Annotated in this window: 166 protein-coding genes, 2 pseudogenes and 1 riboswitch; of the genes and pseudogenes, 19 read left to right on the top strand and 149 right to left on the bottom strand. The window is 27.5% G+C overall.

From position 1 onward, the window contains the following. Positions 1 to 248: 248 nt before the first annotated feature. From I2E83_RS08140 to I2E83_RS08060, 17 genes are all read right to left on the bottom strand, one after another. Positions 249 to 866, bottom strand: coding sequence for a lipofamily protein (locus tag I2E83_RS08140; protein WP_195429362.1), 618 nt, complete (start codon positions 864 to 866; stop codon positions 249 to 251). Between the two features lie 81 nt (positions 867 to 947). Beyond that, entirely contained in the window at positions 948 to 1,106 is a 159-nt protein-coding gene (locus tag I2E83_RS08135; protein ID WP_195429361.1) for a hypothetical protein, read from the bottom strand. A gap of 77 nt (positions 1,107 to 1,183) precedes the next feature. Beyond that, on the bottom strand, positions 1,184 to 2,536 hold the full coding sequence (locus tag I2E83_RS08130) for a PTS transporter subunit EIIC (RefSeq protein ID WP_195264342.1): 1,353 nt from the start codon (positions 2,534 to 2,536) through the stop codon (positions 1,184 to 1,186). 392 nt (positions 2,537 to 2,928) lie between these two features. Then, positions 2,929 to 4,035 (bottom strand): MupG family TIM beta-alpha barrel fold protein, encoded by a 1,107-nt coding sequence (locus I2E83_RS08125; protein ID WP_195429360.1) that lies wholly within the window; start codon positions 4,033 to 4,035, stop codon positions 2,929 to 2,931. Further along, positions 4,028 to 4,348, bottom strand: a complete 321-nt coding sequence (locus I2E83_RS08120) for a PTS lactose/cellobiose transporter subunit IIA (RefSeq protein WP_195264340.1) — start codon at positions 4,346 to 4,348, stop codon at positions 4,028 to 4,030. The genes I2E83_RS08125 and I2E83_RS08120 overlap by 8 nt, the downstream gene beginning before the upstream one ends. Positions 4,349 to 4,374: 26 nt before the next feature. After that, on the bottom strand, positions 4,375 to 4,683 hold the full coding sequence (locus I2E83_RS08115; RefSeq protein ID WP_008678226.1) for a PTS sugar transporter subunit IIB: 309 nt from the start codon (positions 4,681 to 4,683) through the stop codon (positions 4,375 to 4,377). A gap of 200 nt (positions 4,684 to 4,883) precedes the next feature. Then, positions 4,884 to 7,616 carry a sigma-54-dependent transcriptional regulator gene (locus I2E83_RS08110; protein WP_195429359.1) on the bottom strand — a complete coding sequence of 911 codons (2,733 nt, stop codon included), beginning with the start codon at positions 7,614 to 7,616 and terminating at the stop codon, positions 4,884 to 4,886. A gap of 155 nt (positions 7,617 to 7,771) precedes the next feature. Next, complete coding sequence (locus I2E83_RS08105) at positions 7,772 to 9,094, bottom strand: amino acid permease (RefSeq protein ID WP_195429358.1); 1,323 nt, start codon at positions 9,092 to 9,094, stop codon at positions 7,772 to 7,774. Positions 9,095 to 9,164: 70 nt separating this feature from the next. Next, positions 9,165 to 9,336, bottom strand: a riboswitch (Lysine riboswitch). A 62-nt stretch (positions 9,337 to 9,398) separates the two neighbouring features. After that, entirely contained in the window at positions 9,399 to 11,834 is a 2,436-nt protein-coding gene (locus tag I2E83_RS08100) for a copper-translocating P-type ATPase (RefSeq protein WP_195429357.1), read from the bottom strand. 229 nt (positions 11,835 to 12,063) lie between these two features. Beyond that, positions 12,064 to 12,855, bottom strand: a complete 792-nt coding sequence (locus tag I2E83_RS08095) for an ABC-2 family transporter protein (RefSeq protein WP_195264336.1) — start codon at positions 12,853 to 12,855, stop codon at positions 12,064 to 12,066. 1 nt (position 12,856) lies between these two features. Beyond that, positions 12,857 to 13,675: an ABC-2 family transporter protein gene (locus I2E83_RS08090; protein WP_195264335.1), complete on the bottom strand. Its 819-nt coding sequence runs from the start codon at positions 13,673 to 13,675 to the stop codon at positions 12,857 to 12,859. A 3-nt stretch (positions 13,676 to 13,678) separates the two neighbouring features. Continuing rightward, a complete protein-coding gene (locus I2E83_RS08085; protein ID WP_195264334.1) occupies positions 13,679 to 14,680 on the bottom strand; it encodes an ATP-binding cassette domain-containing protein in 1,002 nt (333 codons plus the stop codon). Between the two features lie 325 nt (positions 14,681 to 15,005). Continuing rightward, positions 15,006 to 15,881 (bottom strand): hypothetical protein, encoded by an 876-nt coding sequence (locus I2E83_RS08080; RefSeq protein ID WP_195264333.1) that lies wholly within the window; start codon positions 15,879 to 15,881, stop codon positions 15,006 to 15,008. Between the two features lie 289 nt (positions 15,882 to 16,170). After that, on the bottom strand, positions 16,171 to 16,875 hold the full coding sequence (locus I2E83_RS08075; protein ID WP_195264332.1) for a response regulator transcription factor: 705 nt from the start codon (positions 16,873 to 16,875) through the stop codon (positions 16,171 to 16,173). Beyond that, positions 16,868 to 18,037 carry a sensor histidine kinase gene (locus I2E83_RS08070; protein WP_195264331.1) on the bottom strand — a complete coding sequence of 390 codons (1,170 nt, stop codon included), beginning with the start codon at positions 18,035 to 18,037 and terminating at the stop codon, positions 16,868 to 16,870. The genes I2E83_RS08075 and I2E83_RS08070 overlap by 8 nt, the downstream gene beginning before the upstream one ends. A 120-nt stretch (positions 18,038 to 18,157) precedes the next feature. Then, positions 18,158 to 18,964 (bottom strand): cation transporter, encoded by an 807-nt coding sequence (locus I2E83_RS08065; protein ID WP_195264330.1) that lies wholly within the window; start codon positions 18,962 to 18,964, stop codon positions 18,158 to 18,160. 272 nt (positions 18,965 to 19,236) lie between these two features. Beyond that, entirely contained in the window at positions 19,237 to 20,994 is a 1,758-nt protein-coding gene (locus tag I2E83_RS08060; protein ID WP_195264329.1) for a methyl-accepting chemotaxis protein, read from the bottom strand. A gap of 441 nt (positions 20,995 to 21,435) precedes the next feature. Between I2E83_RS08060 and I2E83_RS08055 the strand changes: the two genes are divergently transcribed. Next, the gene (locus tag I2E83_RS08055) at positions 21,436 to 22,749 is read left to right on the top strand and encodes a VanW family protein (RefSeq protein WP_195264328.1); all 1,314 of its coding nucleotides are present in this window, start codon (positions 21,436 to 21,438) and stop codon (positions 22,747 to 22,749) included. 79 nt (positions 22,750 to 22,828) lie between these two features. Here the strand turns inward: I2E83_RS08055 and I2E83_RS08050 are convergent, their stop codons facing one another. The 5 genes from I2E83_RS08050 to I2E83_RS08030 all read right to left on the bottom strand — a co-directional run bounded on the left by I2E83_RS08050 (position 22,829) and on the right by I2E83_RS08030 (position 28,526). Continuing rightward, positions 22,829 to 24,040, bottom strand: coding sequence for an NAD(P)/FAD-dependent oxidoreductase (locus tag I2E83_RS08050; RefSeq protein ID WP_195264327.1), 1,212 nt, complete (start codon positions 24,038 to 24,040; stop codon positions 22,829 to 22,831). 101 nt (positions 24,041 to 24,141) lie between these two features. Next, positions 24,142 to 25,797 carry a hypothetical protein gene (locus tag I2E83_RS08045; protein ID WP_195264326.1) on the bottom strand — a complete coding sequence of 552 codons (1,656 nt, stop codon included), beginning with the start codon at positions 25,795 to 25,797 and terminating at the stop codon, positions 24,142 to 24,144. A gap of 4 nt (positions 25,798 to 25,801) precedes the next feature. After that, positions 25,802 to 26,584: an ABC transporter ATP-binding protein gene (locus tag I2E83_RS08040; protein WP_195264325.1), complete on the bottom strand. Its 783-nt coding sequence runs from the start codon at positions 26,582 to 26,584 to the stop codon at positions 25,802 to 25,804. A 71-nt stretch (positions 26,585 to 26,655) separates the two neighbouring features. Beyond that, entirely contained in the window at positions 26,656 to 27,630 is a 975-nt protein-coding gene (locus I2E83_RS08035; RefSeq protein ID WP_195264324.1) for an aromatic acid exporter family protein, read from the bottom strand. Between the two features lie 20 nt (positions 27,631 to 27,650). Next, positions 27,651 to 28,526: a radical SAM protein gene (locus I2E83_RS08030; RefSeq protein ID WP_195429356.1), complete on the bottom strand. Its 876-nt coding sequence runs from the start codon at positions 28,524 to 28,526 to the stop codon at positions 27,651 to 27,653. 162 nt (positions 28,527 to 28,688) lie between these two features. Between I2E83_RS08030 and I2E83_RS08025 the strand changes: the two genes are divergently transcribed. Further along, positions 28,689 to 29,210, top strand: a complete 522-nt coding sequence (locus I2E83_RS08025; protein WP_195264322.1) for a J domain-containing protein — start codon at positions 28,689 to 28,691, stop codon at positions 29,208 to 29,210. Between the two features lie 447 nt (positions 29,211 to 29,657). Here I2E83_RS08025 and I2E83_RS08020 read toward each other — a convergent pair whose 3' ends face one another. From I2E83_RS08020 to I2E83_RS08010, 3 genes are all read right to left on the bottom strand, one after another. Next, on the bottom strand, positions 29,658 to 30,071 hold the full coding sequence (locus I2E83_RS08020; protein ID WP_195264321.1) for a hypothetical protein: 414 nt from the start codon (positions 30,069 to 30,071) through the stop codon (positions 29,658 to 29,660). A gap of 44 nt (positions 30,072 to 30,115) precedes the next feature. Further along, the gene (locus tag I2E83_RS08015) at positions 30,116 to 30,799 is read right to left on the bottom strand and encodes a putative ABC transporter permease (protein WP_195264320.1); all 684 of its coding nucleotides are present in this window, start codon (positions 30,797 to 30,799) and stop codon (positions 30,116 to 30,118) included. A gap of 89 nt (positions 30,800 to 30,888) precedes the next feature. Continuing rightward, positions 30,889 to 31,227, bottom strand: coding sequence for a hypothetical protein (locus I2E83_RS08010; RefSeq protein WP_195264319.1), 339 nt, complete (start codon positions 31,225 to 31,227; stop codon positions 30,889 to 30,891). Positions 31,228 to 31,375: 148 nt separating this feature from the next. Between I2E83_RS08010 and I2E83_RS08005 the strand changes: the two genes are divergently transcribed. Further along, positions 31,376 to 31,798, top strand: a complete 423-nt coding sequence (locus I2E83_RS08005; RefSeq protein WP_195264318.1) for a hypothetical protein — start codon at positions 31,376 to 31,378, stop codon at positions 31,796 to 31,798. An 85-nt stretch (positions 31,799 to 31,883) separates the two neighbouring features. Here I2E83_RS08005 and I2E83_RS08000 read toward each other — a convergent pair whose 3' ends face one another. Continuing rightward, a complete protein-coding gene (locus I2E83_RS08000; protein ID WP_195429354.1) occupies positions 31,884 to 32,786 on the bottom strand; it encodes an aldo/keto reductase family oxidoreductase in 903 nt (300 codons plus the stop codon). 244 nt (positions 32,787 to 33,030) lie between these two features. Between I2E83_RS08000 and yjeM the strand changes: the two genes are divergently transcribed. Next, positions 33,031 to 34,536 carry a glutamate/gamma-aminobutyrate family transporter YjeM gene (yjeM, locus tag I2E83_RS07995; protein ID WP_195264316.1) on the top strand — a complete coding sequence of 502 codons (1,506 nt, stop codon included), beginning with the start codon at positions 33,031 to 33,033 and terminating at the stop codon, positions 34,534 to 34,536. Positions 34,537 to 34,698: 162 nt separating this feature from the next. Here the strand turns inward: yjeM and I2E83_RS07990 are convergent, their stop codons facing one another. Next, positions 34,699 to 36,135: a hypothetical protein gene (locus I2E83_RS07990; protein WP_195264315.1), complete on the bottom strand. Its 1,437-nt coding sequence runs from the start codon at positions 36,133 to 36,135 to the stop codon at positions 34,699 to 34,701. Positions 36,136 to 36,336: 201 nt separating this feature from the next. On the opposite strand from I2E83_RS07990, the gene I2E83_RS07985 reads away from it, so the two are divergent. After that, positions 36,337 to 37,539 carry a dicarboxylate/amino acid:cation symporter gene (locus I2E83_RS07985; RefSeq protein ID WP_195264314.1) on the top strand — a complete coding sequence of 401 codons (1,203 nt, stop codon included), beginning with the start codon at positions 36,337 to 36,339 and terminating at the stop codon, positions 37,537 to 37,539. Positions 37,540 to 37,591: 52 nt separating this feature from the next. Here the strand turns inward: I2E83_RS07985 and I2E83_RS07980 are convergent, their stop codons facing one another. The 6 genes from I2E83_RS07980 to I2E83_RS07955 form a co-directional block, all read right to left on the bottom strand. After that, positions 37,592 to 38,476, bottom strand: coding sequence for a ComEC/Rec2 family competence protein (locus I2E83_RS07980; RefSeq protein ID WP_195264367.1), 885 nt, complete (start codon positions 38,474 to 38,476; stop codon positions 37,592 to 37,594). Between the two features lie 216 nt (positions 38,477 to 38,692). Further along, positions 38,693 to 39,163 carry a threonine/serine exporter family protein gene (locus tag I2E83_RS07975; RefSeq protein WP_195264313.1) on the bottom strand — a complete coding sequence of 157 codons (471 nt, stop codon included), beginning with the start codon at positions 39,161 to 39,163 and terminating at the stop codon, positions 38,693 to 38,695. 2 nt (positions 39,164 to 39,165) lie between these two features. Further along, positions 39,166 to 39,930, bottom strand: a complete 765-nt coding sequence (locus tag I2E83_RS07970) for a threonine/serine exporter family protein (RefSeq protein ID WP_195264312.1) — start codon at positions 39,928 to 39,930, stop codon at positions 39,166 to 39,168. A 194-nt stretch (positions 39,931 to 40,124) separates the two neighbouring features. Beyond that, a complete protein-coding gene (locus I2E83_RS07965) occupies positions 40,125 to 40,547 on the bottom strand; it encodes a UDP-N-acetylglucosamine pyrophosphorylase (protein ID WP_195264311.1) in 423 nt (140 codons plus the stop codon). Positions 40,548 to 40,718: 171 nt separating this feature from the next. Further along, a complete protein-coding gene (locus I2E83_RS07960) occupies positions 40,719 to 43,334 on the bottom strand; it encodes a 3'-5' exonuclease (protein ID WP_347707765.1) in 2,616 nt (871 codons plus the stop codon). Between the two features lie 100 nt (positions 43,335 to 43,434). Further along, complete coding sequence (locus tag I2E83_RS07955) at positions 43,435 to 43,770, bottom strand: SdpI family protein (protein WP_195264310.1); 336 nt, start codon at positions 43,768 to 43,770, stop codon at positions 43,435 to 43,437. 628 nt (positions 43,771 to 44,398) lie between these two features. On the opposite strand from I2E83_RS07955, the gene I2E83_RS07950 reads away from it, so the two are divergent. Next, positions 44,399 to 45,292, top strand: a complete 894-nt coding sequence (locus tag I2E83_RS07950) for a metallophosphoesterase (RefSeq protein WP_243242134.1) — start codon at positions 44,399 to 44,401, stop codon at positions 45,290 to 45,292. A 137-nt stretch (positions 45,293 to 45,429) separates the two neighbouring features. Here I2E83_RS07950 and I2E83_RS07945 read toward each other — a convergent pair whose 3' ends face one another. Both I2E83_RS07945 and I2E83_RS07940 read right to left on the bottom strand, forming a co-directional pair. Next, entirely contained in the window at positions 45,430 to 47,208 is a 1,779-nt protein-coding gene (locus I2E83_RS07945) for a M3 family oligoendopeptidase (RefSeq protein ID WP_195264308.1), read from the bottom strand. Between the two features lie 83 nt (positions 47,209 to 47,291). Then, positions 47,292 to 47,975: an AraC family transcriptional regulator gene (locus I2E83_RS07940; protein WP_195264307.1), complete on the bottom strand. Its 684-nt coding sequence runs from the start codon at positions 47,973 to 47,975 to the stop codon at positions 47,292 to 47,294. A 121-nt stretch (positions 47,976 to 48,096) separates the two neighbouring features. Here I2E83_RS07940 and I2E83_RS07935 point away from each other — a divergent pair. Then, a pseudogene (locus I2E83_RS07935) lies at positions 48,097 to 49,830 on the top strand (glycoside hydrolase family 13 protein). Between the two features lie 68 nt (positions 49,831 to 49,898). On the opposite strand, the gene I2E83_RS07930 reads toward I2E83_RS07935, so the two are convergent. From I2E83_RS07930 to I2E83_RS07890, 9 genes are all read right to left on the bottom strand, one after another. Further along, positions 49,899 to 50,243 (bottom strand): FMN-binding protein, encoded by a 345-nt coding sequence (locus I2E83_RS07930; protein WP_035285121.1) that lies wholly within the window; start codon positions 50,241 to 50,243, stop codon positions 49,899 to 49,901. Positions 50,244 to 50,267: 24 nt separating this feature from the next. Continuing rightward, on the bottom strand, positions 50,268 to 51,689 hold the full coding sequence (locus I2E83_RS07925) for a flavocytochrome c (RefSeq protein WP_243242132.1): 1,422 nt from the start codon (positions 51,687 to 51,689) through the stop codon (positions 50,268 to 50,270). A gap of 106 nt (positions 51,690 to 51,795) precedes the next feature. Then, positions 51,796 to 52,494 (bottom strand): response regulator, encoded by a 699-nt coding sequence (locus I2E83_RS07920; protein WP_099346620.1) that lies wholly within the window; start codon positions 52,492 to 52,494, stop codon positions 51,796 to 51,798. A gap of 2 nt (positions 52,495 to 52,496) precedes the next feature. Beyond that, entirely contained in the window at positions 52,497 to 54,035 is a 1,539-nt protein-coding gene (locus tag I2E83_RS07915; RefSeq protein WP_195264306.1) for a sensor histidine kinase, read from the bottom strand. Positions 54,036 to 54,135: 100 nt separating this feature from the next. Next, positions 54,136 to 54,714 (bottom strand): hypothetical protein, encoded by a 579-nt coding sequence (locus I2E83_RS07910; protein WP_195264305.1) that lies wholly within the window; start codon positions 54,712 to 54,714, stop codon positions 54,136 to 54,138. Between the two features lie 90 nt (positions 54,715 to 54,804). Further along, entirely contained in the window at positions 54,805 to 55,236 is a 432-nt protein-coding gene (locus I2E83_RS07905) for a rhodanese-like domain-containing protein (protein ID WP_207733797.1), read from the bottom strand. A gap of 63 nt (positions 55,237 to 55,299) precedes the next feature. Beyond that, entirely contained in the window at positions 55,300 to 56,454 is a 1,155-nt protein-coding gene (locus tag I2E83_RS07900; protein WP_195264304.1) for an RNA-binding domain-containing protein, read from the bottom strand. A gap of 100 nt (positions 56,455 to 56,554) precedes the next feature. Continuing rightward, positions 56,555 to 57,112 (bottom strand): TlpA disulfide reductase family protein, encoded by a 558-nt coding sequence (locus I2E83_RS07895; RefSeq protein ID WP_195264303.1) that lies wholly within the window; start codon positions 57,110 to 57,112, stop codon positions 56,555 to 56,557. A 13-nt stretch (positions 57,113 to 57,125) separates the two neighbouring features. Beyond that, the gene (locus tag I2E83_RS07890; protein WP_195264302.1) at positions 57,126 to 57,806 is read right to left on the bottom strand and encodes a cytochrome c biogenesis CcdA family protein; all 681 of its coding nucleotides are present in this window, start codon (positions 57,804 to 57,806) and stop codon (positions 57,126 to 57,128) included. A 178-nt stretch (positions 57,807 to 57,984) separates the two neighbouring features. Here I2E83_RS07890 and I2E83_RS07885 point away from each other — a divergent pair, with 178 nt between their 5' ends. Continuing rightward, positions 57,985 to 58,833, top strand: coding sequence for a DegV family protein (locus tag I2E83_RS07885; RefSeq protein WP_195264301.1), 849 nt, complete (start codon positions 57,985 to 57,987; stop codon positions 58,831 to 58,833). A 34-nt stretch (positions 58,834 to 58,867) separates the two neighbouring features. On the opposite strand, the gene I2E83_RS07880 is transcribed toward I2E83_RS07885, so the two are convergent. From I2E83_RS07880 to I2E83_RS07865, 4 genes are all read right to left on the bottom strand, one after another. Then, positions 58,868 to 59,602 carry an alpha/beta fold hydrolase gene (locus I2E83_RS07880; RefSeq protein ID WP_195264300.1) on the bottom strand — a complete coding sequence of 245 codons (735 nt, stop codon included), beginning with the start codon at positions 59,600 to 59,602 and terminating at the stop codon, positions 58,868 to 58,870. A gap of 45 nt (positions 59,603 to 59,647) precedes the next feature. Beyond that, complete coding sequence (locus I2E83_RS07875) at positions 59,648 to 59,797, bottom strand: hypothetical protein (protein WP_195264299.1); 150 nt, start codon at positions 59,795 to 59,797, stop codon at positions 59,648 to 59,650. A gap of 41 nt (positions 59,798 to 59,838) precedes the next feature. Further along, on the bottom strand, positions 59,839 to 60,267 hold the full coding sequence (locus tag I2E83_RS07870; protein ID WP_195264298.1) for a DUF3783 domain-containing protein: 429 nt from the start codon (positions 60,265 to 60,267) through the stop codon (positions 59,839 to 59,841). 96 nt (positions 60,268 to 60,363) lie between these two features. Next, positions 60,364 to 60,885, bottom strand: coding sequence for a putative ABC transporter permease (locus I2E83_RS07865; protein WP_195264297.1), 522 nt, complete (start codon positions 60,883 to 60,885; stop codon positions 60,364 to 60,366). Between the two features lie 218 nt (positions 60,886 to 61,103). On the opposite strand from I2E83_RS07865, the gene I2E83_RS07860 reads away from it, so the two are divergent. Further along, on the top strand, positions 61,104 to 61,964 hold the full coding sequence (locus tag I2E83_RS07860) for a cation diffusion facilitator family transporter (protein ID WP_195264363.1): 861 nt from the start codon (positions 61,104 to 61,106) through the stop codon (positions 61,962 to 61,964). Positions 61,965 to 62,013: 49 nt separating this feature from the next. On the opposite strand, the gene I2E83_RS07855 is transcribed toward I2E83_RS07860, so the two are convergent. From I2E83_RS07855 to I2E83_RS07835, 5 genes are all read right to left on the bottom strand, one after another. Beyond that, on the bottom strand, positions 62,014 to 62,667 hold the full coding sequence (locus I2E83_RS07855; RefSeq protein WP_195264296.1) for a membrane-spanning protein: 654 nt from the start codon (positions 62,665 to 62,667) through the stop codon (positions 62,014 to 62,016). An 8-nt stretch (positions 62,668 to 62,675) separates the two neighbouring features. After that, positions 62,676 to 63,575 (bottom strand): permease, encoded by a 900-nt coding sequence (locus tag I2E83_RS07850; RefSeq protein WP_195264295.1) that lies wholly within the window; start codon positions 63,573 to 63,575, stop codon positions 62,676 to 62,678. Positions 63,576 to 63,584: 9 nt separating this feature from the next. Then, positions 63,585 to 64,208 (bottom strand): GTP-binding protein, encoded by a 624-nt coding sequence (locus tag I2E83_RS07845; RefSeq protein WP_195264294.1) that lies wholly within the window; start codon positions 64,206 to 64,208, stop codon positions 63,585 to 63,587. 9 nt (positions 64,209 to 64,217) lie between these two features. Next, complete coding sequence (locus I2E83_RS07840; protein WP_195264293.1) at positions 64,218 to 65,159, bottom strand: GTP-binding protein; 942 nt, start codon at positions 65,157 to 65,159, stop codon at positions 64,218 to 64,220. Between the two features lie 172 nt (positions 65,160 to 65,331). Continuing rightward, positions 65,332 to 66,957, bottom strand: coding sequence for a cell shape-determining protein (locus I2E83_RS07835; protein WP_195264292.1), 1,626 nt, complete (start codon positions 66,955 to 66,957; stop codon positions 65,332 to 65,334). Positions 66,958 to 67,263: 306 nt separating this feature from the next. Here I2E83_RS07835 and I2E83_RS07830 point away from each other — a divergent pair, with 306 nt between their 5' ends. After that, on the top strand, positions 67,264 to 67,887 hold the full coding sequence (locus I2E83_RS07830) for a DUF975 family protein (RefSeq protein WP_195264291.1): 624 nt from the start codon (positions 67,264 to 67,266) through the stop codon (positions 67,885 to 67,887). A gap of 309 nt (positions 67,888 to 68,196) precedes the next feature. Here the strand turns inward: I2E83_RS07830 and deoC are convergent, their stop codons facing one another. The 4 genes from deoC to I2E83_RS07810 form a co-directional block, all read right to left on the bottom strand. Then, the gene (gene deoC / locus I2E83_RS07825) at positions 68,197 to 68,871 is read right to left on the bottom strand and encodes a deoxyribose-phosphate aldolase (RefSeq protein ID WP_195264290.1); all 675 of its coding nucleotides are present in this window, start codon (positions 68,869 to 68,871) and stop codon (positions 68,197 to 68,199) included. Positions 68,872 to 68,983: 112 nt separating this feature from the next. Continuing rightward, on the bottom strand, positions 68,984 to 70,030 hold the full coding sequence (locus I2E83_RS07820; RefSeq protein WP_195264289.1) for a DNA polymerase IV: 1,047 nt from the start codon (positions 70,028 to 70,030) through the stop codon (positions 68,984 to 68,986). Positions 70,031 to 70,041: 11 nt separating this feature from the next. Further along, the gene (locus tag I2E83_RS07815) at positions 70,042 to 70,992 is read right to left on the bottom strand and encodes a DUF4003 family protein (protein WP_195264288.1); all 951 of its coding nucleotides are present in this window, start codon (positions 70,990 to 70,992) and stop codon (positions 70,042 to 70,044) included. Positions 70,993 to 71,170: 178 nt separating this feature from the next. Next, on the bottom strand, positions 71,171 to 71,956 hold the full coding sequence (locus I2E83_RS07810; protein ID WP_195264287.1) for a hypothetical protein: 786 nt from the start codon (positions 71,954 to 71,956) through the stop codon (positions 71,171 to 71,173). A gap of 160 nt (positions 71,957 to 72,116) precedes the next feature. Here I2E83_RS07810 and I2E83_RS07805 point away from each other — a divergent pair, with 160 nt between their 5' ends. After that, positions 72,117 to 72,821, top strand: coding sequence for a hypothetical protein (locus tag I2E83_RS07805; RefSeq protein ID WP_195264286.1), 705 nt, complete (start codon positions 72,117 to 72,119; stop codon positions 72,819 to 72,821). A gap of 197 nt (positions 72,822 to 73,018) precedes the next feature. On the opposite strand, the gene I2E83_RS07800 is transcribed toward I2E83_RS07805, so the two are convergent. Further along, positions 73,019 to 73,294: a hypothetical protein gene (locus tag I2E83_RS07800; protein ID WP_195264285.1), complete on the bottom strand. Its 276-nt coding sequence runs from the start codon at positions 73,292 to 73,294 to the stop codon at positions 73,019 to 73,021. A gap of 165 nt (positions 73,295 to 73,459) precedes the next feature. Between I2E83_RS07800 and I2E83_RS07795 the strand changes: the two genes are divergently transcribed. Then, the gene (locus I2E83_RS07795) at positions 73,460 to 73,981 is read left to right on the top strand and encodes a ferritin family protein (RefSeq protein WP_195264284.1); all 522 of its coding nucleotides are present in this window, start codon (positions 73,460 to 73,462) and stop codon (positions 73,979 to 73,981) included. A 106-nt stretch (positions 73,982 to 74,087) separates the two neighbouring features. Further along, complete coding sequence (locus I2E83_RS07790) at positions 74,088 to 74,504, top strand: hypothetical protein (RefSeq protein WP_008678112.1); 417 nt, start codon at positions 74,088 to 74,090, stop codon at positions 74,502 to 74,504. Positions 74,505 to 74,543: 39 nt separating this feature from the next. Here I2E83_RS07790 and I2E83_RS07785 read toward each other — a convergent pair whose 3' ends face one another. From I2E83_RS07785 to I2E83_RS07750, 8 genes are all read right to left on the bottom strand, one after another. Then, positions 74,544 to 75,281: an amino acid ABC transporter ATP-binding protein gene (locus tag I2E83_RS07785; RefSeq protein WP_195264283.1), complete on the bottom strand. Its 738-nt coding sequence runs from the start codon at positions 75,279 to 75,281 to the stop codon at positions 74,544 to 74,546. Positions 75,282 to 75,293: 12 nt separating this feature from the next. Beyond that, a complete protein-coding gene (locus I2E83_RS07780) occupies positions 75,294 to 76,742 on the bottom strand; it encodes an ABC transporter permease subunit (RefSeq protein WP_257443060.1) in 1,449 nt (482 codons plus the stop codon). A gap of 28 nt (positions 76,743 to 76,770) precedes the next feature. Beyond that, positions 76,771 to 77,925, bottom strand: a complete 1,155-nt coding sequence (gene thiI / locus I2E83_RS07775; RefSeq protein ID WP_195264282.1) for a tRNA uracil 4-sulfurtransferase ThiI — start codon at positions 77,923 to 77,925, stop codon at positions 76,771 to 76,773. Then, positions 77,922 to 79,067: a cysteine desulfurase family protein gene (locus tag I2E83_RS07770; protein ID WP_195264281.1), complete on the bottom strand. Its 1,146-nt coding sequence runs from the start codon at positions 79,065 to 79,067 to the stop codon at positions 77,922 to 77,924. The genes thiI and I2E83_RS07770 overlap by 4 nt, the downstream gene beginning before the upstream one ends. A gap of 556 nt (positions 79,068 to 79,623) precedes the next feature. Next, positions 79,624 to 80,061 (bottom strand): ACT domain-containing protein, encoded by a 438-nt coding sequence (locus tag I2E83_RS07765; protein WP_195264280.1) that lies wholly within the window; start codon positions 80,059 to 80,061, stop codon positions 79,624 to 79,626. Next, the gene (gene thrB, locus I2E83_RS07760; protein ID WP_195264279.1) at positions 80,033 to 80,956 is read right to left on the bottom strand and encodes a homoserine kinase; all 924 of its coding nucleotides are present in this window, start codon (positions 80,954 to 80,956) and stop codon (positions 80,033 to 80,035) included. Before thrB ends, I2E83_RS07765 begins: the two co-directional genes overlap by 29 nt. Then, entirely contained in the window at positions 80,953 to 82,416 is a 1,464-nt protein-coding gene (thrC, locus tag I2E83_RS07755) for a threonine synthase (RefSeq protein WP_195264278.1), read from the bottom strand. The genes thrB and thrC overlap by 4 nt, the downstream gene beginning before the upstream one ends. A gap of 251 nt (positions 82,417 to 82,667) precedes the next feature. Next, positions 82,668 to 85,217: a calcium-translocating P-type ATPase, SERCA-type gene (locus I2E83_RS07750; RefSeq protein ID WP_195429351.1), complete on the bottom strand. Its 2,550-nt coding sequence runs from the start codon at positions 85,215 to 85,217 to the stop codon at positions 82,668 to 82,670. A gap of 227 nt (positions 85,218 to 85,444) precedes the next feature. On the opposite strand from I2E83_RS07750, the gene I2E83_RS07745 reads away from it, so the two are divergent. Further along, entirely contained in the window at positions 85,445 to 87,085 is a 1,641-nt protein-coding gene (locus I2E83_RS07745) for a putative manganese-dependent inorganic diphosphatase (RefSeq protein ID WP_195264276.1), read from the top strand. A 246-nt stretch (positions 87,086 to 87,331) separates the two neighbouring features. Here I2E83_RS07745 and I2E83_RS07740 read toward each other — a convergent pair whose 3' ends face one another. From I2E83_RS07740 to I2E83_RS07415, 67 genes and pseudogenes are all read right to left on the bottom strand, one after another. Further along, positions 87,332 to 88,105, bottom strand: coding sequence for a flagellar hook-basal body complex protein (locus tag I2E83_RS07740; RefSeq protein WP_195264275.1), 774 nt, complete (start codon positions 88,103 to 88,105; stop codon positions 87,332 to 87,334). Between the two features lie 14 nt (positions 88,106 to 88,119). Further along, on the bottom strand, positions 88,120 to 88,902 hold the full coding sequence (locus tag I2E83_RS07735; RefSeq protein ID WP_195264274.1) for a flagellar hook-basal body complex protein: 783 nt from the start codon (positions 88,900 to 88,902) through the stop codon (positions 88,120 to 88,122). Continuing rightward, positions 88,895 to 89,059 (bottom strand): hypothetical protein, encoded by a 165-nt coding sequence (locus tag I2E83_RS07730; RefSeq protein ID WP_195264273.1) that lies wholly within the window; start codon positions 89,057 to 89,059, stop codon positions 88,895 to 88,897. Before I2E83_RS07730 ends, I2E83_RS07735 begins: the two co-directional genes overlap by 8 nt. A 38-nt stretch (positions 89,060 to 89,097) precedes the next feature. After that, a complete protein-coding gene (locus tag I2E83_RS07725; protein ID WP_195264272.1) occupies positions 89,098 to 89,613 on the bottom strand; it encodes a hypothetical protein in 516 nt (171 codons plus the stop codon). Between the two features lie 39 nt (positions 89,614 to 89,652). Then, positions 89,653 to 90,378, bottom strand: a complete 726-nt coding sequence (locus I2E83_RS07720) for a FliA/WhiG family RNA polymerase sigma factor (RefSeq protein WP_195264271.1) — start codon at positions 90,376 to 90,378, stop codon at positions 89,653 to 89,655. A 14-nt stretch (positions 90,379 to 90,392) separates the two neighbouring features. Next, the gene (locus I2E83_RS07715) at positions 90,393 to 91,034 is read right to left on the bottom strand and encodes a flagellar brake domain-containing protein (protein WP_195264270.1); all 642 of its coding nucleotides are present in this window, start codon (positions 91,032 to 91,034) and stop codon (positions 90,393 to 90,395) included. Between the two features lie 10 nt (positions 91,035 to 91,044). Beyond that, entirely contained in the window at positions 91,045 to 91,908 is an 864-nt protein-coding gene (locus I2E83_RS07710; protein ID WP_195264269.1) for a MinD/ParA family protein, read from the bottom strand. Next, positions 91,902 to 93,053, bottom strand: a complete 1,152-nt coding sequence (flhF, locus tag I2E83_RS07705) for a flagellar biosynthesis protein FlhF (RefSeq protein ID WP_195264268.1) — start codon at positions 93,051 to 93,053, stop codon at positions 91,902 to 91,904. Before flhF ends, I2E83_RS07710 begins: the two co-directional genes overlap by 7 nt. Beyond that, entirely contained in the window at positions 93,053 to 95,113 is a 2,061-nt protein-coding gene (gene flhA, locus I2E83_RS07700) for a flagellar biosynthesis protein FlhA (protein ID WP_195264267.1), read from the bottom strand. The genes flhF and flhA overlap by 1 nt, the downstream gene beginning before the upstream one ends. Positions 95,114 to 95,130: 17 nt before the next feature. Beyond that, positions 95,131 to 96,975, bottom strand: coding sequence for a fused FliR family export protein/FlhB family type III secretion system protein (locus I2E83_RS07695; RefSeq protein ID WP_195264266.1), 1,845 nt, complete (start codon positions 96,973 to 96,975; stop codon positions 95,131 to 95,133). A gap of 14 nt (positions 96,976 to 96,989) precedes the next feature. Then, a complete protein-coding gene (fliQ, locus tag I2E83_RS07690) occupies positions 96,990 to 97,259 on the bottom strand; it encodes a flagellar biosynthesis protein FliQ (protein ID WP_035285706.1) in 270 nt (89 codons plus the stop codon). A gap of 9 nt (positions 97,260 to 97,268) precedes the next feature. Continuing rightward, positions 97,269 to 98,042 carry a flagellar type III secretion system pore protein FliP gene (fliP, locus tag I2E83_RS07685; RefSeq protein WP_195264265.1) on the bottom strand — a complete coding sequence of 258 codons (774 nt, stop codon included), beginning with the start codon at positions 98,040 to 98,042 and terminating at the stop codon, positions 97,269 to 97,271. A gap of 13 nt (positions 98,043 to 98,055) precedes the next feature. After that, complete coding sequence (locus I2E83_RS07680; protein WP_243249603.1) at positions 98,056 to 98,424, bottom strand: flagellar biosynthetic protein FliO; 369 nt, start codon at positions 98,422 to 98,424, stop codon at positions 98,056 to 98,058. Positions 98,425 to 98,443: 19 nt separating this feature from the next. After that, positions 98,444 to 98,890, bottom strand: a complete 447-nt coding sequence (locus tag I2E83_RS07675) for a flagellar basal body-associated FliL family protein (RefSeq protein WP_195264263.1) — start codon at positions 98,888 to 98,890, stop codon at positions 98,444 to 98,446. A gap of 1 nt (position 98,891) precedes the next feature. Continuing rightward, complete coding sequence (locus I2E83_RS07670) at positions 98,892 to 99,632, bottom strand: OmpA family protein (protein WP_195264262.1); 741 nt, start codon at positions 99,630 to 99,632, stop codon at positions 98,892 to 98,894. Beyond that, positions 99,632 to 100,438, bottom strand: a complete 807-nt coding sequence (locus I2E83_RS07665) for a motility protein A (RefSeq protein WP_195264261.1) — start codon at positions 100,436 to 100,438, stop codon at positions 99,632 to 99,634. The genes I2E83_RS07670 and I2E83_RS07665 overlap by 1 nt, the downstream gene beginning before the upstream one ends. Before the next feature lie 16 nt (positions 100,439 to 100,454). Continuing rightward, the gene (locus I2E83_RS07660; RefSeq protein WP_195264260.1) at positions 100,455 to 100,646 is read right to left on the bottom strand and encodes a flagellar FlbD family protein; all 192 of its coding nucleotides are present in this window, start codon (positions 100,644 to 100,646) and stop codon (positions 100,455 to 100,457) included. Between the two features lie 132 nt (positions 100,647 to 100,778). Beyond that, positions 100,779 to 102,638, bottom strand: a complete 1,860-nt coding sequence (locus I2E83_RS07655) for a flagellar hook-basal body complex protein (protein WP_243242138.1) — start codon at positions 102,636 to 102,638, stop codon at positions 100,779 to 100,781. A gap of 252 nt (positions 102,639 to 102,890) precedes the next feature. Then, positions 102,891 to 103,403 (bottom strand): annotated as a pseudogene (locus tag I2E83_RS18010) (flagellar hook-basal body complex protein); the annotation flags it as partial. Positions 103,404 to 103,491: 88 nt separating this feature from the next. After that, positions 103,492 to 103,878 carry a TIGR02530 family flagellar biosynthesis protein gene (locus tag I2E83_RS07650; protein WP_195264258.1) on the bottom strand — a complete coding sequence of 129 codons (387 nt, stop codon included), beginning with the start codon at positions 103,876 to 103,878 and terminating at the stop codon, positions 103,492 to 103,494. A 36-nt stretch (positions 103,879 to 103,914) separates the two neighbouring features. Then, complete coding sequence (locus I2E83_RS07645; protein WP_195264257.1) at positions 103,915 to 104,607, bottom strand: flagellar hook capping FlgD N-terminal domain-containing protein; 693 nt, start codon at positions 104,605 to 104,607, stop codon at positions 103,915 to 103,917. 12 nt (positions 104,608 to 104,619) lie between these two features. Further along, entirely contained in the window at positions 104,620 to 106,125 is a 1,506-nt protein-coding gene (locus I2E83_RS07640) for a flagellar hook-length control protein FliK (RefSeq protein WP_195429348.1), read from the bottom strand. A 17-nt stretch (positions 106,126 to 106,142) separates the two neighbouring features. After that, positions 106,143 to 106,574, bottom strand: a complete 432-nt coding sequence (fliJ, locus tag I2E83_RS07635; RefSeq protein ID WP_195429346.1) for a flagellar export protein FliJ — start codon at positions 106,572 to 106,574, stop codon at positions 106,143 to 106,145. Between the two features lie 14 nt (positions 106,575 to 106,588). Next, positions 106,589 to 107,899: a flagellar protein export ATPase FliI gene (gene fliI / locus I2E83_RS07630; protein ID WP_195264254.1), complete on the bottom strand. Its 1,311-nt coding sequence runs from the start codon at positions 107,897 to 107,899 to the stop codon at positions 106,589 to 106,591. 15 nt (positions 107,900 to 107,914) lie between these two features. Further along, the gene (locus I2E83_RS07625; RefSeq protein ID WP_195264253.1) at positions 107,915 to 108,673 is read right to left on the bottom strand and encodes a FliH/SctL family protein; all 759 of its coding nucleotides are present in this window, start codon (positions 108,671 to 108,673) and stop codon (positions 107,915 to 107,917) included. Then, complete coding sequence (fliG, locus tag I2E83_RS07620) at positions 108,657 to 109,673, bottom strand: flagellar motor switch protein FliG (protein WP_195264361.1); 1,017 nt, start codon at positions 109,671 to 109,673, stop codon at positions 108,657 to 108,659. The genes I2E83_RS07625 and fliG overlap by 17 nt, the downstream gene beginning before the upstream one ends. Before the next feature lie 4 nt (positions 109,674 to 109,677). Beyond that, positions 109,678 to 111,240 (bottom strand): flagellar basal-body MS-ring/collar protein FliF, encoded by a 1,563-nt coding sequence (gene fliF / locus I2E83_RS07615; RefSeq protein ID WP_195429344.1) that lies wholly within the window; start codon positions 111,238 to 111,240, stop codon positions 109,678 to 109,680. A 21-nt stretch (positions 111,241 to 111,261) separates the two neighbouring features. Beyond that, positions 111,262 to 111,564 carry a flagellar hook-basal body complex protein FliE gene (fliE, locus tag I2E83_RS07610; protein WP_195264251.1) on the bottom strand — a complete coding sequence of 101 codons (303 nt, stop codon included), beginning with the start codon at positions 111,562 to 111,564 and terminating at the stop codon, positions 111,262 to 111,264. A 9-nt stretch (positions 111,565 to 111,573) separates the two neighbouring features. Further along, complete coding sequence (gene flgC, locus I2E83_RS07605; RefSeq protein ID WP_195264250.1) at positions 111,574 to 111,978, bottom strand: flagellar basal body rod protein FlgC; 405 nt, start codon at positions 111,976 to 111,978, stop codon at positions 111,574 to 111,576. Between the two features lie 2 nt (positions 111,979 to 111,980). Then, positions 111,981 to 112,376: a flagellar basal body rod protein FlgB gene (gene flgB / locus I2E83_RS07600; protein WP_195264249.1), complete on the bottom strand. Its 396-nt coding sequence runs from the start codon at positions 112,374 to 112,376 to the stop codon at positions 111,981 to 111,983. A 637-nt stretch (positions 112,377 to 113,013) separates the two neighbouring features. Continuing rightward, positions 113,014 to 113,871: a flagellin gene (locus I2E83_RS07595; RefSeq protein ID WP_195264782.1), complete on the bottom strand. Its 858-nt coding sequence runs from the start codon at positions 113,869 to 113,871 to the stop codon at positions 113,014 to 113,016. Positions 113,872 to 114,095: 224 nt separating this feature from the next. Continuing rightward, positions 114,096 to 115,517, bottom strand: coding sequence for a hypothetical protein (locus tag I2E83_RS07590; RefSeq protein ID WP_195429342.1), 1,422 nt, complete (start codon positions 115,515 to 115,517; stop codon positions 114,096 to 114,098). Positions 115,518 to 115,622: 105 nt separating this feature from the next. After that, a complete protein-coding gene (locus I2E83_RS07585; protein ID WP_195429340.1) occupies positions 115,623 to 116,690 on the bottom strand; it encodes a glycosyltransferase family 2 protein in 1,068 nt (355 codons plus the stop codon). Between the two features lie 79 nt (positions 116,691 to 116,769). After that, positions 116,770 to 118,170 (bottom strand): TPR domain-containing glycosyltransferase, encoded by a 1,401-nt coding sequence (locus I2E83_RS07580; RefSeq protein WP_195429338.1) that lies wholly within the window; start codon positions 118,168 to 118,170, stop codon positions 116,770 to 116,772. Positions 118,171 to 118,200: 30 nt separating this feature from the next. Next, positions 118,201 to 120,417 (bottom strand): glycosyltransferase family 2 protein, encoded by a 2,217-nt coding sequence (locus I2E83_RS07575; RefSeq protein WP_195429336.1) that lies wholly within the window; start codon positions 120,415 to 120,417, stop codon positions 118,201 to 118,203. A gap of 62 nt (positions 120,418 to 120,479) precedes the next feature. After that, a complete protein-coding gene (locus I2E83_RS07570) occupies positions 120,480 to 121,295 on the bottom strand; it encodes a flagellin (RefSeq protein WP_195264792.1) in 816 nt (271 codons plus the stop codon). 157 nt (positions 121,296 to 121,452) lie between these two features. Beyond that, positions 121,453 to 122,268 (bottom strand): flagellin, encoded by an 816-nt coding sequence (locus I2E83_RS07565; RefSeq protein WP_195264793.1) that lies wholly within the window; start codon positions 122,266 to 122,268, stop codon positions 121,453 to 121,455. Between the two features lie 166 nt (positions 122,269 to 122,434). After that, positions 122,435 to 122,764, bottom strand: a complete 330-nt coding sequence (locus tag I2E83_RS07560) for a flagellar protein FliT (RefSeq protein ID WP_243249601.1) — start codon at positions 122,762 to 122,764, stop codon at positions 122,435 to 122,437. Positions 122,765 to 122,767: 3 nt separating this feature from the next. Beyond that, complete coding sequence (gene fliD / locus I2E83_RS07555) at positions 122,768 to 124,813, bottom strand: flagellar filament capping protein FliD (protein ID WP_195429334.1); 2,046 nt, start codon at positions 124,811 to 124,813, stop codon at positions 122,768 to 122,770. 164 nt (positions 124,814 to 124,977) lie between these two features. Next, a complete protein-coding gene (gene fliS / locus I2E83_RS07550; protein WP_195429331.1) occupies positions 124,978 to 125,361 on the bottom strand; it encodes a flagellar export chaperone FliS in 384 nt (127 codons plus the stop codon). Positions 125,362 to 125,375: 14 nt separating this feature from the next. Further along, complete coding sequence (locus tag I2E83_RS07545) at positions 125,376 to 125,666, bottom strand: hypothetical protein (RefSeq protein WP_195264807.1); 291 nt, start codon at positions 125,664 to 125,666, stop codon at positions 125,376 to 125,378. Between the two features lie 14 nt (positions 125,667 to 125,680). Continuing rightward, complete coding sequence (locus I2E83_RS07540) at positions 125,681 to 126,031, bottom strand: flagellar protein FlaG (RefSeq protein ID WP_195264809.1); 351 nt, start codon at positions 126,029 to 126,031, stop codon at positions 125,681 to 125,683. Positions 126,032 to 126,197: 166 nt separating this feature from the next. Continuing rightward, positions 126,198 to 126,416 (bottom strand): carbon storage regulator CsrA, encoded by a 219-nt coding sequence (gene csrA / locus I2E83_RS07535; protein ID WP_195264811.1) that lies wholly within the window; start codon positions 126,414 to 126,416, stop codon positions 126,198 to 126,200. A 16-nt stretch (positions 126,417 to 126,432) separates the two neighbouring features. Next, positions 126,433 to 126,855: a flagellar assembly protein FliW gene (gene fliW, locus I2E83_RS07530; protein ID WP_195429330.1), complete on the bottom strand. Its 423-nt coding sequence runs from the start codon at positions 126,853 to 126,855 to the stop codon at positions 126,433 to 126,435. 13 nt (positions 126,856 to 126,868) lie between these two features. After that, a complete protein-coding gene (gene flgL / locus I2E83_RS07525; protein WP_195264815.1) occupies positions 126,869 to 127,864 on the bottom strand; it encodes a flagellar hook-associated protein FlgL in 996 nt (331 codons plus the stop codon). Between the two features lie 13 nt (positions 127,865 to 127,877). After that, positions 127,878 to 129,713: a flagellar hook-associated protein FlgK gene (flgK, locus tag I2E83_RS07520; protein ID WP_195264817.1), complete on the bottom strand. Its 1,836-nt coding sequence runs from the start codon at positions 129,711 to 129,713 to the stop codon at positions 127,878 to 127,880. 21 nt (positions 129,714 to 129,734) lie between these two features. Further along, complete coding sequence (locus I2E83_RS07515; protein WP_195264819.1) at positions 129,735 to 130,145, bottom strand: flagellar protein FlgN; 411 nt, start codon at positions 130,143 to 130,145, stop codon at positions 129,735 to 129,737. A 1-nt stretch (position 130,146) separates the two neighbouring features. Further along, entirely contained in the window at positions 130,147 to 130,422 is a 276-nt protein-coding gene (locus I2E83_RS07510; protein ID WP_195264821.1) for a flagellar biosynthesis anti-sigma factor FlgM, read from the bottom strand. Between the two features lie 247 nt (positions 130,423 to 130,669). After that, a complete protein-coding gene (fliY, locus tag I2E83_RS07505) occupies positions 130,670 to 131,776 on the bottom strand; it encodes a flagellar motor switch phosphatase FliY (RefSeq protein WP_195264824.1) in 1,107 nt (368 codons plus the stop codon). After that, positions 131,769 to 132,764 carry a flagellar motor switch protein FliM gene (fliM, locus tag I2E83_RS07500; protein ID WP_195264826.1) on the bottom strand — a complete coding sequence of 332 codons (996 nt, stop codon included), beginning with the start codon at positions 132,762 to 132,764 and terminating at the stop codon, positions 131,769 to 131,771. Before fliM ends, fliY begins: the two co-directional genes overlap by 8 nt. A 16-nt stretch (positions 132,765 to 132,780) precedes the next feature. Beyond that, a complete protein-coding gene (locus I2E83_RS07495) occupies positions 132,781 to 133,179 on the bottom strand; it encodes a chemotaxis protein CheW (RefSeq protein WP_195264827.1) in 399 nt (132 codons plus the stop codon). A gap of 22 nt (positions 133,180 to 133,201) precedes the next feature. Next, positions 133,202 to 133,561: a response regulator gene (locus I2E83_RS07490; RefSeq protein WP_142690943.1), complete on the bottom strand. Its 360-nt coding sequence runs from the start codon at positions 133,559 to 133,561 to the stop codon at positions 133,202 to 133,204. 15 nt (positions 133,562 to 133,576) lie between these two features. Beyond that, positions 133,577 to 134,176: a chemotaxis protein CheC gene (locus I2E83_RS07485; RefSeq protein ID WP_195264829.1), complete on the bottom strand. Its 600-nt coding sequence runs from the start codon at positions 134,174 to 134,176 to the stop codon at positions 133,577 to 133,579. A 14-nt stretch (positions 134,177 to 134,190) separates the two neighbouring features. Further along, on the bottom strand, positions 134,191 to 136,227 hold the full coding sequence (locus tag I2E83_RS07480; protein ID WP_195264831.1) for a chemotaxis protein CheA: 2,037 nt from the start codon (positions 136,225 to 136,227) through the stop codon (positions 134,191 to 134,193). Positions 136,228 to 136,240: 13 nt separating this feature from the next. Continuing rightward, positions 136,241 to 137,005 (bottom strand): protein-glutamate O-methyltransferase CheR, encoded by a 765-nt coding sequence (locus I2E83_RS07475; RefSeq protein WP_195264832.1) that lies wholly within the window; start codon positions 137,003 to 137,005, stop codon positions 136,241 to 136,243. An 8-nt stretch (positions 137,006 to 137,013) separates the two neighbouring features. Then, positions 137,014 to 137,604, bottom strand: coding sequence for a CheB methylesterase domain-containing protein (locus I2E83_RS07470; protein ID WP_195264834.1), 591 nt, complete (start codon positions 137,602 to 137,604; stop codon positions 137,014 to 137,016). Between the two features lie 15 nt (positions 137,605 to 137,619). Next, positions 137,620 to 138,120 (bottom strand): chemotaxis protein CheD, encoded by a 501-nt coding sequence (locus I2E83_RS07465; protein WP_195264836.1) that lies wholly within the window; start codon positions 138,118 to 138,120, stop codon positions 137,620 to 137,622. Continuing rightward, entirely contained in the window at positions 138,117 to 138,563 is a 447-nt protein-coding gene (locus I2E83_RS07460) for a chemotaxis protein CheW (protein WP_195264838.1), read from the bottom strand. The genes I2E83_RS07465 and I2E83_RS07460 overlap by 4 nt, the downstream gene beginning before the upstream one ends. A gap of 17 nt (positions 138,564 to 138,580) precedes the next feature. Continuing rightward, entirely contained in the window at positions 138,581 to 140,350 is a 1,770-nt protein-coding gene (locus tag I2E83_RS07455; protein ID WP_195264840.1) for a flagellar assembly protein A, read from the bottom strand. A gap of 113 nt (positions 140,351 to 140,463) precedes the next feature. Beyond that, positions 140,464 to 141,276 (bottom strand): aminotransferase class IV, encoded by an 813-nt coding sequence (locus I2E83_RS07450; protein WP_195264842.1) that lies wholly within the window; start codon positions 141,274 to 141,276, stop codon positions 140,464 to 140,466. A gap of 15 nt (positions 141,277 to 141,291) precedes the next feature. Beyond that, a complete protein-coding gene (locus tag I2E83_RS07445; RefSeq protein ID WP_195264844.1) occupies positions 141,292 to 141,930 on the bottom strand; it encodes an HAD-IB family hydrolase in 639 nt (212 codons plus the stop codon). Positions 141,931 to 142,101: 171 nt separating this feature from the next. Then, positions 142,102 to 143,295 (bottom strand): pyridoxal phosphate-dependent aminotransferase, encoded by a 1,194-nt coding sequence (locus I2E83_RS07440; RefSeq protein ID WP_195429328.1) that lies wholly within the window; start codon positions 143,293 to 143,295, stop codon positions 142,102 to 142,104. Between the two features lie 16 nt (positions 143,296 to 143,311). After that, on the bottom strand, positions 143,312 to 144,136 hold the full coding sequence (locus I2E83_RS07435; protein WP_195264848.1) for a PHP domain-containing protein: 825 nt from the start codon (positions 144,134 to 144,136) through the stop codon (positions 143,312 to 143,314). 115 nt (positions 144,137 to 144,251) lie between these two features. Continuing rightward, positions 144,252 to 144,584 (bottom strand): DUF1292 domain-containing protein, encoded by a 333-nt coding sequence (locus tag I2E83_RS07430; protein WP_195264850.1) that lies wholly within the window; start codon positions 144,582 to 144,584, stop codon positions 144,252 to 144,254. Between the two features lie 144 nt (positions 144,585 to 144,728). Beyond that, positions 144,729 to 148,241 (bottom strand): pyruvate:ferredoxin (flavodoxin) oxidoreductase, encoded by a 3,513-nt coding sequence (nifJ, locus tag I2E83_RS07425; RefSeq protein WP_195264851.1) that lies wholly within the window; start codon positions 148,239 to 148,241, stop codon positions 144,729 to 144,731. 173 nt (positions 148,242 to 148,414) lie between these two features. Continuing rightward, on the bottom strand, positions 148,415 to 148,840 hold the full coding sequence (locus I2E83_RS07420; protein ID WP_195264853.1) for a flavodoxin: 426 nt from the start codon (positions 148,838 to 148,840) through the stop codon (positions 148,415 to 148,417). 163 nt (positions 148,841 to 149,003) lie between these two features. Further along, a complete protein-coding gene (locus tag I2E83_RS07415) occupies positions 149,004 to 150,089 on the bottom strand; it encodes an undecaprenyldiphospho-muramoylpentapeptide beta-N-acetylglucosaminyltransferase (RefSeq protein ID WP_195264855.1) in 1,086 nt (361 codons plus the stop codon). Between the two features lie 321 nt (positions 150,090 to 150,410). On the opposite strand from I2E83_RS07415, the gene I2E83_RS07410 reads away from it, so the two are divergent. Continuing rightward, complete coding sequence (locus I2E83_RS07410; RefSeq protein WP_195264857.1) at positions 150,411 to 150,599, top strand: alpha/beta-type small acid-soluble spore protein; 189 nt, start codon at positions 150,411 to 150,413, stop codon at positions 150,597 to 150,599. A gap of 83 nt (positions 150,600 to 150,682) precedes the next feature. Here I2E83_RS07410 and recJ read toward each other — a convergent pair whose 3' ends face one another. The 10 genes from recJ to I2E83_RS07360 all read right to left on the bottom strand — a co-directional run bounded on the left by recJ (position 150,683) and on the right by I2E83_RS07360 (position 165,910). Further along, on the bottom strand, positions 150,683 to 152,464 hold the full coding sequence (gene recJ, locus I2E83_RS07405) for a single-stranded-DNA-specific exonuclease RecJ (protein WP_195429326.1): 1,782 nt from the start codon (positions 152,462 to 152,464) through the stop codon (positions 150,683 to 150,685). Between the two features lie 19 nt (positions 152,465 to 152,483). Beyond that, positions 152,484 to 153,023, bottom strand: coding sequence for a DJ-1 family glyoxalase III (locus tag I2E83_RS07400; RefSeq protein ID WP_195264861.1), 540 nt, complete (start codon positions 153,021 to 153,023; stop codon positions 152,484 to 152,486). A 19-nt stretch (positions 153,024 to 153,042) separates the two neighbouring features. Continuing rightward, positions 153,043 to 155,949, bottom strand: a complete 2,907-nt coding sequence (locus I2E83_RS07395) for a DNA topoisomerase IV subunit A (RefSeq protein ID WP_195429324.1) — start codon at positions 155,947 to 155,949, stop codon at positions 153,043 to 153,045. A gap of 20 nt (positions 155,950 to 155,969) precedes the next feature. Further along, positions 155,970 to 157,919 (bottom strand): DNA topoisomerase IV subunit B, encoded by a 1,950-nt coding sequence (locus I2E83_RS07390; RefSeq protein WP_195264866.1) that lies wholly within the window; start codon positions 157,917 to 157,919, stop codon positions 155,970 to 155,972. Between the two features lie 443 nt (positions 157,920 to 158,362). Next, positions 158,363 to 159,757 carry a glycosyltransferase family 2 protein gene (locus I2E83_RS07385; protein WP_195264868.1) on the bottom strand — a complete coding sequence of 465 codons (1,395 nt, stop codon included), beginning with the start codon at positions 159,755 to 159,757 and terminating at the stop codon, positions 158,363 to 158,365. A 545-nt stretch (positions 159,758 to 160,302) separates the two neighbouring features. Next, a complete protein-coding gene (gene gdhA / locus I2E83_RS07380; protein ID WP_195264870.1) occupies positions 160,303 to 161,649 on the bottom strand; it encodes an NADP-specific glutamate dehydrogenase in 1,347 nt (448 codons plus the stop codon). A gap of 260 nt (positions 161,650 to 161,909) precedes the next feature. Continuing rightward, positions 161,910 to 162,539 carry a hypothetical protein gene (locus tag I2E83_RS07375; protein ID WP_243249600.1) on the bottom strand — a complete coding sequence of 210 codons (630 nt, stop codon included), beginning with the start codon at positions 162,537 to 162,539 and terminating at the stop codon, positions 161,910 to 161,912. Between the two features lie 84 nt (positions 162,540 to 162,623). Then, positions 162,624 to 163,601 carry a rhomboid family intramembrane serine protease gene (locus tag I2E83_RS07370; protein WP_195429322.1) on the bottom strand — a complete coding sequence of 326 codons (978 nt, stop codon included), beginning with the start codon at positions 163,599 to 163,601 and terminating at the stop codon, positions 162,624 to 162,626. Positions 163,602 to 163,677: 76 nt separating this feature from the next. Next, the gene (gene pepF, locus I2E83_RS07365; RefSeq protein WP_195429320.1) at positions 163,678 to 165,480 is read right to left on the bottom strand and encodes an oligoendopeptidase F; all 1,803 of its coding nucleotides are present in this window, start codon (positions 165,478 to 165,480) and stop codon (positions 163,678 to 163,680) included. A 31-nt stretch (positions 165,481 to 165,511) separates the two neighbouring features. Continuing rightward, entirely contained in the window at positions 165,512 to 165,910 is a 399-nt protein-coding gene (locus I2E83_RS07360) for a DUF6762 family protein (RefSeq protein ID WP_195264878.1), read from the bottom strand. 245 nt (positions 165,911 to 166,155) lie between these two features. On the opposite strand from I2E83_RS07360, the gene I2E83_RS07355 reads away from it, so the two are divergent. Further along, positions 166,156 to 166,827 carry a metal ABC transporter ATP-binding protein gene (locus tag I2E83_RS07355; protein ID WP_195264881.1) on the top strand — a complete coding sequence of 224 codons (672 nt, stop codon included), beginning with the start codon at positions 166,156 to 166,158 and terminating at the stop codon, positions 166,825 to 166,827. Between the two features lie 26 nt (positions 166,828 to 166,853). Further along, positions 166,854 to 167,651, top strand: coding sequence for a metal ABC transporter permease (locus I2E83_RS07350; protein WP_195429317.1), 798 nt, complete (start codon positions 166,854 to 166,856; stop codon positions 167,649 to 167,651). Between the two features lie 96 nt (positions 167,652 to 167,747). Here I2E83_RS07350 and I2E83_RS07345 read toward each other — a convergent pair whose 3' ends face one another. Both I2E83_RS07345 and I2E83_RS07340 read right to left on the bottom strand, forming a co-directional pair. Beyond that, complete coding sequence (locus I2E83_RS07345) at positions 167,748 to 168,158, bottom strand: Fur family transcriptional regulator (RefSeq protein WP_195264885.1); 411 nt, start codon at positions 168,156 to 168,158, stop codon at positions 167,748 to 167,750. Positions 168,159 to 168,220: 62 nt separating this feature from the next. Further along, the gene (locus I2E83_RS07340) at positions 168,221 to 168,775 is read right to left on the bottom strand and encodes a manganese efflux pump (protein ID WP_195264887.1); all 555 of its coding nucleotides are present in this window, start codon (positions 168,773 to 168,775) and stop codon (positions 168,221 to 168,223) included. 189 nt (positions 168,776 to 168,964) lie between these two features. Here I2E83_RS07340 and I2E83_RS07335 point away from each other — a divergent pair, with 189 nt between their 5' ends. Further along, positions 168,965 to 170,182: a 6-phosphofructokinase gene (locus I2E83_RS07335; protein WP_195429316.1), complete on the top strand. Its 1,218-nt coding sequence runs from the start codon at positions 168,965 to 168,967 to the stop codon at positions 170,180 to 170,182. A gap of 434 nt (positions 170,183 to 170,616) precedes the next feature. Next, positions 170,617 to 172,536, top strand: a complete 1,920-nt coding sequence (locus I2E83_RS07330; protein WP_195264891.1) for an ABC-F family ATP-binding cassette domain-containing protein — start codon at positions 170,617 to 170,619, stop codon at positions 172,534 to 172,536. Positions 172,537 to 172,615: 79 nt separating this feature from the next. On the opposite strand, the gene dut is transcribed toward I2E83_RS07330, so the two are convergent. From dut to I2E83_RS07310, 4 genes are all read right to left on the bottom strand, one after another. Beyond that, entirely contained in the window at positions 172,616 to 173,056 is a 441-nt protein-coding gene (gene dut, locus I2E83_RS07325; RefSeq protein ID WP_195264893.1) for a dUTP diphosphatase, read from the bottom strand. Between the two features lie 144 nt (positions 173,057 to 173,200). Beyond that, positions 173,201 to 173,860 carry a prealbumin-like fold domain-containing protein gene (locus I2E83_RS07320; RefSeq protein ID WP_195264895.1) on the bottom strand — a complete coding sequence of 220 codons (660 nt, stop codon included), beginning with the start codon at positions 173,858 to 173,860 and terminating at the stop codon, positions 173,201 to 173,203. Between the two features lie 95 nt (positions 173,861 to 173,955). Continuing rightward, positions 173,956 to 176,196 carry an EAL domain-containing protein gene (locus I2E83_RS07315; protein WP_195429314.1) on the bottom strand — a complete coding sequence of 747 codons (2,241 nt, stop codon included), beginning with the start codon at positions 176,194 to 176,196 and terminating at the stop codon, positions 173,956 to 173,958. A gap of 145 nt (positions 176,197 to 176,341) precedes the next feature. Further along, the gene (locus tag I2E83_RS07310) at positions 176,342 to 177,619 is read right to left on the bottom strand and encodes a uracil-xanthine permease family protein (protein ID WP_195429312.1); all 1,278 of its coding nucleotides are present in this window, start codon (positions 177,617 to 177,619) and stop codon (positions 176,342 to 176,344) included. Positions 177,620 to 177,922: the final 303 nt, after the last annotated feature.

The raw sequence follows: 177,922 nt of genomic DNA, 5'->3' as shown, positions 1-177,922 counted from the left end.
ATTTATTTAATTATATAAAAAATACCTATAGCCATAAACCCTTTTATTTAAGTGTCTAGTCTATAGGTATCAGTTTAAAACGCGAGCCCCTTTTAAAGCATTTATTTTACTTACTTTAAAGATGGTTTTAAACTTAAGTGGAAACTTTTGTCTATTATTTATATATGCGACAAAAAGGAAGTTCGAATTAGAACTTCCCTTTTTATCAGCTAATATAAAATTTATTTTGATATTGCTTCTTAATATATTTATTTAACTTCCATAGTTCCTGCTACTTTTGATTTTTCATCCATATGGAATGTATTTTTTGCTTCTTCATTTTTAAAGTAAACATTTCCATCTATTGTTGCATCTTCTAACGTTACTCCATTAGCTTCAATATATACATCTCCTTTAACTACTCCACCTTCTATTTTTGCATTTTCATCTTTAATTGTTAATTTAGGTGTAGTTAAAGTATATGATGCTTCTTTTACTTTATTTTCTCCATTTTTATATAAAGCTAATACACGTGATGCTGGTACCATCTTACTTGAATCATCTTTATCAGCCTTTTTAAAACCTGTATCTAATACTACTTCTTTTGTAGTATTTACATCGTTTTCTAGTATTACAATCCAACTTTCTCCAATGGCTCTAAATAAATTTGCTTCATCAGTAACACGTGATGGAGATGTTACCATATCTGCCTTATTTTCACCAGTACCATTATTAGTATTTGCACCGTTATTATTAGTTGCACCACCATTATTTTCAGTTACAGATGGTGTATTTTCGTTAGTATTACCACTATTATCATTTTTACTACATCCTACAGATAACAATGCTACCATAGTTAAAGGAATTATTAATGATTTAAACTTCATAGCAATGACCTCCTTAAGTTTTCTCAATAATAATTTTCCCTTATTTAAATAAATTATTTATATTATTAAATTCAATAATTATTAATTTAATCCTGTTAATAAATATAAGAATAATAAAATACTTATTATTGCGCAAATATTTGTAACTGCTTGCGATTTTCTTTTTTTAACACTTGCATCATTTCTATCTTCTGTTGCATAAGTAAATAAATGTGTAACTTTATATAAAATTTCTCTCATAATACCAACTCCTAAAATTTGTGCAAAAAGGATAGTAATAAAACTATCCCTTTTACTTTTTATTTTATATTTTTTATTTATAGGGCGCTTGATTGATCACAAGCAATTTCTGCTTGTTCCATTTCTAAGTTCTTCTTATCAGCATAAGCAACGAATGGTAAGTAAATTAATACTGAAACTGCAATGTTAATTAATGCTACAACTGCTCCTTGCCATTGTCCAGTTGCTAAGAAAGCAGATATTACTGGTGGACAAGTCCATGGAACTACTGCTGATGCTGGAGCTACGAATCCTACTTTACTTAATACATAAGCTATGATAGCTGAAGCAATCGGTGCTGCTATAAATGGTATAATATATATTGGATTTAATACTATTGGTAAGCCAAAGATAACTGGCTCATTTATGTTAAAGAATGCTGGACCTGTTGCAACGTTTCTAATTGATTTATTTATAGCACTCTTTGATTTAATTATCATAGCTATCATTAATGCTGCTGTTAATCCTGAACCTCCAAGATTTACATATGAATCTAAGAATTGGCTATTTATAATATTAATTCCTTCTGTATTACCAGCTGCTATAGCTGCCATATTTTCAGCTGTTAAAGCAAGGAATATAGAATTTATAACTGGTGCTAATATATTTGATCCATGTAATCCAAAGAACCATAAAAGTTGTTGTATTAATATTAATACTAATAATACTGGTAAAGAATTTGCAAGTCCCATTAATGGCTTTGAAATTAAGTTATATACATGTAGATAAACTTCTGCATATCCAAATGCTTCACAAATAGCAAATACTATTCCTACTAAAGTTAAAGTTATCATAGTTGGTAATAATGCTGAGAATGATCTTGATACTGCTGGTGGTACTCCATCTGGTAATTTGATAACTAATTTTTTATTTTGAGATAACTTAGCAAAGATTGTACCTGTAATTAAAGTAACAATTAATATAGTAATTAATCCTGATGGTCCAAGCCATTTTGTAAATATACCTGGTTCCCATCCAAGTGTTCCTGCATCAAATCCACCCCAAGTAACTGGAGCTTTATAAGCAAACATATTTGTAAATACTAAACTTGATGCTAGTGTAACTAATCCTGTTGCAAATCCATCAACATCATATGATTTACCTAATGCATATCCTATAGATATTGCAGCAAATAGTCCCATTAAGAACATTGATCCACCATACACATTTAGTGCAATTACATCTAGCCAATGTAGAGGTTGTCCTTCTACAAACAAATCTTTAACTGATTGAATCGGAAAATTGTGAATTAAAAGTCCGAAAGAACCAATAATCATAAGTGGCATTATTGTAGCAAAACCATCACGTATAGCTACTAAGTGTCTTTGAGCACCTATTTTAGATGCTATTGGAACCATATAACGTTCCATCCAGTTCATGAATCTTTCCATTTAAATTCCCCCTTAAAATTTTTGTTTATATTTACTGATTTTCTCTTAGAATATTCTTTATGCATAATTTCATTATAAAGAGTTAATCAGTTAATAACATTATTTAAAATCCTTTACATTGAATTTTATTTGATATTGTTTTCTTGACTATATATAAAGCAATTTGTGTGCCAAGTTTTTAAAATCCTTATTTTTCTTGAAAACCTTGATATATCTAGCTTTCAAGCTCTATTTTTTTACACACTTATTTTTCCCAGTCTGTGTAATTCCATTACACAAATTTATAAATAATTTATTTGTGTAATAATATGTTAATATTATTAATTATTTTTTTATTTTAATTTTAAATAGATATAAAAAAAATTCTGGTTTCGCCAGAATTTTTTTAATCACTAGATAATTTTACATTTACTATTTAATTTAAATGAGAATTTACTCCAAGGTTTTATATAGTCTAATAGAAATATTTCATCCTCAACTATCTTAGCAACTACATTAGTTTTTCCTGTGTTTTTCATATCTTTTAAAGCTACTTGTAACTCTCCTGCATATCTAGTGTATAAATCCGTATCAATTAAAATGTCCCCTCTTTTTATATCTACCAAATTGTATGGTGGGAAGCTTTCTCCCTTGTATTTTACTCTACTTTGAGTGCTTCTTGCCATATATTCTGAAGAATCTCCTCTATTAAAATGGAATTCTTCTAAAACTATTTTCTTATCTAAATCCCTTATCCCCTCTACTAATTCAACATTAAATTCTAGCATTTCTTTATTCAACTCACTTAATGCTTTAAGCTCATCCTCAGATGCAAAAGCATTTGCTATGATTATATCATCAATTAATCCAGTTGCAAATAAATGCTTAGCTTGTATATCTATTGGTAAACCTCTATGCATTTCCAAAGTACATAGTCCTTCTGATACCGGCCAAGGTCCATGTTCTGCTGAAGGAGAATTCACAAAGGCAGCAGTTCTTATCCCTAACTCTTTAAATTGTTTACTTGAAGTTATAAAATTTTCATAAGATAAACCTGTATAAATATGTGGATAGAAATTGTGACAACCATAAAGATTATTTAAATTTGCTTTATAAGAAAGTATGTTGTCAACATATTTTGTTCCATTACTAATATTTAATTCTATTTTTAACCCATACTCATTAAAAGTCATAACAGATTCTTCATATCCACTAAACCCCATGTCAAGCCTTATACCTGATAGTCCCATTTCTTTAAATACTTTTAAATCAAATATAGATGCCTTTAATTTATTAAATACATTCGGATCTATATCAGCAATAACTTCCATATCATTTTCATTAGCTACACTTAATATATCTTTAAATTCATTTAAAACAACATCAATATTCTTATCACTTGCAGATATTAAACATGTAAATATTCTCTTAAAACCATATTTCGCAGCAAGTCTTATATAATCTTTTATTTCGTTAACTGAGGCATTGCTAGGGTATATTGAAATTCCTAAATTATTCATTTCTACATTCCACCTTATTTAACTTTTCATGAAGATCTATAATTTCTTCTGCTAAATCTTTTACAACTATTGATGTCATTAAGTGATCTTGTGCATGTACTAATAATAATGATACTTCACATCTATCTCCTGCTGCTTCTCCTTGAATTAAACTAGTTTGTGTTGCATGGGCATCACCTAGAGTTTCCTTTGATTTTTCTAGTAATTCTCTTGCTTCATCTATTTGTCCATTTTTCGCTAATTGCATTGCTTCCATTGCATAGCTTCTAGCTTCACCACTAAAGATTATTAGATCCATTATAATTTTTTCCATTGGTTACACCCCTTTTACGATTATTGCTACTTACTGCTCATTGATAGCGCTTGTTTTAAAACTTTTTCCCCATTCATTGTTCCATAATCTACTGTATTGATTACCTCTACTGGAACTCCTATTGGCTCGAATTTAGCTTTCATTTTGCTTAATAAAAATCTAACTTGTGGTCCTAATAATAATACATCTATTTCATTTTCATGTTTCTTTAATTCTGCCTCACCAACAGCATTTATTGTGCAATCGATTCCTTGAGCTTTAGCTGCTGCTTGCATCTTACTAACTAATAGAGATGTTGACATCCCTGCTGAACAAACAAGTAATATTCTTTTCATTTAAATTACCTCCTCATATATATAAATCCTTACACTATATCTATTAGCAATTTTAATGCCAAATTTAATCTAATAAAAATTTCACTTATTATCCATCTTGAAACCGCATATTTACTCACTTCCAAAATTACAAGCAAAATTCTTCAGTGTGTAACAATTGATTACACACATAACAATAACAATATATATTCATCTTTTTTTTACACAGATGTCTTATTATTAACTACCATTTTAACTATATGAGCCAATTCATTTTCTCCAATATTTACACTGTAGTTCTCTTCAAGAAGTTTTAAACATTGTTTTATAAGTATAAACTCTCTATTGTTTGAATGCCTAAATTCATTTAACATTACGAAAGGTGTTTCTTTTCCGCCTTTATTTAGCTTATCTATTAAGAAACAAATATGAATTAATATACCTATATTCACTTCATGTATTAGTTTAATATTTAAATGTTCTTCTATATTAATCAAAGTTTTCCTTATATCTCTTATAAGCTTATATGAATCAATATTATTTATCTGTTTCTCCATACTCTCTACTATCTTATAGTACTCTTCTTCTTGTGATATAAGCTTTTCTAAATCATCTATCCCTTCTCCAGATAAAATATCTGCTGCTGATATAAATGGTATATTAGGGACAAAGGTATTCAAAACACCAACAATAGCAAGTATATTATATTTTTGACTTAGTGACTCTATATTGCTATAAAAATCATCTTTATCTAATATATTAAGAGCATGAATTTTAATATTAATTTTGCTATTTATATTGTTTTCTATTATTTCTTTTAATCTTTGTGCTGAACCATCCCCAGTAAAGCATGAAGTAATTATTATACTTTCCTTTTGATCTATTTTTGATGCAGCCCCTTGAATTCCATATCTCTTAATTTCAAGGCAAGATTCATATATCTCTTTTAAACCTCTTCCATTTAATGCTTTTCTTCCTGCTTCTATAACTAGCAAGGTTGTAACCATATCAATAGTTTTTACTTTAATATCAGTTTCATCTTTTATCATATCTCCAAAGTTAGTTAAAGAGCCCATATCTACTAAAAGAAAAACTCCCTTTCCAGTGTGAATTTCTTTTACTTTTTCCATAGCAATCTTATACATATCCTCAGCCTTCATACTTAAAGGCATATCTAAAGCTTGCACGTATTCTTCACCTATTAAAGAATTTGCAACCTCTACCATAGATGAAGCAGTAGAATGTCCATGCATTATGACTAGCACAGCTACTCTTTCATCTTTTGCTTTATCTTGTTCATATGGATTAGTTGCTAAAAACATTGTTATATATCCTATTTCATCTAATGGTACTTCTATATTAAATTTTTTATCTATAATGCTAGCAACTTCCATTGATACAATAAACTCCCTAGCATATTCCCCTCTAATAAAGTTTAATTTAGGATGAAATATTTTTATACCTTGTCTTATTCTCTCTAAACTTCCTTGAATATGCAGAGCTAACCCAAAGTAAACTTTTTCATCATAGTCTCTATTTAACTTTTTAGACGCAAATAAAAGAATTTCTTCTACTAAATCTACTATCTCAACATCAACAACTTTTGATATTTCATCTTTTCTAAATTTTTCTGGTAAGTCTCTTATATATTTTCTAAAATATTTTTCTATATCTATATTTAAAATTTCATCAATTTCTTTTTCTTCTATTCCATCATTTTTTAACTCTTCTATTTTTTGTTCAATTCTGTCATAAAACATAGCTCTTTCTTTAAATTCTTCTAAGTTTTGGCTATCTTCTATTAATGCAATTTTATCTCTATATGAAAATTTAAGAACATCCCCCATATTGTTTAATATCTCATCAACTTCATCTCTATACTCTTGTAACTTCATAAGGCCCATTTTTACTCTCTGATGTAAATCTTCCTGATCAACTAATATATAGTCCTTATTTTTAGCTTTATATTTTAAGAATGCTCTTGCACAAGAAAGTTGAAGATCACTTTTTAATTGACCTATATTATTAGGACAATCATATAATAAAAATGATATTAATGCATTTTTATTAAAATAAATACTCTTTGAAACTCTTTGAGATTCATTTTCTATAAACTCTCTAAGCAAATAATATCTTTCTTTTATATTCTTCTCCTTTAATGATGGCAAGGTTATCACCATTGGTATTCTTCTGCTAAAAGTTTTAAGTAAGAATGATTGAGGATCTTCTGTGGTTGCTGCAATAATTTGTGCTTCCACATTAACAAGTTTTTCAGTATCTCCTAGCACTCTGAAATGTCCTTTATCTATATATGTAAATAACATTTCCTGACCTTGTGGAGATAACCTATGAATTTCATCTAAAAATAATATTCCACCATGAGCCTTTTTTAGCAGTCCATCTCTATCAGAATCAGCACCTGTATAAGCACCCTTCTTTACTCCAAATATTTGAGCCATAACTAGTTGTGGGTTATCTGCATAATCTGCACAATTAAATCTAACAAAAGGTGCTTCTTCTCCTATAACCTTTGACTCTATTGCAAAGTTATACATAGCTTCTGCAAACATAGATTTACCGACACCAGTTTCACCTAAAATTAAAGTGTGCAATCCTCTCGGAGGATATAATATTGCAGCTTTTGCTTGTTGAATTGGCATTTGTAAACTTAATTTAGCCCCAACTAATGTATCAAGAGTATTTCGCTTTATCTCTTTATAAGCTTTCTTAATTTCTTTTGACTTTTTATCTTCATTTTTAGTAACGCAGCTGTACTTAACTGGATGGCCTTCTATTTTGTTAAGAACTCCATCTTTATAAAGCTGATTTAAATATCTACTTACATTAGCCCTGTCTAACTTCATAAAAATACTAAGTTCACTTGCTGTTACTCCTTGATTATTTTTTACTTCTAACTCTTTTAAAGCATTATAAATCTCATCTATTTTGCTCATATTTACCTCCCATCACCTTTATGTAAACTTTTATATCTTATTAATTCTAACATATAATTATTTTTTTTACAGTAGCAAAATTTTTTGAAAATAAAAATAAAGCTTATCCTTATTTTTTATAAGAATAAGCTTATTTTTACTATTTTTAGTTTTGTTTATAATGTTTTTTTATTTTTATGATGATTGTATATGTAAAATGGAACCCCAAGTAACATAAGTATAAATCCCCACATTACTATTTCAGCTCCTGAACCATATATAGTCCACATTGTATATATAAATGCTAATAAAGGAACAAAAGATTTCTTCAAGAAAATTTTTAACGTTATATCTTTTTCACCTTTAAACATAAGCATAATTTCTGCACATGCAGTTAAAAGATATACTGGCAAAAATGCTAATGTAGCAAGTATAGTTATAAAAGTAAATGCTGAAACCATACTTTTTTGATAATTCATTATAAGTAATATATTTACAAGTACTGAGCCTATTATTAAAGCATTTGAAGGTGTTGAATATTTAGGATGTAGTTTCCCAAATCCCTTAGGAAATACGCCATCTTCTCCTGCAGCATAGGCAACTCTTGCAGTTGATAATAACCAACCAATAGTTGTACCTAAAATACATATAACTACTGATATCGCTAGAGGTTTTCCTATTGCAGAACCTAAAATCTTAGTTAATATATCAGTAAGAGGTGCAGAACTTGTAGATAGCTCTCCATTAGGCATTGCTCCCATACTAGCTACACTTATTAAAATATATATTATTGCTGAAATTATCATTCCATAAATTGTACTTTTTCTTACATTCTTTTCTGGGTTACTAATTTCACCTGCAGTTACAGTTGCACTTTCTAATCCAACAAAAGCCCACAAAGTAGAAGTGGCAGCAAGAGGAACTGATTCAAGACCTTTCCCATCCGGCATCAATGGTAAGAAATTAGCACTATCAAAATTTAAAAAGGCTACTACTACAAATAATCCAAAAAATACAATTTTAAATACTGTTACAAATGACTGTATCTTTCCAGCTTTCTTAACACCCACTATATTTATAATTGTAAATATCCATAATATTGAGCTAGTATATATTATTGAAGCTAATGGATTGTTAAGAGCCGGAATTATTGCTGCACTATAACTAGCTAATGCTACTATTATAGCTGCATTACCAATCCATGAACCATTCCAATATAACCAAGCACTTAAAAAGCCTGCAAATTCTCCAAAAGCTTCTTTTGTATATTGATAAGCTCCACCTGTAGATGGATATTTAGATCCTAAATTAGCAAAGGATATAGCTATCAATATTGATCCAATTGTCGTTATTATCCAAGCAATCATTGTTGCTAGTGGGCCAGATACATCTGCTAATGTTGCTGGTAACATAAATACACCTGAGCCTATCATATTTCCACACACAAGCATAGTAGCCATAAATAAAGTAATTTCCTTTTTCATATGCTTCTTTTCCATACTTTTCTCCTAAAAAAATAAGCCCAAAGATTTCTCTTTGGGCTCGTATTTATTGCAAACTTTAAACAAACACAAAGATAGCTCTCCACAAATTATTGTGACAGCTTTGCATATATTTTATACAAAACCAGTTTAAAATCCTTAAGCAAAATTATAAACTTCGGCAATAATTCCTTTCATATTAAATCATCGTGCTTACCTCATTAATATTACTATTAATTATTGCAACCTCTATCTACAAATATTTAATTTACATCTTAATTTTATCAAAATTTCAACATATGTCAAGGACATTCGACACAAACTAAATGTTTGCTTTAAATTTTCTAAGTCTTAATGCATTTAATAATACTGATACAGAACTTAAGCTCATGGCACCAGCTGCTATCATAGGATTTAATAATGGACCTCCGAAAATATGAAGTACTCCCATTGCTACTGGTATTCCTAACACGTTATATGCAAATGCCCAGAATAAATTTTGTTTTATATTATTTATAGTCGCTTTACTCAACTGAATTGCTTTTATAACGTCTACTAAATCACTCTTCATTAATACAATATCTGCAGATTCTATAGCTACATCTGTTCCTGATCCTATTGCTATTCCTACATCAGCTTGAACTAATGCTGGAGCATCATTTATTCCATCTCCAACCATTGCTACTTTTTTATTTTCGATTTGTAATTTTTTAACTTCACTCGCCTTATCTTCAGGTAACACTTCTGCTAAGACAATGTCTATTCCTACTTCTTTTGCAATGGCTCTTGCTGTTTTTTCATTATCACCAGTTATCATTGCTACTTTTATCCCCATATTATGGATAGCTTCTATAGCTTTTTTACTATTTTCTTTAACTGTATCTGCAACTGCTACAATTCCTTTTATTTGATTATCTATAGCTAAAAACATAGGAGTTTTTCCTTCTTCTGCTAACTTATTAGATTTATCATGTAAGTCACCTAATTCTATTCCTCTTTCTGTCATTAGCTTCTTATTACCTAAGGCAATAATACTGCCTTCTATTTTTACTTCTATCCCATGACCTGGTATAGCTTTAAATTCTTCAATCTTCTTCAACGTAATATTTTTTTCTTCTGCAGCTCTTACTATAGCTTCTCCTAATGGATGCTCTGAACCTTTTTCTGCACTGGCTGCTAATGCTAAAATATCTGTTTCACTTATATCTTTGCTAATTATATTTGTTACCTTTGGCTTTCCTTCTGTTATAGTTCCAGTTTTATCAAAAACAATAGTTTCTATTTTATACGCAGTTTCTAGAGCTTCTCCACCTTTTATAAGAACTCCATTTTCAGCACCTTTCCCTGTTCCTACCATAATTGCCGTAGGTGTTGCTAATCCTAAAGCGCAAGGACATGCTATAACTAAAACTGCTATAAATATAGTTAGAGAAAATACAGCTGACTCACCAGATATATACCAAGCTAAGGCTGCTATAATAGCTAATCCTATTACTGTTGGTACAAAATAAGCTGCTATTACATCAGCAAGTTTTGCTATTGGTGCTTTTGTTCCTTGAGCATCTTCGACTAATTTAATTATTTGAGCAAGTGCTGTATCATCTCCAACTTTAGTAGCTCTATATTTTATAAATCCTGTTTTATTAATACTTGCACCAATTACCTTACTTCCTACACTCTTTTCAACTGGAATACTTTCTCCTGTAAGCATAGATTCATCTATTGATGTATTTCCTTCTATAACTTCTCCATCAACAGGCAACTTTTCACCTGGCTTTACAATTACAATATCTGAAACTTTTACCTCTTCAATAGGAATAGTAAGTTCTTTGCCATCTCTAATAATATTTGCAGTCTTAGGAGCTAATCCCATGAGTTTCTTAATAGCATCTGAAGTTTTTCCCTTTGATACAGCTTCTAAATACTTGCCTAAAGTTATTAATGCAAGTATTACTGCTGCTGATTCAAAATATAAATGCATTGCATATTCATGATCACCAATATTTATTTTATATATAGCAAATAAACCATAAATAACTGCCGCTGATGTCCCTATAGCTATTAACGAATCCATATTAGGACTTAATTTAAATAAATTCTTAAATCCTATTAAATAAAACTTATATCCTACTATCATAACTGGTAAGGTTAATACAAGTTGAATTATTGCAAAATTTAATGGATTCATCATAGGATCTATAATATTAGGTAAATGCATTCCTACCATATGACCCATGGATATTATTAATAAAGGTATCGTAAATACTATTGATAAAATAAATCTATACCAAAGCTTTTTATGCGCTGGAATTTTATTTACTTCACTTTCTTTCTTTTCTTCTACTATTAATTTATATCCTGCTTTTTCTACGATATTTTTCAAATCATTAATAGATATTTTATTTTCATCAAAAGTTATATTTAATTTTTCTGTAGCAAAATTTACTGACGAATTTATAACTCCATCTGCCTTTTTAGTCACCCTTTCAACTCTATTTGCACAAGCTGAACAAGTCATTCCTTCAACCTTAAAACTATAATTCTTAGTATTTTTTTCAATTCCATAGCCTGCTTTTTCTATAGCTTTTTCAATGTCCGAGCTATTTACTTTCTCATTGTCATATTTAACACTCAAAGTTTCAGTAGCAAAATTTACACTTGCATTATCTACTCCTTCAAGCTTATTTATTACTCTTTCAACTCTGCTTGCACATGCAGTACATGTCATACCTGATATCTTAACTTTTTCTTCTTTCATATTAATCCCTCCTATAACCACCCCCCAGGGGTGTGGTATAATGTTATTATACTATTTTTATTTGTAATGTCAATAATAATTCTCATTAAAAATGCAAATTTATGTTATTTTGTAAATAATATAATATTGATGTGTCTTATAAAAAGAATACTAATATTTATTGTTATCACCATTTATTATTAAAATAAAAAGACATATATATACCTTTTAGTATACATATGTCTATCACTTAACTTCCAGCACTTTCATATACGCTAATACCTTTTAACCATATTTTATATGATAATGTTATAGCTACCAAACTAACAATAAACGGTAAAATAATTCCAGTTAATTCATTTCCTTTTCCAATAAAATATGCACCTGGATAATATCCTGTAAAAGCAAAGGGGATAATAAATGTTAATATAAATTTTATCGCACTTGGATAAATGCTTATAGGATATTTTGCAAAGGTACTTATTGAATATGCCATAGACATATATGATTGTGAAAATTTAACCCAAAATGCTATAGATGATGTTGCAAGTTTTATTGAAGTATATATTAAAGTTGCACACATGGTTACAAAAATAAATTCTAGTATTTTCATTGGATTATAAGAAATATTTAAATTTATTGATGCTGTTACTAGTAAAATAAACCCTATTATAACTTCTCCTAAACCATCTAGCTGAACACTTTCTGATATAACTTGAAATAATGGATTTATAGGTCTCAATAAATATTTATCGAATTCGCCTTTAACTATGGTTTTCCAACTGAATATCCATAAATAATCGGTAAATATATGATCTATTCCCCTAGGTATTTGTGCAAATCCATAAATAAATAAAATTTCATAAAAACCCCATCCATCTAATGTTGGAATAACGCTAAAAATTAATTTAATAAATACAACACCAGCTAGTTGAATCAAAATAAACCCAATCAACCCTAATACAAAATCAATCCTATATTCCATTAGGGTCTTTATATATTGCTTAAGAAATTTCGAATATAATTTTATATATTTAACCATTTTATCCTCCTAATATAGTTAATTCTTTTATTAATGCCTTCCACATCTGCCTACCAATAATCATAAGTATTATTACCCACAAAAATTGAATAGATATTGCCTTAATAATTTCAATATTAGTTAGTTTTCCTAGATATATCATACTAGGTGTATATATCATAGAGCTAAAAGGAAGAAAATTAAAAATTCCTTGCATCCAGCTTGGGAAAAATACTATTGGTATTAATGCTCCAGATAGCAATTGTGATATAGCATTCATAATTTGTGTTAATCCCCACATATTTGTTATTTTAAAAGATAATAATCCAAACATATAACTATAACAAAAATTAATAAGAAATCCTGCAAAAATACTGATTAAATATAAAATTGTATTTACCATAGAAATTTTTCCACTATAGCTAAACTGTAATATAGTAACTACTACAAAACCTATAAAAAATACTACTATAAAGTTATACATTAAATTTCCTAGTGATTCAAAAAACATTCTTTTTCTGAAGTTTATTGGTCTAATTAAATTTATAGCTATTGACCCATCCTTAACTTCTCCACTTATTAGATAAACTATATCCGCATTTACAATTATAGCTGTTATAAATGAAATAAGTACATAAACTATCATCTCATTTAAGCTAAATCCTTTTATAATCATACTGTCAGAGCTTCTATATATAGCCTTCCACAAATAAAAAGTTACAAATAATAACATTAGTTCTCCTATAAAGAATATTATAGCATTTGCTCTATATGACAGATTTTTTTGAAATGTATTCTTTGTAAAGGTTAAATATGATTTTATGTCAAAAAAAGACTTCAATATTTACACCTCTTTTCTATATATCTTCTTTATAATGTCTTCAATACTTGTCTCAAAAATTGAAAAATCTAAAACATTAAATTTAGATATTATTTTAGATATTATTTCCGCTTGGTTTGTAAAGTTTCTATTAAATCTAACAATAATTTTATTGTCTAAAGCCTTCATTTCTAAATTTTCTTTACTAATATTCATTTCATTATTAATATCAAAGTTTTCATATCCCTTTAAACTCTTAACTTGAGCCTCTATAGTTGTTATGTATCCATAGTTATCTTTAATATCTTTTAAGCTCCCATCATATATCTTTGTTCCATTATCTATTATAATGATTCTATTACATAATTCTTCTATATCATTTAAATCATGAGTTGTAAGAATGACTGTAGTCCCATATTTCTTGTTAATTTCTTTTATTGCACTTCTAACTTTTTCTTTTACAACTACATCTAATCCTATTGTTGGCTCATCTAGATATATAATTCTAGGATTATGTAATAATGCTGCTGCTAAATCAGCCCTCATCCTTTGACCAAGAGATAATGTTCTTACTGGACTAAGGATAAACTCATTTATTTCTAAAACTTCATTTAAAAATTCCATCCTTTCTTTAAAATCGTTATCATTTACATCATAAATATCTTTTAATAAAGAAAAGGTTTCAGAAAGAGGCAAATCCCACCACAATTGTGTCCTTTGTCCAAAAACAACTCCTATATCCTTAGCGTTTTTTTCTCTATTTTCATATGGAATTAACCCATTTATAGAAATAGTTCCAGATGATGGAGTTAAAATTCCTGTCATCATTTTTATAGTCGTAGACTTACCTGCACCATTTGCCCCTATATATCCAACAATTTCCCCATCTTCTATTTCAAAACTAATATTATCAACAGCTTTCTTGACTATATATTCCCTAGAAAAAAATGATTTTATAGCACCTTTAAATCCTGGATACTTTTTATTACTTTTAAATTCCTTACTTAAATTTTCAACTTTTATCATATACTCACCTACCTTTATTAATAAAGAAAATATTTCCAGATCATTCTACTATGACTATACTATTCAGTCAACAAATATATTCATTTAGTTTACATATATTTAATATTTTGTATTTTGATACAATTTATATATTATTAATTTGTGTTATAACTTAATATCTTTCATTTAAATGTTTTATAATTACATCTATATAAACTTAAATGTAATTTATATTTAACTCCCCCAAGTTTAATTGATAGTATTTTAGTAAATTTAAAACTCTATTATAATAAAAAATTTATACTATAAAACAAAAAAGCCACCCAAAATAGGTGGCTAAAAATTTTTACTTAACTGAATCTAAAACATCTTGTACAGCTTTTACATAAGTTCCAACCTTAATTGAAACTCCTGATACTGCATCTGTATTTCCATCATCATTAGTTAATTTTATTTTTGAAAGATCGAAATTATTCTCAACCATGAACTTTTCTAATAATCCCATTTGTTCATGCCAGTGTTTAGCTTCGCCTTCCTTCATTACATATTTACCTTCTTCAGAAGCTTTTTTCTTCATTGAACCGTCTTCTTGTTTAACATCTATATTAACTCCAACTGGTTTTCCATGGTTAAATACAACTTTTGTAACTACCATATCTTTTTTCTCTCCAGTTGAATCATATGGAGTTTCAGCTATTTTAGCTCCAGTGAATCCAGTTTCTAATTCCTTACCTTCTTTAACTGCATCTATAACTTCTTTAACTGCATTTACATAAGCTCCAACCTTAATTGATACTCCTGATACTGCGTCTGTATTTCCAGCATCATTAGTTAATTTTACTTTAGATACATCAACTTTGTTTTCGTTCAAGAAAGCTTCTAATAACTCCATTTGTTCTCCCCAGTTTTTAGCTTCGCCTTCTTTCATTACATAATTACCTTTTTTAGCTTCTTCTTTTTTCATTGTTCCATCTTCTTGACGAACATCTAGTGAAACCTTTACCGGTTCCCCCTCTTTAAATTCAACTTCAGTTACTATAACGTCACCTTTTGCTCCAGTTGCGTCATATAATGTTTCATATTTTTTTGTTCCTGTGAATTTCTCACTTTTTTCTGTTGAGCTTGAGCTATTATTATTTGAAGTTGAAGCCTCTTTACTTCCACATCCAACTAATAATGCAGTTGATAATAAACATACAGCAATTAATTTTTTTGATATCATAAAATTTATCCCCCTAAAATGATATTTACAAGATAATTCTATACTGACTTTGTTTTTTTTTCAACAATACTGTTAAATTATTATCCTTTATTTATATGATAAATTCATTTATTTATATAACATAAATTAACGTTTTATTACATATCGTCATATTTTTTTACATATATATTTAATATCGGTTTATTTTATTAATAAAATAGCATATTTTATTAATCAGCAACACATTATTTATAATATCTACTTATTATTGAACTTCCTTTTGAAAACGTAAACCAAATATCATTTTTCGTCATTTTTTTAACATTTTATTTTCATTATTTAATTTATCATTGTAAAAATCTGCCACATTATTCCTTAAAGCATATATAGTAGCTTGGACTCTATCTTCTACTTCAATTTTTTTAAATATGCTTGTAATATAATTTTTCACTGTCTTTTCTGATAAAAATAACTTCTCTGCAATTTCCTTATTTTTTAACCCTTTCGAAATCTCATATAGTATATTTAATTCTCTATTTGTTAGTAATTTCAAAGATTCTATTTCTTTATTTTTCCACATAACATCATTTTTAATATCTAAAAACATAGCTTTTATTAGAGACTTGTCTATATACTTTTCATCTAAATACACATTTCTTATAGCATTTACAATTTCACTTCCTGCTGATTCTTTTAATATATATGCATCTGCACCAATATCTATTGACTCCATTATAGTCTTTCTATCATTTTCTACAGTTAGCATAACTATTTTAATATTAGGATATAATATCTTTAATATTTTTAAAGTTTCTATTCCATTTTTTCCAGGCATATTTATGTCTAACAATATAACATCTGGATCATACTCTTTTATGTTATTAAGTAGCTCTTCACCATTTCTAAACTCTCCACATATTATTAAATCTTCTTCAAAACTTATTATTCTATTTAATCCTTCTCTTATCAAATCATGATCATCTACTACTATAACCCTAATTTTATCATTAATCATTTTTTATTACCTTTCTGTTTATTGGAAGTTTTATTTTATATATAGTTCCTTCACCTTTTGAAGATTTTACTTCTATTTTCCCTCTTAATTGTTCTACCCTTTCAAATATACCAATCAATCCATAACGATTTCCTTTTTGTTTAGTATTTATTAAAGTTTCTTGCACATCAAAACCTATACCATCATCTTGAAGATAAATATATATATAATCTTTAATATAATTAATTCTTAAGTAAACATATTTTGCTTTGGAATGTTTTTTAATATTATTTAATATTTCCTGTATAATCCTATATATAGCAATCTGCATTATTTTTTCTACTTCATAGTTTGACTCATCAACATTAATATCTATTTTTATGTTAGCTTCTGCTGATATAATATTTATCATATCTTTTATAGCTTCCATTAACCCAAGTTCTTCTAAGTGTAGAGGCCTTAAATCATAAATTATACCTCTTACTTCTTTTAATGCCATTCTTATATTGGATTTCAAATCATCTAATTCATTTATTCCTTTTTCAAGGTCTTTTTTAACTACTACTTTACAAAAATCCACGCGCATCAATACATTTGCAATGTATTGAGCTGGTCCATCATGTATTTCTCTTGCTATTCTTTGCCTTTCTAACTCCTGATTTTCCAATATCTTTATTCCAGTTATCATTTGAGACTTTTCATCTTGGTCTTTTATTATATCTAAAACATTACCTTCTAGATATCCTAATGCTATATTAATTTGATTAACCGCTCCTTGTGCCTCTTCTATACTTAAGCTATAATTTTTCAAGGTTCTTTCTAAAATATCTCTTTTTAAAATTAGCTCTTTTTCTTCATTTTGTTTTGTTATATATCTTACTCTAATATCTAACGCTTCTTCATATATATCTTTAAACAAATCAGAATCAACCTGAGATAATTTTTTTGATTCCTCTACTAATTTATTTCTCATTGCTTTATCAATTTTTTCTAAATAATCTACTTCATCAATAACTTTAGAAAGTCCACTCTTAACAGCCTTAAGTTCTTTCTTTTTAATTTCTAATTCATCTCTCATAGTATCTGCTATATGAAAGATTTTAGATTTCCCTATATTAATCTCTTCTATTACGCCATCAATAATTTCTTTTACATTCTCAGAAGAATATTTCTCAGTTACCATTATACCCTCACCGACTTTTCCTTAGATAAAATTATAAATATACTTTTAAAATACCATATTTTTATTAATTAGTAAAATATTTATACAAAAAACTACCCTAGATAAATTCTAGGGTAGTTTTTATATAGCCCATTTTTTATTTTTAGTAAATGATACATTCATCCACTTTTTCAAATCAAAATGGTTTGTATTTTTATCTATTATTTCTCTTACTTTATCCATATCATCTATAGACTTTATTTTCGAATCTTTAGATACTATAAAATCAATTTCTATTCTAAGTTCTCTTCCTACTTTTGCTACTCTTGCTATAGACTCTTCTAAGTTATATTCCTCTTCAATTTCTTTTACTAATAAACTTATGTCATAGTTTATTTGATCATCAGCTGTAGAGTTTGTTATTTCTCTGAAAGCTTCTATTATAGAAGTTATAGGCATTTTCAAGAATATTATTGAACTTAAAATAACCATTCCTGGATCAACATAACTTGCTAAATTTTCTAATCCAATATACTTTAAAATAATTGTAATTAAAAATCCTACCAACACTCCTATACTTAACATAGAATCCATAAGCCATTGGCTACTTTCAACTTTAACTATCTCGGAATTAAGATTCTTTGATGATTTTCTCATGTATAAATAAACTACAGTACATCCAACGGATGAAATTAATGCATATCCTAACGCAAAACCTGCCTCAACATCATTTCCACCATTTAAAACTTGCTTTATCGAAGAAAACATAGTTATTACACACATTATTAAAAGTACTAATGATTTAATAATAACTAGAATTGGCTCTAATGTTGCCTTTCCAAAAGGATAATTTTTAAAATCACTTTTATTAATAAAATTAGTAGTAATAATTGCAAATACTGCTAGTCCTAGACTTACAAATGAGTATAATCCATCAAAAGCTATCATTTCCGAGTGTATAGCTCATCCCCATGCAATACCTAAGACAGCGAAGAACAATCCACCAATTGCTGAAAACTTAAGAATTTTGTTTTCCGCCTTCATAATATCACTCCTTCAATCTGAAATCTTATAATATTATTTTATCCTTTTATATTGCATATCTAAATCCATTAAAATGTTATTTATGTTTTATTAATATGAGTATTCTAAATTTCTTACTTTCTAATAAAAAGCATAAAAGTACATAATATACATTGCATATATCCCTAAAACTTAATTTAATTTATCCTAAACTTATTGATTTCAATATTTTTTTCATTAGAATTATTATTTAACTCTTCACCGACTTCTGCAACTCCTTGAGCCATAATACTTAATTCTCTTGAAAAAGTTTTTATTTCTTCTGAAGAATGTGATATTTCATCTAATAATATCCTTGATTTCTCTATTGAATCTATAATAGTATTTTTCTCTGATGATACTTTATCCATTTTATTATTTACATCTGTCATTTTAGGAACTATTTCAATGATTTTATCTACTATATCTTTAAAAGATAATATAGAGCTATCTATTACACCATATTGCTTTTCTAACTTAAAATTCATAACATTTGAAGTTTCTTTTACCTCATTACCTTCTTTTATTACATCTGTTAGTAGCTTATCAATATCAAGAGATGAACTTTTAACCTCTTCTGCAAGTTTTCTTATTTCATTTGCTACAACTGCAAATCCCTTTCCAGCTTCACCAACCCTTGCTGCTTCAATGGATGCATTTAATGCTAATAAATTAGTTTGATCTGCTATTGAATCTATAAAAATAGCTATATTCTTTATTTTTTCTAATGAATAATATAACTTTTTTAATTCATCATTCATATATGATGAAGAATTTTGTATATCAATCTTTGAATTCTGTAGCATTATTAAATCTTCTTTATTCCCACTTAATTGATTATTTACATTAGTTAGTAAATAATTAGTTTCATTAATTAATTCTTTAACTTCTTGAATTGATATTCCAAATCCATTGAGTAAGCTGCTTATTTCTTTGGTATCTTCGTTTTGAATATAAATATTTGAATCAACTTCTTGAATTGTAGCTGTAACTTCTTCTGAAGCTGCTGCCATTTCCTTACTTGAGTTAGATAACTTTTCTATATTAATAATTTCTTTATTTGATAAAATTATTATTTGGTTTATCATTTTAGAAATTTTTTCTTTCAATATATTTATATACTCAGCTATTAACTTAATTTCATCATTACTATTGACTTCTACTACTTTAGTTAAATCTCCCTCAGAAATTGTCACAAGTCCATCTATGACTTTTTTTACATTTCTATTAATACTCCTTGATAAAGCATATGATACTATACTGTAAACAATAATTAATATTATTGCTAATATACCAAGTTGAATAAGTATTACTTTTTTTACATTTATAATTTGTGTAATATCGTCACTTACCTCTAATATAGCATCAACACTCCCACTAATCCCCTTAATTGGATAATATGATTTTATTAGAGTGTTTTTTTTCTCTTTTACTTCAATTGATATAACCTCTCCATCAAAAACTTTATGTAATTCATCATTTAATATTATTTTCTTACCAAAATTAAGCATATTATTTTCTGTATCTACCATAATTTCAGCATTTTCGTTGTTAACTTTAGTTAAAATAGCTGCATATGTAATATTTTCATTGCTTTTTGCATTGGATAAATCGTTTTTTAACTTTTTATAGTCATAACTTCCTGTTATTTTATCTTGCATTACAGCACTAATATCCCCTGTAGATATACTTCCTTTAATATTTTTCCCCCTAGCTAATATATCTTTTTCAATTGAATTCAGCAATCTACTAAACATTAGTATATTAATAGTTAACAGTATTATCATCGCTATTACTGTTACAGTTACTGTAATACTAAAAATCTTTTTACCTATAGTACTTGTCCTTTTCTTAATTTTTTTTGACTTTCCTTTCTTATAATGCTTATTACTTTTTCTTAACCTTCTCTTTTTCATTGTTTGCCCCCTAATTATTATTTTACATTAGCTATGTTATAATTTTAATCATTTAGTAACTTTTTGTAAATATATATACTTTTTATAATAATTTCAAAATTTATACTATCCCCATTTTATTTAAAATTAATTTTTATAAGCCAATAAAATACAAACTTAATTATAAAATAATAATCACTAAAGGCTCTATTAATCTTATAATTATTTATTGAAATTTATATGAAAAATTTATCATTACTATTTAATATTATTTAATATTAACTTATTAACATATAATTTACTTTCGATCATTTTAGTTAAATCTTTATTTATATTATTAAATAATATAAAATCCATAATTTTTAGTAATTTTTTCCACAAATTCTTGAAATTATTATTTCTTCGCGGTAAACTATATATATCATGAAAATGATAAAGTAACTATATAGAAAGTTGGTATTTATGAGCAATAATAATCTTAATACTGAAACACCTAAGGAAGTGGTACAAACTGATAAAAAAAGTATAGTTTCTATTTTAAAATCATGGAAATTCATACTTCTAGTATTTTTGATTCTAGTTTCCATTCTTGGTTATTGGATTATCTCAAGTACTAAATTAATAAATAACTATGCAGATAAAGTTTATCCTGGTGCTTATATACTAAATAAAGATTTAGCAGGGTTAAATAATAACGATTTACACACTACACTTATTTCTTTAGTTGAAGATATAAGTAACAAAAAAGTAAATGTTGAAGCGAAGGAACAAAGTTTTGAGATTTCTTATAAAGATCTAGAAGCAACTATTAACTATGAAGAACTTGAAAATGAAATTTTAAGTTTTGGAAAAAATGAAGGTTTCTTTGAAAAAATAAAATTATTAAGAAAACCAGAAAATAGAGAATATGAATTTGAGGTTCTTTTTAATGATGAAAAATTAACTTCATTTGTATCTAGTATATCTACAGCTGTAGATGTTAGTCCTATAAATGCTTCTATAGATATTTCTGGAGGAGCAATAAATATATCAAATGATTCAACTGGACTTAAATTAAATTCTGCTGACTTAATAGATAAAATTAAATCTCAAATAAAAGACATGAAAGCTCCAAATGTAGTAGAAGTAACTGGAAACGTTGATGTTGTTGAAGCTAATATTAAAGCTAGTGCTTTAAGTAATGTAAACAATAAAATTTCAGCTTTTTCAACAAGTTATTCAGCTGGCCCTAGTGGTACAAACCTTCAACTTGCTGCAAGGAATATTGATAATATTATAGTAATGCCTGGTGAAACTTTTTCTACAGAAAAAGCAATAGGTCCAACTACTATAGAAAATGGCTTCGTAGCTGCTAATACTTATGTTAATGGACAAGTAGTTCCTGGTATAGGCGGCGGTGTATGTCAAGTTGCTTCAACTCTTTACAATACTATGTTAAGAGCAGGAATAATACCTTCTGAAAGACTTAACCATATGATGAAAGTTTCATATGTTCCTATAGGCCTTGACGCTACATTAGCTGATAATCTAATTGATTTAAAATTTGTTAACAATTTTGAATATCCAGTAGTAGTAAATACTTATGCTGGAAATGGTAATTTAACTATTGAATTTTGGTCAAATGAATCAGTAAAGGGCGGTATAACATATGAACCAGTATCAGTACCTTTAGGACCACTAAGTGCTGACACTTATCTATATGGATATAATTCAAATGGTGAATTAGTTATTAATGAATATCTAGACAGGAGCACATATCAACCACTTCCAAACTAAAAAAAGCTGAGTTTCTCAGCTTTTTTTAATTTAAACAATACTTTATTAATGATAAAACTTCTTTAAATTTGAAGTTTTTTTAATTATCAATACTAGTTCCTGCTAAATATCCAGTTGAAAATGCCATTTGAAGATTATATCCTCCTGTTTCCGCATCTATATCTATAACTTCACCAGCAAAGAATAAATTTTTAATTTTTTTAGATTCCATAGTAGATGAATTTATTTCTTTTACACTAACGCCTCCACTAGTAACCATAGCAGCTTTTATTGTGATAGTATCCTCAACAGTTAAAGGCATTTCTTTTATATATTCTATAAGCTTTAATTCATCCTCTTTTTTCATTTCATGAATATTTACTTCATTTAAATTTAAAATATTAAGTACTTCTTTTATAAAGTTTTGAGGTAAATATACTTTTAAATTATTTAGTAAACTTTTATTTGGATTAGATCTAATTATTTTTGATAACTCATCCTTAGATATTTCAGGTAAAAAATCTAGTTTTATTTCAACTTCTTTTTCCTTTAAAATTTTATTTATGTACGATGAGAATTTTAAAACACCTGGTCCAGATATTCCAAAATGAGTGAATATCATATCTCCTTGTCGTTGTATTTTTTTCTTTTTTATAGTAGTACTTATAACTACTTCTTTCATTGATACACCTTGAAGATTTTTAACAAACCCTTCTTTTGTTACAAGTGGAATTAACGCTGGATATAATGGATTTATTGTATGTCCATACTTTTCTAATATATCATACATACTACCATCAGATCCTGTAGTTGGATGACTTTTCCCACCAGTAGTTACAATAACACTATCTGCATATATTCTTTTTCCCTCTTCTGTGATTACACCTTTAATAATTTCATCTTCAACAATAAAATCATTTACTTTAGTGTTATATAAAACTTTAACATCGCTTTTCATAAGATCTCTCTTAAATATTTCTATAACTTCATCAGCTTTATCACTTTTTGTAAATACCTTTTGATCGTATTCAACCTTATATTCTAAATTATTATTAGAAAAGTATTCTAATAAAGTAGTATTAGGAAAAGTATAAAGTGCACTATATAAAAACTTCTTATTTGTAACTATTTTATCGAAAAATTCTTCTATATCTCTATTATTTGTTATATTACATCTTCCACCACCAGTAAGCTTTAACTTCTTACCTATTTCACTATTTCTTTCAATTAGAATAACTTCATTATTTTTTGAAGCTGATAATGATGCCATTATCCCTGCAGGTCCAGCTCCAACAACTATAACTTTTGCCATAATTTATCTCCTTAAAATTTTCATTTATCTTTGAAATATATTATATACTAAAAACAAAATAAAATCACTTAGAGTTATCTAAATGATTTTATTTATATCTTTTATCCCCTTAATTTCTTTTTCGAAACATTAAATGAAACTTTCCATAGGCAAATATCCAAAAGCAAAAAAATCACTCCATAAATTAGTATTCCTATATTAAAAAGACTTGCTACATAATGTATACCTATAGCTAAAAGTATTAACATAATCGAAAGAAAAACTGCTATTAAACTTTCTCCAGTATTATTAGCTCCCTCAAACTTTGTTGAAAATGGGTACTCCTTTTTCATAATTAAAAAATTTAATATTGTGATTAAAATTAGAGCTAAAAAAGCTACTATAAGATGTTTTATTACACTAGACGAAAAAACAATTATAAATATTATAGATATAATAATATATGGAGGTATTATAAGCTTAAATAAAGCTCCCTTGATGACACCTTTATAAATAGAAGATATCTTTTTTATTGGTGCTACCTCATATATCCATGCTCCATTATATTTTTCTGAATACCTAAGCATCATTAGTATATTAGGAATTATAAAAGCAAAAGAATATATTGATAGATAAAACTTAGAATTAATTAAGCTATTTCTAATGTTGCTTATACTTTCTCCTTGGAAGCCTATTGCCATAAAAAGAAATGGAAAAATCACTCCAAGTGCAACATTAGGATAAACCTTAAGCTTAAATTCTCTTTCTGAATTAATTATTCCTATCGAAAAATTGTAAAATGCTCTTTCAACTCTATCTTTACATATTATTTTGCCAAGTCTTATTAACCCCTTACTTTTTTCATTGACTTTTTCGTTATTATTATTTAACTTTTGTAAATGTTTTTCAAATGTTGGTGTTAACTTTAAATAAATTAATATAGATATTATAGGAATTAATATTGCTAGTACACTCATAACTATCTTATATATGGTTATTCCTTCTCCACCGATTATTGATAATGGTGCAGCAAACCACATTGGTGGTAATAATAAGTGCCAAAACTGTTTATTATAAGTAATATTATTTAAATCTATAACTCCAAATAACCTTGGAACAATTTGATATATTAAGACCATAACTATACTTAATCCAATTTGAACAAAATTTATCATATCCTTTAATTTTTCACCATCAAAAAACTTAAGTACTAAAAGATACGTCAATGCAGTTACAATAATCATGAAAATATCTATTAATATTATTTCAATAAGAAAGATTAGAAAGTATCCTATTCCCTGCTTAAAAGATATTATAAGTGAAACTCCAACCAATGATAGAGTTAAATAAATTATATAAATAGTAACATGAGTAATTTTTGCAGCATTTATAGTTTTACTACTTACCCCTCTTGTTGCTAAAATATTTTTATCCCTCACATCTAAAATTACATAAGAAAAATCTGATATAAATATTGTTAATATCATAAACATTATGGCTGAAAAATACACTGTCATTTGATACATTAAATTCATTTTAAATATAAGCATTAATCCTAAGAATAATCCTATAAAAGCATATATTATTAAAGCTTTATAAAACTCATTTGACTCACCATTTTTCTTTTTTGCTTCATTATTAAATACAGTTGCTTTCCTTCTACCATCCATAGTAAGTTTAGCCTTAAGTATTATTCTAAAAATCTCATAATCTACTCCAGCTTTTTCATATAGCCCTCTAAGCCTATCTAATAATCTTATAACTTTAAACTCTTTCATACTTCTATACCTCTTTAACTACAGATATGAAGTTTTCGGCTAATTCTTTATATTGGTGGAATCCTGTTACTTCATTAAATATGCTTTCAAGTGAACTTTCCTTATAATTACTCTTTAATTCTTCAAAATTTCCATCTGCAACTATTTCACCATTATTTATCAATATTATTCTATCACTTATTTTTTCAACTACTTCCATTATATGAGATGAGTAAAAAATTGTTTTTCCTTCTTTTGCAAGATATGAAAGTATCTCTTTAATAATCATTACACTATTAGCATCTAACCCACTTAAAGGCTCGTCTAAAAATAATATTTCTGGATTATGAAGCAAGCTTGATATTAGTATTAACTTTTGCTTCATACCTTTTGAATATGATGAAATTCTCTTTTCATAAACATCTGCTATTCCTAATATGTCCATAAGCTTTCTTGCCTTATCATCAGCTTTATCATAATCCATTTCATATAATTGCGCTATAAAAGTAAGATACTCTTTTCCTGTTAAACTATCATATATTTCAGGTACTTCAGGAACATATCCTAATTTTCTTTTATAACTCTCATCTCCATTAGATATATCTTCACCAAATATTCTTATTTCTCCAGTATATCCAGTAACTAGTCCCATAATTAATTTAACTGTAGTACTTTTACCTGCTCCATTTGGTCCTATATATCCTATAATTGTCCCCTTGTTTATTTTGAGGTCTATTCCCTTTAATACTTGTTTTTCTCCAAAACTCTTTTTTAAATCTATTAATTCTAGTATTTGATTATTTTCCATAAATATCATCTCCCATAAATATTTTACAACACATCTTAATAGTTGTAAAATATTTACTTAATTTGATATTTCTACTTATTATTGATAAACAAATTATAATTCAAAACAAAATTCCTTTTCATATTTAGTAAATCTTCCATATCGTTTAAAAATTGTAAAAGCTGTGCTCTATTTTCAAACTCTTCTCTTGTCTTTGGCAATGCCATTTTTTTAAAATCATTTTTTAATATTTCTAGCTCTTCTAATAGCTCCTTACAATCATTTGTATCTTTAATTTGATCAGCAACACTTTTTGTAAACTTAGATATCATATGAGTCTGTTCAAAAGACATATAAAACTTTTCAAAATGAGATCTTAGCTTTTTTATTATATTAAACTGATTTTTTCTCATATTCATATAATCAGTATAATAAGAATCACTTTTTAGAAAGCTATTGTTTACTATTTTATAAGCCCTTTCACAGCTTTCATTTATCCTTATTTCTAAATCTTTCATTAGAAATTCCTCATCAATATCTACAGTATGAGTTACAAGTGACTTAGACATTTTAGACAAAATCAATCTATAATTTCTCTCTATATATTCCTTATCTTCATTAAATTTATACTGGAGAGATGGCATAAATAAATTTGCTATAGAGGCTACTCCAACACCAACTATCATAATTAAAGTTTCATTAACCACCCAATAAAAATTAATTGGATTTGCAATAAGTAAATGAGTTGATAATACAACAGCTGGTACCATTCCTTCAGATATATTTAATCTTGATGTTACTGGTATAAAAATCAAAAGAAATATTGCAAAAGTAATAGGATTTTGTCCTATAAAACCATATATTAAAACTGATAATAAAATTGCTATTACACAAGCAACTACTCTATTTTTACCAACTATTAATGCTTTTTTTCTTGTATCTTGAATACTTAAAATTGCTATTACAGCTGCAACAGCTGAAAATTGTAAATTTAATAAATTAGCAAGTATTAATGATACAGTTGCTGAAATGGACATTTTTACTGCTAAATTATAAACATACTTCACCTTATCACTCCAAACATCTATTATTTAAAATTTCTTTTTGCATATCCACATCTTTTACATAAATCTTCTACTGCACGTCTTCTTGAAAATCCATCATATATATTTCTTGCTCTTTCAGATGTTATTATATCTCCTAAACTTTGTTCAAAAATATTACCTAAAGGTATTTTTCCTTCGCTATCTAGACAACATGGCACAACCGTTCCATCAAGTAATATTCCAATTTGATCTCTAAGACCATGACAAAATACATCTTCACTTATTAATGATAAGTTTGCATCTGGCCAACTAAATTTTTCTGCCATATTTAAATATACTTTATCCTTTAGCTTCAATCTCTTTTTTTCTTTTAAAACTTCTAATAAGTTAAATTCAAGGTTTAATTTATCTTCTATTAACTTTATTATTTGTGAATTTAAATTATTATTTGCTTTTAATTCATCTGTATCTATATTCCAAAGTCTAAGAGCACAAATTGTTTCACCTTTTTCAGTAGATTCATTAATAAAATCTAAAACATTATTTATATATTCATTAAATTCTATATCATTATCATTAGCTTCGAAACTATGTAATGATATATTTATTTGCCTTACTGCTTTTGAGTCTATTATTATATCTTTAACTTTATTTATTAATGTTCCATTTGTTGTTATATTTACTTTTAAATCTTCTTCTTTTGCTATTTTTAGGAATGTTTCTAAATTCTTATTTAAAAATGGTTCACCCATTAAATGTAAGTAAATATGATTAGTATATCCCTTAATCTTATTTATTATTTCATCAAAGCTTTCTACGCTCATAAACCCTAATTGTCTACTTGTTTTAGGGCAAAAATTACAACTTAAATTACAGATATTAGTTGTTTCTATATATATTTTTTTAAATCTCGTCATTTGTTATCTCCTTTTTATTTATATTTATAAAATTAATTTATCACATTATTGTCTTCTTTCCAAATATATTTAAAATTTATGACGAACTTAATTTGTAACATAATTTCATGATTAACTATATATTTATAATAAGTATATAAATATGAAGGATGTGAAACTATTTTGGATCCATATAAAATTTTAGGGGTTACTCCAGAATCTTCCAAGGAAGAAATTAAACAAGCTTATAAAAACATATTAGATGAATACGGTACTAATAACCCAGATTTTCAAACTCGTCCACTTGCTGAAGAAGTTCTTTCCGAAGCTAATATGGCTTATGATGTATTAATTAATGGTGCAGTATATAAAGAAATCAGAACACTTATTGATAATAATAATATTCCAATTGCTGAAAGTAAATTAAATCTTTTAGATTTAAAAGACTCTGCTGAATGGAATTACTTAAAAGGCTTTGTTTATTTTAAGAAAGGCTGGTTTGACATGGGAGTTCAGCATATAGTAACTGCTACAGAGCTTGATCCTGAAAATGAAGAATATGCTAAAACCCTAAACACCTTAAGAATGCGCTCTAATGAAATAATTAATTACTACAAGCAAAACAGTTCTCAAGGAACTACTCAAAATAATATGAATGCTTGTGGTGGCGGAAACATGGGCGGTGGTAGTGGCGGAATGTGCTAATTTATTGCTACCTACTATAAAACTAAATAAGGAGCAGTGCCTTACTAAGGTTACTACTCCTTATTTTTTTATTTACTTGCTTTAATTATTTCTAGTATTAAATTAGATAATTTCTCAAAATCATCTATTACCATATACTCATCTAATGTATGCAGTTTTCTTTCTCCACTTGAAAGATTAATAGCTATAATTCTATTTTCATTAAATTTTCAGTATATTCTACAAGATAAGATAATATTATTAATTAAATAATTATTTAGGAGAATACAATGAGTAAATCCAACCAAAACAAAAAGAATGACTCCAAAGATAAAAAAAACAGCAAAAAAGAGTCATCAAAAAAGAACTCAAAAAAGAAAAAATAATTCATAATAAAGCTATTCTCACATTACAAAATTATAGCTTAAAGCTAAAAAGTCACCATAATTTAAATATGGCGACTTTTTATTATTCTAATTGAGTTATTAATCTTCTCATTACATCTTTAAGTTTACCTTCACCAGTATCTTCATGTGTTGCTGCTATTATAAGCTTTATATCATTATCAGATGGATCCCATTTATAAGCTTTTATATCTATAATAGCTTCATCTGGTAAGATATCTTCCATATCTGTAGCTAACTCTTCTGATAAACTCATGTATTCATCAAAAAGCTCATCTTCATTTAACTCATCTATATTATAATCATCTTCAATAATTCCATTTAGTGTATTTATATCTATGCTTAAGTTAAAAGCCAATGTGTCTTCTCTTTTTGTCCCTTTACTCATATCTTTAATTACTTTAAACTCTGAATTATTTTCAATTTCATTTTTTACTTCCTCTGTATCAACCACTTTTCTTCCAAATGCGATGTACATAGCTTCACCTCCATAATAATAAATCTTTACATATAACAAAAAAGTTATACCTTTTTACTATTTTTCATAGATTCTTTAATAAGTTCTTTAAGCTTTCCTAATTCTTTCATATATTTTTTATGCTCTAATTGAGGAAAAGCTTGAATAAATCTTTTATGTTTCTTTAATTTTAACTCTTTCTTAATTTCCTCTAAAATATTCATATTTTTTAAAGTTATATTTAAGTTAATTACTTCTTTAACTGTTAATACACCATCGATTAATAATAACACTATACATAAAATCGATACTATTATTATAGTAATTGAACTTAAACTACTTACTATACCTAATATAAAAGGATGAAGTATCTTTATCAATACAACTGATAAAATTGCAAATAAACTTGAATTTAGTAAACAAACCCTACCTTTAATATTAAATTTTCTATCTGAATAATTCCATAACCTTGTATGAAATACAGATTCTAATAAAATATCTGCAATAAACTCTATTATAGAAGCAATCACACCGCCAAAAATAAACACTAAAATTGTAGAATCAATACTCATCCATTTCATTATATAAATAACAAAAATTGCACCAAACCCATAAACAGGGCACACTGGTCCTTTTAAAAAACCTCGATTTATAAGCTTCTTAGCTAGTATTGAACAATAAATAACTTCACAACCCCATCCAAGAAAACTATATATACTAAAATATAAAATAATGTTGAAAAACCACATAAAAATCCCCCCAGGATGTTATATTATTATAATAATTATAGTTAATTATAACTCCTAAGCTTAAGTTTTTATTAAAATATGGTTGTAATCTATTTTTTAATCTTTATAGTTTCCATAACTTCATTGAATAATTTATTATAAAAATCATCAAATCCATCATCATCAAACTCAACCTCTTCAGAATCATTTATATAAAACTTGTCCATTGTAGAAATAATCAAATCAAACTTTTTTAAATCATTTTCTTCTAATAGAACATTATATAAATATGCTAGATGATTTTGCATATATATTTGCATTTCCCTAATATCTGAATCTTCTAGTTTACCATCATCATATAACTTTTTAACTGGGCCATTCCTAAAAATGAAATAAGTTGATGCTTTTGTTATTCTAACTAAATAATCTTTTGGAATTCTATCTTTCATTTATATTCACCTCATGATTTATTGCTATATATATTTAACTATATATGCTTCTAAAATACAATCCCAATAATATATAATGTCATATAAATTGAAGAAGCTAGTTCTTTGTATTATAATATATTTAATATATTATAATAGAGGTGTTTAAATGGGATTCTTAAAAGGTACATATGGAGTAGATATACTAACTTTAGTTTTATTATTTTTAAGTTCATTACTTAATTTTTCTCATTATACAAGGATAATTGGTTATGCCGTACTTTTAATTGCTATCTTTAGAGTATTTTCTAAAGATATATATAAAAGAAGAAGAGAACTTAATTCTTTTGTTACATTTATTAATAAACCGCTATCAAAGCTTGGATTTACAATTCCAAGCAATATGCCACCACTTGATTTAAATAATCTTACTTTCCTTTTTAAAATAATAGAAAATAAGATAAATGAAAAGAAAAACTTTAAAATAACAAAATGTCCAAGTTGTGGTCAAAAATTAAGATTACCTCGAAAAAAAGGCAAAATAGTAGTAACCTGTAAAAGATGTTCTCATAAATTTGATTTTAGAACTTAATTTTTAACTTTAATATAACAGGGGTTGTCGCATATAGCCATTTAATTATGCGACAGCTCCTGTTTTAATTTGTAAATTTTATTGCTTAAGGAATATCTACTCCTCTTCCTGCTACATAAATTTCAAACCATTGATCTCTTGTAAGATTTATTTTAGTTGCTCTAACAGCTGATTTAATTCTATCTATATTACCTGACCCAACTATAGGCATAATTTTACTTGGATGCATTAGGATCCATGCATATACAACTTCATCAATATCATTTGCAGAAACTTCTTCTTTTATTTTATTTAAAACCTTTCTAACTCTAATTGCTGCTTCATCCTCACCATTAAATATTCTCCCTCCAGCAAGAGGTGACCATGCCATTGGCTTTACTCTTTTTTCAAGCATTAAATCAAGTGTTCCATTTTCAAAATGCTCTAAATTTAAAGGAGATATTTCAATTTGATTTGTTACTAATTTTTCATCTAAATATGAATTTAACATATTAAATTGTGATGGTAAAAAGTTAGATACTCCAAAATTTCTTACTTTCCCTTCACTTTTTAATTTTGAAAATGCCTCTGCTACTTCTTCTGGATTTAATAACGCATCTACTCTATGAATTAATAAAAGATCTAAATAATCTGTTTTAAAGTTTTTTAAAGATCTTTCGGCTGATTTTATTATATGTTCTTTACTTGTATCATAACAATGTGATTTATTTTCTGGTCTATTAATTGATGGGAATTTAATACCACACTTAGTTACTATTTGTAGTTTTTCTCTTAATTCTTTTTTTAAATTTAATGCATCACCAAACTTTTCCTCACAACAAAAGTTTCCATATATATCTGCATGATCTATTGTCGTTATGCCTAATTCATAAACTTCTTCTACTAATTTTAATAATTCTTTATTGCTTAAATTCCAATCCATAAGTCTCCAATGTCCATGAACTATTCTAGACATTTCTAAAGTATTGCTTAATTTAATCTTTTCCATCTTCTTCACCTTTCTACTTTAATTTATTATAGATATATTCAATTATGCTAGTTATCAAAATCAAAATATAGATCTCTCTTTAGTATTTTACAAATTAACCAATATATAATTCCATAGTAAATTATATCATATCTTTGCAAAAGTTATTAATAATTATAACATTAAAAATGGGTAAACTTCCCTTAATATATTACTCCAATATTGAACAAAATAATTTTAATTAGTAATTTAAGGAGGTTTAATCGTGGGAAATAAAAAATTAGATAGTGGTAAGTTAACCTTATCCGCACTTATATTAATGATTTTCACATCAGTTTACGGATTTAATAATATTCCTAGAGCGTTTTATTTAATGGGATATTCAGCAATACCTTGGTATCTATTTTCAGCAATTTTTTTCTTTTTACCATATGCTTTTATGATGGCTGAATATGGGGCAGCCTTCAGAAACGAAAGTGGTGGAATATATACTTGGATGGATAAATCAATTGGTCCTAAATATGCCTTTGTTGGTACATTTATGTGGTATAGTTCTTATTTAATTTGGATGGTTAATGTATCATCTTCAATTTGGGTTCCTTTATCAAATTTAATTTTTGGATCAGATAATACTTCTACTTGGTCTTTATTTGGATTAAATGCACCAAGAACACTTGCTATACTAGGATCAATTTTTGTTATATTAATAACATTTATTTCATCAAAAGGGCTTAAAGGAATTGCTAAAGTAGCTTCTGTTGGTGGAATATTTGTAACTAGTGCTAACTTAGTTTTAATAATTGGTGGATTAATAGTCCTTATTGGAAATAAGTTTAAGTTTGCGGAACCCATTGATATTAATGCATTTATAACATCACCTAATCCATCATATCAATCACCTTTAGGAATTTTAGGTTTTTTAGTTTTTGCCTTATTTGCTTATGGTGGTCTTGAGGTTGTTGGAGGATTAGCTGATTCAACTGAAAATCCTAAAGTTACGTTTCCAAGAGGAATTAAAATTTCTGCAATAGTAATTGCCATAGGATATTCTTTAGCAATATTATTTACAGGATTTTTTATAAATTGGAATAGTATTTTAAAAGGTTCTGAAGTTAATATGGCAAATGTATCTTACATAGTTATAAAAAATTTAGGTGTGGAAATTGGAAAAGTTTTAGGATTATCTCAAAATGCAATAAATATACTTGGTTCTTGGTTTGCTAGATATATTGGCCTTGCAATGTTTTTAGCACTACTTGGTGCATTTTTTACATTAGCATATTCGCCTTTAAAACAATTGATAGAAGGAACACCTGCTGGAATTTGGCCAAAATCATGGAGTGAAAAAGATGAAAATAATATGCATAAGAATGCAATGTGGATTCAATGTATTATTGTAGTAGCAATAATACTTATAACATCCTTTGGTGGTAAAAGTGCAAGTGTATTTTTAAACTATTTAGTTTTAATGGGAAATGTAGCAATGACAATTCCATATATGTTTTTATCATTTGCTTTTATATCTTTCAAAAAGAAAAAGGAAATTGAAAAACCATTTGAAATTTATAAAAAGGACTCCTTTGCAACAGTAGCCGCAATTATAGTTACTTTAACAGTTGGATTTGCTAATGTCTTCACTGTACTACAACCTGCTTTAGAAACTAAAGATTATATATCTACTATTTTTCAAATTGCAGGACCTATAATTTTTGCTATTATAGCTTTAATTTTATATTCTTCATATGAAAAGAAAATTAATAAAAATAAATAAAAAAGATTTGTTTACTGCATATTTTATATTAAAGAGTTATTATAATCAATAAATTCAACAAAATACAAGGGAGTAACGAAACGTTACTCCCTTGTATTTAATATTTTAAAAATAGATTTCACATAAAATTATCTATTCTCTAATCCAATCATTTTCAGCAACTTAAATAGCTTTTCTTTTATTTTCTTGTGCAGATTTAACTTTTTCAAGCTCTCTAACAAATATATCTGCATTTGTATTGTCTATATAAAGTACACACATTATATAATCATTTAATTCATTTATGGTTGTTGTTATTCTTGTGTAATTCATTAATTTATCTACTTCAAATTTTTTATTTAAATTCAAATATTTTTTCTTTCCATTAATTTTAATATCTTTGCAGTTATCTGTGAATTCAAGCATAACATCTTCTTTTGTTTTTATACCTAAAATCATTCCATTTTTAGTATACCTAAAGCAATATCCATCTTGTTCAAAAAGTCCCATTTCATCAATACCGTTTATAATTTCCTCGTAATTATCCCATTCTCTTTCAATATCATCTTTATCATAATAATAATAACGTATATATGAATCTATACAAAAAGCATTATATTCTCTATCTTCTATATCTAAGCATTCATTTTTATCCCTATGATAATTTTCTTTTAGCTTTTTATTTATTTTAAATATATTTTCTTTAATTGCTTCACAGTTTTCTTTTACTTTATCAATTGCTTCTATGAAGTTATCAGCATCTATAGGTTTATTTAACTGTATATCCATTAATATTATTTTAGAATTATATCTTATTAAATCTATGTTAAATTTCACTTCGTTATTTTCATTTTCTATGTAATTTAAATTTTCCATAATATCATTTTTATTTTCTATTGAATTTTTATTTTTTAACACATTTATAACTATTTCTGTAAATTCAACTCTTTTATTAAGCTTCTTTAAAACCATAGATACATTTTCTATTTTTCTTTCACCAACTAAAGTTACCATTTGTGATAAATCTGATATTATTCCATTATTGCATTTATCTAATTTTAATATTAATCCATTAACACTGTTATCAACTTTAATATTATATTCATTTCTCAAATCAATATCTATCTCTTCTTGTAACTTTCCTTCTCTATCAGTTATATATCTACTTACAGAATCTTTATCAAATAATATTTTTTTTGCTTTATTTAAATATTTTAAGCAATTATCATATCCTTCAATTAGCCTTTTCTTTGTTTGTTTATCACAAGTTTTATATAAGTTTTTATAATTTTTTATTAGTAAATTAATTGCAGATAAAGCTTCAATAATTGATGTTTCCATTTCACTTTTTACTGTGGATAATTTATATTTATGCTCGTAACACAACTCTTCATAATCTTCATTTTTACTTAAATGATTTCTTAGCAATGAATTTTCTAGTTCTAATCTTGCTAAATTTATATTATAAATATCCTTTCTCAAATAGTGATAACTTTCAAGTAAATCATCTTCTTTACTATAATCTTTTATTGCCTTAACTATATCTCTTAATATATATATAGCTTCATCTAATTTTTCTTCATAATTTGAAGATTTTTTAAATACATCTAATATACTCATAACTTACTCCTTCCTAAATAATATTGTCTTCTGCTAAATACTTCATATTTATTTATGTTTTCCTATTTAAAAATATTAATTCACTTATGAAATTTATTAATACTTTTTCCTTGACTTTAACTCACTCAAATTGTATTATGTAGTTAATTCAAATACAGATGTATTTCAATCAAGTACATTATGTTAAAAGGGGGCTTTATTATGAAAAATATATCATTAATTTTAAAAATATTTATAGCACTAGTTCTTGGTATATCTTTTGGTATAATATTTAAAAATCTTAATATTGATTTTCCAATTAGACTTTTAGCAACATTTAGTGAATTATTTGGAAGTTTTTTATCTTTTATTATTCCTTTGATTATGATTGGATTCATAGTTACTGGAATAGCATCTCTTGGCCATAAATCAGGAAAAGCCTTGTTAATTACAACTGCAGTAGCATATATTTCTACTCTATGCGCTGGTTTTTTAGCATTTTCTATAGGATCATATTTATTACCTAAATTTTTAGAATCAAATTCTTTAGTTATAGAATCAAGTAATGAAATTAATGCTTTTTTTAGTATTGATATTCCACCTATAATGACTGTTATGTCAGCACTAGTGTTTTCTTTTATAATGGGAGTAAGCTTATCAAAGATTAAAAATAGTAGCATATTAAATATATTTAATGAATTTAATTTAATAGTAACTAGGATTATTTCTAATATACTTATACCTATAGTTCCTATTTATGTTGGTGCAATATTTGCTAGACTTAGCTTTAGTGGTGAAATTTTTAGTACATTAAAAAGCTTTGCTATAGTTTATATAATTTTATTTGCTATTCAAATAATCTATATCTTAATTCAATATTCATTTGCTAGTAGTATAAAGAAAGAAAATCCATTAAAACTTATTAAAAATATGTTGCCTGCTTATTTAACAGCAGTTGGAACTCAATCCTCTTCTGCTACAATTCCTGTTACAGTAGAATGTGTAAATAACAATGATGTTAGTGAAAAAGTAACTGATTTTGTTATTCCTCTATCTGCTACTATACATTTAGCAGGAGATACAATAACTCTTGTATTAACATCTATGGCAGTAATGTACATGACTGGCAGAGTGCCTACATTTTCGTTAATGCTACCGTTTATATTTATGCTTGGTGTAACTATGGTTGCTGCACCTGGTGTTCCTGGGGGTGGAGTTATGGCAGCTTTAGGCATTTTAGAATCAATGCTTGGATTCGGAATCTTTGAAAAACCAATTATGATTGCTCTTCATGCTGCTCAAGATAGTTTTGGAACTGCAACTAATGTTACTGGTGATGGAGCAATAGCTATATTAGTTGACAAACTTTTACAAGATGTAGAATCTGCAAAGGAAGATTTAAAGGATTTGACTGTTATAGAATAAGAAAAAGAGTCTGTCACACAATTAAATAGCTTTCTGCGACAGACTCTTTTTCTTATTTTTCAGTTTTTACATTAATAGTATTTCCATCAGATGTAATTGTTATTTGACCTTGCTTATCTGTTCTATAGGCTTTTATCCCATGAAGATCTATAGTTTGTAATGTTTCTCTGTGTGGATGACCATATTTATTATCTACACCACAACTAATTACTCCGTACTCTGGTGAAACTGCTTCAACAAATTCCTTAGTTGATGATGTGCTAGAACCATGGTGTCCAAACTTTAATACATCAGCATCTAAATTACTAGGGTATTTAGCTACAACTTCTTGTTCTGCATGAGCTTCTGCATCACCTGTAAACATGTAACTAGTGTTTCCAAAAGTTAATTTCATTATAGGTGAATAATCATTAAATTCCTCATATGATTCATAAATTGGAGAATACACATCTATCTTTGCACCTTCTCCTAAATCAAAGCTTGTACCTTCTTTTATCACTTTAACTTTTAATCCCTCATTACTAACTGCACTTAACATATTTTCAAAAGTTTTTGTTGTATGTGTAACCTTTGGCATATAAAAACTTTTAACATCATATTTTTCAAAAACCTTTACCATTCCTCCAATATGATCTTCATGAGGATGAGTTGCAATAACAATTTCAAAATCATCTATATTCTTTTCTTCTAATTGCTTTATTAATTTATCTGCATCACTTCTTGGACCAGCATCTATTAATATATCAAAATCATTTACTCTAATATAAGCTGCATCTCCTTGTCCAACATCTAGATATGATATTTCTAATTTTCCAGTTGGAGATCCTATATTGGAATTTTTTAAATCTTTGCCAAAATATAATGATATTACTGCAATTATTCCAAATACAATAATAGTTATAAATTGTGCTTTTTTATTTCCCTTATGCTTTTTCATAGTTTTTTCAAAAGATTTCTTCAAGTTATTTTCTTTAGTCAAATTCTTCTTCCTCCCTACAAACATACATTCTCGCCATTAATTATTATATGTTTTTATTAGGAAAAAGTCAAAAGGCGTTACATTTTGTCCTGCAACGCCCCATAGTCATAGTCAAATTATAAATAAAACTTCTGACTATGATAATATTATTTGTATTTTCATAAATTTTATTCATTAACTATTTAAAGAATTAATTTTAGGATCAACTTTTACTTTTTTACTTAAATTATATCTTATTAAAGTCTTAGTAATTGTAGAAACTAAAATCACTCCAAGAGCTAATACTCCTGCAGAAGCTAAAGTTTTTATTCCTGTTTCTAATGATTTCATTACATTCCCTGTAATAACTTCAACCATTGTATAATACATTCCTCCACCAGGAACTAAAGGTATTAAAGCTGCTATTACAAATGTAGTTACTGGTGTCTTTAATATTCTTGCAAAGATCTCTGAATATACACTAAGCCCTACAGACGCAAGAAATAAGGCAGTTGTGTCAGAACTCCCAACCTTCAGCGAAAACTTATATATAAACCAACCTAATGCACCACATAAAGCTGAAAAAAACAAATTTTTACCTTTAATATTAAAAACTATTCCAAATGCAAATGATGCAATAAATGCTGATAGAACTTCAATAATCATTTTTATATCCCTCCAAATGCTCCAATCCAAAAACTTAAAACCACACCAGTTCCAATAGCAACTGCAATAGCTGTTAAAAATGCTTCTGCCCCTCTTGCAAGACCAGATACTAAATCACCTGCAACTGTGTCTCTTATTGCATTGGTAATTGCAAGTCCTGGAACCAAAAGCATTATAGAACCAATTATAACTTTGTCCATATCTATAGCTATTCCGATTTTTATAGATATAATTGCTAGAAATGCTAAAATTCCAGCACATATACTTGTAATAAAAAATGAATTTAATCCTATATTTTCACCTTTTATTGAAAAATACTTAACTACTATTCCTATTAAAAATGCTGCAATTGCATCTCTTAAAGATCCTCCAAATAAAAAAACAAATCCAAATGCGCCTATGGCTGAAAATAATATAGTTATTTTATTTGAATATCTCTTTTCTTCTTCTATATCTTTTAATTTATCTTTTAATTCTTTTACAGTAAATTTATTATTTAATATATTTCTTGCTAAATCATTTACTTTATGAATTCTTTGCAAATCTACTGATCTACTTGAAATTCTAACTACAAGTGATTTTATTTCCCCTTTATGTGAGGCTGATGCTATAATCACTGTTGGAGTTGCGTAACTATCTGCTACTTCAATTCCAAATGAGTTGCAAATTCTATTCATAGTTTCTTCTACTCTATAAGCCTCTGCTCCACTTTCTAACATTATTTTACCTGCATATGCTGCAACTTGAAGTATATCGTTTATTTCCATTTAAATTCCCTTCTCCTATATTTAACTTCATATATTATACAATTCTCCTAATAGCATGTCCATATAGATTTCATCCTTTTTAAAACTTTATTTTTTAATTTTAATCTTAAATAAGTATAAAAAAAATTAACTTGTAAAGTTATTGTTCTCAAAATAAAGAAAAAGGAAAAATCATAAAGATTTTCCCTTTAAAATTACATATTATTTATTATATTTGATATACTTTCAACTGAAGCATTTCTAATAGTGAAAATCATATCTTCACCTATTCTAAGCTTACATTCATTTTCATTTATTTTTACCTTATTCAAATTTAATCCAGTATTTCCAAACTCCTTATATTTAGTTGGTGCTATATCAATAGTAAACTTACTATCCTTAGCTCCTGTAATTTTTATTAAGCTTCCTTCACATTCATTATCTTGTATATTTAATGTTATTATGTTATTTCCTTTTAAAACTACTTTATTTTCTGGAATTGATACTACAGATACTTTACCAGTCATAGTCATCCATCCACCACTCAATTTTATCTTAGAAAGTAATTCTGTATTATATTCTTTTGTAATATTACTTAATAATTGCCCTAATTCATATACATTTAAATCGTATTTCATATTTTTATCCCTCACAGTTATCACTATATTTGCTTCAAATAATAATCTCATTAATTAAACTATTAGTCTATATAATAGTTTATATCTTACTTGAAAGCCTTTTTCTTCATTATAACTTATATAATATTTTTTATTATACTATAACTTAATAAAAATGACTATAAGTATCTTCTAATAATCATTATCTAATTCTATATACTCTTTATCTATATATCCTAAAAATCTACTTACTTCATTTTTTCTATTATAATCATCATGTAGATGAGTTAATAAATATAAATGTCTTTTAGCTCTAGTTAATGCAACATAAAATGTTCTTTTTTCTTCTTCTAGATTATTTGACTTTATTGACATATATGAAGGAAATGTATTTTCTTGAAGTCCTACTATAAATACGCTATCAAATTCTAAACCTTTAGATTGATGCACTGTTATTATTGGAATTCTTTTTTTATTAGTTCTATTTATAATTAGATTTTCAAGTTCCCCATTTGAAAGCCCTGTTAATTTAATTATATCTAATAAAAAATCTCTGTTACTTTTTGTATTATCATCTAAATCTCTTACAAGTGAATAAAAATCTCTAAGTCTCTCTATTTTTTCTCTTCCTTCTTTTACTGCTTCAATTCCTCTTCCTGAATATAATGTTTTTATATTAAATTTATTTATTATATCAACAATTATATCTTGAGGCCTTTTTAGTTCAGCTTCTTTAAATAAGTCATTAAGTTTATCATTAATATATGAAAATGATTTTAAATGCTTAGACATATAAGTTATTCTTTGCATTGAAGTAGGAATTAAGTTTTCATTTATTGCTCTTACTAATAACTCACTAGTAGCTAATATATCATCCATTGCATCATGACTTGGTTTATTTTTTGTTTCAAATCTATTACTAAGTGTCTCTAATTTATAATTAGGTAAGTTAGTATAAAATCTCCTATATATATCTAATGTATCATAAAACGATTTAAATCTAGGGCCATCTAGGTTATTTCTATATAATTCACTTGTTAAAATATTTATATCATATTGCACATTATGTCCTACTATAACAGCATCTTTTGAAAAATCTACAAACTCTTTTAATACTTTTTTCTTATCTTCACCATTTTCACTTAAGAATTCATCACTAAATCCATGTACATTAAATGATGATTTTACAGACTTGTTATTTTTCAAAAACTTTTCAAAGGTATCTATAACTTCACCATGTTTATTTATCTTTATAGCTGCTATTTGTATTATTTCATCTTCTGTTACATCCGTTCCTGTACTTTCAACATCAAAGACTATTATATTATCTTGTGCAAATTCATTTATTAATAATGAATACTTTTCTCCATAATTTCTTGCATTTAAATCTATAAAGTCACATAAAGAAATTCCAACTTCTTTATATTCTTTTGATTCTATAACTTCAAATGTTTTATCTCCAATTCCTGTTGGGAGTCTTTTCACTATTCTTTTTAAGCTTACATTATCATATTTATTTGCAATAAGTTTAAGAAAAGCAACAATATCTTTTATTTCTTGTCTTCTAAAAAACTTAAATTGATCTACTAAAATAAATTCAAAATCAGAAGCCTCATATCCAATTATACTTCCAAGCTCTCTGCTTAACTTAATATTATAATTATTATCTCTACTTAAAATACAAAGTTTTGATATGTCTTCACCATTTTCCTTTAATGATTTAACTTCTTCAAATATAAATCTAGCTTCATCTCTTAAATTGTCACACATCTTTAACTTTATTTTTTCGCCATTTTCTTTTGTTTCTGAAGATATCTCATTTTTATATAATGATTTATATTCAGATTCAAAAGCATTTTTTAAAAAGCTTAAAGATCCATTAGTTATAAACTTAGTTGATCTATAATTCTTAGAAAACACTATTTCGATAGGATTATATTCTTTCTTATAAAATTCTAATATTTTTTGTGGTTCTGAACCTCTCCAGCCATAAATAGTTTGAAACATATCTCCACATAATAAAATATTATTTTCTTTAAATATCTTTTCAATTATAAAATACTCTAATGTACTTGTATCTTGAACTTCATCTATATTTATATACTTATATGTCTTTCTTAAGCTTAAGACTAACTTATCGTCCTTTAATATTTCTTTTGCCTTTGAAGTTAGATCTGCAAAGTCTAATCCATGGTTATTATAAAGTAATGAATTATATAGATTAACTAAAAAATGACCCTTTTTAACTAAGAAGTCCTTCATTTCACTATTTAATATACCTTTATCACTACATATTAAATTTATCTTAGCTTCATTATACTTGAGTATATTTTCTATAGTTTTACTGTAGTCATCTAAAATATTATTACTATATAAATCCAGCCTTGCTCTTTCTATCTTAATTAACTCTATAAACTGCTGTAATTTAAAAACAGGATAATTGTAATAATTGCACTCTTTTATTATTTCTCTACAATCTTCTTCATCAAAGACAATAAAATCAGTAAATATATCGCTTCTTTTCTTCGCATCCATCTTAATTAAATCATAACAAAAGCTATGAAAAGTTCTTATAGTAATATCTTTAGCCTCTTCCCCTACAACTTTTTCAATTCTATCTCGCATTTCTGCACAAGCCTTATTCGTAAAAGTTATGCATAATATTTCTGAAGCTTTTGCTTTATTACTTTTTATAATATTAGAAATCCTACTTGATAAAGTATTAGTTTTACCAGTACCTGCTGAAGCAAGAAGTAAAATATTTTTTTCTAGTTCATTTACAACCAAAGCTTGTTCTTGATTTAACACACTTACTCCTCCTAGCTTTATTACTTTTTACATCATTGTATCATAAGTTAGAAATTGTTCCACTAGTCAACTCAATAAATTAGAGTTTGTATATTAAATCTTATTTTCTTGTTCCATCTTTATTAAACACTTTCCATAAATGGATTTCATCAAATATTATCATAATAACTGCACCTAAAAGCATCAGAATTAACTGTAAGCTTTCATTATACAATAACCCTCTAAAACTATATGATATTACTCCTATTATTAAACTAATCACTCCAAAAATAATCATAGTTAATCCACTATATCTTTGTGCTTCATCCCAAGTATCCTTATTTTTCATTGACATTGGAGTTCTATATCCAAGCATCCCATTAATACTTTCTGGTGGAAACTTAAATAATATAATTCCACAAAAAATAGATATTCCCCCTATTATTAATAAAAGCACTATAAATCAATCCCCTTTATAATTTTTCTTTTAATATATGTAATTTCTTTTCCAAATTATGACAGTAAAATAATTATATAAATATTATACTCCTAATATAATTGAGTTAAAATACCATTTTAGGAAATTATTATCTTTTTACTACCTAAGAAATAAATACTTAAACAATATCAGATATTTTACTACTCAAAACTAAAAATTTAATCTTATAAAATACTTACTATTTATAAATGTTGTTAATTTTTTATTTTTAATAATTCAATATAAATGAATTATCTCCTTAACTCTTTCAGATTCACTTTTTATTATTTCATTATTCCGTTTGGTTTAAAAATACTGTTATGTTATAATAATCTAAAATTTATTTTTGGAGTTGATTAAATTGAAGGTTAAATATATAATTATTTTTCTTATATTTTCACTTTTATATTTTTTAATAAATTATTATGTAGGTAGAAAAATACTTAATGGATTTAATTACATTTTCAAAATTTCTCCATTGGTTTTTTGGATCATTTTTTGGGCTTTGGCCTTATCATACATAGTTTCAATGTTTCTTAATAAATTTATATCTCCTAATTTAACTAACTTTCTTTATTTAATTGGCTCATATTGGATGGGATTATTAATGTACACTTTATTAACTTTTCCTATTATAGGAATTATAAATATTATTGTAAGTAAATCACCTTTATCAAATAATTTAAGTAATAAATATTACATTTATCAAACTATATTAATCACTGTAATTTTTATTATAATAACTATAATTGGAAGCTTTAATGCTAAAAACTCTTATGTAAAATCTTTTGATATAGATATAAATAAAGAATCTTTAAAAGAGCCTATAAATGTAGTTATGGTGTCTGATATACATTTAGGAAATATAATTAAAAACAAAAGACTTTCTAAAATGGTAAAAGAAATTAACACTTTAAATCCTGATATAGTAATAATTGCTGGAGATATTATAGATAGTGATATAAAACCATTTTTAGATTATAATATGGGAAGCGAATTTTCAAAAATAAAGTCTACATATGGTACTTATGCCTCACTTGGTAATCATGATATAATGACTAAAGCTGAAAACCAAATAGTAAGTGTTCTTGAAGAAAATTCTGTCAAAGTTTTAAGAGATGAATCGATTTTAATAAATGATAGCTTCTATATAATAGGTAGAGATGATATTACAATAAATAGATTTTCTGAAAATGATAGAACTTCATTATTAGATTTAACACATAATCTTGATAAATCTAAAACTATGATAGTAATAGATCATAATCCTAAATATATAAATGAAAGCTTAGATGCTAATATTGATTTACAACTTTCTGGGCATACCCATAAAGGTCAAATTACTCCTGGAAATGTAGTTACAGATAAAATATTCGAAATAGATTATGGTTATTTGAAAAAAGATAACTTAAATGTAGTAGTTTCTTCTGGGTATGGAACTTGGGGTCCTCCTATCCGAATTGGAAGTAGAAGTGAAATAATTCAAATAAACTTACATTAATATATTTGATAATAAAAACTAATTCAAACAAAATTACTATAAATTTATACCCTATAAATTTATAAAATAGAGATTTAATATTAAACTTATAATTAAGGGATATTTAAAGTGTTTTAAATATCCCTTAAAAATTAAATTTATTTTATTTCATAGCTTAAAGCAATAAATCTTTCTATGTCTTCTTCAATAAGCTTCAAAGAATTTCTCCAGAAATTAACATCATGAACATCTATATTCATTATTTTTGTTACATCTGCAACTTTTTCTTTTCCTGTCACAGCTAATAATTCTTCATATTCTTTGCAGAAGCTTTCACCTCTCTTTAGATATTCAGCATACAAACCTTTTGCAAATAAGTTTCCAAAAGCATATGGGAAGTTGTAAAAGTTAGCTGTTGCATAATAGTAATGAGGCTTCCAAGTCCACATATATTTGTGCAAGAAGTTATTATCAAGTCCATCTCCATAAGCTTCTTTTTGAGCATTTAACATAGCATTATTAATTTCTTCTACTGAAAGAGAACTTTCTTTTCTCTTTTCAAAAACTTCACTTTCAAATAAAAATCTTGAATATATATCAACTATTACTTGATTACAATCTGATATTTCTGCTTCTAAAATAGCAAAAGCTTCTTCTTTAGTTGCTGTTTTAACAGCTCCTCTTTTTACTAATATTTCACAGAAGTTAGATGCTGTTTCTGCTAATGTCATTGGATATTCTGAGTTTAATACAGTTTCATTTCTTAAGCAATGACTATGGAATCCGTGTCCAAGTTCATGTGCCATAGTTACAACATCACTAAAACTATTACCATAATTCAATAATATCCTACTTTCATTTATAGCTTTTATACTTTCACAAAAAGCACCGCCAACTTTACCTTCCTTAGGCATAACATCTATCCAGTTATTATTAAATGCATTCACAACAAAATCAGCTAGATTATCACTAAAGCTTCTAAAATTCTTTTCAACAAATGCTTTTCCTTCTTCATAAGAAAATTTCATTTCTTTATTTATAACAGGTGCATATAAATCATAAAATGGTAATCCACTTTTATGACCTAGAATTTCTGCTTTTCTTCTTAAATATTTTCTAAAAGTAGGTAAGCTTTCCTTTATAGCAGTAAGCATTGCATTTAAAATATCCTCATCCATTCTAGATTCTTCTAATGTCATATGAAGAGGTGATTTATATCCCTTAAGCTCAGAAGTAGTTAAAACTTCTCCTTTAATTCCATTTAAAGCTGCTGCAACTCCTTCTTCTACTTTTGAATATGATTTGATTTCTGCTTCATATGCTTTCTTTCTTAATTCTGCATCTGGACTATAAGCCATATTTAGTACAACTGTTAATGGTAATGATTTATCTTCATTATCAATATTAATATCAACCTTATGTGTTGATATTAAATAATCCTTATAATTTGACCATGCATCTGAACCGGTATTTCTCATTTTAGCAATTATGGCTTCTTCTTTTTCACTTAGCATATATTTGTTTTTTTCTTTAATTTCATTTATAAAAAATTTATGTTTACTTAATAAATTTGATGAATTTACTAAAGTATCTATATCTTTTATATTTGCTATCCATTTATAAATTTTTGTTAGCGGCTCTGCTAAAAGACTATATTTAGAATTTATAACATCTAAATACTTTCTTCCTTCTGCATTTTTTGAATCTGTACTTAAAGTTAAATTTGCATAAGCACCTATTCTATTTATAAGTAAATTTATGCTCTCTAACTTATTTATTAATTCCTCTAATTTTACTACATCATTTGATTTTTCATCAGTAGATTTAGCAAAGCTTTTAAGATCTTCTATTCCCTCATCAACTTTCTTTAAATCTGTAATAAACTCTTTAGAATTAAATGATGGATATATTTCTTTTAAACTCCATTCTAACGACATTTTTATGCCCCCTTTTTAATATTATTTTTAAATGCTTATTTTAAATTATATTATTAAACTAAATTGAATTCAATTAATTGTAATTATATTGAATAATTTTTATTTCTAAATTCTGATGGTGACATACCTACAATTTTTTTAAAGGTATTAGTGAAATGACTTTGATCATGAAATCCTAATAATATACTTATTTCTAATATGCTCTTTTCAGTACTTAAAAGTAAAGTTTTAGCTCTTTCAACTTTTATTTCTCTTAAATATTTCATTATAGATATTCCTTTATGCTTTTTAAAACATGTTGATGCATATCCTACTGATATATTTAAGTTATTACATATTGTTTCTAATGAAGTATGATTTTCTATATTTAAATGAAGAGCTTGCAAAAGCTTATTAACAGTAAAGCTATCAGTAACTTCTGTATCATTTATTAGTAAATCTATATATTCATTTATCATATTTATCTCAATAACTTGCAATGAACTTATATTACTTGCTTCCTTAATTTGCCTATAAAATTTATTATAAATAGGATGTAGATATTTCTTAGAAATTCCACTCTTTATAATTTCCCTAGTATATACAGCATTCCAAATTATTAAATCATCCCTTTTATGCTCTTTGTCAACATCATCACTAACTTCTGATTTATGCTTTTCTTTAACTATCCTTATAATTTCTTCTTTATTTCTAGATTCTATTAAAAAAGATATCTTGTTACTAAAAATATTAAAATCTGATTCAAAGCTTTCATATCCATCATTCATAATTTCTCTCCCAATTACATTTCATAATAATTATATACATATTATATTATAAATATACAAATATAATCAATATCCTTTGATATAATTTCATTAAAGTACACAATAAGAAGGAGTAATATATATGAATAAGTTTGCTGTTTATCATATAACAGATGTACCATATGCTTATGCTAAAAATACCAATACCTTAACTATAAGAATCCGTACTGCTAAAAATGATTTAAATAGTTGTTATATTTATTATAAAGATAGATTTGGAAATTATCCTTTTATTAAAAAAGAAATGTCTTTAATATCTGAAGGAGAATTTTATTCATACTATGAAGCTGATTTATCAGTTAGTAAAAATAGATATAAATATATTTTTGAGCTTATAGACAAAGATAATAATATTTATATCTTAGATGAAAGAGGTTTTAGAAAATCAATTTATGAATGTGTTGATGCAAATTCATTTCAATTTCCTTATATCTCACCTGATGATGTATATGATGAAGTTAAAACTCTACAAGAATCTATTGTATATCAAATTTTCCCTGATAGGTTTTGTAAAGGATTTAATATAGATAATCCTAATACTACAACTTCATGGGGAGATGAAAATATAAATTCTAAATCTGTATTAGGCGGAAATTTACAAGGGATAATAGATAAATTAGATTATATTGAACATTTAGGAATAAATCTCCTATACCTTACTCCAGTATTTAAATCTAGCTCTAATCATAAATATAATACTTGCAATTACTATGAAATCGACGAAGCATTTGGTGATACTGTAATAGCCAAATCTTTAATAGATAAATGCCATGAAAAGGGTATTAAAGTTATTTTTGATGCTGTATTTAATCATTCAGGAGATGACTTTTTTGCTTTTCAAGATGTTATAAAAAATGGTGAAAATTCAAAATATAAGGATTGGTATATTATAAATAGCTTTCCTATTGATCAAAAAAAAATTAATTACTATACTTTTGCAAATAATATACGAGAAATGCCAAAATTAAATACTTCAAATGAAGAGGTTCAAGATTATTTTATTAATGTTGGTAAGTACTGGATAAATTAAATTGGAATAGATGGTTGGAGATTTGATGTAAGTGATGAAGTTAGTCATAATTTTTGGAAAAACTTTAGAAAAGGAATTAAATCACTAAACAAAGATTTAATAATAATCGGTGAAATATTCCATAATGGATTTAATTTTTTAAGAGGTGATGAATTTGATTGTATTATGAATTACACTTTTAAAAATGCATGTGTAGATTTTTTTGCTAAAGGAATAATAGATCCAGAAGATTTTTTGAATATCTTATCTGAAAATAGAATGTTATATATGAATAGTATATCACGTCAAATGTGGAACTTATTAGGTAGTCATGACACTAAGAGATTCATTAATGAATGTCAATTTGATATTTCATCTATGAAACTTGCCTTAGTTTTTCAATTTTCCTATATAGGTGTACCTTATATTTACTATGGTGATGAAATTGGATTAACTGGAGAAGATGATCCACTTAATAGAAAATGTATGATTTGGGACACTTCTAAACAAAATAATGATTTACTAGACTTATATAAATTATTAATAAATCTTAGAAAAAAATATAAATCTTTAATTTATGGTACATTTACTCCTATTTATTATAAAGATAATCTTTTAATTTTTAAAAGAGAGTTACCTAATGAATCAATTTTAATATGTTTAAATAAAAATACTAAAGATATAGATGCTAAATTAAATTTTGATATAAATGGTTTTGATTTAATAAATAAATCTTTAATTAATATAAACAAACATAATTCTATAAACTTTAAGTCCATGGAATATAAGATAATTAAACTTCAATAAAAAAAATAGGTAGATTTTACTTGTTAAAATCTACCTATTGTCTATTTATAAATTTTAAGGGATAATTTTTATTTTACTGCTGATTCTAAAGCTTTATTAACAGCTTCTATTACACCTTTTGATGAATTAGTTGCTCCTGATATAGCTTCAACACCTTCAGTACTTTGCTTTTCAATTATTTCTGGAACTAAATTATCTTTAACACCATCAACTAAAGTCTTAGTTTCGTTATGTTCAACTAAATTTACTTCAGATATCTTTCCTTTTTCAACTTTAACTTCTACCTTTATTGCTCCAGAAGCGCCTTGACCTTCACCTGTATATGTTCCATCAGTGTATTTTCCACCACCACAGCCAACTAACAAAGTTGCTGATAATGCTATTGTGCTTAATATTGCAGTTATTTTCTTCATTTTTATTCCTCCTACAATTAAATCCTATTTAATAAATGCTGCTGCATTTTTTCCTGCTGTTCTACCAAAAGTAACTATATCAGCTAATGCATTTCCACCTAATCTATTTCCACCATGAACTCCACCAGTTACTTCTCCTGCTGCAAATAAACCAGGAATTACATTTCCATCTTTATTTAAAACTTCAGCATTTGTATTTATCTTTAATCCACCCATTGTATGGTGCACAGCTGGAGTTACAGGTATAGCATATACTTTTCCTTCATTTAATTGTCTTGGAAGGTCTTCCCTATTAAATTCTGAATCTTTTTTAGCTGCAACCGCTTCATTGTACTTATTAATTGTTTCAGCCATTGTATTCTTATCTATTGATAATTTTTCTGCTAGTTCTTCTACTGAATCCGCTTCTGTAACTAATCCCATATTGAAGTATTCCTCAGTTGCTTTTAAGCTCTTTCTTAATCCTTCATCAAAGAAAAGATAAGCTACTCCATCTTTTTGATCTAATATAGCCTTTGAAACTACATCTCTTGTAAATAATTCATTTGTAAATCTTTTACCATCCTTATTAATAAGAATTGCTCCATTACCTCTTACAGCTTCTGTTACCATTACAGCCTTTTCTGGAACAACTGTTGGATGAGTTTGAATTTCCTTCATATCTACTAAATCAGCACCAACATTTTCTCCAAGAACTATACCATCACCAGTAGCTCCGTTATGGTTAGTTGTTGCAAATCCTTTTAAATCTTCTTTATAACTAACTACCATTTCTTGATTAGCTGAGAATCCACCTGCTGCAATAACTACAGCTTTTGTATTTATAGTATATTCTTTTCCTTCTTTATCAGTAACCTTTACTCCTGAAACATTACCATCTTTATCTAAAACTATTTCTTTTGCTTCATTCCATAATCTTAAATCAACTTTTTCTTTTTCAGCTGATGCCTTTAATGTATCAACTAAATGAGCTCCTACAGCTGCTCCCCCTGTTGGTCTATGAGTTCTATAATTTGTAGCTCCTGCCATTCTACCAACATCTGATAAATCAGCACCTAAATCAGTTAACCATGCAACTGACTCTTTAGCTTCATTTGATAACTTTTCAACTAATTCAGGATTGTTTTTTTCATATCCACCTTTCATAGTATCATCATACATAGTTTGTATTGAATCTTCTATGCCTTTTGCTTTTTGTTGTTCAGTTTCAGCTGCATTTAATCCACCTGTAGCTCTATTTGTATTTCCACCTACCATTGGCATCTTTTCTAAAACAACAACATTTTGTACTCCATCTTGTTTAGCTTGTACAGCAGCAGATAATCCTGCACCACCAGCTCCTATTACAACTATATCAGCAGTTTCTTTTTTTCCACCACAACCAACTAAAGCTGTTGGAACTAAAATTAAAGCTGACATTACTAATGCTAAAACCTTCTTTTTCATTTAACATTCTCCCCTTAATCTTTGAGTTATTTTCATCATTAGTATATTTGTTAATTAATAAACAATCAATATTGTGGTCATATTGTTTATTTTGGTCTTTTTGGTCTTATTTTTTAAGTATATAATAATTTGTTGGTCTACCTATTTTTCCATACTCCTGATTTATTTCAACTTTACCTTCTTCAACCATCTTTTCTAAATATCTTCTTGCCGTTACTCTAGCTAGTCCACTTCCTTTTGCAATTTCTTCTGCAGTCAAATCTTGTCCATTCTTTTGGATCATATAATTGATTATTTTATTGTATGTTTTTAAACTCAAACCTTTGCACAATTCTTTTTCTTGTATTTCTTCATCTAGAAAATTAGCATTAATATTTAATATATATTGGTCTATATAATCTTGATTTATATTATCTATATTATTTAATTCAACAAATCTATTCCTATAATTAGATAAAGCTTCCTTAAATCTCTCAAATTTAAATGGTTTTATTAAATAATCAATCGCACCATACTTAAATGCCTCATCTACTGAAGATTTACATTTATCAGCGGTAATTAAAATAGTATCTATATTTATTTCTTTGCTTCTTATCCATTTTAATAAATCTATACCTTTTCCATCTGGCAAAAAAATATCTAATAAAACTAAATCAGCCTTTTCTTTAGTAATTTTAATTTTTGCTTCTTCTATGCTACTTGCATCTCCTACAACTATAAAACCTTCAAGCTTTTCTAGAAACCTTGTATTTATTTCCTTTACCATTGGGTCATCTTCAACAATAAAAACTTTAATTTTATTCATTGCTATATTTCTACCTCCCATGTTGTAATCTTATCTGAAGTTAATTTTAAACTGCCATTTAATGATTCTATAATATTCTTTATATTATATAGGCCAAGGCCTCTAAAATTTCCTTTTGTACTAAATCCCCTTTTAAATATTTCTTCTTTTGTATCATCAGCGATTTTATTTCCATTATTTTTAACTATTATTTTTATTTTTTCTTCTTGAAAGATTCCAATATATATATATCCATTTTCTCTTGATTTAAGTTCTTCAATTGAGTTTTCTAAGAGATTTCCTATAATAGTCAATATCTCTTGTACTTTTATATTATTAGGAATAAACTTTAAGTATGATTTTTCATCAACTTCAAATTTTATTTTCATTTCATCCGCCTTATTATATTTAGAAAATAACAATCCTTGTATTGATGGCTCTTTTATTTTACTTAAATTATCTGTTATTATTCCTCTAGTTTCTGTTGTATGGAAAATGTACTCCAAAGCCTTATCAGTTTCATCTAATTGTATTAGTCCTGCTATTGTATGTAATTTATTCATAAATTCATGATTTTGAGCTCTTAAATTCCAAGTTAGCTCCTTTACTCCTGTTAACTCTTCTGCCATATTATGAACCTTTGTAAAATCTTGAAAGCTCGCAATTGCTCCTACAACCTTGCCATACTCACCAATAATGCTGTAGAAATTTCCCATTATTATTATATTATTTTCTAATCGTATTTCCTTATTGAATATTCTACTTCTTCTATACATAACTTCAAATAATAAATTTATTATTTTACTATCTATTTCATCATTTGAATTTATATTAAGTATTTCTGAAGCTTTATTATTTATTACTGTAATACATCCAGAATTATTTATTGCTATTAATCCTTCTTCTATATTATTGATAATAGATTCTTTTTCTCTTAATTGAATAGCTATTTCTTCTGGCTCTAATCCATAAATATCTTCTTTTATGTTAATAGCTAACTTCTTTGCTAAAAAAATTATAACAACAAAAACTCCTATAAATACAGGTATTAATCCTTTTATATATTCCTTCACCTCCCCTCGTAAATCTCTTTTTAGCATTCCTACAGCTACAGCCCCAACTTGTACACCATCTTTATGTACTGGTACAAAGCCTCTTATAGATCTGCCTAAATGCCCCTCTCCTTCAGATACATAGGTTTCTCCTTCTCTTAAAACTAACTTTTCATCTCCACCTAAAAATCTTCTTCCAATATTATCGGGAATTGGATGCGAATATCTAATTCCTTCATTATTCATAACTGTTATAAATAATAATCCTGTTTTAAGTCTTACTCTTTCAGCAAAGTTTTGGACTTTTAAATGTGTTGGATCTCCATTATCAGCTAATTCTTTTTGAATCATAGGATTGGCTGCCACCACAAAAGCAGTATCAATAAGACTCTTTCCTATTGCTTCAGTTACTTTATTATTTATAACTACTAAAGAAAAAATACTTATAATTAATATTACTGCAATAAAAATACTAATTGTAAGTCTTGTAATTTTCTTTTCTAAAGTCATTTTTATACTCCTATACTATAATCATTATTTTTTTCACACAATAATTATACATTAATATATATAATGTAACAAATAAAAAGGATGAGATAACTCTCACCCTTTACATTGGTTTTATTATATCTAAAACATAATTTTTAAATTCTTCAAAACTTCCACTTATTATTGAAGCTCCTTTATTTATTTTTCCACTATTAAAATTATATTCTGCTGAACCATAATTAAAGCTTGCACTAGAAACTATTATACTTGCTTCTGTAACTCTATAATTTACTTTTGCTAACATTACGTCCTTGCAGAATTCCACAAAATTATTAGCCTTTTCTATATTTCCATTACATACTACAGTTAAAACAAACTTAAATAATTCATATCCTCCAATAAGTGGTATCATAGAACCATTTGCCATGTAAAATACTTTACCCATGTTATAGAAATACTTCATATTACCATAACTCATTGTTCTAAATTCATAATTTATTTCTAAATCTTTATTATTTAATGCTTGAAATTTTTCTACTATATCATTCCATGCTCTTGCTTCAGCAGTTTTATTATTATTTATAACACTTTTAAATTGTGAAAAAGCATTTTCTAAATCTTTATCCCTATTTACTACTGATCCATTAACAGCAACGCTATACTCATTATTTTCATATATTAATTCCACTCTATTATTCATCTTAAACTCCCCTTACTAATAAATATAAATTTATTATCTAATAATAATTATTATATCATAATAGTTTATAATTTCAAGGACTATATTGTTTTATTTAACAATCTCGTATGGCCAATCTTTTATGCCACCAAAATCATATACGTTAGTGTATCCCTTTTCTAATAATATATTCGATGCTTTTTTACTTCTATTTCCACTTCTGCAATACACAAGAATCTTTTTATTCTTATCATTTAATATATTTTCTGCTTCTTCTTCTAATTTATCTATAGGTATTAAAATGCTATTTTCTATATGTCCACTATTATATTCTTCTTCAGATCGCACATCTAAAATAATAACTTCATTTTTTCCCATTTCGTTTTTTGCTTCTTCTGCATCTATTTGGGTTACTTTAATATCTTCAGTTACACTTTCAGAAGCTTCATTTTCTTCTCTGATATCTTTTTTATTTGTACAGCCTGTAAAGAATGTGAAATTAAAAATAAATATTAATGATATTATCGATATAGCTTTTTTCAATTAAATCACCTCATACAAATTATAAAATAAAATAATAAATAAGTTTGTGATAAAGTCACAAACTTATTTATTATATATACTTATACCAGGAAATATTACTTTAAAATAATCATCTTTAATTGAATTTATTAATTTAACCTTACCAACGCCATAGAAGGCTTTTTTCATTCTTAAGAATCCTCTTCCGTTATTTAAAAATCTTTTATTATTATCTAAAGTTATTAATTTTTCATAAAGCCACATATTTCTTTTGCTGTGACTTATTCCTTTATCTAAGTTGTTTTTTTCTATTAAAGCCCCTGGACTATTTATAGATATAGATTTATATCCAATATTTATTTCAATAACTCTATTTACTGATGAATATTTTCTATATAGTACTGCATTTTTTATTCCTTCTATTATTGCAGATGATGGGTACTCCTTTGGCATTAAATCATAAATTATCTTTTCTGCCTTATCAACCATTTCTAATATATTACCTTGAATTATTATAACTTCATCTTTATTTTTATTTATTCTATTTATAATTTTTATCATATTTTGGGGTATCCATAAGCTATTATAATTTGAAAATATTAATAATCCTCCTAGAGTACAACTCATATTTTCACTTTCTTTTTCCTTATATGCTATTCTAGAGCTTTCTAAAAGAAACTCCTTATTTTCTTCATTTAGCTCTATTCCTTTATTTTTAAAATACTGTTTAAGTAAATCTTCATCCAAAAATGAAATATCACTTCTCATAACTATAGATGTTTCCATAAAGAAATCTAAATTCTCTTCAAAAGCTTCTATTAACTCTTGCTTTCTCATTGTATCTGTAGTTGAACCCCTTCTTATATAGAAAGCTCCATTTTCTCTTACTTGATATGGCTTTTGCTCTCCTGAATATATAGTTATTACACATACTTTTTTTCCCTGAATATTACATGTATCAACTGATATTGGGATAGGTGGCTCACATCTTGATGATACTATTTGCTGTACTTGCTCTTCTTTTACAATTTCTGATTCATTTATACCTATAATTTCTTTACTTTTATCTTCTACACCTATTATTATATATCCTCTTCCCCCTCTAGAATTAGCAATAGCACAAACATCCTTTGCAAGCTCTTTTTTATTTCCTTCTGATTGTAATGATAGCTTTAATTTAAAATCTAGCTTTACTCCTTCTTCCTTTTTTATTAAAGAAAGTAACCTCCTGCTATCCACCCAAATATCCCCCTAAATAAAAGTCATTATATTTTATATTACTATAAAAATATAAGATCAGACACATAATCTTTTGCCTGACCTTATATTTTATAAAAGTTTACTCTATAAGCTTCTTAATATAGTTATTTAATATTTTTTGATCAATTAATCCCTTATTATCTTTAACTATATTCCCATTTCTATCTATAAATATAGTTCTTGGTATTGCTTGAACAGCATAAGCATTTGCCGCACTAAATTTTGTATCAAAAACTATTTTCATATCTAAATTGTTTTCTTTTAAATAATTTAATGCCTTTTCTTTAGTTTCTCTTTTCCCATCTGTAAGATTTACCATAAGTATTTCAACATCATCACCATACTTTTTCATTGCTTCTTCAAAATATGGCATTTCTGCTTTACATGGGCCACACCAACTTGCCCATATGTTTACTATAACTGGTTTTTTCCCTTTAAAATCAGATAACTTTATTGAATTTCCAGCTTCATCATAAACTTCAAAATCTTTAGCTGCCTTATAATCTGTTGAGCTATTTTCATTTGTTGTATCTATAGGCATATATTCACCAGCTAAATATCCATATCCAAACTTTACTATTACAATTAATAAAATTAAAGATATAATTATTGTTATTAATTTTTTCTTATCATTCAAGCTTTTTACCTCCCTAATTAAATGTAAGTATTGATAATAATAAATTTAAGTATCCTGTCATCATTAAAAAACCTATTATAATTAACAATATCCCTGAAATAGTATTAATAACCTTGTAATTTTTCTTAATGAACGTAAAAGCACCCTTTAATGTATCAATTAATAATGCTGATATTATAAATGGAATTCCAAGGCCTAAACTATAAGTAAGTAACATGAATATCCCTTGCATTGAATCTTTACTATTTGCTGCTAGCATTAAAGCAGATCCTAGAAAAGTTCCAACGCACGGTGTCCAACCTATTGCAAAAATAACTCCAAATAATATTGAAGAAATTAAATTAAGATTATTTAAATCACTTTTATTTTTTAATTTAAAACTTCTATCTAAAATTGATATTTTTAAAACTCCAATGTAATTTAATCCAAATAGAATTAATAATGCTCCTGCTACAACATTAAAAGTTTTCATATACCTTTGTATAAATACTCCAAAGGTTCCAGCAGCTCCACCTAGAATTGTAAAAACAATTGAAAATCCAATTACAAATCCAATAGAGTTTATCAAAGCCTTATTACCCTTTCTATCATCACTACCTCCCATAAAATATGAGACATATATAGGAAGCATAGGTAATATACATGGTGAAACAAACGTAATTATTCCCTCCAAAAATAGAATAAGATAATTCACAACATCACTCCTCTCCTTTTTTTGATAGTATATCATAATATCTGGAATAATTGAATAAGTTACTTTTATGACACCATAGAAAGTAACATTTTATTATCTAGTTTTTAAAACTACATGTTGACCATATTTAATTTTATGATATATTATTGATATAACAATAAATGAAGGGAATGTTTTTATGAATAAGATTGCATTGATAACTGATAGTACATGTGGTTTACCTAAAGAATTTATTGATGAATATGATGTTAAAGTTGTTTCTTTAAAAATTTTATATAAAGATAAAGAATTTATTGATGGAATAAGCATTACTCCTGAAGAAGTTTATTCTAAATTACCACAAGAACTTCCTACGACTTCTATGCCTGCTGTAGATGATGTAATATCTTTATATGCTGAATTATTAAAAAAAGGATATACTCATGCAATAGTTTTACCTATATCATCTGGTTTATCAGGTACAATAAACAGTTTTAGGTTAGCTAGTGAGCAATTTGAAGATAAAATAAGTACATTTATATTTGATACTAAAATACTCTCTATGGCAGTTGGATTATTAGTTATTGAAGTTGGTAAGATGATTAATAAAAAAATGAATTTTGAAGATATATGCAATTCAATACCTAAACTTAGAGAAAATTTATGGATGTACTTTACTGTAGATACTCTAGAATATCTAATAAAAGGAGGTAGAATCGGTAAAGTTACTGGTGGAATAGGAGAAATGCTAAATTTAAAACCTATAATAACTATGAACGATGATGGCGCGTACACAAATTATGCAAAAGTTCGAGGGTCTAAACAAGCATTTAAAAAGCTTCAAGATTTAGCTACAAATATTTTAAATAAAGGTAAAGGTAAAGTTATAATAATGACTGGTACTATGCATAATGAAGCCGATAAACTTAAAGAAATCTTATCTTCTCATGAAAATACTACATTTATATATAAAGGTACCATAACTCCAGCTGTTGGAATTCACTCTGGTCCTAGACTACTAGCTGTTGCTGTTATGTCTGAAATATGAAAATAGATATTGTAAACTAATTAGTTTACAATATCTATTTTTCTAAAAACTCTAATGTTGTATTTATCATTTCCTTTTGTTGCTCTTCCCAAGATATTATAGACTCATTATCCCCCTTTTGATTTCCATATACCCCAAACTGTGCATGATTTCCACCATTGATTTCTTTAAAAACTGCTTCTGCTGGCAAGTTTTCTTTACTATCTTCTATATCATCTATAGTAGTTAATCCATCATTTTCAGCATATATACTAAGAACTTCTATATCATTATCTGATAAATCACTACTACTTGATGGATATGATCCTAACAATATTACTCCCTTAACTATACCTTGATTATTTTCTGCAAACATAGCGGCACTTACTCCCCCCATAGAGTGTCCACCAACATACCAATCATCTATATCTGCATTTCTTTTTATAAATTCACTTGCTTTATTATTGTCTAAAATTGATAAATTATAATTGACATCTGCAATTGACACTAAATATCCTGCCTTTGATAACTCATTAGCATAATAAGAATAACTTAAAGGTTCTACTAAAGCACCAGGATATATAACTATTCCTACATTTTTATTATTTTGTTTTGGATAAAATACATAAAAGCTCTCTTCTTTAGAGTACTCGTCTACACTTATGGTATTAAATAATTCATTTAATGGTTTATATGTATTGCTTGTCCAAATTATAAACCCTAAAAATATTAATATAGTAATACTTAAAATAATACTTGCTAAACATTTGACTTTTTTATTTAATTTCATTTAACACCTATTTATATTAAGATAAGACTAAAAGCCTTATCTTAATTATTTTTCTAAATTTAATTTTACTGCTTCTAAATCTTCTTCATTTATTTCAAGTAACTTTATAATTGTTTCTTCATCTAATCCTAGATTTTTAAGATTTAAAAATCTAGTAGTTATTGTTTGTAATTCAACTTCTCTCTTAACCCCCATTTAAAATCACCTCTTTTATCTAAGAATAAATATAAAGTAAATTATTCTGCATCATGTTCAAAATCTTTTCCTGTTTTCATTGCTATTCTTTCAGCAACTAAATTTTTTAATAACACATTAATAGTCCATTCTTTAGATGTTTCTGTAACTGTTGCCTTTAAAACATTATTAACTCTAAATTTCTTTAAGTTTTCAATGAAAATTCCCATTTTAGCACCTGGAATATTATTAAATATTATTGCTTTATTCTTTATTCCATCTTCTGCATCACTTAATATATTACCCTCTATTACATCTTTCACGATTGAATTTCCATTTTTATAGCTTAAAACTATTCTATCTCTAATTCCAATCATTCCAGCAAGATTGCTTACTGTTTTTATTTCCTTTTGATTAAAGTTGCATAAAATTACACAACTTCTTCCTTCTTTAACTTCTGTATCTTTTGTATCTAATTTTTCAAATGACATAATCTTCTCCTTCTTAAATTATAAATTTATATATCTATATCATATAAAAATACTAAGAATTAAGCAACCTTGAATTTTTTACAAATATACTTACTATTAATTTTGAATAACAGGACTTCTATAAAGCATTTTTATTGTCATTATTAAATCAATAATTATTATAAAAATAACAATGCCATTTGTCATTCTAAATACCTTTTCTAAACTTAAATATATATTATTTACTATAGGTTGAAGTAAATTAATTCCTATATAACACAATATCATCCAATATATAGAAAATCTTAATGTTATCAAACCTTTATAATTATATTTTAATTTAGAGTAATCCCAATATTGCTTATTAAATATTTCTTTTAATAAATATCCACTTATAAATTCCACAGTTGTTGGAACTATTAGAAAAATTATAAAGCTTATAATATTATTAAAATTAAAATACTTATCACATAAAACTAAAATAGTAAAAGCAATACCATACATTGGTTTATATGGTCCTTTCATGAAACCTTCCTTTTTAAAATTTCCTGTTATTATGTAGCTATATACTCCTTCAATTACCCATCCTACTAGCGAATATAGTATAAAGTTAAATAAAATAAAATTTATTATAGTCATAAAAAATATCGACCTCCATTTAATTTTACTTTTAGTTTAACCAAAACTTATTCATAAATACCTTAATCCTTTAATTTGATTACTCTATTCCCCATCCCCTTAAAATCTTTATTTATTTACACTAAATTCTCATTTTTGCATTTTTTATTTCATTGTAACTTTTATATTTTGTAAGAATAAAATGAAATTGTAGATTATTTGTAAAGGAGAGGACTAAAATAGAATCTAATTATAAAAAAGTTAAGATAATATTATTAATAATATTAATAGCTAATATAGTTGTCGCTGTATCAAAGATATTAGTTGGATTAATTATTAATAGTTCTAGTGTAATGGCTGATGGATTTCATTCCATTTCAGATGGTGCATCGAATATTGTAGGCATGATTGGTATTGTTATGGCTTCAAAACCTAAAGATACCGATCATCCATATGGACATAAAAAATTCGAAACAATTGCAAGTATGTTTATAGGAACAATGCTTCTATTTATATCTTTTAATGTTATTAAATCTTCTATTAGTAAATTATTTAATCCTTCAACATTGGAAGTTAGTCTAGAAAGTTTAATTATTATGTTAATAACTTTATTTATTAATATATTTGTTGCCTTTTATGAAAATAAACAAGGCCAAAAGCTTAATAGTCAATTATTAATAGCTGATTCCCTTCATACTAAAAGTGATATCTTTGTTTCCATAGGAGTACTTATAGCTCTATGTTCTGTAAAACTCGGACTTCCTCCAGTAATAGATACAATTGCGTCTTTCGTTGTTGCTTTATTTATTCTTCATGCAGCTTACGAAATATTTAGAGATAATCTTTCTTCTTTAACGGATAAGGTAATGTTAGATGAGGAAGTTGTTGTTGATATTTTAGATGAATTTGATGATATAAAAAATGTTCACAATATTAGATCTAGAGGATATAAAGATTATGTATTCTTAGATATGCACATAAAAGTAGACTCAAATTTAAGCGTTGATGAAGCACATAGCCTTGTTCATAAGGTTGAGGATACTTTATCTGATAGACTAGGAAAAAAAATTGATGTTATTATTCATGTTGAACCTGATTGATTATAAATAAAATGACTAGCTATATATTATATAACTAGTCATTTCATTGTTAAAAATATTGGTTATCTGGTGGTTTCACCTTCATATATTCTTCTATATTAAAGTAGTAGTTTCCATCATACTCTATTTTACCTAATGCCTTAATCCATTGACCTTCTTTTAAAGTATCTTTACAAATTGAATTTAATCCTATTATTACTGAATCTGCTACACAACAGTTCATTTCTTCTCTAGCCAAAATAAATTTTTCTTCACCATTATGCTTGTGGACAAATCCAGTGAAAATTATATATTTACCTAAATAATCTTGTCCATTTTCACTTATTTCCTCAATTATATGGTGATTTTCATAAGATACTTCTATTGCTTCATTAGCAGAACTATTTTTAAATTTATAGTCATTTATGCTAAATTGTTCTTGAGAAATAAAATCATTTAATAATATAAAAACTCCAATTACTAAAGTAAATATTATAGGTATATAACTAATTGAATTATCTTTTCTAGTATTAAAACTTATAACTTTAAATATTTGAACTATAATTAAAATAGGCAATATAGCTAAAGCTATATATAAATTTTTAGCAGTTTTTGGACTTAAAAATTTATATATATATCCTGATAACATTAAATAACCAATAAATGTTGTTAAAAGAACTAGTATTAATAACCATATAAATTCATCTACATTAAATTTTTTCATGCTACCTCCTATATGATTATTGTTAAACTTACCGAAAATGCTAGTACAACTAAAATAATTAAAGTAATAAGCTTAATTGTAAATCCCTTTTTAAAATATGAGCCCAATATTATAGCATTTTTTAAATCTATCATTGGTCCAAGTATTAAAAATCCTGAAATAGCTGGTAGTCCAAAATGTTCTAAAAATCCCTTTGCTATAAATGCATCTGCTTCAGAACATAAGGAAAGTAGGAATGAAAGTAGCATCATTATAATTATGGCTAAATATTTTCCACTTGCCATATTGTTAAGCATTGTATCATTAACTATAGTTATAAATATACTTGATAAAAATGATCCAAATATGTAGTACTTTAATATATTTGAAAACTCCTTATTAGCATGTTCTAAACATAATCTTATTTTTGATTTATTATAAAAATAATCTGTTACTACACAACCACAATCACATAAATTTTCATAATCATTAGTACTTTTTATAATTTCTTTTCTTTTATTTGTTAATAAATCTATTAAAATTCCTATTATTATTGCGCATAATATTCCACCAAATACTCTTATTAAAATAACTTTAATATCATTAAATGCATAAAATGTTGATGCAATAACTACAGGATTTACAATAGGTACACAAAGCATGAATACTATGGAAACACCTATTGGTACTCCTTTTTTTATTAAGCTCTTTGCAATAGGCACTATAGCACATTCACATATTGGAAGGAAAACTCCAGCAAATGCAGCAAATATTATTGAAATAAATTTATTTTTAGGAAGTATTTTTTTTACTAATTCTTCTGAAATGTACATTTGTATTACTGCTGAAATAATTGAACCAATTAATATAAAAGGTAATGCTTCTAAAATCATACTTATAAATGTATTAGCCCATTTTTCTAATCCCATACTCAATCTTTATTTTCCCTCCTTATTAAAAAGAGTTCTAATTCCCCTAGTCAATATACCTTCCCTAAAATAACTACTTTTGTTTAAATCTTCTTTTAAATTATTTATGCTTAAAGAACAAATAATCGGTGCAGTAAGATTAATACCCTCAATTATATTCATTAATCTTTCTCTTTTTTCTTTATTTATAGAATTTAAATTATTTAAAACAATTATTTTGCTTGATTGAATAAATGGTATTATTAGTTCTCCCATATTTTTTAAATAAACTTCTAAATTACTACTATCTCCTATAAAGTAATTTCCATAAAAAGTTACTTGTTCTTTAACTTTTCTATTTTTTAAAAGTTTAGCAATTATACTTAAATCATAAGTTCCATTAAATTCAATTATTATTCTATTGTATTTTTTATGTTTAATTTCATCTATCAATAAATCTTCCATATTATCACAGTTATTTAAATAAACTATTTTTACATTTTTAAATTTTTTTTCTATATTAGTAGTTCCCCTTTCTAGAAGAACCACTAATGTTTCATCATTATTACACATTTCTGTAGTTAAATAAGAATTTATAAAAGATGTTTTACCTGAACCTAAAAATCCACTTACAATTTCTAGCTTACATTTCATATTTTATCCTCATTTAAAAAGTTGCTTTAACTCTTCTTTATTTAATTTAATACCAATAAAAGAAATAACACTATTTGTATTGTCTTTTATTTCTCTAATCTCAAATTCATCTTTTACAAAATCAAATTGTCCATTACTTCCATCTAAAAGCTTAACAATTCCTTTAGCCCTTAGTACATCCCCATAACTTTTTGATGAAGATATGAACTTAAACTTTGATATTAATTCTGATTTAGATATCTTAGAATTAGGATATATTGCAAAAGTTTCAAAAACTTCATCAGCTTTTTTATGTTCTTCTAACTTTTTAGTTAATTTAGCCTTATATGAGTTGTTTCCTTTTAAATTTAAGTTTTCAGAATTATTTTGATTTAATATATCTTTTCCTTTTATCTTGTTCCAATCTTCCCTAATAATAACTGCTCGTCTATTTAGTTTTTTTATTTTAGAAACTACATCTTGAACTTCTTCATAATTTAACTTTTGAACTCTACTTAAAACTATTTTTTTAGTATTTAGTATTTGATCTTCATAAAAATCTTTAAAATTATTAATATACATATCAAATTTTTCAGGATCAATAACAGTAATTATATTGTCAACTTCTGATTTTTCTTTTAATTTTCCTTCCTTAAAAACTTTTATTATATCTGTTAATTTTGCAACCCCTGAAGGTTCAATAATTATTCTATCTGGATGATATTTTTCTATTACTTCTAATATCGCTTCCTTAAAATCACCAGTAACTTGACAGCAAATACAACCTGAATTTATTTCCTTTACTTCTATATTAGATTGTCTAAGTATAGCTGCATCAATACTTACCTCTCCAAACTCATTTTCTATAATTGCTATATTTTTTTCATATGCACCTTCAGTAATAAGCTTTTTCATAAGAAAAGTTTTTCCTGCTCCTAAAAATCCTGAATATATATCTATTTTTATCTTCATTTAACACCTCTATTAAAACTTGCTCTTATAACGTTCTAAACATTTTATGCCTTAAATTTAAGTTATATTACTTTTTTAGTAAGGAAATACTTATTAAATATAAAACTTTTTATTTTCTGATATAAATAAAAAGAGGCTATAAATTAATTTTTAATTTATAGCCTCTTTTATACTATTGATTTTGTGTGCTTTTTAAAGTAATATTTTCAAATGAATTTGTTAATATAAATTTTCCATCTCCAACTTTTATAAATTTAACTACTATCTTATCACCAACAGAGCTTAATGCTACTTCTCTTGATGTTTCTGTTGAAACTGAAAATATATTATCACTTCCTTTAATTTTTATATCATAAATACTAGTTCCATCCTTAACAACTAATCCAATTCTTTCGATTTCACCTTCTAAGCTTTCCTCACTATTACTACCCTCAAGCGAAATATTAGTGTTAGTTAATCCCTCTAAATATTTATTAAGAGTTGATTGTAATGAATCTCCAACGCCTACTATATTATAATTTTTAACATTCACCATAGCATACTGTTTAACTAATCCATTTGAATCTTTTAAAGTCATAAAATAAGTTGGTTCATTTTGTATATTTATTAAATATGGTAAGGTGGCTGTATATCCATATTGTTGAACTTTACCTTGTGCAGATTTCATACTTGCAGTTTCTGTTGCTCCTGATGTTTTATATAAGCTTGTTTCACCTGTTCTTGTATTAGTTAAAGTAAAGCCTACTAATCCTTCATCATTTCCTACCGATGTTACTCCCGTAAAATAATAACATTCATCATTATTAAATATTAAGTTCATTCCATCTGTAGACTTTAACTTATCTTTATCGCTAAAGTTAAATACTCCATGAACAAGTTCTCCCCATTTATCTATATAATTTTTTATATATCTATCTGGTTGAATTCTATCTATCCATTTTGGTGCATCTTCTATTCCATAAACATTAGATTCTCCCGTCTCAGCATTTAATACAAGAACACCTATCGCTTTTGCCTCTGCTATCCCAATAGCATTATCATACCTAGTAACAACCCAATATGGATTTCCTTCATCATCTAATTCAAAAGTAAAATCAGTATGACCAGCCTTCATATCTCTAAGATAAGCTGCTCTGTGTAAATCACTAAAAAGATAAGCTGATTCTAAATATTTAATTTTAATATCTTTTCCATTTACCTCTGTTACTAATTGTACATCACTTTCGTTTGTTGCACTTACCTTTATATAACCTGTAGTTCCTTCTCTATTAGTAAACCATTTAAATAATGAGGAATGTTCTAATGGGGCAACATAATAAAGTTGTCCATTCACACTTTGCAATGTTAAATCTCCAATAGTTACTTGGCTACCTAAGCTAGGTATTTCCCCTAATTTCTTATCAGCTAATTTATATGCAACTTCTTTATCTATAGTTGGTAACTGTTTTAAATCTATGTGTTCAATTTCACTACTAAATTCAACACCTTCCACATCACCAAGTAATCCTCTATGGGCCTTATAGCTCACTATAGGGCTAAATACTACTAATGATATAATATAAATTGCAGCAACTATTACTGCAGCTAGTCCATATTTCTTATTTAATGTAAAAAAAGCATAAGTTGCTGTTACTACAACAAATACTCCTGCAATATAAAATGAACTCAATGTAAAATCTAGTATTAAACTACTATTAAAAGCTAAAAATATTCCAACTATAATATAAGCTGTTAATAGCCATCCTAAATATTTAAAAAATGATCCTTTTTTTGGTGTAATGTTTCTTATATTCTCCATTTTCCATCCTCCAGTATTTATTCTACCGTATTATATAGTATATATTACATTATAATATAATAGTTGTAAATATATTTCTAAAGAAAATTTCTATCTTATTTAAAACTATAAAATTATTTCATATATTATTTTTCATGTTTTATTTGCAAAGATATTAATTATTTAATACTAAAACATTATTTATTATTGTATAGTTAGTTCAATAATCCATATAATTTTTTTTTAAAACTTATTATTTTTTCACAGGAATTATTCTATATAATTTAAAATATAATATAATAACAAAACAAGTTTTAGAGGTGTGCTATGAATAGAGCTGAATTAAAATCTAAAGCAAAGGAACAATTAAAAGGCCGCTGGGGATTAGCAATAATCACTGCACTTGTTGCAAGTTTAATTGTTGACACTACTAGCATGACAAAAGGTCTGGACTATGTAATTGAAGTTTCAGACAATTTAACTTTAACATTAAACTTAATTTCGTTTATTTTTGGTGGCGTTATTTCTGTCGGATTGAGTAAATTTCTTTTAAACCTTACAACTAATAAAGAAAATCCTAAATTTGCAGATTTATTTTCACAATTTAGAATATTTTTCAAGGCACTTGGACTATATATTTTAATGGGATTTGCCATATTTCTAGCTACATTATTTCTTATTATTCCTGGTATTATAGTAGCTATAATGTATTCACAAGCCTTTTTTATTTTAGCTGAAGATCCTGATAAGGGAATTGTAGAATGTTTAAGAGAAAGTTCAAAGCTTATGTACGGTTATAAATGGAATTTCTTTGTATTAGAGCTTTCATTTATTGGCTGGTGGTTATTAGCAGTATTGACTTTAGGTATAGGTGCTTTATGGGTTAATCCTTATCAAAAAGTTACAGAAACAAACTTCTATTTAAAACTAAAATATAATATGCAAAAATAAAGTATAAAAATAGGAGTTAATTAATTAACTCCTATTTTTATACTTTATTTACTTATTATTTACCCCATTGATTATTTGTAGCTGTCTTTTTTGCTCCATGACATCCACATTCATCAGTATGTTTCTTTTCTTCTACTTTTTTGTTTTTACAACCACATCCATTAGCCATATTAAACACCTCCTATAACTTACATCCTTATTATTTGTTTTTAGGATTAATTTAATGTTATAAAAAATGTTGAATATATGGATTAATAATTGATATAAGGTAACCTTTATTTAGATTACCTTATAATAACATATTTATAATTAGTAATTTGAATTAGATTTAGTTCCTTCACAAATTGCTATTGAAGCTGAAGCTCCTATTCTTGTAGCTCCATTTTCTATCATAGCCATTGCATCTTCTAAACTTCTAACACCACCTGAAGCCTTAACTCCAAGTTCTGGTCCTACTGTTTCTCTCATAAGCTTTATGTCACTTGCTGTAGCTCCTCCAGTACTAAATCCTGTAGATGTCTTAACAAAATCAGCTCCTGCTTCCTTTGATAATTTGCAAGCTGTTACTTTTTCTTCATCAGTTAAAAGACAAGTTTCTATAATAACTTTTGTTAAAGCTTTTCCCTTTGCAGCATTAACTACAGCTTCTATATCTTTCTTAACATATTCTAAGTTTCCTTCTTTAAGCTTTCCTATATTTATAACCATATCAACTTCTGTTGCACCTTTTTTAATAACGTCTTCTGTCTCAAAAGCTTTTACTTCTGTTGTAGTAGCTCCTAAAGGAAATCCAATAACTGTGCAAACCTTCACATCACTACCCTTTAACATATTTGCAGCCTTTTCTACCATTGCTGGATTAATACAAACTGATGCAAAATTATACTCTAATGCTTCAGTGCAAAGTTTTTCAACTTCCATTTCTGTAGCATCTGCCTTTAAGATAGTGTGATCTATCATTCTTGCTAAATCTTTTTTATTCATAAGATCTCCTCCTGTATGTTAAATTATTTTTTCTCTCAAAAATTCATTATAAATGAAAATCTCTAGTAATTAAAGAGAGTTTTTAACAAATCTTATTTTTTATAAAATTTAATTAAAATAAACGTAGTTGTTCCACCTTATTCTCTTTAAATGATGAAACCGTAACTCCTATTAATCTAACTCCTTCATTTATTTCTTCATTATCTAGTATTTCCTGACAAGTCTTAAATATATCCGCAAAATTATTAGTATAATAATTTAATGTTTTGCTTCTTGTATGATTTTGAAAGTCACTTGTTTTATATTTTACTGTGATAGTTTTTCCTTCTAAATTACCTCTTATAAGATATCTACTTATTTCATTAGAAAAATCTTTTAAATAAAGAATTAATTCTTCTTTATCATGAGTATCACTCTTTAATGTTCTTTCTTTTCCATAAGATTTCCTATCTCTTTCAACTTCCACTTCTCTATTATCAATTCCACGTATTCTATCATAGATTTCTAAACCATACTTGCCTAGATATTCTATATAAAAACTTTTTGGCATTTCATATAAATCTTTAATAGTAAATATTCCTATATTATTTAATTTTTCAACTGATTTTTTCCCAACTCCATGTATCTTAGATACTGGAAATGGTAATAAAATATCTGGAACCATTTCTTTTGTAATTATTTTTATTCCATTAGGCTTGTTCCAATCCGAAGCCAATTTTGCTAAAAATTTATTATATGATATACCTACGGAAATAGTTAATCCAATTTCTTTAAGAACTCTATTTTTTATATATCTTGCTGCTTCCATCCCATTTTTAAAACTGCTATGAGTTATGTCTAAATAGGCCTCATCTATTGAAATAGGCTGTATAATTGAAGTAACATCTCTTAAAATATCAAAAACTTGATTTGAAACTTCTTTATATCTAAAAATCCTAGTTCTTAAATATACTCCATGTGGACATAATTTTTGTGCCATAAAAATTGGCATTGCAGAATGTATTCCATATTTTCTGGCTTCATATGAACATGTTGATACTACTCCTCTTTCACTAATGCCTCCAACTATAACTGGCTTTCCCCTTAAACTCTTATTATCTAGTTGTTCAACTGATGCAAAAAAAGCATCCATATCGACATGCAAAATTAACCTTTCCATAATTTCTCCTTTTAAGCTAAGGCTTCTGCAAACATTCCTTTATTTTTTGATTTTATAAAACAATATACTCCTTGAGCTAATAACTCATCTATATAATTTCTTTTTTCATAGATAGTTGTAAATGAAAGTATTGATATTGCAATAATAGTTCTAAATCCTTTATCCATATAATATTCGTATTCACTTTCTTCCTCACAAAGCATATCTACTACATCTTCGATTAAATCAATACTTTTTCTCATATCATTATTAGATAATACACCTAGCAAAGGTAAAAATTGCTGTGCCAGTTTTATGTCTCTCTTTTCTAATTGCAACATAAACTCTATTGTTTTATACATATGACCTGAAGATCCATTTAACATAATTGCATTTGTTAATCCTTGAATGCTATTCTTGGATTTAATGTTTAAATCCGTCATATGAGTATAAATAGTTTCAATGAACTCATCAATAGTATTAACATCAATATCATTTAACGCCCATAGAGCACAAACTAAATAATCATCTTCGCCTGTAATATTATAATATTTTTCTTTTAAAAGCAGATATACAGCTTTCATTTTATTTGCTATCTTATGCTTATCTTTATTATATCCATATTTAGCTATAACAAATGAAGTTAACACTAAATAATCACATTCATTAAATCCTTGAAATTTTAAAACATCCATTACTTCATATATATCATCAATTAAATTATTTTCATGTCCTTCTTCTAACGCAATTAATAAAGATAAAATATAAAGCATGTCACCTCTAAAAGGTGAAACCCTTGATGATGTTGCTTTTATATATTTTCTTATTTCCTTTACTCTCTCAAATGGAATTTCTTTTTCATAATGGGCAAAAACTAATGATGCAAAGTGATTAATTAAATCTCCATCATTTCTAAGATCTTCCTTTGCATTTCTATAGTTCTCAATTGTCAGATTTATTCTGTCTTTGAGAAGTTTCTCCATATCTAATACTCCCTCACTTTACTTTAAGCATATTAAATTCCCCAATACTATTATACTATAAAAACTGTGTCAGTTTCATAACAAAATTATAACAATTTATAAAACATACATTAAAGAAGCCAAGGTAAGAATTCATCTTATCTTGGCTCTTAGCATTTGTCATTTGTTTATTTTATAATTAACAACAACAGAATAGTAATGCAAGAGCTGTTAATCCAAACCAGCAGTCACATCCGCAACCACCAAATCCAAATCCTCCGCATCCAAATCCGCCACCACAGCCAAATCCTCCACAGCCTCCACAACAATTGTTGAAGCATTGATTTTGAATTACACTACCCTTTCTATCAAATATGATAGTTAGTTTTATAGTATTTTCACAATCCTTTAAAAACATTTGTGGAAATTTACAGAAGAATTTTGATAGCCATGGGCTAAAAGATCTTACTATAATTACAAATTCTTGAGGTTCAAAAGATTCTCTAAAACAACAATTTATATTAACCTTTTCTAATCCTAAATTAAAATCGTTGTTAGATAATCTACTATTACAGTCTGTACTACTTATATCATTAATACTAAAATCATGAATATTAAAATCGTTGAAATTAAAATCATTGATACTTGAATCCTCGCCTTCTAAACCTTCTAAATTAAAATTATTACTAAAACCATTTAGTTCATTTCTAAAACTGTTAATAGAATTATTATTACAGCACGGATTTCTTCTTATTACTCTAATCGGAGTAGAAATTGCTAGTAAGTCATTACATGGAAGAGCTGGAGCTGATAAAATTCTACCACAATTAACAATGATTATATTTATCTTTACTCCATCACCACAGATGTTTCTTGGTAAATTTCTCCTAAGCTCTCTTCCTATGCATTCATCTGCACAAATTATTAGATTATACTCATTGCCTATACAGTCATTATTTTTTACTCTTGTTAAACATATTTTCATTTGTATTTTCCCCTTTTATCTTAAAGTTAGATAATACATAATATGTTTAACTTATACTATTGTTTACCCAATATAAATTTATTATTTTACTAATTTAGTTATATATTAAATAAACTTATTAATATAATTATATATAGCAATAATTTTGAAAGGAATAAATATGGCTGGTAAGAAATTTTCAATACTAAAATCATCAAATAACGACGTTATTGAGGAAACTACTATTACAGAAAAAAAGGATAACTATCCAATAATAGATACTGAAGTAATAGAATTTATCTCAAAAGAATTTCCTAATACATCTAAAGAAATAAGCAACTCTCTTACAAATTTAAAAAATACATTAGAAAAAACAATAGATTATATAGAAGATATATCTAGCTCAATAATAAAAAATGAACGTAACTTTAGCTTAAGTGGAAAATATAGAGACACATCCATAAGACTTCATGATATAAGTATTAGTATAGAAAAATATATACAGTGGATGAAGGGCTTAAATAACAAGGCAACGCTTGACTCTACACCTGATAATAAAGATGAAAATGAGGATTCTCTCCCCTTAGATGATGACATTAACGATAATTTTCTAGAAATTTGTAATGATTTTACTGATAAAAATCCTTTATATTTTAAACTAGATAGCTCTAAAGTAAAAGTAGATGACTGGAACGACCTTGTTATAAAAACTGCAGACATACTTATAAAAAATTATAAGAATTCAAAGGATCTATTATATTCAAACATAACTTTTCCAAATCTTAACACAAAAAAATCACCTCAAAATGATTTTAGAGACACAATAATTGAAATGCTATTAGAATATAAAATAGATTTATCTAGATATTTTATTTCAATAAACTAAATAATTTGTATAATAATTATCTTTTTGGCAACACTAATAATGGATGCATTAATTAGTGTCCTCTTAGTATTATGAAAAAAGATGAATGAATTTTTTTAATTCATTCATCTTTCTTTTTATAAGTAAGCTCTATTTTATGCTTATCAATTACTTTTTATAAAATAATATCTAATCTTAGTTTAATATTATATAAAAACTTATAAACTTCTCACATAAAACCCTTTATTATAAATTTCTTTATCATATTTTATTTCAATATCATTACATAACCTTTCATCTCTTTTAGCTATAGTAAATTTCACTTCATTTATAATTACTTCGAAATCTTCGTCTGACATAAAATCTGCATACAAATCATAAGCTGGCTTTCCACATCCAACTGCTACTACCTTTACTCTTATATGATTATAGCTGCTTTTTTCTATTTCACTTAATAATGCTTCCTTTGTACTTTCATTAAATATTATATTCATGTTTATCCTCCTTCATATTGTTCGTTAAAATAATACTATTATTTTTATTATATATATGTTTCAATTAATAATCTACATAAGAAACTTTACTATCTATGCTCTTTTGATATCACCATACAACTTCTTTTCGTATACTATAATAAAAAATAATTTAAAGGAGCTATTATGAAAAATGACTTTAGAGACTTACATGAAAATTGCTCATTAGGATTACCTTATCCTAAAATAGAGATTTCTGAGAAAAATTCCAATTATGCTAACTTAATAAAAAGAAGCTATGCTGGAAATATCTCTGAATTAACTGCAGTAACTCAATATACTTATCAAGGACTAATTGCTAATAATATAATAGGAAATATATTAAAAAAGATAGCAGAAGTTGAAATGCATCATTTAGAAATTTTAGGAGAACTCATTGTGGCTCTAGGTGAAAATCCAGACTTTTCTATAAATAAAAAAGATAAAAAATTAAACTGGAATTCTAAATTTATATGTACTTCTGATTCAATAAAAGATATGCTTTTAGAGGATATAAAAAATGAAGAAGAAGCTATAAAGCTATATAGAAAAACTGCTAACTCAATTAATGATGAAAACATAATTGCAATCCTTAATAGAATAATACTAGATGAAGAGCTCCATATAAAAATTTTAACTAATTTATATGAAATAGAAATGAGTAAATAATTAATTTAATTTTTTATTTAATTAATAATAGAATTATGTTATAATGACCTTGTTATTATAATTATTTGATTATGACAATATTTCTTAATATAAAGGAGTTTTAATTATGGGTTTCAAAGATAAAATGAGTAAATACTTTACAGATGCATATATGGAAAAATACGGTGATAGAATGACTAGTACTGCTGGTACCGTTTTATCTGTAAAAATTGAAGAAAAAAACATACTAGGTATAATAAGAAAGTTAACAGCTCATATTTTAATAAAACCAGATATGGGCAAAGGTGTAGTTAAAACTCAATATAAGGCTAGAAAATGGTTTAAAAAGCCAACTTTTATTGATGTTAAACAAGGTCATAAAGTAATCGTTATGGGAATTGAAGGTGAAAAAGGTAAGGCTGATTCAGAAGTTATTACTATTTCAAATATAGCTAATTTGACTACTAAAAAAGACTTACATCCATTTGATCACAATCAAATTAAAAAAGCAAGACAACAAGCAACAAGAATGAGAGCAAGATAATAAAAACAGCCTAAAAATTTTAGGCTGTTTTTATTTTTTTTATTTTTCTTCTATTAGTCTTAAAAATTCCCTAGTTCTATCTTTTTTAGGTTTTGTAAATATGTCTTCTGGAGCTCCCTCTTCTACTACAACCCCATTTTCCATAAATACTATTCTATCTCCAACATCCTTTGCAAATCTCATTTCATGAGTTACTATTATCATAGTCATATTTTCTTTTGCCAGATCTTTAATTACTCCTAAAACCTCTGAAACTAGTTCTGGATCTAAAGCGGAAGTTGGTTCATCAAATAATATTACCTCTGGATTTATAGCTATTGCTCTTGCTATACTTACTCTTTGTTTTTGTCCTCCAGATAAAGTTTTTGGATAAACATCTTTTTTTTCTAATAATCCAACTTTTTTTAATGCTTTAGCTGCTATATTATTTGCCTCTTCTTTATCCATTCTTTTAACTACAATTAATGCTTCTGTTACATTTTCAATAACAGTTTTATTATTAAATAAATTATAATTTTGAAAAACCATCGCTGATTTAGATCTTAAATTATGAATATCCCTTTTAGAAACTTTATCAGTTTCTACCTTTAAATCTGCAATTTGAATTTCTCCTGAAGTAGGTATTTCTAAATAGTTTAAACATCTTAAAAAGGTTGATTTTCCAGACCCTGATGGTCCAATTATTACTACTACTTCACCTTTTTTGAGTTCTAAATTTATTCCTTTTAGAATTTCATCATTTCCAAATTTCTTTTTTAAATTACTTATCTTAATCATCTTTGTCACCTCTTAGTAAACAGATAGCTTCTTTTCTATCGATTTTTGTATAACATTATAAACACTAATTGTTACCCAATAAACTATTGCAACAGCTATATAACTTTCAAAAAATCTATAGCTTGCTGCTGCACTCATTTGTGCCCTAGCTAGAGCTTCTGTTACTCCTAATGTAAATGCTAAAGAAGATCCTTTGATATTATCTACAAATACATTTCCAAGGGAAGGTACTGCAACTCTAAACATTTGCGGCATAACTATACGCTTCATTCCTTGCATCTTAGTCATCCCTACTGATAAAGCCGCTTCCATTTGTCCATTATCTATAGCATCAAATGCACCTCTTAAAGATTCTGCAATATAAGCTGATGCATTTAAAGCCAATCCTATTACAGCTGCTGTATAAGCCGTAATACCTTTTAATGATGGTATTATTTGAGGCAATCCAAAGTAAAGTAAAAATAATTGAACTAGAAGTGGAGTTCCTCTTAAAAATGATATATAAACTTCTACTAATTGCTTTAATATCTTTATATTATTAATTCTAATTAGAGCTACTATAACTCCAATTACTAAAGCAATTATCATAGATATTATTGACAAACTTAACGTAGTTTTTAAACCACTTAATATACTTATTAATAATGATTTAATATAGTTAACATTTGAACCAGTTACATCTGTTTTTAGCCATTTATTAGATATTTCAGTAAAGGTTCCATCTTCTTTCATATCATTTAAAGCTTTATTTACTTCTGCTACTAGTGTTTCATTTTCTGAATTCTTTATAAATGGGAATGCATTTTCAACAGGTTCTATTGGCTCACCTGCTAACTCTAAATCTAAATTTTTTTCATTTATTGTTACTATTGCAGAAATCTTATCTATAACTACTCCATCAATTCTACCAAGTAATAAATCTGTAAAGGCAGCATCTGTATTTTGATATGTTACAACAGAAACTTCATTGTTTACATCTTTATCTCTTATTATTTGCTCGTAGTTACTACCAAGATCAACTCCTACTTTTTTTCCTTTTAAATCTTCAAAACTATTAATTGATTTTGGATTTCCTTCTTGTACAATTATTTGCGCTCCACTATAAACATATGGATCACTAAATAAATATTTCTCTTGTCTCTCTTCTGTAACAGTAATTTGATTTGAAATAGTATTAGCCTTATTAGTATCTAATAGTCCAAACAGACCACTAAAAGATGCCGTTGTAAAATCTATATTATACCCTAATCTGTTACCTATTTCTCTCCATACATCAACATCAAATCCTTCTATCTTATCACCATTTAAAAATGTAAAAGGATAATAAGTTCCAGACATTGCAACAACTAATTTTTTCTCACTATTTAATGTTTCTTTATTATTAGTGCATCCTACCATAACTAATATTGATAGTAATACACTTATAACTAAAGATACTTTTCTCTTCACCCTTATCTTCACTTCCTTATCTTCTGTTCAAAAAGCTATATTAGTTAAATACTACAAGTTCTGTCTCTTCAATAGCTTTATTTACTAATTCGTCAATATTTAAAACTTCTTCTGATTTTCTTATTAAATCTACTCTTGGTTTTGTTTTAGGATGCTTTGGAACAAATATAGTACAACAATCTTCATATGGTAATATTGATGTTTCATATGTTCCAATTTCTCTTGCTATATCCATTATATCTGTTTTATCCATAGCTATTAATGGTCTAAATACTGGTCTATCAGCGCAATCATTACTTACCATTAATCCTTCCATAGTTTGGCTTGCTACTTGCCCAATACTTTCCCCTGATGATACTGATTGAATACCGTATTTCTCTGATAAACTACATGCAACTCTCATCATAAATCTTCTCATTATTATTGTTAATTCATCTTCTCTACAACCATTTATTATTGCCATTTGTATTTCTGTAAATGGTACTATATGCAGGTTTACTCTTTCTGTATATGTAGCTAATATTTTAGCTAAATCTTTTACCTTATCTTTAGCTCTTTCTGATGTATATGGATGGCTATGATAATATACACAATGTAATTCTACACCTCTTTTAGCCATTAAATATCCAGCAACTGGAGAATCTATACCACCTGATAACATAAGCATAGTACTACCATTAATACCATATGGTAAGCCACCTACACCTTTTATTTTATCTTTAGTTGTATATATATATGCATTTTCTCTGATTTCTACATTTACTAGACACTCTGGATTTTTAACTTTAACTTCTAATCCATTCATATGATAAACTACATAAGCCCCAACTTCTTTAGATGTTTCTAATGAATTTTTTGGGAATGCCTTATTTGCTCTATTAGTTTCAATTTTAAAGTTTTTAGGATTAGCTTCTTTAACCTTTCTTAATGCCTCTTCTTTAATAGCTTCCATATCTCTTGGAACTTCTGTTACTATACAAACCTCAGCAACACCAAAAACTTTTCTTACTCTTTCAGTAGCTTCTTCTATATTATCCGCCTTAATAAAATATCTACCTTGATCAGATATTAATGTATATTCAATTCCTTTTAACTTTTTCTTTATATTATCCCTTAATTTTTTTTCAAATTTATTTCTATTTAAGCCCTTTAAAAAAATCTCTGATGCATATTTTACTAATATTAATTTATTCATTTTCTTACTCTCCTTAAAAATGTTAATGAACTTTTTAAAACTTCTATAACTTTGTCTACTTCATCTTTAGTATTAAACCTTGAAAATGAAAATCTTATGGCACTTTCTATTTCTTTATTATTTAATCCTAAAGCCTTTATTACATAGCTTCCAGATGCTGCGCTAGTTTTTGATGTACAAGCAGATCCAGTTGCTACAAAAATATCTTTATCTTCCATTAAATGAAGTAACACTTCAGCTCTTACTCCAATAAAAGAAACATTTAATATATATGGTGTAAAACCTTCACTTAAAGGACTATTTATTCGTATATTATCTATTTCTTCTAGCCTTTTTATCATATATTCCTTTAATTCACTTACATATTTAAAGTTTTCTTTTGTATTACTAAAAGTGATTTCTGCTGCCTTATGTAAACCAACTATAGCTGGTACATTTTGAGTGCCTCCTCTAAAGCCACCTTCTTGACTTCCACCATTTATTAATGAATTTAATACTATTCCTTTTTTAATGTAACAAAATCCAATTCCCTTTGGACCATGGATTTTATGAGCAGCCACTGATAGCATGTCTATATTCATTTTCTTTACATCTATGTCTAACTTTCCATAAGATTGAACTGCATCAACGTGAAACCTTGCCCTAGAACTTCTTTCTTTAATAATCTCTCCTATGCTCTTTATATCTTGTATTGCTCCCATTTCATTATTAACATGCATTATAGAAACTAATACTGTGTCCTTGCATATGGCATTCTTTAAATCTTCTAGAGATATCTTTCCATCTTTATCTACATCTAAATATGTAACTTTAACTCCATTCTTTTCAAGTTCTTTATATGTCATTAAAACTGAATGATGCTCAAAAATAGTTGTAATAACATGATGCCCAGGCTTTACTAACCCTTTTATTATTAGATTATTTGCTTCACTTCCACCTGATGTAAAATAAATTTCATCTTTTGATGCGTTTATACTCTTCCCTAAAAATTCTCTTGCTTCAACAAGCTTCTTTTCAGATTTCATACCTATCTTATGGAGAGATGATGGGTTTCCGAAATATTCCTCCATTGCATTTACTACTTCATCTATAACCTCTTTATATGGTTTTGTTGTTGAACTGTTGTCAAAATAAATTTCCAAACTTTATCCCTCCTTATAATAATATTATTATCTTTTATTATTTCTTAAATTCACAATATGAAACTTAAGCATCCCCTTATTTTTTACGCAAAGAAATATAAACTTTATTATAAATACATTATAAACTAAAGTTTCCTATCTTTTCTTCATGTTTAAAATTACTATATCAAATTTCCCAAAATAAATAAAGGTTTAATTTTTATCACTAACTTATAAAAACAAGTAAAAAGACTATCTCGTAAAATATTACTATATCTTAGAGATAATCTTTTATTTTACTTATTATTACTTTTCATCTTTTTATACTCTATAATAAGTATTACTGTTGTTGTTAAAAGTACCATGGAAATTGATAAAAATATTTCTAACAAGACTTATGCTCCTAATAAACTACTATATAATACATTGTATATATAATATTTATAAATATTACATATTGAACTCATAAATTTAAATCATTAAAAAAAGGCTTTGTAATTGTATAAAATAAACACATTACAACAGCCCTTTGCAAGATATCAAAACTTCAATAAAGAAGCTTTAAACTTAATTAAAATTATTCCATAGCTACAAACTCTACCTTTTCAACATCATTTAATTTTGACAAATCTTCAAGTAAAGTTTTTAAGTCCCCACTAAGTGATGATATATCAATTGTTAAACTCAAGTTTGCACTTTTATTCATAGGTATTCCTTGATTTATTGTTATTATATTTCCTCCTTCTTCAGAAATATAATTTAAAATACCAGAAAGTACACCTTTATTATCTTTTATCATCATGTTGATTGTTACCTTTTGTCCCTGCTCAGTTTCGGCAAGTTCAAAAACAGCCTCTTTATATTTATAATAAACACTTCTACTAATATTAATCGTTTTAGCTGCCTCAGTAACATCTTTAACTTTTCCTTCTTTTAACAATCTCTTTGCATCCACTACCTTTTCATAAACCTCTGGCAAAACTCTTTTATCTACTACTAGAAAATTCCCCTTCATTAGTATCACCTTCAAATATAGTAGCCCCATTATTATCTATATAAAGCTCCTTAATATCCCAATTAATATTCTCATTTTTCAAGAAATCTTTTATATCTGAAAACATCTTAGTATCATTACTTTTTATTATAGACATAATTGTTGGCCCTGCACCACTTAAAAAGCATCCCAATGCACCTAGTGATATACATTTATTATAAACTAAATTATAATCTTTTATCAATGGAATTCTATATTTTTCATGAATTGCATCTTTGCAACAATATTTTAATAATTCATATTTTCCACTTACAAAACTAGAAATCATTAATGATACTCTGCTAATATTATATATAGCATCACTAATTTTAACTTCTACAGGTAAAACCTTTCTAGCCATTGCAGTTGATAATTCAAATTTCGGAATTAATGCTATAAAACTAATTCCTTCCTTTATATCTATTTTATTGTAAATAACATCTTTTTCTTCCATAACAGATACAACCATACCACCAAAAAATGCTGGAGCTATGTTATCAGGATGTCCCTCAATATCAACTCCTATTTTAAAAAGTTCTTCTATACTTAATTTATTTTTCATAATATAATTAGCGCCTAATAATCCTGCAACAATACAGCTAGAGCTTGACCCTAGTCCCCTTGAAATAGGTATATCCTCTTTAATTAATTTTATATTTAATCCTTTAGGTTTAAAATCATATTTCTCGAAACATGTATTCATAGCCTTATATACTATATTTTCTTCATTGCAAAACTCATTTTTGAATCCATCAAAATTAATTCCTTCTTCACATTCAGAAAACTCATACTCATTATATAAGTTAAAAGCTATTCCCAAAGAATCAAATCCTGGTCCTATATTTGCAGATGTTGCTGGTACTCTAACCCTTATCATATATTTTCTCCTACAAATTCCTCAAGAACTTGTCTCATATTTTCAGTGCTACAAATATTATTATGAAGAACCTCTTTCTTATCCAAATCTCTTAAATTAGTAGGAAGATTTATTCCACAATATTCATTTAGCCTTTTTATTACTTCAAAATCGTTATCCTTATTAGTATCTATTTCTAAAGCATTTGTTATGCTTCTTGGAAATTTATATGGACTTGCTGTTGAAGCAATCAAATATGGTGTTGTATCTCCCGTAGATTTAATATACTTATTTAAAACTACATAAGCTACAGCTGTATGAGTATCAATTAAATAGCCCTCTTTTTCATATAAATTCTTTATTGCTTTATATACTTCTTTTATACTCGCATGATTTCCATAAAAGTCTTTTAAAAACGCCTTACTTTCCTTACTAATACTATATACACCCTTATTCTTTAATTCTTCCATTAACGTTTTTATTTCATTCGCGTCTCGTCCACTAGCTTCGAATAAGAGTCTTTCTAAGTTTGATGAAACTAATATATCCATAGATGGAGATTCTGTTAATATAAGCTCTCTTCTTCTATCATATATTCCTTCATTAAAGAAATCAGCTAAGATTTTATTTTCATTAGATGCACATATGAACTTTGCAATAGGAAGCCCCATTTCCTTTGCATAATATGCAGCTAATATATTCCCGAAATTTCCCGTTGGAACTGCAACATTTATCTTATCCCCTAATTTTATTTTTTGCTTATTTACTAATTGAAAGTATCCATAATAGTAATACACTATTTGTGGAATTAACCTTCCAATATTAATTGAGTTTGCAGAAGAAATCCTAATACCCTCGCTTAACATCTTTTCTTTAAATTCTTCATCCCCAAATATTTCCTTTACGCCTCTTTGAGCTTCATCAAAATTCCCTTTAATTCCAACAACTTTTACATTTCTACCTTTTTGAGTTAGCATTTGCATTTTTTGTACTGAACTTACCCCATCTTTCGGATAATACACAAGTACTTTAAAACCTTCTACATCACTAAATCCTTCTAATGCTGCTTTTCCCGTATCACCTGAAGTAGCTGCCAAAATAATAATTTCATCATTTATATTTTCTTTTTCTTTTGCTAATTTCATTATTTGAGGAAGAAACAACAACGCTGCATCCTTAAATGCAGATGTTGGTCCGTGATATAATTCTAAAAATCCATTTTCCTCTACTACTTTAAATCGATCTTCATATGATTTATTTACTGCAAATTTAATTTCTTCATAAGTAAAGTCTGTAAAAAATTCTTTAATGACTTCAAAAGAAATTTCTTCATATTTAAGATTTTTTTTATTTTTTATTTTTTCATATAAATTAGGAAATTCTTCTGGAACATATAATCCACCATCACTAGAAATTCCATTTATAATTGCCTTTGAAGAAGATATATTAACTTCTCCTCCTCTAGTACTAATAAACCTCATAAAATCACCCCAAGCTTCGGTTTACCATCCTTTACCAATATATTACCATGTTCTTTATTGGAATACAAGTGTTTCTAATTTGTAAACATATATTTTTTTGCAATAAAATATAGGAGTTATAAATTACCCCTATATTTTAATTCATATTTATATATGCTTTAATCAATATACTATATAATCAATACAGTATATTACTAAATAGCCAATTTAATTATTTTATCAAAATAACAAATTGAAATCATATATATTTACTATTTTTTTGATCTTATAAATAAATACACACTATTTATTAAGAAAATTATTCCTGAGTAGAATAAAACTATAGCCCATTGTCCAAGCTTTAATGGAACGGTATTAAATATACTTGCTAAAAATGGTACATATAGTATTGCACATACCATAAGCATTGAGACAGTTACAGCTCCAACTAAATACGGATTACTAAATACCTTAATTTCAAAAATAGAATGTCTTTCTGATCTACATTCAAAAACATGTAGCAATTGTGACATAACAAGTGTTATTAATGCAAGTGTTCTACATGTAGCTAAGTCCATTCCATACAATCTTCCTGTCATAAATGAAAGTAAAGTACAAATACCAATTAGACATCCTCTCACAACAATTTTTGACCATAAGCCTCTTGCAAAAATACCTTCATTCTTTTCTCTAGGCTGTTGCATCATTATATCTTTATCAGCAGGATCCACACCAAGAGCGATTGCTGGTAAACCATCTGTTGCTAAATTAACAAATAAAATTTGTATTGGAGTAAGTGGATTCGGTAAATAAAATATTGATGCTAAGAACATGGTTAATACTTCACCTAGATTACAAGATAATAAATATCTTATAAACTTTCTTATATTATCATATATTATTCTTCCTTCTTCCACAGCAGATACTATAGTTGCAAAATTATCATCCATTAATACCATTGAAGCAGCTTCTTTAGTTACATCAGTTCCAGATATCCCCATAGCAATACCTATATCTGCTTCCTTTATTGCTGGAGCATCATTAACACCATCCCCAGTCATTGCAACTATATTGTTTTGCTTTTTAAAGGCTTTTACTATTCTAAGCTTATGATGTGGAGATACCCTTGCAAATACTCTTACATTTTTAACTTTTCTCATAAGTTCTTCATCACTAGTCTTTTCTATTTCTTCACCAGTCATAGCTTGATCATCTGTGTTGCAAATATTTATTGACTTTGCTATTGCAAGTGCAGTATTTTTGTGATCTCCTGTTATCATTACAGGTTGTATACCTGCAAGTTTACATTTAAGAACTGCATCCCTAACTTCAACTCTTGGTGGATCAATGCTTCCTGCAACGCCTAAGAATATCAAATCTTTTTCTAAACCTTCATTTTTTACTAATCCAGTTTCTTTATATGCAGCAGCTATACATCTTAAAGCTCTATTTGACATAGCTTCTATATATGATGCAACTTGCTTTTTCTTTTGAGCTGTTAAAGGCTTAATAGTTCCATTTTCTAATATGTGGGTACACCTTTCAATAACTCTTTCTGGAGCTCCCTTCATATAACAAACTTCCTTTGTTCCTTCCCTAACTATAACGCTCATCATCTTTCTTGAAGAATCAAATGGAATATCGTAAATTCTTTTTGCATTAGAAACAAAAGCTTTAAGCAAATTCACATCTTTAAAGAAAGCTTTTATTAATGCCGTTTCAGTTGGGTCCCCATGTAAAGCCTTTTCTATGTTTTTAACATTAAAATCATAATTACAATCATTACAGTAAACTAAGGCTTTCATCATAGTCGAATGGTTAGTTAACTCTTCTTTATCTAAATCATGAATTTTACCATTCATATATATCTCTTTTACTGTCATCTTATTTTGAGTTAATGTTCCAGTTTTATCTGAGCATATAACAGAAGTACAACCTAGTGTTTCTACTGCTGGCAATTTTCTTACCAAAGCATTTTTCTTTAACATTCTAGATACGCCTAATGCTAGTGCAACTGTTACAATAGCTGCTAGTCCTTCTGGAATTGCCGCAACAGCTAATGAAACTCCAAGTAAGAACATTTCTGTTATTTCATTACCTCTAAGTATTCCAAGTACTGTTACAACTGCACAAATAGTTAAGCATAGTACTACTAATATTTTACCTAGTGAATCTAATCTCTCTCTTAATGGAGATTTTTCTTCTTCAATATTATCTAAAAGATTTGCTATTTTCCCCATTTCTGTATTCATTCCAATACCATCAACAAGTAAAATTCCTCTTCCTTTTAATACTGTTGTTCCCATAAATCCTTGGTTTTTTCCTCTTTTTGAATCTTTAGATACTCCAACTGATTCTCCAGTTAAAAGAGATTCATCAATCATCATCCCCGATGCTTCAATAAATGTACCATCAGCTGGAATTCTATCTCCAGCTTCTAAGATTACTAAATCTCCTATAGTAACTTCTATTGAATTTAATACTTTCAATACCCCATCTCTAATAACTTTACAAGTTGGTGCTGCTAATTCCTTTAATGCTTCTAAGGACTTTTCTGTTCTATATTCTTGAACAAATCCCATTATTGCATTTACAACAACTATAATAAGTATCGTTATAGCATCTGCAGTATCTCCCATTAATCCAGATATTACAGTAGCAGCTATTAATACCCAAACAATAAAATCATTAAATTGAGATAAAAATATTACTACAGGTGATGTTTTTTTCTTGTGTGACAATTCATTTAACCCATAAGTGCTTTGTCTTTTCTCAGCTTCCTTTGTAGATAGACCCCTAGACATTTCTCGTTCTTGTATCACCGGTTGTCCTCCTTATAATAGTTTCTATATATTATATTTAGTAAAATCAAAGATATGATTTTTTTTAATTATTACTATGTTAATCTAATAATTTTTCATTTTTATAATTATTAATTATCGAGTTTAATTGTACAAATTTCTACACATACTTTAAATAGATAGCTTTACAAATTTAAAATATAAATATAGAATAGGTATATATGTAATTAACTAAGGAGGGTAAAAATTTGAAAGATGTAATTTATGTAACTGGACATAAGAATCCAGATTCAGATTCAATATGTGCAGCTTTTTCATATGCTGAATATAAAAATAAGACAGGCAATCTGCCTGCAATACCAGTAAGATTAGGAAATGTTAGTCAAGAAACTCAATATATTCTTGATTATTTCGGAGTTGAAGCTCCTCAATTATTAAAAACTGTAAAATTAAAAATAGAAGATTTAGAGTTTGATAGAATAACTCCAGTATCTCCTGAAATTTCATTAAAAACTGCATGGAAGATAATGAAGGATAAAAATATAAAAACTCTTCCAGTCGCTGACGAAAATGATCATTTACTTGGAGTTCTAGCTGTATCTAACTTAACTTCATGTTATATGGATATATGGGATAATAAAATTTTAGCTAAGAGTAATACTACTTTTGAAAATATTGTTGATACATTATCTGCAAAAGAAGTATTTGTAAATTATGAAAGAAAAACTTTCCCTGGAAAGATTGTTGTTTCAGCAATGAAACCAGAAAGTATGAAAGATCATATAGAAGCTGGAGATATAGCAATAGTTGGAGATAGAGAAGAAGTTCAAGATGCTTTACTTGATCTTGATATATCTTTACTAATAATAACAGGCTCTCATGCACCAACTGATGCAATAGTAGAAAAAGCTAAACAACATAACGTAAGTATTATAAGTACACCTCATGATTCATTTACAGCTTCAAGACTTATAGTTCAAAGTATTCCTGTTGGATATGTTATGATTAAAGAAAAATTAGTAACATTCTCAACTGATGACTTAGTAGAAGACGTAAAAAAAGTTATGATAGATACAAGATACAGAAGTTATCCTGTTATTTCAGAAAATGGTAAAGTACTTGGTACTGTATCAAGATATCATTTAATTTCTAACTTTAAAAAGAAAATCATTCAAGTTGACCATAATGAAAGAAGTCAATCTGTTGATGGACTTGAAGATGCAGAAATTTTAGAAATAATAGATCACCACAGAGTAGCTGATATTCAAACAAGCGGTCCACTATACTTTAGAAGTGAACCAATTGGAAGTACTTCTACTATAGTTGGTAAATGCTTCTTTGAAAATGGAATAAGACCTTCCAAGCAAGCTGCTGGACTTTTATGTGGCGCAATAATTTCAGATACACTATTATTTAGAAGTCCAACTTGTACTCCACAAGACAAGAGCATTTGCTTAAAATTAGCAGAAATAGCTGGAATAAATGTAGAAGAATTTGCTAAAGAAATGTTCAAGGCTGGAACTTCATTAAAAGGAAAAACAGTAGAACAAATCTTTAACCAAGATTTCAAGCCTTTTGGAATTGAAGATACAAGAGTTGGTATAGCTCAAGTAAATACAATGGATATTGAAGGATTTATGCCACTTAAGGATGAAATGTTAGCTTATATGAACACTAAAGCAAAAGAAGCTAACCTAGATATGGTAATGTTATTACTTACAGACATACTAAACGAAGGATCTCAAATACTAGTTGCTGGAGATAGACCAGAAATAGTAGAAAAAGCATTCAACGTTACACTAAAAGACAATACTGCATTCTTAGATGGAGTACTTTCAAGAAAGAAACAAGTAGTTCCACCAATAACTGCTGCAGTATCATCACTATAATTTAGCTAGCTAAATTACTAATGAAAGAATGAAAAAAGAAAAAGTTATGGATGAAATTCCACTGGAACTTCTAAATAGAATTAAAAAGGCTGAGAAAATCTCAGCCTTTATTTTATTCAATAATTCAGCTTATCTGAATTATAACCATAATTATTTCACTCTTTAATTATTTCACTCTTTAATTATTTCATTCTTTAATTATTCCCTTAATTCTTTCACTATTTCACTCTTTAATTCTTCCCATTTCTACCTAGCTCTCATGTTATTAATCATTCCCCACATTTCGTCTGCAGTTTTTACTCCTCTTGAGCTAAGTTCGAAGGCTCTTTGTGTTACTATCATCTCTGAAAATTCAGTTGCAATATCAACATTTGATCCTTCTAATGAACCTTGATATATATCAAAATTTGTTGTTCTTTGGACTTCTACTCCTGGTGATGGAGTAAATAAATTATCTCCTATTGATAAGAAAGCTCTATCTCCTACAGCTGTATATACTGGAATTTCAGCAACTTGTATAAAGTTTCCTTTATCTTTTATATACACTTGGCCTTTTTTATCTACTAAAAAGTTATCTTTATTAAACACAACATTATCTTCTGAGTATCCATCTAAGTAATTTAACTCTAATTTATTTCCTCTATTATCTACAAGCCTACCTCTAGAATCAATAGCTAAAGCTCCATCTCTTGTATATGATTCTTGACCATTATCAGAAATAATTTTAAAATATCCTAATCCATCTATTGATAAATCAGTACTTCTTAAAGTTTCTTGAAGCATCCCCTGTGAGTTGTCTCTAAACCATTCTGAAGTTCTTGTACCAGTCCCAATTACAGACTCCTTATCATTAAGTGGAATTCCTTTTCTATCTAAGGACTCTGTAAGTAAATCCTTAAAACCAACATCTATTTTCTTATAGCCCATAGTAGTTGAATTTGCTATATTATTTGAAATTGCATCTAACTTATCCTGATTTGCATTCATTCCTGTTCTACCAGTCCATAATGTTCTTAACATACATTCTCCCCCTACTATTTAACTGCTCCTATTTCATTTGCAGCCTTTCCTAAAGTTTCATCAATAGTTTGTACTATTTTTTGATTAGTTTCAAAATTTCTCATTGTAGTTATCATATTAACCATTTCATTAGAAATATTTACATTAGATCCTTCTAATGCACCTTGTGTAACCCATACTTGTGCATTATATATAGGATTTTCTCCTCTAAAATAGTTGTCCCCTACCTTTAGTAAATCTCCATAATCACTAAAGTCTGCAGTTGCTAAATTATGAGTTGATCTATTTCCTACATAAATATTATTATTTTGATCTAAAACAAATTTATCTCCACCAACAAATATAGGCTCAAGTTCACCTGTATTTTTATTAGTTCCAAGAACTCTATCACCATTAGTATTTATTAGATATCCATCATTTCCAACTTTAAAATTACCATCTCTTGTATATAATATTTCGTTACCATTATTGGTTTGTCTTTCTATAGTAAAGAACCCCCTACCTTCTATAGCAAAATCTGTTTGTTTATCAGTGCTTTTTATAAGTCCTTGAGTAAATGCAGTATCAACACTATCTATTTCTGATCCTAGACTTATAGTTCCTAATTTTTGTGTTACATTTTTACCATTAATTACTTTATCCCTATTTTGCATCATAACTTCATCAAAGCTTTTGATTGATAAATTATCTCCCTTAAAGCCTGTTGTATTAGCATTAGTCATATTGCTAGTAATATTGTTTTGCCTATTTTCTAGTGATATTAATCCTGACACAGCTGTATATAGACTTCTAATCATTGCTCTCATCCCCTTTAAATAGTACTTTACATTCATCATCATAGTGCATTCCAAGATCTCTAGCCTTTTCTTCTATCTTATCACTAGAAATCTCTTTATTATAGCTATATCCAAACATAAAAATCGAAGTTAATACCATTCCTATTCCTATTCCCATAAGTACTTTTCTATCTGTTAAGAAATCAAATATTACAGTTAATTTTTTAATAAACTTTTTATTAATAATACTTCCCCCTTACCTATGGATAGCTCTTCGCATATTTTTTCATCAGTTAATCCAGCTTCTAGAAGTAATTTTACTTTCTCTAACTTATCATTTTTTAAATTGTTATACGAAATATTTGACTTATTTGAAAAATTTATTTCAGATATTACATTCTCATTAAATTCGCTATTAATATGCTCTTTTTTTAAATCATTATCTAATTCTTCTACTTCAAAACTTGTTATATTTATTTTATTATCGTCTGTTATCTTAGAACTCTTAATATCAGTGATTGAAATTTTTAATTCCTCAATTTCTTTCTGCAAGTCTAAAACAGTTTCTGCTAAGTCTTTTCTTATAGCTATTATCTCTAAACCATAGTCTTTATCATTATTTGATTCTTCTCTCTCTAATATTTTATCAAATGATTTATTCTCTTTTTTTATTGCCTTAATATTTAAAATTATAAGCATAATTCCTATTAAAATTGTTAATATAGGAAGCATAATCTTTTCCCCTCTATTATGTTCAAAATAAATTACTTTCTATATATAATTTATTTTTTGCATTACTACTCTTAAATTTCTTATTGCTCTGCTATGTAACTGACAAACTCTAGATTCTGAAACTTCTAAGATTTGTCCAATTTCTTTTAGTGTCAACTTCTCATAATAATATAAATTTAAAATAAGCTTGTCTTTATCTTTTAACCTTTCAATTGCTTCTGCGAGAATCTCTAATTTTTCTTTATACTCTAAAGATTCCTCAGGAGAAATAGAATTTTTGTCTTCTAAGGTTTCCATTATAGTTACATCATCATCGTCTGAATAAATTATAGATTCTAAAGACATTATAGACATGTAGTTAATATAATTTTCAACTTGAGAAACTTCTTCCACCGATATATTTAATTCTAGAGCAATTTCTTGTAAACTTGGATCTCTCATATATCTATTTTGAAGCTTTTCAACACATTCATTATATTTTGCTAATTTATCCATAGCTCCTTTTGAAATAGGTCTGCATTTTCTTATTTCATCAATCATAGCTCCTTTGATCCTTAAAGTTGCATAAGATGAAAACTTCATCCCTTTCGTTGAATCATATCTATTAATTGCATCTAAAAGCCCAACAATTCCGTAGCTCACTAAATCCTCATATTCTATATACTTAGTTTTACCGAGCATAACTCTAGAAGCCAAATATTTAACTAATGGTATATACTTTTCGACTATTTGTTCTTTATGAATTACAGGGCTTTGACATTCCATATTAATGACCTCCTCTAAATAAGTTCTCTTTGCTTTCTCATTATTGTAAATACAGTTTTAATAATTTTTTCTCTAGTTCCACTATCTATATCATCAAAATTTATACCACATATATATTTTTTATCTTGTGCTTTATCGACCCTTATAACTTTTCCTCTCACAGATATTTTTTCGTTATCGTATGTTAAATTTGCAATTATAATATCTGAAACTTTAATTTCTTCTTTTATCTTAATTCGCATACCTCCACCACTTAAATCAAGAAGCAATGCATGCTCATACTTTTCTTCCCCACTAATATTTGCTTTTAACTCTTCTTCCTTTATATAATTGATAATTTGTACAACATTGACTCTTACGTAGTCTCTTCTTTGAATTCTTGTTACATCATAAGGTTTACTTACTCTATAAAATGGTATATCTTTTTCTATAACTCGACCTAAAACCTTGTTCTTATATCCAAATACATTTCCTTTATCATCATAAAAAATCTGCTCTATTTCATTTCCATCTTTTAATGTTAAATAAATACCATCACTTACCGGAATAGTTATTAGTATTTCATCATCCTTTATATCTTGAATCGAAGATTTATACATACCTTCTTCCCATAAAACATCAATTTTGCAATTTATACCAAGTTCTAATTTTGCCATGACTGACCCCCTAAGAAAAAATATTAAATAATTTTTTAAACAACCCTTGAGCTCCTGCTCCCATAGTTTCTTTTTTTTCACCTATAATTTTTTCGGCTATAGTTTTTATACATTTAGCTGCATCGCAATTTGGATATCCTATTACAAATGGAAGCTGTTCTCTTACAGACATTATAAGTTTTCTGTCCTCATATACAACTCCTAAAAAGCCTACATCTATCTTTAAAAATCTATTAACTGCCATTTTGAATTTCGAAAAAGTTTGATCTCCTTCTTTTTTTTCTAATATCTTATTAACTACTATACTTGCCCTATCCTTTATTTTGAAATGATCTACTGCTTTTAATAAACTATATCCATCTGTTAATGATGTTGGTTCTGGAGTCGTTACTAATATTACTTCATCAGAACATGCAATAAAAGCCAAAACGCTTCTACTTATTCCTGCACCTGTATCTATAAAGATATAATCAAATCCCTCTAACATTTCTATCTTTTTTAAAAACAAATCTCTTTGATTTTGCTCTAAATCCTCTATATTATTGAGACCACTTCCACCTGGTAATAACTTAACTCCTTCTGGACCATTAACTATAATATCTTCCATTGTTAATTTACCATTTATTAAATCTAAAACACTATTTCTAGGATATATTCCCATTAATACATCATCATTTCCCATTCCTATATCAGCATCAAATATTAATACTCTTTTTCCCTTCTGTACTAATGTAATTGCTAAATTAACTACAAAATTGCTCTTACCGACTCCTCCCTTACCTGATGTTACTGTAATAATTCTAGGCTTTCCTTTTTGCTCCTCTAGGGCTTCACCTCTTGCTAGTCTCCTTAAGCTTTCAGCTTGATCTAACATATAGTTTCCTCCCCTAGAATAAGTCTTGAAATTTCACTTTTTAAAGGGATTCTAATATCATCTGGAACATTTTGACCAGTAGTAATATATGCTATAGGCTTTTGTGCTTTCTTTATAATATTGTACATACATCCATATGAGCTAGTTTCATCAAGTTTAGTTATTATCATTTTTTCATAGCCAATTTCACTATATCCATTGATTATTGTTTGTATATCTCTATTTTTCGTTGTTCCACTTATAACCAATGCTATATGATCAGCATTTACTTTTTGAATAAAAGCTCTAAGTTCTGAAATCTGCATAGTATTTTTGCTACTTCTACCAGTCGTATCAATTAATATTACATCACAATCTTCTAGCTGATTAACTGCAAATTCCATTTCCTTTAAAGTTATAACTACTTTAAAAGGGATATTCATAATTTCCGCATAAGTTTTTAATTGCTCTACAGCACCAATTCTATATGTATCTATTGTAATTAAACCAACCTTCTTTTTTTCAATTAATGCTAATCTTCCTGCAAGCTTAGCTATAGTTGTGGTTTTTCCTACTCCTGTTGGCCCTACTAAAACTACTTTACCATTTAAGCTTGCAGTACAAACTTCAATTTCATTCTCTAGCAAACTTTTAAAGTATATTTTAAATTCATCTAAATTATCATACTTATTCATTAATATTTCTTTTATTAGTTCATCATCAATATCAATATCTTTTAAATATTCTAATACTAAGTCTTTTTCCTCTTCTTTGTTAGTATTTCTAATAACTTTATTTAACAAATCTTTGATTTCTTTTACTTCTTCTTTTATATTATCTGCATTTGTTAAAGCTGCTTCTTTATTAATCTGTTGACCTTTATCAAACTTTGTATCTTTACTATCATTTATTATCTTGTTAATACTGTCTAGTGAATCTTTAAAATCTATATCATTTTCATTTCCCATATTTAATTTACTCTTTTTATCTATCTTGTTATTTTCCAAAGCTGCTGTTACTTCAATAAGCTTAGGTCTAAAATATCCCTTAACACCTGATTCTCTTACCTTTCGTTGACTAATTATAATAGCGTTTTTACCTAGCTCATACCTTATTCTAGTTAGAGCTTCATTCATATTTTTAACTAAGTATTTTTTAATTACCATTACAATGATACAACTCCTTCAGTTCTTATTTCTACGTCATTTGGTATCTCATTTAATGATATGACCATCACATGTGGAAATACCATTTCTATAAGCTTTCTAAATACAGGTCTTATATTAGGTGATACCAATATAACTGGTTGATTATTGTAAAAATATACTCTATCAAGAGTATCTCTTACACTCTCAAGTATTCTAGTAGTTGTATCTGGATCAACTGCTGGGAATGATCCTTGCATAGATTTTTGAGTATTAGCAGATATTATTTCTTCTATTTGTGGAGATAAAGTAACAACTGTTATACTTCTATCTTCATCTATTACTTGATTACAAATTGTTCTTGCTAATGCAAATCTAACATACTCAGTTAAAAGTTCTAGATCCTTTGTAAGTCTTGAATTATCTGCTAAAGATTCCATTATTGTAACCATATCTTTTATTGGAACTTTTTCTCTTAATAAATTTTGTAATACTTTTTGAAGCTCTCCTATTGTCATTAAGTCTGGTATAAGTTCCTCTACAACTGTACTATATTTTTCTCTAGTATTATCTACTATTAATTGAACCTCTTGTCTTCCAAGTAATTCATAAGAATGAGATTTTATAGTTTCAGTTAAATGGGTTACCATTACTGTAGTTGGATCTACAACCGTTAAACCTTTTATTTCTGCTTCTTCTCTTTGATCTTTATTTATCCATACTGCTGGCAAATTAAATGTAGGTTCAATAGTTCTTATTCCAGATATTTGAGAATTCTCTCCAGATGGATCCATACAAAGTAACATATTTGCCATAAGCTCTGCTGAGGCAATAACAGTTCCTCTTATCTTTATTACATACTCATTTGTTTTTAATTGAAGATTATCTCTTATTCTTATAGGTTGTACAACAACTCCCATTTCAATTGCACATTGTCTTCTAACTGAAGCAATTCTTTGAAGTAAATCTCCACCTGTTGATTCATCAGCTAAAGGAATTAATCCATAACCTATTTCTACTTCCATAGGTTCTACAGAAATTAAACTCATTACATTTTCAGGCTCTTTTCTTTCCATTTCTGTATACTCTTCTTCTACCTTTGCAAGCTCAGCTTCTTGATTTTTCTGATCTTCCTTTATTAAAAGATATGTAGCAACACTTCCTGTAACAGCTGCTAATAAAAATGGAATCTTTGGCATACCTGGTATTAAAGATAAAAAGAACATTACTGCAGAAACTATTCCAAGTGCAACAGGGAATGCAGTAAGTTGTTTGCTAAATGTTTTACCAAAGTTATCAGAAGAACCTGATCTAGTTACTAATATACCTGATGCTGTGGATATTAATAATGCTGGTATTTGGCTAACTAACCCATCTCCAATAGTGAGTCTTGTGTATAATTCTCCAGCTTGTGTAAAGCTCATACCGCTCATTACTCCAATAACAATTCCTGCTACTATATTAATTAAAGTTATTATTATCCCTGCTATAGCATCTCCTTTTACGAACTTAGACGCCCCATCCATAGATCCATAAAAATCTGCTTCTGATTGTAAGTCTTGTCTTCTTTTTCTTGCCGTTACTTCATCAATTATTCCAGCATTTAAATCAGCATCTATACTCATTTGTTTACCTGGCATAGCATCTAAAGTAAATCTTGCCGATACTTCTGAAACTCTTCCTGCACCGTTAGTTATTACTACGAATTGTATAATTACTATAATTAAGAAAATTATTATTCCAACGATATAGTTTCCGCCTATAACAAATTCTCCAAAGGCTTCGATTATACTTCCTGCACTACCTTCACTTAATATAAGCCTTGTAGATGATATGTTAAGGCCTAATCTAAAAAGTGTTGTTACAAGTAGTAGTGTTGGAAAGACTGATAATTGTAATACATTTGTCGTAAACATAGTGATCATTATTACTACAGCTGAAAGTGTAATATTAAATGCTAATAAAATATCTAATATTATCGGTGGAAGAGGTATTATTATCATAAGTACAATACCCAATACACCAAAGGCTACTAATATATCTGTGTTTTTCTTCAAATTAATTTTATTATTTACAAGCAACCTTATCCCATCCTTTATTATCTAGTACGTCTTTTTTTCTTATCTAATTTAAATACCATAGCTAAAACTTCTGCTACAGCTTGATACATATCTTGTGGAATTTCTTTATCAATTTCTACAGATTCAAATATCATTCTTGCTAAAGGCTTGTTTTCTATTATTGGTACTTTAGACTCAATAGCTTTTTCTTTTATCTTTATAGCTATCGCATCTGCTCCCTTAGCTACAACCTTAGGTGCTTCCATCTTACCTTCCTCATATTTTATTGCAACAGCTAAATGAGTAGGATTTGTAATTACAACAGTAGCATCACCAACTGATTGCATCATTCTTCTTTGAGACATTTCTCTTTGCCTTTGTTTTATTTTAGATTTAATTTGAGGATCTCCCTCCATTTGTTTGTATTCTTCTTTAATTTCTTGTTTAGTCATTCTAATATCCTTCTTGAAAAGCATATATTGAACAACATAATCTATAATTGCAATTACAACTAATAATATACATATTTTCACAAATATACCTACTATTAAAGATTTAACTTCTCCCCCCAAAGTAGGTAAATATAAATTTCCAATTTGCATTATCTTATCAAAGTTATCTCTTACATATGAATAGGAAATGTATATCACTATTGAAATAAGAATTAAGTTTTTTATTAGTTCAACTAAAGCTTTTTTAGAAAACATATTCTTAAATCCATTAATCGGATTTAGCTTTCCAAATGAAGGCTTTATAGCATCCTTAACTACTAAAAATCCAGATTGAATTAAGCTTGCAGCAACTCCAGCAATCATTATAGGTAAAATAACAGGCATTATTACCATTGCTGCTTTGCTTATAATAAGAGTATTAATACCTTTTATGCTATTTTCAGTAACTTCCATTGACCCCATATCTCCTAGAAAATAAACTACATTATCCTTCAAGGAAGATACTATAAATCCACTTAATGTAACAATAACTAATATAGTAGCTATCATTGTGATTGCAAGACCAATATCTTTACTTCTAGCTATTTGCCCTTTTTTTCTAGAATCACTTTTCTTCTTTGGCGTAGCTTCTTCTGTTTTTTCATCTGCACCAATTAAAAAAATTAATGGAACAGTTGTCATTATTTTTCTGAATATATCTGGTAAATAACTTATACTACTAACAAATAACTTTATTATAATTGGCAGTGATACCGATATTGCAATTATCCCAACCAGCATTTTAACTGGCATACCAAGTATCATCACATTTATTTGTGGGACAGCTCTTGAAATAAGTCCCATACAAAGATCTGTTAATATAATTATCAATACTATTGGTATTGCAATTTTCAATCCTATTACAAAATACTTTGCTATAACTTCTATAAGTACCATCATTGTATCTGGATACATTAAACTTTTACCCATCGGTAGTATTATAAAACTCTCTATAAGCAATTTAATAAGCATATGATGTCCATCTACTACAAAGAAAATCATTAATGCTACATAATGAAGCAAATTACCACTTATAGTCGTACTCGTTTTACTATTTGGATCTATTGTATTAACCATACTCAACCCTATATGTACATCTATTAAACTCCCTGCCATAAGTACTACTTCAAAAGCAATATTAGAGATTAATCCAAGAACTAATCCTGTTGTGACTTCTGAAATCATATAAATAACTAAATAATAATTGCTAGTTATTGAATTTATATTTGAATAATCTATTCCTCCAAGTAATGCAAAGGAAAATATGAAAGAAAACATAGCTTTTAATGTTTTCGGTGTTCCATTTGGAAAAAATATATTAGTTATAGCAAAAAATGCCGTCACTCTTAAAAATATTAAAAACAGGGCTAAAAAGTAGGCTGTATCTATCATACTTTACCTACCCCCTAAGTAGATATCTTAATAATAAGCTCAAATATTCTTTCTGTAAAAGATACTAGTGTATGTAACATAAAGCTTGATAACATTAGTCCTACAGCTGCAATTCCTATAAGTTTTGGAACAAAGGTTAATGTTTGTTCTTGTATTTGAGTGGTTGCTTGAAATATGCTTATTATTAATCCAATTAAAATTGATACTATTAAAATAGGTCCTGCTACCTTTAATGATGTATATAATGCATCTCTAACAATTCCTATTATTAAATTTTCACTCATACATATCACCTACCCTCCAAAGCTCATTATCAATGACTTAACCATTAAATACCAACCATCTACCATTACAAATAATAATAATTTAAACGGTAGTGCTACCATAACAGGTGGTACCATAAACATTCCCATTGACATAAGTACACTTGCTACAACCATATCTATTATTAAGAAAGGTATAAAAAGTAAAAATCCTATTTGGAAAGCTGTTTTTAGTTCACTTATTGCAAAAGCTGGTATAACAACAGTTAATGGAATATTATCTCTTGTTATTTCTTCTTTATCTAATTTTGATGCTTCAACAAATAACTCTAAATCTTTTTGTCTTGTTTGCTTTAACATAAATTCCCTTAAAGGCTTGCTTCCAGCCTCCATAGCTTCATTTTGTGTTATAGTATTTTCCATAAAAGGCTTAAATGCATTGTTATTAATCTCACTATACACTGGTTGCATTATAAATATAGTTAAAAATAATGCTAATCCTATAAGTATTTGATTTGGTATAGATTGTTGCGCTCCTAATGCATTTTTTAAAAATGAAAATACAACTATTATTCTTGTAAAAGATGTCATCATTATTATTATTGAAGGTAATAATGTTAAAATAGTTAGTATTATTAACAATTTTATATTGTCAACATAATTTTGAGGAGAAGTAGATTCACCACCTACCGAAATATTAACGTTTGGTACATTTATAGGCTCAGCACTTACGCATTTATCAAAGGTGAATATTAACGTCAATGCTATTAGCATCATAAATAAATATTTTTTCTTTTTACTCATACTTATCTTCCTTTTAGTTATATTTATTCTTAAGTTTATTTACTTTAGATTTTAAACCTTTAATAGCTACTTCATATTGCTGATTAATCTTTTCTTTTTCTCTTCTTTTCTCCTCTTCTAAAAGCAATATATCTTCCTCAGATATTTCATCTATCTTTTCAGTATTATTATTAGACGAACTCATTATATAACCTTTTTTACCAATCTTTACCACTACTATTGATGTATCTTTAGATATTTGAACTCTTTCTAATATTTTTACATATTTTCCTTCATTAAACCTGTTAAGTCTATTTCCACTTATTTTAAATACTAAATACATAAGTCCCAGTACTACAATAAGTGCAGATATTAGTCTAACTATCATAAACACTAAATCCATCTTTTAACTCTACTTCCTTCTATTGTACTATAATATCGCTTATATATACATCTTTTAATATACCTGACTTTAATTTTTGATTCATTCTAGCTACAATATCACCTTTAATAACTGCTTCATTTGCTGGCTCAAAGTCTTTTGCCTTACAGGATTTTATATAGAAATTAGCTACATCTCTAAGTACTACTTTTTTATCTTCTATTTCTTTAGTTAAATCTTTATTATTTTTGTCATAACTTATTGAAAGGTTAAGCTTAATATATCTATTTGATCCTCCATCACTTAAATTAACAAATATTTCTCCAACTTCAAAAAAAGCTTCTTCCATAACAACTGGCTGTGAGGCATTATTTTTATTCATAAAGTAATATACTCCCCCAAATGTCCCCCCACCCAAAATTGCTAGAATAGCAATTATTATAATTAATTTGCTACCCTTTTTTTTCTCTTGCTTGCTTTCAGCCATTTTATTCTTCCTCCTTTTCAGTTGTCACAATTAAAATATCAACTCTTCTATTTTTAGCCATATTTTCATAAGTATCATTAGCTGCTACTGGATGGTACTCACCATATCCTGCCGCACTAAATCTTGAAGGATCTTGTCCCATTACTTCTATAAAATATTTAACTACATTAACTGCTCTATCAGCAGATAATTCCCAGTTCGATGGAAACCTACTTGTATTTATAGGTCTATTGTCTGTATGACCTTCAACTAATATTAAATTATCTATAGATGCTAGAAGAGAATTGATTTTATTAAGTACTTCTTTACTTTCTTCTCTTAAATCAGAACTTGAAGTTTCAAATAATACGTTATCTCTTAGCTGTATTATTACTCCTCTTTTATTATCGATTATATCTACTACAGATTCTAATCTATTTTCATTAACAAATTCTTTAACATTCTTATACATTTTTTCTTGTTCTGTTAAGGACTCTCCACCCTCTATATTATCATCCGTTTCTCCGCCAATTAAAGGTACTTCACCATTATACATGTTATATTCCATTATACTGTCACCACTTTGCCCACTCATCATTGATACAAAGGCATTAGAAATACTTTTTGTTTTTTCAGCATCAACAGTAGCCATTGAATATAACAAAACGAAAAAAGTAAGCAATAAAGTTACAGTATCAGCATAAGTTGCCATCCATTCATCGCCTCTTAAGCCATCACCTTTATTCTTTTTCTTTCTAGCCATTAAATAACAACTCCTTCACCATTTTCAATGCTGTTATTTAAATATTCTAATTTTTCTTTAGGAGGTAAGTATGTTATTAGCTTTTCTTCCACAATTCTTGGATTTACACCTGATTGTATTGCAAGTATTCCTTCTAAAATCATTTCTCTTTCTCCAGCTTCCTTTGCACTCTTTTGTCTTAAGTTAGAAGCAATAGGATTGCAGAAAATATTAGCCAAAAGTGAACCATAGAATGTAGTTATTAAGGCTTTTCCCATACCAGATGCAATATTAGCGACATCTGTTAAATTTGCAAGCATTTGAATTAATCCAATTAAAGTCCCTAGCATACCAAATGCAGGTGCATAAGCTCCCCAAGCAGCGTAAATACCTGCTCCTCTTTCATGTCTATTTTCCATTTCACCAATTTCTAACTCTAATATTTCTCTTATTGTTTCTGGCTCAATACCATCTACAACCATTTGTAATCCTTTTTTCATAAAAGGGTCTTCCATTTCTGAAATATCATCCTCTAATGATAACAAGCCTTCTCTTCTAGCCTTTTTAGAAAGATTACCAAATCTTACAATTATATCTTTTCCTGATGATTTATTTTCCTTAAAAGCTTGTATGAAAAGCTTTCCCATATTTTTCACTTCTTCTAATGAATATGTTATTAAAAGAGCTGATAAAGATCCTCCTACAGTTATTATTACAGATGCTAAGTCCCAGAAAATTTTAAGACTACTTCCAATAAGCATTCCATAAATCATTAATACTATGCTTAATATTAAACCCACTGAGGTTAATATGTCTGACTTTTTCATATAATATTGCCTCCCATTATAATCTATAAGTAACAATCTTATTTTTGTATCTAATTACTTTTTCTACTATCTCTTCTACACTTTCAAGCACAATATACTTTTTACCATTAGTTAATGTAATTAAAGTTTCAGGAACCTCTTCTATTTTCTCTATATGATCTGCATTTAAAATAAAATCTTTATTATTCATAGCTGTTACATTAATCATTTAATTCCCCTCTTCACTATAGTAAATTCACTTTAGTAGATGTAAAATACTTTTTCGTAATTTACTTATATAGTTAGACTGCTTTGCTCAGTTTATTGGATCAACTGAGCATGAGCAATCTATTTTGTTTTATTATCTCTTTAAGTTAATTATATCTTGAAGAATTTCATCTCCAGTAGTTATCATTTTTCCTGATGCTTGGAAAGCTCTACTTGAAACTATCATATCTGTAAATTGTTCTGATAAATCTACATTTGACATTTCAAGCATTCCTTGAAGATTATCTCCATACCCTTTTGAGTTATCATCATTTAAAGTTCCAACACCACTCTTTATAACAGCATCTCCTGAGTTAACTGATGAACTATAAAGATTTCCTCCAAGCTTAGTTAAACCTTCTGGGTTCTTAAAACTTGCCATGGCTATTTGTCCAAGTGCCGCTACTCTACCATCTTCAAGTACTCCATTAATTACACCATTTTTATCTATGGTATAAGTTTTAACTCTAAGTTCTGTATCTGTACCTGGTACTTTTACCTTGTCTGGAATCTTAAGAGTTTTTAATTCTCCATCATATGATTTAAGATTTTTTGTTGCATCTATAAAGTTAATACTTCCATCAGTATTCATACTTTCTATTGGAGTTCCTCCATTTGTTTCTTCTGAAACAACGCCTCCAATTTCCATTGGTTTTCCTGTTGAAGTTATTCCTTGAGCTATTCCTTTTCCTTCTAAAGCTCTAGTTAAAGCATCTTGTATATTTTTAGCTGTAATAGCATTTGTAGTTACAAAATCACCATTTATAGTAATTGTCTTTCCTTTTTCATCAATTGTAGCTGATGTCTTAGTACCAGGTGTTATTTGTCCAACTTGGAATTTGTATCCATTCAACGCTGCTCCAGCATCAAATGTTAATTCAACACCACCAACAGTAATTTTGCCTGGTGCCTTATCAACCTCTCCACCTTCAATATTATCTGAAGTTAATCCAGTGTAAGGTTTTGATGTTCCAGATACCTTTACTTTCTCACTTGTACCTAACTCTGCATTTAACTCTGCATTTATCTTATCCTCTAAATCTCTTGCTGCAACTTTTTTAGTAAAATCACCTTTAATAACTAATTTATGATTATTTCCACCTGAAGCTGCTACATATTCTACTGATAATCCTGGTTCATTAATATCTGTAATTTGAAACTCTAAATTATTTAATAGTGTTCCTGCTGGAAGTTCTACATTTAACCCAGCAATATTTAACGCTTTTGGAGATGACGCTGTTACACCATCTTGGAACTTAATTTTATTTGTTACATTTGCTGAATTAACAACTCCTGAAACTGTTAATTGAGTCTTAACTCCATTAGCTTTTAATGAACTATTTAGCTTAGATTGTAATTCTGTATCAGTAAATTTAGGTGGTGTAGTATTAAAATCACCATTAATAATTATGTTTCCATTTTCAACTACTACTGTAAGTGGGGTACCTACTGAACTTTCTCCTATAGAAATAGTATAATCATTAAGTTCACCATCAGTTACTCCAGTAAAAGTAAATCCACCAACAGCTTTAGCTGCACTTCCATCTTTTGCATCTACTATTTCAGCTGGAGAATTTACTTTACCTGAATCATCTGTCCCACCACTTATATTACCCAAAGTTGCAGGAGTTCCTGTAACTTTTGCTTCTTGTGTGATTCCTGCACCTTTAAACTTACTATTTAACTCATCTTGCAAATCTGCAGAATTAAATGATTTATTTAAAAAATCTGCATTAATAACAATTTTCTTTCTTCCTTTTTCTATATTAACTTCTAGTGGATCTTTTGATATTTCTCCAATTTCAAAACTATATCCATTTAAATCACTACCTTCGTTAAGTTGGATAGTAAACCCAGATATAGTAATAGCTTTAGGTGCTAATGCATCTGTACCACCTACGACTGCTGATGATCCTAAACCTTCAAAGCTAATAGGCTTTCCACTAACAAACATTTGTTGGGATATTCCAGCAGAAGAAAGTCCTTTATTTACTGCTGATTCTACTTGAGCTGGTGTTAATGCTCCTGCTCTAGAAAAATCTCCATTTACTACTATTAGTTTTTCAGCCTTATTAACATCTGCAGATGTAACTGTTCCTGGTCCAACAGATCCTAGAACTATTTTATATCCATTTAATTGTGATCCAGGTCCAAATCTAAAGTCTAATCCCGCTGTGCTTACTCCATTAGGAGCTTGTCCTGTTGCATCTTGTGAGCTATCATCATTTGTTAATGAATAACCCATAACTCTAAATCCATCACCAGTTAATAAATTCCCTTGCTCATCTAGGATAAATGATCCATCTCTACTATACATTATTTCGCTTCCAGAATTGCTTAATGACTGAGCAGTTATATTATGCGCCCCAGCCCTATGATTTACTTCTAAAGTTCCATCATAAATTGATGGTCCTTTACTTACCATAAAGAATCCATCACCATCTATTGCAACATCTAATTGTCTTCCTGTAGGTTGCATCATACCTTGTGTCATAACAGAATCTATACTTGCAAGTTGAACTCCAAGCCCAACTTGGCTAGCATTTACTCCACCTTGATTGTTAGATGGTGCCATAGCATCTGAGACATTTTGACTTAGCATATCACTAAATCTTGCTCTTGATGATTTAAATGATGTAGTTCCAACATTTGATATATTATTTCCTATAACATCTAACTTAGTTTGATTAACTTTCATACCGCTTATACCAGAATACATTGATCTTAACATAAATTGACCTCCAACCCTTTATTTTTTCTTGCATCTGTCATTCAGCAAGAATCAAGCCTCCTAAAATAGGTCCAGCTTATAAAATTACAACACTATCAACATTTGTAAATACATTTTCCTTAGCTCTTTCTTTTTCAATTGCTGTTATTACAGTTTTATTTTCTATACTAGCTATTAAAGCTACATCTTTGTATATCATTACAGAATTTTTAGAGCCTTTATCTTGTGCCATTTTGAATCCTTTTGCAATTTGCTCCATATCTTTATCCGTAAAATTAATTTCTTTTAATCTGTCTGCTGCATGTTTTGATAGTGTATATTCTTCACTACCTTTATTTATAGCTTCATTTAAAATGTCATTAAACTTACTTTTATAGTGATTATTTTTTCCATTTACACTTTCGTTTGGTAACTGAAAATTACCTACAGGATAAGCTTTTCCATTTATAACTCTAAAGCTCAAAAAATCACCTACTTTAATAATTTAATTATTTACTTCTTACTCTTCCTCTAGCTTTATTTCTTCTCTACTATTTGAAGCTTTAATTATCTTGTCATAAGTAAATTCTTTTATTTCATCCGAATCATGTAACTTAATTCTTACCTTAACTACACCTTGGTCCTTTAGTACACCTAAAACTTCTCCAGTAATATTATTTTCTTTTGAATCCTTCTCACTTAATTCAACATGTTTTCCTATAAATGAAGAAGCAACTAAAAATGACATATTACCATTAATATTATTAATTGATGGTAACGAATAATCAGGAACATCTAAAACAGTAAGCACATCTGTTATATCAAAGTCCTTATAAGAATTAGTTCCATTTTCATTAACTTCCACAGAAATCGTTGTTTTACCTGATGTAGAAGTTACAGATTTCACAATTCCAGTATAAGGATTCCCTGCATTATCAACACTCTTTAAAGTTACCCCTTTACCAACCATTGAATTATTTGCATAACTAGACATTGTGCTATTTAAATTTGTCATTTGCTCCATTGAAGCAAATTGTGCCATTTGAGTAACATATTGAGTAGAATCGTTATTTCCCATTGGATCCATATTAGACAACTCTGCAGATAATATTGTTAAAAATGCATTTTTATCCATATCTTGTCCAGGTTTAACTATTTGTGTTCCTCTATCAGTTGCTCTAGTACCTGTATAGCTATTAATAACATTAGACACTTAGTTTTCCCCCTATGCTAATAAATTTACATTACTTTCATTAAGTAATTCTTCTTTAATTTCTTCGTCATCAATAAATATAGGATTATTATTATTATCTCTGCTTTGCTGATTTCTAAAATTATCTGATGAATTTTCTTTTCCATTAAAGAAAGTAGTATCTTCATTATATATTCCTATATTTACTTCTTGAATTTTAATATTTTGATCTACTAAACTTTTCTTTATCTCATGTAAATTAGAATTTAATAAATTATAAGTTTCCTTAGAAGTTGCTTTTATCTCGGCTCTCATTATTCCTTCTTCTGAAAGAATTTTAATAGTCATTTCTCCTAGCTCTTTAGGATAAATTTTAACTTTTAATTCTTGAACAGCATTTTTCATCATAAACTTAACATTTTTTATTACATCTAAATCTAATGTTTGCTTATTTACAACTATTGGTTCTTTTATTACTTCTACATTATTTTTATTAAATTTATCATAATAGCTTAATACTTTTGAAAATGATCCTTTACTATCATTATCTATTATCTTAGAAAGTATTTTATCTTCATCATTATTTTCATCTAAGGCATTTTGTTTTAATGAATTATTATAATTTAGATTTTTATCTTTATTTGAATTCTTATCCAATGAGTTAGCCTTATTATCTACAACATTATCATTTACAATTACTCTTGTATTACTAGTACTTTCTTCTATAATATTATCTTCATTATTTACTTTTTGTAATATCAAAGCACTTACTATTTTAAGCTTGTCTTTCTCTTTAATACTAGAAGATATTTTTTCTATAGATTCTTTTGGTAATAATTCTAATAAAGAAATAATTTTATTTGATAACTCACCCTTATAATCCTCTATAGTATTACTCTCAAAAGTATTTAAGTTTATGTCTTCTAAAATACTATTAGTTGACCCTTTTAAATCTCTTAGTAAATCCTTAATATCAATATTACCTGAATTATTATTGCTTTTGCTTAGTAATTCTAGAGATTGTAAAGGATCTGCTATTTTTGTATCCTCTTTTGAATTAAATAATGTTAAGAATAAATTTTCTATATTATCTAAGCTAGAATTATTTAAACTATTAACCTCACTATCGGTAGTAATTAAATTTTCATTACTTAAATTTTTATTTAAAAGTCTAGATAATAATATTAATATTTCACTTAAAGCATCTATATCAGATTCGCTTTTTATAAAATCATTACTTTCTATAAAATTCCCACTATCTATTAATTCTTCTATTTTATTAGCTACCTCTGATAATATATTTTCCACATTATCTTCATTCTCAGAAATCTCATTTTTACCAATATAAGTTTTATTATTTTCTTGTACTGATGTATTATTTGCTAAACTCTTTGAATTATCATTTTCAACTTCTTTATTAAGATAATCTTTAAAATCTGAATTTACCTTTTCTTCTTTTTTAGATTCTTCTTTCTTTGAGATAGTTTTTATATCCTTTAACTTATTATCTAAATCAATCAGAATTTTTGTATTTATCACTCTTTACTCACCTCCTTTCAATGCTTTCTCATGTATGCATATAAAGCAAGTTCGTCATTAAATATTTGATCTTTTCTTTCTTCTTCTTTATAAAATTCTAAGGATTTTCTTTCTTTTAATATATCAACAGTTTTTCTTTCTATCTGCTTTTTCAATAAATCTTCTCTTCTTATATCAAGTTCTTTTAATTTTATAGTTAAATCTTTTTCTGTTTCTGTAATTCCTTTATCTAAAGCAAATAAATAGTTTCTTTTAATTTTTTGATATACAAGGCTTTCGTCTTTATTTATTCCACTGTATTTATCATAATTAAATTTAAGATTATTTAACTTTTCTTCTGTTTTTTGTTTTTCTCTTTCAGTCTTAGTAAATAATCTTTTGCTTTCTTCTTCCTTTTCTGTTCTTATTTCAAGAAGTTTTTCTAATCTAAATTTAAAATTTCCCGACATTTTGAGCCTTCCTTTTAATTTCTAAACATAGAAATAAGTTTTTCTAAAGAAGTGTTAAAATCAGATTTTTCTTCAATTCCTTGTTTTAAATAGCCATTTAATCTATCATTATATTGAATTGATAAGTCTATCTTTTTATTACTTCCCTTTACGTAAGCACCTAAATTTATTAAATCCTCAGCATCTTTATATGTTGCAAGTAAATCTCTTCCCATTGATGCAGCTTCCTTATGAATATCAGTAGCAATACTAGGCATAAGTCTACTAATACTATTCAAAATATCTATAGCAGGATAATGATTCTTATGTGCTAAAGCTCTTGATAAAACTATATGTCCATCTAATATACCTCTTACAGCATCTGCAATTGGCTCATTAAAATCATCACCATCAACTAAAACTGTATAAAAAGCTGTTATAGATCCTTTATCAGATGTACCTGGTCTTTCCATAAGTTTAGGCAATTTAGCAAATACAGATGGTGTATATCCTTTTTGTGCCGGTGGTTCTCCTATGGCCAAACCAACTTCTCTTTGTGCCATGGCGAATCTAGTTACCGAATCCATCATCAATATAACTTTTTTCCCTTTATCTCTAAAATATTCTGCTATAGCTGTTGCTGTTAATGCACCTTTAATTCTTATTAAAGCTGGTTTATCTGATGTTGCACATACAACAATAGATTTTTTCATACCTTCCGGACCTAAATCCTTTTCTATAAACTCTAAAACTTCTCTTCCTCTTTCTCCAATTAAAGAAATTACATTAATATCGGCTTCAGCCTCCCTTGCTATCATTCCAAGTGTAGTACTTTTTCCTACGCCAGAACCAGCAAATATACCAATTCTCTGTCCTTCACCTACAGTTAAAAATCCATCTATAGCTCTTACTCCAGTTGGGAGAATTTCTGTTATTCGCCTTCTTGTTAATGGATCTGGAGGTTGATTTTCAAGAGGATATCCTTCCCCTTGAAAAATCTCATCCCCTTGAAGTGGATTACCTAATCCATCAAGTATTTTGCCTAGCAAATCATCTGAACATCTCACCTCCAAAGGTCTTCTTTCTGGAACTACTCTACATCCCGGAGATATTCCTATAAGTTCTCCTAGAGGCATTAAAAGTACTGCATCTTCTCTAAACCCAACTACTTCACATTTAATTGGTTGATTTTCTAGATTATATATAGTACAAAGTTCTCCAACAAAAGCTTTAACCCCTTGAACTTCGATTGTTAATCCTATTACTTGTTTAACTGTTCCTTCTAAATAGCAAGTATTTACTTCTTTAATTTTTCTATTTAATAAATCAAAATCTACATTTATCATATTTTCACCTACTTACTATTTAAATAAAGCTTCTTCAAGTTTTTCTAATCCAATATCTAACCCAATAATAGCTTTCCCTGTATTTTTCTCGACTATGGCATTTCCATTTTCCATTAAAGGATCTTCAATAATAAATATTTCACCTTTTATTGCATATACTTTTTTAAAGTAATCAACTTTATCTTCAATTGCTTTTACATGAACTGTGTTGCATTTTATTATTATATTTTCTTCACCCTTAGCTTCATTTAAAACTTCTTCTAATAAAGGCAATATACTTTCAGGTTGTTGGAACTCTTTTCTAACTATTATAGATGCCATTTCAAAAGCTATATTTATAATATCTTTTTCTTTCAGTTTTAAATATTCTCTATATTCATTATTTGCAGATTCTAATATTTTTTCTGACTTTTTTATATTTTCTCTTACCTTTTCTTCAGTTTCTAACTTAGCTTTTTGTAATCCTTCTTTATATCCATCTTCAAAACCATTTTCTTTGCCTTGTGCATACCCTTCTTCATAAGAAGTTTTTTCAATTTCAACAGCAGTTTTTCTACTTTTCATAAGTAGTGCTTCTGCTTCTCTTTTAGCCTTTTTTATAATACTGGCTCCTAAGCTCTCATAGCTTTTTCTAATTTCTGCTTCAATAGATTTCATATCTTTTTCTTTATTCTCTTCTACAACTTCTACTTTACTTACATAATTAGTTTCTATCTTTTTTTTAGAAACTTCTAAAGCAGAGTCACTTTTTATAAGATTATAGGATAATTGCATCTTCTCCACCTCTTGAAATTATTATTTCTTGAGCATCATCTAATCTTCTTATTATTGAAACAATTTTTTGTTGTGCTTTTTCAACATCCATAAGTCTAACTGGACCTAAGAATTCCATATCCTCCTTAAGTGAAGCTGCTGCTCTCTTAGATTGATTTCTATAAACACAATTTGCAACCTCATCTGAACATCCTTTAAGCGCAAGTGCAAGTTCTTTTCCATCAACTTCTCTAAGAATCCTTTGAATAGATACATCGTCAAGAGTAATAATATCTTCAAATACAAACATTGAGCTTTTAACAATATCTGCAAGTTCTGCATCTTCTCTTTCTAAGCTTTCAGTAATATTCTTTTCTGTAGTTCTATCAACTTGATTTAAAATATCTACCAAAGTTTCAACTCCACCAAGTGAAGTCATTTCACTTCTAACAACAGTACTTAATTTACTTTCAAGTACTTTTTCAATTTCTTTAATTACCATTGGAGAAGTATTGCTCATAGTTGCTATTCTATAAGCTACTTCACTTTGAGTATCTTCAGGTAATTCAGCTAAAACTTGTGCAGCCTTATCTGGTTGAAGATAACATAATATCAAAGCTATTGTTTGTGGATGTTCATAGCTAATTACATTCAATAGTTGATGAGCATCTGCCTTTCTTGCAATTGAAAATGGCCTATATTGCTGAGTTGCTTCTGTAACCTTACCTAAAATTTCATTTGCTCTTTGAGTTCCCAAAGCCTTTGATAATAAAGTTCTTGCATACTCTATTCCACCTTCTATAATATAATCTCTGGCCTTATTCATTTCTAAAAATTCATCTAGAATAATCTGTCTTTGTTCAGCCGTAACAGACGATATATTAGCAATTTCATACGTTATCTTTTGTATTTCCGGTTCTGGAAGCTTCTTCAAAATTGCTGATGAGGCTTCAGGCCCAAGTGTTATAAACAATATAGCTGCCTTTTGTACTCCGTTTAATTTTGCTAAATCTCTTGCCATATTATCACCTCTCATTCTCAGCTAACCAGGATTTTACTATATCTGCTACTTGATCTGGTTTTTCAGTTGCATATTGCTTTATTTCATTTTCTATATGTGCCTTTGGATTTATAGTTTCAAAATTAATTGAAGGCATAGTTTCAGTATTCTCATTAGTTAATCTGTCATCTATAACAACATCTAATAAGTTTTCTTTATCTTCTTTATTATTTTTAGATTTCCTTCTTACTAAAATTAAAATTACTATTATAATAATAAGTCCCAATAATCCTAAAACTGAATAAATTATCATTTTATTTCTATTTTCTTTTGCTAATAATTCATTTATATCATCAAATTCCTTTTGTGCTTCTTCCTTTGTCACTGGATCGAAAGTCATACCAACTACTGATACACTATCTCCTCTTTCCGTATTAAGTCCAATTGCATTAGCAACAGATTTTTCTATAGCTGTTTGTACATTTCCTGCTATATTCCCATCAATGAAAACAGAAGCAGTTAATCTTTTAACTTCTCCTGGAGCACTTATAGTTTTAGTTTCTGTTTTTCCACTTTCATAGTTAGTGCTTACCTCTTCTCTTGAAGAATTATTTCCTGTGCTACCATCATCTATAGTATTTCCCATGTTATTATCTACAGGACCACCGCTATTTTCTCCTGTGCCTGTTCCATTATTTTCTTTTATAGTTTGCTGGCTAACAATAACCTTATTAGGATCTATAGTTGTTTCTGTTTTTTGCTTAGAATCAAAATCTAAATCGACATTTACAGAACTTTTAACTTTATTTTTCCCTACTACAGGTTCTAAAAGATCAATAATTGATTTTTGTATGTCTTCTTCATATTTTTTTTCTAAATCAAATTGTTTTTCTATAGTTTCAGAGCTTACTTCTGTTCCATCTGAATTATTTAAACCTTTAGTTAAAAGATTCATATTATCATCTATTACTTCAATATTCTCCTTAGGGACATTTTCAGTACTTCCTGAAACTAACGCAACAATCGATTCCACTTGTTCTTTACCTAACTTATTACCCGGAACAAGTTTTAAATAAACAGCTGCCTTTCCTGGTTCCTTATCTTCTACAAAAACAGAATCCTTTGAAGGTGTTATATGTACTCTTACTGTATCAATTTGAGGAAAACTTTTTATAGTTTTTTCTAATTCTCCTTGTTGCATTCTTAATTTTTTTAATTTAAATTCTTCATCAGTCATTCCAAATGAGTTTCCAGTATCCATTAATTCATAACCTTTACTTCCATCTGAAAGTTCAGGAGCTAATTCAAGCCTTAGCTCATCTACTGATTCCTTTGGAACCATTATTGTTTCACCTTCAATTTTCATATCAACTTTTTTCTCTTTTAATTTATTTGTTACAAGTTGTGCATCACTTGCATCTAAATTAGAAAACAAAACCTTATATTTATTAGCCGAATTGTAAAAAAATAAAGACCCTATAGCAATAATAAATGTAACCAGCGCTGCTATTATTGCAATTCTTATTCCTTTACTAAATGACTTAAACTTCCCCCACAGCTTACTGAAGCTTTCCTTAAGCTTATCCATTAATAGCACTCCTTACCATAATTACAATTGCATTCTTGTTAATTCTTGTACTGCTTCAACAACTTTATTTCTTACTTGAATTGCTAATTGAAGTGACATTTTAGCTTCCTCCATGCTTAGCATCATTTCATGAACTTCAACATCTTTTCCTGAAATAAAATCATTTGTCATATTATCTGCATTAATTTGTTTCTCATTTAAATTATCCAAACTATCCTTTAAAGCACTTTGAAAATTCTTTTCTGAAGGGCTTGTCTTAATATTATTGGTATTAATATTGCTTTCAAAAATCTTTTCACTTGGAATAAAGTTATTAACTATCATAATTTATTTCTACCTTCCCAACTCTAATGTTTTAGTAAACATGCTTTTTGAAGCATTCAAAGTGTCTATATTCGCCTCATAAGATCTAGAAGCTGATATTATATCAGCCATTTCATTAAGTAAATTAACATTTGGCATAGTAACATACCCATCTTCATTTGCATCTGGATGAGTAGGATCATAAACACTTTTTAGAGGCGACTCATCATCAACTATTCCAACAGCTTTTACTCCATTAAGTTTTTTTGCCTCATCTAAATTTTCTTGAAACACCGCAATTTTTCTTACGTAAGGTTTACCATCTTCTCCTCTAGTTGTAGTTGCATTAGTTATATTAGATGTTATCGTATCCATCCTCAACCTCTCCGCCGAAAGACCACTTGCACTTATTCTCATAGTATTAAATATTCCCATCCCTATCTACTTCCTCCTGATATAACACTCTTAGTCATATTTAATTTTGAATTTGCTTGAGTTATTAATGCATTATACATTAATGTGTTTGCTGCTTGATTTACTTTTTCTAAATCCATATCAACATTATTTCCATCAGTTCTCATACTAGTACTTTTATCTTGTTTAACACTAATTAAAGAATTGTTTAATTCTCCATTTAAATGCCCTTTTTTAGTTTTCTTTAAAGAAAACTCTTCAGTTGCTTTTGTTAGATTATCTTCAAAAGAAACATATGATTTCTTAAAATCCTTAGTATTTATATTTGCCATATTATTTGCAATTACTTTTTCTCTTAATGCAGATGCATCCAATCCTAATTTTATAAATTGCATTGAACTATCATTATTTATATTCATAATCCCTCTCCCTACAACAACATTCTTCAATTCTCAAGTTTAATTTACAAACAGCTACTTTTATTTCTTTTTCTTAATTAGGTTATTTATGAAAAATTCACCATATTTCTATTATAGTTTAATATGAATTATTTTTCTATAATAATTTCATTAAAAATACCCATTATATTTTTATGAATTTTTTAATTTCAGCAATTCAAATCTTATTTTTCGATTATTTTCTACATAATATCTTAATATTTTTCTTATCATTTAAAAATTCATTATATTTAACTATAGAAAGCTAAAAAAAATAGAAAATTATTTTAATATTTATGTCGATATTATTTTAAAATATTTGTTGAATTATATTTAATAAGAAATTAAAATTATTTTATTTTTTTTACCTCTTTCTTATATTTGAGAAAACATTGTGCAAATTTAAGTTTAATTCTGCTGTTTTGTAAAATATTTAATATACAAATTCTAATTAATAATTAATCATAAATTAGGAAACCTTTTTATGAATATTTACATAAAAAACCTTTTAGATAAATAAAAATAACAACTTTAAAGGGGCTCGCGTTTCGCGAGCCCCTTTAAAAACAAATTATATATGTTACAATAAAAATTTTAAATTTGTATTATGACTATTTTTTTATTTCATATTCTCTAATACTCTTAGCACATCCTGTGGAAATTTATTGGTTTGTTGCATTAAAGCAATTGAAGTTTCATGTAGTATTGATGTTCTAGCATACTCAGCCATTTCTAATGCTAAATCAGAATCCCTTATTCTACTTTCAGCATTTTCTAAATTCAATGAGCTTCCATTTAAATTTTGAGCTGAAGTATCCATTCTATTTTGAATTGCTCCATACCTGCTTCTTACAGAGTTCATAGTTTCTATTGCTGAATCTACAATATTTAAATTTTTATCTAATTCATTTGTGTTAATTATATTTATATTTTTCAATGAATTTCCTTCTGAATCAATAAGCATATCTGTTCTTACATTAAACACAGGTATTTTTATTTCTTCTTTCGCATTAGCTCCTACAACATGATTTAAATACTTAGGATAATCATTATTAGTAACTTTATCAGAATTCAATAACTTTACACCATTAAATTCAGAATTATTTACTGTATAATCAATATGTTCCTTAAGTTGATTTATTTCACCTTGAATTATAGACAAATCTTCATCATTTTGAATTCCACCAACTTGTACAGTTAATTCCTTAATTCTATTTAAAGCTTCACTTACAGTATTTAATGCACCATCTACTGATTGCATCATAGAAACTCCATCTTGAATATTTCTTTCAGCCATTTGAAGTCCCCTGATTTGCATTCTAAGCCCTTCACTAACTCCAAGTTTATTTGGATTGTCCTTAGCCGAATTAATCTTAGTACCAGTACTAATTCTATCTAAAGCAATAGATTGGGTAACTAAATTTTTTTTATAGTTTCTATATACATTTAAAGATTGCATATTTTGATTTAATCTCATAATATTATCTCCTACATTATACAAATTTAAATACTTATGTTTAATTTATCGTTACTTTTATAATTTCCTTTATATACTTCTAACTATATATAAAATTATAATCACCTTAAAACTTTATTATAGCCCTATAAAAATATCTTTACTTATTTTACTTACTTCATATTTGTTTCCATGGTATTCCACATTTTCTATAACTCATCTAACTCGTTATCCATTAGTTAATTTTACCATATAATCTCTTTCTTCAATACTTCAGTAAACTTTATTGATCCTTTTCCGTTTAAATGAGAATAATCCCAAAAATCATCATCTTCAAATAAATCACTGTCAAAATAATCGATGACTTGAAAACTATATTTATCTTTTAGCTTATCTAGTATGCTGTAAAATATATTTTTTCTATTTATATCGAAATTCTCTCTATAATATCTGCTTGTAGGACATATTGCAATAATAGGAGTTATATTATTTTCTTTTAAAAATACTATATATTGTTCTAATATTTTTTCATTTTCAATTCTTGTTTCCATATAATTCATAGATGAATTCTTTTGAGCTTCATAAATTCCACTTGTATCATTTAAAGTTAATATTGTTCTTTCTTTTATTTTATTCATATTTATATATTTTTCAAACGTTATACGCTTTTCATAAAAAGACTTAATTATATCTAACTCGATGATGTTATCATTATTATGATAATCTTTAAAATAATTAATATATCTATGAATTCTATTGCTAGCACTTGTTTTAGTCATATCGTAATCAAAAGAATAATACCCCATATTTATAATTACATACTTCAAGTTATCTTTTACCTGTTTAAAATTAAATAAATACTTTATTAGTTTAAAATCATAGTATAAATCTTGAGATGAAAAAGAAAAATTAATAAAATTGTCATTAATATCTTCTTTTATTCCTACCTCTGCATAAGATAATCCCGTTATTATTCCATTAATTTTATTTCTTCTTAACATGTCCAAAATTTTATAGTCTAATCCTTCTATAACTGAGAGTTTATAATCTTCAAAGAAATAAATATTTTTTTTATTATATTTTTTTATAGATTTTAATATTTTATTTTTATCAATATCTTCAACTACAAAGATAAAATCGTATTTATAATTTTCTAGATTCAAAATATACTCGTTATTATATAAAATTTCAAGATTTATAATCTTTAATACATTCCATTCATCAAATAATTCATTAAATTGCATACATCTATCATAATTTCCTAATAATATTACATCATATTTTTTTCTATTATATCCAATTTCATTCAATTTACTATTTACTATTTCTTTATAATCATTATTTTCATTTACGATTCTAGCTATATTATATATAATTTTGGCTGCCTCTATCTCGTTATTTACTTCATATAAATATCCAAGATTATATATTAAATCAAAGTTAATACATGATTTTTTAAGACCATCATTTATTATATTTTTAGCCTCTTCCATTTTTCCTTCTAAAATCAATAAAATTGATTCAATTGAATATATCTCAATATCATCTTTAAATATTTCCTTATACTCTTTTAAATATTTCCTAGCTTCAAAAAATAATCCATTACTGATTAGTATGTTTATATTATTTTTTGCTTTATTTTTTAATTCTTTTAATTCTTCATTCACATTTATACCTCATAAAGTTTAATATGTAATAATAAATCTTCATAAATAGTGCTCTTAAATATATTGTCTATTTATTTTTCTAATTATAAAGCTTTACCAACTTTCTTATTTATCTTTTATTTTCTCAAATCTATCTTTTGCATTCTTATACCCTTCATTATATGATACTTTATAATAATATTTAGCTTTATCTAAGTCCCCAGTGGTTTCATAAAACACACCTAAATTATAAGCAGCTTTAAAACTTCCTACACCTTTAACAATCTCATTTGCTGTACTTCCTATCTCTAGACATTTTAAATAACTTTCTTCAATTAAGTATAAATATTGTCCATATTCCATCACATTAGATAAAATTAAATTCATATAGAATATACCACAAGAAAAATTAAAATCTGCATCATTTGAATATTGATTATAATATTTTTCAATAATACTTAGCCCAATATCAAATTTATTTATATTTACTAAGTTATTTATGTATAGATTAATAAAACTTTTATTATATGAATAATTGAACTTAATATTTTTATAGCATCTTTCGAAATACATATCTGCCTCTTCATACCTTTTAGCTACATGTAATGTCCTTGCAATTTGATATAAAATATAATTATCATTGCTATCACTTTCCAATTCCTTAAAAAGCAAATCTAAGTTTCTTTTAGATTTATCTTTATTAAAATACCCACTATGGATTACTTCTAAATTAATATTCTTTCGCTTATACAAAGATTCCAACTGCTCATGAATACATCCCCTATACACCAATCCCTTTGGATAAAATCTAGATACATATTCAGTTGAAGAACTAATTTCATTGCCATCAATAAATTTACTCTCAATTTTAATTCTCCCTATGCATCTTGGATTATTAATGGCAAAATCAATTAAATCTTCTTTTTCTCCAATATTAACTACTTCGTCTGCATCCAATACTAATATCCAATCGCCACTACATTTCTCTGCTGCAAAATTTCTAGCCATTGAAAAATCATTACACCATCGAAATTCATATACTTTAGCTCCCATTTTTCTTGCTACTTCTATTGTGCCATCTTTGGATCCAGTATCTACCACTATTATTTCATCCACCAAATTCTTTACACTTCCAAGGCAGTCCTCCAAAACTTCCGCTTCATTTTTAACTATCATAGCTAATGATATTTTCATAAATTACTCCTTTCATTATTTATTTTATATGAAAAAAACAGGCAAACCAAATGAATACCTGTTTCAAATGTCTTCATGATTACTTAGCCTGGAGCTCTAATATTTTTCTATCTATAACAGCTAATATATCTTCTTCGACATATTGATTTCTTGATAATTTATAATTAAATATAGCTCCCACTTTATCTCCAAGCATTTCTAATATACAAGCTTTATTATAAATTAAATCACTATTATTTCCGTTAATAATAAGCCCATAATTAACTTCTTCTAAAGCTTTATTATAATCTTTACTTAGAAAATATATAGCTGAAGTTATTGTAAAAAATTCTGCATCTGTAATATATTTATATTCAGGCATATTTCGTAGTTCATTTAAAATATTAATTGCTTCTTCAATATTAGAGTCTAATAATACTTTTAAATTTTCCTTTAGTTTTATTATCCAATCATTAAACTCTATTATCTTTTTATTTTCTTCTATCATTTTAATAGCATTTTCTTTAGAAGATAAAGAAAACATTTCTACACTTATATCATCAATATATAGCTTATTATCTAAAATATTTAAATAGTTATTTAAAAACTCAATACTCTTATCATATTTTTTTATTTTATTTAGGGATAATCCTTCTAAATAAATACAATCTAAGAAGTAAGGAAATACTTTCAAAACATCATTACAAATATCTATAGTTTTTATAAATTCATTATTTAAGTAATAAGTTTGTGCTGCCGTCCTATAATACATTAATGATTCTTCATCAATTTTTTTTGATATTAATTTTAAATACCTATCAACTTGATGCTTAGAATCTTTAAAATTTCCTATTGAATTATAACTCTTAGCCAGTTGAAACATATAATAGTAATTGCTAGGATTTTTAGATAACTCTTTTTTCAATATAGTTGCTGTCCTATTAAACTTAGCTAACCTTTTTGTATCATCCATTATATATCCAAAATGGTTTATTTGAATATCTGTAAATTTTATAGGCTCAGTAAAAATAGGTTGATTATGAATAGCCCCAATATATTTAAAATTTCCATCATTTTTAAATATCAAAGGAAATTTCAAATCTGAATATTCTTTTAAATTTTCATTTAAATAATTTCTTAATTTTAAATATATGGTATTATAATTCCTATATTCTTTACTCTTAAAAAGATTAATAAGATCATTAACACTATTCGTATCTACGCATTGATCAGCATCTTGAATAAATATATACTCACCCTTAGCCTTAGAAATACTATAATTTCTGGCCATAGAAAAATTGTCTTGCCATTCAAAATCATAAATACTCTCTGTGTACTTTCTACATATCTCTATAGTTTTATCTGTGGAACCAGTGTCAACAATCACTAATTCTGCAATACCATTTTCTATTAATGGGCTCATACTTTTCAAGCAACTATCTATATATTTTTCCTCATTTCTAACAATCATGCAAATACTTAAACTTAGATTTTTTTTCATATTTATCTTCCTTATTAAACTAATCTATTTTTATATAATATCTATTTTTTCTTTCAATCTAATTATATTAGTATTGATTTCCTCTAAATTTATCTTTTCAGTTTGTATATCTAAAATATCATAATAAATAGATAATGCCGATATATTTTTATTATTTGTCTCATAAATATAAGCTAAATTATATAATAAATCTATATTTTGTGAGTAATATTTTAACCCATTTTTTAAGATATCTTCTGCTTCCTTTATTTCATTTGAATAGAACTTCAAGGTTGACTTAATAGATAGTAACTCAACATCTTGCTTAAGATTAAATAGTTCTTCTAATTGATTCAATACCTCTATTGCCTCTATAATCATATTATTATTTATTAAAGTTATTAGATTCTCTTTAAATTTTCTTATATCACTCTCTGTGATCAAATTATTGTCTTCTATATCCTCTAATATTAAAGAATCTTTTATTATAGATATCAAATTACTAAACTCAGGCTTTATAGTAACTGCTTCTTTTAAAACAGAAATTGCTTTTAATATATTTTTTTCTTTAATAAACTTATTGAAGTTATTGATTTTGTTTGAAAACTCTCTAGCATCATTTAGACTACTATCTTCAATATCTTCAACTATTAATATATATTTATACATTAAAGCTATTAGCTTTTCTTTATTAATTAAATAAGAATTGATTATCATATCACTTTTTTCAAGTAAATATCCTATTATATAAATAATCTCATTTCTGTAATTACATCCAACTATATCATCAATAGATGAATTATTTAAAGTGTCAATTAAAGATTCAATACAATTTTCTATTTTAATTGCCTTATTTAATTTTGAGTTTTCATCTATGAAACTTAATAAATTTTTAAAACTGCTATCTTTTTCGAAACTAATCTTTTTCTTTACTATTTTTCTTTCTTCATCATCTAAATTTAATTTTTCTATAAGTAAATCCTCATCTATATTTTTTGTACTAACAACTATCTTTGAAAGTAAATAATTAAGTAATATAATTTCATCTTCTTCCTTTAATTTTTCGATTAAATTATTTATAGAAGATATGTCTTCTTTCAAAATATTTACTTTCAATATTTTTCCAACCACTAGCATGTATGTTTCTTTATCTTCATTTAGCTTATTTATGTATTCTTCTATATTTTCTAATTGATTTATCTTAATTTTAAGCCTTAAAATATCTCCAATGACACTAAACTTATGTCCATAAGAAAATACTTCTAATCCATTAGTGCTCGCATATTTTTCGTATTTAAATGTATTTAAATAATTTAAATACATTTTCAAATTATAAACCGCTCTATCAAGATCACCTTCAATAAGATAGCATTTTCCCATTAGATAGTAGCAATCTATTAATTCTTCGTCTAATTCTTTCATTTTTTCACAATAATAAATACACTTATCATATTTCTTTGCATTAAAGTATATTATTGTGGCATTATGATAATAATTTATTCTTAAACTTTCATTAATTTTTTCTGATTCAATTAACAAAAGATATTTTTCTAATTCAATTATTGCTTCCTTAGTATCTCCATGCATCTCATAACTTCTACTAAGTTGATATATATAATAAATATTATTTGGATCTTTTTTCAATTCACTTTTTAATAGTGTCGCTGTTCTTTTAAACTTTTTTTCTTTTATATCCTCAGTCATTATATATCCATAATGCATCATGTATATTTCTAAATTTTTTACAGGTCCTTTATATATTGGCTGATTATGTATTTTACCTTCATATCTGAATGTTCCATCATTTTTAAATATTAAATTCAACGAAAAATAGGTATATTCACTTAAATCTTCTTTTGTAAAGTTTTTATATACTAATGAATATGTATTAAAATTTTTATATTCATTGCTACTAAAAAGTTGTATTAATTTATTAACCTCATTTTCTTCCATTTCTTGATCTGCATCCATTATAAATATGTAATCGCCTTTAGCAAGAGAAATACTGTAATTTCTCGCTTCCGAGAAATTATTATTCCATTCTTTAAAATATACTTTGTTTGTATATTTTTTAGCTATTTCAATAGTCTTATCAACTGAACCTGTATCAACTATTATTAATTCTGCTAAGTTTAAATCAAGTAATGGCTTTAAGCTTTTTAAACAATTATCAAGGAACTTTTCCTCATCCCTGACTATCATACATACACTAAGCCTATAACTATACTTATTTTTTAATTCCTCGATATGCTTATTTGCTTCTTTCATTAATATTACTCCTTAAATTATAATTTAAAAAGAGGGACCTAAGCCCCTCCTAAAAATAATTATTATCTTAATAATTGTAAAACACCTTGTGGTTGTTGATTAGCTTGAGCAAGCATAGCTTGTGCAGCTTGTTGTAAAATATTATTCTTTGAGAAATTCATCATTTCTTTAGCCATATCTACATCTCTAACTCTACTTTCTGCTGCTGTTAAGTTTTCTGATGTATTATTTAAGTTGCTTATAGTATGCTCTAATCTGTTTTGTAGAGCTCCTAAATCTGATCTATGAGTTGATACTTTCTCTATAGCCTTATCAAGAACATTTGTTAATGTATTAGCTGAAGATGTATTAGTTACTTTTAAGCTTGCTGCTGTTATTCCTAATCCAGATGTACTCATAGTTTTTAATGAAATAGTAATCTTTTGATTTGAATTAGCTCCAACTTGAATATTTACTTTTGAAGTATTAGCTAATATACTTTGTTTATTAAATTGAGTTTGGCTTGATATTCTATCTATTTCAGAAGATAATTGATTTAACTCTGTTTCAATAGCTGTTCTATCAACTGATACATTTGTATCATTTGCTCCTTGAATTGAAAGTTCTCTCATTCTTTGAAGAATGTTATGAGTTTCATTTAAAGCACCTTCTGCTGTTTGAATTAATGAGATACCATCTTGAGAATTTCTTGATGCTTGATCTAATCCTCTGATTTGTCCTCTCATTTTTTCTGATATTGCAAGTCCTGCAGCATCATCACCAGCTCTGTTTATTCTTAAACCTGAGCTTAATTTTTCCATTGATTTTCCTGCTGCTGATGTGTTCATTCCCATGTTTCTATGTGCATTTAATGCATTCATATTGTGATTAATTATCATTTTTTATTCCTCCTTGATTTTAACTTGACATCCTTGTCATAATATTATTAATATCATATAAAATATCTTTCCTTTATTAAAGGAAACTCCTTCTCACTACTTCGAAGGAGTAAGCAACTCACAAAATTTTAGCTAAAGCTTAAAATTGGTTCCTTGCTTATCTTAATAATTGAAGAACACCTTGTGGTTGTTGATTAGCTTGAGCAAGCATAGCTTGTGCAGCTTGTTGTAAAATATTATTTTTTGAGAAACTCATCATTTCCTTAGCCATATCTACATCTCTAACTCTGCTTTCTGCTGCTGTTAAGTTTTCTGATGTATTATTTAAGTTGCTTATAGTATGTTCTAATCTGTTTTGTAGAGCTCCTAAGCTTGATCTATGAGTTGATACATTTTCTATAGCTGTATCTAAAGCATCTGTAAGTGCATTTGCTTTATCTGTAGTTGTAACATCTAAAGTTCCACCTACAACCTTTAATGCTGCAGCATCCATAGTCTTTAGTGAAATAGCTATTGTTTGTCCTGAATTTGCTCCAACTTGAATATTTACTGTTGCAGCTCCTGCTAATATATCTTGTTTGTTGAATTGAGTTTGTTTAGCTATTCTAGTTATTTCTGAAGATAATTGATCTAATTCAGTTTTTATAGCAGCTCTATCAACTGTTACATTTGTATCATTAGCACCTTGTACTGAAAGTTCTCTCATTCTTTGAAGAATGTTGTGAGTTTCATTTAAAGCACCTTCTGCTGTTTGAATTAATGAGATACCATCTTGAGAGTTTCTTGATGCTTGATCTAATCCTCTGATTTGTCCTCTCATTTTTTCTGATATTGCAAGTCCTGCAGCATCATCTCCAGCTCTGTTTATTCTTAAACCTGAGCTTAATTTTTCCATTGATTTTCCTGCTGCTGATGTGTTCATTCCCATATTTCTATGTGCATTTAATGCATTCATATTGTGATTAATTATCATTTTTATTCCTCCTTGATTTTAACTTGACATCCTTGTCATTTAATTTTATATTTAGAAATCCTACCATTTTGGTAGAGAAATTCTCTATATAGAGTTTAAGTTGCTTAAGCTTATATTATAAGTATCGTACATATTTACATAACTTTATATATTTTTATAAAGTTTTTTATATTTTTGTACTAAAAAAACTATTTATTCTTCTATTTTTTTCATAGGCATTATTAGCATTTTTAATATTATGAAGATTTCTAATTTCTTCTTTTACTTTTAATTGCTGTTCCTCAATAGAAATCCTTAATTTCTTGTCAATTTCTAATAACCCCTTCGATATATATAATTCTTTTATTTCATTCTTACTTATACATTGCTGATCAAATAATTTATGTATTAACTCTTCTCGTATATTCATAAGTTCATCAATTGGCAAATCTTCTTTTAAATTACTTATTATATCTTCAGTTATCTTCTTATAATCATTTAATATCATATCTACCATATCTTAACTCAATCCTAGTTGCTGCATTAAATAACTTTGTTGAGAATTATATTTATTCATCATTGTCTCTAAAGTTGCATATTTACTATATAAAACTTGCTCTCTTCTAGTAAAATCCTTCTCCATATCTTTCATCTTTTGCTCATATTTTTCAATGGATCTAGTTAATTCATTAGTATAAGCAGTAGAAGAACCCTCTAGTCCAGCTTTATTCATTAATGGAGCAGAAACAGTTACAGACTCTTTATATAATATATCTTTGACTCTTTGCATTAATCCTGTTTGTGCATACTTTTTACTATCTGAAAGACCTTCTGTAGTTGGTTTTGCTTTTATAAATAAATTCATAACTTCTTCTGTATTTTCTTCTAATGCTTTTGTTAACTTAGTTTCATCTATTGTGAATGTACCATTTTTAGTTCCTTGATAATCTTCTGTTGGTTTTATCCCTATCTTTTCTAAATTTAAACCAGATCCTTCAACAAAAGTCCTCATAGCTTGCTTTAAACTATTTGAAATTCTTGTTAAATCTGAATCTCTATTCAGTTGTCCCTTTTCAACTTTTTCATTCCATAGCTTAATTTCACTCTCTGACATTTCACTTTTTTGATCTGATGTTAGAGGGTCGAAATCTCTATTCCTTTTTTGCATAGTTAAAGTGTTTAATTTTTCGATTAAAGTATTATAGTCATTTATAAAAGTAACTAACTTTTCCTTAATATCTGTTACATTTGTTTTTCCATTAACAGTTATTCCTTCTGATGATATTTCTCCAGAAAACTTAAAAGTTACTCCATCTAATATAACTGAATTAGAATTTCCTTTATGAGTATAAACTCCACCTTTATTATCCTTAAATACAATTTCCGCATCTCTACCTGCAGAAGGTTCAATTACATTTCCTAATGATTTATCCAGTATACTTACATTGACATCATAATCAGCACCAAGTCTATTGGATGTTAACACTATTTTACCATCAACATTTATACTAGCAGTAACATTTGTGTTTTCCTCTTTTAACACTTTATTTAAGTGATTTAATATATCAGTACTATCATTTTTACCTGTTAGATCAATCATATTTCCATTAACAGATATTTTTTTATCTTTTATCAAGTTTATATCTAATGTATTAGTAGTTGCAGTAGCATCTATTCCTTTTACAAATGTTCCACCTTCCCCATTTATAAATATCTCAGGATCTTTAACATCACTTCCCAAAACAGTGCTGCTAAAAGTTATCTTTCCATCATCAGCTACTTTTGCCGTTAAATTTTTATCTTTTATTTTACTTTGTAATAATTTTTCTATATCTGAATTTGTAAGAGTATCATTAATATCTAGTGATATTTCTTCACCATTGATAAATATTTTCCCATATGAAGCTTCCAAATCCCTAATTGTAAAATTATCTCCAGTTATTGTTGCTGCTGTTGCATTTATACCTTTATTAACAGTTCCTTTATTATCAAAAGTTCCTCCAATAGTAAAAGTACTATCTTTTCCTAATACCGTAGATTCAAATATAAATCCCTTAGCATTTCCAGATTCACTTCCTGCAAAATCACTATATCTTACTGATACATTTATTCCTAATTCCTTTAATTCTTTATTTAAATTTGCAGCTCTATCTTTTTCTGTATCTCCTTTTAATATAAATTCCTTACCATTTATACTAATTTTATCATCCTTATCTATTCCCGTTGATAAAACTGTTTTAGCAGCTTTAGCAGTAGTACCAGTTATAGTATAATTCTCTGGCTTTGCATCACTACCTCCAGTAACTGTCAATACATTTTCATTAGACGAAGTAAATCTAGTAGTTGCCCAGTTTTTACTCAATAATATGCTATCAGTTTTTGTTACATCAAAATATTTATTATAAAGTTCTCTTGAATCTTTAATAACTTCCCTATAAAGCTTTTGCTTTATTTCTAAAATTTCCTTATCTTGACCTTTTCTATCTATCTTTATTCTATAAGGCTTCATGGAATCTTTAACAATTTGATCCATATCCAAGCCAGTTGCTAAACCTGTTATTCTCACTTAAACACCCCCGACTTACAATTAATAATTGATAATGGACAATTGATAATTATTGAAAAAACTCCTATGGAATTTTACTTTGAATAAATTTCTTTAATAATTCAGCCCGTCTGAATTATATCCTAATTTGTCCATTGTCAATTGTGCATTATCAATTATATATATTATCTAGATTTTTTAGATATTTCGTATGCTTCATGCCATGTATTTCTCACATCTTCAATAACTGGCATAAGCTCGTCCATCATTTTCACATCTTTTTTTAGATTTATTTCAAATAATCTTGTTTTTACAAATTCATATACTTTATATATTTGCTTTGCCCACTCACCTGCATTTTGATCTAAACTTATCATAAGTTCTGTAAATATATCTTGAACTTTAACTAGATTTTCATGACTTTTTTTAATGTCTTTACTAACTAAAGCTTCTCTTGCTATTTTTGCAAATTTTACAGCTCCATCTACTAACATTAATAGTAATTGTTCTTTTGATGCGTAGTTTACGCTATTATTTTTATACACATTTAATGCATTATTGCCATACATTTTATTGTTTCCTCCTACTTTTTAACATCTAAAAAGGTGCCATAACCTATTGCATTTAAGTTTTCTTCTTTTTCACCATGAAGACTTATAGTGGACTTTTCTAACTTTGTAGCATCTACAGTAAATTTATTTTGCTCCATTTGCTTTCTTTCTTTTTTTACATATTCATTGAAAAACTTTTTCTTTTGCTTTTCACTATCTTTATTAATACTTATGTTAGACTTTCTATGAACCTTACCGTCTTTTGTTTTTTCGTAAACCTTTTTTCTAAGATCTGTATCTATTTTATTTAGTAAGAAATTCATAGTACTTCCCCCTATTAAGCTTTTTTGTCTATTGCAACACCAACTAGTTCCATCATTTTAGCTACTAGATCAAGTATTTTCTTAGGTGGGCACTCCATAATAACTTCTTTAGTATCTTCATTTATTATTTTTACCATTACATCTCCAAGCTTTTCATGGACTGAATACTCTGCATAGGTATGCTCATCTTTTAAAAACTCATTTAATTTATCTATTGCCTTTATTACATCATCTTTTCGATAATTTTTATCTTTAGCACTTACAGCTCCTACTACATCCTTGTTTTCTGCAATTTGCTTAATTTCTGGATTTTTAACTGTACTTAGGTTAACTTGTCCTCCTTGACTTGCAACCTTTATTTCCATTTTAAAACACCACCCTTGTTATAATGAAAGAATGAAAAAAATTAAGGAATGAAAAAATTGTTGTTATAATTCTGCAAAGCTGAATTATTTCATTAATTTCTTAATATTATTTGAAAGAAATTTCAAATAACTTTTCGTTTTTTCATTTTTCACTATTTCATTTCTCTTATTTTTTTCCTAGCATTTTTAATAATTCTATACTCATTTTTGTTGCTTCTTTGTTTTCATTTTCAACTTCTTCATAAAGCTCTTTTCTTAAAATAGTCATTTCTTTAGGTGCTTTTATTGCTAGTTTCACGCTGCCATCTTCTATTTTAGAAATAGATATTTCTATTTCATCACCTATTAAAATAGACTCTCCTTTTTTTCTTGTTATAACTAACAAATTTAACACACCCTTCTTACTTGAATACTTTTTCTTTTATGCTATATATTTCTTTGTCTAAAATATATTGTTCCCCTTTTTTGTTTTTTATATTTATTACTAAAGGTGCTTTTAAATTTGCTGTTATTTCTTCTGATTTAGAATTTAATGTCACAATTGAATATAACATTACATCTTCTGGATTTTCTAAATTTAAGTTTTTTATTACTTCATCATTTAGTCTTATTTCATACTTATCATTTATAAAAAACGGAGAAATAATTATAAAACCTAATTCTTTATCTTCTATTGATTGTAAAATATTGAATGGACTTTCATTTCCAATTTCTTTTATTATATATTTTTTTAAATTATCGAATCCAGGAATTCCTTTTTCAAAATATATTATTTCATTTTCTTCATATATCATCTTTCCATGTATTGGTGATATTAATTCCATATTATATCTTCTCCTATCTTAGGAAATCTAAAAGTGATGGTTGTATTATTTTTGCACTTACTTGAAGTGAAGCCATATATACACTTTGTGCAACTGTAGCTTCTATATTCTTTTCAGCTAAATCTATATCTTCTGTTTGTGATAATATATCTTTTAAATTGAAGTTTTGTTCTTCATTTTGATCTCCAGCTGACTCCATTCTATTTTGCTTTGCTCCAACCTCTGCTCTTACCTTTAAAAGATTAGATATAGTTTCATCCATAACTTTTAGATTTTCATTTGTTACTTTACCACTTATATTAGAATCTTCTGAATCTATATTGTTTGTTATTTCTTTTAATAAGTCCATAACATTAACATCTGCTCCATTTTTATCTTTAAACAATAATAAATCTGTAGCAGATACATTGTAATCCATAGTTACTCCTTGTGAAACTTCTACAGTAAGCTTTTTATTTATCATACTTATTTGATTTTGTACTGATTCATCTGAATTATCAAGTTCTAAAACTTCTCCATCATTTCCACTTAGATGAATAGAATTATTTCCGGTACTTATATCTTTATTAGTTCCAATAGGTTTTGTACTTCCCTTAGTACCACCAAAAATATATTTACCATCAAAGCTACTATTTAATATTTGTGCTATTTCATTTACTTTTTCATTCATTTCATCTTTTATTGCTTTTTTCTCATCACTTCCATATGCAGCATTCCCAGCTGAAACCATTAGTTCTCTAAATCTCCCAAAACTGTTTCCTAATTGCTCTAGCGCAGTATCTGTAGTATCTAACCAATTTGTAGTATCCTTTATATTTTCATTATATTGAGTATTAGCTCCTATATCTCTATGTAGCTGCATACTTCTTGCAACCTTAAAAGGATTGTCAGAAGGTCTTCTAATTTCCTTTCCTGAAGTAAGCTGATCATTTAGTTTTTTCATATAACCTTGATTTCTACCAAGATCCTTTAAGAAGCTTTTACTCATCATTTGATTAGTAATTCTCATTTACTTCTTCCCCCTATCTTTTTAGTCCATTTATTATTACATCTAAAAGTTCATCAACTGTTGATATTATTTTTGCATTTGCATTATAAGCATGTTGGAACTGTACAAGGTTTGCCATTTCTTCATCTAATGATACCCCTGAAACTGAAGCTCTACTTTCTTCTATGCTATATAATAAATCTTCTTGATTTATTACCATTCTTTGAGCCTCTTGTGCTTGAACACCTAGCCTATCAATTGTATCCTTAAAGTAAGAATCCATTTTCATTCCTGATGTACTATTTTCAATTTTCAATCCATTATTTATAAGTGAGTTACCACCCTTATTTTTATCAAATATATCTTTTCTAGATATTACTGTTTCATTTATATCCTGAATTCTAATTAACGAATCTCTTAATTGCGCTATTGACAATGCTCTTGAACCATCACTATCTCCATCCATGTTATTTTCGTGAGTATATGGGAATAAATCATCATGAGTCTTAGTTTTTATTTTCATTACATCTTCTAATATTTCCTTGTTAACAGTTATGTTCTTAGCCGTGATCTCAGATTCTCCTACTAATGTTTCATCTAAATTACTTAAAATACCATTACTTTTATACTTAGCAATATCTTTATTAACGAAGAATGGTATGAAATCTTTCTCTGCCCCAGCAATATTACTTAAAGGATCTTCCATTCCACTATGCACTGCATTTACTGAAAAAGCTATTGATTTTGCTAATTTATTTAATTGTCCCATGTAGTCTTCTATATCTTTTTGTACTGAAACTAACCCATTAACACTACCACTTTCCGGTTTAAATATCATAAGCTCTGAGTAATTGATGACATCTCCATCTTTTATTGGATATCCATCTCCTCTTGCGGCTTGTCCATTATTATCAGCCCATATTATTCTATTATCTTTAATTTCTTTAGCTTGTTCTGGTGTTATACCAGTTACTTTTAGTGTTTGTTTATTAGATTCGCTATCCATATTACCATTTTTATAGTATGTAACTATATACGTCTTGCCTGAAAAATCACTTGAATCTAATTCAACATCTGTTACATATGAAAATCTCGCAACATCTCCATTTGGACTTGAATTTACTAAAAGCGGTGCTTTCATGCTACCTGTTTCTGTTGGCTTTAAATCTATACCATTAAACTCTCTTTTATCTACTTGTATTCCAAACTTGCTACTTAATTGATCTAACAATAAATCTCTTTTATCCATTAAATCATTTGGAGTATTTCCAGATACAGTTACGCTAATTATTTCTTGATTTACCCTATCTAATTGTTCTAAAACACTATTTACTTCTGTAACAGAGCTCTTTAACATATCTTGAGCATTAGCTTGTAAGCCTTCAATCTTTGTATATGTTGCATTTAATGCGTCTGTTAAAGCTGCTGTTTGCTGAGCTACTACAGTTCTTGCATTAGAACTATTTGGCTGTTTTGATAACTCTTGAAATGAATCAAAGAACTTTCCCATTAAAGTTGAAATACCAGTTTCTGATGGTTCATTAAAAACACTTTCTACTTCATATAAAAAATTATTTCTTATATCATATTTTCCTAAAACTGCATTTTCACTTCTTACTTGATAATCCAAAAAATTATCTCTAACTCTTTCTATCGCCTGAATTTGAGCTCCTGTACCAAGCTGTCCTGCTTGTACAGATGAACCCATTGATGTTCCTCCAAAAGGTCTACTTGTTTCTATTTTTGCTCTTTGCCTTGAGTATCCAACAGTATTAGAGTTTGCAATATTATGAGATGTCACATCTATACTTTTTTGTTGTACATTCATTCCTCTTTTTGCTATATTAAATGTTGAAAATAATCCTGACATTCCCTCACCTCCAGTTTCCTACTATCTTTTTATACTTCCATAAGAGTTATAGGTTGGTATATCCCTTTTAGGATTTATTAAATTTAAAAGTTTATTTGTAAAGCTTAGTTGTTGCTTTATTAATAAGTCATTTGTATCTTTTTGAAGAATCATTTCATTTAGTAGATTTTGTATCCTTCTATACCCATTTTCTAATTCTTCATCTTTATAGTTTGATATAATTTCTTTTATGGATTGATTCCCTAATAACCTTCTTCTTCTTACTTCAATTTCAGCAACATCTTTATTTTTTTGTTTTATATCTTCTACTATTGATTCCATTCCAAATATATCTTTGGATATAATTAATTTATATTGTTTATCTAATAGAATTAATAATTCTTTTAACTCTTTTTCTTCATCATAAAGTACATCTCTTAAACTATTTATCATACTATTCTTTTCCTCTCATAGCATCTAACATACTTTTAGCAATAAGCTTTGAATCATAAGTATATGTTCCATTGTAAATGCTATTTTTAACTTCTAAAACTTTTTTTCTATTATCAAAGTTTTTATTATCTATTGAATAATCATTTAATATTTTTGCAGCTTCTGATAATTCAATTCTGTCATAAGTTTCTTTTTTCTCTAACTTTTCAATTTTATTAGAAGTTACCTTATTATAATAGTTAATTCCATTTGCATAACCTATACCTTTAATATTCATAATTTCCTCCTAATAATACTTCTTATATTTATTTATCGTAATTATTAATTATAAGTTTAGACGTTAATTTAAAATTGTTAAATCTATATTTTATATATCCATTTAATATTATTCACTGTTTCTCTCTTAAATTAATATATTTACCTCTAACTTTAATCTAGATATAAATAAAATAGAACCTATATAAATACACTCTTTTTAAGTGTCTATTATATAGGTTCTATTCTTAAATATTTAAATCTATGTATTATTTAAGTGACCTTATTCTGTCAGCTCCACTTACGATACTTGTTATTCTAACTCCAAAGTTCTCATCAACAACAACAACTTCTCCATAAGCTATCTTCTTGCCATTTATTAATACTTCTACTGGTTCTTCTGCAAGTTTATCTAACTCTATTAAAGATCCTGTACTTAAATCCAATATATCCTTAATGCTCTTCTTAGTTCTTCCTAAAACAACTGAAACCTCTAATGGAACATCCAGTATTAAATCAATATTTCTATGTGATTCTCCAACAAGACCTTGTGACAGTGGCTCAAAAGTAGCTCCATGAACTTCTACTGGCTTTTCTACTACATTTTTAGCTACTTTTTCTTCTACTGTATTAACAATAGGCTTTTCTTCTATCTTATATTCTTCTTTATAAATATCTGAAGACTCATAGCTATCATCTATTTCATTTGCAACTTCTTGATCTTCACCCATCATTATTGAAACAATTTTTTTTGCAGTACCTATTGGTAATATTTGCATCATATTTGATTGAAGTAATCCTTCTATAGTTAAATCAAAACAAACTTCAACTATTGGTTCATCTTCTGGGATAGTTTCTGATATATTTTCATTCATATCCTTCCATATCTTTGATTTAGGAGGTGATATATTAACTTCCCTTGCAAACATAGTCGCCATAGAAGTTGCTGCAGAACCTATCATTTGATTCATAGCTTCCTGAACTGCACTAACTTCGATTTCTGATAACGTAGAAGTATTAACTTGTCCATCTCCACCCATCATAAGATTGGCAATTACAGCTGCATCTGTAGTTTGCATTATTAATATGTTTCTTCCAGTTATCCCAGAAACATATTCAACATCTAATATTATATTAGGATAATCAAATCCATTTTTTATTTCTTTTAATGTTGTAATCCTAACCTTAGGTGTTGTTATATTTACTTGCTTATTTATAAGTTGATAAAGAGCCGTTGAAGCTGATCCCATGGAAATATTCCCTATTTCACCTAACAGATCTTTCTCTATTTCTGATATTAACTCTGGTTTTTCACTATCTGTAGCACCATTTAACAATGAATCTATTTCTTCTTGAGACAAAAACCCATTACTCATTCTCAATCACATCCTTATCTAAAATATCTAAAAGTTGTATCCCCATATTTTTACCTATAATTCCTGGTTTAGCTATAAAACATTCTTCATTTTCTACAAAAACTCTTACAGGATCACTGCATTGAGAATTTAATAATAAGACATCTCCATTAACTAACTCTAAAAAATCATCAACAGTTATCTCTGTTTTTCCAAGTTCAACATGCATATTCACTTCTACAGGATCTATTCCCTTTTTGAGCTTTTCTCTAGCCTCATCTTGTAATTCTGATTCATCAGTTTTAAACCAATATTGTACAACAAGCTTATCTAATACTTTTTCAATACTTAGATATGGAATACATAAGTTCATATATGTTGTACTTTTACCTAACTCAACTAAAAAGCTAAGCAAAGCAACAGGCTCATTTGGTGCTAAAGTTTGATTAGCTGATGGATTAGTTTCAAGTCCTTCAAATTCCGGCTTCACTTCTAATATTCCATCCCAAGCTAAGATTAAAGACTTAATCATTTCTGAAGTTATATTTGATAAAATATTTTTATCTATTTCTGAAAACTCTTTTGCCTTTTCATCCCTATCCCCTGTTCCTCCTAAAAGTATATCTAATACTTGGAATGAAAATTGTGGATTCATTTCAAGTAATATGTTTCCTTGTAGTGGTGGCATCTTAAATATAGTAAGTATAGTTGGATTAGGAATAGAGTGCACAAACTCTTCATATGTTATCTGCTCCACACTTTGGATATCTACTTTGACATGCTTTCTAAGTTGACCTGAAAGGTAATTACTTATTATTCTTGCAAAAGCGTCATGAACCATTTCTAATGTCCTAATGTGATCCTTAGAAAACTTCTGAGGACTTCTGAAGTCATACTTTTTTATTTTATGTTTTTCTTCTTTTTCTTTTAGCTGTTCTGGTTCAACATCTCCTGTAGATAGGGCAGAAAGAAGAGCATCTATTTCGCTCTGACTTAAAACCTCTGCCATTTCTCTCCCTCATTTCCTAGTAATTTAGTAGCTTTTCTATATCTATAATTGTTAGTAATCTTCCTTCTAAGTCAATTACTCCTTTTATATAAACTTCAGTATTATGCGTTTCTAACCTTTGCAGTTTATCTTCATCTATATCTATTACTTCTTCAACTTCATCTACAGATATGCCTATTTCTTCTTCGTCAACCTTTAATATTATTATGTTATTTTGTTCTTTTTCTGATTCTATATTAAGTAATAAATTAACATCAACTAAAGATTTTATGCTACCTCTTAGGTTTATTAAACCTCTTATATAATTTGGAGCCTTAGGCACCCTTGTTATAGTCATCATATCATTGATACTTAATATTTTATCTGTCTCTACTGCAAAATGTTCTTCTCCTAATTTAAATACTACAAATTGCATTTAACTTGCCTCCTAAATAGTTTTAACCAACTACCTTTCTTATTGCTTCTAAAACTCTATCTGCTTGGAATGGTTTCACAATAAAGTCTTTTGCACCAGACTTAATTGCATCCATAACCATTGATTGTTGTCCCATAGCTGAACACATAATTATCTTTGCTCCTGGATCGAATGATCTTATTTCTTTTACTGCCTCAATTCCATCCATATCTGGCATAGTAATATCCATTGTAACAACATCCGGATTTTCTTTTTTATATAAATTTACTGCTTCTATACCATTACAAGCTTCCCCTACTACTTCAAATCCATTTTTTTGTAGTATATCCTTTATCATCATTCTCATAAAAGCTGCATCGTCCACTATTAAAACTTTTGTCATTTTAATCCCTCCAAATTATCTTATTCCTAATGATTCTAAAATTTTTTCTAATGATCCTGGAGCTGGAACAAAATAAAAATGTCCTTCTATTTTGTTATCTCCTTCTCCCATAAATAATGTTTCTATATCTAAAACATACTCTTCGTGTTGCCCTGTTTCAACGAATGTTGAAACAAGTATTGCACTTAGCATATCATTAGCTACTGCAGGTACTGAGGCAGTTGCCTTTAGCCCTGTAAAATTTGCAATTGCATTCATAAAAGATGAGGATATTATATTCCCAATCTCCCCTATAACTGAAATGCCCATCTCAGTAAAAGTTTTTTCATCTTTATAAGTCATTTTTGATATCATATTTAATGCTACGTCTTCTTCAAATATATAAAGGACACTTCCGGGAATATCGTCAAGTACTTTCACCAATACAGCTACAACTTCATTTTCTCTGCAACTATTAAATAACTCATCGAATTCTATTAAGTTCATATTTGGAACTGACATATCAATTTTAGTTCCAAGTAGCATTGATAGAGCTGTTGCTGAATTTCCTGCTCCTATATTAGAAACTTCCCTTAATGCATCCAATTGAAATGAAGTTAAATTCTTGTATTCCATAAAAATCCTCCCTTCTAAATCAATGCCGCCACATCAAGAATTAATGTTACTAATCCATTTCCAAGTATTGTAGCTCCAATATATTCTTTTAAGGATCTTAAAGTTTTGCCTAAAGGCTTAATTACTATTTCCTGTTGACCAAATAATGAATCAACAAGTAATCCTACTGTTTTTTCTCCAACTTTTACTATAATAATGAACTTCTTTTTACTTTCTTTATTTTCGATTCCAAGTCTCTCATTTAATCTTATAAGAGGTATAATACTATCTCTATAAACTATTACTTCCTCTCCATTTGTCTTTTTAATATTTTCTTCTTTATAATCTATAACTCTATCAATAAATCCTAATGATATAGCAAGAGTTTCATCACCCACCTTAACCAAAAGTGCTTGAATTATTTGAAGTGTTAAAGGTAACTTTATTATAAAACTTGACCCTTTTCCCTCTTCACTAACAACATCTACAGTACCACCTAGTGAGGAAATTTTTGTTTTAACAACATCCATTCCAACACCTCTACCCGATATATCTGTAACTACAGTATTTGTACTAAAACCTTGAGCAAATATTAAGTTCCTAATGTCATTGTCACTTAATCCTTCTGTATTTATTCCTATTTTTTCGGCTTTAGCCTTTACTTTTTCAATACTAATTCCTGCTCCATCATCACTAACTTTTATTAAAGCCTTAGTTCCTTCTTGATAAGCAACTAGTTTTATTTTTCCAACAGGATCTTTGCCATTTGCAATTCTTTCTTCTTTAGTTTCTATACCATGATCGGCTGCATTCCTTAAAAGATGTATTAACGGTTCTCCAATTTCGTCTATAACAGTTCTATCTAATTCTGTTTCTGATCCTTCTATAATGAAATTTATCTCTTTTTTAAGTTCTAAAGATAAATCTCTTATCATTCTAGGGAATCTATTAAATACTACTTCCAACGGAAGCATTCTTATCTTCATAACTAAATCTTGCAAATCTGATGTTGTTCTCTCAACTTGCTCTAATGTTTCTATTAGTTCTTGAGACTTATCATTAATTACAATTTGTTCTAATCTAGTTCTGTATATAACAAGTTCTGATACCATATTCATTAGCTTATCTATTCTTTGTAAGTCAACTCTAACTGATTGATGCGCTCTCTTATTATTATCTTTTTTCTTATCTTGCTTTTCTATTTTATCACTTGATATATTATCTTTTATATGAATCTTCTCTATTCCACTTATTATTTCATCTTTTAATGTAGTTTCTTCATCTTGATAAATATCTTCAATAGAAACATAAGATGTTTCTACTTTTCTTACTTCTGAAATATTGCTTACTATTTCATTAACTTCTTCTTTTGATCTAGTAGTAATTAAAACAAATATCAATTCTGTATCAAACTGTTCATTTTCTATATCTTCTGTAGAAGGAAAAGATTTTAATATTTCCCCTTGCGCTTCAAGTTCTTGAACAATTAAAAATGCTCTTGCTGATTTTAATAATGTATCATCTCTTAATATTATTTTAACGTTAACTCCATTAAATCCGTTTTGTTTTGCTTGCTTTAAGACTGATAAATCATATTCATTTAAACCTATATTAATAGATTCATTTGTTAATTTACTATCCTGTTCACTATTATATTTTTCTGTTATATACTCTTGTTTAGCTATTGACACTTCCTTGCTTCCAACATTTTCTAGAGACTTCATTATATTTTCTATTTCAATCTCTTCGTCATTGCCTTCTTCTATATTTCTAACCATTCTTTCTAAAGTATCTAAACAATCAAATAAAACTGTAACAACATTTCTACTAACTTGTAACTTGCCTTCTCTAAACTTTGATAGCACGTCTTCCATTTTATGAGTTAACTCAGCTATATTGCTAAATCCCATTGTTGCAGCCATACCCTTTATCGTATGAGCTACCCTAAATATTTCATTTACTTTATCTATATTTTCTGGTTCTTGCTCTAAATCTAATAAAGCTTCATTTAAGGTTTGTAAATTATCCATTGACTCTTCTAAAAACATTCCCATATATTGAGATACGTCCATTTTATTCACCCCTTTATACTCTTTTATAAATAAAAGTAGAAACTTTCTCTAATCCATAATCTTTATAATTATAAATACTTTCTGTTGCGCCAACAAATAGTAATCCACCCTTTTTTAAAGAGCTTGAAAATTTTTTAAATATCTCTTTTTTAACTTCATTTTTAAAATATATTATTACATTTCTACATACTATCAAATCAAAATCTTTTTCATAGTTATCTAAAATTAAGTCATGCTTTTTAAATATAACCATGGATTTTATATTATTATTTATTAAAAATTTATCTTTTTCTAATTGGAAATACTTTTTCATATAATCTTCACTTACATTTTTCATCTCAGCTTGTACATATTCTCCAAGCTTTGCTCTATTCAATATAGTATTATCTATATCTGTTGCAATTATAGTATTCCTTCCAATAGGATTTAGCTCATTCACCATCATTGCAATACTATATGGCTCACACCCTATTGAACAAGCAGCACTCCAAATTTTCAATTTATTATTATTTAAAAGATAAGATTTTAAGTTTTTTTCTAATTCTTTAAATAGTTCTGGATTTCTAAAAAACTCTGTAACATTTATAGTTATAAAATCTAAAAACCTCTGTCTTTCTTTATTATTAGATAGTAAAAGCCTCTTGTAATCATCTAATGATTTTATATCTATTCTTGACATCAAGCTTCCAATTCTTCTATTTAATTGTTCTTGCTTATATGCGTTTAAATTAATATTGAACTCTCTATATATCCAATTATGAAATTCTGTAAAGTCCATATCTCCTCCTAAGTTGCATTAACTAAACTTCTTATCTTTGCTGCAATATTATTTATAGAAAGTACATAATCTACACATCCTGTTTCATAAGATACTTTTGGCATCCCATAAATAACAGAACTAGCTTCATCTTGTGCTATAGTTATACCTTTATTCATTTTTACAACTACAGTTCCCTCTGCTCCATCTTTTCCCATTCCTGTTAGTACAACAGATATTACTCTACTAGCATATACAGTAGATGCTGATATAAATAATTTATCTACAGCAGGCCTTACTCCCCAGATTGCGTCATCAGTATTAAGCTTTAAAATACCGGACTTCTGGACTATCATATGAAATCCACCTGGAGCTATATATATTTTGTTTTTCTCTATCTTCATTCCATCTTCTGCTTCTAAAACATGTAATGAGCATTTTTTATTTAATCTTTCAGCAAATGCTTTTGTAAACCCACTTGGCATATGCTGAACAACTAAAACAGATACATTTAAATCTTTAGTTAATTCCGTAATTACTCTTTCTATTGCCTTCGGTCCACCTGTTGATGCACCTATTAAAATTATATCCCGCCTGTTATTTATGTCATTATGTATCAATAGTGCATGCACCTCCTATAGTCTTCTTAGACTATTTCCAATACTCTTAATTATAACTGCACCATCTTCACTCTCTAAAATCATAGTTCTTCCTTTGTTTCCTCCTATATCTTCTCCTATTATTGGAATAGATAAATTTCTTATAGATTCAATTACAGCAGTACTATTTCTTTTTCCTACATCACTAATAATTTTCTTATCTGGGAAGTTAAACATTGATGCTCCCCCTGCAATTTTGGCTACAATATTATCTTTTCTACACCCAAGAGATAGCATTTTTTCTAGTAAATTTTGAATTCCCAAATCTGCATATTTAAAAGGATTTAATATATTCTTGAATTGTGTGCTATCTGGTAACATTATGTGAACAAGTCCTGCAATTTTCTTTTCTTTATCATATAAGGCTATTCCAACACATGATCCAAGTCCCATCGTTATTAGTTTATCTGGGGCAGATACAATAGCTCCATCGGCTATTCCAACTCTAACCTCTTTTTTTTCTTCCAATTTTGTCACCCCTGAAAAATACTCTCTTCTTCTTCTACTGTTAGTATTTTTTCTAAATCTAACATTATGATTATGTTGTTGTTTTTCTTTATTAATCCTTTTATATATTTCTTTGAAATTAAAGTTGAAAGACTTTCTGGATTATTTATTTCCTCATCAAATATACTAAGAACTTCACTAACACTATCTACTGATATTCCAAATTTCCCTGTATTTCTTTTTACAACTATTATTTTTTTATCTAAACTATTTTCTAATTTTAATTTGAATTTATTTGCAAGATTTATAATAGGTAAAACTCCATTTTCATAGTTAATAACACCATCCAAAAAACTTGGTGAATCAGGCAAAATAGTTGGTTCCTCATACCCTAAAATTCTCTCTACTTCCATTATATCAGTAGCATAGAATTCATTACCTAATTTAAAAACTAAAATTTTTATCTCCTTCATTCCCTTTTCTTTTCCTCCTATAGAAGTAATTTATCCACAATTAAACTGCCATCTTTATCTATATATGCATGTACATTTTTAGACGGCTTTTCTAAGATATATTTTTTATTTCCTATAATAAAAATAGTGTTATGATATGCAACATCTACATTTATTTCTCCATCTTTATCTACTTCTAATTTCGTAAATACTCCTGAATCACTTCCTACTATTGAAGCCTTAATTAATTTTCCTGATTTTAAGTGACCTCCTCTACAGACAGAAGACTTAAGACAAAAATTAATATTACCAGATGAATTTAATTGGCTAGTAAATAAACCTTTTCCTATTATATTTATATCTCCTGTAACACTTATCTCAGATTCTTGTGCATACTCAATTGTTAAGTCTGATGTTGTTATAACATCCTTTTCCAAATCTTCTAATTCCTTAGCAACTTGATAAATTATATTCTCTATTTCATTAATATCCTTTATAGTGCTAGGACCAGCGCCCATAAGTTTTGATTTAGCCAATTCTACAACAATAGAGTTATAGCAATTATCTTGCATGGCATTTGAAATTATTTTGATGCATGTTTTAGGGATATTTTTATATTTAGTTTCAATTAGCGATTTAATTATCATTCCATCTGTTATATTGCTCTTAATCAAATTATTATCTTTTAGATATATAGAGTTTTTTAATAAAGATTCTAAATCATTCTTAATTTCTTTTAATGCTTTAACTCTCTTTTCTTTAATTAAATTGGTTCCTCCAACTTCAACTTTAGAGTTAACTATATTTCCAGTAATTTCAGATGTATCTTTTGCATCAATAAATCCACCAAATACTCCATTTTTTATAGCAAGGCTACCTCCTGCAGTAACTTTCATTCCTTCAGTAACCTTGCCATTTATTTGCACACTTGATGGAAATTTAATATTTCCACTTAAAATTGTAACATCATCATTTAATACATATATAGGCTCAACTCCTATAGTATTCTTACTAAAATATGGCTTTCCAGAAATAGTTGAAATTATTAAATTATCTTTTATCTTACATCCTTGTCCCGCTGAAAAATTACTTTTCTTTTTAGCCTTTCCTGGTATTCGTTGTGAAAAAACATTTTTTCCATCAACACCATTCTCTCCCTTTATAATCTCGGCTAAAACTTCGTTAGCTTTAACACTTGTTATAGAATTAAACTCCCTATAATCTATTTTTTCTGTATTTTCATCTATTTCTAATTTATTATTTGAATTAAAAAACACGTTTATTTTGTCTTCAATAGGAAGTTTTTCCTTTATTCCTTGTGCTATTAATTTATTTTCAATTTCTCTATTAGACACAATATATTTTATAATTTCATTATCTATACCATAAGATATACCCTTATCTTTTAATAAAGTAAACAGCTCAGATTCTGTTATTATAGGTGCATCTATTCCTTCTTCAACATCTACATCTAATGATAAGATATTACTTTCCTTTGAATCTTTCAAATAATAAACTAATTCCTTATTATATGTAATTGAAATATACGCTTCTGTTTTATCATCATTAAATCTTATATCAATAAGACGTTGTGCTTTTTCTTTTAACCCTTTAAAGTCTATAATGTCTACCGCTTTTATAATAGATTGCTTGGTTACCTTTTCTCCATTTATATATAACTCTCCATTTATAGGCGGCAAAATGGTTGCATATTTCCCATTTCCAACTGGATTTCTAATTACTATTTTTCTATCTTTAACATAGACAGTTCCATCAATGTTATTGACCTTATTATAATTTTCTTCCATACCCAAGCCCCCATTGCATATATATGGTAATAAATTTACCAGTTTAATAATACCATAATTTAAAATATTTTTGAATAGACATAAATCTTTTAAAAATACAAAAAACTCTTATTTTATCTAAATTGATTAACATATATTTTTATCTCTTCATCAAAACTTTTAATTAATTTTTGCATTTTTTTATTTTCAATATTAAAATTAATTTTATCAACTTTAGAAATCGGTAATATTTTAGGTGATGTTCCAGATATAAACATTGCATCAATACTTTCCAATTGATCAAAATTTATTTTTCTTTCTTCAAAACTTATACCTAAGCTTTTAGCTAATGATATAATTCTACCTCTTGTCACCCCTGGTAAAACATCATCTAATGGAGAAGTGTATAATGTATCTTGTTTAATCATAAATATATTTGACTTACTTCCTTCTGTTATAAATCCATTTGAATTTACAAGTATTGCTTCGAAAACATTTGCTTTCTTAATTTCATCATTTACTTTTTGTCTAAAATTACTATCAATTACCTTAGCATTAGGATTTGTTCTTTCTCCATGATAAAGTATAGTCTCCACTCCATTTTTATACATATCTTCGGTTGGATAACTATGCTTAATACTAAAGACTTTCATAGTATCACTTTGTATATCAAATGTAAGTTTAATATTTCCACACTCTACATTATTTGCTTCAATTAACCTTATAAGATAATCTTTTATTTTATCATATTTATAAGAAAATGTTTTTCCCATAAGCCTAAAAGATGATTCCAATCTCTTAATATGATCTTCGTAGAATAATGGAACTCTATCTATAACTCGTATAACTTCATATATGATTCTGTTTTTTTCTGTTGAATCACTTGTATAATTGTTTATCTCTTCTAAATGTCCATCTTCTAAATAATATTTTAAAATAGCTTCCATAAGTAACTCCTCCTCTTATTTCCATTTTAATACTTCAAAATTATTTTTCTTTTTATAATTTATTAAATAACCATTTCCAACTAAATCTAATAATGGTTTATCTGATAAGGAATCTGAAAACATATAGGAATTTTTAAAATCAACTTTGATATTTTCTTTTGCTAGTACTTCTTTAAGCCTTCTTACTTTTTCCTCCCCCTTACAGTTTTCACCTTCCATTTTTCTTATAAACTTACCACTATCTATAGTAAATTTTGTTCCTATCACCATATCTACTTCTTTTATAGCGTAAAATTCTTTTAAATAAAATTCTGGAGATGCAGATATTAAATATACCTTATATCCTTGACTTTTTAAATCTTTCATCATTTTTATAGCATCTTTATATAATATATTCTCTAAAACATCTCTATAAAAACCTTTCACTAATATAGCTAAATCATTTTCATCTATACCATCTATAAATTTAAGGAAACTCTCCTTTACTCTCTTTTCATCATAAACCTTTATAGAATACATAACTCCACTATATAAAGCTCTTGGAAGAAATTTAATATTTCTTATATCTTTTTTAATAACATATTTATATAATTGCATTAAAGTTTCTTTTTTAGTTATAGTATAGTCTACATCAAATATTGCTAATTTATCCATTATCATTCCTCCTAAGCTAATTCATTATTAATTATATACTATAATTTGCTATAATTAAACAAATTAGTAACTGAATTGACTTAAATATAAAATAATATTAACTTTATTATTATTCTATAAAAAAAATATTACCACAGGATCACTGTAGTAATATTTATATTTTTTAATCTATCAAACTAATTTTTGCAAATATTTATCTAATCTATTTAATCCTTCTTCTATTATTTCCATAGATGTTGCATAAGATAATCTAATATAATTATCTAATCCAAAAGCAATTCCTGGTATTACTGCAACATTTTCTTCATTTAATAAACTTTTTGAAAAATCTAGAGATGAATTAATCATCTTATCATTAATTTTTTTACCAAAATACCTCTCTACACATACCATTATATAAAAAGCACCCTTAGGTCTTATAATTGATAACCCATCAATTTTATTAATTCTATCAATCATATAATTTCTTCTTTTTTCAAATTCTTTTATCATTATTTTTATGCTATCTTGTGGTCCATTTAAAGCTTCAATTGCAGTATACTGAGATATAGAGTTTACATTTGACGTAACATGACTTTGAACACTACTCATTAACTTAGCAATTTTCTTACTAGATGCAGAATATCCTACTCTCCACCCTGTCATTGCATATGCTTTTGATAATCCATTAATTACTATCGTTCTTTCATAAGAATCTTTTGATATAGCTGCTATGCTAATATGATTTGCATTATCGTATATCAGCTTTTCATATATTTCATCTGATATTATTATTAAATCATATTCCTTAGCTAATTCTGCAATTTCAGTTAATTCTTCCTTTGTATATATACTACCAGTTGGATTATTGGGACTATTTACTAATATTGCTTTTGTTCTATTTGTAATTGATTTTCTAAGCTCATCAACTGTATATTTGTAATCATTTTCCTTAGTAGTATTTATAAATAAAGGAATCCCACCAGCTAATTTCACAAGTTCTGGATAACTTACCCAATAAGGAGTTGGTATTATCACTTCATCCCCTTCATTCAATATAGCTAAAAAAGTATTTGCCAAACTTTGCTTAGCTCCTGTAGATACCACTATCTGATCTGCATCATAATTTAATTCATTATCTTTTTTTAATTTATTACAAATAGCTTTCCTTAAATCTAAAATACCACTTGTAGGCGTATATTTCGTCTTTCCATCTCTCATGGCTTTTATAGCAGCTTCTATTATATTTTCTGGAGTATTAAAATCTGGCTCTCCTGCCCCAAAGCTTACTACATCCACCCCTGATTCTTTTAACTCTTTTGCCTTTGCTGTAATTTCTAGTGTTATTGATGGATTAATTCCCATTGCTTTTTTAGATAAATCCATTTTGATACCCCCCAATTTACTTTTTAAAATTTATTAATTTTTTTAGTAAAGCTTCATTTATCCCATAGCTTCCTATTAAATTTTCATTATAACATTCTTTACCATGATAATCACTTCCACCAGTTATAAATAATTTATGTTTTTTACATAAATTATAAAAATTATTGGTTTGTTCTCTACTATGACTAGGGTGATATACTTCTACACCTCTTAAACCATAAAACTTAAAATCTTTAATTATATTTTCTATAGCTAATCCTTTATATATCTGACCTGGGTGAGCCAAAACTGCAACTCCTCCCGAGCTATTTATAACTTGTATAGCATCTTTATAATTAAGCTTAAAACCTTTAACATATGCAGGCTTTCCTTTAACTAAAAAGTTAGTAAAAGCAGCTTTATAACTATCAAAATATCCTTTTTTCACCATAGCATTAGCAACATGACTTCTTCCTATCACTGTAGAATCTAAATCAATAGCAAGCTCATCTAAAGTTAAATGGATATCATTCTTTCTTAATTTAAAAAGAATTTCTTCTATTCTTTCTATTCTAGCTTTATTTAATCTATTTACTGTTTCATTTAAATTTTTATTTTTTATATCAATAAAATATCCTAATATATGAATTTCTAAATCATCATATTCAGTGCTTAATTCTATTCCAGATATTATATTTATATCATCGGATTTATTTTCTACTATATATTGCGAAGCTATCGAATCATGATCTGTAATAGAAATACTTTTCACACCTAGACTTTTTGCTTTATCCACAATTTCTTCTGGTGTCATACTACCATCTGAATAACTTGAATGAATATGTAAATCTGCATAGTTCATTTTAACACCTTATTTCTTAAGTATATATTAAAAATATATCATTATTAATATAAAATGACAATTAAAAAGTAAACATAAATAAAAGAAGTGCCAAAATTGGCACTTCTTTTATTTATTACTCAGCTAAATCTTCACTATAGAACTTTGATACTCTATCAAATTCTTCTTCTTCTGGAATTATTAATTCTCCATCTTCATTTGATCTAAATAAGTAAACTGAATCTTCATTTGGATCTTGAGCTAAAATATACTCATTTTCTTCAAATTCGAAGGCATCTATAATTGGACATGATATAACATTTCCATTATCATCTTCTAAGTCTACAACAAAGTGTTCATGATGGTCTTCTCCACATCCGCATCCTTCATGATGTTCATGATCGTGATCGTGACCACATCCACATTCCATTTCTTCTTCGTGGCATCCACATTTCTTTTCGTTATCCATTAAAATAATCCTCCTTCAATAGATTATGATTCTATTTAATTCTACCCTTAATTAGTAAAAATTAAAAGAAAAATATTAATTTTTTTTATATTTTATATTATTAAAGAAAAAATGAGGAGCTTTATAGCCCCTCATCTATAAAAATTATTGTTGTTCTGCTAATCTCTTGTAGTTTGCTAATCTTTCCTTAGCATCCTTTTCTGTCTTTTCAAATAAAGCTTCAGCAGCTTCTGGGAATGCCTTAGCAAGTGATGCATATCTTACTTCACCCATTAAGAATTCTCTGAAATCAGCCTTTGGTTCCTTAGAATCTAATGAGAATGGATTCTTAGTTCCAATTAAGCTTGGATTATATCTATATAATCCCCAATATCCGCATTCAACAGCTTTTTTAGCTTCATCTTGGCTGTTAGCCATACCACTCTTAATACCATGGCTTATACATGGAGCATAAGCAATGATTAATGATGGACCATCATAAGCTTCAGCTTCTGCTATTGCTTTAAGAGTTTGGTTCTTGTCAGCTCCCATAGAAATTTGAGCTACATATACATATCCATATGTCATAGCCATCATTCCTAGGTCTTTCTTCTTAGTTCTCTTTCCTGATGCAGCAAACTTAGCTATTGCAGCAGTTGGAGTTGATTTAGAAGATTGTCCACCAGTATTTGAGTATATTTCTGTATCAAATACAAGAACATTTACGTCTTCTCCTGAAGCAAGAACATGGTCTAATCCACCGTATCCGATGTCATATGCCCATCCGTCTCCTCCGAATATCCATTGAGATCTCTTAACTAGGAATTCCTTATCTTTTAAGATTTCTCTTGCATAGTCAGCATCAACATTTGCTAAAGTAGCAAGAACTCTATCAGCTCTATCTCTAGTTCCTTCTCCACTGTTCATATGATCTAACCAGTCTTGAAGTACTGCTTTAACATCTTCTGAAGTTTCTATTTCTAGAGCCTTCTTCATGTTATCAGCTATTCTTTCTCTTATAGCCTTAACTCCTAAGAACATACCTAATCCAAATTCAGCATTATCTTCGAATAATGAGTTAGCCCAAGCTGGACCATGTCCTTCATTATTTACTGTGTATGGAGTTGCTGGAACTGATCCACCCCAAATTGATGAACATCCAGTAGCATTAGCTATCATCATTCTATCACCGAATAATTGAGTTACAAGCTTAGCATATGGAGTTTCTCCACAACCAGCACAAGCTCCTGAGAACTCAAATAATGGTTGTTCAAATTGGCTACCCTTAACTGTATTCTTGTTCATTGGGTTCTTCTTAGGTGCAACTTCTTTAACTGCATAATCCCAAGCTTCGATTTGATCTTCTTGAGTATCCATTGGTTTCATTATTAATGCCTTACCAGGTGCTGGACAAACTTGAGCACAGTTTCCACAGCCTGTACAATCTAATGGAGTAACTCCAATTGTATAGAATGTTGGCTCTTCTGTCTTTAATGCCTTTGCAGGAACAATCTTTAATGATTCTGGTGCATTTTCTTTTTCATTTTCATTTAATAAGAATGGTCTTATAACAGCATGTGGACATACATATGCACATTGGTTACATTGGATACATTTATCTTGTTGCCATTCTGGAACATTGATAGCTATACCTCTCTTTTCATATGCAGCAGTACCAGCCATGAATGTACCATCTTCCATTCCATCAAATGCTGAAACTGGAAGGTCAAATCCTTTTTGAGCATTGATTGGTTCAACTATATTCTTGATGAAAGCAGGAACGTCATTTCTTTCTTCCTTAACTTCTTCAACAGCATCTTTCCAATCTGCTGGAACTTCTATCTTAACTATAGATTCAACACCTTTATCTATAGCAGCATAGTTCATGTTAACAACTTTTTCACCTTTTTTACCGTATGACTTAACTACAGCGTCTTTTAAGTATTTAACAGCATCTTCAACTGGAATGATGTTAGCAATCTTAAAGAATGCAGCTTGCATTATCATGTTAATTCTTCCACCAAGACCAATTTCTTGTGCTATCTTAACAGCATTTAAAGTATATAAATCAATGTTGTTTTCTGCTATATATCTCTTCATTGATGCAGGTAATTTTTCATTAACTTCTTCTGGGCTCCAGATTGTGTTTAATAAGAATTTACCATTTTTCTTTAAGCCTTCTAATACGTCATATTTATAAACGTAAGCTTGGTTATGACATGCTACGAAATCAGCTTTGTCAACTAAATATGGTGATTTGATTTGTTTCTTACCAAATCTTAAGTGTGATACTGTTATACCACCAGATTTCTTTGAGTCATATGAGAAATATCCTTGAGCATACATGTCTGTATGGTCTCCAATGATTTTAATAGCACTCTTATTAGCACCAACTGTACCGTCTGATCCTAATCCCCAGAATTTACATGCTTTAGTTCCTTCTGGAGTAGCATCGATGTCACCAATTTCTTCTAATGAAGTATTAGTTACGTCATCAACAATACCAATTGTAAATCCATCTTTTGGATTTTCTGATGCTAAGTTAGCATATACAGCAGCTATATGTGATGGGTTTGGATCTTTTGAACCTAATCCATATCTACCTCCAACTATAACTGGAGCATTTTCTCTTCCATAGAATGCACTCTTAACGTCTAAGTATAATGGTTCTCCAATTGAACCTGGTTCTTTAGTTCTATCTAGAACAGCTATAGACTTAACTGTAGCTGGTATTACCTTTAATAATTTTTCTATAGAGAATGGTCTGTAAAGTCTTACCTTAACAACCCCAACTTTTTCTCCTTTTGCATTTAAGTAATCTACAGTTTCTTCAGCAACGTCAGTTGATGAACCCATTGTAACAATTATTCTGTCTGCATCTGGAGCTCCATAATAATCGAAGCAGTGATATTCTCTTCCTGTTAACTTAGTTATTTCAGCCATGTAGCTTTCTACAACTTCTGGAATATCTTCATAGAATCTATTTACTGATTCTCTAGTTTGGAAGTATATATCAGGGTTTTGTGCAGTACCTCTAGTTACTGGGTGATTTGGATTTAAAGCTCTTCTTCTAAAAGCATCTAAAGCATCATAATCAACTAATTTAGCTAATTCATCATATTCTAAAACTTCTATTTTTTGAATTTCGTGTGAAGTTCTGAATCCATCAAAGAAGTTCATAAATGGTATTCTAGTTTTGATAGAAGTTAAGTGAGCTACTGGAGCTAAATCCATAACTTCTTGAACTGATCCTTCTGCAAGCATTGCAAAACCAGTTTGTCTTGCAGCCATAACGTCTTGATGGTCTCCAAATATACTTAATGAAGAAGTTGCTAAAGCTCTTGCTGATACATGGAATACTGTTGGAAGCATTTCCCCTGCAATCTTGTACATATTTGGGATCATTAATAATAACCCTTGTGATGCAGTATATGTTGTTGTTAATGCACCAGCTTGTAAAGATCCGTGAACTGCACCAGCTGCTCCTGCTTCTGATTGCATTTCCATAACCTTAACAGGTTGTCCAAATATGTTCTTTCTTCCTTGTGCTACCCATTCATCAACGTGCTCAGCCATTGGTGATGATGGTGTAATTGGGAAGATAGCAGCTACTTCTGTGAACGCATATGATATATGAGCCGCAGCCGTATTACCATCCATAGTTTTCATTTTTCTCATCGTGTTTGACCTCTCTTCCTTATATATAAAATTTTATAAATACGCTAAATACAGAAATTTAACACTGTATTCAATTGAAATAAATTATTGGTAAGAAAAGATTCAACCGCTTAATTACGTCTCCGTACCTAACCCCTAAGGTACTTCCCTGAGTCTTTACCCCCTCAAAGAATTTATTTAGTTAATTTCTCACCAAGTTCTTTTGCTTTTAGCAATTCCTCTTCACTTGGTGATTCCTTAACGGCGATGTGTCCTACAACATTAAAGTCGTAATCATTCATACGTTGAACCCAGTCAACCATGAATTTTCCATCATCCCATCCATATGATCCAAATAATACAACTTTCTTTTGTTTGTTTGGTAACAATTTGAATTGATTGATAAATGGTTCCATTTCATGTTGTTCAATTCTATTATTATCCATTGATGGGCTTCCGAAAGCAATTGCATCAGCTTCTGTTACATCTTCAATTGTTGCATCATAAACATATTTTATATTTACATCTGCATTAGCACATTTAGCACCTTCTGCAATTGAATTTGCAAGAACTTCTACGTTTCCCCCGTTACTCCAATAGATAATAGAAATTTTTTTCATAATTACATCACCTCATCCTTTGACTAAATTAAGTCACTTTGTTGGATATATATTACCTATTTTTTTACTCACTATTTTATTATATAACACTATTTTTTTTTTGCAAGTTTTATACAAGCCATATTACTTCAATATATCCTTTTCAAATTAAAAAAATCCTATTTTACTTATTTAACTCCATACTTTGAATAATTACTTCTAAAATCGCATCTACACCATTCGTTATCCCACTTTTTTTCATATTTCTTACCAAAACACTGCTTTTTTCTTTCAACTCATTAATTTTTGTAAGTAGCATTCCTTTATTCTCCATCATTTCATCTTCATCAAGGACTACTGAATATCCTTCCTTCTCAAAAGATTTAGCGTTTAATATTTGGTCCCCTCTACTTATCTTTTTAGATAATGGAATTAAAAGAGTAGGTTTGTTTAATGCTAGTAATTCGAATATAACGTTGGCACCTGCTCTAGATATTATATAATTAGCTGATTTTAATAAATGTGGAAGTTCATCTTTAACATACTCATATTGCACATATCCCTTTAAATTACTTAGTTCTTTATCTAAGTTTCCTTTTCCGCATATATGAATAATATTAAAGCTTTCTAATAACTTTTTAATATTTTTTCTTACTTCCTCATTAATACTTTTAGCACCTAAGCTACCTCCAATAATAAGTAAAATTTCCTTATTATCATTAAACCCACATATCTGTTTTCCTTTAATTGCACTACCACTCAATATTTCCTTTCGTATTGGGGTTCCAGTTAAAACACCTTTTCCATCCTTTATATAATTTAGACTTTCTCTAAATGTAACACATAGCTTTGAACAAAATGGCGCTGATAGCTTATTAGCTAAGCCTGGAGTTAAATCTGATTCATGCGATACAACTGGAATTTTCTTCATAGAAGCTGCTATTACAACCGGAACAGCAACAAATCCCCCCTTAGAAAATATTATATCTGGTTTTTCTTTTCTAATTATTTTATTTGCTTCTATAACACCTTTCATAACTTTAAAAGGGTCTGTGAAATTTTTAATATCAAAATATCTTCTAAGCTTTCCTGATGATATTTCATAATAAGGTATATTAGCATCTTTTATTATTTCTTTTTCTATTCCATCTTTACTTCCTATGTATTTTATATCAAAACCTTCTTCTTTTAGCCTTGGCACTAATGCTAAATTAGGAGTAACATGACCTGCTGTTCCTCCTCCAGTCATTATTATTTTATATTTACTCATTTAAACACCCCACTAATTTAATTAACAATTAATAATTGATAATGGATAATTATAGGCTAAACTCCTCTGGAGTCTAACTTTTTTATAATTCAACTAAGCTGAATTGTTTCATAAATCATTAAATTCTAGTTGTTAATTTTTAATTATTTTTTACTTATTAAATAATATCATATTATTCAATACAATTTAAATGTTATTTAAGTTATTCTAAAAAAATTATCTCTTCCACTATTATGTCCAATTCCCTGAAGTTACATATAATATTTTTTTAAAAATATACACAAGCTATAATTACAAAAGAGAGAAGGAGGTGTAAGAATCATGGCAAGTAACAGAAGTTTAATACCAGAAGCTAAACAAGGATTAGCTAAATTCAAGAATGAAGTGGCTAACGAAATGGGAGTACCATTCTCTGATTACAATGGAGATTTATCTTCAAAACAATGCGGAAGCGTCGGAGGAGAAATGGTTAAAAGAATGGTAGAACAATATGAAAATGGAATAAAATAGTTTTCATGTGTTAAATCATTAAAAACCAATAAGCTTAAGGAGTTACCTTAAAGTGATTTATATCATATTAAGGTAACTCCTCGTCAGTTTATTCTTATATTTTTTATCATAAGTTGTATGTTTCTTTTACCATTAAACTCATTAATATTAGGATAATAAATCACATCTGATTTTATATTTATATAACTACTGTCACAAGCTCTAATAAATTCTTCTTCTCCATATTTATTTATTACTTCTTCTTTAAAAGTTTCAAATTTATCAAAACTCACTCCATCTATATATAAAAATCTTCCATTAGACTCAAATTTAAATCTTAACTTTAAGAAATTCTTTTCTTTTCCAAGTAGCCATAATCTTTCTATATTAACATTTTTAACAGCAAATAAAGGACTAGAATTACCTTTTCCAAATGGCCTTAAACTTTCAATAACATTTATTAACTCTTCATTTAAGTAATTTAATCCAAGCGGCGAATCTATCTTAACAGTAGGAATTATATCCTCATCTGATAGATTACATATAGTATTCAACTTATTTCGTAACGGAATTATATTTTCTTCTTTAATAGATAATCCTGCCGCCATTGGATGTCCACCGAACTTTTCTATAAGTTCACTACATTTACTAAGTTCTTCAAATATATTATAGCCTTCTATTGATCTTGCAGATCCTTTAGGCATTTCTTTACCTTTAGTTAAGACTATACAAGGCATGTTATATCTTTCTTTTACTCTACCTGCTACTATTCCCGCAATACTTTCGTGTATAGTATCCTCATATACAACTATTACCTTTTCTTCTTTCTTTTTTTCATTTTCTATTTTTTCAATTACTTTTTCAGAACTTTCTTTAGTTAATTCTTGTCTTATTGTATTCAATTCACTTAATTGATTCGCTAAAGCTTTAGCCTTATTAGTATCTTCTGTTATTAGTAATTCCACTGATAAATCTGCAGTTTCCAATCGTCCTGTAGCATTTATACATGGACCTATTACAAATCCTAAATGATATTCTTCAATTTTTTTATCGCCTAATCCAGTTGCTTTTCTTAATTCTTTTATTCCAAAGTTTTTCGTATCATTTAATAATTCTAATCCTTTTTTAACTATAATTCTATTTTCATCAACTAAATCCACAACATCACAAACTGTTGCAATAGCTGCAAACTGTATTAAATCTAAAAACTTTTCTTCGTCTATTTTAAATTCATCATATAAACACTTAGAGAATTTTAATGCCACACCAGCTCCACAAAGTTTTTTAAATGGATAGTTGCAGTCACTTCTCTTTGGATTTATTACAGCATCGGCACTAGGTATAGTTTCTTTTAGCTCACCTTTATCATTTTCTCTAATTGGTATGTCATGATGATCAGTAATTACTATTTCCATACCAAGGTCTTTAGCTAAATCTACTTGCTCAAATGCAGATATACCATTATCACAAGTTAAAATCACTTCATATCCTTCTTCTTTTAACTTTTTTATTCTTCCACTATGCATTCCATAGCCTTCATCTTCTCTATTTGGAATATAATAACTATAATTTGCTCCAACATTTTTTAATGCTTTGTAAAATATAGTAGTACTAATTACTCCATCGCAATCATAGTCTCCATAAATAATTATTTTTTTATTATTTAAAATAGCATTTTTTATAATGCTTATTCCCTTTTTCATATCAGCCATTAAATATCCATCATAGAAATCATTTATTGTTCCATTTAAAAATCTGTTAGCTGCCTCAAAAGTATCTATACCCCTATTTGCAAGAAGTCTCAATACTAATGGATTTTCATTTATAGAATTAGAGAGCCTTAAAAAGCTCTCTTTTTTATTTACTAATATCCAATTTTCCTTCATTTTTCCTCCTAAGACAAAACTATTTAAATAACATACCCTTCTTAATAGAATCTGCCTTATCTTCTGAAATATTTGATAATATTTCAAAAGCAAAAGGAATTGCTGCTGCTGGACCTTTGCCTGTTATCATTTTTCCATCTACAACTACTAAATCTTCCTTATAGTTACTATTACTTATTTGATCTTCAAAACCAGGATAACATGTCATATCTTTGCCTTCTGTTATTCCAGCTTTACCTAAAGCTATAGGTCCTGCACAAATTGCACAAATCCATTTATTTTTATCATTGAATTCTTTTACTAACTCTATAACTCTTTCACTATCTTTTAAATTTTTAGCTCCTGGCATACCTCCTGGTAAAACTAAAAAATCATAATCTTTTATTTCTTCATCCATTATATTTTTATCAGCTTTTACTATTATATTATGAGATGTTTTTACATCTTCACCTTCTAATGCGAAAGTATGACATTCTACTTCTGCTCTTCTTAAAATGTCAACAACAGTTAAAGCTTCTAAAGTTTCAAAGCCATTTGCTAATAAAATTGCTACTTTCATTCTACAATCTCCTCCATAATTATATAATTTCTTTTATTTCATCCTCTAGAGATATAATCATTATACTACTTCCTTTACCAGCTCTATTTTGAAGCTTTATATCTTCTAGTTCAACTTCCTTTTTTTCTTTATTTTTAGAAATTAAAGTTATTTTATCCGTAGAGGTTAATGCAATTTCACTTGTAATATCTCTACTTTGTGAGCCAATTAAAGCACCATAAATTACTTCATCATTTTCTTTTAAACTTATTCCCGTAACTCCTGAAGCAACTTTTCCCATTGTATTTACATTTTCAGAAGAGAATTTTATTCCCATGGCTTTTTTAGTTATAATAAGCATTTCAACTTGACACTCATCATATAATTCAACTGATATTAGCTCATCATTATCATACTTAAACTTATATGTTATTTGTGCTGAATAGTTACCATCAAATTCTGTTAAAACAGTCTTTTTAACCATTCCTCTTCTTGTAAAGAAGTAAATAAATTTGTTATCTTCAAAAGTTTTCAAAGAAAATACTTTTATTACTTTTTCATCTTTTTCTATATTATCTACAATCTTATCTAGTGGAATTTCTCCTTTATTTACTCCTGATAATAGGAATGATGGTATTTTAAATACTTTCCCCTTATTTGTAAACATTAGTATAGTACTTAAGGAATCCGTACTTACTTTTAAATTGTCATTTTTCTTAATACTATTAAATCCTTTTATAGTTCCTTTAGAAGTTATACCTATTGAAAAGCTGAAAAACTCCATAAACTCACTATATTCTACCTTTGTAATTTCATCTTTATTTGATAAATTAAACATTACGCTTGGAAGTATATTTCTAGGTAAATCTTCTATTTTAGGAATTTGCAAGCTAAATGATAGTCCTTCTTTTGTTTCAAAGCTTATAAATTCTTTAGCTTCATCTTCATTTAGTATTACTACATCTATAACTTCTTCAAAATCCTTAAGTTTTATAGCTTGTAATTTTGTATAGCTAGTTTGGAACTTATCTAATGAACTTTTCTTAATTCCACCTCTCGATGTTATAAATTGAACATACTTGCTTGGTATAAATGAAGTTACTGAAGTTACAAATACAATACTTTCTTCTTCAAGATTTAAAGTTTTTATTATATTGTCTACTCTTTCACCTTTTTCTTTCCATTTACCTTCTGGGACGTTTATACCCTTAGTTTGATACATATTTCCTTTATTAGTAAATAAAAGGATACTTTCTGTTGTGTTAGATTTAAATAAGAACTTTAATTCATCCCCTTCTCTATACTCAATGTCTTCTGCTTTCGCACTAAGTCTATTGAATGTTTTTAAAGGTATTCTTTTTATAAATCCATCCTTAGAAAGTGTAACCATAACATCTTCTACAACTATAAGCTCTTCTACATCTATTTTAGCTTCATTGTCATCCTTTATAATAGACGTCTTTCTAGGATTTCTATATTTATCAGCTACTTCGCTTAGCTCATTTTTTACTACTCTAAGAAGCTCTTTTTCATCTGATAATATCTTCTTAAGTTTCTTTATAGTCTTTTCCAACTCAGCATATTCTTTTTGGAATACTTTTATTTCAAGTCCGGTTAATCTATATAACATCAATTCTAAGATTGCTTCTGCTTGTATTTCTGTAAATCCAAATTTACTTATAAGATTTACTCCTGCATCTTTCTTAGATTTGGATTCTCTTATTGTTTTAATTATTTCATCTAGAACATCTATAGCCTTAATAAATCCTTCAACTATATGAAATCTTTTTTCAGCAATAGCTAATTCTTTTATAGTTCTTCTTGTAACTATCTCCTTTTGATGGTTAACATAATGCTTTATTATAGTTTTTATACCCATCGTTTGAGGCTTTCCATCTGCAAGGGCTACCATATTAAAACTTAAGTTACATTGAAGATCAGTTCTTTTAAATAAATATTTTAAAACTTTATCTGCTACATCTTCGTCAGCTGCTTTTCTTAATTCTATAACAGCTCTTACCCCGCTTCTATCTGACTCATCTCTTATATCAACTATAGACTCTAAAGCTTTAGCATGTCTTTTATCTCCAGTCATTTCAGATATAGTTTGAAGAAGTTTTGCTTTATTTCTTCTAAAAGGGAATTCAGTTATTACTATTCCAACTCTTCCATTTTCAAGTCTTTCTATGTTAGTTTTAGCTCTTAATGTTACCTTACCTTCTCCAGTTTCATAAGCTGCCAGAATAGAATTTTGTCCTATTAATATTCCACCAGTAGGTAAGTCTGGTCCCTTTATATAACTCATAAGTTCTTTAGTTGTTATCTCTGAATTATCTATATATGCCAATACTCCATCTGTAACTTCTCCTAAATTATGAGGAGGAATATTCGTCGCAAGTCCTACTGCAATTCCAAAAGTACCATTAACTAAAAGATTAGGATATCTACTTGGAAGAACTTTAGGTTCTATTTCACTATCTGAATAGTTTGGAACCATATCAACAGTGTCTTTATCTATATCTCTAAGCATCTCCATAGCAATTGGTGCAAGTCTTGCTTCTGTATATCTCATAGCTGCTGCCCCATCTCCATCCATAGAGCCCCAGTTACCATGACCATCTATAAGTGTTTCTCTAGTTGAAAAGTTTTGAGCCATTATAACCATAGCATCATAAACAGATGTATCTCCATGCGGATGATATTTACCTAAGATATCTCCAACTATTCTTGCAGACTTGTAATATGGTCTGTCTGGGAATGCTTTTAGCTGATACGCTCCATATAATATTCTTCTATGAACTGGTTTTAATCCGTCCCTAACATCAGGCAGTGCTCTATCCTTTGCAACTTCAATAGCATAGGGCAAATAGTTATCAGGCATTGCCTCTTCTAAAGGGACTCTAATTATATTATTATCCCTTGGTATATCATTAACTTTCTTCGCCATATTTTTTCTCCATCCTATAATTAAAATTCTCCATATTTATACATATAAGTTTTTCTTGGTTCAACTATATCACCCATAAGTAAAGAAACCATTTTTTCAGCTTTAGCAGCATCTTCAATAGTTACTTGAAGTAAAGTTCTTGTTTCTGGATTTAATGTAGTTTGCCATAACTGCTCTGGATTCATTTCACCAAGCCCTTTATATCTTTGTATAAGTGCACCTTTACCAATTTCTTTCTTTACATTTTCAAGTTCCTCATCACTATAAGCATATTTGTGAATTTCTTTTCCTTTAACATTTTTATATACTTTATATAGTGGTGGTTGTGCTAAATATAAATGACCATTTGCAATTAAAGGCCTCATATATCTGTATATGTATGTCATCCATAATGTTCTTATATGATATCCATCTACATCAGCATCACTCATTATTATTATTTTGTCATACTTTAAGTCTTCTTCTTTATAATTATCTAAAGTACCTGTTCCTAAGGCTGTATTAAATATCTTTAATTCTTCTGAAGCTAAAACATTTTCTAGTTTTTGCTTTTCTGTATTCATTATCTTACCTTTTGAAGGCATTATAGTTTGGAATCTTCTATCTCTTGCTTGTTTTGCAGAACCACCAGCTGAATCTCCCTCAACTACTATAAATTCATTTACTGTATTATCTTTTAAAGTACACACAGCTACTTTTCCTGCAAGCGGTGCAGCTCCTTTTCCTACCTTTTTCTTTTCAGCTTCATTTATTTTTTTTATTTTCTCTCTTCTTTGAGCTGCTTGAAGCGCATTATTTATAAGCATAGTTGCAACTTCTTTATTATCTTCTATCCATTCACTGAACTTAGTATATGCTAGATCATTCATCATAGTATATGCTTCAGTGCTACCTAATTTAGTCTTTGTTTGACCTTCGAACATCGGATTAGTTATTTTAATCCTTACTATGGCGGTCATACCTTCTCTTAAATCGTCACCTTCAAAATCCTTATCCTTCTCCTTAACAAGTCCAAGCTTCTTAGCACCTTCTTTAAAAGCTCTAGTCATTCCTGTTTTAAATCCTGTTTCATGCGTTCCGGCTTCTGTAGTAGGAATATTATTAACATAACTTGCTATATTTTCTGTCGATGAATCTGTAAATTGAATACAAAGTTCTCCAAACATTTGTATATTATTAACTACTCTTTCTCCTTCAAAATAAATAGGAACTTGATGAAGTGTAGTTTTACTTTCATTTAAATATTCTATAAAATCTAAAAGTCCTCTTTCAGAATAATATTCTTTTCTAAATTCTTCTTCTTTTCTTAAATCTATTAACTCTAGATGCATTCCTTTATTTTGAAATGCTAATTCCTGTAACCTTTCATCTATTACGTCAACTTTAAAATCAACACTTGAGAAAATTTCCTTGTCTGGCATAAAAGTGACTTTAGTTCCTGTATTCTTAGTTTTTCCAATTACCTCAAGCTTTGTTACAGGTGTACCAGGCATATCTCTCTTTAACTCTTTATCATAAGCATATTCAAATCTTTGCTTATATATATTCCCATTTTGATGTACTTCGACCTCTAACCATGATGATAAAGCATTTACTACAGCAGCTCCTACACCATGTAATCCTCCAGAAGTTTTATAGTTTTTATTATTAAACTTTCCCCCAGTATGTAGTTCTGTAAAAACCATCTCTACTCCTGATTTCTTTTTAGTTGGATGAATACCTGTTGGAATACCTCTTCCATTATCAATTACTGTAATACTTTTATCTCTATTTATAATAATTGTCGCTTTATCTCCATACCCATTAGATATTTCATCTATGGAATTGTCCAAAACTTCCCAAACGCAATGATGTAGTCCCTTTGTTCCTGTAGATCCTATGTACATCCCTGGTCTTATCCTAACTGGCTCTAGCTTTTCTAAGGAAGTTAAATCAGTAACATCATATCCTTTCATCAAATCTTCGCTCATACAAACCTCCAAAATCACTATTAATATGTCAAACCAAGATCTTTTAATTAGTTTAACCATCCATATTCAATATATATGTTTCAATTAACAATCTACACAATTACATCTAGAGTATATTAAACAATTAATATACTTATTAAGTAAAATAGCTAAGTTGAAATCATATATATTACTTATTTTTTATAAGTCAATAAAATATTTACTTTATTTATATACTGCTAATTACTTATATATTTTATTAAAATATTAAGCCCTTATGCAACTTATATAATCTTTTTAATTTTATCATAATTAACTTACAAATAAAAATATAAATCTTTATACCAAAAAAGTCAAACAAACGTTCGCAAAAAAAATAAGAACTAACTATATTTATAATTTTCTTTACATATGTAAAGAGCTGTTATAAAACCATATAATTAGTTTTATAACAGCTCTTTTAATTACTGAACATCACAAATTTCTATATTTCTAACATGCTTAGTTGGATTCCATTCCTTATTATTCTTTCTTATTATACCTTCTATTGTAATTGGTATCCATGTTAATGTATATAATGAATATAATAAGAATCTAAAGAATAAAACAAGCTTCTTTTTACCTAAGAATAATGCTGTCGCTAATAAGAATGCTAAATTATAAACTATATCTATTAATAAAACTGTTGCATAATTTTCCGCCTTTGTAGCAAATATAGGTAATATAAATACGCTTAAAGAATAGAATATAAGCATTACAAAAAGTCCAGGTGATATCTTTTTATCTAATCTCATAATTAAAGGAGTAATTAAAAATTGCATAATACCAATAACCTTAAAGAAAATATCTCCTGTTAAATAACTAATTAAAAAGATATTAAGTCCTTCTGGGCTCATGCCTTGAATAAAGCTCAATACTGCTGATATACCAATCATTAAAGTAAAGAAAGGTTGTATAACATATAAAGCACAATCTAAAACAAACCACTTTCTTTCTTTGATGCCTTTTTTAATAAGTTTAATAAAATATCTAGATGCTACATCTGTAAATCCTTGCATCCATCTTCTTCTTTGTACCCATGATTGTTTTAATGTTAATGGTTTTTCATCGTAAATTATTGCATCATGAGCCCAACCTACTTTTTCACCATTTAAAACTAATTTACAACTAAACTCTAAGTCTTCAGTTAAGCATGTAGCTCCCCAACCAAATTTCTTTAAAATATCTGTGTCTATAGCAAATCCTGTTCCACCAATTTGATTTGATAATCCAACATTTGCTCTTGCTAATTGATACATTCTATTTTGTGTCCAAAAAGCTATTGAGTAAGAAGTAGCAATCCATGAATCATTAGGGTTTTTGCTATCAATATAGCCTTGTACTACTTTATAACCTTCTAACATTTTTGAATTTATTTCTTTACACCAATTTTTTGACACTAAATTATCAGCATCAAATACTGCAACTGCATCATATTTCTTTTGCATTTTGAATATTTTATCAAACATCCATTCTAATGCATAGCCTTTACCCTTTTGTTCTTTGTTAAATCTTTCGTAAACATAGACTCCATATTTTCTTGCTATCTTTGCAGTGTTATCATCACAATTATCTGCAATAACAAAAACATCAAAAAGCTCTCTCGGGTAATCCTGATTCAGCATACTTTCTATTAACTTTCCAATAACAACTTCCTCATTATGAGCTGCAACGATCATTGCAAACTTTTTTGTAGGTGTATAATTTTTCTTTTCAACTTTTCTTCTTAATCCAAAAAAAGCTAATATAAAATAATACATCATTATTGCAAAGACACTGATCTGAAATACGCCTGTCACAGTTAAAATAACTTCTTCCATTACATCCACTCCTATAAATAAAGGAAATTTTCCTTGTATTACTATTTTTGAACATTATCTTTGACATCTTTATTAAATATATTCTAATAGAGGTAAAAAATCAAGTATAGAAATCTTAAAAATTCATTAATATTATATTAGCCTTATATATACTTCAGTTAATAATCAAAACTAGTAATGCAGTAAATAACTACCGCATTACTATATTAACGAAATTAAAACAATATAATATTTAATTGTTTTTATAACTTACTAAAATAATAACTCTGCCTATATTTCAATTATCTATAGTTTTATTAATAGCAAATCTTTATTTATATATTATTTTATCCTATATAAATAAAGATATAATTAATGTACTTATGTAATAATTCCCTAATTTTTTACCCTAAATAAATATATTGCTATGATTACCCTTTTATTAATACTTTTCCTTATAAAAATTTATACTACTAAAATATAAAAGCCACTTAGATATAAGTATTAACTTAAAACTAAGTGACTTCTTATTAATAATCTTAAAATAGGGGTTGCTATTTTTGAGATTAAACTATTCCTTGAGCTAACATAGCCTCTGCAACTTTCTCAAATCCAGCTATATTTGCTCCCATTAATATATTTCCAGGTTCTCCATACTTTTCTGCAGCAATTTTAGAGTTCTTATATATGTTTTTCATTATATCTTTAAGTTTCAAATCAACTTCTTCAAAACTCCAAGCTAACCTCATACTATTTTGAGACATTTCTAATGCAGAACATGCAACTCCACCTGCATTAGCAGCTTTTGCTGGGCCAAACATAACGCCTGCTTTTTGTAGCAACTCAATTGCATCTAAATCAGTTGGCATATTAGCACCTTCTGAAACAACCTTTACTCCATTTGAAATTAAAACTTTTGCTGATTCTTTATCTAATTCTCCTTGCGTTGCACAAGGAAGTGCTATATCGCAATTAATCTTCCATATTTCTCTAAATCCTTCTACATACTTAGCAGTTGGTACAGAATCTAAATACTCCTTGATTCTACCTCTTTTTACTTCTTTGATTTCTTTTACTACATCTAAATTTATTCCATTTTCATCATAAATGTAACCATTTGAATCACTTAAGGCTACAACCTTAGCACCTAATTCTGTTGCTTTTTCACAGGCATATATAGCAACGTTTCCTGACCCTGATATGACTACAGTCTTGTCTTTAAAACTTAAATTATTATCATTTAGCATTTCTTCTGTGAAATACACTAATCCATAACCTGTAGCTTCTTTTCTAGCTAAACTTCCACCATAAGTTAATCCTTTTCCAGTTAAAACACCTTGATCATTTGCATTTCTAATTTTCTTATAATAGCCATACATATATCCTATTTCTCTAGCTCCAACTCCAATATCTCCAGCTGGAACATCTGTATCAAGTCCTATATGCTTACATAATTCCGCCATAAAGCTTTGACAGAATCTCATTACTTCCCTATCTGATTTTCCTTTAGGATCAAAATCTGATCCACCTTTACCTCCACCTATAGGCAAGCCTGTTAAAGAATTTTTAAATATTTGTTCAAATCCTAAAAACTTTATTATACTATGATTTACAGATGGATGGAATCTTAATCCACCTTTATAAGGTCCAATTGCACTATTAAATTGTACTCTAAATCCTCTATTAATTTGAACCTTTCCTTCATCATCTATCCATGGCACTCTAAAGAAAATTTGCCTTTCAGGTTCTACAATTCTTTCTAATATCCCTTCTTCTATGTATTCAGGATGCTTATCAAATACTGGTACTAAAGAATTAAGTACTTCTTTTATTGCATCTAAAAATTCTTTTTCACCATTATTTCTTTTTTCTACCTCAGTAATAACTTTATTTACATAGTCTCTTCCTAACATTGGCCCCAACTCCTTTAAATTCCAATAATATATATAATACCTTATCAGAATATTTTTTACCATATCTTTCTTTAATATTCTATAAAATTACTAATTTAATAATTTTATATATATATTTATATAATTTCAGAAAATTGAAAACATTTAAAAATCATTATATAAATTTTATTATATTATAAATAAAAAGTAATTTATAAGGATAATAAAAAAATAAATTATTATAACCTATATTTAAAATTATAATAATTTATTTTTTAAATTTATTTTCTAATCTTTTCCACATCAGCTATTATATATTTTATTACTTTTATATCTTTACCCTTACTATACATATATATAGGAATAGATGTTATTATTCCAACAACAGTTCCACAGATTATATCCCACATAGTATCATATAGACTACCATTTTGTGCATGAAGTCCAAATAACGAGTCTGTTGTAAACTCCCATATTTCCCATGCTCCTGCTGCAGCTGTAGCAAATAATATAACGAATATAGCTGAAGTCAGAGGATTTATTTCTTTCCTTGCTTTCTCATTAGTTAAATATAAAAATAAAACATATCCAATTATAGCAATTATAGCACCAGATAATAAATGTAAGAATTTATCATAATTAGTTATTGAATAAAAATCCCAAACACTTGCTAAATACATTGACAAGAATATAAAACTTATATTTATATAATATATAATTCTAGATCCCTTAAGAAAGCTCTTTATATATAACAAATATGCTCCTACTATAGTTATAAATGTAAGTCCTATTCTAAAAAGTTTTTCTCCATCTCTTACCACAAAATCATATATAGCAGTCATTATTAATAATAAAGTAAAAATAACTGCTAGTATAAATTCATTATTATATTTTTTATTTTTCAATTGCATCACTCCTAGAATTTAATACCAATAATTATATAACAAATTTTCAAATTTATTTTTACTTTATAAATATTGTTCACTAAATATTAACTAATTAATCTTAAGATTTTTCTTTCTAAATAATATAAGCGAAATTAGTGCTCCAATAATTAATCCACCTAAATGTGCAAAATTATCTATATTCGGAATAGTTATACCTATAATAACATTCAACACTATAGTTTCTAATATGTTTTTCATATATTGCTTTCCAATTTTATCTTTTTCTTTTAATCCAAATATTAACATTGCCCCTAAAAGTCCAAATATTGCTCCTGACGCACCTACAGATATGCTATTAGGTTTAAATAAATAACTAAATATTGATCCACCTAAAGCTGATATAATGTAAATTACTATGTATCTCTTACTTCCATATACCGCTTCAACTTCTCTTCCTATGATATTAAGTGCACTCATATTAAAGAAAATATGAATTATTCCACCATGTAAAAAAGCAGATGTTAATAATCTATATATTTCTCCGCTATTGATTAAAACATTAACTTTGGCACCCATTTGAATTAAGGTATAGATATCTATATCAATTAAATTTCCTGATTTAATTACTTCAATTAAATATACTAAAATATTTAAAATAATAATTGTATATGTAACTTTGTATTCTTTAAAGCTTATCTTTCTTTTACTATCTATATTCACCATATAATCTATAATAGGAATAAATGCTTTAGAACCATTACTACAATATATTATTTTTCTTTCTTTTAAAGAAAATATTAATTTATTATAATTACTTTCTCCATAATTTATATATTCTCCAGAAGTTAGAATTATTAGGTTCAATATAAATGGCTTATTTAAGGATTTTGCTAAATATTCTCTTGCTTCATTAAAATCAACTTCTTCATCTGAATCCTTTACTACTATAACGCCAACTATTACTTCATCTAAATCTAATAAGCCTATCCATTTATTTTTTTCATGAAAATTACTATAATAATCTCTCATAAAGAATTTTAATTCCTTTGTTATTGAATTAAAAAATACTTTTTCAAACTTATCCAACTATATCCCCCTATCATTTAAATAATAATAAGCAATTAGTAAACTATTTACTAATTGCTTATTAAATATTATTAATTTAATTAATTTCTTTTTCTAGCATATCTAAAAGTTCGTTAAATCTTTCAATAGTTGCTTCTAAAGGTTTAGATGTAGTCATATCGACTCCAGCTTTCTTTAAAATTTCTATTGGATAGTTACTACCACCACTCTTTAAAAATTCAATATATTTAGGAACTGCATCTTCTTTTCCTTCCAATATTGATTTTGCAAAAGCTGATGCAGCAGCATATCCAGTTGCATATTGATAAACATAGAAATCAGAATAAAAATGTGGTATTCTTGCCCACTCAATATTAATTTCTTCATCAACTATCATATCTGGTCCAAAATATTTAACATTTAACTCATGCCATGCTTTATTATAATCTTCAGCTGTTAAAGGTATTCCTTTTTCTAAGCTTTCATGAGTATATAATTCAAACTCTGCAAACATAAGCTGTCTAAACACTGTTGTTCTTATTTGCTCTAATTCTTGATTTATTAAATATAACTTTTTCTTCTTATCAGTTTCTTTATTTATTAAATGATGTATTAGAAGTGCTTCATTAGTAGTTGATGCTACTTCTGCACAAAATAGCGTATATCCTGCGTAAATATATGGTTGCTCTTTTCTTGAATAATAAGAGTGAATAGAATGCCCCATTTCATGAGCTAAAGTAGATACATCATGTAACTCATAATTATAGTTTAATAAAACATATGGCATTGTTTTATATCCACCCCAAGAATAAGCTCCTCCTCTTTTACCTTTGTTTTGATATATATCTATCCAGCCTTCTTCAACTCCGCCTTTAAAGATATTTAAATATTCATCTCCTAGTGGTTTTAATCCTTCTAAAACCATATCTACAGCATTGTTAAATTCTATATGCTCTTTTGGTATTTCAATAACTGGAACATATAAATCATACATATGCATTTCATTCAATCCTAGTAGTTGTTTCTTTAATGCTACATATCTATGAAGAGATTTTAAATTTTCGTCTATAGTTTTCAAAGAATTCTTATAGACTTCTAGCGGTATATCATTTGGCTTTAATGAAGCTTCTAGTGCAGAGTTATATTTTCTAACTTTTGCACTAAAGTTAAAGTTCTTTATTGAACTTGTTAATGTAGTTGCAAAAGTGTTTTCTAAATCTTTATATGACTTAAATAAAGTTTTAAATGCTTCTTCTCTTACTTTTCTATCCTTACTTTTTATAAACCCTGAATAATTTCCTTCAGTTAATTCTACTTTTTCACCATCTTCATCAACTATTTTTCCAAATTTCATATCTGCATTTGTAAGCATATTGTGAATTGAATCTGGAGCATCTAAACAATCTGAAACTTGTGCTAATAATTCTTCCTGCTCTTTATTTAATATATGAGGTTTTTCTTTTAATATATCTTCAAACATAAATGAATACATCTTTAGCTTTTCATTGCTATTTATAATATTTCTTATAAAATTATCTTCTAAGGACAATATTTCTGGTACAAAATAAGCTGTATATGATGCAAATTCTGCCATATAAGAATCTACTTTATTCATCATAGCTTGATATTTAGGGTTAGATGTATCTTCATCACATTTTAAATGAGCATATACATATACGATTTCAGCCTTTATGCCTAAATCTACATATTTGTTTAAGTAAGCTAGAATGTTTTCTTCATTATTTAATTTTCCTTCAAAATCCTTAAGTGATGGTGCCTCTTTTTTTAAATCTTCAAAAGTTTTTTCCCACTCTTCATCAGTTGAAAATATTTTATTTACCTTCCACTTATATTTATCTTCAATTTCTTCTCTTTTTTTCAATACCTTTGATTCACTCATAATTTTTGCCTAAATTTTTAGGCCCTCCCTTCTAATTATATTCTTCTTCTTTTCCTACAATATCCTTAAAAGCATTTTCCATAGAGTCTTCAATTAATTCTACACATCTTGTTATTCTTTCCTTCATAACCTCATAATCATCTACATATTTAAATTTTATTAAAAATGTAGGATTATATTCATCTAACATATCCTCAATTTCAAACTCTTCTTTTATAAAGGCATCATAATTAAAAACATCGTATATTGCTGAGTATTCCCATTCTTCAACATCTTTATTTGTATCAAAATATAAATTTACAACATCATTAACAACAAAAAGTTTCTTCACATATAAAGCTCCCTCTGAAACTTGAAAACTTCCAAGCTCCTTAGTTATAAATCCCGTATCCTTATCCTTTTCCATTAATACTAAACTTGAAAAATCCATGTATATTCCTCCAACATCTTTACTTTAGTTTTAATAACTTACCTATATTATATGTTTTATTTATAATATAAATCAACAGAATTAAATAGTTAAGAGTTAATTGTTAAGAATGAATAGTTAAAGAGTTAATGTGTCTATAATATAAATAATCAAACAAATATATTAATATCTCTAAAGTAATTGTTGCAAACTATTTGCATTTTCATATATAATAAGTCTAGACTATTTAGGAGATGATTTTTTTAATGATTAATATAAAAGATTTATGTTTTTCATATTCCAATAAACCACCATATTTACTTAAAGATATAAATTTAAATATACCTGAAGGTATATATTTATCTATAGTTGGCGAAAATGGAAGTTGTAAAACAACACTAATAAAACTAATTTTAGGTTTATTAAAACCAACCTCTGGTACAATTGAAGTTCAATCTAATTCTATTGGATATGTTCCTCAAAGATTAGATTCTTTTAATTCTCAATTTCCTATTACAGTGAAAGAAGTTTTATCTTGTCATAAAAAAAGTTTAAAAAATAATAATATAAATATTTCTTCTATTCTTGAAACTGTTAATATGAAAGATTACAAAACTAGACTTTTGGGAATGCTATCAGGTGGACAACAGCAAAGGGTTCTTATTGCTAGAGCCTTAATGGGAAATCCAGATATAATTATTCTCGATGAACCTTCTACTGGCGTTGATGAATCAAATCAAATTGAAATATACAGTATTTTAAAGAAACTAAATCAAGTAGATAAAAAGACTATTATATCAATCGAACATAATATAGATATTGCTTTAAATAATTCAACTCATATACTTAAAGTAGATAATGGAAATATTACATTATTTACAGTTGATGAATATAAGAATTTTAGAAATAATAATTTTAAGTTAAATGATGCTATTTAAGTTTATGATTAAGAAAGGTAGATTATATGCTTCAATTAGATTTTATGCAAAACGCCTTTATGGCTGGCTTTATAATATCAATACTATGTCCTTTCATAGGACTTTTTTTAGTGCTTAGACGCTACTCCATGATTGGTGATACATTATCACATTCCTCTTTTGCTGGAGTTGCTATAGGATTAGTTATAGGGGTTAATCCACTTATAACAGCATTTTTATTTACAACTCTTTGCGCAATAATTATTGAATTATTAAGAGAATATTATAAAAAATATGCTGAACTTGTTATGTCACTAGTTTTAACCTTTAGCTTAGGTATAGCAATAATACTTATAAGTAGTGGAAAAGCTTCAGCTAAAGTTAATTCTTTTTTATTTGGTAGTATTCTTACTGTTTCTACGCAAGATATATTTATGATATTAATTGTAGGAATAGTTTGCTTGATAGCACTTATATTTTTATATAATAAACTTATTTATATTACCTTTGATGAAGAAGGTGCCAAAACAGCGGGAATAAAAGTAAAATTAATTAACTATATTTTCACTATATTAGTTGGTGCAACTATTTCTATGTCTATAAGAATAATGGGAATACTTGTGATTTCATCTATAATGGTTGTTCCTGTTGCAACTGCAATGCAATTAAAAAAAGGCTTTAAGACAACTTTATTATATTCAATATTCTTTGGAATGTTTGATATTATGGTAGGACTATTCTTATCATACTATGTAAATAGTGCTCCTGGAGGTACTATTGCACTTACTTCAGTATTTACTTTAATTATAGTAATAATACTAGATAAATTTTTAAATTTTAAATAATATTAAAAATTATAAATGGGATATTTTCTTATGAAAATATCCCATTTATAATTTAGAAGAGTGCGACATCCTTTTATATTTATTATATTACAAATCTTACTTGTTATTTTTGCATTGATCACAAATACCATTAAGCTCCAACTTATGTTCAGTTAAGCTAAATCCAACTTTAGCCTTTATGGCTTCTTCTATTTCTTCCATCGGACAAGGTATTTCAACACACTTATGGCAAACATCACACTTTAAAGTATGCTTATGACTTTCTTTTTTTAGTATATATATTGCAGGTCCATCTATATTTATTTTCTTAATTATATCTTTTTCTTCAAGTAACTCTAGTGTTCTATATATAGTGCTAAGATTTAAGTTTTCATTTTGCTTTTTACATTCACAATATATATTTTCTGCTGATAGCCCTTTATCTGAAGACTCTATTATATTTAAAATTGAAATTCTTCCTGCTGTTACTCTCATTCCATTTTCTTTTAAATAATTTTCCCAGCTCATTTTATTCTCCTAACGTTCTAATCTTTATATAATTATAACACTAATATTCCACATATTAAATATTAAAAAAATATCATTTTAATTCCCAGTATTAATAATATTACTCCACCTAATAAATCAGCATACTTACATATAAAATCAACTCGCCTAGCATATCTGCACATAAAAAAACCAATTGTACATATAAGTAATGTTATTAATCCTACCAAAATAGCATCAACAAATAATAATATTTCATTTACTTCATGAAATGCCGTAAATCCAACTACTAAAGCATCAATACTTACTGACATACCTAAAATCATATACATTGATTTTCTTATTAAAACCGACTCATCATTATCATTCTTTTTAAACGCTTCTAGTATCATTATAAATCCTATTAAGGCTATTATAACTCCACCTATTACGTTAGGTATAGCAACTATATATGTATCAAAAAACTTTCCCCCTATTCCGCCTAAAAATATAAATAAAAACTGAAAGAAAGCAAATGATACTATAAACCCTATTTTATTTCTTCTTTTTAATATAGGATTTATCCCTAAACTTATACTAAGTCCAAGTGCATCCATAGCCATAGCCACACCTATTAAAATTACTTCTTTTAATCCCATCTTCTAGAAACTCCTCCAAATTATATAATTCTATTCTATATATAATTATAAAGTATAGTATTTATGTATTATTTTTTTTAAATAAGTACTTTTAATAAGACAAATTTTATTGTATATTATTAAATAGAGTATATAATATTTGAAAAAGTATATCATATTTTGTAGTTTTATATAAAGGAGAGTAACTTAATGGCGAATTGTATAATTGCTCAATCTGGAGGTCCAACATCTGTTATTAATTCAAGTGTAGTAGGTTTATTGCAGGCAAATAAAGATTTAGGTTCATTTGATAAAGTATATGCCGGTCTAAATGGAATAGAAGGTATATTAAAAGGAAATATAATAGAATTATCTTCTTTTACTGATGATGAAATAAATACATTTAGGTATACACCATCTTCTGGCTTAGGTTCTTGTAGATATAAAATGAAGAGTTTAGAAGAATCAAGCGAAGAATATGACAAGCTTTTAGATATATTGAAAGTTAATGACATAAAAGCCTTCTTTTATGTAGGTGGTAATGATTCTATGGATACCATTGCTAAACTAGGCAAATATGCAAGAAAAACTGGAATAGATATAAAGTTTATTGGTATTCCCAAAACAATAGATAATGATTTAATGTATACTGATCATACTCCTGGTTTTGGAAGTGCCGCAAAATTTATTGCAACTACAGCCCTAGAAACATATTTAGATTCATCAGTTTACATAAATAACGGAATATTTATTTTAGAAACAATGGGTAGAGATACAGGTTGGCTAGCAGCTTCTTCTTGCGCAGCTAGAATAAATGGTGAGCCTGTTGCAGATTTTATATATTTACCTGAAGTTGCTTTTGATATAGAAAAATTTCTTTTAGATGTTAGAAAAAGATTTGAAGAAAAAAATAAAGTTTTCATAGTTGTTTCAGAAGGTATAAGAAATGCTGAAGGAAAGTTTATAACTGAAGTTGAAAAGCAAGCTCATGATAAATTTGGTCATGCACAATTAGGTGGTGTCGGTTCATACCTAAAAAACTTAATAATACATTCTGGTATAACATCTAGAGTTAAATCTCTAGAATTAGGAGTATTACAAAGATGTGCAATCCATTGTTCTTCAGATATTGATTTAAATGAAGCTTTTGAAGCTGGATACTCTGCATTAAAGTTTGCACTTGAAGGCAATAGTGGATATATGGTTGCTATAAAAAGAGAGTCAAACGCACCTTATTCTACTTCTCACTTCCTTGTAGAAGCAGATAAGATAGCTAATAATGTTAAATACTTTCCTAAGAATTTAATTAATGATGAAGGAAATCATATAAAAGAAGAAGCATTGGATTACTTCTTACCTCTTATTGCTGGAATTCCATCATTAGTTATAGATAATCATTTACCAAAATTTAAAACAATATCAAAATAATAAAAATGGCAATATCAAAATAAATTTTGATATTGGCCTATAAAGATGGAAGTTCTAATTCGAACTTCCTTTTTTTTTGCGCATATATAAATAATAGATCAAAATTTCTATTTAAGTTTAAATACATCTTTAAGCAAGTAGAATCAGTGGTTTAAAAGGGGCTCACGTTTCGTTAGCCCCTTTATAAAAATAATAAATTAACTTTTTAAGGAAATAAAGTTTACTTGAAATTGAATAAATTTTATATTAAATAAATTTCTGAGACTGCACCTTTTACTTATATACATATAATATTATTTTTATTTTATTAAAAACTAAACATAAAAGTTTGTGTATTTGCTTACCTTAACACCTTAGAGTATAATAAAATTGGAATTATTGAAATTTATAAGTTTAAATGTATTTGATATATAAGATAATCATAGGAGGATGAAATGATAGTTTTAAGCTGTAAAGATATATCGAAAAGTTACGGAATAAGAGATGTACTAAAAGATATTACTTTTTCAATCAATGAAGGTGATAAGGTTGGAATCATTGGCGGAAATGGAGAAGGAAAATCAACCTTGTTTAAAATAATATCTAAAGAATTATCACAGGATTCTGGTGAAATATTTATAGATAAAAATAGAACTATAGGATATTTAACTCAACACGTTGATTTAGATTTGAATAATACTATATATGATGAAATGAATTTAGTATTTAAAGAGCTTCTTAATATTGAAGAGAGATTACATTCATTAGAAATAAAAATGGCTGAACCTTATAACGAGGATAATGCAGCTTATCATGAAAAAATTATAAAAGATTACACTACTCTTCAAGATTTATATTCTCATAAAGGTGGGTACACATATAAGGGTGAAATATCTAGAGTATTGAAAGGTCTTGGTTTTCTAGAAGAAGACTTTGATAAAATTATAAACACTCTTAGTGGTGGACAAAAAACCAGAGTTTCACTTTGTAAACTACTATTAAAAAATCCAGACATAATTTTGCTTGATGAGCCAACTAACCATCTTGATCTAGAAGCTATTGAATGGCTAGAAGAATATCTAAAAAATTATAAAGGAACTGTTTTAGTAATATCACATGATAGATTTTTCTTAGATGCTGTTACAAACAATACCTTTGAAGTTATTAACGGTCATGTTAATTGTTATAATGTTCCTTATACTAAATTTATTGATCAAAGAAAGAAAAATTATGAAGCTCAACTTAAAGCTTATAATCTTCAGCAAGCTGAGATTAAAAGACAAGAAGCAATAATAGAAAAGTTTAGAAGCTTTAACAGAGAAAAAAGTATAAGAGCTGCTGAAAGTAGAGAAAAAGCCTTAGAAAAGATGGATAGAATAGATGCTCCTGATAAGGAAAAAGAAGCGTCTAAAATTCAATTCGAAACTTCTGTCAAAAGTGGGCATGATGTTCTTCATATTGAAAATCTAGCTAAAAGCTATGGAGATAATAAGCTCTTTTCAAATCTTAATTTAGATCTTAAAAGAGGCGAAAAAGTAGCATTAATTGGAGAAAATGGTCGTGGTAAAACAACTCTCTTTAAAATTATTTTAGATAACTTAAATCCTGATAGTGGTAAAGTTATACTTGGAACAAATGTAAATGTTGGATATTACGATCAAGAACAATCTAATTTAAACCTAGATAAGACTATTTTAGATGAAGTATGGGATGAATTCCCTAATTTAACCACATCTAAATTAAGAGGTGCATTAGCATCATTCTTATTTACTGGAGATGATGTATTTAAAATAATTAACACTCTTAGTGGTGGAGAAAAATGTAGGATTAATTTATTAAAGCTTATGTTATCAAGGTCTAATTTATTATTATTAGACGAGCCAACAAACCATCTTGATATAATGTCTAGAGAAGCTCTTGAAGACGCTCTATTAAGTTATGATGGTACATTAATGGTTATATCCCACGATAGATACTTTCTAAATAAAGTAATTAATAGAATCCTAGAGCTTAACGAAGATGGCATTAAAGAATTTTTAGGAAATTATAGTTACTATCAAGAAAAGAAAATTAATCCTAATAGATTTGAAGTTTTAGAAGAGTTATCAAATGGAAAAACTAAAACTCAATTGAAAGATGAAAAGAAGAAAAAAAGAGAAATTGAAAAAGAAGAAAAAGCTTTAAAATTGAAAATAAAGAAAATAGAGGATGATATATCAACAGGAGAAGAAAAATTGTTGTCTCTCCAAGAAGAACTTTGCCTTGAAGAAATTTATTCTAATCCTTCTGAAAGCGGAAGAGTTAATAAAGAAATAAGAGACTTAGAGGAAAAAATCTCTAACCTATATGAAGAATGGGAAAAGTTATCTAATTAAAGCACTTTTGCATAATTATTAATTTTAATAGGAGCTGTCTTATGACAGCTCCTATTTTTAGTAATATCTTGTAAGTTACTTATCTTTTTCCTGTTGATCCAAAGCCACCTTCCGCTCTTTCAGTTTCACTTAGCTCTTCTACTTCATCCACTTCAACATACCATACTGGTTTTACTACCATTTGTGCAATTTTCATACCTTTCTCAACTATAAAGGCTTCCTTCCCATGGTTTATTAATACTACACCTACTTCGCCTCTATACCCTTCATCTATAGTTCCTGGTGTATTTAAAACAGTAATTCCATGTTTTAATGCTAATCCACTTCTAGGTCTAACCTGTGCTTCAGTTTGAGGTGGTAACTCTATCTTTATTCCAGTTTTAATTAATGCTGTTTCTGATGGATTAATTAAAACCTCTTCTACTGAGTATAAATCTAACCCAGCATCACCTTTATGTGCATAATTAGGAATTATAGCTTCATTATGTATTTTTTGAACTTTTAATTTTAACTTATTCATTTGTATTCCTCCAACAAAATATTAATTCTATTGTAACAAGTAAATCTTATTTATGTCCATACTTATTCTAGGTAAATTAAAAAGAGATAAATTAAATCTTAAATTTATCTCTTTTTATAAGTGTATAAATATTTTTCCTCCATCCTATCTTCTGTAATAAGTAGATTTTATTTTATTTACTACACATATATTTGCAGATTTATTATCTTTATCTATAGTAACTTCATTCCATGTATAGTATGAAGGCTTTTCAAAAAATCTTCTATCTACTATTGCTATAACCCTATAACATCCATTTTCTAAATTATCGAATACTACTTTTCCATTTGCATCAGTAAATTTTGAATTATACAATTTAGGAGATATCCCATTTAATAAATATAAATTTATCCTTGCTCCCTTAAGCTCTACACCCTCTCTACTTGCAAGCCTTGATATGACTTCAATTCTACCCTTTTCCTCCACTTCATTATAATTATTATAATTATTTTGTAGATTATATTGAGAGCTATCTTGTGAGATACCTTGTAATTTATCTTCTATATTTGAATATAGTCTGTCATAAGGATTTTCATATTGTCCCTCACTACAAACTTGATCACTAAAATCACTTTCTATTATTTCTTCTTCTTGATTATTGCATATGTTGTCTCTATTAATAGTTCCTGTAGAGTTATCCTCTCTAACTTCCCCATCAACTTGAATAAATAAATTTAAATTTCCATTTTCATCTACAGTATATTGATCTTCATTATTATTATTATTTTCATCACTATGATATTGATCGTCGATAACTATTTTCATATATACCTCCAAAGCATAATATAGTTACATAATATGCTTCACCTATAATTTTGGTGATAAAATAATAAAAAAAAGTGTCAAAAGACACTTTTTATTTAAGAAGAAATCATTTTTACAGCTTCATCAAATTCAATAGGTTTGCTAAAATAATACCCTTGAATAACATCACAACTAATTTTCTTTAAAAAATCTAGCTGTTCTTTAGTTTCAACCCCCTCTGCAACTACTAAGAGGCTTAAGTAGTGTGAAAGTTCAATAATACTATTTATTATATACTCACTTTTTTCTTCAACAACTATTCCATCTATAAAACTTTTATCTATCTTTAATACATCTATAGGCAAAGTTCTTAAATAACTTAATGATGAATATCCTGTTCCAAAATCATCTAACGCCAACGAAACTCCTATATGTTTTAATTTTTCTAATGTGTTTATATTTTTTTCTGCTGATTTCATTATTATACTTTCTGTAATTTCAAATTCTATATATTCAGAATTCAAATCATAGAATTTTAATGATTCAGATATAAACGAAACTATATCTTCATCTCTAATTTGCACCTCTGATAAATTTATAGCCATTTTAAACTTTTTAGTAGTTATTAATGTTAATTCTTTGCACTTTTTAAAACTCTCATTTATTATGTATTTTCCTATAGGTATTATAAGCCCTGAACTTTCTGCTATTGGTATAAATTCACTTGGTGATACTGGTCCTAAGGACTTACTATTCCATCTTACAAGCGATTCAAACCCTATAACCTCTTCCGTATCTACTTTAATCTTAGGTTGATATAGCATTTTTATTTCGTTATTATCTACAGCAACTCTTAATCCCTTTTCTATATCAAATTCTCTATTTAGAATTTCTAATATTTTTATGTCAAAAAACTCATATCTATTTTTTCCATTAACTTTTGCAAGATACATAGCCATGTCTGCTCTTTTTAATAAAATAGGCATATCACCCCCATCTATGGGATATACGCTAACCCCTATGCTTAATGTACAAAAAATTTCTTTTTCATTTATTATTATTGGATTACTTAACTTTTTTATTATATTATCTAAAATGTATTTAATTTTATTCTTTTCTTGTATATTATATTGCACTAATATAAATTCATCTCCGCCATATCTAGCAAAAAGAGAATCTTTTATCTCCATATTATTAATAATTTTTGCAAACTCAATTAAAAGTAAATCTCCAGCATCATGCCCATATGTATCATTGACATATTTAAAGTTATCTAAATCTATAAAAATAAATGCGATTTTTTCATTAGGATAGTTCTTTATATGATTTGTAACCTCTCTTACAAAAAACCTTCTATTAGGAATCCCAGTAACTTCATCATTGAAACTTAAATAATTAATTTCAAGTTCCTTTTCCTTCCTATCCGTTATATCGGAAAGAGCTCCATGAATAAATAAATCCCCATTCTTTTCTAATGTCTTTTTTCCTTTACTTTGAAGCCATACAACTCTATTATCCTTACTTAATATTCTATACTCTATAGAATAAAATTCTTCTTTTTTTGAATTTAGAACCTTATCTATTTTCTTATTATATATATCAATATCATCTTCTAGTATAAACTTCTGCCAACTTTTATCTGAAATTAGTACGTCGCCTTCCCCTCTAATTTCTAAATACTCTCTAATACTATAATCAATTGATATAATGTTTTGATTAACATTCCACCAAAATGCAATGTCTTTAGAGCCCTCTACAGCTAATCTATTCTTATTTTCTATAACCTTATTCATATTTTCTACTCTTTTTCTTTCAGTTATATCTGTAATAAATCCAGACAAATAAAAAATATTATTTCTTATCTTTCCCTTTCCTTGTACTTTAAGTAATAGCTTTTCTCCCGAAAAATCTATTATAGATGATTCTAAAAAAAAGTTATCTAATATCCTATTATGTATAATGTTTTCAATGAAAATTTTTATATCTTCTCTTTCATCTTCAACAATAAATGAAAACCATTCTTCAAAGCTCTCTATGTCATTATTAGTTTTTAAAATCTCTTTCATCTTTTTAGACATATATAATTTATTATTTTCACTATTCCATTCCCAAATTGCACCTTCCAATGCATCTATAGCCATTCTATATCTTCTCTTATTTGATTCTGCTAATTTATATAGCTTTTTATATTTCCTATTTGTATAAATCAATCTAATCATTAACAATAAAATAATAAAGAACATGATAAATAATAATGAAGTCAAATTATCAAAATTACTTTTAACTATTAATATAATTAAACACAGAGTAGTAAATATGAAAATACTATTCTTTTTTCTTTTTTTCAAGATTATCACCAGTGCCCTTCCTTTAAAATTATATTCTAATAATTATATATTTTATCATATTCTTCCACATATTAACATAATTTTAACTTGATAAAATTAAAAAAAATAGACGTATGTAAATATGTCACATTCGTCTATTTTACTCTTTTATTATTTATTTAAATATCTTCGTTAATATTATGTTTAATGTAACACCTACAAGTGCTGACAAACTTAAACCTGATATACTTACTGTATCTGTTATATTTATCCCTATAGCCTTTGGCATAAATAATCCTGATAATCCAATAAATATAATTGTTATTATAACTATTATATTCTTTATATTAAATTTTACACCTTCATTCCTAACTGTATTTACTCCAACTAATGCTATCATTGAAAATAACATTATACTTATTCCGCCCATGACTGATGAAGGTATAGTTCTAATTACCGCTCCAAACTTATCTATAAAACTTAATATTATTGCAAAAACTGCTGTTAATCTCAATATAGATGGATCATAGTTTTTAGTTATTGCTAATACACCTGTGTTTTCTCCGTATGTAGTATTAGCAGGTCCACCTATAAGCGATGCTGTCATAGTGGCAAGACCATCTCCTAATAAAGTTCTATTTAGACCTGGGTCTTCAATAAAATTCTTTCCTACTATAGTACCATTAGTTGTTATATCTCCTATATGCTCCATAAAAACAGCAAGTATAACTGGAACTACTATCATTATCGCACCTGAATCAAACTTTGGCAAAGTAAATTTTGGTACTGCTATAAAACTTGCATTTTGAATTGCAGTTATGTCAACTTGTCCTAATACTAAACTTAATGTATAGCCGACTATTACAGCAATTATTATAGATAACTGTGATATAAACCCTTTAGTAAATCTTTTTATGCATAAAGCTAGTCCTAATGTTATTATTGCTATTATTAATTCTTTTCCTGAACCTGCTTTTCCAGCTATAAATGAATTTACTCCTGCCATATCTAAAGCTGTTGGTATAAGATTTACACCTATAACTACTATCATCGGGCCAACAACTTGTGCTGGCAAAATACTTCTTATCTTAGATACTCCTATTTTTTTTACTATAAATGAGACTAAAGCATAAATTAATCCTGCTACAAACATCCCACCTTGAGCATATCTTAAATCACCATATTGAGTTGCAACTGCACCAATTACCGGAATAAATGCAAATGAAGATCCTAAAAACACAGGAACTTTACCTTTAGTACATAAATGAAATATAATAGTTCCTATTCCAGCTGAAAATAAAGCAACTGATGGATCAAGTCCTGTTATTATAGGGACTAAGACCGTTGCTCCAAACATTGCTATTAAATGTTGAAGGCCTAAAACGCTTTTTAGTAAGCCTCTCTTCACATTACTTAAACTATTTGTTTCTTTCGTCTCTACATATTGTGCCATTTAATGACCTCCCTATTTTTATTAATAAGGAGAAATTCCTATTTCTCCTTTTCTAGCCTCTCTGGACTAATTTAAAAAGGTATTTTTAAATAAAAAAACTTCTCTATAAATATCCAGAGAAGTTATAATAATCCTACAATAATTTTACTTCTTTTGAGCCTCTCTGGACTAATTTAAAGAATGAATTTTCTTTTTTCAAAATTATATCATCTACTTACTATTATTTCAATATAAATTTTAATTTCCATATAATAAATATTGTATTCTTTGAATTTTTAGGAATACTAGTACTAGCATAATAAG

It is taken from the genome of Clostridium sp. D46t1_190503_E9 (assembly GCF_015555225.1).
Lineage (GTDB): Bacteria > Bacillota > Clostridia > Clostridiales > Clostridiaceae > Clostridium.
The sequence above is the reverse complement of the archived record's forward strand: the minus strand, read 5'-3'. Positions and strand labels throughout refer to the sequence as shown.

Coding starts and splice junctions, on each gene's coding strand:
- I2E83_RS07595 (WP_195264782.1), bottom strand. CDS start 113,871: ATGAGATTAAATCAAAATATGCAATCTTTAAATGTATATAGAAACTAT.
- I2E83_RS07455 (WP_195264840.1), bottom strand. CDS start 140,350: ATGGAAGAAAATTATAATAAGGTCAATAACATTGATGGAACTGTCTAT.
- I2E83_RS07970 (WP_195264312.1), bottom strand. CDS start 39,930: ATGGAAATAAACGATATACTTCAAGTTGCAGCATATGCAGGTAAAATA.
- I2E83_RS07815 (WP_195264288.1), bottom strand. CDS start 70,992: ATGGAGAAACTTCTCAAAGACAGAATAAATCTGACAATTGAGAACTAT.
- I2E83_RS08020 (WP_195264321.1), bottom strand. CDS start 30,071: ATGTACATCGCATTTGGAAGAAAAGTGGTTGATACAGAGGAAGTAAAA.
- I2E83_RS07355 (WP_195264881.1), top strand. CDS start 166,156: ATGATTAATATAAAAGATTTATGTTTTTCATATTCCAATAAACCACCA.
- I2E83_RS07840 (WP_195264293.1), bottom strand. CDS start 65,159: ATGAAGATAAAAATAGATATATATTCAGGATTTTTAGGAGCAGGAAAA.
- pepF (WP_195429320.1), bottom strand. CDS start 165,480: ATGAGTGAATCAAAGGTATTGAAAAAAAGAGAAGAAATTGAAGATAAA.
- flgB (WP_195264249.1), bottom strand. CDS start 112,376: ATGAATATAAATAATGATAGTTCAATGCAATTTATAAAATTAGGATTG.
- I2E83_RS07795 (WP_195264284.1), top strand. CDS start 73,460: ATGAAAAATGACTTTAGAGACTTACATGAAAATTGCTCATTAGGATTA.
- I2E83_RS08095 (WP_195264336.1), bottom strand. CDS start 12,855: ATGGTTAAATATATAAAATTATATTCGAAATTTCTTAAGCAATATATA.
- fliJ (WP_195429346.1), bottom strand. CDS start 106,574: ATGTCGGGAAATTTTAAATTTAGATTAGAAAAACTTCTTGAAATAAGA.
- I2E83_RS07575 (WP_195429336.1), bottom strand. CDS start 120,417: ATGAAAGAAGCAAATAAGCATATCGAGGAATTAAAAAATAAGTATAGT.
- I2E83_RS07625 (WP_195264253.1), bottom strand. CDS start 108,673: ATGCAATTATCCTATAATCTTATAAAAAGTGACTCTGCTTTAGAAGTT.
- I2E83_RS07985 (WP_195264314.1), top strand. CDS start 36,337: ATGAAAAATATATCATTAATTTTAAAAATATTTATAGCACTAGTTCTT.
- I2E83_RS07495 (WP_195264827.1), bottom strand. CDS start 133,179: ATGCAATTTGTAGTATTTAAATTAGGAGAAGAACATTTTGCAGTAGAG.
- I2E83_RS07340 (WP_195264887.1), bottom strand. CDS start 168,775: ATGGGATTAAAAGAAGTAATTTTAATAGGTGTGGCTATGGCTATGGAT.
- I2E83_RS07350 (WP_195429317.1), top strand. CDS start 166,854: ATGCTTCAATTAGATTTTATGCAAAACGCCTTTATGGCTGGCTTTATA.
- I2E83_RS07660 (WP_195264260.1), bottom strand. CDS start 100,646: ATGATTAATGTAACAGCTATGAATAATAAAGATTTTATTTTAAATGCA.
- I2E83_RS07845 (WP_195264294.1), bottom strand. CDS start 64,208: ATGAAATGTAAGCTAGAAATTGTAAGTGGATTTTTAGGTTCAGGTAAA.
- I2E83_RS07870 (WP_195264298.1), bottom strand. CDS start 60,267: ATGTCATTTGAAAAATTAGATACAAAAGATACAGAAGTTAAAGAAGGA.
- I2E83_RS07540 (WP_195264809.1), bottom strand. CDS start 126,031: ATGGAAATAAAGGTTGCAAGTCAAGGAGGACAAGTTAACCTAAGTACA.
- I2E83_RS08010 (WP_195264319.1), bottom strand. CDS start 31,227: ATGAAAGATAGAATTCCAAAAGATTATTTAGTTAGAATAACAAAAGCA.
- I2E83_RS07480 (WP_195264831.1), bottom strand. CDS start 136,227: ATGGACGTATCTCAATATATGGGAATGTTTTTAGAAGAGTCAATGGAT.
- I2E83_RS07420 (WP_195264853.1), bottom strand. CDS start 148,840: ATGAAAAAAATTTCTATTATCTATTGGAGTAACGGGGGAAACGTAGAA.
- I2E83_RS07800 (WP_195264285.1), bottom strand. CDS start 73,294: ATGAATATAATATTTAATGAAAGTACAAAGGAAGCATTATTAAGTGAA.
- I2E83_RS08130 (WP_195264342.1), bottom strand. CDS start 2,536: ATGGAAAGATTCATGAACTGGATGGAACGTTATATGGTTCCAATAGCA.
- I2E83_RS08050 (WP_195264327.1), bottom strand. CDS start 24,040: ATGGCAAAAGTTATAGTTGTTGGAGCTGGACCTGCAGGGATAATGGCA.
- I2E83_RS08055 (WP_195264328.1), top strand. CDS start 21,436: ATGAGCAATAATAATCTTAATACTGAAACACCTAAGGAAGTGGTACAA.
- I2E83_RS07430 (WP_195264850.1), bottom strand. CDS start 144,584: ATGGATAACGAAAAGAAATGTGGATGCCACGAAGAAGAAATGGAATGT.
- I2E83_RS08140 (WP_195429362.1), bottom strand. CDS start 866: ATGAAGTTTAAATCATTAATAATTCCTTTAACTATGGTAGCATTGTTA.
- I2E83_RS08115 (WP_008678226.1), bottom strand. CDS start 4,683: ATGAAAAGAATATTACTTGTTTGTTCAGCAGGGATGTCAACATCTCTA.
- I2E83_RS07450 (WP_195264842.1), bottom strand. CDS start 141,276: ATGGAAGCTATTTTAAAATATTATTTAGAAGATGGACATTTAGAAGAG.
- I2E83_RS07440 (WP_195429328.1), bottom strand. CDS start 143,295: ATGGATTTATCTAAAAAAGCAATGGGAATTAATCCATCAATAACACTA.
- I2E83_RS07385 (WP_195264868.1), bottom strand. CDS start 159,757: ATGGAAGAAGTTATTTTAACTGTGACAGGCGTATTTCAGATCAGTGTC.
- fliI (WP_195264254.1), bottom strand. CDS start 107,899: ATGATAAATGTAGATTTTGATTTATTAAATAGAAAAATTAAAGAAGTA.
- I2E83_RS07940 (WP_195264307.1), bottom strand. CDS start 47,975: ATGAATGATGGATATGAAAGCTTTGAATCAGATTTTAATATTTTTAGT.
- I2E83_RS07320 (WP_195264895.1), bottom strand. CDS start 173,860: ATGAAAATAGTTATCGACGATCAATATCATAGTGATGAAAATAATAAT.
- fliF (WP_195429344.1), bottom strand. CDS start 111,240: ATGGATAAGCTTAAGGAAAGCTTCAGTAAGCTGTGGGGGAAGTTTAAG.
- I2E83_RS07545 (WP_195264807.1), bottom strand. CDS start 125,666: ATGAATTTCTTACTAAATAAAATAGATACAGATCTTAGAAAAAAGGTT.
- I2E83_RS07580 (WP_195429338.1), bottom strand. CDS start 118,170: ATGAAAAAAAATCTAAGTTTAAGTATTTGCATGATTGTTAGAAATGAG.
- I2E83_RS07515 (WP_195264819.1), bottom strand. CDS start 130,145: ATGATAAATAGTTTAAGAGATGTACTTTATGATGAAGAAAAAGAGTTA.
- thiI (WP_195264282.1), bottom strand. CDS start 77,925: ATGAATAAATTAATATTAGTAAAATATGCATCAGAGATTTTTTTAAAG.
- I2E83_RS08135 (WP_195429361.1), bottom strand. CDS start 1,106: ATGAGAGAAATTTTATATAAAGTTACACATTTATTTACTTATGCAACA.
- I2E83_RS07710 (WP_195264269.1), bottom strand. CDS start 91,908: ATGTTAGATCAAGCTGAAAGCTTAAGGAGACTAGCAAGAGGTGAAGCC.
- I2E83_RS07360 (WP_195264878.1), bottom strand. CDS start 165,910: ATGGATTTTTCAAGTTTAGTATTAATGGAAAAGGATAAGGATACGGGA.
- I2E83_RS07565 (WP_195264793.1), bottom strand. CDS start 122,268: ATGATAATTAATCACAATATGAATGCATTAAATGCACATAGAAATATG.
- flgK (WP_195264817.1), bottom strand. CDS start 129,713: ATGTCAGGATTATTTTCAACATTTAATATAGCAAAAAGAGGAATGAAT.
- I2E83_RS07915 (WP_195264306.1), bottom strand. CDS start 54,035: ATGACTTTAGAAAAGAAAATTACAAGACTTACAATTAGTATTTTTATT.
- deoC (WP_195264290.1), bottom strand. CDS start 68,871: ATGAATAAAAAAGATTTAGCAAGAATGATAGATCACACTATCTTAAAG.
- I2E83_RS08040 (WP_195264325.1), bottom strand. CDS start 26,584: ATGGAAAATAATCAAATACTAGAATTAATAGATTTAAAAAAGAGTTTT.
- I2E83_RS07415 (WP_195264855.1), bottom strand. CDS start 150,089: ATGAGTAAATATAAAATAATAATGACTGGAGGAGGAACAGCAGGTCAT.
- fliE (WP_195264251.1), bottom strand. CDS start 111,564: ATGATAGTTAATAACTTTATTCCAAGTGAAAAGATTTTTGAAAGCAAT.
- I2E83_RS07400 (WP_195264861.1), bottom strand. CDS start 153,023: ATGAAAGTAGCAATTTTATTAGCAAATGGCTTTGAAACTTTAGAAGCT.
- I2E83_RS07345 (WP_195264885.1), bottom strand. CDS start 168,158: ATGAGCTGGGAAAATTATTTAAAAGAAAATGGAATGAGAGTAACAGCA.
- I2E83_RS07740 (WP_195264275.1), bottom strand. CDS start 88,105: ATGTTAAGAACATTATGGACTGGTAGAACAGGAATGAATGCAAATCAG.
- thrC (WP_195264278.1), bottom strand. CDS start 82,416: ATGAGGTTTATTAGTACTAGAGGAGGAGAAGTTAATATATCTTCTTCA.
- I2E83_RS08075 (WP_195264332.1), bottom strand. CDS start 16,875: ATGATTAATGATAAAATTAGGGTTATAGTAGTAGATGATCATGATTTG.
- I2E83_RS07945 (WP_195264308.1), bottom strand. CDS start 47,208: ATGTCGTTAGAATGGAGTTTAAAAGAAATATATCCATCATTTAATTCT.
- I2E83_RS07790 (WP_008678112.1), top strand. CDS start 74,088: ATGGGTTTCAAAGATAAAATGAGTAAATACTTTACAGATGCATATATG.
- I2E83_RS07695 (WP_195264266.1), bottom strand. CDS start 96,975: ATGATAGATACAGCCTACTTTTTAGCCCTGTTTTTAATATTTTTAAGA.
- I2E83_RS07910 (WP_195264305.1), bottom strand. CDS start 54,714: ATGAATAATAGAGTGGAATTAATATATGAAAATAATGAGTATAGCGTT.
- fliP (WP_195264265.1), bottom strand. CDS start 98,042: ATGAGTAAAAAGAAAAAATATTTATTTATGATGCTAATAGCATTGACG.
- I2E83_RS07460 (WP_195264838.1), bottom strand. CDS start 138,563: ATGAAGGAGATAAAAATTTTAGTTTTTAAATTAGGTAATGAATTCTAT.
- I2E83_RS07310 (WP_195429312.1), bottom strand. CDS start 177,619: ATGGCACAATATGTAGAGACGAAAGAAACAAATAGTTTAAGTAATGTG.
- I2E83_RS07965 (WP_195264311.1), bottom strand. CDS start 40,547: ATGAAATACGATTTAAATGTATATGAATTAGGGCAATTATTAAGTAAT.
- I2E83_RS07395 (WP_195429324.1), bottom strand. CDS start 155,949: ATGGCGAAGAAAGTTAATGATATACCAAGGGATAATAATATAATTAGA.
- I2E83_RS07930 (WP_035285121.1), bottom strand. CDS start 50,243: ATGAAGAAAATAACTGCAATATTAAGCACAATAGCATTATCAGCAACT.
- I2E83_RS07885 (WP_195264301.1), top strand. CDS start 57,985: ATGAATAAGATTGCATTGATAACTGATAGTACATGTGGTTTACCTAAA.
- I2E83_RS07980 (WP_195264367.1), bottom strand. CDS start 38,476: ATGAAAAAGCATAAGGGAAATAAAAAAGCACAATTTATAACTATTATT.
- I2E83_RS08000 (WP_195429354.1), bottom strand. CDS start 32,786: ATGGAAAAGATTAAATTAAGCAATACTTTAGAAATGTCTAGAATAGTT.
- fliQ (WP_035285706.1), bottom strand. CDS start 97,259: ATGAGTGAAAATTTAATAATAGGAATTGTTAGAGATGCATTATATACA.
- I2E83_RS07390 (WP_195264866.1), bottom strand. CDS start 157,919: ATGAGCGAAGATTTGATGAAAGGATATGATGTTACTGATTTAACTTCC.
- flgL (WP_195264815.1), bottom strand. CDS start 127,864: ATGAGAATTACTAATCAAATGATGAGTAAAAGCTTCTTAAAGGATCTT.
- dut (WP_195264893.1), bottom strand. CDS start 173,056: ATGAATAAGTTAAAATTAAAAGTTCAAAAAATACATAATGAAGCTATA.
- I2E83_RS07675 (WP_195264263.1), bottom strand. CDS start 98,890: ATGGCTGAAAGCAAGCAAGAGAAAAAAAAGGGTAGCAAATTAATTATA.
- I2E83_RS07865 (WP_195264297.1), bottom strand. CDS start 60,885: ATGACTATAATAAATTTTATTTTATTTAACTTTATACTATATTCGCTA.
- flhF (WP_195264268.1), bottom strand. CDS start 93,053: ATGGTAATTAAAAAATACTTAGTTAAAAATATGAATGAAGCTCTAACT.
- fliM (WP_195264826.1), bottom strand. CDS start 132,764: ATGGCAGAGGTTTTAAGTCAGAGCGAAATAGATGCTCTTCTTTCTGCC.
- I2E83_RS08045 (WP_195264326.1), bottom strand. CDS start 25,797: ATGAAAGAGTTTAAAGTTATAAGATTATTAGATAGGCTTAGAGGGCTA.
- I2E83_RS07570 (WP_195264792.1), bottom strand. CDS start 121,295: ATGATAATTAATCACAATATGAATGCATTAAATGCACATAGAAACATG.
- I2E83_RS08080 (WP_195264333.1), bottom strand. CDS start 15,881: ATGATATCAAAAAAATTAATTGCTGTATGTTTATTATCAACTGCATTA.
- I2E83_RS07875 (WP_195264299.1), bottom strand. CDS start 59,797: ATGGGGGTTAAGAGAGAAGTTGAATTACAAACAATAACTACTAGATTT.
- I2E83_RS08105 (WP_195429358.1), bottom strand. CDS start 9,094: ATGGAAAAGAAGCATATGAAAAAGGAAATTACTTTATTTATGGCTACT.
- I2E83_RS07735 (WP_195264274.1), bottom strand. CDS start 88,902: ATGATTAGAAGTCTATATACAGCTGTGTCAGGATTAATATCACTAGAA.
- I2E83_RS08005 (WP_195264318.1), top strand. CDS start 31,376: ATGGGATTCTTAAAAGGTACATATGGAGTAGATATACTAACTTTAGTT.
- I2E83_RS07830 (WP_195264291.1), top strand. CDS start 67,264: ATGAATAGAGCTGAATTAAAATCTAAAGCAAAGGAACAATTAAAAGGC.
- I2E83_RS07855 (WP_195264296.1), bottom strand. CDS start 62,667: ATGAAAAAATTTAATGTAGATGAATTTATATGGTTATTAATACTAGTT.
- I2E83_RS07585 (WP_195429340.1), bottom strand. CDS start 116,690: ATGAAAATATCATTAGCTATGATAGTTAAAAATGAAGCGGAAGTTTTG.
- I2E83_RS08110 (WP_195429359.1), bottom strand. CDS start 7,616: ATGAGCAAAATAGATGAGATTTATAATGCTTTAAAAGAGTTAGAAGTA.
- I2E83_RS07670 (WP_195264262.1), bottom strand. CDS start 99,632: ATGGCTAGAAAGAAAAAGAATAAAGGTGATGGCTTAAGAGGCGATGAA.
- I2E83_RS07720 (WP_195264271.1), bottom strand. CDS start 90,378: ATGGAATGTCAAAGCCCTGTAATTCATAAAGAACAAATAGTCGAAAAG.
- flgC (WP_195264250.1), bottom strand. CDS start 111,978: ATGGGAATATTTAATACTATGAGAATAAGTGCAAGTGGTCTTTCGGCG.
- I2E83_RS08060 (WP_195264329.1), bottom strand. CDS start 20,994: ATGAAAAAGAGAAGGTTAAGAAAAAGTAATAAGCATTATAAGAAAGGA.
- gdhA (WP_195264870.1), bottom strand. CDS start 161,649: ATGTTAGGAAGAGACTATGTAAATAAAGTTATTACTGAGGTAGAAAAA.
- I2E83_RS07880 (WP_195264300.1), bottom strand. CDS start 59,602: ATGAAATTAAATAAAAAAGTCAAATGTTTAGCAAGTATTATTTTAAGT.
- fliY (WP_195264824.1), bottom strand. CDS start 131,776: ATGAGTAATGGGTTTTTGTCTCAAGAAGAAATAGATTCATTGTTAAAT.
- I2E83_RS07730 (WP_195264273.1), bottom strand. CDS start 89,059: ATGGGAATAGGAATAGGAATGGTATTAACTTCGATTTTTATGTTTGGA.
- I2E83_RS07715 (WP_195264270.1), bottom strand. CDS start 91,034: ATGGCAAAATTAGAACTTGGTATAAATTGCAAAATTGATGTTTTATGG.
- I2E83_RS07560 (WP_243249601.1), bottom strand. CDS start 122,764: ATGGTAGATATGATATTAAATGATTATAAGAAGATAACTGAAGATATA.
- I2E83_RS07765 (WP_195264280.1), bottom strand. CDS start 80,061: ATGAAGGGGAATTTTCTAGTAGTAGATAAAAGAGTTTTGCCAGAGGTT.
- I2E83_RS07680 (WP_243249603.1), bottom strand. CDS start 98,424: ATGGATTTAGTGTTTATGATAGTTAGACTAATATCTGCACTTATTGTA.
- I2E83_RS08030 (WP_195429356.1), bottom strand. CDS start 28,526: ATGACGAGATTTAAAAAAATATATATAGAAACAACTAATATCTGTAAT.
- I2E83_RS08100 (WP_195429357.1), bottom strand. CDS start 11,834: ATGAAAGAAGAAAAAGTTAAGATATCAGGTATGACATGTACTGCATGT.
- I2E83_RS07410 (WP_195264857.1), top strand. CDS start 150,411: ATGGCAAGTAACAGAAGTTTAATACCAGAAGCTAAACAAGGATTAGCT.
- I2E83_RS07975 (WP_195264313.1), bottom strand. CDS start 39,163: ATGATTATTGAAGTTCTATCAGCATTTATTGCATCATTTGCATTTGGA.
- I2E83_RS07835 (WP_195264292.1), bottom strand. CDS start 66,957: ATGGAGAATATAAGAAACATTACACCAAAAAAAGGATCATTTTTTAAA.
- I2E83_RS07485 (WP_195264829.1), bottom strand. CDS start 134,176: ATGGAATACAAGAATTTAACTTCATTTCAATTGGATGCATTAAGGGAA.
- I2E83_RS08125 (WP_195429360.1), bottom strand. CDS start 4,035: ATGAATAATTTAGGAATTTCAATATACCCTAGCAATGCCTCAGTTAAC.
- I2E83_RS07925 (WP_243242132.1), bottom strand. CDS start 51,689: ATGAAAAAGAAGGTTTTAGCATTAGTAATGTCAGCTTTAATTTTAGTT.
- I2E83_RS07805 (WP_195264286.1), top strand. CDS start 72,117: ATGGCTGGTAAGAAATTTTCAATACTAAAATCATCAAATAACGACGTT.
- I2E83_RS08065 (WP_195264330.1), bottom strand. CDS start 18,964: ATGATAGCTTTTGATGGATTATACTCATTTGTAAGTCTAGGACTAGCA.
- I2E83_RS07330 (WP_195264891.1), top strand. CDS start 170,617: ATGATAGTTTTAAGCTGTAAAGATATATCGAAAAGTTACGGAATAAGA.
- I2E83_RS07445 (WP_195264844.1), bottom strand. CDS start 141,930: ATGGATAAATTAGCAATATTTGATGTAGACTATACTATAACTAAAAAA.
- I2E83_RS08085 (WP_195264334.1), bottom strand. CDS start 14,680: ATGATAAAAGTTGAAAATTTAAGTAAGGAATTTAAAAGTAATAAAAAG.
- I2E83_RS07725 (WP_195264272.1), bottom strand. CDS start 89,613: ATGCTTCCTATATTAACAATTTTAATAGGAATTATGCTTATAATTTTA.
- I2E83_RS07990 (WP_195264315.1), bottom strand. CDS start 36,135: ATGAGTATATTAGATGTATTTAAAAAATCTTCAAATTATGAAGAAAAA.
- I2E83_RS07335 (WP_195429316.1), top strand. CDS start 168,965: ATGGCGAATTGTATAATTGCTCAATCTGGAGGTCCAACATCTGTTATT.
- fliW (WP_195429330.1), bottom strand. CDS start 126,855: ATGGAATTAATATCACCAATACATGGAAAGATGATATATGAAGAAAAT.
- recJ (WP_195429326.1), bottom strand. CDS start 152,464: ATGAAGGAAAATTGGATATTAGTAAATAAAAAAGAGAGCTTTTTAAGG.
- I2E83_RS08120 (WP_195264340.1), bottom strand. CDS start 4,348: ATGGAAAAAATTATAATGGATCTAATAATCTTTAGTGGTGAAGCTAGA.
- I2E83_RS07510 (WP_195264821.1), bottom strand. CDS start 130,422: ATGAATATTAAAGGTATAGGTTATGCAAATGGAATTAACTATTATAAT.
- I2E83_RS07490 (WP_142690943.1), bottom strand. CDS start 133,561: ATGACAAAAGTTTTAATAGTGGACGATGCAGCTTTTATGAGAATGATG.
- fliG (WP_195264361.1), bottom strand. CDS start 109,673: ATGGCAAGAGATTTAGCAAAATTAAACGGAGTACAAAAGGCAGCTATA.
- thrB (WP_195264279.1), bottom strand. CDS start 80,956: ATGATAAGGGTTAGAGTACCAGCAACATCTGCAAATATAGGACCAGGA.
- I2E83_RS08070 (WP_195264331.1), bottom strand. CDS start 18,037: ATGGTAACTGAGAAATATTCTTCTGAGAATGTAAAAGAAATTATTGAT.
- I2E83_RS07950 (WP_243242134.1), top strand. CDS start 44,399: ATGTACACTTTATTAACTTTTCCTATTATAGGAATTATAAATATTATT.
- I2E83_RS07655 (WP_243242138.1), bottom strand. CDS start 102,638: ATGTTTGTTAGTGGAAAGCCTATTAGCTTTGAAGGTTTAGGATCATCA.
- I2E83_RS07665 (WP_195264261.1), bottom strand. CDS start 100,438: ATGAAAAAGTCAGACATATTAACCTCAGTGGGTTTAATATTAAGCATA.
- I2E83_RS07785 (WP_195264283.1), bottom strand. CDS start 75,281: ATGATTAAGATAAGTAATTTAAAAAAGAAATTTGGAAATGATGAAATT.
- I2E83_RS07375 (WP_243249600.1), bottom strand. CDS start 162,539: ATGCAATTGAAAAATAAAAAATATAATAATGAATTTATACTAGCAGTT.
- I2E83_RS07475 (WP_195264832.1), bottom strand. CDS start 137,005: ATGGACTTTACAGAATTTCATAATTGGATATATAGAGAGTTCAATATT.
- I2E83_RS08015 (WP_195264320.1), bottom strand. CDS start 30,799: ATGTGGTTTTTCAACATTATTTTATATTTTAGTATATATAGTTTTCTT.
- I2E83_RS07920 (WP_099346620.1), bottom strand. CDS start 52,494: ATGAATAAAATTAAAGTTTTTATTGTTGAAGATGACCCAATGGTAAAG.
- I2E83_RS07435 (WP_195264848.1), bottom strand. CDS start 144,136: ATGAACTATGCAGATTTACATATTCATTCAAGTTATTCAGATGGTAGT.
- fliS (WP_195429331.1), bottom strand. CDS start 125,361: ATGTATGGCAATAATGCATTAAATGTGTATAAAAATAATAGCGTAAAC.
- nifJ (WP_195264851.1), bottom strand. CDS start 148,241: ATGAGAAAAATGAAAACTATGGATGGTAATACGGCTGCGGCTCATATA.
- I2E83_RS07820 (WP_195264289.1), bottom strand. CDS start 70,030: ATGGAAAGGTTAATTTTGCATGTCGATATGGATGCTTTTTTTGCATCA.
- I2E83_RS07850 (WP_195264295.1), bottom strand. CDS start 63,575: ATGGGATTAGAAAAATGGGCTAATACATTTATAAGTATGATTTTAGAA.
- I2E83_RS07810 (WP_195264287.1), bottom strand. CDS start 71,956: ATGAAAATATGTTTAACAAGAGTAAAAAATAATGACTGTATAGGCAAT.